203 protein-coding genes, 3 tRNA genes, 2 pseudogenes and 1 riboswitch (2 of these 209 only partly in view) are annotated in these 229,144 nt (G+C 71.4%); of the genes and pseudogenes, 110 read left to right on the top strand and 98 right to left on the bottom strand.

Annotation, left to right across the window (positions count from 1 at the left end):
* Positions 1-944, top strand: partial view of a dipeptide ABC transporter ATP-binding protein gene (locus tag RI578_RS13955; protein ID WP_310871388.1) — the 3' portion only. The gene continues 136 nt to the left of window position 1, outside the view; the window shows 944 of its 1,080 coding nt (coding positions 137-1,080); its start codon lies off the left edge, out of view; it ends in the stop codon at positions 942-944.
* Positions 945-1,072: 128 nt separating this feature from the next.
* On the opposite strand, the gene RI578_RS13950 is transcribed toward RI578_RS13955, so the two are convergent.
* Positions 1,073-3,187: a prolyl oligopeptidase family serine peptidase gene (locus RI578_RS13950; RefSeq protein ID WP_310871387.1), complete on the bottom strand. Its 2,115-nt coding sequence runs from the start codon at positions 3,185-3,187 to the stop codon at positions 1,073-1,075.
* Positions 3,188-3,385: 198 nt separating this feature from the next.
* Between RI578_RS13950 and RI578_RS13945 the strand changes: the two genes are divergently transcribed.
* Positions 3,386-3,580: a hypothetical protein gene (locus tag RI578_RS13945; RefSeq protein WP_121749054.1), complete on the top strand. Its 195-nt coding sequence runs from the start codon at positions 3,386-3,388 to the stop codon at positions 3,578-3,580.
* A 150-nt stretch (positions 3,581-3,730) separates the two neighbouring features.
* On the opposite strand, the gene RI578_RS13940 is transcribed toward RI578_RS13945, so the two are convergent.
* Positions 3,731-4,759, bottom strand: a complete 1,029-nt coding sequence (locus RI578_RS13940) for an intradiol ring-cleavage dioxygenase (protein WP_310871386.1) — start codon at positions 4,757-4,759, stop codon at positions 3,731-3,733.
* 229 nt (positions 4,760-4,988) lie between these two features.
* On the opposite strand from RI578_RS13940, the gene mshB reads away from it, so the two are divergent.
* The 3 genes from mshB (at position 4,989) to RI578_RS13925 (ending at position 9,001) form a co-directional block, all read left to right on the top strand.
* Positions 4,989-5,894 carry an N-acetyl-1-D-myo-inositol-2-amino-2-deoxy-alpha-D-glucopyranoside deacetylase gene (gene mshB / locus RI578_RS13935; RefSeq protein WP_310871385.1) on the top strand — a complete coding sequence of 302 codons (906 nt, stop codon included), beginning with the start codon at positions 4,989-4,991 and terminating at the stop codon, positions 5,892-5,894.
* Positions 5,891-6,313: a DUF6113 family protein gene (locus tag RI578_RS13930; RefSeq protein ID WP_310871384.1), complete on the top strand. Its 423-nt coding sequence runs from the start codon at positions 5,891-5,893 to the stop codon at positions 6,311-6,313. Before mshB ends, RI578_RS13930 begins: the two co-directional genes overlap by 4 nt.
* A gap of 156 nt (positions 6,314-6,469) precedes the next feature.
* Positions 6,470-9,001 (top strand): hypothetical protein, encoded by a 2,532-nt coding sequence (locus tag RI578_RS13925; RefSeq protein ID WP_310871383.1) that lies wholly within the window; start codon positions 6,470-6,472, stop codon positions 8,999-9,001.
* Positions 9,002-9,170: 169 nt separating this feature from the next.
* Here the strand turns inward: RI578_RS13925 and RI578_RS13920 are convergent, their stop codons facing one another.
* Both RI578_RS13920 and RI578_RS13915 read right to left on the bottom strand, forming a co-directional pair.
* Positions 9,171-10,043, bottom strand: a complete 873-nt coding sequence (locus tag RI578_RS13920) for a transglutaminase-like domain-containing protein (RefSeq protein WP_310871382.1) — start codon at positions 10,041-10,043, stop codon at positions 9,171-9,173.
* A 30-nt stretch (positions 10,044-10,073) separates the two neighbouring features.
* On the bottom strand, positions 10,074-11,087 hold the full coding sequence (locus tag RI578_RS13915; protein WP_310871381.1) for a GNAT family N-acetyltransferase: 1,014 nt from the start codon (positions 11,085-11,087) through the stop codon (positions 10,074-10,076).
* 140 nt (positions 11,088-11,227) lie between these two features.
* On the opposite strand from RI578_RS13915, the gene fdxA reads away from it, so the two are divergent.
* Positions 11,228-11,548, top strand: coding sequence for a ferredoxin (fdxA, locus tag RI578_RS13910; protein ID WP_003973842.1), 321 nt, complete (start codon positions 11,228-11,230; stop codon positions 11,546-11,548).
* A gap of 133 nt (positions 11,549-11,681) precedes the next feature.
* Positions 11,682-12,779: a bifunctional succinyldiaminopimelate transaminase/glutamate-prephenate aminotransferase gene (locus RI578_RS13905; RefSeq protein WP_310871380.1), complete on the top strand. Its 1,098-nt coding sequence runs from the start codon at positions 11,682-11,684 to the stop codon at positions 12,777-12,779.
* 89 nt (positions 12,780-12,868) lie between these two features.
* Here the strand turns inward: RI578_RS13905 and RI578_RS13900 are convergent, their stop codons facing one another.
* Entirely contained in the window at positions 12,869-13,318 is a 450-nt protein-coding gene (locus RI578_RS13900) for an ATP-binding protein (RefSeq protein ID WP_310871379.1), read from the bottom strand.
* Positions 13,319-13,640: 322 nt separating this feature from the next.
* Positions 13,641-14,627 carry a heavy metal transporter gene (locus tag RI578_RS13895; protein WP_310871378.1) on the bottom strand — a complete coding sequence of 329 codons (987 nt, stop codon included), beginning with the start codon at positions 14,625-14,627 and terminating at the stop codon, positions 13,641-13,643.
* Positions 14,628-14,711: 84 nt separating this feature from the next.
* On the opposite strand from RI578_RS13895, the gene dapE reads away from it, so the two are divergent.
* Together dapE and RI578_RS13885 are read left to right on the top strand one after the other, a co-directional pair.
* A complete protein-coding gene (dapE, locus tag RI578_RS13890; RefSeq protein ID WP_310871377.1) occupies positions 14,712-15,791 on the top strand; it encodes a succinyl-diaminopimelate desuccinylase in 1,080 nt (359 codons plus the stop codon).
* Positions 15,792-15,899: 108 nt separating this feature from the next.
* Positions 15,900-16,658, top strand: a complete 759-nt coding sequence (locus RI578_RS13885) for a TIGR00730 family Rossman fold protein (RefSeq protein ID WP_310871376.1) — start codon at positions 15,900-15,902, stop codon at positions 16,656-16,658.
* A 238-nt stretch (positions 16,659-16,896) separates the two neighbouring features.
* On the opposite strand, the gene folP is transcribed toward RI578_RS13885, so the two are convergent.
* On the bottom strand, positions 16,897-17,757 hold the full coding sequence (gene folP / locus RI578_RS13880) for a dihydropteroate synthase (protein ID WP_310875758.1): 861 nt from the start codon (positions 17,755-17,757) through the stop codon (positions 16,897-16,899).
* A 232-nt stretch (positions 17,758-17,989) separates the two neighbouring features.
* On the opposite strand from folP, the gene RI578_RS13875 reads away from it, so the two are divergent.
* Together RI578_RS13875 and RI578_RS13870 are read left to right on the top strand one after the other, a co-directional pair.
* Positions 17,990-18,349 carry a DivIVA domain-containing protein gene (locus RI578_RS13875; RefSeq protein ID WP_310871375.1) on the top strand — a complete coding sequence of 120 codons (360 nt, stop codon included), beginning with the start codon at positions 17,990-17,992 and terminating at the stop codon, positions 18,347-18,349.
* Positions 18,346-18,957, top strand: coding sequence for a DNA-3-methyladenine glycosylase I (locus tag RI578_RS13870; RefSeq protein WP_310871374.1), 612 nt, complete (start codon positions 18,346-18,348; stop codon positions 18,955-18,957). The genes RI578_RS13875 and RI578_RS13870 overlap by 4 nt, the downstream gene beginning before the upstream one ends.
* Here RI578_RS13870 and RI578_RS13865 read toward each other — a convergent pair.
* Positions 18,942-19,745 (bottom strand): enoyl-CoA hydratase-related protein, encoded by an 804-nt coding sequence (locus RI578_RS13865; protein ID WP_310871373.1) that lies wholly within the window; start codon positions 19,743-19,745, stop codon positions 18,942-18,944. The two genes, RI578_RS13870 and RI578_RS13865, sit on opposite strands and share 16 nt — an antisense overlap.
* A 356-nt stretch (positions 19,746-20,101) precedes the next feature.
* On the opposite strand from RI578_RS13865, the gene RI578_RS13860 reads away from it, so the two are divergent.
* On the top strand, positions 20,102-20,269 hold the full coding sequence (locus RI578_RS13860) for a DUF3117 domain-containing protein (RefSeq protein ID WP_003966491.1): 168 nt from the start codon (positions 20,102-20,104) through the stop codon (positions 20,267-20,269).
* Positions 20,270-20,387: 118 nt separating this feature from the next.
* Here the strand turns inward: RI578_RS13860 and RI578_RS13855 are convergent, their stop codons facing one another.
* A complete protein-coding gene (locus tag RI578_RS13855; RefSeq protein ID WP_310875757.1) occupies positions 20,388-21,086 on the bottom strand; it encodes an O-methyltransferase in 699 nt (232 codons plus the stop codon).
* Positions 21,087-21,373: 287 nt separating this feature from the next.
* Between RI578_RS13855 and sigE the strand changes: the two genes are divergently transcribed.
* The 5 genes from sigE to RI578_RS13830 all read left to right on the top strand — a co-directional run bounded on the left by sigE (position 21,374) and on the right by RI578_RS13830 (position 26,615).
* On the top strand, positions 21,374-22,045 hold the full coding sequence (gene sigE / locus RI578_RS13850) for an RNA polymerase sigma factor SigE (protein ID WP_310871372.1): 672 nt from the start codon (positions 21,374-21,376) through the stop codon (positions 22,043-22,045).
* Positions 22,042-23,028, top strand: coding sequence for a zf-HC2 domain-containing protein (locus RI578_RS13845; RefSeq protein ID WP_310871371.1), 987 nt, complete (start codon positions 22,042-22,044; stop codon positions 23,026-23,028). The genes sigE and RI578_RS13845 overlap by 4 nt, the downstream gene beginning before the upstream one ends.
* 95 nt (positions 23,029-23,123) lie before the next feature.
* The gene (locus tag RI578_RS13840; protein ID WP_310871370.1) at positions 23,124-25,094 is read left to right on the top strand and encodes a trypsin-like peptidase domain-containing protein; all 1,971 of its coding nucleotides are present in this window, start codon (positions 23,124-23,126) and stop codon (positions 25,092-25,094) included.
* Positions 25,095-25,242: 148 nt separating this feature from the next.
* Positions 25,243-25,698 (top strand): sec-independent translocase, encoded by a 456-nt coding sequence (locus RI578_RS13835; RefSeq protein ID WP_310871369.1) that lies wholly within the window; start codon positions 25,243-25,245, stop codon positions 25,696-25,698.
* 245 nt (positions 25,699-25,943) lie between these two features.
* Positions 25,944-26,615 (top strand): hypothetical protein, encoded by a 672-nt coding sequence (locus RI578_RS13830; RefSeq protein WP_310871368.1) that lies wholly within the window; start codon positions 25,944-25,946, stop codon positions 26,613-26,615.
* A gap of 278 nt (positions 26,616-26,893) precedes the next feature.
* Here the strand turns inward: RI578_RS13830 and RI578_RS13825 are convergent, their stop codons facing one another.
* From RI578_RS13825 to RI578_RS13815, 3 genes are read right to left on the bottom strand one after another with little or no spacing between them, the layout of a single operon-like run.
* Positions 26,894-28,027, bottom strand: coding sequence for an Mrp/NBP35 family ATP-binding protein (locus tag RI578_RS13825; RefSeq protein ID WP_310871367.1), 1,134 nt, complete (start codon positions 28,025-28,027; stop codon positions 26,894-26,896).
* A 44-nt stretch (positions 28,028-28,071) separates the two neighbouring features.
* Complete coding sequence (locus tag RI578_RS13820) at positions 28,072-28,671, bottom strand: DUF1003 domain-containing protein (protein WP_310871366.1); 600 nt, start codon at positions 28,669-28,671, stop codon at positions 28,072-28,074.
* Positions 28,661-29,953, bottom strand: a complete 1,293-nt coding sequence (locus tag RI578_RS13815) for a magnesium transporter MgtE N-terminal domain-containing protein (RefSeq protein WP_310871365.1) — start codon at positions 29,951-29,953, stop codon at positions 28,661-28,663. The genes RI578_RS13820 and RI578_RS13815 overlap by 11 nt, the downstream gene beginning before the upstream one ends.
* A 284-nt stretch (positions 29,954-30,237) precedes the next feature.
* Here RI578_RS13815 and RI578_RS13810 point away from each other — a divergent pair, with 284 nt between their 5' ends.
* Positions 30,238-30,975, top strand: a complete 738-nt coding sequence (locus tag RI578_RS13810; RefSeq protein WP_310871364.1) for a hypothetical protein — start codon at positions 30,238-30,240, stop codon at positions 30,973-30,975.
* Between the two features lie 37 nt (positions 30,976-31,012).
* Here the strand turns inward: RI578_RS13810 and RI578_RS13805 are convergent, their stop codons facing one another.
* Both RI578_RS13805 and RI578_RS13800 read right to left on the bottom strand, forming a co-directional pair.
* On the bottom strand, positions 31,013-31,525 hold the full coding sequence (locus tag RI578_RS13805) for a hypothetical protein (protein ID WP_310871363.1): 513 nt from the start codon (positions 31,523-31,525) through the stop codon (positions 31,013-31,015).
* Positions 31,526-31,558: 33 nt separating this feature from the next.
* Positions 31,559-32,674, bottom strand: coding sequence for a magnesium and cobalt transport protein CorA (locus tag RI578_RS13800; RefSeq protein ID WP_310871362.1), 1,116 nt, complete (start codon positions 32,672-32,674; stop codon positions 31,559-31,561).
* A 520-nt stretch (positions 32,675-33,194) separates the two neighbouring features.
* On the opposite strand from RI578_RS13800, the gene RI578_RS13795 reads away from it, so the two are divergent.
* Entirely contained in the window at positions 33,195-33,791 is a 597-nt protein-coding gene (locus RI578_RS13795) for a suppressor of fused domain protein (RefSeq protein WP_310871361.1), read from the top strand.
* A 46-nt stretch (positions 33,792-33,837) separates the two neighbouring features.
* Here the strand turns inward: RI578_RS13795 and RI578_RS13790 are convergent, their stop codons facing one another.
* On the bottom strand, positions 33,838-35,061 hold the full coding sequence (locus RI578_RS13790) for an MFS transporter (RefSeq protein ID WP_310871360.1): 1,224 nt from the start codon (positions 35,059-35,061) through the stop codon (positions 33,838-33,840).
* Between the two features lie 151 nt (positions 35,062-35,212).
* On the opposite strand from RI578_RS13790, the gene RI578_RS13785 reads away from it, so the two are divergent.
* The 3 genes from RI578_RS13785 to RI578_RS13775 all read left to right on the top strand — a co-directional run bounded on the left by RI578_RS13785 (position 35,213) and on the right by RI578_RS13775 (position 37,518).
* Complete coding sequence (locus tag RI578_RS13785; RefSeq protein ID WP_310871359.1) at positions 35,213-35,854, top strand: DUF6758 family protein; 642 nt, start codon at positions 35,213-35,215, stop codon at positions 35,852-35,854.
* Between the two features lie 136 nt (positions 35,855-35,990).
* Positions 35,991-36,848: a PHP domain-containing protein gene (locus RI578_RS13780; protein ID WP_310871358.1), complete on the top strand. Its 858-nt coding sequence runs from the start codon at positions 35,991-35,993 to the stop codon at positions 36,846-36,848.
* Positions 36,849-36,912: 64 nt separating this feature from the next.
* The gene (locus tag RI578_RS13775; protein ID WP_121749082.1) at positions 36,913-37,518 is read left to right on the top strand and encodes a MarC family protein; all 606 of its coding nucleotides are present in this window, start codon (positions 36,913-36,915) and stop codon (positions 37,516-37,518) included.
* Between the two features lie 99 nt (positions 37,519-37,617).
* On the opposite strand, the gene RI578_RS13770 is transcribed toward RI578_RS13775, so the two are convergent.
* On the bottom strand, positions 37,618-37,770 hold the full coding sequence (locus tag RI578_RS13770) for a hypothetical protein (protein ID WP_007444413.1): 153 nt from the start codon (positions 37,768-37,770) through the stop codon (positions 37,618-37,620).
* Positions 37,771-38,007: 237 nt separating this feature from the next.
* Here RI578_RS13770 and RI578_RS13765 point away from each other — a divergent pair, with 237 nt between their 5' ends.
* Positions 38,008-38,913 carry an NYN domain-containing protein gene (locus RI578_RS13765; protein ID WP_310875756.1) on the top strand — a complete coding sequence of 302 codons (906 nt, stop codon included), beginning with the start codon at positions 38,008-38,010 and terminating at the stop codon, positions 38,911-38,913.
* 38 nt (positions 38,914-38,951) lie between these two features.
* On the opposite strand, the gene RI578_RS13760 is transcribed toward RI578_RS13765, so the two are convergent.
* The gene (locus tag RI578_RS13760) at positions 38,952-39,845 is read right to left on the bottom strand and encodes an alpha/beta hydrolase (protein WP_310871357.1); all 894 of its coding nucleotides are present in this window, start codon (positions 39,843-39,845) and stop codon (positions 38,952-38,954) included.
* A gap of 184 nt (positions 39,846-40,029) precedes the next feature.
* A complete protein-coding gene (locus tag RI578_RS13755) occupies positions 40,030-42,675 on the bottom strand; it encodes a DEAD/DEAH box helicase (RefSeq protein WP_310871356.1) in 2,646 nt (881 codons plus the stop codon).
* A 504-nt stretch (positions 42,676-43,179) separates the two neighbouring features.
* Here RI578_RS13755 and RI578_RS13750 point away from each other — a divergent pair.
* Entirely contained in the window at positions 43,180-43,944 is a 765-nt protein-coding gene (locus tag RI578_RS13750; RefSeq protein WP_310871355.1) for a ferritin-like domain-containing protein, read from the top strand.
* A 97-nt stretch (positions 43,945-44,041) separates the two neighbouring features.
* On the opposite strand, the gene RI578_RS13745 is transcribed toward RI578_RS13750, so the two are convergent.
* The 4 genes from RI578_RS13745 to RI578_RS13730 all read right to left on the bottom strand — a co-directional run bounded on the left by RI578_RS13745 (position 44,042) and on the right by RI578_RS13730 (position 46,005).
* Positions 44,042-44,311, bottom strand: a complete 270-nt coding sequence (locus RI578_RS13745; RefSeq protein WP_310871354.1) for a hypothetical protein — start codon at positions 44,309-44,311, stop codon at positions 44,042-44,044.
* Positions 44,312-44,500: 189 nt separating this feature from the next.
* A complete protein-coding gene (locus tag RI578_RS13740) occupies positions 44,501-44,728 on the bottom strand; it encodes a DUF3107 domain-containing protein (RefSeq protein ID WP_121749090.1) in 228 nt (75 codons plus the stop codon).
* A 185-nt stretch (positions 44,729-44,913) separates the two neighbouring features.
* Positions 44,914-45,555, bottom strand: a complete 642-nt coding sequence (locus RI578_RS13735; protein ID WP_121749529.1) for a TetR/AcrR family transcriptional regulator — start codon at positions 45,553-45,555, stop codon at positions 44,914-44,916.
* Positions 45,556-45,783: 228 nt separating this feature from the next.
* Positions 45,784-46,005, bottom strand: coding sequence for a hypothetical protein (locus tag RI578_RS13730; RefSeq protein WP_310871353.1), 222 nt, complete (start codon positions 46,003-46,005; stop codon positions 45,784-45,786).
* A gap of 221 nt (positions 46,006-46,226) precedes the next feature.
* Here RI578_RS13730 and RI578_RS13725 point away from each other — a divergent pair, with 221 nt between their 5' ends.
* From RI578_RS13725 to moeZ, 7 genes are all read left to right on the top strand, one after another.
* A complete protein-coding gene (locus RI578_RS13725; RefSeq protein ID WP_310871352.1) occupies positions 46,227-47,249 on the top strand; it encodes an alpha/beta hydrolase in 1,023 nt (340 codons plus the stop codon).
* Between the two features lie 8 nt (positions 47,250-47,257).
* On the top strand, positions 47,258-49,030 hold the full coding sequence (locus RI578_RS13720; protein ID WP_310871351.1) for a DUF3152 domain-containing protein: 1,773 nt from the start codon (positions 47,258-47,260) through the stop codon (positions 49,028-49,030).
* A 214-nt stretch (positions 49,031-49,244) separates the two neighbouring features.
* A complete protein-coding gene (locus tag RI578_RS13715) occupies positions 49,245-50,981 on the top strand; it encodes a DUF3492 domain-containing protein (protein WP_310871350.1) in 1,737 nt (578 codons plus the stop codon).
* Entirely contained in the window at positions 50,978-52,438 is a 1,461-nt protein-coding gene (locus tag RI578_RS13710; RefSeq protein WP_310871349.1) for a hypothetical protein, read from the top strand. Before RI578_RS13715 ends, RI578_RS13710 begins: the two co-directional genes overlap by 4 nt.
* A 102-nt stretch (positions 52,439-52,540) precedes the next feature.
* Entirely contained in the window at positions 52,541-53,599 is a 1,059-nt protein-coding gene (locus RI578_RS13705; RefSeq protein ID WP_310871348.1) for an NAD-dependent epimerase/dehydratase family protein, read from the top strand.
* A complete protein-coding gene (locus RI578_RS13700; RefSeq protein ID WP_310871347.1) occupies positions 53,587-54,336 on the top strand; it encodes a spherulation-specific family 4 protein in 750 nt (249 codons plus the stop codon). The genes RI578_RS13705 and RI578_RS13700 overlap by 13 nt, the downstream gene beginning before the upstream one ends.
* Positions 54,337-54,399: 63 nt before the next feature.
* Positions 54,400-55,578 (top strand): adenylyltransferase/sulfurtransferase MoeZ, encoded by a 1,179-nt coding sequence (gene moeZ / locus RI578_RS13695; protein ID WP_055417970.1) that lies wholly within the window; start codon positions 54,400-54,402, stop codon positions 55,576-55,578.
* A 71-nt stretch (positions 55,579-55,649) separates the two neighbouring features.
* Here the strand turns inward: moeZ and RI578_RS13690 are convergent, their stop codons facing one another.
* From RI578_RS13690 to RI578_RS13680, 3 genes are all read right to left on the bottom strand, one after another.
* On the bottom strand, positions 55,650-57,200 hold the full coding sequence (locus RI578_RS13690; RefSeq protein ID WP_310871346.1) for an alpha/beta hydrolase: 1,551 nt from the start codon (positions 57,198-57,200) through the stop codon (positions 55,650-55,652).
* Positions 57,201-57,368: 168 nt separating this feature from the next.
* The gene (locus RI578_RS13685) at positions 57,369-58,931 is read right to left on the bottom strand and encodes an alpha/beta fold hydrolase (protein ID WP_310871345.1); all 1,563 of its coding nucleotides are present in this window, start codon (positions 58,929-58,931) and stop codon (positions 57,369-57,371) included.
* Between the two features lie 144 nt (positions 58,932-59,075).
* Positions 59,076-61,871, bottom strand: coding sequence for a lysylphosphatidylglycerol synthase transmembrane domain-containing protein (locus RI578_RS13680; protein WP_310871344.1), 2,796 nt, complete (start codon positions 61,869-61,871; stop codon positions 59,076-59,078).
* A gap of 185 nt (positions 61,872-62,056) precedes the next feature.
* On the opposite strand from RI578_RS13680, the gene RI578_RS13675 reads away from it, so the two are divergent.
* The 5 genes from RI578_RS13675 to nudC all read left to right on the top strand — a co-directional run bounded on the left by RI578_RS13675 (position 62,057) and on the right by nudC (position 72,806).
* Positions 62,057-62,443 (top strand): MGMT family protein, encoded by a 387-nt coding sequence (locus RI578_RS13675; RefSeq protein ID WP_310871343.1) that lies wholly within the window; start codon positions 62,057-62,059, stop codon positions 62,441-62,443.
* Between the two features lie 284 nt (positions 62,444-62,727).
* Positions 62,728-66,609, top strand: a complete 3,882-nt coding sequence (locus RI578_RS13670) for a UvrD-helicase domain-containing protein (RefSeq protein ID WP_310871342.1) — start codon at positions 62,728-62,730, stop codon at positions 66,607-66,609.
* A 135-nt stretch (positions 66,610-66,744) separates the two neighbouring features.
* Positions 66,745-70,287, top strand: coding sequence for a UvrD-helicase domain-containing protein (locus RI578_RS13665; protein ID WP_310871341.1), 3,543 nt, complete (start codon positions 66,745-66,747; stop codon positions 70,285-70,287).
* A 10-nt stretch (positions 70,288-70,297) separates the two neighbouring features.
* On the top strand, positions 70,298-71,701 hold the full coding sequence (locus RI578_RS13660; RefSeq protein WP_310871340.1) for a dipeptidase: 1,404 nt from the start codon (positions 70,298-70,300) through the stop codon (positions 71,699-71,701).
* A 160-nt stretch (positions 71,702-71,861) separates the two neighbouring features.
* Positions 71,862-72,806, top strand: coding sequence for an NAD(+) diphosphatase (gene nudC, locus RI578_RS13655; protein WP_310871339.1), 945 nt, complete (start codon positions 71,862-71,864; stop codon positions 72,804-72,806).
* A 96-nt stretch (positions 72,807-72,902) separates the two neighbouring features.
* Here nudC and RI578_RS13650 read toward each other — a convergent pair whose 3' ends face one another.
* A complete protein-coding gene (locus tag RI578_RS13650) occupies positions 72,903-73,145 on the bottom strand; it encodes a mycoredoxin (RefSeq protein WP_055417962.1) in 243 nt (80 codons plus the stop codon).
* Between the two features lie 177 nt (positions 73,146-73,322).
* On the opposite strand from RI578_RS13650, the gene RI578_RS13645 reads away from it, so the two are divergent.
* The 4 genes from RI578_RS13645 (at position 73,323) to RI578_RS13630 (ending at position 76,884) form a co-directional block, all read left to right on the top strand.
* A complete protein-coding gene (locus RI578_RS13645) occupies positions 73,323-75,524 on the top strand; it encodes an ATP-dependent DNA helicase UvrD2 (protein WP_310871338.1) in 2,202 nt (733 codons plus the stop codon).
* A 163-nt stretch (positions 75,525-75,687) separates the two neighbouring features.
* Complete coding sequence (locus RI578_RS13640; RefSeq protein ID WP_310871337.1) at positions 75,688-76,020, top strand: hypothetical protein; 333 nt, start codon at positions 75,688-75,690, stop codon at positions 76,018-76,020.
* Positions 76,021-76,195: 175 nt separating this feature from the next.
* Positions 76,196-76,564 (top strand): WhiB family transcriptional regulator, encoded by a 369-nt coding sequence (locus tag RI578_RS13635; protein WP_055417960.1) that lies wholly within the window; start codon positions 76,196-76,198, stop codon positions 76,562-76,564.
* Positions 76,561-76,884, top strand: coding sequence for a hypothetical protein (locus tag RI578_RS13630; RefSeq protein WP_310871336.1), 324 nt, complete (start codon positions 76,561-76,563; stop codon positions 76,882-76,884). The genes RI578_RS13635 and RI578_RS13630 overlap by 4 nt, the downstream gene beginning before the upstream one ends.
* A gap of 109 nt (positions 76,885-76,993) precedes the next feature.
* Here the strand turns inward: RI578_RS13630 and RI578_RS13625 are convergent, their stop codons facing one another.
* Positions 76,994-78,403: an AarF/ABC1/UbiB kinase family protein gene (locus RI578_RS13625; protein ID WP_310871335.1), complete on the bottom strand. Its 1,410-nt coding sequence runs from the start codon at positions 78,401-78,403 to the stop codon at positions 76,994-76,996.
* Positions 78,396-79,610 (bottom strand): TOMM precursor leader peptide-binding protein, encoded by a 1,215-nt coding sequence (locus RI578_RS13620; protein ID WP_310871334.1) that lies wholly within the window; start codon positions 79,608-79,610, stop codon positions 78,396-78,398. The genes RI578_RS13625 and RI578_RS13620 overlap by 8 nt, the downstream gene beginning before the upstream one ends.
* A gap of 256 nt (positions 79,611-79,866) precedes the next feature.
* On the opposite strand from RI578_RS13620, the gene RI578_RS13615 reads away from it, so the two are divergent.
* From RI578_RS13615 to RI578_RS13600, 4 genes are all read left to right on the top strand, one after another.
* Positions 79,867-80,463 (top strand): M48 family metallopeptidase, encoded by a 597-nt coding sequence (locus RI578_RS13615; RefSeq protein WP_310871333.1) that lies wholly within the window; start codon positions 79,867-79,869, stop codon positions 80,461-80,463.
* Positions 80,464-80,611: 148 nt separating this feature from the next.
* Entirely contained in the window at positions 80,612-82,354 is a 1,743-nt protein-coding gene (locus RI578_RS13610) for a TerD family protein (RefSeq protein WP_310871332.1), read from the top strand.
* Positions 82,355-82,367: 13 nt separating this feature from the next.
* A complete protein-coding gene (locus tag RI578_RS13605) occupies positions 82,368-83,048 on the top strand; it encodes an AIM24 family protein (RefSeq protein ID WP_003998089.1) in 681 nt (226 codons plus the stop codon).
* 17 nt (positions 83,049-83,065) lie between these two features.
* Complete coding sequence (locus tag RI578_RS13600) at positions 83,066-83,821, top strand: AIM24 family protein (RefSeq protein ID WP_310871331.1); 756 nt, start codon at positions 83,066-83,068, stop codon at positions 83,819-83,821.
* 65 nt (positions 83,822-83,886) lie between these two features.
* On the opposite strand, the gene RI578_RS13595 is transcribed toward RI578_RS13600, so the two are convergent.
* A complete protein-coding gene (locus RI578_RS13595) occupies positions 83,887-84,402 on the bottom strand; it encodes an NUDIX hydrolase (RefSeq protein WP_310871330.1) in 516 nt (171 codons plus the stop codon).
* On the bottom strand, positions 84,399-85,853 hold the full coding sequence (locus tag RI578_RS13590; RefSeq protein ID WP_310871329.1) for a zinc-dependent metalloprotease: 1,455 nt from the start codon (positions 85,851-85,853) through the stop codon (positions 84,399-84,401). Before RI578_RS13590 ends, RI578_RS13595 begins: the two co-directional genes overlap by 4 nt.
* 192 nt (positions 85,854-86,045) lie before the next feature.
* On the opposite strand from RI578_RS13590, the gene RI578_RS13585 reads away from it, so the two are divergent.
* The 4 genes from RI578_RS13585 (at position 86,046) to RI578_RS13570 (ending at position 89,220) form a co-directional block, all read left to right on the top strand.
* A complete protein-coding gene (locus tag RI578_RS13585; RefSeq protein WP_210960565.1) occupies positions 86,046-87,167 on the top strand; it encodes an SDR family oxidoreductase in 1,122 nt (373 codons plus the stop codon).
* Between the two features lie 141 nt (positions 87,168-87,308).
* Positions 87,309-87,770 (top strand): molybdenum cofactor biosynthesis protein MoaE, encoded by a 462-nt coding sequence (locus tag RI578_RS13580; protein WP_310871328.1) that lies wholly within the window; start codon positions 87,309-87,311, stop codon positions 87,768-87,770.
* 135 nt (positions 87,771-87,905) lie between these two features.
* The gene (locus RI578_RS13575; RefSeq protein WP_310871327.1) at positions 87,906-88,070 is read left to right on the top strand and encodes a hypothetical protein; all 165 of its coding nucleotides are present in this window, start codon (positions 87,906-87,908) and stop codon (positions 88,068-88,070) included.
* 55 nt (positions 88,071-88,125) lie between these two features.
* Positions 88,126-89,220 carry a PDZ domain-containing protein gene (locus RI578_RS13570; RefSeq protein WP_310871326.1) on the top strand — a complete coding sequence of 365 codons (1,095 nt, stop codon included), beginning with the start codon at positions 88,126-88,128 and terminating at the stop codon, positions 89,218-89,220.
* A 32-nt stretch (positions 89,221-89,252) separates the two neighbouring features.
* On the opposite strand, the gene RI578_RS13565 is transcribed toward RI578_RS13570, so the two are convergent.
* Entirely contained in the window at positions 89,253-89,795 is a 543-nt protein-coding gene (locus RI578_RS13565) for a PPA1309 family protein (RefSeq protein ID WP_310871325.1), read from the bottom strand.
* A gap of 164 nt (positions 89,796-89,959) precedes the next feature.
* On the opposite strand from RI578_RS13565, the gene RI578_RS13560 reads away from it, so the two are divergent.
* From RI578_RS13560 to RI578_RS13545, 4 genes are all read left to right on the top strand, one after another.
* Positions 89,960-92,944 (top strand): UPF0182 family protein, encoded by a 2,985-nt coding sequence (locus RI578_RS13560; protein ID WP_310875755.1) that lies wholly within the window; start codon positions 89,960-89,962, stop codon positions 92,942-92,944.
* A gap of 75 nt (positions 92,945-93,019) precedes the next feature.
* Positions 93,020-93,093, top strand: a tRNA-Met gene (locus RI578_RS13555).
* 239 nt (positions 93,094-93,332) lie between these two features.
* Positions 93,333-95,150, top strand: coding sequence for a tetratricopeptide repeat protein (locus RI578_RS13550; protein WP_310871324.1), 1,818 nt, complete (start codon positions 93,333-93,335; stop codon positions 95,148-95,150).
* A gap of 258 nt (positions 95,151-95,408) precedes the next feature.
* Positions 95,409-95,482, top strand: a tRNA-Met gene (locus RI578_RS13545).
* A gap of 127 nt (positions 95,483-95,609) precedes the next feature.
* On the opposite strand, the gene RI578_RS13540 is transcribed toward RI578_RS13545, so the two are convergent.
* On the bottom strand, positions 95,610-96,026 hold the full coding sequence (locus RI578_RS13540; protein WP_310871323.1) for a Fur family transcriptional regulator: 417 nt from the start codon (positions 96,024-96,026) through the stop codon (positions 95,610-95,612).
* A 144-nt stretch (positions 96,027-96,170) separates the two neighbouring features.
* Here RI578_RS13540 and RI578_RS13535 point away from each other — a divergent pair, with 144 nt between their 5' ends.
* Positions 96,171-97,622, top strand: coding sequence for a catalase (locus RI578_RS13535; protein WP_310871322.1), 1,452 nt, complete (start codon positions 96,171-96,173; stop codon positions 97,620-97,622).
* Positions 97,623-97,724: 102 nt separating this feature from the next.
* Here RI578_RS13535 and RI578_RS13530 read toward each other — a convergent pair whose 3' ends face one another.
* Both RI578_RS13530 and hisN read right to left on the bottom strand, forming a co-directional pair.
* Positions 97,725-98,132 (bottom strand): CBS domain-containing protein, encoded by a 408-nt coding sequence (locus RI578_RS13530; RefSeq protein ID WP_310871321.1) that lies wholly within the window; start codon positions 98,130-98,132, stop codon positions 97,725-97,727.
* Between the two features lie 146 nt (positions 98,133-98,278).
* Entirely contained in the window at positions 98,279-99,079 is an 801-nt protein-coding gene (hisN, locus tag RI578_RS13525) for a histidinol-phosphatase (RefSeq protein ID WP_310871320.1), read from the bottom strand.
* A 584-nt stretch (positions 99,080-99,663) separates the two neighbouring features.
* Between hisN and RI578_RS13520 the strand changes: the two genes are divergently transcribed.
* On the top strand, positions 99,664-100,290 hold the full coding sequence (locus RI578_RS13520) for a TetR/AcrR family transcriptional regulator (RefSeq protein ID WP_310871319.1): 627 nt from the start codon (positions 99,664-99,666) through the stop codon (positions 100,288-100,290).
* Positions 100,291-100,300: 10 nt separating this feature from the next.
* Here RI578_RS13520 and RI578_RS13515 read toward each other — a convergent pair whose 3' ends face one another.
* The 5 genes from RI578_RS13515 to RI578_RS13495 all read right to left on the bottom strand — a co-directional run bounded on the left by RI578_RS13515 (position 100,301) and on the right by RI578_RS13495 (position 105,054).
* The gene (locus RI578_RS13515; protein ID WP_121749126.1) at positions 100,301-100,624 is read right to left on the bottom strand and encodes a multidrug efflux SMR transporter; all 324 of its coding nucleotides are present in this window, start codon (positions 100,622-100,624) and stop codon (positions 100,301-100,303) included.
* A 148-nt stretch (positions 100,625-100,772) separates the two neighbouring features.
* Positions 100,773-101,786 (bottom strand): ribosome small subunit-dependent GTPase A, encoded by a 1,014-nt coding sequence (gene rsgA / locus RI578_RS13510; RefSeq protein WP_310871318.1) that lies wholly within the window; start codon positions 101,784-101,786, stop codon positions 100,773-100,775.
* Positions 101,787-101,798: 12 nt separating this feature from the next.
* Positions 101,799-103,115: a 3-phosphoshikimate 1-carboxyvinyltransferase gene (gene aroA, locus RI578_RS13505; RefSeq protein WP_310871317.1), complete on the bottom strand. Its 1,317-nt coding sequence runs from the start codon at positions 103,113-103,115 to the stop codon at positions 101,799-101,801.
* A gap of 159 nt (positions 103,116-103,274) precedes the next feature.
* Positions 103,275-103,997: a M50 family metallopeptidase gene (locus RI578_RS13500; RefSeq protein ID WP_310871316.1), complete on the bottom strand. Its 723-nt coding sequence runs from the start codon at positions 103,995-103,997 to the stop codon at positions 103,275-103,277.
* Between the two features lie 559 nt (positions 103,998-104,556).
* A complete protein-coding gene (locus RI578_RS13495; protein WP_310871315.1) occupies positions 104,557-105,054 on the bottom strand; it encodes a transposase in 498 nt (165 codons plus the stop codon).
* On the opposite strand from RI578_RS13495, the pseudogene RI578_RS13490 reads away from it, so the two are divergent.
* Positions 104,978-105,661: pseudogene (locus RI578_RS13490) on the top strand (transposase); the annotation flags it as partial. The gene RI578_RS13495 and the pseudogene RI578_RS13490 overlap by 77 nt on opposite strands.
* Positions 105,662-105,885: 224 nt before the next feature.
* Here RI578_RS13490 and RI578_RS13485 read toward each other — a convergent pair.
* Complete coding sequence (locus RI578_RS13485) at positions 105,886-106,440, bottom strand: PadR family transcriptional regulator (RefSeq protein WP_310871314.1); 555 nt, start codon at positions 106,438-106,440, stop codon at positions 105,886-105,888.
* 202 nt (positions 106,441-106,642) lie between these two features.
* Positions 106,643-107,341 (bottom strand): hypothetical protein, encoded by a 699-nt coding sequence (locus RI578_RS13480; RefSeq protein WP_310871313.1) that lies wholly within the window; start codon positions 107,339-107,341, stop codon positions 106,643-106,645.
* Between the two features lie 1,140 nt (positions 107,342-108,481).
* Here RI578_RS13480 and RI578_RS13475 point away from each other — a divergent pair.
* The 5 genes and pseudogenes from RI578_RS13475 to RI578_RS13455 all read left to right on the top strand — a co-directional run bounded on the left by RI578_RS13475 (position 108,482) and on the right by RI578_RS13455 (position 115,200).
* Positions 108,482-109,658: pseudogene (locus RI578_RS13475) on the top strand (IS3 family transposase).
* A 529-nt stretch (positions 109,659-110,187) separates the two neighbouring features.
* The gene (locus tag RI578_RS13470) at positions 110,188-110,565 is read left to right on the top strand and encodes a hypothetical protein (RefSeq protein ID WP_310871312.1); all 378 of its coding nucleotides are present in this window, start codon (positions 110,188-110,190) and stop codon (positions 110,563-110,565) included.
* A gap of 84 nt (positions 110,566-110,649) precedes the next feature.
* Positions 110,650-111,360 carry an ABC transporter ATP-binding protein gene (locus RI578_RS13465; RefSeq protein WP_310871311.1) on the top strand — a complete coding sequence of 237 codons (711 nt, stop codon included), beginning with the start codon at positions 110,650-110,652 and terminating at the stop codon, positions 111,358-111,360.
* Entirely contained in the window at positions 111,360-113,615 is a 2,256-nt protein-coding gene (locus tag RI578_RS13460; protein WP_310871310.1) for an ABC transporter permease, read from the top strand. The genes RI578_RS13465 and RI578_RS13460 overlap by 1 nt, the downstream gene beginning before the upstream one ends.
* Before the next feature lie 346 nt (positions 113,616-113,961).
* Complete coding sequence (locus RI578_RS13455) at positions 113,962-115,200, top strand: IS110 family transposase (protein ID WP_310875754.1); 1,239 nt, start codon at positions 113,962-113,964, stop codon at positions 115,198-115,200.
* A 228-nt stretch (positions 115,201-115,428) separates the two neighbouring features.
* Here the strand turns inward: RI578_RS13455 and RI578_RS13450 are convergent, their stop codons facing one another.
* On the bottom strand, positions 115,429-118,071 hold the full coding sequence (locus RI578_RS13450) for a S8 family peptidase (RefSeq protein ID WP_310871309.1): 2,643 nt from the start codon (positions 118,069-118,071) through the stop codon (positions 115,429-115,431).
* A complete protein-coding gene (locus RI578_RS13445; RefSeq protein WP_310871308.1) occupies positions 118,064-119,053 on the bottom strand; it encodes an AAA family ATPase in 990 nt (329 codons plus the stop codon). The genes RI578_RS13450 and RI578_RS13445 overlap by 8 nt, the downstream gene beginning before the upstream one ends.
* An 875-nt stretch (positions 119,054-119,928) precedes the next feature.
* Here RI578_RS13445 and RI578_RS13440 point away from each other — a divergent pair.
* The 10 genes from RI578_RS13440 (at position 119,929) to RI578_RS13395 (ending at position 130,015) form a co-directional block, all read left to right on the top strand.
* A complete protein-coding gene (locus RI578_RS13440; protein ID WP_310871307.1) occupies positions 119,929-120,744 on the top strand; it encodes an SOS response-associated peptidase in 816 nt (271 codons plus the stop codon).
* Positions 120,716-121,384, top strand: a complete 669-nt coding sequence (locus tag RI578_RS13435; RefSeq protein ID WP_310871306.1) for an alpha/beta family hydrolase — start codon at positions 120,716-120,718, stop codon at positions 121,382-121,384. The genes RI578_RS13440 and RI578_RS13435 overlap by 29 nt, the downstream gene beginning before the upstream one ends.
* Before the next feature lie 278 nt (positions 121,385-121,662).
* Complete coding sequence (sigR, locus tag RI578_RS13430; RefSeq protein ID WP_003973756.1) at positions 121,663-122,346, top strand: RNA polymerase sigma factor SigR; 684 nt, start codon at positions 121,663-121,665, stop codon at positions 122,344-122,346.
* Positions 122,343-122,654 (top strand): mycothiol system anti-sigma-R factor, encoded by a 312-nt coding sequence (rsrA, locus tag RI578_RS13425; RefSeq protein WP_310871305.1) that lies wholly within the window; start codon positions 122,343-122,345, stop codon positions 122,652-122,654. The genes sigR and rsrA overlap by 4 nt, the downstream gene beginning before the upstream one ends.
* A gap of 133 nt (positions 122,655-122,787) precedes the next feature.
* Positions 122,788-124,113 (top strand): HD-GYP domain-containing protein, encoded by a 1,326-nt coding sequence (locus RI578_RS13420; protein WP_310871304.1) that lies wholly within the window; start codon positions 122,788-122,790, stop codon positions 124,111-124,113.
* Positions 124,110-125,405 carry a metal-dependent phosphohydrolase gene (locus RI578_RS13415; RefSeq protein ID WP_310871303.1) on the top strand — a complete coding sequence of 432 codons (1,296 nt, stop codon included), beginning with the start codon at positions 124,110-124,112 and terminating at the stop codon, positions 125,403-125,405. Before RI578_RS13420 ends, RI578_RS13415 begins: the two co-directional genes overlap by 4 nt.
* Positions 125,406-125,519: 114 nt before the next feature.
* The gene (locus tag RI578_RS13410) at positions 125,520-126,500 is read left to right on the top strand and encodes a hypothetical protein (protein WP_121749133.1); all 981 of its coding nucleotides are present in this window, start codon (positions 125,520-125,522) and stop codon (positions 126,498-126,500) included.
* 150 nt (positions 126,501-126,650) lie between these two features.
* A complete protein-coding gene (gene def / locus RI578_RS13405; protein WP_310871302.1) occupies positions 126,651-127,301 on the top strand; it encodes a peptide deformylase in 651 nt (216 codons plus the stop codon).
* A gap of 249 nt (positions 127,302-127,550) precedes the next feature.
* Positions 127,551-128,642, top strand: coding sequence for an epi-isozizaene synthase (cyc1, locus tag RI578_RS13400; RefSeq protein ID WP_310871301.1), 1,092 nt, complete (start codon positions 127,551-127,553; stop codon positions 128,640-128,642).
* Positions 128,639-130,015, top strand: a complete 1,377-nt coding sequence (locus RI578_RS13395; protein ID WP_310871300.1) for a cytochrome P450 — start codon at positions 128,639-128,641, stop codon at positions 130,013-130,015. Before cyc1 ends, RI578_RS13395 begins: the two co-directional genes overlap by 4 nt.
* Positions 130,016-130,036: 21 nt before the next feature.
* Here RI578_RS13395 and RI578_RS13390 read toward each other — a convergent pair whose 3' ends face one another.
* Positions 130,037-131,005, bottom strand: a complete 969-nt coding sequence (locus RI578_RS13390) for a helix-turn-helix domain-containing protein (RefSeq protein ID WP_310871299.1) — start codon at positions 131,003-131,005, stop codon at positions 130,037-130,039.
* 92 nt (positions 131,006-131,097) lie between these two features.
* Here RI578_RS13390 and RI578_RS13385 point away from each other — a divergent pair, with 92 nt between their 5' ends.
* On the top strand, positions 131,098-131,343 hold the full coding sequence (locus RI578_RS13385) for a hypothetical protein (RefSeq protein WP_310871298.1): 246 nt from the start codon (positions 131,098-131,100) through the stop codon (positions 131,341-131,343).
* Here RI578_RS13385 and RI578_RS13380 read toward each other — a convergent pair.
* From RI578_RS13380 to RI578_RS13355, 6 genes are all read right to left on the bottom strand, one after another.
* Positions 131,256-132,287: a ribonucleotide-diphosphate reductase subunit beta gene (locus tag RI578_RS13380; protein WP_310871297.1), complete on the bottom strand. Its 1,032-nt coding sequence runs from the start codon at positions 132,285-132,287 to the stop codon at positions 131,256-131,258. The two genes, RI578_RS13385 and RI578_RS13380, sit on opposite strands and share 88 nt — an antisense overlap.
* On the bottom strand, positions 132,287-134,674 hold the full coding sequence (locus RI578_RS13375; protein ID WP_310871296.1) for a ribonucleoside-diphosphate reductase subunit alpha: 2,388 nt from the start codon (positions 134,672-134,674) through the stop codon (positions 132,287-132,289). Before RI578_RS13375 ends, RI578_RS13380 begins: the two co-directional genes overlap by 1 nt.
* Before the next feature lie 123 nt (positions 134,675-134,797).
* A riboswitch (cobalamin riboswitch) is annotated at positions 134,798-134,959 on the bottom strand.
* A gap of 57 nt (positions 134,960-135,016) precedes the next feature.
* On the bottom strand, positions 135,017-135,523 hold the full coding sequence (locus tag RI578_RS13370) for a GNAT family N-acetyltransferase (RefSeq protein ID WP_310871295.1): 507 nt from the start codon (positions 135,521-135,523) through the stop codon (positions 135,017-135,019).
* Positions 135,524-135,601: 78 nt separating this feature from the next.
* Positions 135,602-137,212 carry a monocarboxylate uptake permease MctP gene (mctP, locus tag RI578_RS13365; protein ID WP_310871294.1) on the bottom strand — a complete coding sequence of 537 codons (1,611 nt, stop codon included), beginning with the start codon at positions 137,210-137,212 and terminating at the stop codon, positions 135,602-135,604.
* Positions 137,209-137,466 carry a DUF3311 domain-containing protein gene (locus RI578_RS13360; protein WP_310871293.1) on the bottom strand — a complete coding sequence of 86 codons (258 nt, stop codon included), beginning with the start codon at positions 137,464-137,466 and terminating at the stop codon, positions 137,209-137,211. The genes mctP and RI578_RS13360 overlap by 4 nt, the downstream gene beginning before the upstream one ends.
* Positions 137,467-137,624: 158 nt before the next feature.
* A complete protein-coding gene (locus RI578_RS13355; protein WP_053136900.1) occupies positions 137,625-138,389 on the bottom strand; it encodes a GntR family transcriptional regulator in 765 nt (254 codons plus the stop codon).
* Between the two features lie 454 nt (positions 138,390-138,843).
* Here RI578_RS13355 and RI578_RS13350 point away from each other — a divergent pair, with 454 nt between their 5' ends.
* The 4 genes from RI578_RS13350 to RI578_RS13335 all read left to right on the top strand — a co-directional run bounded on the left by RI578_RS13350 (position 138,844) and on the right by RI578_RS13335 (position 143,543).
* The gene (locus tag RI578_RS13350; protein WP_310871292.1) at positions 138,844-140,121 is read left to right on the top strand and encodes an extracellular solute-binding protein; all 1,278 of its coding nucleotides are present in this window, start codon (positions 138,844-138,846) and stop codon (positions 140,119-140,121) included.
* A gap of 109 nt (positions 140,122-140,230) precedes the next feature.
* The gene (locus RI578_RS13345) at positions 140,231-141,217 is read left to right on the top strand and encodes a sugar ABC transporter permease (RefSeq protein ID WP_310871291.1); all 987 of its coding nucleotides are present in this window, start codon (positions 140,231-140,233) and stop codon (positions 141,215-141,217) included.
* On the top strand, positions 141,214-142,044 hold the full coding sequence (locus RI578_RS13340) for a carbohydrate ABC transporter permease (RefSeq protein ID WP_310871290.1): 831 nt from the start codon (positions 141,214-141,216) through the stop codon (positions 142,042-142,044). Before RI578_RS13345 ends, RI578_RS13340 begins: the two co-directional genes overlap by 4 nt.
* An 8-nt stretch (positions 142,045-142,052) precedes the next feature.
* Positions 142,053-143,543: a glycoside hydrolase family 3 protein gene (locus tag RI578_RS13335; protein WP_310871289.1), complete on the top strand. Its 1,491-nt coding sequence runs from the start codon at positions 142,053-142,055 to the stop codon at positions 143,541-143,543.
* 269 nt (positions 143,544-143,812) lie between these two features.
* Here RI578_RS13335 and nagB read toward each other — a convergent pair whose 3' ends face one another.
* Together nagB and RI578_RS13325 are read right to left on the bottom strand one after the other, a co-directional pair.
* Positions 143,813-144,598, bottom strand: coding sequence for a glucosamine-6-phosphate deaminase (nagB, locus tag RI578_RS13330; protein WP_310871288.1), 786 nt, complete (start codon positions 144,596-144,598; stop codon positions 143,813-143,815).
* A 132-nt stretch (positions 144,599-144,730) separates the two neighbouring features.
* The gene (locus RI578_RS13325; protein ID WP_310871287.1) at positions 144,731-145,483 is read right to left on the bottom strand and encodes an SDR family oxidoreductase; all 753 of its coding nucleotides are present in this window, start codon (positions 145,481-145,483) and stop codon (positions 144,731-144,733) included.
* Between the two features lie 97 nt (positions 145,484-145,580).
* Here RI578_RS13325 and RI578_RS13320 point away from each other — a divergent pair, with 97 nt between their 5' ends.
* Complete coding sequence (locus RI578_RS13320; protein ID WP_310871286.1) at positions 145,581-146,228, top strand: TetR/AcrR family transcriptional regulator; 648 nt, start codon at positions 145,581-145,583, stop codon at positions 146,226-146,228.
* 427 nt (positions 146,229-146,655) lie between these two features.
* The gene (locus tag RI578_RS13315; protein WP_310871285.1) at positions 146,656-148,131 is read left to right on the top strand and encodes a PAS domain-containing sensor histidine kinase; all 1,476 of its coding nucleotides are present in this window, start codon (positions 146,656-146,658) and stop codon (positions 148,129-148,131) included.
* Between the two features lie 195 nt (positions 148,132-148,326).
* Here the strand turns inward: RI578_RS13315 and RI578_RS13310 are convergent, their stop codons facing one another.
* Positions 148,327-148,584, bottom strand: coding sequence for a WhiB family transcriptional regulator (locus tag RI578_RS13310; RefSeq protein WP_003973730.1), 258 nt, complete (start codon positions 148,582-148,584; stop codon positions 148,327-148,329).
* 321 nt (positions 148,585-148,905) lie between these two features.
* Positions 148,906-149,874, bottom strand: coding sequence for a diacylglycerol kinase family protein (locus tag RI578_RS13305; RefSeq protein WP_310871284.1), 969 nt, complete (start codon positions 149,872-149,874; stop codon positions 148,906-148,908).
* Positions 149,875-150,001: 127 nt separating this feature from the next.
* Here RI578_RS13305 and RI578_RS13300 point away from each other — a divergent pair, with 127 nt between their 5' ends.
* Positions 150,002-150,448 (top strand): hypothetical protein, encoded by a 447-nt coding sequence (locus RI578_RS13300; RefSeq protein WP_310871283.1) that lies wholly within the window; start codon positions 150,002-150,004, stop codon positions 150,446-150,448.
* A gap of 59 nt (positions 150,449-150,507) precedes the next feature.
* On the opposite strand, the gene RI578_RS13295 is transcribed toward RI578_RS13300, so the two are convergent.
* The 3 genes from RI578_RS13295 to RI578_RS13285 form a co-directional block, all read right to left on the bottom strand.
* A complete protein-coding gene (locus RI578_RS13295; protein ID WP_310871282.1) occupies positions 150,508-151,593 on the bottom strand; it encodes an RNA polymerase sigma factor SigF in 1,086 nt (361 codons plus the stop codon).
* Complete coding sequence (locus RI578_RS13290; protein WP_003973726.1) at positions 151,590-152,003, bottom strand: anti-sigma regulatory factor; 414 nt, start codon at positions 152,001-152,003, stop codon at positions 151,590-151,592. The genes RI578_RS13295 and RI578_RS13290 overlap by 4 nt, the downstream gene beginning before the upstream one ends.
* 250 nt (positions 152,004-152,253) lie before the next feature.
* Positions 152,254-152,514 carry a UBP-type zinc finger domain-containing protein gene (locus RI578_RS13285; RefSeq protein ID WP_210960524.1) on the bottom strand — a complete coding sequence of 87 codons (261 nt, stop codon included), beginning with the start codon at positions 152,512-152,514 and terminating at the stop codon, positions 152,254-152,256.
* 61 nt (positions 152,515-152,575) lie between these two features.
* On the opposite strand from RI578_RS13285, the gene RI578_RS13280 reads away from it, so the two are divergent.
* Complete coding sequence (locus RI578_RS13280) at positions 152,576-154,168, top strand: Na+/H+ antiporter (RefSeq protein ID WP_310871281.1); 1,593 nt, start codon at positions 152,576-152,578, stop codon at positions 154,166-154,168.
* 118 nt (positions 154,169-154,286) lie between these two features.
* Here RI578_RS13280 and RI578_RS13275 read toward each other — a convergent pair whose 3' ends face one another.
* On the bottom strand, positions 154,287-155,195 hold the full coding sequence (locus RI578_RS13275; RefSeq protein WP_310871280.1) for a pyridoxal-phosphate dependent enzyme: 909 nt from the start codon (positions 155,193-155,195) through the stop codon (positions 154,287-154,289).
* 36 nt (positions 155,196-155,231) lie between these two features.
* Entirely contained in the window at positions 155,232-155,810 is a 579-nt protein-coding gene (locus RI578_RS13270) for an N-acetylmuramoyl-L-alanine amidase (protein WP_310875753.1), read from the bottom strand.
* Between the two features lie 328 nt (positions 155,811-156,138).
* Between RI578_RS13270 and RI578_RS13265 the strand changes: the two genes are divergently transcribed.
* The 4 genes from RI578_RS13265 (at position 156,139) to RI578_RS13250 (ending at position 160,427) form a co-directional block, all read left to right on the top strand.
* Positions 156,139-157,545: a family 2B encapsulin nanocompartment shell protein gene (locus RI578_RS13265; protein ID WP_310871279.1), complete on the top strand. Its 1,407-nt coding sequence runs from the start codon at positions 156,139-156,141 to the stop codon at positions 157,543-157,545.
* A gap of 87 nt (positions 157,546-157,632) precedes the next feature.
* On the top strand, positions 157,633-158,793 hold the full coding sequence (locus tag RI578_RS13260; RefSeq protein ID WP_310871278.1) for a family 2 encapsulin nanocompartment cargo protein polyprenyl transferase: 1,161 nt from the start codon (positions 157,633-157,635) through the stop codon (positions 158,791-158,793).
* Between the two features lie 304 nt (positions 158,794-159,097).
* Positions 159,098-159,733, top strand: a complete 636-nt coding sequence (locus tag RI578_RS13255; protein ID WP_310871277.1) for a GNAT family N-acetyltransferase — start codon at positions 159,098-159,100, stop codon at positions 159,731-159,733.
* A gap of 109 nt (positions 159,734-159,842) precedes the next feature.
* Positions 159,843-160,427, top strand: a complete 585-nt coding sequence (locus RI578_RS13250) for a dihydrofolate reductase family protein (RefSeq protein ID WP_310871276.1) — start codon at positions 159,843-159,845, stop codon at positions 160,425-160,427.
* Positions 160,428-160,585: 158 nt separating this feature from the next.
* On the opposite strand, the gene sodN is transcribed toward RI578_RS13250, so the two are convergent.
* Positions 160,586-160,981 carry a superoxide dismutase, Ni gene (gene sodN / locus RI578_RS13245; protein ID WP_064729779.1) on the bottom strand — a complete coding sequence of 132 codons (396 nt, stop codon included), beginning with the start codon at positions 160,979-160,981 and terminating at the stop codon, positions 160,586-160,588.
* Positions 160,982-161,126: 145 nt separating this feature from the next.
* On the opposite strand from sodN, the gene sodX reads away from it, so the two are divergent.
* Positions 161,127-161,564, top strand: a complete 438-nt coding sequence (gene sodX / locus RI578_RS13240; RefSeq protein WP_310871275.1) for a nickel-type superoxide dismutase maturation protease — start codon at positions 161,127-161,129, stop codon at positions 161,562-161,564.
* Here sodX and RI578_RS13235 read toward each other — a convergent pair.
* Complete coding sequence (locus RI578_RS13235) at positions 161,468-162,097, bottom strand: CGNR zinc finger domain-containing protein (RefSeq protein ID WP_310871274.1); 630 nt, start codon at positions 162,095-162,097, stop codon at positions 161,468-161,470. The genes sodX and RI578_RS13235 overlap by 97 nt on opposite strands.
* 99 nt (positions 162,098-162,196) lie before the next feature.
* Here RI578_RS13235 and RI578_RS13230 point away from each other — a divergent pair, with 99 nt between their 5' ends.
* Positions 162,197-162,976 (top strand): class I SAM-dependent methyltransferase, encoded by a 780-nt coding sequence (locus RI578_RS13230; protein ID WP_310871273.1) that lies wholly within the window; start codon positions 162,197-162,199, stop codon positions 162,974-162,976.
* 77 nt (positions 162,977-163,053) lie between these two features.
* Here the strand turns inward: RI578_RS13230 and RI578_RS13225 are convergent, their stop codons facing one another.
* Genes RI578_RS13225 through RI578_RS13215 form a run of 3 tightly spaced genes read right to left on the bottom strand, consistent with a single transcriptional unit; the run spans position 163,054 to position 165,755 of the window.
* Positions 163,054-163,815: an amino acid ABC transporter ATP-binding protein gene (locus RI578_RS13225; protein WP_121749160.1), complete on the bottom strand. Its 762-nt coding sequence runs from the start codon at positions 163,813-163,815 to the stop codon at positions 163,054-163,056.
* Positions 163,812-164,762: an amino acid ABC transporter permease gene (locus tag RI578_RS13220; RefSeq protein ID WP_310871272.1), complete on the bottom strand. Its 951-nt coding sequence runs from the start codon at positions 164,760-164,762 to the stop codon at positions 163,812-163,814. The genes RI578_RS13225 and RI578_RS13220 overlap by 4 nt, the downstream gene beginning before the upstream one ends.
* A gap of 30 nt (positions 164,763-164,792) precedes the next feature.
* Positions 164,793-165,755 (bottom strand): ABC transporter substrate-binding protein, encoded by a 963-nt coding sequence (locus RI578_RS13215; RefSeq protein ID WP_310871271.1) that lies wholly within the window; start codon positions 165,753-165,755, stop codon positions 164,793-164,795.
* Positions 165,756-166,396: 641 nt separating this feature from the next.
* On the opposite strand from RI578_RS13215, the gene RI578_RS13210 reads away from it, so the two are divergent.
* From RI578_RS13210 to RI578_RS13195, 4 genes are all read left to right on the top strand, one after another.
* The gene (locus RI578_RS13210; RefSeq protein WP_121749164.1) at positions 166,397-167,626 is read left to right on the top strand and encodes an NADP-dependent malic enzyme; all 1,230 of its coding nucleotides are present in this window, start codon (positions 166,397-166,399) and stop codon (positions 167,624-167,626) included.
* A gap of 338 nt (positions 167,627-167,964) precedes the next feature.
* Positions 167,965-168,930 carry a zinc-binding dehydrogenase gene (locus RI578_RS13205; protein WP_310871270.1) on the top strand — a complete coding sequence of 322 codons (966 nt, stop codon included), beginning with the start codon at positions 167,965-167,967 and terminating at the stop codon, positions 168,928-168,930.
* Positions 168,931-169,010: 80 nt separating this feature from the next.
* A complete protein-coding gene (locus RI578_RS13200) occupies positions 169,011-169,220 on the top strand; it encodes a helix-turn-helix domain-containing protein (protein WP_121749540.1) in 210 nt (69 codons plus the stop codon).
* Entirely contained in the window at positions 169,220-169,786 is a 567-nt protein-coding gene (locus RI578_RS13195; protein ID WP_310871269.1) for a Clp protease N-terminal domain-containing protein, read from the top strand. The genes RI578_RS13200 and RI578_RS13195 overlap by 1 nt, the downstream gene beginning before the upstream one ends.
* Positions 169,787-169,853: 67 nt before the next feature.
* Here the strand turns inward: RI578_RS13195 and RI578_RS13190 are convergent, their stop codons facing one another.
* The gene (locus RI578_RS13190; protein ID WP_310871268.1) at positions 169,854-170,921 is read right to left on the bottom strand and encodes a helix-turn-helix transcriptional regulator; all 1,068 of its coding nucleotides are present in this window, start codon (positions 170,919-170,921) and stop codon (positions 169,854-169,856) included.
* Between the two features lies 1 nt (position 170,922).
* Complete coding sequence (locus RI578_RS13185; protein WP_310871267.1) at positions 170,923-171,873, bottom strand: DUF4097 family beta strand repeat-containing protein; 951 nt, start codon at positions 171,871-171,873, stop codon at positions 170,923-170,925.
* Positions 171,874-172,009: 136 nt separating this feature from the next.
* Here RI578_RS13185 and RI578_RS13180 point away from each other — a divergent pair, with 136 nt between their 5' ends.
* A complete protein-coding gene (locus RI578_RS13180) occupies positions 172,010-172,819 on the top strand; it encodes a hypothetical protein (protein ID WP_310871266.1) in 810 nt (269 codons plus the stop codon).
* Positions 172,820-172,857: 38 nt separating this feature from the next.
* Here RI578_RS13180 and RI578_RS13175 read toward each other — a convergent pair whose 3' ends face one another.
* The 5 genes from RI578_RS13175 to RI578_RS13155 form a co-directional block, all read right to left on the bottom strand.
* Positions 172,858-173,043: a DUF6104 family protein gene (locus RI578_RS13175; RefSeq protein ID WP_010061466.1), complete on the bottom strand. Its 186-nt coding sequence runs from the start codon at positions 173,041-173,043 to the stop codon at positions 172,858-172,860.
* 104 nt (positions 173,044-173,147) lie between these two features.
* Positions 173,148-176,993 (bottom strand): multifunctional oxoglutarate decarboxylase/oxoglutarate dehydrogenase thiamine pyrophosphate-binding subunit/dihydrolipoyllysine-residue succinyltransferase subunit, encoded by a 3,846-nt coding sequence (locus RI578_RS13170; RefSeq protein ID WP_310871265.1) that lies wholly within the window; start codon positions 176,991-176,993, stop codon positions 173,148-173,150.
* Between the two features lie 281 nt (positions 176,994-177,274).
* A complete protein-coding gene (locus RI578_RS13165; RefSeq protein WP_310871264.1) occupies positions 177,275-178,399 on the bottom strand; it encodes an ATP-binding protein in 1,125 nt (374 codons plus the stop codon).
* Positions 178,396-179,136: a response regulator transcription factor gene (locus RI578_RS13160; RefSeq protein WP_210960503.1), complete on the bottom strand. Its 741-nt coding sequence runs from the start codon at positions 179,134-179,136 to the stop codon at positions 178,396-178,398. The genes RI578_RS13165 and RI578_RS13160 overlap by 4 nt, the downstream gene beginning before the upstream one ends.
* A 113-nt stretch (positions 179,137-179,249) precedes the next feature.
* Positions 179,250-179,948: a spermidine synthase gene (locus RI578_RS13155; protein WP_310871263.1), complete on the bottom strand. Its 699-nt coding sequence runs from the start codon at positions 179,946-179,948 to the stop codon at positions 179,250-179,252.
* 166 nt (positions 179,949-180,114) lie between these two features.
* Here RI578_RS13155 and lon point away from each other — a divergent pair, with 166 nt between their 5' ends.
* Positions 180,115-182,559, top strand: coding sequence for an endopeptidase La (gene lon, locus RI578_RS13150; protein WP_310871262.1), 2,445 nt, complete (start codon positions 180,115-180,117; stop codon positions 182,557-182,559).
* A gap of 79 nt (positions 182,560-182,638) precedes the next feature.
* On the opposite strand, the gene RI578_RS13145 is transcribed toward lon, so the two are convergent.
* A complete protein-coding gene (locus RI578_RS13145) occupies positions 182,639-183,466 on the bottom strand; it encodes a lysozyme (RefSeq protein WP_310871261.1) in 828 nt (275 codons plus the stop codon).
* 238 nt (positions 183,467-183,704) lie between these two features.
* Here RI578_RS13145 and RI578_RS13140 point away from each other — a divergent pair, with 238 nt between their 5' ends.
* Positions 183,705-184,199, top strand: coding sequence for a MarR family transcriptional regulator (locus RI578_RS13140; protein ID WP_310871260.1), 495 nt, complete (start codon positions 183,705-183,707; stop codon positions 184,197-184,199).
* Positions 184,200-184,217: 18 nt separating this feature from the next.
* Here RI578_RS13140 and RI578_RS13135 read toward each other — a convergent pair whose 3' ends face one another.
* Positions 184,218-185,009 carry a protein phosphatase 2C domain-containing protein gene (locus tag RI578_RS13135; RefSeq protein ID WP_310871259.1) on the bottom strand — a complete coding sequence of 264 codons (792 nt, stop codon included), beginning with the start codon at positions 185,007-185,009 and terminating at the stop codon, positions 184,218-184,220.
* A 440-nt stretch (positions 185,010-185,449) separates the two neighbouring features.
* Between RI578_RS13135 and RI578_RS13130 the strand changes: the two genes are divergently transcribed.
* Genes RI578_RS13130 through RI578_RS13110 form a run of 5 tightly spaced genes read left to right on the top strand, consistent with a single transcriptional unit; the run spans position 185,450 to position 191,368 of the window.
* Entirely contained in the window at positions 185,450-188,515 is a 3,066-nt protein-coding gene (locus tag RI578_RS13130) for a nitrate- and nitrite sensing domain-containing protein (RefSeq protein ID WP_310871258.1), read from the top strand.
* Positions 188,512-189,021 carry a roadblock/LC7 domain-containing protein gene (locus tag RI578_RS13125; RefSeq protein WP_310871257.1) on the top strand — a complete coding sequence of 170 codons (510 nt, stop codon included), beginning with the start codon at positions 188,512-188,514 and terminating at the stop codon, positions 189,019-189,021. Before RI578_RS13130 ends, RI578_RS13125 begins: the two co-directional genes overlap by 4 nt.
* Positions 189,018-189,458 (top strand): DUF742 domain-containing protein, encoded by a 441-nt coding sequence (locus RI578_RS13120; protein ID WP_121749177.1) that lies wholly within the window; start codon positions 189,018-189,020, stop codon positions 189,456-189,458. The genes RI578_RS13125 and RI578_RS13120 overlap by 4 nt, the downstream gene beginning before the upstream one ends.
* Positions 189,439-190,080 (top strand): ATP/GTP-binding protein, encoded by a 642-nt coding sequence (locus RI578_RS13115; protein WP_310871256.1) that lies wholly within the window; start codon positions 189,439-189,441, stop codon positions 190,078-190,080. Before RI578_RS13120 ends, RI578_RS13115 begins: the two co-directional genes overlap by 20 nt.
* A gap of 25 nt (positions 190,081-190,105) precedes the next feature.
* Complete coding sequence (locus tag RI578_RS13110; RefSeq protein WP_310871255.1) at positions 190,106-191,368, top strand: styrene monooxygenase/indole monooxygenase family protein; 1,263 nt, start codon at positions 190,106-190,108, stop codon at positions 191,366-191,368.
* Here RI578_RS13110 and RI578_RS13105 read toward each other — a convergent pair.
* From RI578_RS13105 to RI578_RS13055, 11 genes are all read right to left on the bottom strand, one after another.
* Positions 191,332-192,489 carry an NlpC/P60 family protein gene (locus RI578_RS13105; protein WP_310871254.1) on the bottom strand — a complete coding sequence of 386 codons (1,158 nt, stop codon included), beginning with the start codon at positions 192,487-192,489 and terminating at the stop codon, positions 191,332-191,334. The two genes, RI578_RS13110 and RI578_RS13105, sit on opposite strands and share 37 nt — an antisense overlap.
* Positions 192,490-192,592: 103 nt before the next feature.
* Positions 192,593-192,943, bottom strand: coding sequence for a hypothetical protein (locus RI578_RS13100; protein WP_310871253.1), 351 nt, complete (start codon positions 192,941-192,943; stop codon positions 192,593-192,595).
* 31 nt (positions 192,944-192,974) lie between these two features.
* Positions 192,975-193,628, bottom strand: a complete 654-nt coding sequence (locus tag RI578_RS13095; protein WP_310871252.1) for a helix-turn-helix domain-containing protein — start codon at positions 193,626-193,628, stop codon at positions 192,975-192,977.
* A gap of 62 nt (positions 193,629-193,690) precedes the next feature.
* Positions 193,691-194,629: a diiron oxygenase gene (locus RI578_RS13090; protein WP_310871251.1), complete on the bottom strand. Its 939-nt coding sequence runs from the start codon at positions 194,627-194,629 to the stop codon at positions 193,691-193,693.
* A 145-nt stretch (positions 194,630-194,774) separates the two neighbouring features.
* On the bottom strand, positions 194,775-195,278 hold the full coding sequence (locus tag RI578_RS13085; RefSeq protein WP_310871250.1) for a DUF3291 domain-containing protein: 504 nt from the start codon (positions 195,276-195,278) through the stop codon (positions 194,775-194,777).
* Between the two features lie 45 nt (positions 195,279-195,323).
* Positions 195,324-196,781, bottom strand: a complete 1,458-nt coding sequence (locus RI578_RS13080; protein ID WP_310871249.1) for a penicillin-binding transpeptidase domain-containing protein — start codon at positions 196,779-196,781, stop codon at positions 195,324-195,326.
* 16 nt (positions 196,782-196,797) lie between these two features.
* Positions 196,798-198,189, bottom strand: coding sequence for an FtsW/RodA/SpoVE family cell cycle protein (locus tag RI578_RS13075; protein ID WP_310871248.1), 1,392 nt, complete (start codon positions 198,187-198,189; stop codon positions 196,798-196,800).
* A 43-nt stretch (positions 198,190-198,232) separates the two neighbouring features.
* Positions 198,233-198,673 (bottom strand): SH3 domain-containing protein, encoded by a 441-nt coding sequence (locus RI578_RS13070; RefSeq protein WP_310871247.1) that lies wholly within the window; start codon positions 198,671-198,673, stop codon positions 198,233-198,235.
* A 119-nt stretch (positions 198,674-198,792) separates the two neighbouring features.
* On the bottom strand, positions 198,793-200,037 hold the full coding sequence (locus RI578_RS13065; RefSeq protein ID WP_310871246.1) for an ATP-binding protein: 1,245 nt from the start codon (positions 200,035-200,037) through the stop codon (positions 198,793-198,795).
* Positions 200,034-200,807: a hypothetical protein gene (locus RI578_RS13060; RefSeq protein ID WP_310871245.1), complete on the bottom strand. Its 774-nt coding sequence runs from the start codon at positions 200,805-200,807 to the stop codon at positions 200,034-200,036. The genes RI578_RS13065 and RI578_RS13060 overlap by 4 nt, the downstream gene beginning before the upstream one ends.
* Positions 200,808-200,905: 98 nt before the next feature.
* Complete coding sequence (locus RI578_RS13055) at positions 200,906-201,412, bottom strand: dual specificity protein phosphatase family protein (protein WP_310871244.1); 507 nt, start codon at positions 201,410-201,412, stop codon at positions 200,906-200,908.
* A gap of 108 nt (positions 201,413-201,520) precedes the next feature.
* Between RI578_RS13055 and RI578_RS13050 the strand changes: the two genes are divergently transcribed.
* The gene (locus tag RI578_RS13050) at positions 201,521-202,324 is read left to right on the top strand and encodes a nuclease-related domain-containing protein (protein WP_310871243.1); all 804 of its coding nucleotides are present in this window, start codon (positions 201,521-201,523) and stop codon (positions 202,322-202,324) included.
* A 13-nt stretch (positions 202,325-202,337) separates the two neighbouring features.
* Here RI578_RS13050 and ligD read toward each other — a convergent pair whose 3' ends face one another.
* Positions 202,338-203,219 carry a non-homologous end-joining DNA ligase gene (gene ligD, locus RI578_RS13045; RefSeq protein ID WP_310871242.1) on the bottom strand — a complete coding sequence of 294 codons (882 nt, stop codon included), beginning with the start codon at positions 203,217-203,219 and terminating at the stop codon, positions 202,338-202,340.
* Positions 203,220-203,298: 79 nt separating this feature from the next.
* On the opposite strand from ligD, the gene RI578_RS13040 reads away from it, so the two are divergent.
* Entirely contained in the window at positions 203,299-204,492 is a 1,194-nt protein-coding gene (locus tag RI578_RS13040) for a Ku protein (RefSeq protein WP_310871241.1), read from the top strand.
* Positions 204,493-204,524: 32 nt separating this feature from the next.
* Here the strand turns inward: RI578_RS13040 and RI578_RS13035 are convergent, their stop codons facing one another.
* Both RI578_RS13035 and RI578_RS13030 read right to left on the bottom strand, forming a co-directional pair.
* Complete coding sequence (locus RI578_RS13035; RefSeq protein ID WP_310871240.1) at positions 204,525-205,124, bottom strand: hypothetical protein; 600 nt, start codon at positions 205,122-205,124, stop codon at positions 204,525-204,527.
* Positions 205,125-205,368: 244 nt separating this feature from the next.
* A complete protein-coding gene (locus RI578_RS13030; protein WP_310871239.1) occupies positions 205,369-205,884 on the bottom strand; it encodes a nitroreductase family deazaflavin-dependent oxidoreductase in 516 nt (171 codons plus the stop codon).
* A gap of 174 nt (positions 205,885-206,058) precedes the next feature.
* Between RI578_RS13030 and RI578_RS13025 the strand changes: the two genes are divergently transcribed.
* On the top strand, positions 206,059-206,595 hold the full coding sequence (locus RI578_RS13025; protein WP_310871238.1) for a MarR family transcriptional regulator: 537 nt from the start codon (positions 206,059-206,061) through the stop codon (positions 206,593-206,595).
* A gap of 12 nt (positions 206,596-206,607) precedes the next feature.
* Here the strand turns inward: RI578_RS13025 and RI578_RS13020 are convergent, their stop codons facing one another.
* From RI578_RS13020 to RI578_RS12975, 10 genes are all read right to left on the bottom strand, one after another.
* Positions 206,608-207,354, bottom strand: a complete 747-nt coding sequence (locus tag RI578_RS13020) for a DUF4142 domain-containing protein (protein ID WP_310871237.1) — start codon at positions 207,352-207,354, stop codon at positions 206,608-206,610.
* 165 nt (positions 207,355-207,519) lie between these two features.
* A complete protein-coding gene (locus RI578_RS13015; protein WP_310871236.1) occupies positions 207,520-207,954 on the bottom strand; it encodes a PPOX class F420-dependent oxidoreductase in 435 nt (144 codons plus the stop codon).
* A 103-nt stretch (positions 207,955-208,057) separates the two neighbouring features.
* Positions 208,058-208,978, bottom strand: a complete 921-nt coding sequence (locus RI578_RS13010) for a DUF3152 domain-containing protein (protein WP_310871235.1) — start codon at positions 208,976-208,978, stop codon at positions 208,058-208,060.
* Between the two features lie 268 nt (positions 208,979-209,246).
* Complete coding sequence (locus RI578_RS13005; protein ID WP_210960474.1) at positions 209,247-209,582, bottom strand: TcmI family type II polyketide cyclase; 336 nt, start codon at positions 209,580-209,582, stop codon at positions 209,247-209,249.
* Between the two features lie 75 nt (positions 209,583-209,657).
* Positions 209,658-210,137 carry an SRPBCC family protein gene (locus RI578_RS13000; RefSeq protein ID WP_279559782.1) on the bottom strand — a complete coding sequence of 160 codons (480 nt, stop codon included), beginning with the start codon at positions 210,135-210,137 and terminating at the stop codon, positions 209,658-209,660.
* A gap of 1 nt (position 210,138) precedes the next feature.
* Complete coding sequence (locus RI578_RS12995) at positions 210,139-210,408, bottom strand: acyl carrier protein (RefSeq protein WP_121749196.1); 270 nt, start codon at positions 210,406-210,408, stop codon at positions 210,139-210,141.
* Between the two features lie 74 nt (positions 210,409-210,482).
* The gene (locus tag RI578_RS12990; protein ID WP_310871234.1) at positions 210,483-211,766 is read right to left on the bottom strand and encodes a ketosynthase chain-length factor; all 1,284 of its coding nucleotides are present in this window, start codon (positions 211,764-211,766) and stop codon (positions 210,483-210,485) included.
* Positions 211,763-213,034 carry a beta-ketoacyl-[acyl-carrier-protein] synthase family protein gene (locus tag RI578_RS12985; protein ID WP_310871233.1) on the bottom strand — a complete coding sequence of 424 codons (1,272 nt, stop codon included), beginning with the start codon at positions 213,032-213,034 and terminating at the stop codon, positions 211,763-211,765. The genes RI578_RS12990 and RI578_RS12985 overlap by 4 nt, the downstream gene beginning before the upstream one ends.
* Positions 213,031-213,507, bottom strand: coding sequence for a cupin domain-containing protein (locus tag RI578_RS12980; RefSeq protein WP_310871232.1), 477 nt, complete (start codon positions 213,505-213,507; stop codon positions 213,031-213,033). The genes RI578_RS12985 and RI578_RS12980 overlap by 4 nt, the downstream gene beginning before the upstream one ends.
* Positions 213,508-213,775: 268 nt before the next feature.
* Positions 213,776-215,020 carry a SchA/CurD-like domain-containing protein gene (locus RI578_RS12975; RefSeq protein ID WP_310871231.1) on the bottom strand — a complete coding sequence of 415 codons (1,245 nt, stop codon included), beginning with the start codon at positions 215,018-215,020 and terminating at the stop codon, positions 213,776-213,778.
* Between the two features lie 366 nt (positions 215,021-215,386).
* Here RI578_RS12975 and RI578_RS12970 point away from each other — a divergent pair, with 366 nt between their 5' ends.
* Together RI578_RS12970 and RI578_RS12965 are read left to right on the top strand one after the other, a co-directional pair.
* Positions 215,387-217,345, top strand: a complete 1,959-nt coding sequence (locus RI578_RS12970) for an FAD-dependent monooxygenase (protein ID WP_310871230.1) — start codon at positions 215,387-215,389, stop codon at positions 217,343-217,345.
* A 120-nt stretch (positions 217,346-217,465) separates the two neighbouring features.
* Entirely contained in the window at positions 217,466-218,314 is an 849-nt protein-coding gene (locus RI578_RS12965; protein WP_310871229.1) for a patatin-like phospholipase family protein, read from the top strand.
* A 97-nt stretch (positions 218,315-218,411) separates the two neighbouring features.
* On the opposite strand, the gene RI578_RS12960 is transcribed toward RI578_RS12965, so the two are convergent.
* Positions 218,412-218,483: transfer RNA gene (locus RI578_RS12960), tRNA-Arg, on the bottom strand.
* Between the two features lie 190 nt (positions 218,484-218,673).
* Between RI578_RS12960 and RI578_RS12955 the strand changes: the two genes are divergently transcribed.
* The 8 genes from RI578_RS12955 to RI578_RS12920 all read left to right on the top strand — a co-directional run.
* Entirely contained in the window at positions 218,674-219,153 is a 480-nt protein-coding gene (locus RI578_RS12955; protein ID WP_383560087.1) for a response regulator, read from the top strand.
* A 141-nt stretch (positions 219,154-219,294) separates the two neighbouring features.
* On the top strand, positions 219,295-220,416 hold the full coding sequence (nrtL, locus tag RI578_RS12950) for an ArgS-related anticodon-binding protein NrtL (protein ID WP_310871227.1): 1,122 nt from the start codon (positions 219,295-219,297) through the stop codon (positions 220,414-220,416).
* 18 nt (positions 220,417-220,434) lie between these two features.
* Positions 220,435-221,826 carry a diaminopimelate decarboxylase gene (gene lysA, locus RI578_RS12945; RefSeq protein WP_310871226.1) on the top strand — a complete coding sequence of 464 codons (1,392 nt, stop codon included), beginning with the start codon at positions 220,435-220,437 and terminating at the stop codon, positions 221,824-221,826.
* 167 nt (positions 221,827-221,993) lie between these two features.
* Positions 221,994-223,286: a homoserine dehydrogenase gene (locus RI578_RS12940; protein ID WP_310871225.1), complete on the top strand. Its 1,293-nt coding sequence runs from the start codon at positions 221,994-221,996 to the stop codon at positions 223,284-223,286.
* Positions 223,287-223,292: 6 nt separating this feature from the next.
* Positions 223,293-224,351, top strand: a complete 1,059-nt coding sequence (gene thrC, locus RI578_RS12935) for a threonine synthase (RefSeq protein ID WP_121749205.1) — start codon at positions 223,293-223,295, stop codon at positions 224,349-224,351.
* Between the two features lie 281 nt (positions 224,352-224,632).
* Positions 224,633-225,562 (top strand): homoserine kinase, encoded by a 930-nt coding sequence (thrB, locus tag RI578_RS12930; RefSeq protein ID WP_310871224.1) that lies wholly within the window; start codon positions 224,633-224,635, stop codon positions 225,560-225,562.
* Between the two features lie 411 nt (positions 225,563-225,973).
* Positions 225,974-228,073 (top strand): transcription termination factor Rho, encoded by a 2,100-nt coding sequence (rho, locus tag RI578_RS12925; RefSeq protein WP_310871223.1) that lies wholly within the window; start codon positions 225,974-225,976, stop codon positions 228,071-228,073.
* Between the two features lie 207 nt (positions 228,074-228,280).
* Positions 228,281-229,144, top strand: the 5' end (the start) of a protein-coding gene (locus tag RI578_RS12920; RefSeq protein WP_310871222.1) for a trypsin-like serine protease. The gene runs 921 nt beyond the window's last position; 864 of the gene's 1,785 nt are visible here — the first part of the coding sequence; the start codon lies at positions 228,281-228,283; its stop codon lies off the right edge, out of view.

Genomic DNA, 229,144 nt, shown 5'->3' with positions numbered 1-229,144 from the left:
GCGAGACCCTGGGCATCGTCGGCGAGTCCGGCTGCGGCAAGTCCACGGTCGCCAAGATGCTGGTCAACCTGGAGAAGCCGACGGCCGGTGAGATCCGCTACAAGGGCGAGGACATCACCAAGCTGTCGGGCAAGGCCCTCAAGTCCGTACGCCGCAACATCCAGATGGTCTTCCAGGACCCCTACACCTCCCTCAACCCCCGCATGACCGTGGGCGACATCATCGGGGAGGCGTACGACATCCACCCGGAGGTGGCGCCGAAGGGCGACCGGCGGGGGAGGGTGCAGCACCTGCTGGACGTCGTCGGCCTCAACCCCGAGTACATCAACCGCTACCCCCACCAGTTCTCCGGCGGCCAGCGCCAGCGCATCGGCATCGCGCGGGGGCTGGCGCTGCGCCCGGAGATCATCGTCGCGGACGAGCCGGTCTCGGCCCTCGACGTGTCCGTCCAGGCGCAGGTGATCAACCTGATGGGCCGGCTCCAGGACGAGTTCGACCTGTCCTACATCTTCATCGCCCACGACCTGTCCATCGTCCGGCACATCTCGGACCGGGTCGGCGTGATGTACCTCGGCCGGATCGTGGAGACCGGCCGCGACGCCGAGATCTACGACCATCCCACGCACCCCTACACCCAGGCGCTGCTGTCCGCCGTGCCGGTGCCCGACCCGGAGGCCCGGGAGCACCGCGAGCGCATCATCCTGGCCGGCGACGTGCCGTCCCCGACCAACATCCCGTCCGGCTGCCGCTTCCGCACCCGCTGCTGGAAGGCGCGGGAGCGCTGCGCCCTGGAGGTACCGGCGCTCGCCGTCCCCGCCGAGTTCCGGCACACCACCGGTCCCGCGGCCCACGACTCGGCGTGCCACTTCGCGGAGGAGAAGCAGGTAGTCCCCCCAGAGGCGGACGACGACGGCACCGGGAGGCACGGCAGCGGGCCGGGGTGACATGGCGCTCCCCGGCCCGCTTACGGCACCCGCACGGCCGTACGCTGATCAGCGTCGCGCGTCCGTATATCGGTGCCGCTTCGGTGAAGTTGCCTGCGTGTTAAAGCGGTTGGTGCCTTCGTGTGACGCTACGCCAGTGACCGCTTGAGGAAGTCGACCTGGAGCAACAGCAGGTTCTCGGCGACCGACTCCTGCGGGGTCATGTGCGTGACGCCGGACAGCGGGAGCACCTCGTGCGGGCGGCCCGCGGCCAGCAGGGCCGAGGACAGCCGCAGGGAGTGGGCGACCGCCACGTTGTCGTCCGCGAGCCCGTGGATGATCATCATGGGGCGTCGCGGCTCGGCGGCGTCGACCAGGCCCGCGTCGTCGATCACCGAGTTGCGGCGGTAGACCTCCGGTTGCTCGCCCGGGTGGCCGATGTAGCGCTCCTCGTAGTGGGTGTCGTACAGCCGCAGGTCGGTGACCGGGGCGCCCACGACGGCGGCGTGGAAGACGTCCGGCCGGCGCAGGGCCGCCAGGGCGGCCAGATAGCCCCCGAAGGACCAGCCACGGATGGCGACGCGGTTCAGGTCGAGCGGGAAGTCGGCGGCGAGGGCCTGGAGCGCGTCCACCTGGTCCTGGAGCACGACCGCGGCCACGTCGTCCTTGATGGCCTTCTCCCAGGCGGGGGAGCGCCCGGGAGTGCCCCGCCCGTCGGCGACGACGACCGCGAAGCCCTGGTCGGCGAACCACTGCGACGTGAGGTGGGCGTTGTGCGCGGCCACCACGCGCTGACCGTGCGGGCCACCGTACGGGTCCAGGAGTACGGGGAGGGGGGTGTCACCGTGGTAGTCCCTTGGCATAAGCACGGCGCACGGGACACGGCGTGCGCCCCCTTCGGTGAGCGTCACGCGCGGGGACAAACCGGGGTCTTCGGCGTAAGAGGCGACGGTCGCCAGCGGCTTCCCGTCCCGCAGAACCCGCACCCGGGTCCCCGGCCGGTCGAGCGTCGCGGAGACGAGAACGGTCACGCCTCCGGCGCGCACCGCCGAGTGCACGCCGGGCTCCTGCGAGACGCGCTCCACGCCGAGTTCGTTCACCCGGTACACGTGCACTTCGCCGGTCTCCGGCTCGGCCGCCTCCTCGCCGGCCGACGCGGAAACCAGCACGTCGTCGCCGGAGACGTCCAGCACCGCCCGCAGATGCAACTGGGCACCCGTGAGCGGTCGTTCACCGACCGCCAGTACGCGCGCGCCGCCCTCGTCGGCGATCCGCACGAGCTGCCCGGAGGGGCTCCAGCAGGGCACGCCGGGGAAGAGTTCCAGCCAAACTGGATCTTCGTCGGCGTGCACCATCCGGGTCGCCCCGGACTCGGTGTCCACGGCCAGGAACAACTGGCTGCGCTGGTCGCGCGCCTGTACGAGGAGGAGTGGTGCACCCGCCGCTGACCAGTGCACTCGCGCCAGATACGGATACCGCGCCCGGTCCCAGAGGACCTCCGTGCGCCCCCCGTCCAGCCCGATCACGAACAGCCGTACGTCCGCGTTGGCGGTGCCCGCCGCCGGGTACCGCACCTGGTGCGGATCACGCTCGGGATGGGCCGGGTCGGAGATCCACCACCGGCTGACCGGCGTGTCGTCCACGCGTGCCACGAGCAGCCGGTCCGACCCGGGACCCCACCAGAAGCCCCGGCTGCGCCCCATCTCCTCGGCGGCGACGAACTCGGCGAGCCCGTGGGTGACGCCCTCCGTGTCCGCCTCGGCCAGCGCCCTGTCCCCGTCCCCCTCGGCACCCACGACCCGCAGGGCGCCCCGGGCGACGTAGGCGATGTGCCGGCCGTCGGGGGAGGGGCGCGGGTCGATGACCGGTTGGGGGGTGGGCAGTTCACGCGCCGTCCCGGCCCGCAGTTCGGCCGCGAAGAGCCGCCCCGACAAGGCGAAAGAGGCCAGCTCGACGGCCGCGTCGGTGGCGTAGCCGACGATGCCGGCACCGCCCTCGCGGCTGCGCTCACGCCGCGCCCGCTCCTCGGGCGACAGATGCTCCTCGGCGCCGCCCAGGAGGGCGCGCGGATCGGCGGCGACGCGCTCGCCGCCCTCCTCGGTATCGAGGATCCACAGCGAATTGGCCCGGTCCGTGCCGGTGCCGGAGCGCAGGAAGGCGACCCGGGACCCGTCGGGTGCCACGGTGAACGAACGCGGCGCGCCGAGCGTGAACCGCTGGGTGCGGGCGTGCCGTTTGGGGAAGGAGTCGGACTCGGTCGTCATGCCTTGACCATATTGGCCATGCGCCCCCTTGTGCGGCCGTGCGCCGAGAGATGCGCGCGCACGGATAGTTATGATCACTAGCGCATAGTGGGTATCAACCAGGTGCCCGCTGCGTGGATTTATCTGCCCCAAGGTGGGACCGCGTCCGACCGCGTCCGACCCTCCCCATGTCCCTGGGCTTATTGGAGGTGAGCCGCCGTGGCACTCTCGATTTCGGCGGTTGTGCTGCTGGCGATCATCGTCTTCCTGCTGGTCAAGAAGTCAGGGTTGAAGGCGGGGCACGCGGTCGTGTGCATGCTCCTCGGCTTCTACCTGGCCTCGTCGACCGTCGCGCCCACGATCAGTGAGCTGACGACGAACCTCGCGGGGATGATCGGAAGCATCAACTTCTGACGCAGGGGCCTGTCGGCCGGGGGTGGGATGGCGGACAGGTCGACCCTGGACCAAGCGCATCGCCCTGGCCATCGCTCATGTGCTCGACGGCGAAGGGTGGCGTTCACAGACGCGTGAACGGCGCTTGGGCGTCCGGGCGGCCGCTCCAGGTCAAGTACCCGAAGCCGACGCCTCCGGGCTGCCCGGCCCGCCCGAGGGTGCCGAGCCGGGCGGCGGGCCGCCGGTCGGGGCACCGCTCGGCGGTTGGCCCCCTGCGGGGTCGCCGCTGTCACCGCCGGGCGCGTTGCCCCCGGTGGGCTCGGTGCCGGTGTCGATGGGAACGGTCAGCTTCGCCGTGTAGCCGGCCTTCACCGATCCGCTCATCGTCGCCAACTGGTGGACGCCGCCGTCGTCGCCGAAGACGTTGTCGGTCTTGAGGGTGAGCTTGGCCAGGTTGTCGACGGAGGACTCGTAACCGTCGGTGGCGAAGACGGTTTCGCAGTCGGTCCTGGGAATGGCCAGTTGGGAGGTCGACAGCCGCTTGTCGTAGTCGGTGACGGAGTCGAGGCCGGGGTAGACCTCGAAGTGGATGTGGGGCCAACGGCCCGGGTAGCAGGCGGGGAAGATGCTGTCGAACCTCACCCGGCCGTCGTCGTCGGCGACCTGGACGCCGCGCAGGTAGTTCTCGTTCTCGATTCCGCTGGAGTACAGGGAGTAGTTGCCGTCCCGGTCGCACTGCCAGGCGTAGACGGCCGCTCCGGCGAGCGGTCGGCCGTCCTCGGCGATGTCCAGCAGGGTGAATTCGAAGGTGAGGGGGATGCCCGGGGCGGTGGTCGTGGAGTCGCCGAAGCTCGAGCGGATGTCCTGCCGGACGATCCCGTCCTGGTCCAGGACCTGGACCCCGTTGGTGCCATCCGCGGGGTAGGGCCCGTTGGTCTCGTCGGGAATCTCGGTCAGGCCGGACGACGACGCGGAGGCCGTAGCCTTGGTCGAGGTACTGGTGTTCGAGCCCGAGCCGCACGCGGCGAGGGCCGCCATGCCGCCGACCCCTCCGAGGAAGGACAGGGCCCGCCTGCGGGAGACGAGTGTGCCGACGTCGAACTTCAGCCCCTGGTCGACGACCTCCTCCTCGGGATGAGGAAGCAGGCGCCCCTGGTAGGCGGGGCCGTCGGGGGTCTGGCTGGCTTTCGGCTTGCGCATGGGCGCCTTCCGTCGGGAGGTGACAGGACCGTTGGGGTCGCACCGGGCTCCCGGGACGGGACGCCGGTGCCGACCTGTCGGTCAGCTTGCCAACGAAGTCCATGCGTCGGCTCGGCGCGGGTTGTGCGCGGGCTGTGAAAGGCTGCCGTCCCGCCTGCTCCGACGTGCCGGTCCACGGACGGTCTCCCGCGTTACGGGGACGGGGCGGCGACCTCATAGGGTGGAGTCCATGACGGAACTCCCCGCCCGGCGTCTGCTGCTGGTGCACGCGCACCCGGACGACGAGTCGATCAACAACGGCGTCACCATGGCCAGGTATGCCGCCGAAGGCGCCCACGTGACGCTGGTGACCTGCACCCTCGGCGAGCGGGGCGAGGTCATCCCGCCCGAGCTGGGGCACCTGACCGGAGCCGCCCTGGGCGGGCACCGCAGGGGCGAGCTGGCGGCGGCGATGCGCGCGCTCGGCGTCGAGGACTTCCGGCTGCTCGGCGGGCCTGGACGGTTCGCCGACTCCGGGATGATGGGTCTGCCCGACAACGACGACCCCGGCTGCCTGTGGCAGGCGGACGTCGACCGGGCCGCCGAACTCCTCGTCGAGGTGATCCGCGAGGTGCGTCCCCAGGTCCTCGTCACCTACGACCCCGACGGCGGCTACGGCCACCCCGACCACATCCAGGCCCACCGCATCGCCATGCGCGCCGCCGAGCTGGCGGCCGAGGCGGGGTGCCCGGTCGACAAGGTCTACTGGAACCGCGTCCCCCGTACCGTCGCCGAGGACGCCTTCGCCCGCCTCCGCGACGACCTGCCCGGTCTGCCCTTCGAGAAGGCGGCCGGCGTCGAGGACGTACCGGGCGTCGTCGACGACGAGCGGATCACCACCGAAATCCGGGGCGACGGCGGCGCGAACGCCGCCAAGACCGCGGCCATGCGCGCGCACGTCACGCAGATCACCGTCGCCGAGCCGTACTTCGCCCTCTCCAACGAACTGGCCCAGCCGGTCTTCACCACCGAGTACTACGAACTGGTGCGCGGCGAGCGGTCCGGGGACGGTGACGGCCGCGAGAGCGACCTCTTCGCCGGGATCGCCGGGACCGACGGGATCACCGGGACCGCGGGGACCGAGGTGGCGTCATGAGCGGGCGTGCCGAGCCGACGACCTCCGCCCTGGCCCAGCCGCTGCGCGCGCCCTCGCTCGGGCGGGCGGCCCTCTATCTGGGGCTCTTCGTGCTCGGCGCCCTGGTCGGGGTTTCGGGCGCGCTGGTGCAGCCGGGGTGGTTCCCGGGCGGGCTGCTGCTCGCGCTGGCCGCCGAGGCGGGGCTCTGCGTCGGAGCGGGCCGGGCCGTGGGCCGCCGGGGCGGGGCCGTCGCGCCCGCCGCGGGGTGGGCGCTCGCCGTGGTCCTGCTCACGACCAGCCGTCCCGAGGGCGACTTCCTCTTCGCGGCCGGCAGCGGCTCCTACCTCTTCCTGCTCGGCGGGATCGCCGTCGCTGTGATGTGTGCCACCCTCGCACCGGTGCGGCAACCGGACGGCGGCGCCGTCCGACTTGGCAAGTGACGTACTACTTCGCCGCGGCGCGGGCGTGCGAGTCCGGTGTGGGTTTCCCCGGCGGTCACGGGATACGCGCGAGAGGTGGCCAGTATGGTGGTGCGCGCCGCCGAGCCGCCCGCTTTCTGGTGTGCCGGGCGGCGGAGCCAACCGGGAGAACCTGCCTTGAGTCGTGAAACTGACAGTTCGTCCTCCGGGCCCCACGGGCGCGGCGGAGCCGCATACCCGTCGGGTACCCCGCCCTACGGGACACCCACGGCTTCCGACGCCGGTGCGGACGCGGGCCGTTCGGCCTCGCGGCCGGAGGAGCGCAAGACCGAGACGACGCTGACGACCCGAATCCGGATCAACATCCCGGGATCGCGGCCCATCCCGCCGGTCGTCGTGCGCAAGCCCGTCACGGACGCCGAGGGCGCCGCCGGTGACACGGAGACGACGGCCGAGCGGCCCGCGCCCACGTCGGCACCGAGCGCCGCAGAGCCCTCGGGCGCCGTCGAGGCCCCCGCCGAGCCGGGGCAGCCCGCCCGGCCGACCGAGGACAAGCCGGCCAGCGACTGGTTCGCGCCGCGCAAGTCCGGCCCGGCCAAGGGCGCTCAGGGTGGCGGCTCCACCAACGGTGCCGGTCTGCCCGGCGGTTCCGGCGCGGCGGCCGGTACGCCGGGCGCGCCCTCCGCGGGTGCCGCGGGACCGGGTGCCGGTGCTTCCGGTGCCGGTGCGCGACCGGGCGGCGGGAGTGGCCGCCCCGGTGGCGTCGTCGGCTCCATGAACGTGCCGGGCGGCTCCCGGCCAGGCGCCACGGGCGGCGCCGGTCTCTCCGGGGCGACGGGCGGACCCGTGGCGCCCGGCCACGGTGGCGGCACCGGCTCCTTCGACGTGACCGAGGCGCTGGCGGCCGGACCGCTGGGCAACGGCAACGGCACCCGCCCGGGCTCCGACGGCGGCGGCGCCGAACCACGCCGCGACGACCTGCCGTACTTCCCGGAGAACGGGCAGGGCAACCAGGGCCCCGGCCCCCGCAGCGGGCAGAGCGGCCCGAACGGGCAGTCCCCGTACGGCGACACCCGGGGTCCCGCGGGCGCGACGAGCGGCCCGGTCACCGGCGACAGCCGGCTGACGCCGCCCCCGGTCGGCGACCTCGGCGACCTGGGCCGGCCCAGGACACCCGGCGGCCCGGGCGCGCCCAGCGGACAGCGCGGGCCCGCACCGAACGGCCTGGGCGGTCCGGGTGGTCCCGGGGGCCCCGGCGGTCCGGGCGGTCCGGGTAGTCCAGGCGGTCCAGGCGGTCCCGGTAGTCCGGGCGGTCTCGGTGGTTCGGGTGGTTCCGGTAGTCCTGGCGGTCCGGGTGGTCCGGGTGGTCCCGGTAGTCCGGGCGGTCTCGGTGGTCCAGGCGGTCCCGGTGGTCCCGGTGGTCTTGGCGGTCCCGGTGGCCCCGCCGCCCCGGGCAGGCTGCAGAGCCCCGGCACCGGCCCCGGCACCGGCGCCGACGCCGCCCGTCTCGGCCCCGGCGGTGGGCTCAGCGACGACACCGCGATCCTCACCCCGCAGAAGCCGGCCCCCGAGCCGGGCACTCCCGGTTACGGCAACCCGGACAACGTCTCCGGGAACACCGTCACCAGCGGCATCCCCGTCGTGCCGACCGACCGGAACGCGCCGTTCCAGGGCGCGTCCGCCGACGGACCGCTGCCGCACACCCCCCCGAAGCTGCCCGAGCCGGTCTCCGCGCCCCCGGCGAGCTCCGCCAAGCCGGCCAAGAAGAAGGGCCGCAGGAAGCTCCCGCTGCTCGTCGGCGGCCTGGTCTTCGTCGCCGGTGTCACCTACGGCGCCGGCCTGCTCATGAACCGTTCCGACGTGCCGAAGGGCACCACCGTGCTCGGCGTCGACATCGGCGGCGGCACGCGCGACGACGCCGTCGAGAAGCTGGACGACGTCCTCTCCGCCCGCGCGAGCAAGCCGCTCAAGCTCACGGTCGGCGGCGAGACGGTCTCCCTGAAGCCGGACCAGGCGGGGCTCCAGCTCGACACGCAGGCCACGGCCAGCGCGGCGGCGAAGAGCGACTACAACCCGATGTCCGTGTTCGGCTCCCTCCTCGGCCGGCAGCGTGTCGTCGACCCGGTCATGCCCGTCGACGAGGAGAAGCTGCACGCGGCCCTGGAGGACGCCGCCGGCGGGGCCGGATCGGTGACCGAGGGCACCGTCAGGTTCGAGTCCGGCAAGGCCGTCCCCGTGTACGGCAAGGCCGGCAAGGGCATCGACGTCGCCAAGTCGACCGAGGCCGTGCAGGAGGCGTACCGCGCCCAGGTGGAGACGGGCACCGCCACCCCGGTGAACGTGCCGACGACCACCCAGCAGCCCACGGTCTCCAAGGCCGAGGTCGACCGGATCATGAAGGAGTTCGCCGAGCCGGCGATGTCGGCGAAGGTGACCGTGCGGACCGACGCCGCGCACTCCATCCTGATGAGCCCGGAGAAGTCGCTGTGGAAGTTCCTCCGGGTCACGGCCGTCAACGGCAAACTCGTCGACAAGCCCGACCTCAACGCCCTGAAGGAACTGTACGGCGGGACGTTCGACGGCGTGCTCATCACCCGCGCCAACGGTGAGAAGACGCCCGTCACCCCCGAGGACGTCTACGGCGCCCTGCGCCAGGCCCTGAAGAGCAAGACCGACCGCGTGGCGGTCATCGAGACCGACCCCAGCTGACGACGCCACTCCACGAGGGGGCGCCCGGCACTCGCCGGGCGCCCCCTCGGGCCTGTATTGAGTTCCCCGTCTGCGCCCCGACGCCCGGCACGCACGCTCGCTGCACGGACCGCCGCTGCGCCCGCCCTTCGGGCGGACGACGGGGAACTCAATACAGGCCCTCGCGTCCTCAGTTGAGCATGGCGCGAGCCGCCCGCGCCTCCCCCCGGACCTGCTCCGCGACCGCCTCGTCCACCGCCCCCACGACCTCCGCGTACGCCTCCAACTCCCCGGCCCCCGCCGAGAACTCCCCCCGCTGCACCAGCAACCGAGCCCGCTCGTACCGCAGCCGCGCCGCATGCGCGGGCAGCAGCAACGCCAGCTCGATCGCCCACAGCCCGACATCCGACCGCTCCGGCCGGGCCGCCGCCCACGCCCGGATGTTGTTCAGGATGCGCGACACCACCTCCAACGGCGCCGCCGGCTCCAGCATCGACGGGCGCAGGGCGGCCCCCGTCACCCCCGCCACCAGCACCTCCGCGTCGTTCCCGCTGAGCACCCGGCCCCCGTCGAACGGATCGGCGAGCACCCGCCCCTCCTCCGGTCCGAACTCCGCCCCGAACCCGACCACGAAGTGTCCCGGCAGCGCGACCCCGTACACCGGCGCCCCCGCCCGCCGGGCCACCTCCAGCCACACCACCGACAGCATGATCGGCAGCCCGCGCCGGCGCCGCAGCACCTCGTGCAGCAACGACGACTCGAGCCGCTGGTAGTCCGCGGCGACCCCGTGGAAGCCGTACCGCTCGCCGAGCAGGTCCCGCAGCGCCGCCGCCCAGGCCGACGGCGAACCCGGCCGGAACGGCAGCTGTCCGGCCAGCTCGTCGAGCTCCATCTGCGCGGCGTCCAGACCCGCCTCGTCCAGCGCCCCGTCCGCCTCCGCGCCCACCAGCAGGCACAGCGTGGCCAGGTCGGGCCGCTCGGAGCGTGCCTCTTCGGCGAACCGCCGTCGCAGCTCGGCGGAGCGTTCCGGCGACGGGGGATGCGGAGAACGTGGGTGACGCATAGCTTGCTCGTGCCCTTCCACGGCGATCGGTTACCGGTCCGTCCCGGCGCTCGCGGGCTCCCGGTAGTGGTGGTACGCGTGATGCGCCGCGAAGCCCATCCCGGCGTACAGCGCCCGCGCCCCCGCGTTGTCCGTCTCGACCTGGAGCCACGCCGCCGACGCGCCCTCGTCGAGCGCCCGCCGGGCCAGCGCGGCCATCACGGCGGTCGCCAGCCCCCGGCGCCGCTGCGCGGGGTCGACCTCGACGGCCGCGAAGGAGACCCACCGGCCGTCCACGACACACCGCCCGATCGCCGCCGGGGCGGCCGGGTCCGCACCGGGCACCGTCGCGAACCACACCGACGGTCCGTCGGCCAGTACCCGCAGGGCCACCTCGCTCACGCCCTTGCGCTGGTACCGCGCCAGCCACGCCTCGTCCGCCTCCCGGGACAGGACCACGCCGGTCCCCTCCGACAGGTCGGCGACCTGCGCCAGCCCGCCGGTCCACACCTCGGCCGTCACCTCCCGCACCCAGCCCCGCCGCTCCAGCTCCGCGCACAGCGGCTCCTGCGTGCCCTCGGCCCCGGTGGCGGTCTGGACGTACGCGGGCAGGCCCCGTTCGGCGTACCAGCGCCGTACGGCGGTCAGCGCCTCGTCGAGCGGCATTCCAGGGTCGCCGAGCGGGAGCACGGAGTTGGCCCGCCGCGTGAACCCGGCGGCCGCCCGCAGCTCCCACTCACCGAGCCGCTCGCTCTCCACCGGCCGCCAGGCCCGCGCGGCGACCCGCGCCAGCTCCTCGTACGAGGCGGCGGGACCGCGCCGCCGCGCCGGCGCCGACGGCACGACCTTGCCCGCGACCAGCGCGGACTCCGGGACACGGACCGACTCGCCACTCTTGCGTGTGATCCGCAGCACACCGTCGTCCCATGATGTGAGAACCCCCACCGTGTCGGTGAACTTCTCACCCGCGACACCCGGTTCGCTCAAGCGCCGCACGGAGACTCGTTTGCCCACGTCAGCAACGGTGATACGGACCTCAAGGCGCCCTGCGGCAGAGATTTCCACGGGTCGGTTCACCCCTCCTGTTCGGATCATGCCCAAGAACGGAGATACTAGGGGCGGGCATCGACGACGCCGCGCTCCCGCGCGCCAGGCGGCGGAGCCTGAGGAGGCCCGCCAGCGCCCAATCGAGGAGGAACGACAGCGTGACCTACGTCATCGCGCAGCCTTGTGTCGACGTGAAGGACAAGGCGTGCATCGAGGAGTGCCCGGTCGACTGCATCTACGAGGGCCAGCGGTCCTTGTACATCCACCCGGACGAATGCGTCGACTGTGGTGCCTGTGAGCCGGTCTGCCCGGTCGAGGCGATCTTCTACGAGGACGACACTCCGGAGGAGTGGAAGGACTACTACAAGGCGAACGTCGAGTTCTTCGACGAGCTCGGCTCGCCCGGCGGCGCCAGCAAGCTGGGACTGATCGAGCGCGACCACCCCTTCGTCGCCGCGCTGCCGCCGCAGAACCAGTAGGAGCGGCCCGCACCGCGCCGCCTCGGTCCCGTACGGCTGATCGCCCCCGATCGGTGCCGTACGGGACCGAGGCGTTTCGCCCCGGAACCGCACAGGCAGCACCGGCCGCACCGAAGAAAGTGAGCCAGTAACCGTGTCCGCAGTCTCCGACCGCCTTCCGGCCTTCCCCTGGGACAGGCTGGAGCCGTACAAGAAGACGGCCGCCGCGCATCCGGACGGCATCGTCGACCTCTCCGTCGGCACCCCGGTCGACCCGGTCCCCGAGCTGATCCAGAAAGCCCTGATCGACGCGGCGGACTCCCCGGGCTACCCGACCGTCTGGGGCACCCCGGCACTGCGCGACGCGATCACCGGCTGGGTCGAGCGCCGCCTCGGCGCCCGCGACGTCACCCACCGCCACGTCCTGCCCATCGTCGGTTCCAAGGAACTCGTCGCCTGGCTCCCCACCCAGCTGGGCCTCGGCCCCGGCGACCGGGTGGCGTTCCCGCGCCTGGCCTACCCGACGTACGAGGTCGGCGCGCGCCTGGCCCGCGCGGAGTACGAGGCGTACGACGATCCGACGGAGCTGGACCCGACGGGCCTGAAGCTCCTCTGGCTCAACTCCCCGTCCAACCCCACCGGCAGGGTCCTGTCGAAGGCCGACCTGACCCGCGTCGTGGCCTGGGCCCGTGAGCACGGCATCCTGGTCGTCTCCGACGAGTGCTACCTGGAGCTGGGCTGGGAGGCCGACCCGGTCTCCGTCCTGCACCCGGACGTCAACGGCGGCTCGTACGACGGCCTGGTGGCCGTCCACTCGCTCTCCAAGCGCTCCAACCTCGCCGGCTACCGCGCGGCCTTCCTGGCGGGCGACCCGGCCGTCCTGGGGCCCCTCCTGGAGATCCGCAAGCACGGCGGCATGATGACGTCCGCGCCGACCCAGGCGGCCGTGGTGGCGGCCCTCGGCGACGACGAGCACGTCCGCGTCCAGCGCGAGCGCTACGCGGCCCGCCGCACGGCCCTGCGCGCGGCGCTCCTCGGCCACGGCTTCCGCATCGAGCACAGCGAGGCCAGCCTCTACCTCTGGGCCACCCGCGACGAGTCCTGCTGGGACACGGTGGCCCACCTGGCCGAGCGCGGCATCCTGGTGGCTCCCGGCGACTTCTACGGCCCGGCCGGCGCGAACTTCGTCCGGGTGGCCCTCACGGCCACGGACGAGCGCGTCCGCGCGGCGGTGGAGCGCCTGACGGCCTGACGGACTGGCTCGACGCAGGCATGCAGAACGCCGGGGCCCAGGGAGCGAACCCTGGGCCCCGGCGCCGTACGAGCGGGGTGCGGCCGCCGTCAGCCGAGCGGCAGCCCCTGCACCGGCAGCGAACCGGTGGCCGGCAGCCCGCCCTTGCCCAGCGCGTCCGTCGGCAGCCCGCCCTCGGTGGCGGTCCCCGCGGTGTCACCGACGATCTCGCCGGCGGAGCCCGCGGCGTCCCCGGCGGCCTTCTGCGCCACCGGGGTGGTCTTCTTGACGACCGAGCCACCGGTCTTGCCCGCCGCCGGCACGGTCTTCTTGACGGCCTTGCTGCCGGTGTCACCCGCGGTCTCGGTGACGTTCTGGGCCGCGGCGTCCACGGTGTTGCCGACGTTCGCCCCGTCCAGGGCGGTCAGTCCCCCGAGGTTCGGGGCGGCCGGCAGTTCGGGAGCCGCGCTGGCGGAGCCGGCCGCACCGACCCCGGCAGCCGCTCCCGCAGCGACGAGCAGCGCGGCACGGGCGATCCGGCGGGTCAGGGGGAGGGACATGATGCTCCTTCGACGGAAGTCAATGATGAGGAATCCGACCGTGCCCGGCGAGTGATCGACCGGGCTCGGACGCAGTGACTACCGCTCGAAGGCCACGAAGGTTGCGGCGACACAAAGTAAAGAGTTGGTAATGTGTCGCATTATCAGGTGCACAGAAAAACGGGCAAAAGGGCGCCGGTCGGAAAGTCTGCCGAATCCTTACAGCCCTTGATTTTCCTGGGCTCCGGCGGATTCGCGGGTGATGACCGGAAAACCCGCGCACCGCGTCGACCCGACGCCGGTGCGGGTAACTCCCAGGAGTGACGACCCGTACGGGCGAGCGCTACCGCGCGGAGGTGATGCGGACGGCGCCCGCGGCCCGCTCGGCGCCGCCGGTGCTGCCCGAACCCGTCGGACGCCACTTGCTGTCGGTGCTTCCCGCGGTCCACTCCCGGCCCGCGTAGGAGACCCGTTCGATGCGCAGCGAGGTGGCGTTGGCCACCGCCCAGTGCGCCAGCTGCCAGCCGCGCTGACCGAGGCGCTCCTCCGCGTCCGTGCCGGTCACGGGCAGCGTCACGGTCCGGCCGTCGGAGCCGCCCGCGCCGCCCTTGGTGCCCGTGCTCGGTGCGGGCGAGGCCGTGGGCGTCGCGGAGGTGTCGTCCACGGCTGCTCCGGCCGACTGGAGCACGTCCTGCCCGAAGTCCCGTACGAGCGCCGCGCGGACCGCGTCCGGACCCTGGGCCCGGGCCGCGCCGGGGCGTCCCTCGCAGGTCAGCGTCGCCGCGGACCGTCCGGTCAGCGCGGCGGCGAGCAGCCTGGCGTCCGTCTCGTGCTTGGCGTAGGCCTCCGGGAAGCCGCTGCGCTGCACGCGCTGGGCGGCGACGGTCAGCGGGAGGCGGGTGTAGCCGGGCACCTCGACCAGCTCGTCGTAGAACTTGGCCGCCGAGTAGGCCGGGTCCATGATCTCCTTCGGGGTGCCCCAGCCCTGGGAGGGGCGCTGCTGGAACAGACCGAGCGAGTCGCGGTCGCCGTAGTCGATGTTGCGCAGCGTCGACTCCTGCAGCGCGGTCGCCAGCGCGATCGTCACCGCCCGCTCCGGCAGGTCGCGCGCGGTGCCCACGGCGGTGATCGTCGCCGCGTTCACCGCCTGCTCCGGCGTGAACTCGTAGGTCGTCCGGCCGTCCTCGGCCGAGACGACCTCGCAGCCCGGGGCGCCCCCGGTGACGTACTGCACCGTGAGGTACCCGGCGACCGCGAGCAGGACCACGGAGGCCGCGCCGGAACGGAGAAGGCGGCCATGGCGTTTGCGGGATGGCGACGGCTGAAGCACGCGTACAAGGTACTGGAGGGTAGGGAGTGGTGTCCGCCGGGTACGGACAGTGCCCGAAAGGGCAGGGGCGTTAGGGTCGGGGCCATGGCCGATATCCCGCTTGACCTCACGCTGGACGCCGCGGAGCTCACCGCGCGGCTCGTCGACTTCCCCTCCGAGAGCGGCACCGAGGAGCCGCTCGCGGACGCGATCGAGAGCGCCCTGCGCGCCCTGCCGCACCTGTCGGTCGAGCGGTACGGCAACAACGTGATGGCCCGCACGGACCTGGGCCGGGCGGAGCGCGTGATCCTGGCCGGCCACATCGACACCGTCCCGATCGCGGACAACGTACCGTCCCGGCTCGACGAGGACGGCGTCCTGTGGGGCTGCGGCACCTGCGACATGAAGGCGGGCGTCGCGGTCCAGCTGCGCATCGCCGCCACCGTCCCGGCCCCCAACCGCGACCTGACCTTCGTCTTCTACGACAACGAGGAGGTCGCCGCCGACCTGAACGGCCTGGGGCACGTCGCCGAGGCCCACCCCGAGTGGCTGGCGGGCGACTTCGCGGTGCTCCTCGAACCGTCGGACGGCCAGGTGGAGGGCGGTTGCCAGGGCACGCTGCGGGTGCTGCTGAGGACGACGGGGGAGCGGGCGCACTCCGCGCGCTCCTGGATGGGGTCCAACGCCATCCACGCCGCCGCCCCGATCCTCGCGCGCCTGGCGGCCTACGAGCCGCGCTACCCGGTCATCGACGGCCTGGAGTACCGCGAGGGCCTGAACGCGGTCGGCGTCACGGGCGGGGTCGCGGGCAACGTCATCCCCGACGAGTGCGTGGTCACGGTCAACTTCCGCTACGCCCCGGACCGCAGCCCCGAGGAGGCCCTCGCCCACGTGCGGGAGGTCTTCGCGGACTGCGGGGTGGCGGAGTTCGTGGTCGACGACCACAGCGGCGCGGCCCTGCCGGGGCTGTCCCACCCGGCCGCGGCGGCCTTCATCGAGGCGGTGGGCGGCACCCCGCAGCCCAAGTACGGCTGGACGGACGTGTCGCGCTTCTCGGCGCTGGGCGTCCCCGCGGTCAACTACGGCCCGGGCAACCCGCACTTGGCGCACAAGCGCGACGAGCGGGTCGAGACGGCGAAGATCCTCGCGGGCGAGGAGCGCCTGCGGTCCTGGCTGACGGCGTGATCCACACCGGGTTTACGCCGCTGTGTGACGGACATGCTCAGGTCCCTCGTACGTAACCCGCGTAGATCTACGCTGAGGTGGAAGAACCTGCAACTGGAGGGAGCGCGCATGGCTACCGGCAACCCCGAGGGCAAGAAGCGGCCACCGGAGGAGCAGCGCCTGGGCCCTGTCCTCCGGCGGCGGGGTCAGGTCCAGAAGAGCACCACGGACCAGCGCCTGCTGGACGAGCGTGCCCCGACCGACTGGGTCCACACCGACCCCTGGCGCGTCCTGCGCATCCAGTCGGAGTTCATCGAGGGCTTCGGCACCCTCGCCGAACTGCCGCCCGCGATCAGCGTCTTCGGCTCCGCCCGTACGGCGGCGGACTCACCGGAGTACGAGGCGGGCGTGCGGCTCGGGCGCGGCCTGGTCGAGGCCGGCTTCGCGGTCATCACCGGCGGTGGGCCCGGTGCCATGGAGGCGGCCAACAAGGGCGCCCTGGAGGCGAAGGGCACGTCGGTCGGCCTCGGCATCGAGCTGCCCTTCGAGCAGGGGCTCAACCCGTACGTCGACATCGGCCTGAACTTCCGGTACTTCTTCGTCCGCAAGATGATGTTCGTGAAGTACGCGCAGGGCTTCGTGGTCCTGCCCGGCGGCCTCGGCACCCTCGACGAACTCTTCGAGGCCCTCACCCTGGTGCAGACCCAGAAGGTGACCCGCTTCCCCATCGTCCTGTTCGGCTCCGAGTACTGGGGCGGCCTGGTCGACTGGCTCCGCGGCACCCTGGTCGCCCAGGGCAAGGCCGCGGAGAAGGACCTCCTGCTCTTCCACGTCACGGACGACGTGGACGAGGCGGTCGCCCTGGTCTCCAAGGAGGCGGGGCGGTAGGCACGGGCCGGGAGCGCCGGGGGGGCGGCCCCCCCGGTACCCGAGCCGGTGCCTAGGGCCTGTCGTTTGGATCTTGCCGGCGTCGCGGGGCGTGGCACGCGCATCTGCGGCGTTGTCGTCGGTTGCCAGGGCTCCGCCCTGCCGCCCTCCTCCGCCTTGCAGCTGCACGCACCACGCCCCGCTCGGGTGGGCTGAAAGGCGCAGCCTCTCTCAGCCGACCTGATCCAAACGACAGGCCCTAGGCCAGTCCCCGCCTGGCGACGGCGGGCTCCCGGTGTCCCGCGATGGTCGCGACCATGTCCAGCACCTGACGCGTCTCCGCCACCTCGTGCACCCGGTACACCCGCGCCCCCAGCCACGCCGACACCGCCGTCGTCGCCAGCGTCCCCAGCACCCGCTCCTTCACGGGCCGGTCCAGCGTCTCCCCGACGAAGTCCTTGTTGGACAGGGACACCAGCACCGGCCACCCCGTGTCCACCATCTCCTCGAGCCGCCGCGTCGCCTCCAGGCTGTGCCGCGTGTTCTTCCCGAAGTCGTGGCCGGGATCGATCAGCACCGACTCCCGCGGCACCCCCAGCGCCACCGCCCGCTCGGCCAGCCCCAGCGTCACCTTCAGGATGTCGGCCATGACGTCGTCGTACGTCACCCGGTGCGGCCGGGTCCGCGGCTGGGCGCCGCCGGCGTGTGTGCACACCAGCCCCACCCCGTACCGCGCGGCGACCTCCGCGAGCTTCGGGTCGACGCCGCCCCACGCGTCGTTCAGCACGTCGGCCCCCACCTCGCACACGGCCTCGCCGACCTCGTGCCGCCAGGTGTCCACACTGATCACGACGTCCGGGAACCGCCGCCGCACCTCCGCGACGAACCCCACCGTCCGCCGCGCCTCCTCCTCGGCCGACACCTCGTCCCCGGGCCCGGCCTTCACTCCGCCGATGTCGATGATCGCGGCGCCCTCGGCCACCGCCTGCTCCACACGCGCGAGGGCGGGCTCGTCGCGGAAGGTCGCCCCCTGGTCGTAGAAGGAGTCCGGGGTCCGGTTCACGATCGCCATGATCACCGGCTCGTGCGCCGCGAATTCACGCCTGCCCAGCCTGAGCATCCCCTGTGACATCTCCTCGTCCATACCGTTCTCACGTTCCGCCGATCGACCTCGGGGCGCCCTTCGACCGCCTGCGGCCCCGACTGTCAGACTCGCATGGCACGATCGGACCCGACACAACCGACTCCGGCTCGGAACCCGGTTCCGACTCCGATCCAAGCAGCCACGCGATCCGTCGAATCCTCGAACCCACGCGATCGCCGCGCTCGACCCGACCATGGGGGCCTCAGCGATGGTCATGTTCCTCTTCCTCGTCGTCGCGCTGGCCGTCGTGGTCGCCGCGGTGACGCTCGCCGTGGTGAGCGGCGGCGACAGCGGGCCGTTGCCCGACGCCGCCCCCGAGCGACTGCGGGACTCCCTGCCCCCGGACCGCCCGGTGGGCCGCGCGGACGTGGAACGCCTCCGCTTCCCGCTCGCCGCCCGCGGCTACCGCATGGCGGACGTCGACGACGCCCTCGGCCGTCTCGGCGCCGAGCTGGCCGAACGCGACGCGCGCATCGCCGACCTGGAGTCCGCGCTGGCCGGCGCCCGGGCCGCCGTCGCCCACCAGCACGTCTCCATGGAGAAGCCGGCCCAAGGGGAGCAGCAGTGAGCGCCGGGGAGGCCGTCGCCGGGCCGGACGGCGCGCCGCGCTGTCCCTGGGCCCTGTCCACCGCGGACTACGTGACGTACCACGACGAGGAATGGGGCCGCCCGGTCCACGGCGACGACGCCCTGTACGAGCGCCTCAGCCTGGAGGCCTTCCAGTCCGGCCTGTCCTGGATCACCATCCTGCGCCGCCGCCCCGGCTTCCGCGCCGCCTTCGCCGGCTTCGAGATCGCCGAGGTGGCGGCCTTCACCGACGAGGACCGCGAACGCCTGCTCGCCGACGCGGGCATCATCCGCAACCGAGCCAAGATCGACGCGACCCTCGCCAACGCCCGCGTGCTGGCCGAGTGGGGCCCCGGTGAGCTGGACGAGCTGATCTGGTCGCACGCCCCGGACCCGGACGGGCGCCCGGTGCCGAAGACCCTCGCCGACGTCCCGGCCGTCACACCGGAGTCCACGGCGCTGTCCAAGGCCCTGAAGAAGCGGGGGCTGCGCTTCGTCGGCCCGACGACGGCCTACGCGCTGATGCAGGCGTGCGGACTGGTCGACGACCACCTGGAATCATGCGTGGCGCGGGAGAGCCGACGAGCACCGGATCACTTGCCCAGATAGCGCGGCTTCTCCTTGTTGACGAACGCCCGCACCGCGATCGCGTGGTCCTCCGAGGAACCCGCCCGGGACTGCAGCTCGTCCTCCTTGTCCAGCGTCTCGGAGAGCGAGTGCGTCAGCCCGTACGCGACCGCCTCCTTCAGCGCCGCGTACGCCACCGTCGGCCCCTGTGCCAGTGCCCGCGCCGTCTGCTCGGCCTCGGCGCGCAGGTCGGCGGCGGGTACGACCCGGTTGGCGATGCCCAGCTCGTACGCCTCCCGGGCGCCGATGCTGCGCGGGAAGAGCAGCAGGTCAGCGGCGCGCCCGGGGCCGACGACGCGCGGCAGCGTCCAGGAGACGCCCGAGTCGGCGGTGAGCGCGACCCCGGCGAAGGACGTGTTGAAGGCCGCCGTGTCCGCGACGATCCGGTAGTCCGCCGCGAGCGCGAAGCCGAAGCCCGCCCCGGCCGCCACGCCGTTCACGGCGGCGACCACCGGCTTCCTGGCCTCGGCGAGCGCCCGCACGATCGGGTTGTAGTGCTCGCTGACCGTGCTCATGGTCTGGCCCGAGCCCGCTTCCCGGTCGGAGGCCAGCAGTCCGATGTGCTCCTTGAGGTCCTGGCCCACGCAGAACGCCCGCTCCCCGGCCGCGGTGAGCAGGACCGCCCGTACGGCGTCGTCCCCCGCCGCGGAGCGCACCGCCTCCCTGAGCGCGACCTTGGTCTCGATGTTCAGCGCGTTCATCGCCTCTGGGCGGTTCAGCGTGATCGTCGCGAGCCCGTCGCTCACCTCGTAGAGCACGGTGTCGGCCATGGGTTCCCCTCCGCGTCGTCGTCGTACATGCGTGTCCGGGACACAGCATGACGGAGATCACCGGCAACGGATCGCTCGGGAGATGTGACCTGCGTCAAAGAATTCCGGTCCGTATCCATTCGGCGGAAGTGGTCGGGGGCGCGCAGTATCGCAGTCACATCGCCGAATTGAGTGGTTTTGCTCGCGCGCGTTGCCCAAGCGATGCCGACCGATGTTGGTCATCGGGTCCTGGGATGCGGGATAATGGCTGGGAAGCAATGTGTTCGATGCCGGTGTCGCGCGTCCATGCCGGACTGCGCGTGCCCTCACGGGCCGTCGGCGGTGACGGTGAGCTGGTATCAGGAAGGGGAACGAGCATGGCGGCCATGAAGCCGCGGACGGGCGATGGCCCGCTCGAGGTGACCAAGGAGGGGCGGGGCATCGTCATGCGCGTTCCGCTCGAAGGCGGCGGTCGACTCGTCGTCGAGCTGACCCCCGACGAGGCCGACGCGCTCGGCGACGCCCTCAAGAAGGTCGTCGGCTGACGCGCGAGCGACCATATCCGTTCAGTCGCCCCGGTACCGGACATGGTGCCGGGGTGATTGTTTTTCTTTTTTCACGTGAGATCACGGGTTTTTCCCGCGGGCCCCTCGGGCCGGTCGTTCACCGTTTGACGGCACACAGCAGCCCGTCGCCCACCGGCAGCAGCGACGGCACCAGTTCCTGGCTCTCGCGCACCGCGCGCAGTACTTCCCGCAGTCGCAGCACCTCGGTGGGCTGCGGTCCGGAGTCGATCGTCCGGCCGGCGCCGAAGACGCCCTCGAAGGCGACGAGACCTCCGGGGCGCAGCAGGCGCAACGATTCAGCGAGATAGTCCAGGTACTCCAGGCGGTCGCCGTCGCAGAAGACCAGGTCGTAACCGGCGTCCGCGAGCCGGGGCAGGACGTCCAGGGCGCGGCCCGGAATGAAGCGGGCCCGGTTGCTGGCGAAGCCGGCGGCCCGGAAGGCCTGGCGGGCGAACTGCTGGTGCTCCGGCTCCGGGTCGACCGTGGTCAGTACCCCGTCCGGCCGCATGCCGTGCAGCAGATGGATCCCGGAGACGCCGCAGCCGGTGCCGATCTCCGCGACGGCCTTGGCGTCCACGGCGGCGGCGAGCAACCCCAGCGCGGAGCCCGTGCCAGGAGTCACCGAACGCAGGCCCGCGTCCCGGGCCCGGTCGCGTGCCCAGAGCAGCGCGTCGTCCTCGGCGACATAGGCGTCGGCGAACGCCCAGCTCGTCTGCCGGTTGCCGGTAATGACCCTCTCCTGTCCCCGTCGTTGCCTCGGCGTGACTGTATCCGTTGGCGTCGGGAACCCGCAGATGGGACCGGTCGTTTAAAGGGGAGAGTAAAGAGACGACCGAGCGGCCGGGGCTGCGACGGGGGTGGCGGATGGACCAGGGCGCCCAGCAAGTGCTGACGCAGCCGTACGAGCCGTGCCGGCCCAGATCAAATTCTCGTAAAACCGCTTATCCGGAGCTAACGGGCGAGGTGGCTATGGTAGGGGCTCCACTGGACACCACCAGAGCCGACAGGGGAGGTGCGGCCGCACCCGCGGATCGGGGAGGAGTGCTGCGGCGCTTCCTCGGATCGGCAGGCAGGCCGAAATCCGTGAACGACACCGCTGCTGACCACAGCCACGCGAACGGTCCCACCACGGGACACGCCCAGACCGCGACCTTCTCCAGCGACGCGGACGGGCAGGCGTGGACTCCGCCCACCTGGGAGGAGATCGTCAGCACCCACAGCGGCCGGGTCTACCGCCTCGCCTACCGCCTCACCGGCAACCAGCACGACGCCGAGGACCTCACCCAGGAGGTCTTCGTCCGCGTCTTCAGGTCGCTGTCGACCTACACGCCGGGCACCTTCGAGGGCTGGCTCCACCGCATCACCACCAATCTCTTCCTGGACATGGTCCGGCGCAAGCAGCGCATCCGCTTCGACGCGCTCGGCGACGACGCGGCCGAGCGGCTGCCCAGCAAGGAGCCCAACCCGCAGCAGGTCTTCCACGACGCCCACTTCGACGCGGACGTCCAGCAGGCGCTGGACACCCTCGCGCCCGAGTTCCGCGCCGCCGTGGTCCTGTGCGACATCGAGGGGCTGTCGTACGAGGAGATCGCCGCGACCCTCGGCGTCAAGCTCGGTACGGTCCGCTCCCGGATCCACCGCGGCCGCTCCCAGCTGCGCAAGGCACTCGCGCACCGGTCTCCCAAGGCGCGTGCCGAGCGTCGCTCGTTCGCGGCCCGTGTTCCCGCATTGGGAGGAGGGGGCACGAGCGCGTGAGTGGATCACGGCCGGACTCCGAGGGGCACCTCGCAGAGCAGCATCTGGGAGACCGACTCTCCGCCCTGGTGGACGGGGAGCTCGGTCATGACACGCGTGAGCGTGTACTGGCGCACGTGGCCACCTGCCCGAAGTGCAAGGCGGAGGTGGACGCGCAGCGCCGCCTGAAGAACGTCTTCGCGGAAGCGGCACCGCCGGCCCCGTCCGAGAGCTTCCTGGCCCGTCTCCAGGGGCTTCCCGGGGGCGGTGACACGGACGGCGGCGGCTCGCCGCTGGGCGGCGGAGGATTCGCCGGTGGCCTCGACGGGGTCTTCGGCACGAAGCGCGGCGAGCGGTTCGAGTTCGACTACGTCCCCGCCCGGCCGCACTCCACCGTGCTGTCGCCCTCCTCGCCGGCCAGGGGCTTCCGGATCCACGACGTGAGCCGGCACGAGTCCGAGCGGTCGTCCTCGCGCGGCCTGCGGTTCGCCTGCGCCGCCGCCGGCGCGGTGTCGCTGGCCGCGATCGCGCTGGGCGGTGTCACCGCCGGCATGCCGGACACCACCACGGAGGCCCGCGGCTCCGGCAGCGGCAGCAATGTGACGCCGATGCGCACCCAGGGCGCGGGAGCGGTCACGGGCTCCGAGAACCAGCGCCGCCGCGGCCCGCTGCTCGGGCAGGTCCAGGGGCAGCGGGTGCTCGGCGACACCCCGGTCGCCCCCACCACGATGTCCGCGCCGCTGCTGCCCGGGCTGCCCGCCCCCGCGGGCGCCGATCCGCGGCAGCAGGCCGCGCGTGAGCTGACGACGCCGGTGACGGCCGGTGCCGCCGCCATGTCCCCGCTGATACGTCCGCTCGAAGCCGTTCCGCCACTGGCCCTGTCCTCCTGGTCGACGGTCCCCGAGGTCAGGCCGCCAGGCCTGTTCGCCGCACCCGTCCCCGACCCGGTCCCGTCCCCCTACCCGGCGGCGTCCCCCGCCGCCTCCCACCGTCCGGCTCCCTGACCGGACTCTGCGCGCCGGCCCGCGAACCTGATTGAATCTCGGGTGGCACCAGAGCCCTTGGAGCCGACGATCTGCGGCCAGCTGCGGGGGAGAAAATGAACGAGGGGAAGCCCACGAAGGCGAAGTGGTGGAGTCGTCCCCGCTCGTCCGAGGACGCGACCGACGGCGACTTCGAACTGGAACGCCCTCGCCCGGCCCACACCACCGGCAACGGTGGTGACGTGGCCGGCGGGTCCGGCGGGTCCGGCGGGACCGACGGGGCCGACGGGGGTGACTTCGAACTGGAACGCCCGGCGCCGATCCGCGTGGCCGACGAGGGGGACTACGAACTCGACCGGCCGGTGACCGAGACGGACGTACACACGGACGCCGAGCCGTACGGGGGCGCGGGCGCCGGTGCGGGTCCGCACGCGGGTGCGGGCGTTGATTCCGGCGGTGTCGACGGTGTCGACGGCGACGGCGACGGCGACGGCGGCGACGGCGACGGCCTGACCGTCGCGCCCGTCGGCGAGCGTCCCAAGCCCCTGCACGACCCCGACCCGTACAGCACCCCGCCGTACGGCGAGCCGGGCCCCTGGGCCCCCGCTCCGCCGGTGCAGCACCCGGCGGCCGCGACGCCGGCGCACGGCACGGTGGCGGCGGGGCTTCCCGCGCCCGGCGTGACCGCGGTGCCGCCGCAGGCTCCGCCTCCGGGGGCGATGCCCGACCCGGCCTTGGCGGACGCGCCGCCTCCTGCCCCGCCGGTGACACCGGCGCAGGGCCCGACGGCAGCGGCGGTGCCTCACCCCGCTCACCCCGCGGTGGGGTCGCCGGAGGCGCCGGCGCCCATCGGGCCGGGCGGTGACGGCCCGGGAGGCACCGACCCCTGGGGGCGTTACGACCCCTGGGCAGCCTCGGCCGCCGCCGCGCCCCTTCAGCACAACGGCGCGGGCGCGCCGACGCGGGAGCAGCGGCGTAAGCGGGCCGGAAAGGTGATCGTCGGCGGCGCGCTGCTGATCGCCCTGGTCTCCGGCGGCATCGGCGGCGCCCTGGGCACGTACCTGGAGCGGAACGGCGGCGTGGGGACGGTGGAGCTGCCGCAGGCCGGCAAGGAAGCGGCCGAGCGGGCGCCGGGCAGTGTCGCCGGGATCGCCGCCCGTGCCCTGCCCAGCGTGGTGACCCTGCACGTGAGCGGCAGCGACGCCGCGGGCACCGGCACCGGCTTCGTACTCGACGACCGCGGCCACATCCTGACCAACAACCACGTGGTGGAGCCTGCGGGATCCGGCGGCGGGATAACCGTCACCTTCAACAGCGGCGACACCGCCGAGGCCACGGTCGTCGGCCGCGACAGCGGATACGACCTCGCCGTGGTGAAGGTGAAGGGCGTCAGCGGCCTCAGTCCCCTGCCCCTCGGCAACTCCGACAACGTGCGGGTCGGCGACCCCGTCGTCGCCATCGGCGCCCCCTTCGACCTGGCCGGCACGGTCACCTCCGGCATCATCAGCGCCAAGGAGCGGCCCATCACGGCGGGCGGCGAGGAGGGCGACGGCAGCGATGTCTCGTACGTCGACGCCCTGCAGACCGACGCGCCCATCAACCCCGGCAACTCCGGCGGCCCCCTCCTGGACGCCCGGGGCAGGGCCATCGGCATCAACTCCGCCATCCGGTCCGCCGACGGCGGCGGCGCCGATTCGGACGGCGGCCAGGCCGGCTCCATAGGGCTCGGCTTCGCCATCCCCATCAACCAGGGCAAGCGCGTCGCCGAGGAACTGATCAACACCGGCAAGGCCACCCACCCGGTCATCGGCATCACCCTCGACATGAACTACTCGGGCGACGGCGCCCGCGTCGGCGCCAAGGGCAGCGACGGCGGACCCGCGGTCACCACGGGCGGCCCCGGGGCGAAGGCCGGCATCGAGCCGGGGGACGTGATCACCGCCGTCGACGGCAGGCGCGTGCACTCCGGCGAGGAACTCATCGTCGCGACCCGCGCCCACCGCCCCGGCGACCGCCTGGAACTGACGCTGGAGCGCGACGGCAAGGAGACGAACGTCTCACTGGTGCTCGGCTCCTCCGGGGACTGAGTGGCCGCGCAGGTCCCCACAAGGGGCCAGGAAGGCAAACAATTCGGAAAGCGTCCGCATACACGCACTCGGGGCTCACGGGACGGTACCGGTCGGACGGGGTCGCCGGGTACCGTGGTGGCGGCCCGGACATCCCAAGGAGCTTCAGGTGTTCAATGACATAGGCGCACTAGAGCTGGTGACGCTCGTCGTCCTCGCCGTGCTCGTCTTCGGTCCGGAGAAGCTCCCCAAGGTCATCCAGGACGTGACCCGCACCATCCGGAAGATCCGGGAGTTCTCGGACAGCGCCAAGCAGGACATCCGGCAGGAGCTGGGCCCCGAGTTCAAGGACTTCGAGTTCGAGGACCTCAACCCCAAGACGTTCATCCGCAAGCAGCTGGACAACGACGAGCTGGGGCTGAAGGAGATCCGCAACGGCTTCGACCTGAAGAAGGAGATGGCCGAGGTCACCGACGCGGTCCACGGCCGTGAGTCGGAGTCGTCGTCCGGTTCCTCGTCCGGTTCCTCGGCGTCCGGATCCACCGGCGGTCGCGTCGACATGTCCAAGAAGCCCGAGACTCCCGCCATCGACGACCGCCCGCCCTTCGACGCGGACGCCACCTGAGTCCGTCCAGCGGACCGCGGTACGTCGCGGGAGCCGACTCCCTCGCCGTACGTGACGCGTCTCACACTCCGGACGGGCCACACAGGGCCTGAAGGCGACGCCCGAGCGACCCACGCGCCGGGCGATTTCCCGGTTGCCGCCAGTGGTGTGGCTATGCTGCCCGAGTTGTTGTGCGGACCGGACGAGTGCGCCCGAAGGGGGGCGGGCCGTTCCGGTCCGACGAGAGCGAGGAGGCGTCCGGGCACATGGAGACGACGAGTCAGGCGGTCGCGCAGACGCCGGGCACGGAGGATGGACAAGAGGTCCCCTCCGCCCGGCGGACGATCGACGGCTACCTGCGTGCGCCCTTCCCGTGGTACGGCCTCGACGAGGCCTTCACGGGGCGGCGCTGGCTGATGCAGGTCGGTACGGCGGCCGACGGGGCGGTGGAGCACGGCTCGATCGGGCACGGCGACGAACCCTCGGTGCGCAACGAGCACGTGGCGGGCGACGAGCAGGACGCCAAGGAGAAGTTCGCGGTCGTCGTGACCGTCGCGGCCAACCCCGACCGGCGCAGCGCCGACGGCACGGGGCTGCTGGAGGCCACCTCGGTGTCGTCGGCGGCGTGGCTCGCCGGGGTGGGGCTGCTGTCCTTCACCTGGCCGGGCCAGATGGACCACTCGCTGCGCGACGACTGGCTGGAGCAGCAGACGGAGACCGCGTGGGTCCTCGCCGACGATCTCGGCGGAGAGGACTGGTCGACGCTGTCCCTCCCCGTGGACGGCGTGCCGACGCCGTTCCACTACCGGGAGTCCGAGTTCGGCTGGGTGCTCGCCGGTTCCACCGAGCAGGGCGTCCACCTGGGCGCCTACGGCAGGGGCATGAGCGCGTACGGGCTGGCCTTCTCCGTGGTCAAGGACATCGCCGCGTACGCCTAGGGCCTGTCGTTTGGATCTTGCCGGCGTCGCGGGGCGTGGCACGCGCATCTGCGGCGTTGTCGTCGGTTGCCAGGGCTCCGCCCTGCCGCCCTCCTCCGCCTTGCAGCTGCACGCACCACGCCCCGCTCGGGTGGGCTGAAAGGCGCAGTCTCTCTCAGCCGACCTGATCCAAACGACAGGCCCTAGCCGTCGTACGCGCGGGCGCCCGGGCGTACGAGAAGGGGCGCCGTCCCGGCGGACAGCGCCCCAGTCCCGTACCCACAGTCCCGTACGGAGCGTCAGAACTTGTTCTTCGGCGTGATGCCCAGCGACAGCCCCGACAGGCCGCGCTGGCGCCCGCCCAGCTTCCCGGCGATCGAGCGCAGGGCCGCGCCCGCCGGGGAGTCCGGGTCGGTCAGCACGACGGGCTTGCCGTCGTCGCCGCCCTCGCGCAGGCGGACGTCGATCGGGATGGAGCCGAGGACCGGCACCGACGCGCCCGTGGTGCGGGTCAGGCCGTCGGCGACCGACTGGCCGCCGCCGGTGCCGAAGACGTCGACCATCTCGCCGCAGTGCGGGCAGGGCAGCCCGGACATGTTCTCGACCACGCCGACGATCTTCTGGTGGGTCTGGACGGCGATCGCGCCCGCCCGCTCCGCCACCTCGGCGGCCGCCTGCTGAGGGGTCGTCACGACCAGGATCTCGGCGTTCGGCACGAGCTGCGCGACGGAGATCGCGATGTCGCCGGTGCCGGGCGGCAGGTCGAGCAGCAGGACGTCCAGGTCGCCCCAGTACACGTCCGCCAGGAACTGCTGGAGCGCGCGGTGCAGCATCGGGCCGCGCCAGACGACCGGCGCGTTGCCCGGGGTGAACATGCCGATCGAGATGACCTTCACCCCGTTGGCCGAAGGCGGCATGATCATGTTCTCGACCTGGGTGGGCCGCCCGTCGGCGCCGAGCATGCGCGGCACGGAGTGGCCGTAGATGTCGGCGTCCACGACACCGACCTTCAGGCCGTCCGCCGCCATCGACGCCGCCAGGTTCACCGTCACCGAGGACTTGCCGACGCCGCCCTTGCCGGAGGCGACCGCGTACACCCGGGTCAGGCTGCCCGGCTTGGCGAAGGGCACCTCGCGCTCGGTCTGGCCGCCGCGCAGGGCGTTCGCCAGCTCCTTGCGCTGCTCGTCGCTCATCACGTCCAGCTCGACGTCGACACGCGTGACACCCTCGACCCGCGACACCGCGTCCGTCACGCGCTGCGTGATGGTGTCCCGCATGGGGCAGCCGGAGACCGTCAGGTACACGGCGACCGCGACCGCTCCGTCCGCGCCGATCTCCACCGACTTGACCATCCCCAGCTCGGTGATGGGCCGGTTGATCTCGGGGTCGTTCACCGTCGCCAGTGCTTCACGCACCGCGTCATCCGTAGCCATAGGGTCGATGGTACGGCGCCGCCCACCGGGCACGGAAAGCCCCGTCACCGGTCGTGTACGTCACGCCTCGCGGACCGATCTGCCGGGAATACCCCGCGCTCGGGGTGATGGCCGTCGTGCCGCTCCTCCAGGTCCTTGATCACGTCCTGCAGCTCGGAGCGGATCCAGTCCCGCGTCGCGACCTCGCCCAGGCCGATGCGCAGGGCGGCGATCTCGCGGGTCAGGTACTCGGTGTCGGCGATCGACCGCTCGTTCTGCTTGCGGTCCTGCTCCAGGTTGACCCGGTCCCGGTCGTCCTGCCGGTTCTGCGCGAGGAGGATCAGCGGGGCCGCGTAGGAGGCCTGGAGGGACAGCATCAGCGTCAGGAAGATGAACGGGTACTGGTCGAAGCGCAGGCTGTTCGGCGCGGACACGTTCCACACCACCCACAGGATGATGACGACGGTCATCCAGACGATGAACCGCCCGGTGCCCAGGAACCGCGCGACGCGCTCCGACAGCCGGCCGAAGGACTCCGGGTCCCACTCGGGCAGCAGCCTGCGGCGCGGCGGGCGGGGCTGGTCCAGGCGGGCCCGGGTACGGGAGGCCGCGGTGGCTCCCGACGCGGCACGCTCACGGGGCGGGGTCTCGCGCTCAGGCACCATCGGCGCTCACCTCCCCCGTCGTCTCCTCCAGGTGGTACTCGGTCTCCCGCCAGTCGTCGGGCAGCATGTGGTCCAGTACGTCGTCCACGGTGACCGCGCCCAGCAGCGACCCGGAATCGTCGACGACGGGCGCCGCGACCATGTCGTACGCGGCGAAGAACCCGGCGACCACGGGCAGCGCGGCGTCCGGGTCCAGGGGTTGCAGGTCGTCGTCGATGATCGAGCCGACCAGCGTGTACGGGGGGTCGCGCAGCAGGCGCTGGAAGTGGACCGTGCCCAGGTACTTGCCGGTCGGGGTCTCCTCGGGCGGCCGGCAGACGTAGACCTGGGCCGCGTGCGCCGGGGACAGGTCGGGGTTGCGGATGTGGGCCAGGGCGTCCGCGACGGTCGCGTCGGGCCGCAGCACGATCGGCTCGGTCGTCATCAGACCGCCCGCCGTGTGCTCCTCGTACGCCATCAGGCGCCGCATGTCGGCCGCGTCGTCGGGCTGCATCAGGCTCAGCAGCCGCTCCTTGTCCTCCTCGGGCAGCTCACCGAGCAGGTCGGCCGCGTCGTCGGGGTCCATCGCCTCCAGCACGTCCGCGGCGCGCTCCTCCTTGAGCTTGCCGAGGATCTCGATCTGGTCGTCCTCCGGCAGCTCCTCCAGTACGTCGGCCAGCCGGTCGTCGTCCAGGGCGGCGGCGACCTCCGCGCGGCGCTTGGCGGACAGGTGGTGCAGGACGTTGGCGAGGTCGGCGGGGCGCAGCTGCTCGAAGGTGGCGAGGAGGTTCTCGGCGCCCTGCCCCTGCTCCTCCACGGAGAAGCCGGTGACGCCGGACCACTCGACGGTCAGCGTCTCGCCCTTGTTCCGCCTGAAGGCGCCGCTCTTCCTGCCCTTGCGGACGAAGACCTTGTCGATCTCCCAGTCCCGGCGGGCGGGCAGCTGCTGCACCGACAGGTCCAGCACGGTGACCTCCTCACCCGTCTCGGTGAGGGTGACCCGCCGGTCGAGCAGCTCGCCGAAGACGAGGCGCTCGGTGGGCCGCTGCTCGAAGCGCCGGACGTTGACCACGCCGGTGGTGATGACCTGGCCGGACTCGATGCCGGTGACCCGGGTCATGGGCAGGAAGATGCGGCGGCGGGTGGTGAGTTCGACGACCAGGCCGAGCACCCGCGGTGGTTTGCGGGCGACGCGGAGCATGACGACCAGATCGCGCACGCGTCCCACCTGGTCGCCGGCCGGGTCGAAGACGGCGATGCCGGAGAGATGGGAGACGAAGATCCGGGGGGCGCCCGCTGCCATGGCCGCGGCTCCTTTTCTCAAGCTTCGTAGGCGTGCGTCGGAGTGTGTGAGATCGGAGTGTGTGAGAGCTGATTCGTACGGTGTTCCTTTTCCGAATTGCCCGCTCGGACGGGCTTCAGGCTAGCCCGTCCCGAACGGCTCCGCTCTGGTGGCCGGTCCGGACGGACTGGCTCCGTTCGCCGTCCACGGCCCCGGTACGCTGCGGTACGCCGCCAGGGCCTGTCCGGACCCGGTCGGCTCCTTGCCAGCCCTTGCCCGCCCATGCCAGAAAGGCAGCCCCATCTGTGTCTGCGACTCCCCGGCGCCGAATCCGCAGGGCCGCTCTGTTGGGCGCGGTGTGCGCCCTGGCGGTGACGGGAGCGGGGCTGACGGGATGCAGTAGTGAGGACCCGGACGCGGGCACCAACGGCGTCGGGAAACTCTCCGCCGAAAAGATCCAGGCCAAGGCCCGCACGGCCGCCGAGTCCGCCCAAGCGGTACGCCTGCACGGGACCGTGGCCGCCGGCGGGAACACGTACACCCTGGACATGCGGCTGAAGCCCGACGGGGGGACCGGGTCGGTCGCCGCCGAGGGGACGACGTTCGGGCTGCTGCGCGTCGGCGAGCAGCTCTTCCTCAAGGCCGACGCCGAATTCTGGAGCCACGACGGCGGGGACGCCGCGGCCGCCGAGAAGCTGGCCGACAAGTACGTGAAGGTGCCGCAGAGCGACCCCGTGTACAAGAAGTTCAGCGGCTTCACCGACAAGGACGTCCTCATCGGTGGCCTGCTGACCCTGCACGGCACGGTGGAGACGGACGGCCGCCACGAGCAGGCGGGCGTGCGCACCATCCGGATCACCGGCGACCAGGGCGCCGGCGGTTCGCTGGACGTCTCCCTGGAGGGCACGCCGTACCCGCTGCGCCTGGTGCGGGCGGGCAGCGCGGGCACCCTCAGCCTCTCGGACTGGAACAAGGACTTCGCGCTCGAGGAGCCGGCCGAGGACGACACGCTGGACTACGGCAAGCAGCTGCCGACCTCCTGAGACAGGCCCTGGAACGCCGCCGGCGTCCCGGTACGCGCTAACGCTTCTTCCGGCGCTTCAGCAGCAGGCGCGGCAGCCCCGCCGGGGCCGGCTCGCGCGTCGTCGCCGGGCTCGGCAGCGGTGCCTCGGCCAGCGAACCGTCGGGCAGCGGCGCCGTCGCCCCCGTGGGCTCCAGGCGCAGCACCCGGCACTCACGGGCCCAGCGGTCGGTCATCGCCTCGCCGTCCGGGGCGTTCAGGCGCTTGCCCTTGAGGTCGGCGACCGCCGCCTGCCAGGCCTCGGAGCCGGCCGGCAGCTCCACGACCCGTGCCGTCCAGGAGACCAGCCGGCCGCCCTTGTCCTTGCTGCGCACGGTCACCTCGGCCGAGGCCCCGTCGGCCAGCCCCGGCAGCGGCTGCTCGCCGGGTCCGTCGCCGATGACGCAGGCCGCGCCCTCGTGCCAGACGTGCCACAGGGCACGCGCGGGCACGCCGGGCCCGCCGACCCAGATGAGGCCGGACTTCTTCGTGGCCTCCTCGACGAGGGCCTGGTCGAGCAGCTCGCTTGTCATGCGGTCAGCCTATCCAGCCCTCTGCGGCCCCGGTCAGAGCCAGCCGTTGCGCTTGAGCGTGCGGTGGATGCCCAGACAGAGGCCGACCGTGATCGACAGCACCAGCGGGTAGCCGAACTTCCAGTGCGTCTCCGGCATGTAGTCGAAGTTCATGCCGTACACCCCGCACACCATGGTCGGTACGGCGATGATCGCCGCCCACGAGGTGATCTTGCGCATGTCCTCGTTCTGCGCGACGGACGCCTGGGCGAGGTTGGCCTGGAGGATGGAGTTCAGCAGCTCGTCGAAGCCGATGACCTGCTCCTGCACCCGCGCCACGTGGTCGGCGACGTCCCGGAAGTACTTCTGGATCTCCGGGTCGATCAGCCGCATCGGCCGCTCACTGAGCAGCTGCATGGGGCGCAGCAGCGGCGACACCGCCCGCTTGAACTCCAGCACCTCGCGCTTGAGTTGGTAGATCCGCCCGGCGTCCGTGCCGCGCGGCGTGCCCTTGCGGCCCGGCGAGAACACCTCCGTCTCGACCTCGTCGATGTCGTCCTGCACCGCGTCGGCGACCGCGATGTAGCCGTCGACGACGTGGTCGGCGATGGCGTGCAGCACCGCCGAGGGGCCCTTGAGCAGCAGCTCGGGGTCCTCCTGCAGCCGGTGCCGCAGCGCGCGCAGCGAGCCCTGCCCGCCGTGCCGGACGGTGATGAAGAAGTCCCGCCCGGTGAAGCACATGACCTCGCCGGTCTCGACGACCTCGCTGTTGGCGGTGAGCTCGTCGTGGTCGACGTAGTGGACGGTCTTGAAGACCGTGAACAGGGAGTCGTCGTAGCGCTCCAGCTTGGGCCGCTGATGGGCCTGGACGGCGTCCTCCACGGCCAGCGGGTGCAGTCCGAACTCCCGGGCGATACCGGCGAACTCGTCCTCGGTGGGCTCGTGCAGGCCGATCCACACGAACCCGCCGTCGCGGCGCACCTGGCGCATCGCCCGGTGCGGGCTCAGCGGCGTGTCCGTCTCGACGCGCGCGCCGTCGCGGTAGACGGCGCAGTCGACGACGGCGGACGTGGTCGCCGGGTCGCGGGTGGTGTCGTAGGCGCCGCTGTCCTTGCGCAGAGAGACGCGGGACGGGCGGACCGCGGCGCGCAGGTCACGGATCATCGACATGGCAGGCTCCTTCGCGACGGGCAGCGAACGAGGCCGGTGGCGGGTGGAACCACCCGGAATGAGGACGTCCTGGCTACGTGCGTTCGGCACGTCCACAAAGCGGGGAGCACCGCACCGTCGCGGTGGCCGACTTCGCTGCTGATTCAGCTGCTGGTTCAGCTGCTGATCCGGATCGATGGACCGGATCAGGCAAAACGAGACGAAGTGCTCTTCCCTGTGCGGGCACGCGGGCAGAAAGCGGCGGCGGAGGAAACCGGAGCGGCTGTGTCAGCGGCCGGAAGAGCGGGTGGTACTGCACGGTCGACTTCGGTCCATGCCAGCCCCACCTCCTCCGGCCGGTCCCTCGTGAGGGACGATCCATCCCCTCGTTTGGAGGGGTTCCCCGTAGGGGAGTCTTCATAGCGTCGGGAGCTTGATCGCGACGCGCTGCGTGCTGCCCCGACGGCTGGGCCAGAGTACCAGTCACCCGGCGTGTCAAGGCGCCGCTTCGCCGCCTCACCGCGAGTTCTATGCTCGCCGCATGGCTGATGTTCTTCCTCTGGTCGAGGCCCGGTTGCGCAGCTCGCTGGGCGAGCCGGACGCGCGCGCGGCGGTCACCTTCCTCGGCACCGACCGTATCGAGGTGCTGCGCTTTCCCGGCGGTGGCCAGGAGGGCGACATCGTCCGCTACGCCACGCTCGGTATGTCCTCGCAGCCCATGGCGGACCCCACGGCCGTGCTCGCCGACCCGGTCAAGGGCCCCCGCGCCGAGCTGGTCCTCTCCGTCCGCGCCGGTCTCGCCGACACCGACAAGGTGCTCCGGCCGCTCGCCGTGCTGGCCGCGTCCCCGCAGGTCGAGGGTGTGATCGTGGCGCCCGGTGCCTCCCTGGACGTCGGGGAGACGCTGTGGCCCGGGGCGCCGTTCACGTCCGTCCTGGTCGCCGAGCCGGGCGGCCTGGTCGAGGACCTGGAGCTGGACGCCCCGCTGGATCCCGTACGGTTCCTGCCGCTGCTGCCGATGACCGCGAACGAGGCCGCCTGGAAGCGCGTGCACGGCGCTCCGGCCCTCCAGGAACGCTGGCTGACGCACGGAACGGACCTGCGCGATCCGTCCCGCAGGTCCGTCCCGCTGGAGTGACAGAACTCACCAGTTTCCGTCCGTCAGTTGGTCTGTCGGCCGGCCCTCAGCCGGCGAAGACCGTGACCCCGTCCTCGGTCGCGTGCCTCGGCTCCAGTTCCTCCGCGTCGTGGGTGAGCGCGCGGTGCCGTACGAGGACCACGGCCGCGCCCAGCACGGCGGTGACCGCCGCCACGACGAAGGGGATGTGGATGTCGGTCCACTCCTCGATCCTCGGCGCGAAGAAGGGGGCGGCCGCCGCCGCGAACCAGCGCACGAAGTTGTAGCCCGCGCTCGCCACCGGACGCGGCGCGTCCGACACCCCGAGGGCCAGCTCGGTGTAGACGGTGTTGTTCACGCCGATGAAGGCGCCGGACAGGATCGTGCAGACGATCGCGGTGGTGTGGTTCCCGTAGCCGAGGACCAGCACGTCGGCCGCGAGCAGCACCAGCGAGCCGCCGAGCACCTTCAGTGAGCCGAACCGCTTCTGCATGCGCGGCGCCACGAGGACCGAGAAGACGGCGAGCAGCACGCCCCACGCGAAGAACACGGCGCCGGACTTGTACGGCGTCATGTTCAGCACGAACGGCGTGAAGGCCAGCACCGTGAAGAACGTGTAGTTGTAGAAGAACGCCGACACGGCGGCGGAGGCGAGTCCGCCGTGTCCCAGCGCCTTGAGCGGGTCGAGCAGCGACGTCTTGCGGGCCGGCTTCGGCTGTTCCTTCAGGAACACCGTGATGCACAGGAAGCCGATCGCCATCAGGAACGCCGTGCCGAAGAAGGGGTAGCGCCAGCTGGCGTCGCCGAGCAGCGCGCCCAGCAAGGGGCCGCAGGCCATGCCGAGGCCGAGGGCGGACTCGTAGAGCAGGATCGCCGCGGCGCTGCCGCCGGCCGCCGCGCCGACGATGACCGCGAGTGCCGTCGAGACGAACAGCGCGTTCCCGAGGCCCCAGCCGGCCCGGTAGCCGACGAGCTGCCCGACCGTGTCGGAGGTGCCCGCCAGGCCCGCGAAGACCACGACGAAGGCCAGGCCCAGCAGCAGGGTCTTGCGCCCGCCGATGCGGCTAGAGACGAAGCCCGTGACCAGCATCGCGAGGGCGGTGATGAGGAAGTACGAGGTGAACAGGAGGGAGACCTGGCCGGCGCTCGCGTCCAGGCCCTTGGCGATGGACGGCAGGATCGGGTCGACGAGCCCGATGCCCATGAAGGCCACGACGGACGCACCGGCGGTCGCCCACACGGCCTTGGGCTGCCGCAGGATGCCGCCCGCACCCGCGTCGAAGGGGTCCATGCTTGCTCCAATGAGATGGTTGGTGTATGCATATAGTAAGTTAGCGTAGCTAATTAATGCAATTTACATCTAGTTCCCGCTGGTCAGCCGTTCCGCCCGGATGGGTGATCGTCCTTGACGTGGGGGAGCGAGGGTAGGACCGTGGGGCTCTATGAGGGGCGAACCCAGTTGCCCGAAGTGTGGTGGCCGGGTCAGGGCTCCCGGTCTCTTCGCCGATTCCTGGCAGTGCGACCTGCACGGCACCGTGCACCCGCTGCAGCCCGTGCTTCCGCCCAGCGTCGAGGCGCTCGGCGTCGTGGTGCACCGTACGCAGGTACCGGTGTGGATGCCGTGGCCGCTGCCGGTCGGCTGGCTGTTCACCGGCGTGGCCTGTGCGGGCGACGACCGCAGCGGCGGCCGGGCGACCGCCGTGGCCTGCTCCGGACCCGGCCCCCTCGGCGGCATCGGTGAGCTGATCCTGGTCGCCGAGGAACTCGGCGTGGGTCTCGGCGCGCGGTACGCGGGCATCGACGCCCCGGACCCGGGCCCGTACATGAACGTCGAGAAGCCGCCCCAGGCGAAAGTTCTGGCCGTCGGCCGTCCGACCCCCCTCTGGCATGTCTCCGGCGCCCCCGCCGACCGCGCCGTCTTCGCCGGGGAGGCCCTGGGGATGTGGCTGTGGGCCGTCGTGTGGCCCGAGCGCTCGGGGCTGCTCATGTACGAGGAGCTGGTGCTGACCGATCTGAGGGACGCGGGCGCCGAGGTGGACCTGGTGCCGTGCGGGGCGCTGTCGCCGCGGTTGATCCAGCCGTAGGTGCCGGGTGTCGAACGCTGGGCGCCGGTGGTGGGCGTAGGGGGCGCAGGGCCGCTGCGGGTGTGACAGCGGCGGGTGGAGTTCCGGTTATCCTTGAGCGTCCCCTTCCGTCCCGTCACCGCTTGGAGTCAGCGTCGTGCGCATCGATCTGCACACCCACTCCACCGCGTCCGACGGCACGGACACCCCGGCCCAGCTGGTGCGCAAGGCCGCCGCGACCGGGCTGGACGTCATCGCGCTGACCGACCACGACACCACCCGCGGCCACGCCGAGGCCGTCGCCGCGCTCCCCGAGGGGCTCACGCTCGTCACCGGCGCCGAACTCTCCTGCCGAGTCGGTGGCGTCAGCATGCACATGCTGGCCTACCTCTTCGACCCCGAGGAGCCCGCCCTGCTCGCCGAGCGCGAGCTGGTCCGGGACGACCGGGTGCCGCGGGCCAAAGCCATGGTCGCCAAGCTGAACGCGCTGGGCGTGCCCGTCACCTGGGAGCAGGTCGCGCGCATCGCCGGCGACGGTTCGGTCGGGCGGCCGCACGTGGCCACCGCCCTGGTCGAACTCGGCGTCGTGCCGACCGTGGGCGACGCCTTCACCCAGGACTGGCTGGCCGACGGCGGCCGGGCCTTCGTGGAGAAGCACGAGACCGACCCCTTCGAGGCCCTCCGGCTGATCAAGGGCGCGGGCGGGGTCGCCGTGTTCGCGCACCCGGCCGCCGCCAAGCGGGGCCGTACGGTGCCGGAGACCACGATCGCGGAGCTGGCCGCGGCCGGCCTGGACGGTATCGAGGTCGACCACATGGACCACGACGCGGACACGAGGACGCGGCTGCGCGGGACGGCGAGGGAACTGGGACTCCTGGTGACCGGCTCCAGCGACTACCACGGCAGCCGGAAGACCTGCGTGCTCGGCGAGTACACGACGGACCCCGAGGTCTACGGGGAGATCACGCGGCGGGCCTTCGGGGCGTTCCCCGTGCCCGGGGCCGGCGGGGTCTGAGCGGGGCCCGAACCCCCTCCCGCACGCCCACCCTTCCCTCTCCCGCAAGGCCAGTAGCTCACCCATGTTCGACGTCGCCGTCTTCGGCTCCCTCTTCCTGACCCTCTTTGTCATCATGGATCCCCCCGGGATCACCCCGATCTTCCTCGCGCTGACCTCCGGCCGGCCCGCCAAGGTGCAGAGGCGGATGGCCTTCCAGGCCGTCTGCGTCGCCGGTGGCGTGATCACCGTGTTCGGTCTGCTGGGGCACCAGATCCTGGACTACCTGCACGTGTCCGTGCCCGCCCTGATGATCGCGGGCGGGCTGCTCCTCCTGCTGATCGCGCTCGACCTGCTCACCGGCAAGACCGACGAGCCGAAGCAGACCAAGGACGTCAACGTCGCGCTCGTACCGCTGGGCATGCCGCTGCTCGCCGGCCCCGGGGCGATCGTCTCGGTCATCCTGGCCGTGCAGAAGGCCGACAGCGCGACCGCGCAGGCGTCGGTGTGGGCGGCGATCCTCGCGATCCACGTGGTGCTGTGGCTGGTGATGCGGTACTCGCTGCTGATCATCCGGGTCATCAAGGACGGCGGCGTGGTCCTGGTGACCCGCCTCGCCGGCATGATGCTCTCCGCGATCGCGGTGCAGCAGATCATCAACGGCGTCACGCAGGTGATCCAAGGCGCGTGACGTGCGGCGGCCCGGACGGGCGGGGTCCGGGGCAGAGCATGCACAGGGCCCCCGCACGGAGTTCCGTGCGGGGGCCCTGGATGTGTGTGCGGGTCCGCGCTACAAGGCCGAGGTGTCGGCGGGGCGGATCCACAGGCGCTGCCCTATGGCGGCGGCCTGCTGAACGATGCGATTCACGGAGGCGGCGTCCACGACGGTCGTGTCCACGGGGGTTCCGTCGACGTCGTCGAGTCGCATGACTTCAAAGCGCATGGCCTCTCCCTTGATCTGGTCATCCTCCTGAGGAGAACTACTGGTGTGGCTCCTGGGTCGTCGGTGCCCGGGCTTACGTAGTTAGTCAACGGGCTGCGTGGTGCAAACATTCCCTACGCTAAGGAAATTTTTCGAACGGCTAATTACTGACTGGTAAGTCGCTTGTCTCGGGCGCGTCAGATGTCCGGTACAAGACTGACCGGGACCGGTTGTGTTCGCAGCGTGACCGCCGGGACAATGGAGGCGATGAACGACGACCTCGCGTCCCTGAACGCCCGCATCGATCGCACCAACGAGCTGCTGCTGCGCATGCTCGCCGAGGTGGCCAAGACACCCTCGACCCACGCGATCTTCGTCGACGCCGGGTACCTCTACGCGGCGGCGGGACGCCTGGTGGCCGGGACCGAGGACCGCCGGGCCTTCGACCTGGACGCCGAGGGACTGATCGAGGCGCTCATCGACAAGGCGCGCATCATCTTCGCGGACAGCCGCCTGCTGCGGGTCTACTGGTACGACGGCGCCCGGCGCCGCATCCACACCGCCGAGCAGCAGTCCATCGCCGAGCTGCCCGACGTGAAGGTCCGCCTGGGCAACCTCAACGCCAACAACCAGCAGAAGGGCGTCGACTCCCTCATCCGCTCCGACCTGGAGTCCCTCGCCCGGCACCGCGCCATCAGCGACGCGGCCCTGCTCGGCGGCGACGAGGACCTGGTCTCGGCGGTCGAGGCCGCCCAGGGGTACGGCGCCCGCGTCCACCTGTGGGGCATCGAGGCGCCCGAGGGCCGCAACCAGGCCGACCCGCTGCTCTGGGAGGTCGACAGCCAGCGCACCTTCGACCTGGACTTCTTCAAGCCGTACGTCTCCCGGCGCACGGCCCACGCCTTCGAGGCGACGGGCGCGGCCCGGCCGGCCCGTGAGGACGTCCGCTTCGTGGGCGCGCAGGTCGCCGCGAAGTGGCTGGCGGCACGCGGCCGCGAGTCGCTGGTGGAACTGCTCCCCGGCCACCCCTACCTTCCCGGCTCGGTGGACCAGGACCTGCTGGTGGAGGCCGAGGGCCTGCTCCAGTACTCGCTCCGCGGCCAGGCCGACCTGCGCAGGGCGCTGCGGGACGGCTTCTGGGAGCACTTGCGGGCGCAGTACTGAGCGGGCAGTGCTGAGCGCGCGTACTGAGCGCCGCGGTACTAGCGTTCCGGCCGTCGCTGGATGGGGACGCCGTCCCAGAAGTCGGCGAGGGCGCGTGCGGTCGGCTCGGGCCGGTCGGTGTTGGGGGAGTGCTCGGCACCGGCGATCACGGTCCTGCGCGCGTCCAGCCGTACGGCCATCTCGTCCAGGAGGGGCACGGGCCAGGTGTCGTCGTAGGCGCCCGACAGCACGTGGAACGGCAGCGGCACGGCGGCGAGCTCGCCGACGCGGTCCGGTTCCGTGCACAGCTGCCGCCCCGTGGCGAGGAGCTGAGCGGGCCTGGTGCCCAGCCAGCGCGCGCGCAGCCGTTCCGGTTCGTCCGGGCCGTGCGCGGGTGCCGGGGCGCCGACCTCCTCGGGCGGCCCCATCGCCTGGATCACCTTCCAGACCTCGGCCATCGTCATGGTGTCGAGCGCGTCCCGAAGGAGCTTCACGCGCTGCTGCTGGGAGTCGGAGATCCGCGCCGGGCCCGAGGACATCAGCGTGAGGGAGACGAAGGGGGCGTGGTCGAGCAGCACGGCGGCCCGTGCGATCTGACCGCCGAGGGAGTGCCCGAGGAGATGCACACGCGTCCCGAGAGCGGCGACCTGCGCGAGTACGTCCCGGGCCAGCTCGGCCTGCGCGTAGCCGGCTTCGTCGTGCTCGGGCCCGTCGGTCTCGTACTGGCCCCGCCCGTCCACGGCGACCGTACGGTATCCGCGCGCCCCGAGCGGCTCGTGCAACAGCGTGAAGTCCTCCTTGCTCCCCGTGAACCCGGGCAGCATCAGCACCGTCCCCTTCGCCTCGACTCCGCCGGCCACGGGCGAGTCGATGACGGCGAACTCACCACGTGCGGTACGCAGCCGGTACGCGCGGGCGTCGGAGGGCGGGGTGAAGGCGGCGTTACTGCTCACGGGCAGAGGCTATCGGGCAGTGGGGGTGGGGGAGAGGGCGGCTGGGCTGCCGGGGGTCGTCGCGGTGGCGTGCGGCACTGGGCCGGCGGATGGGCGGATGGGCGGGTGGCCGCAGGTGGGAATGCCGTCGGCCCGGCCCCGCGTGGTGGCGGGACCGGGCCGGCGGTCGGGTGTGCGGCGTTGATCAGCTTTCGCTGGACTCCGCGGGTTGCGTGGCGGCCGCGGCCGCCTTGCGGGTGCGGCGAGCCTTCGGCTTCGCCTCGGCCGTGTCGGTGGCCCCGGCGGGCGCCTCGACGGCAGCCGCCTTACGGGTCCGACGACGCGGCGCCGCCTCCGGCTCCTGCGAGGCCTGAGCCGGGATCTCGGCGGCGGCCTCGGTGGCCGCGACGGGGTCGGCGGCCTTGCGGGTGCGGCGGCGCGGCTTGGTCTCCGTGCCTTCGGCGGTGTCGACGGCGACCTCGGCCTTGGCGGCGGCCGTCTTCCGGGTGCGCCGGGGCTTGGCCTCGGCGGTCTCCGGGGCCTGCGCGGCCTCGGTGACCTCCGCGGCCTCCGCGGTCTTGCGGGTGCGGCGGCGCGGCTTGGTCTCCGTGGCCTCGGCGGTGTCGACGGCGACCTCGGCCTTGGCGGCGGCCGTCTTCCGGGTGCGCCGGGGCTTGGCCTCGGCCGCTTCCGGCTCCTGTGCCGTCTGGGCCGGGATGTCGGCGGCGGCCTCGGTGACCTCCGCGGTCTTGCGGGTGCGGCGGCGCGGCTTGGTCTCCGTGCCTTCGGCGGTGTCGACGGCGGCTTCCGCCTTGGCGGCGGCCGTCTTCCGGGTACGGCGCGGCTTGGCCTCGGCGGTCTCCGGGGCCTGCGCGGCCTCGGTGACCTCCGTGGGCTCGGCGACCGCGGCCTTGCGGGTGCGGCGGGGCTTGGCGGCCGCGGTGTCCACAGTGTCCGCAGCGTCCGCGGTGTCCGTCGCGGTCGATGCCGCGGCGGCCGTCTTGCGGGTGCGGCGCGGCTTCGTCTCCGTCGGTGCGGACGCGGGCTCGGTCGCTCCCTCGGCCGTGTCGACCGCCGTCTCGGCGGCCGTGGCCGCCTTACGGGTGCGGCGGCGTGGCTTCTCCACGGGAGCCTCGGCCACCAGGGCCTCGATCACCGGGGTCACCGGGGCGTCGGCGACCGTCGGCTCGACCACCGGGGTGGTCTCCAGCGGAGCGGCCGGCGCCTCGGCCGACTTGCGGGTGCGGCGGCGACGCGACTTCGCCGGAGCCTCCGGCGTTTCCGCGACCTCCGCGACCTCCGCGACCTCGGGGGTCACGAGCGCGGTGCCCTCCGTGATCTGCGCCGCAGGGGCGTCGGTCGTCGCGGACGTCACCGGTCGGCGCGACTCTCCACTGCGCGTACGGCGCCGACGGCGCAGCGTGCGGGGCGCGGCGTCCGTGTCCACGTCGGCGGCGCTGTCCGCACCGCCGGTCACGGCCTCGGGTGCGGTGGTCGCGGGGGCGTCCGCGTCCACCGGAGCGCCGCCGCGCATCCGGCGCCGGCGACGCGGCGTCGTACGGGACGAACGCTCACGGTCGGCGGAACGGGACTCGTCCCGGCCGCCGCCCCGGCCACCTCGGCCACCCCGGTCGCCCCGGTCGCCACGAGCGCGGCCGCCCGTCTCGCCCAGGTCCTCCAGCTCCTCCGCTTCGAGCCCGGCGCGCTTGCGCTCAGAGCGCGGCAGGACACCCTTGGTGCCCTTGGGGATGCCGAGGTCGGTGTACAGGTGCGGAGAGGTGGAGTACGTCTCCGGCGGGTCGCTGAAGCCCAGGTCCAGCGCCTTGTTGATCAGCTGCCAGCGCGGGATGTCGTCCCAGTCGACCAGCGTGATCGCCGTACCCTTCGCGCCCGCGCGGCCGGTGCGGCCGATGCGGTGCAGGTACGTCTTCTCCTCTTCCGGCGACTGGTAGTTGATGACGTGCGTCACGCCCTCGACGTCGATGCCGCGAGCGGCGACGTCGGTGCAGACGAGCACGTCCACCTTGCCGTTGCGGAAGGCGCGCAGGGCCTGCTCGCGGGCGCCCTGGCCGAGGTCGCCGTGGACCGCGCCGGAGGCGAAGCCGCGCTGCTTGAGCTGGTCGGCCAGGTCGGCCGCCGTGCGCTTGGTGCGGCAGAAGACCATGGCCAGTCCCCGGCCGTCGGCCTGCAGTATGCGCGCCACCATCTCGGGCTTGTCCATGTTGTGCGCGCGGTAGATGAACTGCTTCGTGTTGGCGACCGTCGCGCCCGCGTCGTCCGGCGAAGTGGCGGAGATGTGCGTGGGCTGCGACATGTAGCGGCGGGCCAGCGAGATGACCGCGCCCGGCATGGTGGCCGAGAACAGCATGGTCTGGCGCCGGGCCGGCAGCATGTTGATGATCTTCTCGACGTCGGGCAGGAAGCCCAGGTCGAGCATCTCGTCGGCCTCGTCGAGGACCAGGCTCTTGATGTGCTTCAGGCTCAGCTTCTTCTGGCCCGCCAGGTCCAGCAGGCGGCCCGGGGTGCCGACGATCACGTCGACGCCCTTCTTCAGGGCCTCGACCTGGGGCTCGTAGGCCCGGCCGCCGTAGATCGCGAGGACGCGCACGTTGCGCACCTTGCCGGCGGTCAGGAGGTCGTTGGTGACCTGCTGGCACAGCTCGCGCGTCGGAACGACGACGAGGGCCTGCGGGGCGTCGGTCAGCGCCTCGGGCGCCGCGCGGCCCGCCTCGACGTCGGCGGGGACGGTCACGCGCTCGAGGAGCGGGAGGCCGAAGCCCAGCGTCTTGCCGGTGCCGGTCTTGGCCTGGCCGATGACGTCCTTGCCCGAAAGGGCCACGGGGAGCGTCATCTCCTGGATGGGGAAGGGAGTGATGATGCCGACGGCCTCAAGGGCTTCGGCGGTCTCGGGGAGGATCCCGAGGGATCGAAACGTCGTAGTCAGGGTGCTGCCTCTTCTGTGTACGTGGTGCGAGGCGAGCGCGCGGGTCTTGCCGGACCGTGTCGGGGACGTCGGCTGCCTTACGGAATGAGCCGTAGGACACGGGACCTCTGTCGACGCTCCAGCGCTCGTACCACTGAGGGTCCCCCTCCGGATTCCGTACGCAGTGTGGCGTACAGCAGGGAGGGCTGTCGGGTCGGAGCCGATCGGGCCACCGACCGGGCATCCTCATGCGTGCGGCCCGACGACGATGTCACGTACCCGTACGTCACATACTCGGCAGGCGCATTACCACCATACCCCGGATTCGCGCACACGCGATGGCCGATTTGGTCACGTAGTCGTCGTCACACTGAATGACCAGGGCCGACCAGGGGCCTTCCCGCAGGCCACGGGCGGGCTATTGTGCGCTGCATGACGAGCTCTGACAAGCCTGGCAACGCCGCTGACGCCCCCGCCGAAACCTCCGGAGCCACCAGCGCCACCGGAGTCGCCGCCCAGGACTGGGCGACGGCGGCCGCCGACCCGCAGTACCGTGCCGCGGTCGTGGACCTGCTCGGCGCACTGGCGTACGGCGAGCTGGCGGCGTTCGAGCGGCTCGCGGAGGACGCCAAGCTGGCGCCCACGCTCGCGGACAAGGCGGAGCTGGCGAAGATGGCGTCGGCGGAGTTCCACCACTTCGAGCGGCTGCGGGACCGGCTCGCCGAGATCGGCGAGGAGCCGACGGAGGCGATGGAGCCGTTCGTGGCCGCGTACGACGGCTTCCACAAGCAGACGGACCCGTCCGACTGGCTGGAGGGGCTCGTCAAGGCCTACGTCGGTGACTCCATCGCCAGTGACTTCTACCGCGAGGTCGCGGCTCGCCTCGACTCCGACACCCGCGAGCTGGTGCTGGCGGTGCTCGACGACACCGGGCACGCGGGGTTCGCCGTGGAGAAGGTGCGCGCGGCGATCGACGCGGACCCGCGGGTGGGCGGACGGCTCGCGCTGTGGGCGCGGCGGCTGATGGGAGAGGCCCTCTCGCAGTCCCAGCGGGTGGTGGCCGACCGGGACGCGCTGTCGACGATGCTGGTCGGCGGTGTCGCGGACGGCTTCGACCTCGCCGAGGTCGGCAGGATGTTCTCCCGGATCACCGAGGCGCACACCAAGCGGATGGCGGCGCTGGGTCTGGCCGCCTGACCGCCCGATCGCCTGACCGCCTGGCCGTCCCGCCGCCTGGCCGTCCGGCCGCCTGACCGCTGTCAGCGCGGGCGCGGTCCGGTACGGCGACGGCCTGTCAGGCGGTCGCCGATCGGCGGCGGAGTCTGCCCGCGGGGCGCAGCAGCAGCGACAGCGAGGCCGCGGAGAGGGTCGCCGAGCCCAGGAGAACCAGCAGGAGCCCGCCGGCGCCGAGCGCGGTGTGCGTGACGAAGGCCCCGAAGAGGGCCCCGGCGATCCCCGTCGGCAGGACCAGGACGCGGGCCGGCAGGCGGTGTGGCAGACGGTGGGCGGCGGCCCAAGCCAGGGCGAGGCCGAGGATCGCGGCGCTGAGCGCTTCCAAGAGCATGTCGGGGTCCCTCCCACGCAGCCGGCCCGCCCGAAACGGTCACAGCCGTCTTACCCCTGACCTGCGGAATACAACCCTCCTCCTGTGGGTGAACTGTGCTCCGTCCGTGAACGAGACGACGGGAGGGGCCCGGCGGTGAGTCACCGCCGGGCCCCTCCCGTTCTGCGTGCGTCGTTCCGCGTCCGCCGACTACAGCGCGCCGAAGCCCACCTTGCGAGGGGCCTGCTCGCCGATCTCGACGTAGGCCAGACGGTCGGCCGGCACCAGGACCTTGCGGCCGTGTTCGTCGACGAGGCTCAGCAGCGCCGACTTGCCGGCGAGTGCCTCGGCCACCACACGCTCGACCTCCTCGGCACTCTGACCGCTCTCCAGAACGATCTCGCGGGGCGCGTGCTGCACGCCGATCTTGACCTCCACGGCTATGTCCCTCCGACGGTCAGTGAAGTGCGCGATCTTCCGCGCCGTACCCAGGACACATTAGCCCGGTGAGGGGACGTACACGCTGCGCCGGAGAACGCCAGGAGCGAACAGCCGACGGGAACAGAGCCGCCGTACGCCTGCCGCGCCGTGAGGGTCGGTGCTGCTCAGTGCATCAGTGCTGCTCAGTGCTGCTCGCTGCCGTGCAGCGGGAAGCCGGCGATGCCCCGCCAGGCCAGCGAGGTCAGCAACTGGACCGCCTGGTCGCGCGGCACGCTGCGGTCGCTGTGCAGCCAGGAGCGGGCCACCACCTGGGCGAGGCCGCCCAGACCGGAGGCCAGCAGCATCGACTCGGCGCGTGAGAGGCCGGTGTCCTCCGCGATGACGTCGCAGATCGCCTCGGCGCACTCGTTCGTGACCTTGTCGACGCGCTCGCGCACGGCGGGCTCGTTGGTCAGGTCCGACTCGAAGACCAGGCGGAAGGCGCCGCCGTCGTCCTCGACGTACGCGAAGTAGGCGTCCATCGTCGCCCGGACGCGCTGCTTGTTGTCGGTGGTCGACGCGAGCGCGCTCCGTACGGACTGGATCAGGGACTCGCAGTGCTGGTCCAGCAGGGCGAGGTAGAGGTCGAGCTTGCCCGGGAAGTGCTGGTAGAGCACCGGCTTGCTGACGCCGGCGCGTTCGGCGATGTCGTCCATCGCGGCCGCGTGGTAGCCCTGGGCCACGAACACTTCCTGTGCGGCGCCCAGCAGCTGGTTGCGTCGGGCTCGGCGGGGAAGGCGTGTGCCCCGCGGGCGTACCGCCTCTGTCTGCTCGATGGCTGTCACGCCGCCTCCCATAGTCGTCCTCGTGCGGTGTGCGCCGCGTCGCCATCGTACTTTTCGGTAACCGTGGTGTGTGCGGTGCGAGCGCAGAATTTCACGGACCGGACGGTGGCGATAGCCGCACAACAGGTTTCAAAAGCGTTCAGGCCGGGCAGAAATCGGCCTCCTTCCTGCTCGGCGGGCTTCTCCGCCGCTTCCGGCGCCGCGTCTTCGGTCGCCCGCGGCCGCGTCTCAGCGGTAGTCGTCCTCGTCGTGGGAGACGACCCGGGCCTGTTCGGCCAGGTCGGCCTCGTTGGCGCGGTCCGGATCGACGCCGGTCAACGGGTCGTCGCGCTCCGGCGCGATGTCCGCCTGCTGCTCGGCGGCGTCGGCGTCCGGTGCCTCGACGTCGAATTCCTTCGCTTCCTCTGGCTCGTCGTCGAAGGTCTCGGGGTCGGTCGGGTCGACGGTCATGCTGGGCTCCCTTCCTACGAACGTCCCTGAAGATGCAGGGGCCACACGCGGGTGCCCACTCCACGAGCCTAGGAGACACCCGATCCGGACGCCATGCGTCGCCAACGTCCGGGCCCGTTCCGTGCGCTGCCGGCATCAGTACCCGTCCGCCGCGCCGGCGCACCCGCGCTTGTGATGGCGAACACATGAACTACTGCGTGATCGTCTCGTAACATTGCCGCATGCCTTCGATCGAGCCGCCGTCCGTGCCGCCCGCCAACGTGCTGCCGAAGGTCGCAGCCGTCAAGGTCGCGGCCGGCGAGCGGCTCAGGTCGGTCCACCTGCCCGGTATCACCTTGACGGTGCGCTCGAGACCGCCGGCCCGCGAAGGGCTGCCGCCCGCGCTCTTCGTCCACGGCCTCAGCGGTTCCTCGCAGAACTGGTCGGCGCTGATGCCGCTGCTGGACGGCGTCGTCGACGGTGAGGCCATCGACCTGCCGGGCTTCGGCGACTCCCCGCCACCGGACGACGGCGACTACTCGATCACGGGCCACGCGCGCGCGGTCGTCCGCCACCTCGATGCCGCCGGGCGCGGCCCCGTGCATCTCTTCGGCAACTCGCTCGGCGGCGCCGTCGTCACCCGCGTCGCCGCGGTGCGGCCCGACCTGGTGCGGACGCTGACCCTCGTGTCGCCCGCGCTGCCGGAGATACGCGTGCAGCGCAGCGCCGTGCCGACGGGGCTGCTGGCGTTGCCGGGGGTGGTTTCGCTGTTCACCCGGCTCACCCGCGAGTGGACCGCGGAGCAGCGGGTCCGCGGCGTGATGGCGCTCTGCTACGGAGACCCGGGGCGCGTGTCGCCGGAAGGCTTCCGCAACGCGGTGGAGGAGATGGAACGGCGACTGCAACTGCCGTACTTCTGGGACGCGATGGCGCGTTCCGCCCGCGGGATCGTGAACGCGTACACGGTGGGCGGCCAGCAGGGGCTGTGGCGACAGGCCGAACGGGTTCTCGCACCGACGCTGCTGGTCTACGGTGGACGGGACCAACTCGTCGGCCACCGCATGGCACAGCGGGCCGCCCGCGCCTTCCGTGACTCCCGGCTGCTGACCCTGCCGGACGCGGGGCACGTGGCGATGATGGAATATCCGGAGACCGTGGCCACGGCGTTCCGCGAACTCCTCGCGGACACCGGGGAATCGGCGGTCGGCGAGAGGATCGACGCGGCCGTCGACGACGAGCCCGCCAACCAGACCACAGGAGGCTGAGGCGCGAAGTGGGACGCCACAGCCGCCGCGGACCCGCCCCCAGGGCCGACGCCGAGGGCACCGCCGCAGCACGCGAGGGCCGGCCCGGCCTACTGGGCCGCCGCCGGGCGCAGGGGCCTCCGGCGGAGGAGCAGACACCGCCGGCGAACGGAACATCCGCCCAGGGGCACGCGGGTCCGGGCCAACGGCTTCCGGACGGGACGCCGGCTCATGGGTTCCCTGCGGTCTCGGATGGGACGCCTGCGCGGGGGTTTCCTTCGGTTTCGGGCGGGACGCCGGCTCATGGGTTCCCTGCGGTCTCGGATGGGGCCTCTGCGCGTGGGTTTCGTTCGGTTTCGGACGGGACGCCCGCGCGTGGGTTTCCGTCGGTTTCCGGTGGGACGCCTGGGCGTGGATTTTCGGTGGGTTCGGACGGTACGCCGGCGCGGGGGTTCCCCAGGGTGGGGGACGGCACGCCGGCGCACGGGTTTCCGCGGGTGGCGGATGGTGCGCCCGCTCGTGGTGTCCCGGGAGTCCCGGACGGCACCCCGGCGCACGGTGTGCCGCGGGTCCGTGGCGGCCACCCCGAGCAGCGTGAACCCGGCGGTGGCTGGGGCGACGTGAGCGGGCGGGCCGGTGCCGGACCGGGCACACCGGCGGGACCGCCCCCCGGTGCGTCCTCGCACCCCTCGCACCCTGCGCACCCCTCGCGTCCCGGGTACCCCGGGCCGCCCGGCCCGTCCGCGAGGCAGCCCGGCCCGCCCTTCCCGCGGCAGCGGCAGGCCGCTCCCGGAGGACCGCGGCAGGATTACCTGGACGCCTTCGGTGGGGACGACGACGTCTTCGTGCCTCGCGCCCGGCGCCCTGACCCCGCCCCCGCGCAGCCCGCCGACCCGTACGCCTCCGTCACCGACTGGAGCGCCGAGGGCGGGGACGGCGACGTCACGGGCGCCGCCGCCGACGCGCCACCGACGGGTGAACCCGCGCCGGTCAAGGGCGGTAAGGGCAGGGCCTTCACCGGCATCGCCGCGGCAGCCGTCACCACCGTGCTGGCGGTCGTCGTGGCCGGCCAGGTCGCCGACGGGGCGGACAGCGACGAGGCGCGCTCGCAGTCCGCCACCGACCAGGCCCGCGACGTCCACGACTCCGCGTCGCGGGCGGACGGACGGCCGACGCCCTCCGCCCCCGAGTCCGCGGCACCGCTGACGTACGAGCACAAGATGGAGAAGCGGTACCCGCTCGGCGCCGAGCTCGACGGTTCGGGGAAGTTCGACGCGATCCCCGGCATCGACAAGGGGCCGGGGACGGGGCAGAAGTACACCTACCGCGTGGACGTGGAACAGGGGCTCGGCCTCGACGGGGAACTCTTCGCCGAGGCCGTGCACAAGACGCTCAACGACGACCGGAGCTGGGCCCACAACGGCGCCCGCTCCTTCGAGCGCATCCACTCCGGGCAGCCCGACTTCGTGATCACGCTGGCCAGCCCCGGCACCACCGCCGACTGGTGCGCCAAGTCGGGCCTGGACACCACCGAGGACAACGTGTCCTGCGACTCGGCCGCCACCGAGCGCGTGATGATCAACGCCTACCGGTGGGCGCAGGGCGCGGCGCCGTACGGCGACGACATCCACGGGTACCGGCAGATGCTGATCAACCACGAGATCGGCCACCGCATCGGCTTCAACCACGTCACCTGCGACAAGGACGGCGAACTCGCCCCGGTCATGCAGCAGCAGACCAAGTTCGTCGACCACGACGGAATCGACTGCCGTCCCAACCCCTGGGCCTACCCGAACAGCTGATCGCGAGCCATGGCCGCCGCATCACTCGTGGTGACTGTTTGATCTCTTAGCGCGACCGAACGCGCCCCGCATGGGAAAGTCACGCCCGTTCACCCCTTTTGGTGGCGCGATGGACAACCGTCCATCGCGCCACCGCCTTGTCCGCATACGTTCGTCCCGCTGCGAGCCGCCGGGCCAACGACGGCTCCCCAGACGGGAGATCGGGGGTGCGCGCGTGCGCATCGGACTGCTTACGGAGGGTGGCTATCCGTATGTGAGCGGTGAGGCGGGGCTCTGGTGCGATCGGCTCGTGCGCGGGCTCGAGCAGCACGAGTTCGACGTCTACGCGCTCAGCCGCAGCGAGCGCCAGGAGGTCGAGGGGTGGGTTCCGCTGCCGCCGCAGGTCAGCCGGGTCCGCACCGCGTCGCTGTGGGACTTCGAGGACGACGGAGTGGTCCACGGGCGGCGCGCGCGTCGGCGCTTCGCGGAGCATTACGGCGAACTCGCCGCGGTCCTGTGCACGACCGCCCCCGGCAACTCCTCCGCGTACTCGGAGAGGGCGTCGGGAGGGGCATCGGAGAGCGAGTCGGCCCTTGAGGCGGACCGTTTCGCCAACGCGCTGTACGGCCTCGCCGAACTCGCCCGCGACGAAGGCGGACTGCCCGCCGCCCTCCGCTCGGAGACCGCCGTACGCGCCCTGGAACGCGCCTGTCGCGCGCCCGGCGCCCACCGCTCCGCACGTGAGGCGCGCGTCCCCGATCTGCTCGCCGTCGCCGCGCGCCTCGAACACGCCCTGCGCCCCCTGTCGCTCGACTGGTACGAGGACGACGACCTCGGCGCGGTGGACCTGTGCCACGCGGCCTCCGGCGGCACGGCGGCGCTTCCGGGGCTGCTCGCCCGGCACTTCTGCGACGTGCCCCTGCTGGTGACCGAATACGGGGTGCGGCTGCGGACGCACTACCTCACCGAACCCGACGCCCCGCCCGCGATACGGTCCCTGCTGGCCGCCTTCCACGGTCGGCTGGCCGCCGAGACCTACCGGCGTGCGGCCGTGATCACGCCCGGCAACACGCACGCCCGCCGCTGGCAGGAGCGCTGCGGGGCCGACCGCGCCAAGCTCCGCACCGTCCACCCGGGTATGGACGCGACTCCCTTCGCCGAGACGGGGGAGTCGCCGGGGTACGCCGACCCGCACACCCTCGTCTGGGTGGGCCGCGTCGAGCCCGCCAAGGACCTGGTGTCGCTGCTGCACGCCTTCGCGGAGATCCGCAAGGCGGAGCCCCGGGCGCGGCTCCGGATCGTCGGCAACCCCACCGGCCCCGAGGGCGCGGCCTACCACGCCCACTGCAAGGGCCTGGCCGCGCAGCTCTTCCCCGACGAGGCCGACGGCCCGCACGCCGTCGGACGCAACCCGGTGTCCTTCGAGGAGACCGGTGGGCCGGAACTGCCGTCCCGCGCCGACGCGTACGGCGCGGGCGCCCTGGTGGTCCTCTCCAGCGTGGTCGAGGGGTTCCCGTCCGGGCTGGTCGAGGCCATGTTCTGTGGACGCGCGACGGTTTCCACGGACGTCGGCGCGGTCGTCGAGGCGATCGGCGGCACCGGACTCGTCGTGCCGCCGCGCAATCCACGGGCGCTCGCCGAGGCGTGCGTCGCCCTTTTGCGCGACCCCGAGCGCCGTGAGCGACTGGGCGCCGCCGCGCGCGCCCGCGCACTGGAACTGTTCACCGTCGAGCAGAACGTCGCGGCATTTCACGGCATTTACCTGGAGATCCTCTCCAGTACCCCGGTCCGCCGCGTCGTCCTCGACGACACCGGCGAACCTCTGCCGTTCGCCGTCCCCGCCGAGGCCCACGTCCCCGGCCGCTGGACCGACCCCACGGCCCGTGTCGTGGCCCGGGGCGGGCCCGGCTGGGCTACGGACGCCCCCGTCCGGGCCACCTCCCCGGCCTCCGCGACCGAGGGGGCCCGATGAGCGGCCTCGGCGAACTCGACCGCCCCGGCACCCCCGGCAGCCCGGGCGCCTGGGACTCCCGCTCGCGGGAGTCCCTGACCGATCCGGTCGCCCGAAGCGGAGGGGCTGCCGGGGAGCATGCGATCGCCGGGGGCAGTCCGGTCGCCCGGGGCGGAGAGGTTGCCGAGGGCGCCGAGGGTGGCGCGGTCGCCGGTGGCAGCCCGGTCGCCCGCGGCGGAGCGTCCGACGGTGGTGCTGCGGGCGCCCACGGCGGAGCCTCCGACGGTGGTGCTGCGGGCGCCCGCGGCGGACCGCCCGGCGGTGGCACTGCGGGCGCCCGAGGCGGAGCGGTCGGTGGCGGCGGAGCGGTAGCCGTCGGCAAGGAGGCGCCGTCCGCTGCGCGCCGTGCCGCCGCGGATCCGGTGAAGGCCCTGATGCACCGTCACCGCGACCTGTGCGAGCGTGCCGTGGACCCGCTGGAGATCGCGGCGGGCCTGGAGGCGCACGGCGTCACCGACCGGACCGCCGCACGCTTCCGCCACCGGGACGTCTTCTCCCTCGCGGAGGAGATGTACGCCCGCGTCCCGCGCGACGGCGACGCGTCCCCGCGCCCCACGAATCCGCCGGCTCCCCGGGCACGCACCGGCTGGATCGTCCTCGCGCTGCTGCCCGGCGCGCTGTGCGCCGCCACCGTGGCCGGCCTGCGTCTCACCGAAGGCCGACCGCGCCTGATCGCGGCCGTCGTCGGCGCCCTCGTGGTCACTCTCGCCCTGCGCGCGGCACTGGGCCGAGGGCCGCTGAGGGCGGCGACGCGTACCACCAGCACCTGGACCTGCTGGCTCGTCGGCTACGCCCTCCTCGGCGACGGACTGCTCCGCGCCGCTCTCGCCGGCGGCCCGGACGGCCTGCCCGACGGCACCGCCGCGGGCCCGTGGCCCGTCACCGTCGCCCCCGTCCTGGCTCTCGCGCTGGCCTGCGCGCCCGCGGCCGCGAGTGCCCACCTCTTCGCCGTGGGCGCCCGTCGCAAACTGGCAGCCAGCCGCGGCCTGGCCGACTTCTCCGCCTCCGTACGCCCCCTGCTGCTCGGCACGGTCGCCCTGTTCATGTGCGCCCTGACGGCCCTGGTCGCGCTGACCGGCGCGGTCCTCGCGGAGCCCGCCGCCCACCCCCAGGCACTCACTTTGGGCACCCTGCTCCTGCTCGCCCGCCTGCTCACCGTGCACGGCTGCACACACGCCCCCACGCGCGTCCTCACCGCCGCGGCCACCGCCGAGGCGGCGGCCCTGGCCACGCTCTTCGCCGGTCGCCTCCCCGGCTGCGGTTTCCTCGCCGCCCCCGTGGAGGCCCTGGTCGCCGCCTGCGGCCCGGCCGGCGTTCCGACGGCGGCCTGCGGCATCGGCGCGCTGACCCTCCTGGTGCACGCGACCCGCCGCCTGACCAGGGCCTCGGCCCACGCACCGATGGACCAGCCGCGGTGACCGCGCGCCCCCGGACAACCCCCCACACGTCCGCATCACCCTCCGAAGGAGCCCCCAGATGACCACCTCCCGACCCGACGCCTCGGCACCGGGAGCAGCCCGATGAGAGTCCTGCTGATCGGAGCCAACGGCTACATCGGCCGCTTCGTCGCCGACCGTCTGCTCGCCGACCCGGCCGTCCAGCTCACCGCCCTCGGCCGCGGCGACGACGCCGACGTCCGCTTCGACCTCGCCACCGGCAGCCCCGGCGCCCTCACCCGCTTCCTCGACGCGGTCCATCCCGGCGTCGTCGTCAACTGCGCCGGCGCCACCCGGGGCGGCGCCCGCGAACTCACCCGGCACAACACCGTCGCCGTCGCCACCGTCTGCGAGGCCCTGCGCCGCAGCGGCTGCGGCGCCCGCCTGGTGCAGGTCGGCTGCAGTGCGGAGTACGGCCCCAGCCAGCCCGGCTCCTCCACCGCGGAGGACGCCGTGCCCCGCCCCGGCGGCCCCTACGGCGTCAGCAAGCTCGCCGCGACCGAACTGGTCCTCGGCTCCGGCCTGGACGCCGTCGTCCTGCGTGTCTTCTCGCCCGCCGGTCCCGGCACCCCCGCCGGCTCCCCGCTGGGCCGCCTCGCCGAGGCCATGCGCCGCGCGATGCAGTCAGGCGACGGTGAACTCCGCCTCGGCGGCCTCGGCGCCCAGCGTGACTTCATCGACGTCCGCGACGTCGCCCGCGCCGTCCACGCCGCCTCGCTGTCCGCCGCCCAGGGCGTCATCAACATCGGTTCCGGCCGCGCCGTCCGCCTGCGCGACGCCGCCGCCACCCTCGCCCGCGTGGCCGGATACGGCGGTGCCCTGCACGAACTCGACGGACCGCCCGGCGCACTGCGGCCCACCATCGGCCACCCCCGCACCGAAACCATGGGCCACCGCGTCGACTCCCTGGGCCACCACCGCACCGACGCTCTCGGCCATCACCGCCCGGAGCCCCTCGGGATCCGCGGCGACCGCACCGACGCCGAGCACGCGGCCCCGGTCGCCTACCCCTACCCGGACGGCTGCGGCAGTTGGCAGCAGGCCGATGTGCGCACCGCACGCGACCGGCTCGGCTGGCGGCCCCGGATCGCCCTGGAAGAGTCCCTCGCGGACATCTGGATGGAGGCGGCATGCCGTATCTGACCAGCGCCAAAGCGGGCACCGCGAGCACCGACGTCCGCACCGGCCTCGGCGTCCCGGGTCTGGCCCACCCCCTCGTCGCGCCCGGCGAGTGGTCCGGCCTCACCTACCCGGGCACCCCCCTGCACTGGGTCGTCCTCAACGTCGCCGACGGCCCCGGCGCGCACCCCGACCCACGCTGCCTGGACGCCGTCGGACGCCTGCGCAACGCGGGCGTCCGCGTACTCGGCCACCTCGACGCCGCGTACGGGGCCCGGAGCTTCGGCGCGCTGATCTCCGACGCGCACCGACACCTCGACTGGTACCAGGTCGACGGCTTCCTCCTCGACCGCTGCCCGTCCGAACGGGCCGCGCTCCCCGAGGTCCGCCGCACCGTCACCACCCTCCGTGTGATCCGTGACGATGCCCACATCGTCCTCGGTCACGGCACCCACCCCTACCCCGGCTATGCCGAGAACGCTGACCAACTCGTCACCTTCTCGGGCGCCTGGAGCGACTACCGCTGGTCCCAGGCGGCCGAGTGGAGCGCCGACTATCCGCCCGAGCGCTTCTGCCACTTCGTGCACGGCGTCCCCCGCGGGCATCTGGAGGAGGCGCTGCGCATCGCCCGCTGGCAGGGTGCCGCGACGATCTACTTCACCGACCGCACGGACCGGGGCGGCCGGATCGACCCCTGGGAGACGATGCCCGGCTACTGGGACGAAATCGTCTCGCGAGTCGGGACGGGTGTCTCGGAATGAAAAAGGCCGTGGCAGTGTTACTGGGAGAACAACCGTAATTACTGACCGACCAACGGAGTCCCCGTGTCGCTGCCACCCCTGGTCGAGCCGGCCCCCGAGCTCACCGTAGACGAGGTCCGCAGGTACTCCCGCCACCTGATCATCCCCGACGTGGGGATGGACGGGCAGAAGCGGCTGAAGAACGCCAAGGTGCTCGCCGTGGGCGCGGGCGGCCTCGGCTCGCCGACCCTGATGTATCTGGCGGCGGCCGGTGTCGGCACGCTCGGCATCGTGGAGTTCGACGAGGTCGACGAGTCGAACCTGCAGCGTCAGGTCATCCACAGCCAGGCCGACATCGGCCGGTCCAAGGCCGAGTCCGCCCGCGACACCATCAAGGGCATCAACCCGTACGTGGACGTGGTCCTTCACCAGGAGCGGCTCGAGGCCGACAACGTGATGGACATCTTCAGCCAGTACGACCTGATCGTCGACGGTACGGACAACTTCGCGACCCGCTACCTGGTCAACGACGCCTGCGTGCTGCTGAACAAGCCCTACGTCTGGGGCTCGATCTACCGCTTCGACGGCCAGGCCTCCGTCTTCTGGTCCGAGCACGGCCCCTGCTACCGCTGCCTCTACCCGGAGCCCCCGCCCCCCGGCATGGTCCCCTCCTGCGCCGAGGGCGGCGTCCTGGGCGTGCTGTGCGCGTCCATCGGCTCCATCCAGACCAACGAGGCGATCAAGCTCCTCGCGGGCATCGGCGAGCCACTGGTCGGCCGCCTGATGATCTACGACGCCCTGGAGATGCAGTACCGCCAGGTCAAGGTCCGCAAGGACCCCGACTGCGCGGTCTGCGGTGAGAACCCGACCGTCACCGAGCTCATCGACTACGAGGCCTTCTGCGGCGTCGTGTCCGAGGAGGCCCAGGCGGCGGCCGCCGACTCCACGATCACTCCCAAGCAGCTCAAGGAGTGGATCGACGACGGCGAGAACATCGAGCTCATCGACGTCCGTGAGCCGAACGAGTTCGAGATCGTCTCCATCCCGGGCGCCCGGCTGATCCCGAAGAACGAGTTCCTCATGGGCTCGGCCCTGGAGAGCCTCCCGCAGGACAAGAAGATTGTCTTGAACTGCAAGACGGGTGTCCGTAGTGCGGAAGTTCTGGCGGTCCTCAAGTCCGCCGGCTTCTCGGACGCCGTACACGTGGGTGGCGGCGTGATCGGCTGGGTCAACCAGATCGAGCCGGCCAAGCCCGTCTACTGACCGGGCCCCGACCCCGTTCTCCGGACGGCGGGGGTTTCGCGCACCGTGGGTGCCCGAAGCCCCCGCCGCCGTCATGAGCAGACCTTGCCGTCCTTCGGTACCGTCCCCTTCAGCAGATAGCCGTCCACCACGGAGTCGACACAGTCGCTCCCACTCCCGTAGGCCCCGTGGCCCTCGCCCTTCCACGTGAGCACCACACCGACGTCCTCGCCCAGCTCGTCCGCCATCCTGCGGGCGCCCTCGTAGGGCGTCGCCGGGTCGCCGGTGTTGCCGACCACCAGGATCGGAGCCGCGCCGGGCGCGCTCACCTCCGGGGTCTCGTGCTGACCGGCCACCGGCCAGTCGTGGCACCACCCGGCCGTGTCCCAGCCGAGGAACGCCCCGAACACGGGCGAGACCTTCTCGAACCTCGGCAGCAGCTTCTTGGTCTCCTCGACGGTCGGCCGCTGCTTGTCGTCCAGGCACGATATGACTCGTTGGGAGTGGGTCGTCGTGCCGTAGCGCCCCGAGGGGTCCCGCTCGTTGTAGCCGTCGGCGAGCGCCAGCAGCTCGGAGCCGTCGCCCTCCTCGGCCGCCGCGAGCGCGCTGGTCAGGGCCGGCCAGCCGTCCTTGCTGTAGAGCGGCAGCACGATTCCGGTGAGGGCGAGTGTCTGCGTGAGCTTCCGCCCCTGCGACGACGTCGGCAGCGGTTCCGCGTCGAGACGTTCCAGCAGGTCGGCGATCTCCCGCGAACCTTGCTTCGGGTCCTGCCCGGTGGACTTCAGATAGTCGTCCAGCGCGCGCTGGAAGCCCCTGGCCTGGTTCTCGGCGTGGCCCATCGTGTCGGCACTCGGGTCCACGACCGCGTCGAGGATCACGCGCCCCACGCGCGCCGGGAACAGGTGGGCGTAGACGCCGCCGAGTTCGGTGCCGTACGAGATGCCGAAGTAGTGCATCTTCTCGTCGCCCAGCACGTGCCGCATCAGGTCCATGTCGCGGGCGGTGTCCGTGGTCGAGACGTGTGCCATCAGCTTGCCGGCGGCCTTCTGGCAGCCCGCGCCGAAGCCGGCGGCGTCCTTCAGGTACGCCTGTTCCTCGGCAGCGGTGTCCGGCGTGGAGTCCACCGACTCGGCGTCCTCGATCGCCTCGTCGGTGCGGCAGCGAATCCCCTCGCTGGCGGCCACCCCGCGCGGGTCCCAGCTCACCAGGTCGTACCGCTCGTGCAGGGAGGAGACGGAGTCGGCGTAGGACGGCATCATGGAGATGCCGGAGCCGCCGGGGCCGCCGAAGTTGAACAGCAGGGAGCCGATCCGCTCGTCGCCGGTGGCCTTGGCCCGGATCAGCGCGAGGTCGATCGTCTCGCCGTCCGGCTCGGCCCAGTCCAGCGGCGCCTCAAGCGTGGCGCACTGCCAGTCGCCGCCCGGCGCGGGGGAGTCGGCGGTGCCTTTGCAGCGGCCCCAGTCGAGCGTCTGGGAGGCCAGCGAATCGGGCACCCCGGACGGTGCGGCCGCGGACGGCCGTGCGCTGCTCGTCCCCTCTGTCCCCCCGTCATCCTGGTCGTCGCCGGACGAGCCGCCGCTGCAGCCCGCCGTCAGCAGTGCGGCGGCGGCCGTCAGAGCCGTCCACCGTACGAGACGCGCCATGTGCTCTCCCCCCTCGCAAGCCGTCCGCGCCGTGCAGCGGATGGCGGTCATGCCATGGTAGGCGGAGCACGCAGAGCCCGCTGGACCCTGTGGATAACGCTCTGACCTGCCACTTTGCTCATGCTTCCGCGTTCTTGCTTCTGCGTTTCTTGGGGATGTTGTCGGTGATCAGGAGCAGACGGTCCCGGCCGCCGGCACCTTCCCGTCCAGCAGATAGCCGTGCACCGCGTCCTGTACGCACTTGTTCTTGCTGTCGTAGGCACCGTGCCCCTGGCCCTTGTAGGTCAGTTCCACGCCCACGCCCTTCCCCAACTCGTCCACCATCCTCCCCGCGCCCTCGTAGGGCGTCGCCGGATCACCGGTGTTGCCGATCACCAGGATCGGCGGCGCTCCGGGCGCGCTCACGTCGGGGTGGTCGACGGCACCGGGCACCGGCCAGTCGGTGCAGCTGAGCATGGACCAGGCGAGATAGTCGCCGAACAGCGCGGAGGCCTTCCGGAACTCCGGAAGCTGGCGTTCCACATACGCGGGGTCGTACCTCGGCTTGTCGTCGGCGCAGTTGATGGCGACGTTGGCCGCGGTGATGTTGCTGTACTCGCCGTTCTCGTTTCGCCCGTTCAACGCGTCCGACAGCACCATGAGGACCCTGCCGTCACCGTCGTACGCCTGCTCCAGGCCGTCGGTCAGATACTCCCAGAAGTCCTTCGAGTACAGCGCCTGCGCGATCCCTCCGGTCGCGGCGGTCTGGGTGAGTTCACGAGGGAAGATGCCGGGGATCGGTTTGCGGTCGAGGTCCTTCAGCAGCCGGGCGATACGGTCCTTGACGTCCTGCGCGCTGGTGCCGACGGGGCAGTCCTCGACCTTCGACACGCAGTCCTCGGCGAAGTTGTCGAGTGCGAGCTGGAAGCCCTTCGCCTGCGCGAGCGAGCCCTGTTCCGGGGTCTGCGTCGGGTCGACGACCGCGTCGAAGACGGCGCGGCCCACCTTCTTGGGGAACAGGTGGGCGTAGACGCCGCCGAGTTCGGTGCCGTAGGAGATGCCGAAGTAGTGCAGCTTGTCGTCGCCGAGGACCTGGCGCATCAGGTCCATGTCGCGGGCCGCGTCGGTGGTGCGCACATGCGGCAGGATCTTCTTCGAGTTCGTCTCGCAGGCCGCGTTGAAGTCCTCGGTGTTGTCCAGCAGCTCGGTGCGCTCGGCCGCGTCGTCGGGGGTGGCGTCCTGCTGGAAGTAGGCGTCGAGCTGCTTGTCGTCCAGGCACTCCACCGGGGCGCTGCGGCCGACACCGCGCGGGTCGAAGCTGACCAGGTCGTAGCGGGTGCGCAGGGTGGCGTAGTCCTGGCCGAAGGCGGGCAGCGTGGTGACGCCCGATCCACCCGGGCCGCCGAAGTTGAAGACGAGTGAGCCGATCCGGCGGTCCGCCTCACCGCTGGCCTCCGCCCGGATCAGCGCGAGGTCGATCGTGTCGCCCTCGGGGTCGTCCCAGTCGAGTGGCGCCTTCATGGTGGCGCACTGCCACTCGGCGCCGTCCGGCAGCGGAGAGGGAGCGGCGCCACCGCCCTCGGCCTCGGAGGGGGCCGGGCAGTCCTTCCAGCCGAGCTTCTGGGCCGTCAGGTCCTCGTCGCTCCCGAAGTCGCTTCCGGAGTCGTCACTGCAGCCCGCCAGCAGAGCGGACATGGCTACGGCGGTGGCGGCGGTCAGGGCGGCGGCGCGCAGCCGGAAGCAGTTCGGCATGCGTCCATCGTGCGGGCGCGCGGGACCGTGCGCTCGGGGCAGGAGCCGTACGAGGTACGGGGCGGGCAGCCGGGACGTACGCGGGTGAGCCGATGGGTACGGATCACCTCGGCGTGCGAGGCCGTTCCGCGGCGTACGAGGCCGTTACAGCGCCTCTTTCCGGGTCAGGTGGTTGAAGACCAGCCAGCCCGGCAGCACCGGCAGCCACAGCGTGAGCAGCCGGTACAGCAGCACCGCGGGGGCGGCGACTTCCTTGGGCAGGCCGACGGCGATCAGACCGACCGTCAGCGTCGCCTCCACCGCGCCCACACCGCCCGGGGTGGGCGCCGCGGACCCCAGCGCGTTGCCCGCCAGGAAGACGACCGCGACGCTCGCCAGGCTGATCGACGTCGTCTCGTCGCCGAAGGCCCGGATCGAGGCGTCCAGGCACATCACGAAGCAGGCGGTGAGCAGCAGCATGCCGCCGATGCCGGTGACCAGCTTCTGCGGCCGCTGCAGGACATCCAGCATGCGCGGTACGACACCGGCGAAAAGCGACCGCACGCGCGTGACGACGAATTTGCGCAGGAACGGCACCGACGTCACCACGAGCACGAGCACCGCCACCGTCAGCAGACCCGCGATGACAGTCCTGGACGGCGACAGCGACGGCGTCTTCTCGGTGCCGGTCAGATAGCCGAAGGCCAGCAGCATCAGGATGTGACAGCCGAGCCCGAACAGCTGCGACGCGCCGACACTCGCCACCGCGAGCCCGGGCCGTACTCCGGCGCGCTGCAGGAAGCGGGTGTTCAGGGCGACGCCGCCGACCGCCGCGGGGGCGACGATCTTCACGAACGACCCGGCGACCTGCGCGGCCACGGTCCGCAGGAACGGGACTTTCTCGGGTACGAAGCCCAGCAGGGCCATCGCCGCCGCGATATAGCTCGCCGCCGAGAACAGCACCGCCGCGGCCACCCAGCCCCACTGGGCGTTCGAGATCAGCGGTCCGAACTCGATGTGGGTGAGCTGCGTCAGCAGGAAGTAGGCGCCGATCGCACCTGCCATGAAGCTGATCAGCGTGCGCGGTCGCACCCGCTCCAGGCGGGCCGGCTCGACGGGAGCCTGCGGTCGGATCCGCAGCACCGCGTGCCGGATCTGCGTGAGCAGGTCCTCCTCGCGCGCCTCTTCCAACGCCTCGTCGACGGCTCGCTTCTCCGCCCGCTGCTCGGCGCGCACGACCTTCTTGTCGGGCTTGTCGGGCTTGTCGGGCTTGTCGGGCTTGTCGGGCTTGTCGGGCTGCTCGGTCGCGGCGCTCGTGTCGTCGTCGGTGGCCGCCTCCGAGCGGGCGAGCTTGGCCTGCCGGGAAGACTCCAGGACCGCGTCCCGCTCGCGCTGGGCGCGTTCCCGGGCCAGTTTGCGCAGGGTCGCGCGCGTGGAGCGGCTGAGCGCGATGGGCTGGAGCATCGGCAGACAGTCCGCCACGGCGTCGGGGCCGAGTACGGCCACCGCCGAGGCGACCGCGCGTTCGGCACCCACCCGCAGGCCGAGCGTCACCAGGAGCTGGGAGATGTCCATGCGCAGCAGCAGGTCACCGGCGGCGATCTCGCCGATGCGCAGGTCGGTGAGGATCACCGTGCCGGAACGATCCACCAGGATCGCGTCGCCCACCAGCCGGCGGTGCGCGATGCGCCGGGACTGCAGGGCCCGCACCTGCTCCCAGGTGCCGTGCAGCAGGTCGTCGGTGATCTCCTCGTCCGACAGCGAGTCGAGAGTGCGCCCGCCGGTGTGCTCGTAGACGAGCATCACGGCGTCGGGCCCCAGCTCGGACGTCGCGATCAGCTTGGGGGCGTTGGCGCCGGCCCCGATCGCCGCGTAGGCGAGCAGTGCCTCCTGCTCCAGGGCCTGCCGCAGCGACGGGAGGCTGCTGCGGGTGGCGAAGCCGCGCAGCGTCAGATTGCGCCAAGCGCGGTAGAAGAAGCCCTGCGCCTGCTGCTCCCGGTCCACCACCGTGACGTCCAGCGGCCGACCGTCCTCCAGTGTGACGAAGTAGCGACGGCCGCGGTCACCGGTCTCCGCGGTGTCCGCGGGAACTTCCTCGCGGGCGGCGGTCACCGGGCGGAAGCCGACGTGACGCAGGCCCGCCATCAGCGTCCGCCCGGTGGGGCGCACGTTGGGGGAGCCGACCGCGTACAGCGTTCCGTAGGCCACGGTCCAGCCGATGAGGACCGTCAGAATGATCGAGAACGGTGTCGTGTAGCCGGTGACGAGCATCGAGAACGCGTCGAGGAGCAGCACGATCCACAGCACCGCGCGCCAGCGGGGTCTGCGGGACATGCCGACTGCCGTCATGTACGCGATGACCGGCGCCAGGTAGCCGTGCACGGGATCGGTGAGAGCGTGGACGTCGCCCGGCGAGGGCTGGGTGAGCGCCTCCTGGATGGACCCGGGGGCGGCCTTGGCGACCCACAGGTCGGTGGCGAGGGTCACCCCGTGCGCGAGGACCGCCGCCAGCACGCCGTCGGCGATCCGCAGCCCGTCCCGTTTGATCAGCCGCTCGATCGCGAACGCGACCGGCACCAGGAGGATCGCGATACTGGAGGCCAGGCCGGCGATCTTGATCAGCAGGTCCGGCGCCTGCCCGGTGCCCTTGTTGATGTCCTGTTCGAGGCCCGAGGTGGTGCCGTGCGCGAAGGCGGCGACGGCGAGCAGTACGACGACGGCGAGCACGCCCACCAGGAGCCGCATCAGGTCGGACGGACGGTGCACGCGCGCGGGGAGCAGCGGTTCGTCGCCCTCCACCTCGTCGATGTGCGCGACGTCGTCGGGGTCGGCGGCCGTCGCGGTCCTGCCCTCGGCCGCCCGCCGGCCGGTCTTCTCGCCACTTCCGTCCGCGGTGCCCGGGCGCGATGAAGAGCCAGAGGTGCCCTCGGCGTCCTCGGGGTGCACACCCTGCTGCTTCATCGCCTCTTCTTGCTCTCGTATCACTGGTCACCGCCCGCACGATGGTGGCATGCCGCGTCGGCCTCGGCAGGCATCAGGGTGCCCGTGCGGGCCGCACAGTCTGCCCGAAGCGCCGCTTCCGGGCGAGGGACGCACACCGTCGGGAGCGCGTCGCGTTGTCGGTGGGGTGGGGCAGGATGGGGCGGATGAGCGAGCAGAGCCTTCCGGAGGAGTCCCGCCCGGAGTACGCGGACGCGCTGCCCGAGTACGCCGAGCGAGTCCTCGAAGTGACCGAACTGATTCCTTCGGGCCGTGTCATGACGTACGGGGACATCGCCGAGTACCTGGAGGAGGGGGGACCCCGCCAGGTCGGACGGGTGATGTCCCTCTACGGGGGAGGCGTTCCGTGGTGGCGTGTCGTCCGCGCGGACGGGGCCCTGCTCGCGGGGCAGGAACTGGAGGCGCTCGACCGCTACCGGGAGGAGGGCACGCCCCTGAAGGAGGCGAGCAGAGCCGCGGAGGGCCACCTGCCGCGCCTCGACCTGAAGCGGGCGCGGTGGGACGGCGGCGAACGCGCACAGGGTCACACCTGACAGCTTCCGCCATCGGAGCGGCCGACGTGTGACCTGTGATCCGTATGAGGGAAAAGGTGCGTTTCGAGCACGACCGTGGCATGACGTACGTTCGTGGGGCGGGGGACACGGGCGCCACGAGTGACCCAGGAGATCCGAGAGGTCCGAGGGAAGAAGAGGAAGCCCTGCTTCCGCCTCATCCGTCGGCGTAGCGTCGGCCGCACGCGTCCCCCTCATCCCGCGGCCACCGCCGTGCCCGCAGCGCGGACGGCCCACCAGCACACCCACCAGGACCGGCGAACCACGTGAGCTCCTCCTCCTCCACCAGACACCCGTCGCACCCCCAGGTGCGACGGGGAGGCCGTGGCGCTTACCGACTGGTGCGTACCCCGCCGGCGCGAATGGACCCCCCTCGTCTGGACGCCGCACAACGCGCTGTGGTTGACCACGGGAGCGGCCCGCTGCTCGTGCTCGCGGGCCCGGGCACCGGCAAGACCACCACGCTCGTCGAGTCCGTTGCGGACCGGATCGCCCGGGGCGGCGACCCCGAGCGGATCCTGGTGCTGACCTTCAGCCGCAAGGCGGCCGTCGAGCTGCGCGACCGGATGGCACTGCGCATGGGCGCCGCGCGTGCCCCCCGGGCGACGACCTTTCACTCCTTCGGCTACGCCTTGGTCCGTGCCCACCAGGACAGCGATCTGTTCGTGGAGCCGCTGCGGCTGCTGTCCGGCCCGGAACAGGACGTGGCGGTGCGCGAGCTGCTCGCCGGCCAGGTCGACCTGGAGCGGCTCGGCCTGACCCACGTGCGCTGGCCCGACGAACTGCGCGCCTGCCTGACCACCCGCGGCTTCGCCGACGAGGTCCGCGCGGTCCTCGCCCGCACCCGCGAACTGGGCCTCGGCCCGGACGCCCTCGGTGCCTTCGCCCGGCGCATCGGCCGCCCCGACTGGCGGGCCGCCGCCGTCTTCCTCGCCGAGTACCTCGACGTGCTCGACCTGCAGGGCGTGCTCGACTACGCGGAACTCGTCCACCGCGCGGTGCTGCTCGCCCGCCGCCCCGAGGTCGCCGCGCAACTGGCCGCGCGGTACGACGCGGTCTACGTCGACGAGTACCAGGACACCGACCCCGCCCAGGTGCGGCTGCTGCAGGCTCTCGCCGGCGGCGGGCGCACCCTCGTCGCCTTCGGCGACCCCGACCAGTCGATCTACACCTTCCGCGGCGCGGACGTGAACGGCATCCTCGACTTCCCGACCGCCTTCCCGCGCGCGGACGGCCGCCCGGCGCCGGTCGAGGTGCTGCGGACCTCGCGACGGTCCGGGGCCACGCTGCTGGCCGCCACCCGGCTGCTGACCCAGCGCATGCCGATGACCCGCCTCCCCGCCGACAAGGTGCGCGCCCACCGCGAACTCGCCCCGGAGCGGGACGGGGGGCGCGTCGAGGTGTACACGTACCCGACGTCCGGCACCGAGCTGGACAACATCGCCGACATCCTGCGCCGGGCCCACCTGGAGGACGGCGTTCCCTGGGGCGACATGGCCGTCCTGGTGCGCGCCGGCTCACGCACCATCCCCACGGTCCGCCGCGCCCTCACCGCGGCCGGTGTGCCCCTGGACATCGACGGCAACGACCTTCCGCTGCGCCACGAGCCGGCCGTGGCGCCGTTGCTGACGGCCTTGCGGGCGGTGGCGGAGGCGGAGACGGGGGAGCGGCCCCGGACGGACCTCGGGGGCGCTGCGGAGACGGGGAGCGGGACGGCCGACGAGGTGGTGAACGCCCCGAGCGGGCCAGGTCCCGATGACGCGGGGGCGGCTGGGCCCGACGCCGAGATGGCGGCGCAGGTCGTATCCGAGGCAGCCCTGGAGACGGCGGCGAAGACCGCGACGGCGTCTGACGCTGCACCCGGTCCTGACGCCCAAGCCCAAGCCCAAGCCCAGGCCCAGGCCCAGGCCCAGGCCCAGGCCCAGGCCCAGGCCCAAGCCCAGGCCCACGCCGGGTCTGGAGCCGGAGCCCCAGCCGAGTCCGAATCCGGTGCCGGATCTGAAGCCGGATCCGACACCGAGACGGGCGCCGACGCCGACACCGAGACGGGTGCCGACGCCGACGCGGAGCTGGACGCCGACGTGGAGTCGGACGCGGAAGCGGAGTCGGTCGCCGAAGCCGACGCGGAGCTGGACGCCGAAGCGGAGCCGGACGCCGAAGCGGAGCCGGACGCGGAGCTGCCCGCCCCAGCCGAGCCGGACGCCGACGCCGACACGGCGCCGATGTCCCCGCCCGGTGAACGCGCCCACCGCGCGGAGGATCCGTGCTGGCTCCCCACGGAGACCGCCCTCACCCTGCTCGCCTCCCCCCTCGCCGCCATGGACGCCGCCGACCTGCGCCGCCTCGGCCGCGCCCTGCGCGAGGAGGAGCGCGCCGCGGGCAACCCGCTGCCGCCGCCCTCGGACGAGCTGCTGGCACGGGCGCTGGCCGAGCCGGAGCGGCTGGCGGTGCACGACCCCGCGTACGCGCGTGGCGCCCAGCGACTCGGCGCGCTGCTCCGCAAGGCACGCGAACGCCTGGCGGGCGGCGGCAGCGCCGAGGAGGCGCTGTGGGACCTGTGGGACGGCACGCCGTGGCCCACCCGCCTGGAACGCTCGGCCCGGCGCGGTGGCGCCGCCGGACGCAACGCCGACCGCGATCTCGACGCCGTGTGCGCCCTCTTCGCGACGGCGGCCCGCGCGGAGGAGCGCACCGGCGGCCGGGGCGCCCTGAACTTCCTGGAGGAGATCGACGCCGAGGACATCGCCGCCGACACCCTCACGCGGCGTGCCGTACGCCCCGACGCCGTCCGCCTGATGACCGCGCACCGCTCGAAGGGGCTGGAGTGGCGCCTGGTCGTCGTCGCGGGCGTCCAGGAGGGCCTGTGGCCGGACCTGCGCCGCCGCGGCTCCCTGCTGGAGGCCGACCGGATCGGCCGCGACGGACTCGCCGAACCGCTCACGCCCGGCGCGCTGCTCGCCGAGGAACGCCGCTTGTTCTACGTGGCCGCCACACGCGCGCGTGAACGGCTCGTGGTGACCGCCGTGAAGGCCCCGGCCGACGACGGCGACCGGCCCTCCCGGTTCCTGACGGAACTCGGCGTCGAGCCCGCCGACGTCACGGGCCGCCCGCGCCGGCCCCTCGCCGTCGGGGCGCTCGTCGCCGAGCTGCGTGCCACCACCGTCGATCCCCGCGTCTCCGAACCTCTGCGGGAGGCCGCCGCCCGCCGGCTGGCCCGCCTCGCCGCCCTCGCCGACGAGGACGGCCGCCCCCTGGTACCGTCCGCGCACCCGTATCGCTGGTGGGGCATGTGGGACTCGACCGAGAGCAAGGTGCCGCTGCGCGACCGGGACCAGCCCGTCACGCTCTCCGGCAGTGCCCTCGACCAGTTGGCCAACACCTGCGCCCTCCAGTGGTTCCTCGGCCGCGAGGTGAAGGCCGACGCGCCCGCGACCACGGCCCAGGGCTTCGGCAACGTGGTGCACGTCCTCGCCGACGAGGTGGCCTCCGGTCACACCCCGGCCGACCTCGCCGTGCTCATGGAACGCCTGGACTCCGTGTGGAACGCGCTCGCCTTCGACGCGCCCTGGAAGTCGGCGCAGGAGAAGGCCAACGCGCGCGTCGCGCTCGAACGCTTCCTCAAGTGGCATGTCATGGATCGAGCCGGGCGCACACCGGTGGCGAGCGAGCACGACTTCGACGTGACCCTGGAGGCGGGCGACTACGAGGTGCGCATCCGCGGCCAGATGGACCGCGTCGAGACCGACGGTGACGGCCGCGCCTACGTCGTCGACTTCAAGACCGGCAAACACGCGCCCACGTCGGCCGAGGTGGCCCACCATCCCCAGCTCGCCGTCTACCAGCTCGCCGTCCGAGAAGGCGCCGTCGACGAGGCCTTCGAGGGCGCCCGCCCCCAACCTGGCGGCGCCGAGCTCGTCCAGCTGCGCCAGGGCGCGCCCAAGCGCGACGGTGGGGAGACCCTCCCCAAGGTGCAGGCTCAGGACTCCCTGGAGGGGCCGGCGGGCGAGTGGGTCGGGGACCTGCTCGCCACCGCCGCGGGCAAGGTCCTCGACGAACGGTTCGCCCCGACCACGGGCCAGCACTGCACCCACTGCGCCTTCCGCGCGTCGTGCAGCGCACGGCCCGAGGGACGGCACGTCGTGGAGTGAGCGGTCCAAGGGAGCGGTCCAAGGGAGCGGGCGGCCCGGTGTGATGAGACGCACCACAGGCGTTGACCTGCGGTTCTCTCCACCCCGAGGGTGATCCCGCGCCCGCTGTCAGTGCTCGCCGCTAGCCTCTCTGACGTGCCCGCCCATCTCACCGATCCCGAGCAGCTCAAGGAGCTCCTCGGCATCCCCTTCACCCCGGAGCAGACGGCCTGCATCGTCGCGCCGCCCGCCCCGCAGGTGATCGTGGCCGGAGCCGGGTCCGGCAAGACGACGGTGATGGCCGCGCGCGTGGTGTGGCTGGTCGGCACCGGCCAGGTCGCCCCGGAACAGGTCCTCGGTCTCACCTTCACCAACAAGGCGGCCGGCGAACTCGCCGAACGCGTCCGCAAGGCGCTGATCAGGGCCGGCGTCACCGACCCGGACGTGATCGACCCGGACAACCCACCGGGCGAACCGGTGATCTCGACGTACCACGCCTTCGCGGGCCGCCTCCTGACCGATCACGGCCTGCGCCTCGGTCTGGAGCCGACCTCCCGTCTGCTCGCCGACGCCACCCGCTACCAACTCGCCGCGCGGGTCCTGCGCGAGGCCCCCGGCCCCTATCCGGCGCTCACCCGCTCCTTCGCCGACCTGGTCAGCGACCTCCTCGCCCTGGACGCCGAACTCTCCGAACACCTCGTACGCCCGGAGGCACTGCGCACCTGGGACGCCGGCCTCCTGGACTCCCTGGAGACCGTCAGGCTCAGCAACGCCGATCTGCGCAAGGTCCCCGAGGCCGCCGCCGCGCGCCGAGAACTGGCCGACCTGGTGATCCGCTACCGGGCCGCCAAGCGGGAACGGGACCTGCTCGACTTCGGCGACCAGATCGCCCTGTCCGCACAGCTCGCCGGGCTTCCGGAGGTGGGCCGCGTCCTGCGCGACGAGTTCCGGGTCGTGCTGCTCGACGAGTACCAGGACACGTCGGTGGCCCAGCGCATCCTCCTGGCGGGCCTGTTCGGGGGCGGCACCGGCCACCCCGTGACCGCCGTCGGCGACCCCTGCCAGGCGATCTACGGCTGGCGCGGCGCCTCCGTCGCCAACCTCGACGACTTCCCGGAGCACTTCGCGCACGCCGACGGGCGCCCCGCCACCCGCCAGGCACTCAGCGAGAACCGCCGCAGCGGCGGCCGACTCCTCGACCTCGCCAACGGCCTCGCCGAGCCCCTGCGCGCCATGCACGCGGGCGTGGAGGCTCTGCGCCCCGCCCCGGGCGCCGAACGCGACGGCATGGTCCGCTGCGCCCTGCTGCGCACCCACGCCGAGGAGATCGACTGGATCGCCGACTCCGTCGCCCACCTCGTGCGCACCGGCAAGGCGCCCGGCGAGATCGCCGTCCTGTGCCGTACGGCGACCGACTTCGCCGAGATCCAGGGCGCCCTGGTGGCCCGCGACATCCCCGTCGAGGTCGTGGGCCTCTCCGGGCTGCTGCACCTGCCCGAGGTGGCCGACCTGGTCGCCGTCTGCGAAGTCCTCCAGGACCCCGGCGCCAACGCCTCCCTGGTCCGCCTGCTCACCGGCCCGCGCTGGCGCATCGGCCCGCGCGACCTCGCCCTCCTGGGCCGCCGCGCCCGGCTGCTGGTGAGCCACGCGCGCGTGGAGGGCGACGACGACCCCGACCGGCGGCTCGCCGAGGCCGTCGAGGGCGTCGACCCGTCCGAGGTGATATCGCTCGCGGACGCCCTCGACACCTTCCTGGAAACCCCGTTGGACGGCTCCGGGGACGACGACGGGCTGCCCTTCTCGCCGGACGCGCGCGTGCGGTTCGCGCGGCTGGCCACCGAACTGCGCGACCTGCGCCGAGCCCTGTCCGACCCGCTCATGGACGTACTGCATCGCGTCCTCGCCGTCACGGGGCTGGAGGTCGAGCTGTCGGCGTCCCCGCACGCCCTGGCCGCCCGCCGCCGCGAGACCCTGTCGAACTTCCTGGACGTCGCCGCGTCCTTCGCCGCGAGCGACGGCGAGGCAACCCTGCTCGCCTTCCTCGGCTTCCTGCGCACCGCCGCCCAGTACGAGAAGGGCCTCGACAACGCCCTGCCCGGCGGCGAGAACACCGTCAAGGTGCTCACCGCGCACAAGTCCAAGGGCCTGGAGTGGGACGTCGTCGCGGTACCCGGCCTGGTCACCGGAACCTTCCCCAGCGGCCAGGGCCGCGAGAAGTGGACCGCCCAGGGCAAGGTGCTCCCGCACGACCTGCGCGGGGACGCCGACACCCTGCCCGAGGTCGAGTCCTGGGACTCCCGGGGCCTGAAGGCCTTCCACGAGTCCATGAAGGAACACCAGCACACCGAGGAACTCCGCCTCGGCTACGTCACCTTCACCCGCCCCCGCTCCCTGCTGCTGGGCTCCGGCCACTGGTGGGGCCCGAGCCAGAAGAAGCCCCGCGGCCCGTCCGACTTCCTCACGGCCCTGTACGAGCACTGCGCCGCCGGGTACGGCGAGATCGAGGCCTGGGCGGACGAACCCGCCGAGGACGAGGAGAATCCGGCTCTGCACCGGGCGACCGCCGAACAGGCCTGGCCCCTGCCACTGGACGACGCGGCGCTCGCCCGCCGTCGGGCCGCCGCCGAGACGGTCCTCGCCCACCTGGCATCCCACGAGGAGGGCCGTCCCGCGGCCGCGCACGACCCGGACACCTACGACGACCCGGACTGGCCACCGCCGCCCGAGGACGACGAGGTACTTCAGGAGGAGGAGGTCCTCGGCGACCCCGGCCGGCCGGCCGACCCCGCCGACTGGGACTCCTGGACCACTGACCGGCCCGCTATCCCGCCGTCCCCCACCGCGACTGCGCCAGACAGCAGCCCCACCATCCCCCACCAGGCGCCTCCTCCGGGACAGCCCGGCGCAACCGAACTGCCCTGCCCCCACTCCGAGGCACCGCGAACCGGACAGACCGCCCCCGCCCGCCTCACGCCGGAGGAGGTCCGCACCGTCGCCTCCTGGGACCGCGACCTCGACGCCCTCACCGGCGAGCTCCTGCGCGCCCGCGAGAGCGTCACCGAGGTACGTCTTCCGGCGTCGCTGACCGCCTCCCAGCTGCTCAGCCTGGCCGCCGACCCGGACGGCTTCGCGCAGGAACTCGCTCGCCCCATGCCCCGGCCGCCCCAGCCCGCCGCCCGCCGCGGCACCCGTTTCCACGCCTGGGTCGAGGCCCGCTTCGAACCGCTGACACTCCCCCTGCTGGAACCGGAGGAGCTGCCCGGCGGCGACGCGGAGATCGCCGACGAACGCGACCTGGAGTTCCTCAAGGACGCCTTCGAACGCACCGAGTACGCCCGGCGCACCCCCCACCGCGTCGAGGCGCCGTTCCAGCTCTCACTCGCCGGCCGAGTCGTACGCGGCCGCATCGACGCCGTCTACAAGGAGGGCGACGGCGAGACCGCGACGTACGAGATCGTCGACTGGAAGACGAACCGTGCCGGCACCGCGGACCCGCTCCAGCTCGCGCTCTACCGCCTGGCCTGGGCCGAGCAGCAGCACGTACCGCTGGAGTCGGTGACGGCCGCCTTCCTGTACGTACGCACCGGCGAGGTCGTACGGCCCCACGGGCTGCCGGACCGCGCCGCGCTGGAGAACCTGCTGCTGACCGACCCGGTCGGTGACGAACCGCACGATCAGGGTGTCGGTGCGGGCCGATAGGCTCGTGAGCATGAGCGAGACCCCGGACAGCGCTGTCCGTACGTACATCGAGCACCACCGCGCCGCCTTCCTCGACGACCTCGGCGAGTGGCTGCGCATACCGTCCGTGTCGGCCCAGCCCGACCACGCGACCGATGTGCGCCGCAGCGCCGACTGGCTCGCCGCCAAGCTGAAGGAGACCGGCTTCCCGACCACCGAGGTCTGGCCGACGCCGGGCGCCCCGGCCGTCTTCGCCGAGTGGCCCTCCGGCGACCCGGAGGCACCGACGATCCTCGTCTACGGCCACCACGACGTGCAGCCCGCCGCCCGCGAGGACGGCTGGAACAGCGAGCCCTTCGAGCCCGTCGTCCGCGGAAACCGCCTCTACGCGCGCGGGGCGGCCGACGACAAGGGGCAGGTGTTCTTCCACACACTCGGCGTCCGCGCCCACCTCGCCGCCACCGGCCGCACCGCCCCCGCGGTGAACCTCAAGCTGCTGATCGAGGGCGAGGAGGAGTCCGGTTCCCCGCACTTCCGCGCCCTGGTGGAGGAGCGCGCCGAGCGGCTCGTCGCCGACGCGGTGATCGTCTCGGACACCGGCATGTGGTCCGAGGACACCCCCACCGTCTGCACCGGCATGCGCGGTCTCGCCGAGTGCGAGATCCGGCTGCACGGACCCGACCAGGACATCCACTCCGGGTCCTTCGGCGGCGCGGTCCCCAACCCGGCCACCGCCGCCGCCCGGCTCGTCGCCGCCCTGCACGACGAGCACGCGCGCGTGGCGATCCCGGGCTTCTACGACGGCGTGATCGAGCTCACCGACCAGGAACGCGCCCTCTTCGCCGAACTGCCCTTCGACGAGTCGCAGTGGCTGCGCACGGCCAAGTCGTACGCCGCCCACGGCGAGGCCGGGCACACCACTCTGGAGCGCATCTGGGCCCGCCCCACCGCCGAGGTCAACGGCATCGGCGGCGGCTACCAGGGCCCGGGCAGCAAGACGATCATCCCGTCGTCCGCCATGGTGAAACTCTCCTTCCGGCTGGTCGCGGGCCAGGACCCCGACCACGTGGAGAAGGCCGTCCGCGCCTGGGCCGCCGAGCAGGTGCCCGCCGGGATCCGCAGCGAGGTCACCTTCAGCGGGGCCACCCGCCCGTGCCTGACGCCGCTGGACCACCCGGCGCTGCAGTCGGTGGTCCGCGCCATGGGCCGGGCCTTCGAGAAACCGGTCCGTTTCACCCGAGAGGGCGGCTCCGGACCGGCCGCCGACCTCCAGGAGGTCCTCGGCGCACCCGTTCTCTTCCTGGGCATCTCCGTCCCGTCCGACGGCTGGCACGCCCCCGACGAGAAGGTCGAGCTGGACCTGCTCCTCAAGGGCGTCGAAACCTCCGCCCACCTGTGGAGCGACCTGGCAGAGTACTGGCGCCACGCGCCCTGAGCGCCCCGCACGGTCCGGGTCCGGACCGGCATCACGCGCGCGGCACACTGTAAAGGCCGCCCGCACCGCCGAGCCCTCCCGGACCCGGTCGCCACCCGCCCTACCACCCGCTGATCCGTCTGCCGAACCGAACCGCTCACCGGGGGAGTTGGAAGCACCCGTGACCACCTGGACCGACCACACCGCCGACCGCCCCATCTCGCTCACCGCCCCGAGCGGCGTCGACCGCGCCGCCCACCACCGCCTCGACGAGGCCTGGCTCGCGGCGGCGTGGAGCCACCCCTCGACGCGCTGCTTCGTGGTCTCCGGCGGTCAGGTCCTCATCGACGAGACGCCCGACGGGCGTACCGAAGTCGTCATGACCCCCTCCTTCGAGGCCCCGCTCACCGAGGCGCACCGCTACTTCCTGGGCACCGACGAGAACGGTGTCAGCTACTTCGCCCTCCAGAAGGACTCCCTGCCCGGCCGCATGGACCAGTCCGCGCGCGCGGCGGGCCTGCGCGAGGCCGGTCTGCTCCTGTCCCCCCGCGACGCGGGCCTGATGGCCCACGCGGTCGCCCTGGAGAACTGGCAGCGACTGCACCGGTTCTGCTCCCGCTGCGGCGAGCGCACCGTCATCGCCGCCGCCGGTCACATCCGCCGCTGCCCCGCCTGTGGTGCCGAGCACTACCCGCGCACCGACCCCGCGGTGATCATGGCGGTCACGGACGGGGAGGACCGCATCCTGCTCGGCCGCCAGGTCCACTGGCCCGAGGGCCGTTTCTCCACGCTCGCCGGCTTCGTGGAGCCCGGCGAGTCCATCGAGCAGTCGGTCCGCCGCGAGGTCTACGAGGAGGCAGGCATCGTCGTCGGTCCCGTCGAGTACGTCGCCAGCCAGCCCTGGCCCTTCCCGTCCAGCCTGATGCTGGGCTTCATGGCCCGCGCCACCTCCACCGAGATCAACGTCGACGGCGACGAGATCCACGAGGCCCGCTGGTTCTCCCGCGACGAGCTGGGCGCCGCCTTCGAGTCGGGCGAGGTGCTCCCGCCCTACGGCATCTCGATCGCGGCCCGCCTCATCGAGCTCTGGTACGGCAAGCCGCTGCCGACGCGCGGCGCTTTCTGAGGCAGGACGACGTATGACGACGTGCAGAGGGGTGGCCCTCCCCGCTCGGGGAGGGCCACCCCTCTGCACGTCTTGAACGTCTTGCCGTACTGCCGCTTACGCGCCGACCTTCTGCTTCACCTGGGCCAGCGACGGGTTCGTCAGCGTCGAGCCGTCCGGGAAGAGCACGGTCGGCACCGTCTGGTTTCCGCCATTCGCCTTCTCCACGAACGCGGCGGACTCCGGGTCCTGCTCGATGTTGATCTCGGTGTACGCGATGCCCTCGCGGTCCATCTGGCTCTTCAGCCGACGGCAGTAGCCGCACCACGTGGTGCTATACATCGTCACAGTGCCCGGCATGTCTATCGCGCTCCTTCGGCGGCTCGGGGATGAGGTCGCACGGAGGGAACGTCTGCGGAGGCGCCACCATTCCCGATGCCGTTCCGACGCGTGTCACCTGTCGCATTGATACGACTATCGGTGCGTGCCTGTGGACAACCGACTCACCCGTCTCCCGCGACCTGGCAGCATGGCGGTGTGACAGCAGCAACGCACTCCACCCTCTTCCCGCAGGTACCGGACTCGGCCGACGCGGTGCTCGAAGGGCTCGACCCCGAGCAGCGCGAGGTGGCGACCGCCCTGCGCGGTCCGGTGTGCGTGCTGGCGGGCGCCGGTACCGGCAAGACTCGGGCGATCACCCACCGCATCGCCTACGGCGTACGCGCCGGGATCCTCCAGCCCTCCAGCGTGCTCGCGGTCACCTTCACCAACCGTGCCGCCGGGGAGATGCGCGGCCGACTGCGCCAGCTCGGTGCCGTGGGCGTCCAGGCCCGCACGTTCCACTCGGCGGCGCTGCGCCAGCTCCAGTACTTCTGGCCGAAAGCGATCGGCGGCTCCCTGCCCAGGCTCGTCGACCGCAAGATCCAGCTCGTCGCCGACGCGGCCGCCGCCTGCCGCATCCGCCTCGACCGGGGCGAGCTGCGCGATGCCACCGCCGAGATCGAGTGGTCCAAGGTCACCCAGACCGTCCCCGCCGACTACGCCCTCGCGGCGGCCAAGGCAGGCCGTGAGGCGCCCCGCGACCCGGCCGAGATCGCCCAGCTCTACTCCGCCTACGAGGACCTCAAGCGCGGGCGTGGCGTCATCGACTTCGAGGACGTGCTGCTGCTGACGGTGGCCGTCCTCCAGGACCGTCACGACGTCGCCGAACAGGTCCGCGCCCAGTACCAGCACTTCGTGGTCGACGAGTACCAGGACGTGAGCCCCCTCCAGCAGCGCCTGCTGGAGCTGTGGCTCGGCGACCGCGACGACCTGTGCGTGGTGGGCGACGCCAGCCAGACGATCTATTCGTTCACGGGAGCAACCCCCGACCATCTGCTCGACTTCCGCGGCCGCCACCCCGGCGCCACCGTCGTCAAGCTGGTCCGCGACTACCGGTCCACCCCCCAGGTGGTCCACCTCGCCAACGGACTGCTCGCCCAGGCCCGGGGCCGCGCCGCCGACCACCGTCTGGAGCTGGTCTCCCAGCGTCCCGCGGGCACCGAGCCCGTCTACACCGCGTACACCGACGAACCGGCGGAGGCCGAGGGCGCCGCCCGGCGCATCCGCGAGCTCATCGACTCGGGCGTTCCGGCCGCCGAGATCGCGGTCCTGTTCCGCACGAACTCCCAGTCGGAGACCTACGAGCAGGCCCTCGCCGACGCAGGGGTCCCCTACCAGCTGCGCGGCGCGGAGCGTTTCTTCGACCGCCCCGAAGTGCGCAAGGCCGGCAGCTCCCTGCGGGCCGCGGCGCGCTTCGGCGGCAACGACTCCCTCCTCGACGCCGCCGTCGACCTGCCCTCCCAGGTGCGTGCGGTGCTGTCCGGAGAGGGATGGACACCACAGCCCCCGGCCGGGTCGGGCGCCGTCCGCGAACGCTGGGAGTCACTGGCCGCCCTCGTCAACCTCGCCCAGGACTTCGCCGCCGCGAGAGCGGGCGCCACGCTGAGCGACCTGGTGACCGAACTCGACGAGCGGGCGGGCGCCCAGCACGCCCCGACGGTGCAGGGCGTCACCCTCGCCTCCCTGCACTCCGCCAAGGGCCTGGAGTGGGACGTCGTCTTCCTGGTGGGCGTCGCCGAGGGCATGATGCCGATCACCTACGCAAAGACCGACGAGCAGATCGAGGAGGAACGCCGCCTCCTCTACGTCGGCGTCACCCGTGCGCGCGAACGCCTGCACCTGTCCTGGGCACTCGCCCGCTCACCCGGCGGACGGCCCAGCCGCCGGCCCAGCCGCTTCCTGAAGGGCCTGCGCCCCGGCTCGGGGACGGCAGGCGGGCGTACGGCCGCGGGCGGACCCGGAGGCGTGGAGCGTGGCTCCGGGCGCGGCGGCGCCGCGCCCGCCGTCCCGAGACGGACCCAGCGGACCCCGGCCCGCTGCCGCGTCTGCGGTCGCACGCTCACCGACGCGGGCGAGATGAAGCTGATGCGTTGCGAGGGCTGCCCGTCCGACATGGACGAGGGTGTCTACGAGCGGCTGCGCGAGTGGCGTGCGATCCAGGCGGGGCGCAGCGGGCAGCCCGCGTTCTGCGTCTTCACCGACAAGACGCTGATGGCGATCGCCGAGTCCGTCCCGGACGACGAGCGCGAGCTGGCACGCATCCCGGGAGTCGGAGCACGCAAGCTCAACCGCTACGGCGCCGACGTCCTGGCCATCTGCGCAGGCCAGGACGGAGTGGGGCTTGACGAGGACGGCTGATACAAACTCGTCGAAAAAATAGTTTGCGCATGCCCCAGGAATCCCCATAGGTTCTTGGTCACGGGGACAGCGGCCTTCCCGGAGGCCCTGAATCCGTGTTGTACTTGCATATCCGCGGACTGGTTCTCCCAGTCCCCCGAGACGCCGAGAGGAGGCGAGTCCAGTGATCAGCATCAACACCAGCTCCATCGTCAGCTCCACCGCCAAACTGACCGATCGCTCGGCCGTCTCCCTGTGCATGCTCGGCGTTTCCAACCCGGGCACCGGTCTGTCCGGCATTCGTGCCGTGCGTCCGGCCTCCCCCTCCGTTGCCCCCGCGGGCCTTCCCGTCCGTGAGCGCAATGAGCGACCGACCAAGGCACTGGAAGCAGCAGTAGAGGCGCAGGCGCAGGCCTATGCCTTTACCGCGACCGGTGCCGCATTCCGGAAGCAGACGACGCAGCACCACCAGATGTGGGCCTTCCGTGGGCCAGAACCCTGGAGTGATCCAGCCTGATCGGCGATCAGGCCGGCGCCTTCAGGGCCGCGGAACCCCACCCGGGATCCGCGGCCCTTCTGTTTGTCCTCGAACGGGGACGGCAGCACGAAGGAGCCTCGGGACAAGAAAAGAACCCGGTACCAAGCCGCCACCCGGCCGACCGGCCGGAACGACCAGACGAGGAAGACCACCCGTGCAACTCGAAGCGCACGCCCCGTCCGTACCGCCTTCCGACACGATCCCCAAGCCCGTCCCCACGGAGGACTCCACCTTGACCCCGCTCACCGCGCTCACCGCGCTCGACGACGCCATCGAGAACCTCGGCGTGCCCGTCCCCTGCCGCTCCTACGACCCGGAGGTCTTCTTCGCCGAGTCGCCGGCGGACGTCGAGTACGCCAAGTCCCTGTGCCGCACCTGCCCGCTGATCGAGGCCTGCCTCGCCGGTGCCAAGGAGCGGCGTGAGCCCTGGGGCGTCTGGGGTGGCGAGCTGTTCGTGCAGGGAGTCGTCGTTGCCCGGAAGCGGCCCCGTGGCCGCCCGCGCAAGAACCCGGTCTCGGCATGAACACCGCAGGAACGATCGACCGCCCCCTCACGTACGACCCCAAGAAGCAGGCCCCGATGAAGCCGTCCACCCACGACATCGCAGGCTCCGCGCCTGAAGACTTCAGCATCAGCGACGCGAAGGACTCGCGTCAGAACAGGACCCGTGAAATGCAACTCATCCCAGAAGCCCTGGCTCGTGCGCATATGCACGACCGCCTGCATGAGGCAGAGCAGGAACGCCGGGCCCTGCGCCTGGTGACCGCTCGCCGGATGCAGCGCCGGGCCGAGCGCGCCTCGCGGCGTGCCCGGCGGGCGCTCGCCATGGCTGTCATGCAGTAGCCGAGCACACCCGAAGCGGTAGCCTCCCGGCCCGGGAGGCGAAGCTCTCCCCGTGGGGGCCGGTCCGTCCGAACGGACCGGCCCCCACGGCGCGTTCAGCCCCGGCGGCTCATGCCTTCGCCGCCGTCTCCTCCGCCTCGTATTCGTCCTCCGCTTCGTACTCGCCGTCCCCCTGCTCGCTTTCCTCCAGGGGGACGAACCCCACCAGCCACTCCTCCAGCTCGTCGCGCAGCCGCACCGTCGCTCCCAGCTGGCACAGCACGCCGATGGTGCTCAAGGTCACGCGGTGAATCAGCAGGTAGGCCGGCGGCAGGTTGAGCTGCTTGGCCAGCTGGTAGGCGGGGGAGCGGGGGTCGCCGATGCGGGCCGCCTGGCTCCGCATCCAGCCACGGGTGAAGGTGAATTCGTCGACCCGGGCCGGTTCGATGATCGGCAGAAGGTAGTCGAGGACGGCGTCGGGGTCGAGCTCTATCGACTCCTTGACGAAACCCTCCGCGCAGAGCATCTCGTAGACGGCGTCCGCCTCGCCGTCCAGCGTCATCCGCAGGGCCGCCCCGATGGGCTCGGGCAGGCCGCCCGGGAGGCGGTCGACCGTGCCGAAGTCCAGGACGCCCAGGCGCCAGTCGTCCTCGCCCTCCGGCCCACCGGGCAGCAGACGGAAGTTGCCGGGGTGCGGGTCGGCGTGCAGAAGGCCGGTGCGCGCCGGGCCGGAGAAGAGGAAGTGGGCCAGGAGCTGGCCGGCCCGGTCGCGCTGCCGCGGTGTGCCGTCCGAGATGATCTCCGACAGCGGGATGCCGTCGATCCACTCGGTGACCAGCACCTGGTCGCACTGGTGGACGACGTCCGGCACCACGATGTCCGGGTCGTCCGCGAACTCCTCGGCGTGAGTCCGCTGGGCCTGGGCCTCCAGGTCGTAGTCCAGTTCCTCGGAGACCCGGTCCTTCAGCTCCGTGATCAGCGGCTTGATGTCCATGCCGGGGACCAGCGGGCCGAGCAGGCGGGCGAAGCGGCTGAGCTGGTTCAGGTCGGACAGCAGGGCCTCGCCGGCGCCCGGGTACTGCACCTTGACCGCCACCTCGCGGCCGTCGTGCCACACCGCCCGGTGCACCTGGCCGATCGAGGCGGCCGCGGCGGGCTTGTCCTCGAACTCCAGGAACAGGTCGTGCCAGTCCTCGCCGAGCCGCTCCGCGAGCACGGAGTGCACCGTACGCGTCGGCATCGGCGGTGCGGCCTCCTGCAACTTGGTCAGTGCCGCCCGATAGGGCCCGGCGACCTCCTCGGGCAGCGCCGACTCGAAGACGGACAGGGCCTGTCCGAACTTCATCGCCCCGCCCTTGAGCTCGCCCAGCACCTTGAACAACTGCTCCGCGGTGCGCTGCTGCAGCTGCTGGCCGACGATCTCCGCGGACTCGCCCACGATTCGCTTGCCGAGCCCCCAGGTCGCCCGCCCGGCGAAGCCGAGCGGGAGCGCGGCGAGCTTGGCGGTCCGGGTGACCGCCTTGCGCGGAAGATCAGACATGCGCCCTCCAAGTCCCAGCCGGCCGCGGCGGTTCTGCCTCATGGCGTGCTTCCGCCGACGGCCCTTGCCCAGCCATTGTCGCGCGCCGCTCCCCATCCCCGGGTGTGTGTTCCTGCTTACCTTTTCCTGCGGCTCCGCACGGACACGCGGGATGCGCCTGGACCGGCCGCGGGTGCCACCGCAGAGCGGGTAGCGAGACCTCCCAGCGCGCACCGGCACTCGAGGGCGTCCGGCCGTCCAGGAAGGCGAGCGCGTGGGCCGCCGCGAGCCCGGCGACGGTCGTGGCGAGGGCGAGGTCGCAGGCCCGTACCTGGCGCTGCCGGCCCGAGCGCCACTGCGCCACCAGGCGGGGCCAGGCCGGGTCCCGGTCGGTGCGGTCCGCGTGCAGACAGCCCGCACACCCCGTCTCGCCGGGCAGGACGAGGGGGCCGACGACGCCGGTCCCCTCCACGACGCCGGCGTACAGGTGGGGCGTACCGGAGGCCATGAGGGATTCCGCGGCGGCAGGGTCGGGTGTGTGCACCGCGACGTCGTCGCGCGGCGCGACGATCACCAGGGAGAAGCCCGGGGCGCTCCCGTCGGGCGGTGTCGTGGGACCGCGGCGCGGCGGCCGGCCGGGGGCGGCCCGGCGGACCACGCGGCGGGCCGTCTCGTCGCGGCGGTCGCCGACGGACTCGGCGGGCAGCCCGCCCGGGGCGACGTCCCACGGCTCGACGCGTCCGCCGTCGAGCACGTCGATCTCACCGACGCCCGCGCCCGACAACAGACCGGCGAGCACCGCGCCCACCCGCCCCGCGCCTCTCACCCGCACCCGCAGCGCGCGCCGGGCGGCCAGGTGTCTCATGGCATCCCCCGGTTCGGAGGTGGTCAGGGAGAGTGAGGCGAGGTCGGGGCGGAGCCGGTCGAGGACCTCCTTCCTCCCCCGCAGGGCGTCGGCGTCCGGCCCGCCGCCCCGCGAGTCGTCGAGGAGCCCGGCCCGGGCAAGCCCCTCCACCACCCGGTCGACGTGTCCGTCCGGCAGGTCCATGCGTCGACCCTCCTCGCGCAGGAGCGTCGGCCCGCGGGTGCCGTTGAGCAGCTCAAGGAAGCTTCCCGTCGCCGTGTCCACCGGGCCGAGCGTCAGCGCGTGCGCCGGCGTCATCCCGAACTGCACGGTGTTCAGATCGCGCCAGCCGCGCCTGAGCGCGGGCTTCACCATCGGATGCATGCCAGATCCCCCGTAGGTCTTCGACGGTCTTCCCCGTGTGTCCGGCGGTGGTCGGTCGCGTACCGGTTCCGCGGTCGGTCGCGAATCCGCCGGCGAGTGCCAGCATGCCCGGACGGGCGGCGGGGCGTCGAAAGTTGTCCACAGGCGATGGGTATTCGTCGTACAAATCAGTCGTCCACCTCGAGGAGGGTGGCGGATCGGCACCGAACCATCGCGGAGCCGGGACTTCCCCGTGTGCAGCGGGTAACGTCGTGGCGTGTCCGCCGACCCACTGCACCGCGCCGGGGCGCCCCAGCGCACACCGACGAATCCGCCGCCGAACGGATCGGGGGCGAGCGCGATCGAGGTCCGCAGGAGCACCCGGCGACGCCGGACGGTCTCCGCGTACCGCGAGGGCGACCGCACCGTCGTGCTGATCCCCGCCCGGATGTCCGAAGCGGAGGAGCAACGCTGGGTGAGCGTCATGCTGGACAAGCTGGCCGCCCAGGAGAGCAAGCGGGTCCTCGGCGACGCGGAGCTGGCCGAGCGCGCGGAGCGCCTGTCGGGTCAGTACTTCGACGGCCGGGCCCGGCCCACCTCGGTCCGCTGGGTCACCAACCAGAACACGCGCTGGGGCTCGTGCACCCCGTCCGAGGGAAGCATCCGGCTGTCGCACCGTCTCCAGGGCATGCCCGAGTACGTCGTCGACTACGTCCTTCTCCACGAACTGGCGCACCTGCTCGTTCCCGGGCACGGGCCACGGTTCTGGCGGCTGCTGGAGGCGTATCCGAGGACCGAGCGCGCCCGCGGCTACCTCGAGGGCGTGGTCGCCGCCGACCGGCTGCCCCATGTACCCGGCGCTCGCAGCGAATAGTGTGCGCCCTTGAGAGTGCCCCGGCGGGGCGTTCGACACGGCCGCGCACGGGTTCTGTACCGGCTCGGTACCGACTTCATCCCGTGTCCGGGATTGCCGTTAGCCTGGCGCGACGCACTCGCATTCGGATGGGGGACGGTCGTAACGCATGGCCAGGGAATTCCAACGCGGCCACAAGGCCAGGATCAGTGACCTCACCGCGGGCACGGATCTGTACGTAGGCGTGCAGATCTCCGGCCCCGGACTGAGCTTCGACATCAGCTGCTTCGGTCTCGACGCCGACGAGCGGTTGTCGGACGACCGGTACTTCGTATTCTTCAATCAACCGAAGACCCCCGAGGAGTCCATCCAGCTCCTGGGTGCGCAGGCGGGTGACACGGAGTCCTTCCGGGTCACCCTCGACAGGATCCCGCCGCAGGTACAGAAGCTGTCCTTCACGGCGACGATCGACGGCGCCGGACAGATGTCGCAGGTCGGTCCCGGATACATCCGGATCGTCGCGGGCGGCGAGGAGGTGGCCCGGTATCCGTTCAGCGGCTCGGAGTTCTCCACCGAGCGCGCCGTGATGCTGGGCGACTTCTATCTGAAGGACGTGTGGCGTTTCGCCGCCGTCGGCCAGGGCTTCGACGGCGGGCTGGACGCGCTGCTGAGGAACTTCGGCGGCGAGGTCGCCGAGGAGGAGGCGCCCGAGCCGCAGCAGGCGCAGCAGCCGCAGACCGGCGCCGCCCCGGGCTTCGCCCCGCCCGCCCAGGCCTCGGCGCCGCCGGCGTTCGGCGCGCCCACCGCCCCGGCGCCCGCCCCGGCCCCGGCTCCTGCCCCCGCGCAGCCCGCTCCGCAGGGCTTCGCCCCTCCGCCCGGCGCCACGCCGCCCGCCCCGGCGCCCGGGCCCGACGTGCACGCCGCGCAGACCATCGTCGCGCCCATGAACACGCCGCCCGGCGGCTCCCCGGTGCCGCCCCCGGCCCCGTCACCCGCGCCGTACGGCCAGCCGGGCCAGCCCGGGCAGCAGCCGCCGTACGGTCAGGTCCCCGGCCAGAGCGCCCCGCCGCCTCCCGGCTACGGCCAGCCGCAGGCCCCCCAGGCCCCGGCTCCGCCGCCCGGTTACGGCCAGCCGACCCCGCCTCCGGGCTACGGCCAGCCGACCCCGCCGCAGGGTTACGGACAACCCGCTCCGCCCCCCGGCTACGGCCAGCAGGCCCCGCAGGGCATGCCCCAGGGCACGCCGCAGGGCGCCGGGGTGATGGCCGCGCTCCAGCAGTTCAAGGAGACGGCGACCGGACAGCGCTGGACCCAGCAGAACAAGAAGCTGGTCCGCGTCGACCTCGGCGCGGAAGGCCACCCCGTGCTGGCCCGGCAGGGCAGCATGGTGCTCTACCAGGGCAAGGTCGACTTCAGCTACAAGGGCGCCGGGTTCGCCGGCCGGGTCGTGGGCAACGCCACCGGCCAGGAGATGCAGCTCATGCGCTGCACCGGCAAGGGACAGGTGTTCCTCGCCGACAACTCCGCGATGCTGCACCCCATCGAACTCCAGGGCGACGCCATCTGCGTCTCCGCGGAGAACGTCCTCGCCTTCGACGAGAGCCTCCAGTACGAGGTCCGCCGCATCGAGGGACACGGCATCCCCGGTGGCGCGCTGTTCACGATGCAGTTCCAGGGCACCGGCACGATCGTCGTCAAGACGCACGGCGTGCCCGTGGTGCTGCCGGTCACGCCCACCACGTTCGCCGACTGCAACGCCGTCGTCGCCTGGTCGGCAGCCGCCCAGGTGGTCGTCTCCAGCCAGGTGCGGATGCGCCGGAACTCCTACGCGGGCGACACGGGCGAGAGCGTCAACCTGCAGTTCCGGGCGGCGCCCGGCAACTTCGTCATCGTCCAGCCGTACGAGATCTGAGGGAGAGCCCGACATGAACCAGCCGCTCGCGGGCTACGCCCCCGCACCGGTCACCGCACGCATGGAGAACCACGGCAACCACATGCTGAAGGTCGCCATGCAGACCGGGAACGACCTCCTCGCGCGCGTGGGCTCGATGGTCGCCTACGAGGGCTTCGTCCAGTACGAGCCCAATCCGCCTGCCGTCCGCCAGATCGCGAAGGACTGGATGACCGGCGAGGGCGCGCCCCTGATGAAGTGCTCCGGCGACGGACTGCTCTACCTCGCCGACTACGGTGCGAACGTCGTCGTCATCAACCTCAACGGCGACGGGATCTCCGTCAACGCCACCAACCTGCTCGCCTTCGACGCCCATCTCACATGGGGTGTGGAGCGGGTCAAGGGCCTGGCGAAGTTCGCCGGACAGGGGCTGTGGAACACCAAGATCTCCGGTCAGGGCTGGGTCGCGCTCACCTCCCGGGGCAAGCCGATCGTGGTCGACTGCGGCGGTGGCGAGGACGAGACGTACGTCGACCCGGACGCGCTCGTCGCCTGGTCCCCGAACCTCAAGGTGAAGGGCAAGCGCAGCTTCAAGGCGCAGTCGCTGATCGGCCGCGGCAGCGGCGAGGCCTACCAGATGGCCTTCTCCGGTCAGGGCATCGTCGTCGTCCAGCCCAGCGAGGACAGCACCGACCGCCTCCGGGCCCGGGGCTGAGGGGGAGCCAGAACATCATGCAGAGCCCGCTTTTCGCCTACAACGACCAGCAGACCCAGGAAGCCTGGAGCCTGCAGAACAAGCACATGCTGCGCGTCGCCCTGGAGGGCCACGACGACGTGCTCGCCCGCAAGGGCACGATGGTCGCCTACCAGGGACTCGTCGAGTTCGACGCCGAGTACCAGAGCAACAACCAGTCACGCGCGCGTGCGCACACCGGTGAGGGCCTGGACCTGATGCGCTGCCACGGGCAGGGCACGGTCTTCTTCGCCAACCTCGCCCAGTGCATCCACGTGATGGAGGTCGACCAGGAGGGCCTCACCGTCGACAGCAGCTACGTGCTGGCGATGGACTCGTCCCTGCACCACGAGGTCATCGCGGTCGACAGCCTGTACGGCATCTCCGGCTCGGGGAAGTACCAGCTCAACATCACCGGCCGGGGCAAGGTCGCCCTGATGACCTCGGGCGCCCCGCTGCTGATGCAGGTGACACCCGACAAGTACGTCAACTGCGACGCCGACGCGATCGTCGCCTGGTCCACCGGTCTGCGCGTGCAGATGCAGGCCCAGACGCACTCCTCCGGAGTGTGGCGGCGCCGCGGCAGCACCGGTGAGGGCTGGGAGCTCAGCTTCATGGGCAGCGGCTTCGCGCTCGTCCAGCCCAGCGAGCTGCTGCCCCCGCAGAACGCCCAGCTCGGGCAGGGGATCGCCGCGCAGTACGGCATGGGCCAGCAGGGCGCCCGCGGTCAGAACCAGGGCAACGTCTGGAGCTGAGCGCGCGGCGCCGTGTCGCACGGCTTGTAAGGGGTGATCGCAAGGGCGGTCACCCCTTACCCGGTTCAGAGCCGGGCGCGAGCCGCCTCCAGCAGGCGTACGACCGACTCGTCGGCCACGTCCGCGACCTCGGCGTACGGGAACCAGCGCAGGTCGAGGGACTCGTCACTGATCGCCTCCACGGCCCCCTCCGGAGCCACCGCCGCGTACTGGACGTCCAGGTGCCAGGCGCAGGGCGTGTGGTGGCGGTCCAGCCGCACCGGGCCGCAGGGGACCAGGGTCAGACCGGCGATGCCGGACTCCTCGGTCCCCTCGCGCAGCGCGGCCCGCGCCAGCGTCTCGTCGACCGGCTCGCAGTGGCCGCCCATCTGCAGCCACATGCGCAGCTTCTTGTGGAGGGTCAGCAGGACCCGCCCGCGCGACGGGTCGATCACCAGGGCGCTCGCCGTGATGTGTCCGTCCCCGCAGGCCTTCCACATGCCGTCCGGATGCTCCGCGAGGTGGTCCAGGTAGACCTGGCGCAGCTCGTCCTGGCCCTCGTACGCCTTCAGGACCAGGACCGCGTCGTCGTGGAGGCTCACTCGGTGCCGTCGCCCTTGCCGTCGGCGTCGTCCCGGCCCTTCTCGTCCTTCTCGTCCTGCTTCTTCAGGTCGGGCTTGCCGGCCGCCTCGCCGAGCATCTTGTCCAGCTCGGAGAAGTCGAGCTGCTCACGGTGGACGAAGCCGTCCGGGTCGTCCAGGTCGGTCGCGGTCGGCAGCATGTCCGGGTGGGCCCACAGGCCGTCCCGGCCGTCGACACCGCGCGCGTCCGTCAGGGACGCCCACAGACGGGAGGCGTCGCGCAGGCGGCGCGGGCGCAGCTCCAGGCCGATCAGCGTGGCGAAGGTCTGCTCCGCCGGTCCGCCCGAGGCGCGACGGCGGCGCAGCGTCTCGCGCAGCGCGTCGGCGGAGGACAGGCGCGGCTTCGCGGCGGCGTGCACCACCGCGTCCACCCAACCCTCGACGAGCGCCAGAGCCGTCTCCAGGCGGGCCAGGGCCGCCTTCTGCTCCGGGGTGTCCTCCGGCTGGAACATGCCCTGCTGGAGAGCCTCCTGCAGCTGCTCGGGGTTCTGCGGGTCGAACTGGCCGACCACGTCCTCCAGCTTGGCCGTGTCGACCTTGATCCCGCGCGCGTAGCCGTCGACCGCGCCGAACAGGTGCGAGCGCAGCCACGGCACGTGCGCGAAGAGGCGCTGGTGGGCGGCCTCGCGCAGGGCGAGGTACAGCCGCACCTCCTCCTGCGACACGCCGAGGTCCTTGCCGAACGCCTCGATGTTCACCGGGAGCAGCGCGGCCTTGCCGGCCGGGCCGAGCGGCAGGCCCACGTCGGTCGAGCCGACGACCTCGCCGGCGAGCACGCCGACGGCCTGTCCGATCTGCGTGCCGAACATGGCGCCGCCCATGGACCGCATCATGCCGATCAGCGGGCCGGCCATGGCCTGCATCTCCTCGGGCAGCACGTCGCCCATGGCGGTGCCGACGCGCTCGGCGACCGGGTCGACCAGCTCACGCCAGGCGGGCAGGGTCGCCTCGACCCACTCCGCGCGGCTCCAGGCCACGGCGGTGCCCGCGCCGGAGGGCAGGGCGGTCGCGTCGTCCAGCCACAGGTCGGCCAGGCGGACGGCCTCCTGGACGGCATTGCGCTCGGCGGGGCCGACGCTGGCGTCCTTCGTGCCGTCCGGCGTGCCCTGGGAGACCGTCTGGCGGGCGATCTGCTTGGCCATGTCCCAGTTCACCGGGCCGCCCTCGTAGGAGAGCATCTGGCCCAGCTGCTGGAACGCGGCGCCCAGGTCGTTGGGGTTCATGGAACCGAACATGGCAGCGAACGGGTTGTCCGCACCGGGGCCGCCGAAGCCTCCGGCTCCGGGCGTCCCGAATCCGAACGGGTTGGCCGGTCCCTGACCACCGCCGCCCTGCTGGTCCTTCTTCTTGCCTTCGTCGCCGTCGTCCGGCTCCTCCGGCGGAAGGCCGAATCCGAATGGGGTGTCACTCACGGGGTTCCTCGGCTGGTAGGGCCGCCGGTTCTTTCCGGCGGCACGGCTGCCCGACTTCACCACCCAGCGTAGACACCCGGGGCGGTTCGGGCCTCGGTGCTTCGCCGACTGACGGCCTGCGGCAGGATGGATGCCACCTGGTACGTACGCGTCGCTCGCGCCCGTACTGAAGACAACCGCTGGAGACGCCCGGTGAGTTCCCCAGATCCGCAGGTTCGCGCAGCGCGAAACCAGTCAACCAGTTCCGCCCGCTCCGGCGCGCGCGGACCCGTCGTCGCGGTCACCGGTGCCGCGTCCGGCGTAGGGGCGCTGCTCACCGAGCGGCTCGCCGCGTCCGACGAGGTCAGACAGGTCGTGGCCATCGACGAACGGCGCGGTGAGTGCGCGGCGGCACAGTGGCAGATCCTGGACGTACGGGACCCGGCCATCGCCGAGAAACTGCGTGGTGCGGACGTCGTGGTGCACCTGGCGCTCGACCTCGATCTGGAGACCGACGCGGCCGCCCGGACGGCTTACAACGTCCGGGGGACGCAGACCGTCCTGACCGCCGCCGCGGCGGCCGGCGTGCACCGCGTCGTGCTCTGTACCTCCGCGATGGTCTACGGCGCCCTCCCGGAGAACGAGCTGCCGCTGTCCGAGGACGCCGAGCTGCGCGCCACGGCCGAGGCCACGGGGGTCGGGGACCTGCTGGAGATCGAACGGCTCGCCCGGCGCGCGCCCCGCGCGCACCCTGGACTCAATGTGACCGTCGTCCGGCCCGCGGTGCTGATCGGAGGCATGGACACCGCGCTGACCAGGTACTTCGAGTCGCCCAGGCTGCTGGTCGTGGCCGGGTCGCGGCCGGCCTGGCAGTTCTGCCACGTCGACGACCTGTGCAGCGCCCTGGAGTACGCCGTGCTGGAGAAGGCCGAGGGGGAACTGGCCGTCGGCTGCGACGGATGGCTGGAGCAGGAGGAGGTCGAGGAGCTCAGCGGGATCCGGCGGATGGAGCTGCCGTCGGCGGTCGCGCTCGGCGCGGCGGCCCGGCTGCACCGGATCGGGCTGACGCCGTCCCCGGCCGGGGACCTGGCGTACACGATGTACCCCTGGGTGGTGAGCGGCAGCCGGCTGCACGACGCCGGATGGCGGCCGAAGTACACCAACGAGGAGGTGCTCGCGGAGCTGCTGGAGGAGGTCTCCGGGCGGCACACGGTCGCCGGGCGGCGCCTCGGACGCAAGGACGCGACGGCGGCGGGAGCCGCGGGCGCGACGGTGGCGCTGCTGGGCGCGGCCGCGGTGGTGCGCCGGGCCCGGAAGGCGCGGCGCAGGATCTGACGCGGGCGCCGTGGCGTCACCCGGACTCCTGCCCCGTACCGACCGGCCACGGATCCCTGTAGGAGGCTCCAAAGCGGTACGCGCGCGTGCCGGGTGATAGCGCTATTCCGCGCCGTCCGTGCCGTGGGGCACGATGGGCGTATGGCAACCACGAACGACCACCCCGGTGAGCTGGCCGCGCCGGACCCCGTCAAGCTGATCGGCATCCGGGAGACGCCCCTCTCCGTGGACGAGGTCTTCCGGGCCGTCGGGGACGACGCGGCCGGCGGGACCGCGCTGTTCGTGGGGACGGTGCGCGACCACGACGGCGGGACCGACGTCGACCGGCTCGGGTACTCCTGCCACCCCAGCGCCGAGGCCGAGATGCGGCGGATCGCCGAGAAGGTCGTCGCGGAGTACCCCGTACGGGCGCTCGCGGCGGTCCACCGTGTGGGTGACCTGGAGGTCGGGGATCTCGCCGTGGTCGTCGCCGTGTCCTGCCCGCACCGGGGCGAGGCCTTCGACGCCTGCCGGAAGCTGATCGACGACCTGAAGCACGAAGTGCCCATCTGGAAGCACCAGACCTTCTCCGACGGGACCGAGGAATGGGTGGGCGCCTGCTGAAGGCGTCACGAACACCCTTGCGTCACCACGCGTAGCTCCGGTTGCGTAACCGACCCCCCGGCGTGAGCGTTGTCACTGCGGATGGTTAATCTGCTGATCAGTCAGTCGCGGACGCGCATGGGTTGGGAGGTCGGCATGGCAGCGCTTGCCTGGTTGCTGATTCCGCTTGTGGCGGCTGTCGGCGCGGGTCTGTGGGGCAGTTGGGCCAATCGGACTCGCAAGGCGCGGAGCGACGGGCCCGAGCTGGACGGGTACGCCCGCTTCCGCGAGGCCATGGAGAGGCCCCGCACCGGGGCCTGACCGGACGGCGCAGCCCTGACGGTGTTCTGACAGCTCTGTCCCGTACTGTCGTGCCATGCCACGCCGCACCGCGACGATGCTCGCCTCCACCCTGATGCTGATCGCGCTCCTGTGCGCGGGTGTGTTCATCCCCGTGCCGTACTCGGAGATGTCCCCGGGGCCGACGGTGAACACCCTTGGGGATCACGACGGCGAGCCGGTGCTGCAGATCGACGGGCACAAGATCTATGAGGCGAGCGGCCACCTGAACATGACCACCGTCCGGGTCACCAGCGCCGAGTACAAGATGAACCTCGTGGAGGCGGTCTACGGCTGGCTGGCGCACGACAACCGCGTGGTGCCGCACGAGACCCTCTACCCGGACGGCAAGACCGAGGAAGAGGCCACGCAGGAGAACGCCGAGGAGTTCAGCCAGTCCCAGGAGAGCGCCAAGGTCGCGGCCCTGAAGGCACTCGACATCCCGGTGAAGTCCTGGGTGGTCGTCTCCACGGTCGTCAAGGACTCCCCGGCCGAGGGCCGGCTGCACGCCGGAGACGTGATCAAAGCGGTGGACGGTAAGACCGTCAGGAAGCCCGCCGACGTCGCCGAGCTGGTGACCGAGCGCGAACCCGGAGAGGACGTCGACTTCACGATCGTGCCCGCCAAGGAGCAGGCCGCCGCGGAGAAGGAGGGCCGGACGCCGACCGAGACGCAGCAGGTCAAGATCACCACCGCGACCTCCGACGACGCCGGCGAGAAGCGCGCCATCGTCGGGATCTCCGCGGGGACCGATCACACGTTCCCGTTCTCCATCGACATCAAGCTGGCCGACGTCGGCGGCCCGAGCGCCGGCCTGATGTTCGCCCTCGGTATCTACGACAAGCTCACTCCGGGCGACCTGACCGGCGGCAAGTTCGTCGCCGGCACCGGGACGATCGACGACAACGGCAAGGTCGGCCCGATCGGCGGCATCGGAATGAAGACCATCGGCGCACGCGACAAGGGCGCCCGGTACTTCCTGACGCCTGCCGACAACTGCGCGGCCGCCGCCGAGGACATCCCCGACGGGCTCACCCTCGTGAAGGTGGACACCATCGACGACGCCCTCGGCGCGCTGAAGGACATCCGCTCCGGGAAGACCGCCGACCTGCCGAAGTGCCCGACCGGATGACGGACCGAGCAGCCGCGTAGAGCCCCTCGGGGCTACTCCTCGAAGGTCGCCGTCAGGGCCTGGGCCAGCCCCGGCACCAGGTCGGAGCCCGTGAGGACCTCCGTGGCGGCGTCCTTCTCCCGCAGGCGCAGGGCCGAGTCGCGGGCACCGTCGCGCAGGACCGCGACCGTCATGCGGACCTCCTGGCGGTCGGGGTGCTCCGCCACCCACTGCGCCAGCTTCGTCTCGTTCAGACCCTCGGGGACCTGGGCCTCGGCGGACGGCGGCAGCATCAGGCGTTCCACCGCGAGCGCGCAGCCGACGACCGCGTCGGGCCAGGCGATGGTGCCCAGGAACTCGTCGAGCGGCTGGTCCGTTGGAATCTCATCCTGCTCGATCGGGGTCAGGCCGGAGCTCTCCGGCTCGTCCCGCAGACCGAGCCGGTCCGCGAGCGAGGGCTGATCGGTCCTCAGCCGTGCGGTGTCGACAAGTGCAAAGAGGCGTGCGGGCTGGTCCCAGCCGAGGCCGGAGACGTACTCGTCGATCTCGAGTACGGCCCGGGTAAGGGGGCTCGCTGCCATGGGGGTGTTGGACATAGTCACAATCCTGCCTCGTTACTGGCCCGAATCGGGAACCGAGTAAACGATGAGTAAGTTGCATAGGTGTGGGCCCACGATCACGGGGGCGCACGGGGGGCCCACGAACCCGAGGGCCTGACGGATCAACAGCGAACTTCGAGGTGCGCACCTTGGCTTTCCAGATGCCGGACCGCGGCGGAGGCCCCCCGACGGGGCCGCGGATCAGAGTGGGCCGCCCGTCCCGGCGTGTCCGAACCCTGCTGATGACACTTGGTGTCCTTGCCGTGCTCGCCATGGCCTTCACCATGTTCGCGGGATTCTGGACGGACTGGCTCTGGTATCGGTCGGTCCACTACTCGTCGGTGTTCACGACGACCCTGTGGACCAAAATCGGACTTTTCTTCGTCTTCGGTCTGCTGATGGCACTCGCCGTCGGGTTCAACATCTGGCTGGCCCACCGGCTGCGGCCGCCGCTGAGCGCCATGTCGATGGAGCAGCAGAACCTCGACCGGTACCGGATGGGCATCGCCCCGTACAAGAAGTGGCTGCTGCTCGGCATCACGGCCCTGGTCGGCCTGATCGCCGGCGCCTCGGCCTCCGGTCAGTGGCGGACCTGGCTGATGTGGGTCAACGGCGTGCCCTTCGGGCAGAAGGACCCCCAGTTCAAGCTGGACGTCTCCTTCTACGCCTTCGACCTGCCCTGGTACCGGTTCCTGCTCGGCTTCGGCTTCGCCGCCGTGATCATCTCAGTGATCGCCGCCGCGCTCACCCACTACCTGTACGGCGGGCTCCGCGTCACCAGCCCGGGCGCGCGCGCCACGGCCGCGGCCACCGGGCACCTGTCGGTGCTCATCGGCGTCTTCGTCGCCCTCAAGGCGGTCGCCTACTGGCTGGACCGGTACGGGCTGGCGGTGAAGTCCAGCGACTTCAAGGCGACCGACAGCTGGACCGGTCTGAGGTACGTCGACGCCAACGCCTACCTGCCGGCCAAGACGATCCTGTTCTGCATCGCCGTCATCTGCGCGCTGCTGTTCTTCGCCACCATCTGGCGGCGCACCTGGCAGCTGCCCGTGATCGGCCTCGGCCTGATGGTGCTCTCCGCGATCCTCATCGGCGGTCTGTACCCGGCGCTGGTCCAGAAGTTCCAGGTCCAGCCGAACGAGCAGGCCAAGGAGGCGCCGTACGTCGAGAAGAACCTCAAGGCGACGCGCGACGCCTACGGCATCGAGGGCACCCAGGTCACCGAGTACCCGGGCGTGAGCCAGACCAAGGACCAGACCAAGCTCCGTGACGACGTGGACGCCGCCGCGTCCATCCGGATCATGGACCCGAACGTCATCTCGCCGACGTTCCAGCAACTCCAGCAGATGAGGAACTACTACGCGTTCCCGAACAACCTGGACGTCGACCGCTACGCCAAGGACGGCAAGGACCAGGACACGGTCATCGGTCTGCGCGAGCTGAACCTGGCCGGCATCCCGAAGAAGAACTGGATCAACAACCACTTCCGCTACACCCACGGCTACGGAGTGGTCGCGGCCAAGGGCACCGAGGTCGACTCCGAGGGCCGTCCGGTCTTCACCGAGTCCGACCTGCCCTCCAAGGGCGACCTCGGGACGTACGAGCAGCGGATCTACTACGGCGAGAAGACCAGCACGTACTCGATCGTCGGCGGTCCCCAGAAGGAGATCGACTACTCCGACGACAACGGCGAGAAGACGTTCAGCTACAAGGGCGACGGCGGGGTGGACCTGTCCAGCCCGATCAACCGGGCGGCGTACGCGGCAGCGTTCAGCGAGCCGCAGATCCTCTACTCCGGTGCGATCGGCGAGGGCTCGCGGATCCTGTACAACCGCACGCCCAAGGAGCGCGTCGAGGCGGTCGCCCCGTGGCTGACCATCGACGGCGACGCCTACCCGGCGGTGGTGGACGGCCGTATCCAGTGGATCGTCGACGCGTACACGACGACGAACGGCTATCCGTACGCCTCGCGTACGACGCTCGGCGACACGACCGCGGACTCGCTGACCGCGGCCAACGACCAGCGCGCGGTGGTGGCCCAGCAGAACCAGGTCAACTACATCCGCAACTCCGTGAAGGCGACCGTCGACGCGTACAGCGGTGACGTCAAGCTCTACCAGTGGGACACCAAGGACCCGGTCCTCAAGACCTGGATGAAGGCGTTCCCGAACACGGTGCAGGACAAGAGCGAGATCTCCGACAAGCTGATGGCGCATCTGCGCTACCCGCAGGACCTGTTCAAGGTCCAGCGCGAGCTGCTCACGCGCTACCACGTGAAGGACGCCAACACCTTCCTCAGCGGCAGCGAGGTGTGGCAGGTGCCGGACGACCCGACCAACAAGTCGGGCGACGCGGTACCGCCGTACTACCTGAGCATGAAGATGCCCGATCAGAAGCAACAGGCGTTCTCGCTCACGACGACGTTCACGCCCAACGGGCGTGACAACCTCAGCGCGTTCATGGCGGTCGACGCCGAGGCCGGGACAGAGGGCTACGGCAAGATCAGAATCCTGAAACTGCCGACCAGTACGACCGTCAACGGACCGAAACAGGTCCAGAGCCAGTTGAACTCCGAGCAGGACATCGCCGAGACCATCAGGCTGCTGAGAGGCGGCGACTCCGAGGTCGAGTACGGCAACCTGCTGACGGTGCCGCTCGACGGCGGCCTGTTGTACGTCGAGCCGGTCTATGTGCGCGGTGGGGACCTCAAGTACCCGCTGCTGCGCAAGGTCCTGGTGAGCTACGGGGGCAACACCGCCTTCGAGAACACGCTCGACGAGGCCCTCGCCAAGGTCTTCGGTGAGGCGGAGGGAGGCTCGACCCAGCCACCACCGGACGAGGGCGAGGACACCACCGAGCCACCGCCGACCTCCAGCAACCCGACGGTCCGGGAAGCGCTCAGTGACGCGCAGAAGGCCTTCGACGCCGGCCAGAAGGCGCTGGAACAGAAGGACCTCGCCGCGTACGCGGAGGCGCAGAAGGATCTGGAGGAGGCTCTGCAACGCGCCGAGGACGCGCAGGCCCAGGCCGACGAGAGCGGCGGCAAGAACAGGGACGACAAGAACGGGGACAAGGGCGAGGACGGCAAGGCCAGTCCGAGTCCGGACCCCACCGGCGATTCCGGCTCGGGCCAGGGCAGCGGCTGACCCCGTTGCTTCGAGCTGAGCGTTAGAGCTGGTCAAAGCCCATCCCGCGCCGTGCTAGGGTTGTGAACACAACGGCGCGGGGTGGAGCAGCTCGGTAGCTCGCTGGGCTCATAACCCAGAGGTCGCAGGTTCAAATCCTGTCCCCGCTACTGAAGTCGTGAGCTACGTGCGAACGACCATGAAGGCCCGGATTCCGAAAGGGATCCGGGCCTTTGTGATGTGCGAACGCATGTGCCGGTGAGGGCTACGGCCGCGCCGCCAAGGGGAGTTGGGGAGATCTGTGTTTGACTTGTCTCCCTGTGGGCATGTCGACAAAACGCTGAAGTGACCTCACTGGCTGCGGTATACCGGATGTACCCAGGTTGCAGGTGGTGCGACGATGGACGTTATGGGGGACATGGCAAATCTGTTCGGGACAGGGCGTTTTGCGCAGCCGTCCGGTCAGGAGGAAGCCGCGGACGAGGCCCAGGAGGCCGCCGACGAGGCTGCCGAGGAAGTGCGCCTGCGGCTCGCCGTCGAAGCCGGCGAGGCGGAGGCGATGAGCGTCCTCGGCGCGATGCTGCTGCGCCGCGGCGACTTCGACGGAGCCGAGTCCCATCTGCGTGCCGCCACCGCGGCCGGTGACCGGGCCGCCGCCAACAACCTGGGCGTCCTGCTGCACCAGCGCGGATACGCCGACGAGGCCGCCGGATGGTGGCGGATCGCCGCCGTCGCCGGGTCCGCCGCGGCCGCCCACGCGCTGGGGCGGCACTTCCGCGAGCGCGGGGACGAGCCCGCCGCCGAGTACTGGCTGTGCCAGTCCGCCGAGCAGGGCCATGTGCTGGGCGCCTACGCGCTCGCCGACCTGCTGGAGCACCGCGGCGACGACGCCGGCGCCGAGCGGTGGATGCGGGCCGCGGCCGACCGCGGGCACCGGGAGGCCGCGTACCGGCTGGCCCGGACGCTGGACCGGCGCGCCGGTCAGGGCCGGGCCGGTGACGACGGGGCAGCGGCCCCCGCGGCCGAGGAGACCGAGCAGTGGTACCGCCAGGCCGCCGCGCGCGGCCACCGGCGGGCCGCACTGCACCTCGGGACGATCCTGGAGAAGCGGGGCGAGCTCAAGGAGGCCGGCCGCTGGTACCTGACGTCCGCCAAGGACGGCGAGGCCCGCGCCGCCTGCGCGCTCGGCTTCCTGCTGCGGGACGCCGGGGACAGCGAGAGCGCCGCCGTGTGGTGGCTGCGGGCCGCGCAGGACGGTGACGGCAACGCCGCCAACGCGCTGGGCGCGCTGCACGCCGAGCGCGGCGAGACCCAGACCGCCGAGCGCTGGTACCGGGCGGCCATGGACGCCGGGGACGACAACGGGGCGTACAACCTCGGGCTCCTCTGCGCCGAGCAGGGGCGCACCACGCAGGCCGAGCAGTGGTACCGCCGGGCCGCGTACGCCGGACACCGGGAGGCCTCCAACGCGCTGGCCATCCTGCTGCTGCGCGGCGGGGACGAGACCGGCGCCGAGCCGTGGTTCTCCAAGGCCGCCGAGGCGGGCAGCGTCGACGCCGCCTTCAACCTCGGGATCCTGCACGCCGGACGGAGCGAGGACCGGGCGGCGCTGCGCTGGTACGAGCGGGCCGCCGCCGCCGGGCACACCGAGGCGGCGTTGCAGGTCGGGATGGCGCGCCTGCGCGACGGCGACGAGCGCGAGGCCGAGCGGTTCCTGCGGTGCGCGGCGGGGGGCGGCAGCGCGGAGGCCGCGTACCGGCTGGCGGCGCTGCTCGACGCCCGCCGGCCGCCCGCGCCCGCACACGAGCTGGGGGAGACGGCACAGGAGAAGTCCGAGTGCGAGGAGTGGTACGAGCGGGCGGCCTCCCAGGGGCACCGGCGGGCCCAGGTGCGGGTCGGGATGCTGGCCGCGGCCCGCGGTGACGTGGTGGAGGCGGCGCGTTGGTACCGGGAGGCGGCCGAGGCCGGGTCGCGCAACGGCGCGTTCAATCTCGGGCTGCTGCTGGCCCGGGAGGGGAGCGAGCCGGAGGCCGTCGTGTGGTGGCGCCGGGCGGCGGACGCCGGGCACGGACGGGCGGCGCTGCGGCTGGCGCTGGTCTGCGCGCGGCGCGGGGAGCTGGCCGAGGGGCAGCGGTGGGCGGACCGGGCGGTGTCTCTGGGGCCGCGGGAGGTGGCTGAGCGGGCGGCTCGGTTGCGGGACGCGTTGCGGCAGGAGTTGTCGGCGTGACGCGTGCCGCTGCGCTGGGCCGGGGGTGCCTTCGAAGGCGCCGGTGTTGTCGCTGGCCGGGGGCGGCGGGGTGGGTCGCGTGGTCCGGCGCTGCCCGGGTGCCGCTGCGCCCAACCGTGCCGCCCCTGGGGGTACCTCCCAGGCCGTTCAGGCACTGGGGGAGGCACGACTGCCCGCAGCTACGGCGGCTGTGACTGCCCGCAGTTCCGGGGCGATTTGCTTCTCGTCGTGGGGTTGACGTAATGTTCCATTCATCGACGCGGGGTGGAGCAGCTCGGTAGCTCGCTGGGCTCATAACCCAGAGGTCGCAGGTTCAAATCCTGTCCCCGCTACTGAAGGCCGAGGGCCGGAATCCGAAAGGGTTCCGGCCCTCGGTGCGTTGGCACCCACGCGTTGGCACTCACGCGAAAGAGCCCCGGCGCCTGACGGTGCCGGGGCTCTCGTGCGAGGGGAGGGGGCTTACGCCGCCGCGCAGTTCGGGCAGGTGCCGCGGTACGTCACCTCGACGTCCGAGACGGTGAAGCCGAAGCGCTCCGAGTCGGGGAGGTCGGCCAGCGGGTTGCCGATCGGGTGGACGTCGCGGATCGCGCCGCACTGGGCGCAGACCAGGTGGTGGTGCGGCTGGTGCGCGTTCGGGTCGTAGCGCTTGGCGCGCTTGTCCGTCGCGACTTCCAGCACCTCACCGAGCGACACGAGCTCGCCCAGGGTGTTGTAGACGGTCGCCCGGGAGATCTCCGGGAGCTTGCCCACAGCCCTGGCGTGCACCTCGTCGGCCGTCAGGTGGACGTGTTCGCCGTCGAGGACCTCGGCCACGACGCGCCGCTGCGCGGTCATGCGCCAGCCGCGTCCACGCAGCCGTTCCAGTAGGTCACTCATACAGACCAGCCTAACAGCAAGGGGGACCAGGTCCCGAACGTGTGTGACTTTGGAGTCTTACTTGACTTAGACATTGTCCATTGTAGGATCGGGAGTGGCATTAGCCAAGGGACAGGTTTTGCAGGATTGGCGCAGGAGGCGTACGTGACACAGGGACCGCTCACTACGGAGGCCGGGGCTCCGGTAGCCGACAACCAGAACAGTGAGACCGCGGGCATCGGCGGCCCCGTGCTCGTCCAGGACCAGCTCCTGCTGGAGAAGCTGGCCCACTTCAACCGTGAGCGCATCCCGGAGCGTGTCGTGCACGCCCGTGGCGCCGGCGCCTACGGCACCTTCACGGTGACCGCCGATGTCACCAAGTACACCCGGGCGAAGTTCCTGTCCGAGGTCGGCAAGGAGACGGAGACCTTCCTCCGCTTCTCCACCGTGGCCGGCAACCTGGGCGCGGCGGACGCCGTCCGTGACCCGCGCGGCTTCGCGCTGAAGTTCTACACCGAAGAGGGCAACTACGACCTCGTCGGCAACAACACCCCGGTGTTCTTCATCAGGGACGCCATCAAGTTCCCGGACTTCATCCACACCCAGAAGCGGGACCCCTACACGGGCTCGACGGAGATGGACAACGTCTGGGACTTCTGGAGCCTGTCGCCGGAGTCGACGCACCAGGTGACCTGGCTGTTCGGTGACCGGGGCATTCCGGCGTCGTACCGCCACATGGACGGCTTCGGCTCGCACACCTTCCAGTGGAACAACGAGGCCGGCGAGGCCTTCTGGGTCAAGTACCACTTCAAGACCGACCAGGGCATCAAGTGCCTCACGCAGGCCGAGGCCGACAAGCTCGCCGGTGCGGACCCCGACTCCCACCAGCGCGACCTGCGTCAGGCCATCGAGCGCGGCGACTTCCCGTCCTGGACCGTCGGCGTGCAGATCATGCCCGTCGCCGAGGCCGCGAAGTACCGCTTCAACCCGTTCGACCTGACCAAGGTGTGGCCGCACGCGGACTACCCGGTCATCGAGTTCGGCAAGCTGGAGCTCAACCGCAACCCGGAGAACGTCTTCGCCGAGGTCGAGCAGTCGATCTTCTCCCCGGCGCACTTCGTGCCCGGCATCGGCCCGTCCCCGGACAAGATGCTCCAGGGCCGCCTGTTCGGCTACGGCGACGCCCACCGCTACCGCGTCGGCATCAACGCCGACCACCTGCCGGTGAACCGTCCGCACGCCACCGAGGCGCGCACCAACTCCCGTGACGGCTACCTGTACGACGGCCGCCACAAGGGTGCGAAGAACTACGAGCCGAACAGCTTCGGCGGCCCGTTCCAGACGGACAAGCCCCTGTGGCAGCCGGTCGCCGTCTCCGGTGTCACCGGCGAGACCGCGACTCCGTCGCACGCCGAGGACAACGACTTCGTCCAGGCGGGCAACCTCTACCGGCTGATGACGGACGAGGAGAAGGAGCGGCTGATCGACAACATGGCCGGCGCCCTCTCCGACGTCTCGCGCGACGACATCATCGAGCGCGCGATCAACAACTTCCGTCAGGCCGACGGCGACTTCGGCAAGCGGCTGGAGGCCGCGGTCCAGGCCCTGCGCGGCTGACGTCCAGCACTGGACCGCTTGTCGTGGCGGCGGGCCGGATCCCCGGGTACGGGGGTCCGGCCCGTTCGTCGTGTCAGCCGGAGTGTCGTCGGCGAGCCGTCGTCAGGCGATCACCGCCGGTGCCTCGGGGCGCGAGCGTTCCGGGGCCCAGCAGCGGATGATGTCGCGGACCGAGACGATGCCCGCGGGCTCGCCGCGGTCGAGGACGATGAGGTGGCGGAAGCCGCCGTGCGCCATCGCCCGGGCCGCCTCCTCCACGGTCCAGGAGGGCGCGGCGAACACGACGTCGGTGGTGGTGTGGGCGTGGGCGCGTTCGATGTCCGGGTCCTGGCCCATGCCGACGGAGACGAGGACGTCGCGTTCGGTGAGGATGCCGATGCCGCCGGCGTCGGGGTCGTACACCACGGCCGCGCCGACGCGGCGCGCGGACATCAGTGCGGCGGCCTGGCGGAGGGTGTGGGCGGGGCCGATGGTGAGGACTACCGTGCTCATGGCTTCGCGGACGAGCATGGGTGGAGCCACCTCCTGCCGGTGATCCATGAGTTAGTTCATGGATTCACAAGTTCACAAGTGGGGGGACTCTCAGAGTGGCAGGCAAAGCACGGGTCAACAAGAGGGCGGGCGGGGGCGCGTAGGGGGGGGCGTCAGGAAGGCGCTCAGTAGCGCTGGTTGAGATACCCGAGAAGCTCGTCGTGCAGCCGCCCGTTCGACGCCGCCGCGTTGCCGCTGTTCGGGCCGTGGCGGCCGTCGAGGCCGGTGAAGGTGCCGCCTGCCTCCGTGACGATGATCGCGGGGGCGGCCATGTCCCAGAGGGAGAGCTCGGGTTCGGCGCAGATGTCGACCGAGCCCTCGGCGACCATCATGTACGGCCAGAAGTCGCCGTACGCGCGCGTGCGCCACACCTCGCGGGTCAGGTCGAGGAAACCGTCGAGCCGGCCCTGCTCCTCCCAGCCGCTGAGCGAGGAGTACGCGAAGGAGGCGTCGGAGAGGGCGGAGACCTGGGAGACCTGGAGCCGGGAGGCCGAGGTCAGGCTGCGGCCGGTGAAGGCGCCGTGGTCCTTCACCGCCCACCAGCGGCGGCCGAGGGCCGGGGCGGAGGCGAGGCCGACGACGGGCTGGTAGCCGCCCTCGCCCGCCTCCATGAGGGAGATGAGGGTGGCCCAGACGGGGACGCCGCGCACGTAGTTCTTGGTGCCGTCGATCGGGTCGATGATCCAGCGGCGGGGACCGGTGCCCTCGACGCCGTACTCCTCGCCGAGGACCGCGTCGCGGGGGCGGGCGCGGGCGAGGTGGCCGCGGATGAGTTCCTCGGCGGCCTTGTCCGCCTCGCTCACCGGGGTCATGTCCGGCTTGGTCTCGACCTTCAGGTCAAGGGCCTTGAAGCGTTCCATCGTCGCGGCGTCGGCGGCGTCCGCGAGGACGTGGGCGAGGCGGAGGTCGTCGAGGTAGTCGGGCATGCGGTCACGGTATCTGTCGGGGGCGGGGCGGGGCTACCAGGGGTTTGGCGGGGCGGAGTGGGATCCGGGGCTGGGCGGTGGTGACGGGCGGGTGTGCGGCCCGGTGTTGGCGGGGTGCGGGTGTGCTCGGTGCGGGGCGGAGGTGGGTGTGTGGTGCGGCGTGGCGGGGTGCGGGTATGGTCGGTGCGGGGCGGAGGTGGGTGCGCGGCCCGGTGTTGACGGGGTGCGGGTCTGCCGGGGCTGGGTGGAGGTGGGTGCGCGGCCCGGTGTTGGTGGGGTGCGGTCTGTCGGGCCCGGGCGGAGGCCGGTGCGCTGCCCGGCGTCGCGGGGTGCCGCTGCGCCCACCCGTGCCGCCCCAGCGGCACGACTGCCCGCAGCTACGCCGGGACTGCGCCGGGAAGTGACTGCCCGCAGCTGCGCCGGGACTGCGCCGGGAAGTGACTGCCCGCAGCTACGCCGGGACTGCGCCGGGAAGCGGCTGCCCGCAGCCGCGGCGGGGGAAGCGGATGCCCGTGCGAGGGCTCTTGACAGTGCTCCCATACCCGTCAAATCTGGGCACCAAGTCGCTCGGCCCGAGGGAGGCGATGGTGCCTGCAGCCCGGGAGTCCCTGCTCGATGCCGCCTACACGGCGCTGGCACGTCGGCCGTGGTCCGCTGTGCGGATGGTGGACGTGGCGGCGGCGGCCGGGGTGTCCCGGCAGACCCTGTACAACGAGTTCGGGAGCAAGGAGGGCCTCGCCAGGGCGCTCGTCCGCAGGGAGGCGGACGGGTATCTGGCCGGCGTGGAGCGCGCGCTCGCCGGTGGTCCCGGCGGTGCCGTCGACCTTCGTGAACGGCTCACCGCCACCGCGGAGTGGACCACGTCCGCCGCCCGCGAGAACGCGCTGGTACGGGCCATGCTCACCGGCTGCTGGAGCGAGCGGCTGCCCGCCCCGACCCTGACGGCGGTGCCGTCGGCCTCCGCGGTGCCGGCCCAGCGCCGGGCCGACGGTCCGCTGCCCTCGCCCGGGGACTTCGTCGCCCTCGTACGCGACCGTGCCGTGGCGGCCCTGAACGGCGCCGGCCCGCTCCCGCCGTCGAACACCACCGAGCTGGCCCGCTCCTGCGAACTGGCCGTGCGTCTCGCCCTGTCCTGCGTCGCGGCGCCGCCCGCCGAGGGCGGGGTGGCGGAACTCGTACGCACCGCCCTGCCGCGCCAGTTGACGGCCTAGCGGCGATGCGTCAGTGCGCCGAGCCCGACAACTGGAGCCCGATCACGCCGATGATGACGAAGCTGATCGAGACGATCTTCAGGGTCGACACCAGATCGCCGAGAAAGACCATGCCGTAGATGGCGGTGCCCGCCGCACCGATGCCGGTCCACACCGCGTACGCCGGACCGACGTCGAGCTTCTTCAGGGCGAGGGTCAACAGGCCGAAACTGCCCAGCGCGAAGACGCAGAAGGCAATGGTGGGCCAGAGGCGGGTGAAGCCGTGCGACAGCTTCAGGCAGACCGCGAAGCCGGTTTCGAGCACCCCGGCCACTATGACCAGCAGCCACGCCATGTCTTGTCCTCCCGTAGTCCCGTACCGTGACCGCTGCGTCGCCTGGTCTTCTTCATATGGTCGCTACGTCCGGCTTTGCTCAGGCTTGGATCCGGCTTGGTGCGATTATGCACTTACCGGTGGCAGGGCACGGCAAACAACGCGAAGGTCAGTCGCCTTCCTTCCGTTCCCGCGTCGACAGCAGTCGGCGCAGCGAGTACAGCCGCGCCGGATCCGCGTGTCCCTCGGCGACCCACGTGTCCAGCGCGCAGTCGGGCTCGTCGTGACCGCACGCGCGCGGGCAGCCCTCCGTGCCGGGCACCAGGTCGGGGAAGGCGTTGATCACCCGTGACGGGTCGATGTGCGCCAGGCCGAACGACCGTACGCCCGGGGTGTCGACGACCCAGCCGCCCGCCTCGGAGGACAGCGGCAGGGCGAGCGCTGAGGTCGTCGTGTGCCGGCCGCGGCCCGTCACCGCGTTGACGTGGCCCGTCACGCGGCGGCGGTCCTGGGGCACCAGCGTGTTGACGAGTGTCGTCTTGCCGACGCCGGAGTGCCCGACGAAGGCCGTGATCTTGCCGTCCAGATGCTCCCGTACGAGGTCGGCCGCGGCGCCGTTCTCCAGGCCCTCGCGGCTGGTGACGACGTAGGGGATGTCCAACGCCCCGTACAGCTCCAGGAGTTCGTCCGGCGGCGCGAGGTCCGACTTGGTCATGACCAGCAGCGGGGTGAGGCCGCCGTCGAACGCCGCGACCAGGCAGCGGTCGATCAGGCGGGGACGCGGCTCGGGGTCGGCGAGGGCGGTGACGATGGCGAGCTGGTCGGCGTTGGCGACGACCACCCGCTCGTAGGGGTCGTCGTCGTCCGCCGTGCGGCGCAGGACGGAGGTGCGCTCCTCGATGCGGACGATGCGGGCGAGGGTGTCCTTCTTGCCGGACATGTCACCGACCAGCGCCACCCGGTCACCGACGATCGCGGCCTTGCGGCCCAGTTCGCGGGCCTTCATCGCCATCACGACCCGGTCCTCGACGAGGCAGGTCAGCCGGCCGCGGTCCACGGTGAGGACCAGGCCCTCGGCGGCGTCCTCGTGTTTGGGCCGGGTGTGGGTGCGCGGCCGGTTGCCCTTGCGGTTGGGGCGGGAGCGGATGTCGTCCTCGTCGGTGTGCTTGCCGTAGCGGCGCATGGCGAACCGTCCCTACGCCCCGAGCATCCCGGTCCACAGGTCGGGGAATTCGGGCAGGGTCTTCGCGGTCGTCGCCACGTTCTCGATCTGCACCCCCTCCACCGCGAGGCCGAGGATCGCGCCGGCGGTTGCCATGCGGTGGTCCTCGTAGGTGTGGAAGACCCCGCCGTGCAGCCGGCGCGGGCGGATGTGCAGGCCGTCGGCGGTCTCGGTGACGTCGCCGCCGAGTTCGTTGATCTCCTTGGTGAGCGCGGCCAGGCGGTCCGTCTCGTGCAGGCGCAGGTGCGCCACCCCGCGCAGCGTCGACGGGGAGTCCGCGAGGGCGGCGACGGCGGCGATGCCCGGGGTCAGTTCGCCGACCTCGCCGAGGTCGACGTCGATGCCGTGCACGGCACCCGATCCGGTGAAGACCAGCCCGTAGTCGGTCAGTTCGCAGGAACCGCCCATCTCGGTGAAGATCTCGCGGAGCCGGTCGCCGGGCTGGGTGGTGCGGGACGGCCAGTCGGGGACCACGACCTTGCCTCCGGTCACCAGCGCCGCCGCCAGGAACGGCTGGGCGTTGGACAGGTCCGGCTCGATCGTCAGGTCGCGGCCGAGCAGCGCGCCCGGCGTGACCCGCCAGACGTTCGGCTCGCCGCCGGACTCCGGGGTGTCGACCTGGGCGCCGACCGAGCGCAGCATGTCGACGGTCATGCGGATGTGCGGCATGGACGGCAGCGCGGAACCGGTGTGGCGGACCTCGACACCCTGGTTGAAGCGCGGGCCGGACAGGAGCAGGGCGCTGACGAACTGCGAGGACGACGACGCGTCGATCTCGACCGGGCCGCCCTCCAGGGCTCCGCCGCCGTGCACGGTCATCGGCAGCGCGCCGCGCGCGTCGTCGTCGATGCGGGCACCCAGCACGCGCAGCGCGTCGATCACGCCGTGCAGCGGGCGCTCGTACGAACGCGGGTCGCCGTCGAAGCGGATGGCGCCGTCGGCGAGCGTGGCGACCGGCGGAAGGAAGCGCATGACCGTGCCGGCGTTGCCGACGTCGACCGTGGCCGGGCCGCGCAGGCCGGCCGGGATGACCCGCCAGAACTCGCCGGTGCCGTCCGGACCGACACCCTCCTCGATCTCGACGCCCATCGCGCGCAGCGCACCGGCCATCAGCAGGGTGTCGCGGGAGCGCAGCGGGCGGCGCAGCCAGCCGGGCTCGGAGGCGAGCGCGGCCAGCACCAGGGCGCGGTTGGTGACCGACTTGGACCCGGGCACGTGGACGGTCGCGTCGACGGCCCCGCTCGCGTGCGGGGCGGGCCAGAGGGCGGTGTGCGTGGGGTTCACGGTCATGGGCCCCACTTTAATGGCTGAGGACGATCGGAGATCTTGATCAAAAGCGGCGAAACCTGACCGAAAGCGTGACAGTGCAATTCGACTGCGCAATTGCCCTGCATATATGCGAGGGCGTGGGGCCGGTATGCGGGAGCGTCGGGCCGGACGTGCCCCGGCTCACAGCTCCAGCAGCCAGCGCACCCCGCCGATCAGCGAGCACAGCGACACCGCGTGGAACAGGAAGAACCACACCCCCGCCGGTGCGTGGGTCAGGCGGGCCAGCTGGTCCGCGTCCGAGTCCCCGGCGCCGCCCCGTGCCCGCTTGGCCTGCAGCTCGAACGCCGGCCGCACCCCGCCGAGCAGCAGGAACCACACCACCGCGTACGCGAACGCCGCCTGCACCTGCGGCCCGGCCAGCCAGGACACCAGGACGAACGTGGCGCCGGTGACCACCACCGTCAGCACCCCGTACGCGTTGCGGACCATCACCAGCAGGGCGACCAGCAGCGCCGTCGCCAGCCACAGCAGCAGGGTGATGCGCCCCGCGGCCAGCAGCGCGGCGCCGCCGAGACCGAGCAGCGGGGGAGCGGTGTAGCCGGAGACCGCGGTCAGGATCATCCCGAGCCCGTGCGGCTTGCCGCGGCTCACGGTCAGGCCGCTGGTGTCCGAGTGCAGCGTGATGCCGGTCAGCGTGCGCCCGGTGAGCAGGGCCACGAGCCCGTGGCCGCCCTCGTGGGCGATGGTGATGGCGTTGCGCGCTATCCGCCACAGCCCGTGCGGCACGACGACGGCGAGCGCGGCGGCCAGGGTCGCGATGACCACCCACAGGTCGGGATCGGGCTGGGTGCCGGAGACCTCGTCCCAGAGGGAGGTGAGCGAGGCCGTAGCGAGGTGGTCCATGTTCGGTGAGGGCTCCTCGTATCAGCGCGGGGTCTGGCAGTGTGGCACGTATGTGCGGACGGTATCTGAGACGCTGGCGTAACAGGGATCGTTCCTGACGGCAAACATGCAGGTCACAGTGTTAGAGCCCCGGAGCGATCCGGGGCTCCTGCTTTACCCGTGCTGACTGCGTGCTGACCTGTAGACACCTGTGATCACCCCAGGGAACCCGTTCCGTGCTGGGCTGGTGCTGATCTCCTTGCACACGAGGCGCTGGTCCGTGAGTGCGAGGCTCGTACCAATCCCGGTGTGCCTGTGTGGGCCGTATGTGGCTGCTTCAGATGCAGCGTGACCAAGGCCACACCGTGAGGCACCGGTGATCGTTGAGTGCCTGGTTCACATGGTGCCTTTCAGAACCCGGTCCGTGACTGGCTCGGGGTCTCCGCCGTGAGCCTGGCGCTGCACTCCCGGTGCCGTGGAGTGCGCCCAGGCTGGTCGCTGGCGGCCCTCAACCGCGATGACGCTCACACCGTGCATGAGCACCGGCGGCATCGGCCTGGCTCGTTGGCAAGACGGTGTCTCACGTGGCGATCTTGGCGAGCTTCTTGCAGCAGGTCATGACTGCCGCGAGCCCGAGGAGGGCGAGGAAGTGGCTGCCCTTGCGTTCGTAGCGGATGGTCAGGCGGCGGTATCCGAAGAGCCATGAGATCGCTCTCTGGACCTTCCATCGGTGCCTTCCGAGGCGTTCGGGGGACTCCACGCCCGGCCGGGCGATCCGTGGAGTGATGTGGCGTTCGCGCAGCCACGCCAGGTTGCCGGCAGAGTGGTACGCCTTGTCGGCCCGGACCTTGTTGGGACGTCGTCGGCGAGGGCTGCGGCGTGAGCGGACGGCCGGGATCCCGAGGGTGAGTGGGCGAAGCGCTTGGACGTCGTTGACGTTCGCGGCGGGCACCCCGACGACCACGGGCAGTCCCTGCGCGTCGGTCAGAACGTGCAGTTTCGACTCCGGCGGCGGCGCCCACGAGTTCGTCGCCTGGCTCGCCGAGCGCGGCCGGTGGCTTTCGTACTCGGTCGGCATGACCATCACCGAGCAAATCCACCAGGCCGCCCTCAAGGTTCCCGCCACGCCCTGGGCGGCAGCGATCGAGCGCGGCGGGGAGATCCGGGACGGCGCCTGGGTCGCCGAACTGTCCGGCGACTGTCTGAAGGGCTGGCCGAGGGGAATGCGGCTGATCGTCCGCAAGGAACGGCCCCATCCCGGTGCCCAGTTGAGGATCGACGCCGACGGACTGCGGATGACCCGTTTCGCCACCAACACCACCGTCATGCCGATCGCGGCACTGGAGCTGCGACACCGCCAGCGGGCGCGGGCCGAGGACCGCATCCGGGCCGCGCGGGCCACCGGCCTGCGCAACCTGCCCCTGCACAACACCGCGCAGAACCAGATCTGGCGGGAGATCGTCCAGCTCGCCCTGGACCTGCTGGCCTGGATGCCGATGCTCGCTCTGACCGGCGAGATCCGCAGGTGGGAGCTCCGCCGTCTCCGGCTCCGTCTCTTCTCCGCAGCCGCCCAGCTCGTCACCACCGCTCGCCGCCGGCACCTGAGATTCGCCCGTTACTGGCCCTGGACCGACGTGATCACCGACGCCCTGGCGCGGCTCGAAGCCCGCCCGAACCCCGGCTGACCAGCACGTTCCTGTCCCTGCAAGCAGCACCACCCCGACCGGAGCCGTGGAACCCGGCGCCCACCCGACGTGGCAGCCGGGCCATCAGCCTGACCACCACCGGCCCGAACGGCCAAAACGCCTGCCGAAGAAACCGACAGACCGTCACGAAAGATCGAGGCTAGCGGGCGCGATCAGGGGTGCAGTCGAGCGGAGCGGTGAACCATCCCGGACTCGGGACGGCGTCATGCGTGACGCTGACCAGTGTTGCTGATCTCCTCGCCCAGGTCGTCGACTACTTCGGCGACCGTATCCAACCAGCGTAGATCGGCTGCAAGGTGGTCGAAGGCATAATCCAGCGACAGGGCTGCGGCCGGAGAGGATTCTACGGCCTCCCTTCTTGCAAGCAGCTCCTCAACCCGTGACTTGTACATGTCGCGCTGACGGCTCAGCATCCCCGCGGCTACCGTTCGGTCGCCATCCAGCAGAGCGACGACCAGTTTGGCGAAGATCTCGTTGGTAATGAATGGTGCTGGTGGTATGGATTCGGCCAACCAGAGGCGTAGCTTCTTGACTCCGTCGTGCGTTACGCAATATCGGGTCCGTTCGGGTGCCCCGTCAGCTTGAGTGTCGAGAACCTCGATGTGACCATCGCGTGCCAAACGCTGAAGCGTTGTGTAGACCTGTCCGTAGGCAAGTGGCCGCGCCTCTGGGAAGCGGGCGTCGTGCTGCCTCTTGAGTTCGTAGCCGTGCTGCGGTCCAGTGGCCAAGATTCCCAGCAGCACATATGGGATGCTCACGGACGCCAGTATGCATCATGTGGCTGGTTGCCACGCGGGGCAGGAATCTGGTGACGGCTGCTCCAACAGCGTTGAGTGACCGCCCCTCTCTGGCGGCCGATTTTGAGCCACACGAGTCCTGAGGATGCCGTAACTATCCACGCGCCGTAGCGCCCAGCGGGGCCCTCATTTGCTGCGCTGAGCGCTGGAGCGTCATCAGTACCTACTCGGGGGCTGGGCGTTGGTAGAGGGTTATGTTTATGCCCTGAGCTTTGTCTCGGTAGGCCGGTGAGAGGCCCGCGTGGGCGAGGGCTTGCTCTTGGGCGGCCGAGGCGCGGGCGGCGAACTTGCCGGAGCCGGGGGAAAGATGGACGCAGGCTATACGCCAAACGCGGGTTGCCCTGAACAGGCGACGCTCCAGAAGCGCCGGGTTGGCTGGCAGGCTGTTCACCGTGCCGCGCTCGGCGGCCGTCTGGGCGGTGCCCAGGTCTGGGAGGCGGGCGAAGGTCTCCGGATAGGCGGAGGCGATCAGGTCGCATCGGCCGCCGCTGAAGAGGACGCCGTCCCCGGGGGCGGCTCGGTCCTGGAGAGTGGCGATGAGGCTCTTGGTGTCCCATGGGCGGCTGTCCTGCTGACGTATGGCTTGGTGGGACAGGGCGAAGGGGATGGCCAGCATGAGTGCGAGCAGCAGCTGCGCCGGTCGTGGGAGGACGCTCAAGGCCGCCGCGAGCAGCAGTGCTAGGGCTGGCAGACAGTACAGCAGGTAGCGGTAAGCGAAGAGGGGGTGATGGATGGATATGGCCATGAGAAGCAGCGGGGGCACAGCCAGCCAGGGCAGACCGACGGTGAGGGTCAGGGGCGGGGCCGCGTGCCGGCGTGCCACGAGGAGGGCCATGGCGACGAGGGCAGTCGGGGGGAGCAAGAACGTCAGGACACCGGGGAGGAGGCCCTGGCCGGGAGAGAGCAGCCAACTGAGGAAGTTGTACGGGGTTGAGACGGTGATCGGTGATATTTCACCCACGGCGGAGCGCTGGGAGAAGCCGAGAACCAGTATTGGGACGACGGCAGCGAAGCCTGCGGCCTGGGCGAGGAGCAGGCGTAAGACCACTCGCCGGATGGGGCGTTGTAGCACAACGGTCAATGCGTGGGCGCCCACCAGTAGTAGACTCAGCACGTTTAACCAGCCCAGCAGAGCTATCAGTACGGCATACCCTGCCGGCCACCACCGACTACCGGCCATGGTCTTCACCAGGGCGCACGTAGCCAACACTGCCACCGCCATGACGAAGGCGAACGAGCGGGCCTCTTGTGCGTACCGCGACGCAGTCGGCAGGACGGCGATGAATAGCCCGGCGTACAAGCCGAGGCGTGAACCCCCTAGTAGCCGCCCCAGCCACGAGAGGCCGGCTGCCGCGACTGCCAGTGCGAGAGCGGAGGGCAATCGCATGGTGAATTCGCTGACTCCGGCTACCCGTCCGGTCAGGTGCATCAGGACGTAGTGCAGGCCGTGCACCGCGTCCACCTGCCCCAGCATCTGCTCCAGTTGAGGCCAGGGGCGGCGAGCCACGTCCATCGTGACGATCTCATCGGTCCATGGGGAGGGGCCCGTGATCCCCCACAGGCTGAGGACGAGCCCGACGATCGGAGGCGCCCACGAGGCCACCTGCCTCCAGTGGGCAGGGCCGGCAGATGTAGCAAGGACCACCGGCGTGGTGGGACGGGGCGAGCTGACGGTCACCGATGCCGGCTTCGATGGCGGCACTCTGGCGCGGCAGAGCGACGCAAGGAGGGCGACTTGCCCGGAGGAGAGCACTCAGGTAAGCGGTGAACGGCGTAGGACGTGGCGTCGAGCATCAGGATCTACCCCCCATATTCACAAGACTATGTGAAACAGCCAAACGATGGGAGGCGCAGCAAGGGGGGAGCTTCTGCGCAAAGTCCGCAAGCTTGGTGGTGGGCGAGCCCTGCGAGAACTGAGACCGCACCGTGCGTAGACAGACTGCTGCACGGATAGGTGACACCTGACCTGGCTTGCTGAGGGGCGGCCTAGAAGGATGTTGCAGTGCCCAAGCCGTATCCGGCTGAGTTCCGCGAGGACGTCGTGGGGTCGCGCGCACCGCGAGCCCGGCGTCACGCTGGAACAGATCGCCTCCGACCTCGGCGTCCGCCCGATCACGCTGTCGAAGTGGCTGCGCCGTGCCGAAACCGACGAGGGCGCCAGGTCCGCACCGGCGTCGGGTGAGTCGGCCGAACTGCGCGAGGCCCGGGAACGGATCCGGCTGCTGGAGCATGAGAACGAGGTACTCAGAAGGGCTGTGGCCTATCTGTCGCAGGCGAACCTGCCGTCAAAATGATGTACCCGCTCGTCCGCGAGCTGGCCGCCGCCGCTGCTCCTCACCGGGTGCCGGTGGCGGTGACGTGCCGGGTGCTCGGGCTGGACCGCCAGCCCTACTACCGGTGGCTGGCCCGGTCGGTCATCGCCACCGAGCTCGCCGAGGCGTGCCGTGCCGACGCCCTGTTCGACGCTCACTGCGACGACCTCGAGCTCGGTCACCGCTTCCTCCTCGACGAGACCCATGCCGCTGGTGAGCCGATGGCCGAGCGGACCGCCTGGCGGATCTGCCCGGACAACGGCTGGTGGAGCGCGTTCGGCAAGCGCAGAGGCCGGGCAAGAACGTCAAGGCCGACCCTCCGGTCCACGGTGACCGGGTGCGGCGGGACTTCACCGCCGACGGGGCCGAACCGGCTGTGGCTGACGGACATCACCGAGTACGCCACCGGCGAGGGCAGGTTGTATCTGTGCGCGGTTAAGGACGTGTACTCCGGACGCATTGTCGGCTATTCCATCGATGCCCGGGTGCAGTCCGGCCTCGCGGTGAGAGCCCTGGAATCAGCCGTCGCCCGCCGCGGTCAGGTCGCCGGATGCACTGTTCATTCCGATCGCCGGTCGCAGCTTCGCTCACGGTAGTTCGTCACAGTCCGTGCACGTCACGGCGTGGTCGGCTCCATGGGCCGGGTCGGGGCCGTCGGCGACAACGCGGCCATGGAGAGCTTCTTCGCGCTGCTGCAGAAGAACGTCCTCAACCGCCGCACCTGGGCCACCGCCAGGAACTGCGAATCGCGATCGTCACCTGGATCGAGCGCACCTACCACCGCCGCCGGTGCCAGAAACGCCTGGCCCGATTGACCCCGTTGAGTACGAGACCATCATGACCCCACCCGCAGCCCTGGCTGCATAAACCCCACTGTCACCCGGTCCTGCAGCAGCCCCGGAAGATTTAGGCCACAATATCGAGCTGGTGACTCATTTTCGCGCAACTAGTGAGCAATGAGCGGGCGGACTGCGTGGCACGAGGTGAATTTAGTGGCGCGAGGATCGCCGGCAATAGATCGCTGAACTAGGAAAACAAGATCAGGTGGCAGTTGTGGTGTGCGTTCTTCCACCGCGACATCGAACCCATATCCGTTGCGAAGATGCGGGATGCGAGGCACGGCCGAAAGATGTGGCCGAATTCTAGCGTGATCTAACTAACAGGTGAACTTGAGATTACTAGGTGTGTTCAACGTGTGTGCGATTTCACCCGATGTGCACATTCGGCGTGAGGCATATGACGGACGGTGGTTGAAGTGGACAGCGAGCTTCCGGCGTCGGGAGTGAAGGGGGTTGAAGCCGGGTCGGTGCGATGGCAGCGTGGCGATGCGGTCACGGCGGGTGATGGATCGCTGCGGTGGCCGCAGTTCTGATCACGCACAACAACGGGAGAAGCTGTGTCAATCAGTAAGAATGTCGGCAAGATCTTGGTGGGCGGCGTTGCCGTGGTCGCCCTCTCCGGGGTCGGTTCGGCCTATGCCGGCGGCGCCGGAGAAAACCTGTACTCGACCACCACTGGTGCGTCAACATGGAGCGACGAGCCCAATTCGTCCGTGGCGGTCAAGGACAAGGCCGTGGACGGGGACGCCGTGTACAGCCTGTACGACCGTCGGTACAACACAGGCAAGCGTTTGGACAACGGCAGTGGTGAGGGAACCACCGTGTACTCGAGCGGCGACTTCACCAACTACATATCCAAGGTGACCGCTTGCGTCAACCTCAACAACACGCCGGACCGGTGCGGCCCGGACGACCGTCCTGGCGACGGGCGCTGAGGCATTCATGATGCGGTGGGGCGCTCCGGGGCGCCCCACCGCTACCGCATGTCGGGGGGACAGAGCACAGTGAGGGTGGGGCAAGTGGGCAGGGCACATGGTGAGGCGGCGGAACCGCAGCCGGTACTGGAGATAGCGGGCCTCGGCTATGCGATAGGTGGGAGGACGCTGTTCGACGGCCTCTCGCTCTCCCTGGGGGCGGGTGAGTCGGTCGCTGTGACGGGGCCGAGCGGCTCTGGGAAGAGCACGCTCCTGTCATGTGTGCTCGGCCTGATCAAGCCTGACAGTGGATCGGTGGCTGTGACCGGTGCGGCCGTCACTGGGCTTCGGCAGGCAAAGCTGGCCCGTTTGCGCGCCCAGTCCATAGGCATGGTCTTCCAGTTCGGTGAGCTTCTCCCGGAACTGAGTCCCCTGGACAATGTGTACCTGGCGGCACTACTGGCCCGTGGCGGCCGCGGCTTGGAGGTGCGGGAGCGGGCACAGCAGCTCCTCGATGACCTGGGAGTTCCGCGGGCTGCGACGAGCCAGGAGCTCTCCGGTGGAGAGCGGCAGCGTACGGCGGTGGCCCGCGCGCTCATAAACGAGCCAGCGTTGCTTCTGGCGGACGAGCCGACAGGGGCGCTGGACTCCGAGGCTCAGGACAGGACTGCCGAATTGCTGTTCGGCCTACCGCGGCAGTATGCGTGCGGCTTGTTGGTGGTCACCCACGATCCGGGCATTGCTGCCCGTGCGGACCGCACGCTGCACCTTTCGGCCGGTGTCCTGGCGTCGGCCGTTGCAGGTGGGGCGCAGTGATGGTCGGCGCAAGTGCTGGCAACCTTCCGCAGCGGCTCCTGACGGTCGGGCGGGCTGCCGGTCGACGGGCGGAGGCGGGAGGCGTCCGTTTCGTTGCTCTCCTTCTTGCCACTGTGGTCCTGTCCGTCACGTTGGCCGGTCTGGCAGCGGTCCATGCCGTGTATGTGGGCAAGGAGGAGCGCCGGGTCGCGAGAACTCCGGTGGTTCAGGTGCGCGCTGGCGGCCAAGGGTCCACCACCTGGTTGGTGGGCTCCGACTCGCTTGTGAACGAGCGGCGTTTCAGTGTCGTGTTCCTGGCTCCGCACGAGGGCGATGCGCCTCTGCCGCCGGGCGTGGAGCGATGGCCGGCACCCGGGCAGGCCGTGCTGTCGCCGGCCTTGAGGGAGGCGGGGGCGGCCGAGGGCATCGATCGCCGCTACGGCGAACTGGCTGGCACCATCAAGATGTCCGGCCTCGATGAGCCGACGGAATGGCTCGCCTATGTCCGCCCGCGTGACGGCCTCAGCGACAAAAGGCCGAGCGATGTCATTGTTGGGTTCGGGTCGGCGGTCGACGGGCTGTTCGCGCCTGGTCTGGAGCCCGGTTCGGGGCGCGTGGATGACAAATCCGAGTGGATGTTCTTGGCTGCCGTGGCCGGCATGCTCGGACTGCCGGGGCTGGCCCTGCTGCTGATCGCCGTGCGTACAGGGGCTCACGCTCGCGATCGCCGAACCGCTCTGGTTGCCGCGCTCGGCGGACGGCGGGCGGATCGCGCCTTGGTGGCCGTCGGTGAGGCCGGATATCCGGTGCTGCTCGGTGCGTTGCTCGGCGGGGCGGCTGTGGCGTGGGCCATGCTCGACGACCTTCGCATTCCTTTCACCGGATATGTTCTGTCTTCCGAGTATCTGCGTCAGTACGGCTGGTGGGTCGTTTTCGTACCCGTTGCGGTCCTTGTGGCGGTCCTCGCGGCTGTTGTCGTTGCCGAGCTGGCCCCGCGTCGGGGCGCGATGGGGACTCGGCCTTACAGTCAGGTCGCCTCGGCCTGGCTGCCGCGCCTTGCCGCGCTGTTCCCTGTCATGTTTCTGGTGGCTGTGCGGGGTCCTGACTTCGTCGGATCCGACTCCGGGCCGCGTGCTCTGGTCAGCTGGGCAGGCATTGCGGGTACGATCCTGACGCTGCCGGCGGCCATGGCGGTCGCCACCGCGGCTGCTGGGCGGGTCATCGCCCGCTGGGGGCAGTCACGCGGTTTGGCTGGAACCCTTGTGGCAGGGCGCCGTGCGAACACCTATCCGGGCAGCACCGCTCGGTTGATCACCGGCATTACGGTGGCATTGATCGTTCTCCTGCAAGCGGTCGCCTGGCAGGGGCTGTTCGGCTCACAAAGCGCGGACGCGCAGCACACTCTCGATCGAATAGGAAGGAGCGCCCTGTCCGTCGGTGTCCGGGGCAAGGTGTCGGACGGGGCCATGACCACGTTCCTGAACCGCCTGCCGGACAACACCGAAGCCCTCCTCCTTGCGGGGTCGGGCGGCGGCAGTGGTGGCACTGGCCCTATGAGGCTCTACGGCGACTGCCCGGCCCTGGTCGCCCTGCACCTCGAGTGCCCTGCACTCGCAGCCCGCATCAACGGGGCGCCGCAAGACCCCAGACTGCAAGAACTGATCAGATGGACCCCGCACGACACCTTGGTGACGGAGATTCGCCGTACCGACCTTCGTGAACTCGCTCACCGCGCAGCCGAATCCGCTGAGAATTCCTCTCTCGTGCTCGTACGTCGTGACGGGGCGGCCGTCCCCGTCGCCGCTGTCAAGCAGCTGGCCCACGAGGTGCTCCCGCGCGGAGCGCGGGCCAGTGCCCCGGGCGAGGACGAACTGACCGCTGGCATCCCCAACCGGGACCAGGGACGTTGGAGTACATTGCTGGGTCTGATCGGCGTCGCTGTGCTCACGGTCACCGCCGGCCTCAGTGCCATGGCGGAGTTCCTTCGTCACGGCCGGGCACTCGCACCACTGTCCGTACTCACCGGTGGACTCCGCGTCTTCCGCACGAGTGCCGGCTGGTCCGTCTTTATGCCGCTCCTCTTGGCGGCGCTCGCTGGGAATGCTGTCGCGGCCGGCCTCGCGGATCCGGTTTCCACAAGCGACGACGCCTTCCTCACCCACGAGTTGACCATGTCGGCTGCTTCTACCGTCCTGGCTGTCGGGGCTCTCATGTGGTTGTGGGCAAGCACAGTCGCGGTGCGACAGGCCCGCCGTTGGCGCCCGCGCGGTGACTGACGAGCAATGCTCAAGACCTAATAGCAGTGCACGGTGGCGGGTGACCCCTACTCAAGACCTGGAGCCGGACTCCTCTCCACAGGCAGAGGGCCCCGTTACCGTGCATCTGCCGGAGTACGTCGCACATCTCCACGATGACGTCATGATCGTGACCCGAGCCGTCCGTACGGCCACCCCTCCCTCACCACGCGAGCCGCCGAGCTCCTTCCAGAGACCGGGGACCGTGCGGGGAGCTGGGGCTGCGAACTGCTCATCGGATGTCGGGCCATCGAGCCCTCCTATTAGGTCGCGGCGCGCCCTGCGCAGGCTCACATACCAGGCGAGCGAAGAAGTAGGGAGCTTGAAGTTGACGATCACGTGCGGGATCGACTGGGCGGAAGACCACCACGACGTGGCGCTGGTCGACGAGACGGGGAAGCTGGTCGCCAAGCAGCGCATCAAGGACGACGCGGGCGGTTTCCGCCAGCTGCTTGCCCTGCTCGCAGAAGCCGGTGACTGTGCTGAGGCCCCGATACCGGTCGCGGTGGAGACCGCCCGCGGCCTGCTGTTCGCCTGCCTGCGTACCACCGGCCGCAAGGTGTACTCGATCAACCCGATGGCGGTGGCTCGCTATCGCGAGCGGCACCGCAGCGCCCGCGCGAAGTCCGACCACGCCGACGCGATGACACTGGCCAACATCCTGCGGACCGACGCCGACGTGCACCGGCCGCTGCCCGCCGACTCCGAACTGGTCCGGGCGATCGCCGTCCTCGCCCGCGCCCAGCAGGACACGGTTTGGAACCGCGTCCAGCTCAACAACCAGCTGCGTTCGCACCTCAAGCAGTACTACCCGGCCGCCCTCGCGGCCTTCGCCGTCCGCGGCGTGGGCCTGGACTCCCGCGAAGCACGCGCGGTCCTCGCCGCGGCACCCGACCCGCACGCCGCCGCCCGCCTGACCCGTGCCCAGCTGCGGGCTGCCCTGCGCAGATCCGGACGGCAGCGGAACATCGAGGTCTGGGTGGAACGGCTGCGCACCATTTTCACCGGCGACTACCTGCACCAGCCGCCGCTCGTCGAGCAGGCGATGGGGCGGCAAACCCTCGCGCTGGTCGCCCAGTTGGATACCGACTGCCGGGCAGCCGACGACCTTGCCGAGGCCGCGGCCGAGGCGTTCGCCACGCATCCGGACGCCGAAATCCTGGGCAGCTTTCCCGGGATCGGCCCGCTCACCGGCGCACGCGTCCTGGCCGAGATCGGTGACGATCGCACCCGCTTCGCCGATGCCCGTGCCCTGAAGGCGTATGCCGGCTCGGCGCCGGTCACCATCGCCAGCGGCAAGAGCCACCTTGTGCGCCACCGGCGGGTGAAGAACCAGCGCCTGGCCGCCGCAGGCTACGTATGGATCTTCGGCGCATTGCCATCCCCACAGGTCAAGGCCGAATACGACCGACGCCGGGACCTCGGAGACCGGCACACCGCCGCGATGCGCAACGTCTTCAACCGCTTCCTGGGATGCCTCCATCACTGCCTGCAGACCGGTCAGAGGTTCGATCCCGGCAAGGCGTTTCCCGCCGCGTCCACAGCGCCGGTGACGCTCGCAGCTTGACTTCTTACCAAGCTCGGATGTCTGTGGATCAGCCCCGGAAGGGCATGCGGAGGCCGTACCTTCCCGAATGACCCTGTGATGGTCACCGAGTAGGCCCGCGTTCGCAGCGCGGGTCGGGAAGGCACGCTCGTGCTTGGACGGCCTGGGCGTGCGCTTGGCTGCCGACAGGGAAGCCCCACGTGGGCGCGGTCGGGTCAAGCTCGGCCTCGACCGAACTCGCCCGGGAAGCTACCAGCCGAATTCCATCTGAATCGGGATGCCGTCCACGATTTCGGTCTGGGCGTGTGGAGCCACTCCGATCGATACGCCGAGCTGAGTTGCAATGGGCGTATACAGGTCGGTGGAGACCTCCGGTGTGCGCAGGGAGATCAGAGGGGCGTAGCTGACGGGCAGGCCCATGCGGTCGTTGCGCCTGTTCGCCTTCCACCAGCCTCCGACGGGGTAGACGGCGAGCGTGCCGCAGTCGGCGAGTTCGGCTGCCGATCCGCGCCAGATGTCAGCGTGCAGGGAGCCGAGGTTGCGGGCCCGGGGGCCGACCAGCCACCTGCTGTTGGACTCGAATGCCTTGGGGTTGCCAAGGCCGTCGCTTTCGTGTTCGGCCTGTTCGGCCAGTCGCCTCTGGAAGGAGTCGCCGGATTCGGCGGAGCCCTTGATGGCGAAGCGCAGGCCGTGGGATGCGTAGCTGTAGCGGTCGAGCATGCCGCGTCGGCCGGGATTGGGCTCGATCATGTAGGCGAGCGTCACGCGTAGGTCGACGGTGGTCTCGGCCAGGTCGCGCAGTTGTTCCAGGGGCCAGGGCAGCTCGTGCAGCTTGAGTTCGGCCAGACGAGCCTGCCCGCCCTTGACCTTGTATGGCACCAGAGTGTTCTGGATGATCATGGTGACGGCGTTCGAGGCGCTGCTGCGGATACGCTCGGCGGTGGGCATGCCCCACCCGTACCGGCGGATCACCTGGCGCATCACGTCGCTCTTGGCGAGTTTGGGGGCGCCGGTCTTCTTGAACAGGCCCTGTTCGACCATGGCCGGGGTCCACTGGGCTTCGTGCACGAGAAGGGCGTGAACAGTCTCCGGCCGCAGCCCGGGGTAGGTACTCATCGCCGTGGCGGCGAGCGCAGCCGCCTGGGCCGTGGCAGCGCTCGTGGCGTTCGTCCAGGTCAGCTGACGCGCCGGGTTGTGGTGGGTGGTCGCCACGCTCACTAGATCGTGTGGGTCCAGGATGCTGTCGTCAGGGGCGACGAGCATGTTGCCGCCCTCCAGAACGATGTCGGGCTTGGTGATGGAGCCGTTGGTCAGCGCCACCGATGTCCGGCTGAAGGGGGACAGGGCACCGGGAGCCGCCAGAGGACGGAATCCGCTGAACAGGGCGGAATCGGGGACGGCGTCCATATGCGTGCACGCCCCGACGGTGAGTACGTTGTGTGCCTGGGCGGGTTCCTCGATGCGCGACAGGTCGGAGAGGAGCAGCGGATCGAGCGTGCCGTCGTCGCGACGCATCTGGTGGGGGACAGCACCGCGGATGTTGCCAGCACTGACGATGATCAGGCGTGAGGCTTCAGGATCGGGCGCTCCGACCAGTTCGATCCGGTCGTCCCGGACGGCGACGTCCGTGCCTGCCGCCAGGGCGTCCAGCGTGGCCGACCACAGGGTCGCTGTGCCGTCTACGCCGTTCTCTCCTTCCCCGGACTCCCGGGTGACAGCCATCGAGAAGACCCGTCCCGAGGGTGCGGGGCCTCCGTTGCCGATCTCAGCGGTCGCGACCGCGTTCGCAGTGGTCTCCGCACAGGTCCGCGGGGACACGTCGGGTGTGTGAACATCGTTGAGGATCTTCACGGACTCAAGGCCGTGACCGAGTACGACGGGACCTTGTGATTCAAGGGCTGCGGCGAAGTCCCCGAATAGGGCGAGCCCAGCCATCTGCGTGCCGTGCCCGATCCGGTCGGCCGGCGTGCTGCCGGGGAGCACACTGTAGGCGCGCTCGTGCAGCGCGGGCTTCAGCAGGGCATGCTCCTGGGCTATCCCTGTGTCCAGGATGCATACCGCCGGGGCTTCCGGTGCGGCCGGCTCGATGCGCGTGGCGAGATCCTTGACCAGGTCCACGCGGAATTCGCGGTCGACGGTGTAGAGGCCCTCGGCGAAGGTAGGACTGCGGATCTCAGCAGGGCAGGCGTTCGTGGCCAACAGGAACGCCAGCTCGCTAGCGGTCGTCGCGACGTGAGCCACCAGGCGTTCCCCGACATGGATTGCCCGTTCACTGACTTGCCAGCGACGATCTTCGGCCAGGGAACGCAAGGTGGCAACCGCCGTCGGCGAGATCAGCGGATCGAACCACAACTCCCACCACCGCTCCTCGTCCAGTGGCGGCAGAACCTGCCGCTCCTGCCAGAGGTGCTCCAGCAGAGCCCGTTGGACCTGTTGCATATTGGCCACCAACGGGGCCTGTTTTGGGTTACCGCCGGGGGTGTTGTCCGTGAAATCGGCGATCCGCTGGGTGAACGAGGTGACTTTGTCGAAGGGGATCCAGACCAGTGCGTCCTGCTGAGTGTTCTCGGTCTGCGGGTGGCTGCTCATGAGTGTCAGGCCAGATGCGTCCAGGCGCTCCAGGCTCAGAGGATGGTCGCGAGCCGCCTCGATGCGCACCGCGAAACCGTCAGGCTGACGGTCTTCGGGAACCTGTTGCATGAGCTGGGTTGCCTCACGGCGGGCCGTCTCCAGCCCGTCCACCAAAGCGTCGGCATGCCTCTGCCGGTCCGTGTGCTGAACCAGGTCCGGACCGCTCCCGCCGGCAGCCTCGGAGCGCGGCGTGAGGGTGGCGGCCTCCCAGGGTACGATCAGGTGCGGACTGAGCTGTGCGGAAGAGTTGGGCTCAGGCATGGTGGGTGGCGTGCCGCTCGCTCAGGGCTTCCAGCAGCAGTTGCTCGTTTACCACGTCCCGGTCAGCCAGGATGGCTCGTTTGGCCGCTGCTTCCGCCGCTTTGACCAGCTCGGCGTGACTCAGGCCCGATGCACGTTCTGTCACGAGCCCCCACCGTAGTGTGCTTGTGTCCATTCCGGCTAGACGTCGCTGCAGCACCTGTACAGCTTCCTCCCCGGTGGGAAAGCCGTAGGTGGCGATCATGTCGAAGCGGCGGAACAGAGCCTGGTCCAGAAGCTGGTGGTGGTTGGTGCCAGCGACCACGAGACTCTCAGAGGGCGCCTCATCGAGGAACAGCAGGAATGAGTTGAGGATCCTGCGGGCTTCGCCGACGTCGTTGCCTGCTGCCCGTTCGGCTCCCAGAGCGTCGAATTCATCGAACAGGTAGACCGCACGGGTCTGGGCCACGGCGTCGAAGACCAGACGCAGCTTGGCGGCGGTCTCGCCCATGAACCGGCTGATCAGACCGTCCAGACGAATGGTGAACAGGGGCAGTTTCAGCTCTCCCGCCAGCGCCGCTGCCGTCATGCTTTTGCCCGTCCCGGGAGGCCCGGACAGCAGAATGCGGTGCACCGGGGTAAAGCCGAAACGCTCGAGCCGTGCACGCTGCCGCTGTTCGTGCAGCACACGATCCAGCGAGGCACGCAGTCCGGCGTCCAGAGTCATGTCGTCGAGCTGGGTGTCCGGATAGCCTGCCGTTAGGAGACTGGTCAGCTCACCGCGGGGCTGCACCACCGGAGTAGCGGCACGCTGCTGGGTGACCGGCTTCCCCTGCCTCTGCTGGGCGGCCTCGACCAGCTCGCGCAGCTCTACGGCGAACTTTCCCTGCCCCTGGCGGGCGGACTTCGCCGCAACTTGTAGAGCGACGCTGTAGAAGAGGTCGTCGTTGGCTTCGGAGTGCGCCCGCACAAGAGCTTTCAGGTGATCGGCGTTCGCCGCCATACGCCTGTCACCCTCCGATGTGGACTGCCTGTAAGAAGAGGTATACCCAAATCAGCGGGTCCCTGCGCCTGCATCGTACGGCCCTGGGCTCCGGGCTGCTGCCCGGATCGTCCACTGGCCGTGATGTCCGAATGAGCGGATCGCGGCGCCGGAACTCGCGCAGCCTGCTGGCCTGGGATCTATCTGTAATCCAGGCCGCGGCAGGTTTGTCTGCCGGTGATGCCCGAATCATGTATGCCGAGCAAGGGCCGAGTGCAGGCAACCTAGGTGCTCGGCGCCCCTCTCAGGCCCCGCCTCCATTCAGTTTCTCAGCCTGCTTCCGGATCGAGGATCTGCCTGCGAGAAGCGAGCGCTCGCTCCGAAGATCCCGTTCGGCCGGCGGCGCTGTGCCACCCGCCGCCCCTCGGATGGGGCGGGAAGCGGATGGTCTCTCCACGGCTGGGTGAAGGGCGCGCCGAAGGGGCACAGGCGGGACATTCCGTTGGCGACGGACCTGGCCGAGGCCGTGGGCGAGCACGTGGTCCGCTGTGGCACCGGTTCGGGCGGTGCTCTCCTTTAGACGATCACTGGAACCCTGGTCACCACCTCGGACTACTCGTCTGTGTTCCGTAAGGTTATGAAGACCCTGGGTTACGACTGGTCACGGTCACTACCTGCGACTTGGTTCGCCTCGCCCGTGCTCGGTAGCGGTCTGTCACTCTTGCACATGTCCCGGTGGCCGGGGCACAGGAGCATCAAGGGGCAGACACGTGCGGGCACCTTACGCCGGACGCCACTGGCCGGGCGGTCAAGGGGATGGATGTGACGCTGGCCAGCACTGTGCTGACTTGGTGCTGACTGAACAGATATTTCCGCAGGTCAAAGGGGTTCTCCATATGTGCGGACGGTATGCGGCGAGTCGTCGACCCGAGGATCTCGCGGGAATCTTCGAGATCGAGAAGTGGGAGCCGGAGGAGACTCTGGAGCCCGACTACAACGTGGCCCCCACGAAGGAGGTCTACGCCGTCCTGGACCGCCCCCTGAAAGACGTCGAGGACCCGAAGCCGGTTCGCCAGCTGCGCAAGCTCAAGTGGGGCCTCGTCCCCTCCTGGTCCAAGACGCCCGAGGGCGGCGCCCGGATGATCAACGCGCGCGCGGAGACCGTCCACGAGAAGCCGTCCTTCCGTCGTGCGTTCACCACCCGGCGCTGCATCCTGCCCGCCGACGGCTACTACGAGTGGGTCACCGGCAAGCAGGAGCGCGACCTGGAGGTCGAGGGGCGCAAGAAGCGGCCCCGCAAGCAGCCCTACTTCGTGACCCCTGCCGACGGGTCCGTGTTCGCCATGGCGGGGCTGTACGAGTTCTGGCGGGACAAGACGCTGCCGGACGACCACCCGCGGTCCTGGTGGGTGACCTGCTCGGTGATCACCACCGAGGCGGAGACCGCACAGCTCGCCGTCGCCCCGGCCGACGGCCCTCACGCCCTGGCCGACATCCACCCGCGGATGCCGCTGATGCTGACCCCGGACCGCTGGGACGACTGGCTCGACCCGGCGCGCACCGACCCCGACGAACTGACCTCGCTGCTGGCACCGCCGCCCGCCGGACTGATGCGGGCGTTCCCCGTCTCCACGGCCGTGAGCAGCGTCCGAAACAACGGACCGGAGCTGCTCAAGGAGCTCGATGCTCCGGAAGAGGGCACACTCTTCTGATGTGACCAGCGACACCACCGAGAGCATCGACACCGCAGCGGGCCCCGCCCGCGTCACCTGGCACCCGGCGAAGAAGCCCCGCCTCGTCCTCGCCGTCGGCCACGGCGCCGGCGGCGGCATCGAGGCGCGCGACCTGCGGGCGCTGGCGGCCGCACTGCCCGCGCACGGTGTGAGCGTCGCCCTCGTCGAGCAGCCGTGGCGGGTGGCCGGCAAGAAGCTGGCGCCCGCGCCGAAGACGCTGGACGTCGGCTGGCGGGGCATCTGGCCCGCACTCGCCGCGCCGGGGCTGCCGGTGATCTCGGGCGGCCGGAGCGCCGGTGCCCGGGTCGCCTGCCGCACCGCCGCCGAACTGGGCGCCCATGCCGTCCTCGCCCTCGCCTTCCCGCTGCACCCACCCGGCAAGCCGGAGAAGTCCCGCGCCGACGAGTTGCTCGGGACCGGCGTGCCCACCCTCGTCGTACAGGGCGGCAACGACCCGTTCGGCAGGCCCCACGAGTTCCCCGAAGGGGCGTACGACCTGATCGAGGTCCCGCACGGCGACCACGGCTTCGCCGTGCCCAAGCGGGCGGAGACCACGCGGGAACAGGCTCTGGAACTGATCACCGAGGGTGTCGCGAAGTGGGTCGGCTCACTCGGGTGAACGCCCGGGAATGACCGGCGTGCGCCCACTGTTGTGGCGGACATACGTTGCTGAGAATCAGCACCGACGCCGTAGGAGAGGAAGTCCGCCGCATGGGTTCAGCCTTCTGCCCGAGTCGCAGCAGCCGCGCCGACCTGGACTGGACCGTGCTGCACGCCGCCAAGACCGCCCCCATTCGGGCGGCGGGCGGACCGGATCGGCAAGCGTCCCCGACCGCAGGTCGTCTATCCTCCGATTCGAGTGAGACCGGTCTCGGTTTCACGACAACACTGGAGGAGGTGGGTCCGGTCACTGGGACCGACGCAGGGACCGAACACGGCCAGGCGGAGCAGCCCGAGGGCCGGGGCACGGGCGCGGAGTCGACCGCGGAGCGCAGCGCGCGCTTCGAGCGGGACGCGCTCGAGTTCCTCGACCAGATGTACTCGGCCGCGCTGCGCATGACGCGTAATCCGGCCGATGCCGAGGACCTGGTGCAGGAGACCTACGCCAAGGCGTACGCGTCCTTCCACCAGTTCCGCGAGGGCACCAACCTCAAGGCGTGGCTGTACCGCATCCTCACCAACACCTTCATCAACTCGTACCGCAAGAAGCAGCGCGAACCCCAGCGCAGTGCGGCCGAGGAGATCGAGGACTGGCAGCTGGCGCGCGCCGAGTCGCACATGTCGACGGGTCTGCGCTCCGCCGAGTCGCAGGCGCTCGACCACCTGCCCGACTCGGACGTGAAGCAGGCGCTCCAGGCGATCCCCGAGGAGTTCCGCATCGCCGTGTATCTGGCGGATGTAGAGGGCTTTGCCTACAAGGAGATCGCCGACATCATGGGGACACCCATCGGTACGGTGATGTCCCGGCTGCACCGTGGACGCCGTCAGCTGCGCGGCATGCTGGAGGACTACGCCCGCGACCGCGGCCTGGTCCCGGCCGGCGCCGGAGAGTCGAACGAAGCGAAAGGCTCGGGGTCATGAGCTGCGGAGAGCCGCACGAGACGGATTGCAGCGAAATCCTCGATCATCTCTACGAGTTCCTCGACAAAGAGATGCCGGACTCGGACTGCGTGAAGTTCGAGCACCACTTCGAGGAGTGCTCGCCCTGCCTGGAGAAGTACGGGCTCGAGCAGGCCGTCAAGAAGCTGGTCAAGCGGTGTTGCGGACAGGACGACGTGCCGGGTGACCTGCGTTCCAAGGTCATGGGCCGGATCGACCTGATCCGCTCCGGGCAGTCCGTGCCCGAGCACGACGTCACGGCCGCGCCGCCGGCCGCGCAGGAGTCCTGAGCCGACCCCGACCGGGCCGGCCCGTGACGCATCACGTCACCCGTACGTGCTAATCCGCGGGTTATCTGCCCGCGTTCCCCCTGCCGCAGTCCTAGGCTCCGGAGCCTGACAGGCATGGCCGGGGGAGGGGCACATGGACGCGGTACCGGCGCGGGCACACGCGTACGTCGCCGGTGTCGTCCTCGCCGCCCTGGTCTGCCTGCGCCCCCTGCCGCAGGTGCATACGCCCTGGTGGGCCGTACTGCTCCTCGCCGGGCTGTACGCGGGCTCCGAACTGGTCGCACGGTCCCGTTTCGTCGGGACCTGCTATCCCGTACTGCTCGCCGGGGCCTTCCTGCTGCCGCCGCCCGCCGCCGCGCTCGTGGCGCTGCCCGGGGCCCTGCTGTCCCCGGTGGCGCAGCGGCCCTTCGCCCTGCGGCGCGTCTGGCGGGCCGCGCAGCTGACGCTCGCCGTGTGGGCCGCCGCGCGGGTCCACTGGGGGTGCGGCGGGCGGGACGCGGTCGTCGCGCCCGACTTCCCGTACGCGCTCGTGCCGGCCGGGGCCGCGGTACTGGCGTTCTGCCTGGTACTGACCCTGCTGGACGGCGGCATCCGGGTGCTCGCCGACCGCGTGCCGGCCCGGCGGGCCTGGCGGGGGCTGTTCTCCGGATCACTCGCGCCGATCGCCGTGCACGGGCTCGCCGGTCTGATGATGGCCGTCCTGTGGCGCAGCCCGTACGGCCCCGTCGCCGCGCTGCTCGTGCTGTTGCCGATGTGCGTGGCGTGGTGGGCGTTCGCCCAGTACCACCGGGAGCGGGCCGCGCACCAGGCGACCATCCGCGCGCTCGTCCAGGCCGTCGACATCAAGGACGGCTACACGCGCGGGCACAGCGAGCGGGTCGGCCAGGCCTCGATGATGATCGCCCGCGAGCTGGGCATGGACGACGAGCGCGTCGAGACCCTCCGCTTCGCCGGCATCCTGCACGACGTCGGCAAACTCGGGGTGCCCACCCGGCTGCTGCGCAAGGACGGGCCGCTGACGCCCGAGGAGCGCCGGGTGATCGAGCTGCATCCCGAGTACGGGCACGAGATGGTGCGCGGCATCCGCTTCCTGGGGGAGGCGCGGGCCGCCGTCCTCCACCACCACGAACGGCTGGACGGCAGCGGCTACCCCTACGGCCTGGTCGGCGACCGGATCCCGGAGTCGGCCCGGGTGGTGGCCGTCGCCGACGCCTTCGACGCGATGACGTCCACGCGGTCCTACAGCAGGGCCCGTCCCGTCGCGGCGGCGGTGGAGGAGCTCCAGCGGTGCGCCGGGGCGCAGTTCGACCCACGGATGGTCAGAGCGCTGGTCCGGTCCCTGGGACGCCACGGCTGGCGTCCGGCGGTGACGGCGGACGGTACGCCGGTCGCTCCCGCCGGCGTGATCCCGGGCCGGGGCGAGGGCGCGTGGGACAGCGTCGGAAGGGGGGCGTCATGACGTCGTACCAGCCCCGGCCCTGGTCCCCGTTCCAGGCCGGGCCGCGGGCCGCGTCCCGGTCCCCGGTGGTCCTTCTCCTGGTCCCCGTCGGCGCGGGGCTCCTCGCGCTCGTGTGTCTCGCCGCCGTGTTGTGGTCGGGGCCGGCCGAGCGGCCCGTCGCGCTCGCCTTCGGCGTCCTCGTCGCCCTCGGCGAGGTCATCCGGCGGGCCGGGACCGAGGCCCGGGAGGCCGCGCCGCTCGGGGCCGCCGGGGCGCTGGCGTACGCGCTGCTCGGGGACGTCGCCGGGCAGCCCACGCACCATGGCGTCGCCCAGACCGTCACCGTCGTGCTCGCCGCCTCGCTGCTCGGCAGCGTGCCGTACATCGCGCGCGGCGGCGGCCCCGTGCTGGACCATCTCGCGCGGCGCGTGCTCACCGTCGCCTTCGCCGCCGTGTGCTTCCAGCCGCTGTCCAACCAGGGCGCCTTCCGCGACTGGAGCGGCCCCGCCTACGCGCTGCTGCTGATCGCGCTGCTCGCCCTGACCGCGCTGTGCGACGCCGTGCTCGCCGCGGCACCCGCGCACGCCCGCACCGGGTGGCCCTTCGGTCCGCTGCTGCGCGAGGAGCTGCGCGGCATGGTCGGGATCACGTCCGCGGTGTGCGCGACCGGGGCGGTGATGGCGCTCGCGGTGGCCGTCGCGGGACTGTGGGCGCTCCCCGTCTTCTGCGTGCCGCTGCTGCTCACCCAGCTCTCCTACCGGCGGTACGCGGCCGTCCGGGCCACCTACCGGCAGACCATCGCCTCCCTGGCCCGCGCCACCGAGATCGCCGGGTACACCCCGGCCGGGCACGCCCGCCGCGTCGCCGAACTCAGCGGTGCCGTCGGGCGGGACCTGGGGCTGTCCGGGGCCGAGCTGACCGTGCTGGAGTACGCGGCCCTCATGCACGACATCGGCCAGCTGAGCCTGGTCGACCCGGTCCCGGCCGGGGCCACCGCCGGCCTGCCCGCCGCCGAGCAGCGGCGGATCGCCCTGCTCGGCGGGGCCGTCGTCCGCCAGACCGGGGTCGACGCGGCCGTCGCGGTGGTGGTGGAGCGGCAGGCCGACCCCTGCCGGGAGCAGCCGGTCGCCGCGCGGATCGTACGGGCCGTGAACGCCTACGAGGAGAAGGCGAGGGACGCCGGGCCGGGCGGCGGCCTCACGGCACTGGAGGAGCTGCGCCTGGCCACCGCGGGCGACTACGCTCCGGACGTCGTGGAAGCGCTGGCCCGGGTGCTCGCACGCGGCAGTCTTACCTCGCCCGCGGCTGGGTAACCCATGGGTAATGAGCGCCCTTCCAGCCGTACGTGGTTGGATGCGAAGGAGAAGGTGTCCGGGGGCGCGGGAAGGCACAGCCAGCCCACAGAACGGAACTGGCAGGCGGGAATCGTGAGGATCTTCGGCAAGGGACGGCACCGGCCCTCCGCCTCCTGGCGGCAGGCCACCGACCGCGCGTTCACGCTGATCGGCGACGGTCGCTACGAGGACGCGGGCGCTCTGCTGACGCGCGCCGCCGACCTGGAACCCTGGCTGTCGGAGTCGTGGTTCAACCTCGCCCTGCTGCACAAGTTCCGGCACGACTGGGAGCAGGCCAGGGCGGCAGGGCTGAGGGCGGTCGCGCTGCTCGACCGGGACATCGGCGCACCCGACTGGTGGAACGTCGGCATCGCCGCGACCGCCCTCCAGGACTGGCCGCTGGCCCGCAGGGCGTGGCAGGCCTACGGACTGCGCACCCCGGGGGACGCGACGGACGCCGGTGAGCCGCTCGGCATGGACCTCGGCAGCGCGGCCGTACGACTGTCCCCGGAGGGCGAGGCCGAGGTCGTGTGGGGGCGGCGGCTGGACCCCGCCCGCATCGAGGTGCTGTCCATCCCGCTGCCGTCCTCCGGCCGCCGCTGGGGCGAGGTCGTCCTGCACGACGGGGTGCCGCACGGGGAGCGGACCACCACCGCCGGGCACGCCTATCCCGTCTTCGACGAGATCGAGCTGTGGGCGCCGTCGCCCGTTCCCACCTGGGTGGTCCTCCTGGAGGCCGCCACCGAGTCCGACCGGGACGCCCTGGAGCAGCTCGCCGCGGACGCCGGTTTCGCCGCCGAGGACTGGTCGTCGTCGGTCCGGCTGCTGTGCCGGATGTGCTCGGAGTCACGGATGCCGTCCGACGAGGGCGAGGGCGAGCACCTCGACCCGCACGACCACAGCGAACCGGGACATCCGGGGCCGCTCGGCCACCGCACCGACGGGCAGCTGTGGGTGCCGGAGCGGGAGTGCGGGGTGGCTGCGCCGGCTGCCTTGGTGAGGGGGTTGTTGGACGGGTGGGTCGCGGACAGTCCGGATTCTCGTGACTGGCGGGATCTGGAAGAGGTCTGCTGAGGTCGTTCTTCGTCGTCCGTCCGCCGTGGCTGGTCGGGCCCACGCGGCGGAGCCGCATATCGACACGGTCCCGCGCCCCGTCGGGGCGCGCCCCCCGTACCCTGTATCAGGCATCAACCCCTGTTTCATCCCGGAAGGCATACGTCGGTCATGGCCCAGCAGGACACCGATCAGCAGCACGCGGGCGTGCTCCCCGTGGACGACGAGGGGTTCGTCGTCGACACCGAGGACTGCGAGGAGCGCGAGACTGCCTGGCGCGAGCGCGGCACCTCGCGTCCGATCACGGTGGTCGGCAACCCGGTGCTGCACAAGGAGTGCGCGGACGTCACCGACTTCGGTGAGGATTTCCAGCAGCTGGTCGCGGACATGTTCGCCAGCCAGCGCACCGCCGAGGGTGTGGGCCTGGCCGCCAACCAGATCGGTGTCGGCAAGAAGGTCTTCGTCTACGACTGCCCCGACGACGAGGGCGTCCGGCACGTCGGCGTGGTCTGCAACCCGGTCCTCGTCGAACTGCCCGCCGACCGGCGCAGCCTGGACGACAGCAACGAGGGCTGCCTGTCCGTGCCGACCGCCTACGCGTCGCTCGCCCGCCCCGACTACGCCGAGGTGACCGGGCAGGACGAGAAGGGCAACGCGATCAAGGTGCGCGGCACCGGATACTTCGCACGGTGTCTGCAGCACGAGACGGACCACCTGTACGGGTACCTCTACATCGACCGGCTCTCCAAGCGCGAACGCAAGGACGCGCTGCGGCAGATGGCCGAGAACGAGCCGCGCTACCCCGTGGTCGCGAACGACTGACACCACGTCACCTGCCACCCATCCTCCGTGCGCACGGCGCCCGTTCGGGTCTCATCCGAGCGGGCGCCGTTCGTCTGCCGGAACCTGCCACACACCAGGAGAATTCCGGCACCGTGGGGTAGTGAATGGAGCAAATCCGTTCCCAGATCGGTCAGTTGTGGTGCTGAATAGGAAGTGCGGGGATACGCAACGGCGCACGCCTCGCTCAGCGAGAGGGGTGCGCCACCGGCGGCTGAGAGGGGTTTGTTCGTGCATGCTTTCTCACACGGCACCACAGCGACACCGACCGCGATCGCAGTACCGCCATCGCTGCGCCTTCCGGTGATCGAGGCGGCATTTCCCCGGCAACTGCACCCGTATTGGCCGAAGCTCCAGGAGAAGACCCGTACCTGGCTGCTCGAAAAACGGCTCATGCCGGCGGACAAGGTCGAGGAATATGCCGACGGCCTGTGCTACACCGACCTCATGGCGGGCTACTACCTGGGCGCCCCCGACGAGGTCATGCAGGCGATAGCGGACTACAGCGCGTGGTTCTTCGTCTGGGACGACCGGCACGACCGGGACATCGTCCACGGCCGTCCGACCGCCTGGCGGCGACTGCGGAACCAGCTGCACGCGGCACTCGACTCACCCCGGGACCATCTGCACCACGAGGACACGCTGGTCGCCGGGTTCGCCGACAGTGTGCGGCGGCTCTACGCCTTCCTGCCGCCGCCGGCGACGTGGAACGCCCGGTTCGCCCGGCACTTCCACGCGGTGATCGACGCCTACGACCGGGAATTCCACAACCGCACCCATGGCATCGTGCCCGGCGTCGAGGAGTACCTCGAACTGCGCCGGCTCACCTTCGCGCACTGGATCTGGACCGACCTGCTGGAGCCGAGCGCGGGGTGCGAACTGCCGGACGCCGTTCGGAAACACCCGGCATATCGCCGGGCGGCACTGCTCAGCCAGGAATTCGCCGCCTGGTACAACGACCTGTGCTCACTGCCCAAGGAAATAGCGGGCGACGAGGTCCACAATCTCGGGATCAGTCTCATCACACATCATGGACTGACCCTGGAAGAAGCCATCGGAGAAGTAAGGCGACGCGTCGAGGAATGCATCACCGATTTTCTCGCCGTGGAACAGGACGCGTTACGGTTCGCCGACGAACTCGACAACGGCACCGTACGCGGAAAGGAACTGAGCGGCGCCGTACGGGCCAACGTCGGCAATATGCGGAACTGGTTCAGTTCCGTCTACTGGTTCCACCACGAGTCCGGCCGGTACATGGTCGACAGCTGGGACGACCGGTCCACGCCCCCGTACGTCAACAACGAAGCGGCAGGTGAGAAATGACCGTCGAGTCCGTCAACCCCGAAACCCGGACCGAAACCACACCGGAGCTGCGCGAGCCGCCCGTCGCGGGTGGCGGTGTCCCGCTCCTCGGCCACGGCTGGAGGCTGGCCCGCGACCCGCTGGCCTTCATGTCCCAGCTGCGCGACCACGGTGACATCGTTCGCATCAAGCTCGGCCCGAAGACCGTCTACGCGGTCACCGCCCCGGAGCTCACCGGCGCCCTGGCCCTGAGCCCCGACTACCACATAGCCGGTCCGCTGTGGGAGTCGCTGGAGGGCCTGCTCGGCAAGGAGGGCGTGGCGACCGCCAACGGTCCGCTCCACCGCCGCCAGCGGCGCACCATCCAGCCGGCGTTCAAGCTCGACGCGATCCCCGCCTACGGGCCGATCATGGAGGAGGAGGCGCACGCGCTCACCGAGCGCTGGCAGCCGGGGCGGACCGTCGACGCCACCTCCGAGTCCTTCCGCGTCGCCGTGCGCGTCGCGGCCCGCTGCCTGCTGCGCGGGCAGTACATGGACGAGCGGGCCGAGCGGCTGTGCGTCGCGCTCGCCACCGTCTTCCGGGGCATGTACCGGCGCATGGTGGTCCCGCTCGGACCGCTCTACCGGCTGCCGCTCCCGGCCAACCGCGAATTCAACAACGCGCTGGCCGATCTGCACCTCCTGGTCGACGAGATCATCGCCGAGCGCCGCGCATCCGGTCAAAAGCCGGACGATTTGCTGACGGCATTGCTGGAGGCGAAGGACGACAATGGCGACCCCATCGGGGAACAGGAGATCCACGACCAGGTCGTCGCGATACTCACCCCCGGCAGTGAAACCATCGCCTCCACGATCATGTGGTTGCTGCAGGCACTTGCCGAACACCCGGAACATGCCGACCGCATACGCGACGAAGTCGTAGCGGTCACCGGCGGACGCCCCGTGGCATTCGAGGATGTCCGAGGGCTCACGCACACCGGCAATGTCATCGTGGAGGCCATGCGTTTGCGTCCCGCCGTGTGGATTTTGACGCGGCGCGCGGTGGTCGAGACCGAACTCGGTGGCTATCGCATTCCGGCCGGGTCGGACATCATCTACAGTCCGTACGCAATCCAACGCGATGCGAAGTCGTACGCGGACAACCTGGAGTTCGACCCGGACCGGTGGATTCCGGACCGTGCGGCGGATGTGCCGAAATACGCCATGAAGCCGTTCAGCGCGGGTAAGCGCAAGTGCCCCAGCGACCACTTCTCCATGGCGCAGCTGACGCTGATCACGGCCGCGCTCGCCACGAAGTACCGCTTCGAGCAGGTGGCGGGCTCGAACGACGCGGTCCGGGTCGGCATCACCCTGCGGCCGCACGACCTGCTGGTCAGGCCCGTCGCACGGTGAGCGGCGCGGTGGCGCGGCGGCTCAGGCGACGGCCTCCGGGCCCCGGAAGGCGCGCCGGTAGGCGTGCGGGGTGGTGCCCAGGGCCCGGACGAACTGGTGCCGCAGCGCCGCCGACGTACCGAAGCCGGTGCGCCACGCGATCGCGTCCATCGTCTCGTCCGTCGCCTCCAGCAGCCGCTGGGCCAGCAGCACACGCTGGCGCAGGATCCAGCGGTAGGGAGTCGTACCCGTCTCCTGCTGGAAGCGGCGGGCGAAGGTGCGCGGGGACATGTGCGCCCGGGCCGCGAGCTGCTCGACGGTGACCTCCTCGTCGAGGTGCTGTTCCATCCAGGCCAGCACCTCGCCGACGGTGTCGCAGGAGGAGCGCGGCAGCGGCCGTTCGATGTACTGCGCCTGACCGCCGTCCCGGTGCGGCGGTACGACCATGCGCCGGGCGATCCGGTTGGCGACCTCCGGCCCCTGTTCCTTGCGGACGATGTGCAGACAGGCGTCGATGCCTGCGGCGGTGCCGGCGCTCGTGATCACGGGGTCCTCGTCCACGTAGAGCACGTCGGGCGCGACGGCGACCCGCGGGTACTGCCGGGCGAGCTCGGCCGCGTGGTGCCAGTGCACCGCGCACCGCCGCCCGTCCAGCAGCCCGGCGGCGCCCAGCACGAACACCCCGGAACACACGCTCAGCACCCGCGCGCCCCGGTCCACCGCCCGCCGCAGGGCGTCCAGCAGCTCCGGCGGATACTCCCGGCGGGCATAGTCGCTCCCCGCCGGCACGGCGATCAGGTCGGCCTCCTCCAGCCGGTCCAGCCCGTACGGCGTGGAGACGGTGAGCCCGCCGACATGGGTGCTCAGCTCCGGGCCCTCCGCGGAGACCACCGCGAAGTCGTACCCCGGCAGACCCTCGTCGCTCCGGTCGATGCCGAAGACCTCGCAGACGACACCGAGTTCGAAGGGATGCGCGCCGTCCAGCAGGACGGCGGCCACGTTCTGCAGCATGCCCCCAGTGTGCCTCGGAAGTGGCAGGAAATCGAGGTCCTACGGCAGTCCTGCCACTCCCGGTAAGGAGTATCCGGCGCGACAGTGGTGTCATGACCGGAAACCAGATAGAAGCCCTGATCGGAATGCTCGTGACCTTCGGACTCCTGGTCCTCATGGTCCTCCCCTCGGTGATCGGCATCGTGCGCGACAAGCGCATCGACCGTCAGCTCAGGGAGGCCCGGGAGGACCAGGGAGCGGGGAAGGAGACTCAGAAGTCCTCGGACAGGTCGACGGTGCCCTCCACCGCCACCTGGTACGCCGAGGGACGCCGCTCGAAGAAGTTGGTCAGCTCCTGAACGCCCTGCAGCTCCATGAAGGAGAAGGGGTTCTCGGAGCCGTACACCGGGGCGAAGCCGAGACGCGTCAGCCGCTGATCGGCCACACACTCCAGGTACTGCCGCATCGAGTCGGTGTTCATGCCCGGGAGGCCGTCACCGCACAGGTCGCGCGCGAACTGCAGCTCGGCCTCGACGGCCTCCCGCAGCATGTCGGTGACCTCCTGCTGGAGCGCGTCGTCGAACAGCTCCGGCTCCTCCTTGCGCACGGTGTCGACGACGTCGAAGGCGAAGGACATGTGCATCGTCTCGTCCCGGAACACCCAGTTGGTGCCGGTGGCCAGTCCGTGCAGCAGGCCCCGGCCGCGGAACCAGTAGACGTAGGCGAAGGCGCCGTAGAAGAACAGGCCCTCGATGCACGCGGCGAAGCAGATGAGGTTGAGCAGGAAACGGCGGCGGTCGGCCTTGGTCTCCAGGCGGTCGATCGACTCGACCGAGTCCATCCACTTGAAGCAGAACCCGGCCTTCTCGCGGATCGAGGGGATGTTCTCGACGGCGGCGAAGGCCGCGTTGCGGTCCTCGGGGTCGGGCAGGTAGGTGTCCAGCAGTGTCAGATAGAACTGGACGTGGACGGCCTCCTCGAACAGCTGCCGGCTCAGGTACAGCCGGGCCTCGGGGGAGTTGATGTGCTTGTAGAGGGTGAGCACCAGGTTGTTCGCGACGATCGAGTCACCGGTGGCGAAGAAGGCCACCAGCCGGCCGATCAGGTGCTGTTCCTCGGGGCTGAGCTTCTCCAGGTCGGCGACGTCCGAGTGGAGGTCGACCTCCTCGACGTGCCAGGTGTTCTTGATGGCGTCCCGGTAGCGCTCGTAGAAGTCCGGGTAGCGCATGGGGCGCAGCGTCAGCTCGAAGCCCGGGTCGAGCAGGTTCTTCGTGGTGGGGTTCGCGGGGGTCTCGGTGGTCATTACTGGCAGGCCTCGCAGGACTCGGGGTTTTCCAGGGAGCAGGCGACCGCTTCGGGGTCCGGGCCGGCCTGCACGGGGACGGTGGCTCGGGCGGCGGCGCGGGCGATGCGGGTCGCCGGGCGGGAGCGCAGGTAGTACGTGGTCTTCAGGCCCTGCTTCCAGGCGTACGCGTACATCGAGGAGAGCTTCCCGATGGTCGGCGTCTCCAGGAACAGGTTCAGCGACTGGGCCTGGTCGAGGTACGGGGTGCGGGCGGCGGCCATGTCGATCAGGCCGCGCTGCGGGATCTCCCAGGCGGTGCGGTACAGCGCGCGGACGTCCTCGGGGATCCAGGAGAAGCCCTGCACCGAGCCGTTGGCCTCGCGCAGCGCCTCGCGGGTGCGGGCGTCCCAGACGCCGAGCCGCTTGAGGTCGTCCACCAGGTACGAGTTGACCTGGAGGAACTCACCGGAGAGCGTCTCGCGCTTGAACAGGTTGGACACCTGCGGCTCGATGCACTCGTAGACACCCGCGATGGAGGCGATGGTGGCGGTCGGCGCGATGGCGAGGAGCAGGGAGTTGCGCAGGCCGGTCGTGGCCATGCGCTCGCGCAGCGCCGCCCAGCGCTCCGGCCAGGTGGGCTCGACGCCGTAGTGGTCGGGGTGCAGCACACCCCGGGCCGTCCGGGTCTTCTCCCAGGCCGGCAGCGGGCCGTCGCGCTCGGCGAGATCGGCGGAGGTCTCGTACGCGGCGAGCATGATCCGCTCGGCGACGCGGGTGGAGAGCGCCTTCGCCTCGGGCGAGTCGAAGGGCAGGCGCAGCTGGAAGAAGACGTCCTGGAGGCCCATCGCGCCCAGGCCCACCGGGCGCCAGCGGGCGTTGGAGCGGCCCGCCTGCCCGGTCGGGTAGAAGTTGATGTCGACGACCCGGTCCAGGAAGGTGACGGCGGTGCGGACGGTGGCGTCCAGACGCTCCCAGTCGATGTCGCCCTTGGCCACGTCGACCAACGCGCCGAGGTTGACCGAGCCCAGGTTGCAGACCGCCGTCTCCCCGTCGTCCGTGACCTCCAGGATCTCCGTGCAGAGGTTGGAGGAGTGGACGACGTGCCCGGGCTCGGCGGTCTGGTTGGCGGTGCGGTTGGCGGTGTCCTTGAAGGTCATCCAGCCGTTGCCGGTCTGCGCGAGGGTGCGCATCATGCGGCCGTACAGCTCACGGGCGGGGAGGGTCTTGCGGGCGAGCCCCGCCGCCTCGGCCCCGCGGTACGCCGCGTCGAACTCCTCGCCCCACAGGTCGACCAGCTCGGGCACGTCGGCGGGCGAGAACAGCGACCACTGTCCGTCGGCGTCCACCCGGCGCATGAACTCGTCCGGCACCCAGTGGGCGAGGTTCAGGTTGTGCGTGCGGCGGGCGTCCTCACCGGTGTTGTCCCGCAGCTCCAGGAACTCCTCGACGTCCGCGTGCCAGGTCTCGAGGTAGACCGCCGCCGCGCCCTTGCGCCGGCCGCCCTGGTTCACGGCGGCGACCGAGGCGTCCAGCGTCTTCAGGAAGGGGACGATGCCGTTGGAGTGCCCGTTGGTGCCGCGGATCAGCGAACCCCGGGCGCGGACGCGGGAGTAGGCGATGCCGATGCCGCCGGCGTGCTTGGAGAGGTTGGCGACCTGGTGGAAACGGTCGTAGATGGAGTCCAGCTCGTCCTTGGGGGAGTCCAGGAGGTAGCAGGACGACATCTGGGCGTGCCGGGTGCCGGAGTTGAACAGGGTGGGGGAGGAGGGCAGGTAGTCGAGGCGGCTCATCAGCCCGTACAGCGCGGCCACCTCGTCGACCGCACGCGTGGTGTCGCCCTCGGCGAGTCCGGCGGCCACCCGCAGCATGAAGTGCTGGGGCGTCTCGACGACCTTGCGGGTGATCGGGTGCCGGAGCAGGTAGCGGCTGTACACGGTGCGCAGGCCGAAGTAGCCGAAGCGGTCGTCGGCGACCGGGTCGATCAGCGCGTCCAGGCGGTCCGCGTGCAGCCGTACGAACTCGGCGGTGCGGTCGGCGATCAGGCCCTCGCGGTGACCGGTGGTGACCGACCCGGTGAACGAGGTGACGCCCTGGGAAGCGGCCTCGGCGCGGATGCCGATGGTCAGCAGCCGGGCGGCCAGCCTGGAGTAGACCGGGTCCTCCGAGATGAGCCCGGCCGCCGCCTCCGTGGCGAGCTCCCGCAGCTCGGACTCGTCCGCACGGGCGGACCGGCCGCGCAGTGCGGCGGCGGCGACCCGGCCCGGGTCGGCGCCGGGGAGGTCGGCGGTCAGCTCGGTCAGGATCCGCAGCAACGCGGCACCGGGCCCGTCGGGCTCCTCGGTCACCGGGGTCGCTGAAGTCGTCGCCGGGGTCGCTGAAACCGGGTCGGCTGGCGCGATGGTCACGTGGGGGCACTCCCTCGCTCGGCACGGGGCCTGGGGGAGGGCATGGGCAGCTCACGAGCGCACGCGGCGTCGCGTCCACCGGCCCACTCCACGAGGCCCGGACGTCAGGCACCCGGACCGGGACGGTACGGGCGCACTGTCGGCAGGTCCTCGGACTGGACATGCGTGTGCACACGTGCGGAGACGCGCGGATACACACAAGTACACCGTTGCGGGACAGTTCCGGATTCGCACCGGATTCCCCTGCGGCGACAGCGAGCACGAGCATACATCTTGTGCCGGGTTCGGCGAGCACCCCCAGATGTTGTGTCGCGGAGGAGCCGTCGAGAGGTGGCGCTGGTGTCAGAGCGTCAGTTCATAGGTGAGGAGCGTGATGTCGTCGAGCTCCGGCAGCGGGTTCCAGTCGCGGTCGGGCGTGCGGGTGAAGCCCATCCGTTCGTAGAGGCGGTGGGCGGTGCGCATGGTGCGCTGGGTGGACAGCACCACGCGCGCGCAGCCCTCGACGGCCCGGGACCGGTCGACGCAGGACCGTACGAGGGCCTCGCCCACCCCGCGTCCGCGTGCCTCGCGGGCGACGGCGAGCATCCGTATCTCGGCCTCGCCGGGCCGGGCGATGTCGGCCATGGGGCCGCCGGACGGCACGAAGGTCACGCCGCCGAGCACCCGGCCGTCCGCCGCGGCGACCAGCACCTCGGCGGCCGCCGCACGCTTGGCGACGTTCCTCAGCTCGCCGAGGTACGCGTCGCTCTCCCCGAAGTCGAGGAGGCCGTCGCGCAGATAGGCCTGCGCGGTGATCTCACCGAGGGTGCCGTACTCGTCCGTCGCCGCCTGCCGGATCACGAAGTCCATGGCGCCGAGTGTGCCGTACGGGTACGACAACGGGCCGCCGGATTTCTCCGACGGCCCGCCGCGTAGCAGGGATGGCGATCAGTGCGAGGTGCCCGCCGTGGCCGGCGGCAGCTCCACCTCGACGCCGGGGTCGCCCGCGTCCGCCGTGTAGTCGCCGGGCTTCGTCTCGTCGACGCCGTCGGGGGCCTTCAGCGCCCGCATGACGAAGGTCAGGACCACGGTGACCAGGACGTTCAGCACGAAGGCGGTGAGGCCGATGTAGCCGATCTCGCCGATGCCCGGGATCTCCTCGGACGAGCCGCCGAAGTGCTTCTGCGTCGGCGAGGCGACACCGTAGGCGGCGACCGTGCCGTAGACCATGCCGACCGCCCAGCCGCCGAGCAGCGCCCAGCGGTGGAACCAGCGGGTGAACAGGCCGCCGACCAGGGCCGGGAAGGTCTGCAGGATCCAGATGCCGCCGAGCAGCTGGAAGTTGATCGCGACCGTCTTGTCCATGCCCAGGACGAAGACCAGCGCGCCCACCTTCACCAGCAGGGACGTCAGCTTGGAGACCTTCGTCTCCTGGGCCGGGGTGGCGTCCGGCTTGATGAAGTCCTTGTAGATGTTGCGGGTGAAGAGGTTCGCGGCCGCGATCGACATGATCGCCGCCGGGACCAGGGCCCCGATGCCGATCGCCGCGAAGGCCACGCCGGCGAACCAGTCCGGGAACATGTTCTCGAACAACTGCGGGATCGCCAGCTGCCCGTTCTCCACCTTCACCCCCGCCGCGATCGCCATGAAGCCTAGCAGCGCGAGCAGGCCGAGCATCAGCGAGTACAGCGGCAGGATCGTGGTGTTGCGCCGGATCACCTCACGGCTGCGCGAGGACAGCGTCGCGGTGATCGAGTGCGGGTACATGAAGAGCGCGAGCGCCGAGCCGAGCGCCAGGGTGGCGTACGTCCACTGGCCGCCGTGGTCCGGCACCAGCCCGCCCTTGCCCGACTCGTCGAACTTGTCGCCCGCCGCGGCGAAGATGTCGTCGAACCCGCCGAGCTTGATCGGGATGTAGATGATCGCCACCGCGATCACGATGTAGATCAGCGTGTCCTTGACGAACGCGATCAGCGCGGGCGCGCGCAGCCCCGACGAGTAGGTGTACGCCGCCAGCACACCGAAGGCGATCAGCAGCGGCAGGTCCTTGATGAACCAGTTGGTGTCCTCACCGCCGCCGACGCCCATCACGTCGAGGACGGCCTGGATGCCGACCAGCTGGAGCGCGATGTACGGCATCGTCGCCAGGATGCCGGTGACGGCGACCGCCAGCGACAGCCCCTTCGAGCCGAAGCGGCCGCGCACGAAGTCCGAGGTCGTCACGTACCCGTGCTTGTGGGAGACCGACCACAGCCGCGGCAGGAAGGTGAAGATCAGCGGGTAGACCAGGATCGTGTAAGGCACCGCGAAGAAGCCGGCCGCGCCCGCCGCGTAGATCGCCGCCGGTACGGCCACGAAGGTGTACGCGGTGTACAGGTCGCCGCCCAGCAGGAACCAGGTGACCCAGGTGCCGAACGAGCGGCCGCCGAGGCCCCACTCGTCGAGGCTCTGGTCGTTCGCGGCCCGGCGCCAGCGGGCGGCCAGGAAGCCCATCGCGGTGACGAGGACGAAGAAGAAGATGAAGACGGCGAGTGCGACGCCGTTCACGCCGTCGTTCACTTGGCCCCGCCTTCCCGGCGGGCGCGCTGGTCACGCTGCCACAGCTTGTAGGCGATCACCGTGAGCACCGTGGAGACGATCACCCACGCCATCTGGTACCAGTAGAAGAACGGGATGCCGATGAAGGCCGGGTCCGTCTTCGCGTACGAGCCGACCCACAGCATGGCGACGAACGGTGCGACAAGGCAGAGGCCGATGACGACGCGCACCGGCGTCACCGTCGGCCCTCTGCTCACTTCTGGGGCTTGTGACATGCGGTGGCTCCGTCCCCTCGCTGATCACCTCGTGCAGTGCGCACGAAATGTAGGTGACGGTGTCGATACAGCGGAAGACCTCGTCCGTATATCGGTCCTGAACTGCAACTTCGCGGTCACGCGTGCGGGGGTTTGCCTGAAACGCCCCGCGGCCGGCGTCAGTCCTGGGGCCGCTTCAGCCGGGCCACGAACTTGTAGCGGTCGCCCCGGTACACCGAGCGCACCCACTCCACCGGCTGGCCCGTGCGGTCCTGCGAGTGCCGGGAGAGCATCAGCATGGGCAGGCCGACGTCGGTGCCGAGCAGGCCGGCCTCGCGCGGGGTGGCCAGGGAGGTCTCGATGGTCTCCTCGGCCTCGGCGAGATGGACGTCGTACACCTCGGCGAGCGCGGTGTAGAGGGACGTGTACTTCACCAGGGAGCGGCGCAGCGCCGGGAAGCGCTTGGCGCTGAGGTGGGTGGTCTCGATGGCCATCGGTTCGCCGTTGGCCATGCGCAGCCGCTCGATGCGCAGCACCCGCCCGCCGGCCGTGATGTCCAGCAGCCCGGCGAGCCGGTCGTCGGCGGTGATGTAGCCGATGTCCAGCAGTTGTGAGGTGGGTTCGAGGCCCTGCGCCCGCATGTCCTCGGTGTACGAGGTGAGTTGCAGCGCCTGCGACACCTTGGGCTTGGCGACGAAGGTGCCCTTGCCCTGGATGCGCTCCAGGCGGCCCTCGACGACCAGTTCCTGAAGGGCCTGGCGGACGGTGGTGCGCGAGGTGTCGAACTCCGCGGCCAGCGTGCGCTCCGGCGGGACCGGCGTACCCGGCGCCTGTGTCCGGGTCATGTCGAGCAGATGCTTCTTCAGACGGTAGTACTTGGGCACGCGCGCGGTACGGACGGTCGCCCCACCCTCGTTCTCCGCACTGCTGACGTCGGTGCTCATGCTCTGCCTTCCCGGCTCCGGGTGCCGAAGCGACCGCTATCCCTGTCGGCCACGGCTCACATCGTGGCACGGCTCCGTGCCGGGTTGGCCCCGCACGCTCCGTGATCCCTTCTGTATACCTCCGGGGCCCTCGTTGGTCTAGTCCACAGCGCCGACCGGCGTCGCTGGTACGCGCGTTCGGAACGGTACCGGCACGTCATTCGGCGGGCGGTGGTACACCCGGTGCCGGTCCGTCCGATCTGTCGCTTGCGCAATGAAAGGTCCCTGCATATCTCGGTCGCATCACGGACGCGAGGAGCCCGGTTGAACACCCTTGACAGCCCTATTGGTCTGGGCCAAGCTCCCCGTACTGGTCTACACCATTGGTCCAGGTCCCGGCCCCATGGGCGGTCCGCGTCGACGAGCAACCGCGGGGAGGCAGGGGGGTTGTGTGGCATCCCTGAGGAGGGTTGGCGTGAAGCGCAAGCTGATAGCCGCGATCGGTATCGCGGGCATGATGGTCTCGGTCGCGGCGTGCGGGGGCGACAGCGGCGACGACGGCAAGAAGGCCGGGGCGGACGGTTACGCCGGCGAGACGCTCACCGTGTGGGTGATGGACGGTTCCTCGCCCGACGACTGGCAGGCGGACCTCGCCAAGGAGTTCGAGGCGAAGACCAAGGCCAAGGTCAAGTTCGAGATCCAGACGTGGAACGGTATTCAGCAGAAGCTGACCACCGCGCTCTCCGAGGAGAACCCCCCCGACGTCTTCGAGGTCGGCAACACCCAGACCCCGGCGTACGCCAAGACCGGCGGCCTCGCGGACCTCACCGACCTCAAGGCCGAGATCGGCACGGACTGGACCGAGTCCATCAACGAGTCCTCCGTCTTCGAGGGCAAGCAGTACGCGGCGCCGTGGTTCGTGGTCAACCGCGTGGTCGTCTACAACAAGAAGGTGTGGGCGGACGCGGGCATCAAGGAAACGCCCAAGACCCGCGACGAGTTCTACGACGCCCTCAAGACGATCGGTGAGAAGACCGACGCCGAGCCGATCTACCTGCCGGGCCAGAACTGGTACCACTTCGTCGGTCTGGCGATCGGCGAGGGCGCCGAGCTGGTCAAGAAGGACGGCGACAAGTACGTCTCCAACCTCGACGACCCGAAGATCGCCGCCGCGACGGAGACCTACAAGAAGTTCCAGTCCCTCTCCAAGGCACCCCAGGACAAGGACGAGGCCACCCCGCAGCAGGGTGACGTCTTCGCCAAGGGCAATGTCGGCTCCTTCATCGGCATGGGCTGGGAAGCCGCCACCGCGATCAAGGCCAACCCGAAGATCGAGAAGGACATCGGCTACTTCACCATCCCGGGTGAGACCGCCGACAAGCCCGAGGGCGTCTTCCTCGGCGGCTCCAACCTCGCCGTCGCCGCGGGCAGCAAGAAGCAGGAACTCGCCAAGGAGTTCCTGAAGATCGCGCTGTCCGACAAGTTCGAGGGCCAGCTGGCCAAGGCCAACGGCGTCACTCCGAACAAGGAGTCGCTGGTCGGCAACCTGGAGGGCAACCCCGCCGCCGAGGCCGGTTCGCCGGCCGTCGCCTCCGGTGGCACCACGCCGCTGATCCCGGAGTGGGCCGCGGTCGAGAACGCGCCCAACCCGATCAAGACCTACCTGACCGCCGTGCTGAAGGGGAAGTCCCCGGCCGAGGCGGCCAAGCAGGTCGAGGAAGAGTTCAACAAGCGCCTGTCGCAGCAGCAGTAGCACCGGGTGAGCCGGGGCGGGGTGGCCGGACGACGGCTCCCGCCCCGGCGACCGTACGCGAGTCGACGTACGCAGGCCCTCTCGTAGGCCGAGAAGAGAGATCGCGAGCATGACCGTGCAGACCGAACGGCCGCCCTCCGGCCCGGCGGACGTCCGCAAGGCGGACGACGAGGGCAGCGGCGGGCCGAAGCAGAGAGCCGCGTCGCGCGTCGGCGCGCTCGCCCCGTACCTGTTGCTGCTGCCCGCCTGCGCGGCCACCGTGCTGCTGCTCGGCTGGCCGCTGCTGAAGGACCTCCTGCTGTCCTTCCAGAACCTCAACATGACGCAGCTGATCCAGCACGTCACCGAGTGGAACGGCGTCGACAACTACAAGGAGACCCTCACCAGCGAGCACTTCTGGCGGGTCACCCTCCGCTCGATCCTGTTCGCGGCGGTCAACGTCGCCCTGATCATGATCCTGGGCACCCTGGTCGGCCTGCTGCTCGCCCGTCTCGGCAAGCGGATGAGGTTCACCCTGCTGCTCGGTCTGGTGCTGGCCTGGGCCATGCCGATCGTGGCCGCCACCACCGTCTACAAGTGGCTGTTCGCCCAGCGCTTCGGCGTCGTCAACTGGGTCCTGGACAAGCTCGGCTGGCACTCCATGGCCGACTACAGCTGGACCAGCAGCCAGATGTCGACCTTCTTCGTCGTCACCCTGCTGATCGTCTGGCAGTCCATACCGTTCGTCGCGATCAACCTCTACGCCGCGACCACCACCATCCCGAAGGAGCTCTACGAGGCCGCCTCCCTCGACGGAGCCGGCGCCTGGCGGAGCTTCACCGCGGTCACCATGCCGTTCCTGCGGCCGTTCCTCTACGCGACGACCTTCCTGGAGATCATCTGGGTCTTCAAGGCGTTCGTGCAGGTCTACACCTTCAACCAGGGCGGACCCGACCGGCTCACCGAGATCCTGCCCGTCTACGCCTACGTCGAGGGTGTCGGCAACCAGCACTACGGCATGGGCGCGGCCATTGCCGTGCTGACCATCCTGATCATGCTCGGTCTGACCGCCTACTACCTCAGGATCGTGCTCAAGCAAGGGGAGGACGAGCTGTGAAGCGCTCGCTCTTCGGCCGCCTGTGGCCCAACGCCACGGCCGTCGTCCTGTTCATCGGCTTCGTCTTCCCCGTGTACTGGATGTTCTCCACGGCCTTCAAGCCGACCGGCGACATCATCACGGAGGACCCGGTCTGGTTCCCGACCGACTTCACCTTCGATCATTTCAAGACGGCGACCGAGGCCGACCACTTCTGGTCCTTCGTCACCAACTCGCTGACCGTCACCGTCCTCGCCGTCGTCTTCTCGCTGATCATCGCGCTGGCCGGCTCCTTCGCCCTGGCCCGGATGCGGTTCAAGGGGCGGCGCGGCTTCGTCATCGGCTTCATGCTGGCCCAGATGGCGCCCTGGGAAGTCATGATCATCGCGATATACATGATCGTGCGCGACGCGTCGATGCTGAACAGCCTCGTGCCGCTCACGCTCTTCTACATGATGATGATCCTGCCCTTCACCATCCTGACGCTGCGCGGCTTCGTCGCCGCCGTGCCGAAGGAGCTGGAGGAGTCGGCGATGGTCGACGGCTGCACCCGCAGCCAGGCGTTCCGCCGGGTCATCCTGCCGCTGCTCGCGCCGGGTCTGATGTCGACCTCGCTGTTCGGCTTCATCACCGCCTGGAACGAGTTCGCCCTGGTCCTGGTCCTGAACAAGGACGCCGAGGCCCAGACGCTGCCGGTGTGGCTGACCAGTTTCCAGACCGTCTTCGGCGACGACTGGGGCGCGACCATGGCCGCCTCCTCCCTCTTCGCCGTCCCGATCCTGATCCTCTTCGTCTACCTCCAGCGCAAGGCCGTCAGCGGCCTGACCGCCGGCGCCGTGAAGGGATAACGCGACCGATGACCACCATCGCCAGGGCCACCGACACCCTCACGCGCGACGCGCTGACCGTCCTCCAGCCCGGATTCACCGGCACCACCGCCCCCGACTGGCTGCTGCGCCGGCTCGGCGAGGGACTGGCCTCCGTCGGTCTGTTCGGGCGCAACATCGCCTCGGCCGAGCAGGTGGCCGCGCTGACCGCACAGCTGCGCGCCGAGCGCGAGGACGTGCTGGTCGCGATCGACGAGGAGAGCGGCGACGTCACCCGGCTCGAGGTGCGCACCGGTTCCTCCTTCCCCGGCAACCTCGCCCTCGGCGCGGTGGACGACGTCGGGCTCACCCGGGAGGTGGCCGCGGAACTGGGCCGCCGGCTCGCCGCCTGCGGCGTCAACCTCAACTGGGCCCCGTCCGCCGACGTCAACTCCAACCCCGACAACCCGGTCATCGGCGTGCGCTCCTTCGGCGCCGGCACCGACCTGGTCGCCCGGCACACCGCCGCCTACGTCACCGGCATGCAGTCGGCGGGCGTGGCCGCCTGCACCAAGCACTTCCCGGGCCACGGCGACACGGGCGTCGACTCGCACCACGCCATGCCGCTCATCGACGTGGACGCCGCGGTGCTGGCGGAACGCGACCTGGTCCCGTTCCGCGCGGCCATCGCCGCCGGCAGCCGCGCGGTGATGAGCGCCCACATCCTGGTCCCGGCCCTGGACCCGGAGTACCCGGCAACGTTGTCCCGCCGCATCCTGACCGACCTGCTCCGCGGCGAACTGGGCTACGACGGCCTGATCGTCACCGACGGCATGGAGATGCGGGCCATCGCGGGCACGTACGGCATCGAACGCGGCAGCGTCCTGGCCATCGCGGCCGGCGCCGACGCGATCTGCGTGGGCGGCGGGCTGTCCGACGAGGGCACCGTGCGGCGGCTGTGCGACGCCCTGGTCGAGGCGGTCCGCGCGGGCGAGCTGCCCGAGGACCGCCTGGCCGACGCGGCGGAACGCGTCCGCGCCCTGGCCCACTGGACCGCGGCGCACCAGGCCGACGCCGGGGCGGGGGAGTCCGAGGCCGGCGACGTGGGCCTGCGCGCGGCCCGCCGCGCCCTGCGCGTCACCGTGGCCGACGACTTCGCCCCCCTCACCGAACCGCCGTACGTCGCCGCCCTCACCCCCGTCGCGAACATCGCGGTCGGCGACGAGACCCCGTGGGGCATCGCCGCCGAGCTCTTCCGCCTGCTTCCCGGCACCGAGACCGGCAGCTTCACCGGACCCGACGCCGGGCACGAGGTACTGGCCGCGGCCGGTCCGCGCCGCGTCGTGGCCGTGGTCCGCGACGAGCACCGGCACCCATGGATGGCGGCGGCCCTGGACACCCTGCTGGCGGCGCGTCCCGACACGATCGTGGTCGAGATGGGTGTCCCCCGCGCCGAGCCCCGGGGCGCCCTCCACCTGGCCACCCACGGCGCGGCCCGAGTCTGCGGCCGGGCGGCGGCGGAGGCGATCGCGGGCGTGTAGCGGGACGCCGCTTCGCCGGGCTCCGGACGGTACGACGAAGGCGCCGGTCCTCCTGGTGGGGGACCGGCGCCTCTGGTTCGAGGTGTCGCACGTGACGGGTATGCCGGGCGGGCCCGTCCGGCGGTGCGCGGGGGGCCGCCGTAAGAACACCGTGCTCCGCTCGCCGGTACGGAGAAGGCGCCGAACCCCGTGGAGGGGATCGGCGCCTTTCGCCTGCGGCGGCTGTCCGTGTCCGGCCGGTCAGGGCCGGGGCGGGCTCGGATCCGGGCTCAGATTCCCTGCCAGTCGGGCTTGTGGGCGTAGGTGTGCCGGAAGTAGTCGGCGAGCTTCAGCTTGGAGGCGGCGGCCTCGTCGACGACCACCGTGGCGTGCGGGTGCAGTTGGAGTGCGGAGGCCGGGCACACGGCGGCGACCGGGCCCTCGACACTCGCGGCGACCGCGTCCGCCTTGCCCTCGCCGGTGGCGAGGAGCACCACGTGCCGGGCCTCCAGGATGGTGCCGATCCCCTGCGTGATCACGTGGTGCGGCACCTGCTCGATGTCACCGTCGAAGAAGCGCGCGTTGTCGACGCGGGTCTGCTCGGTGAGCGTCTTGATCCGGGTCCGCGAGGCGAGCGAGGAGCACGGCTCGTTGAAACCGATGTGCCCGTCGGTGCCGATGCCCAGCAGCTGGAGGTCGACCCCGCCGGTCCCGCCCAGCGCCTTGTCGTACGCCTCGCACGCCCCCTGCACGTCCGCGGCCGTGCCGTCGGGGCCCATGAACGCGTCCATGCCGATCCCCAGCGGTTCGAGCACCTCGCGTCGCAGGACCGAGCGGTACGACTCCGGGTGCTCGGCGGGGAGTCCCACGTACTCGTCGAGCTGGGCGATCCGCGCCCGCGCGGTGTCCACGACGCCCGAGCGCACCTTGGCCGCCAGTGCCTCGTACACGGGCAGCGGCGTCGAGCCGGTGGCCACCCCGAGCAGGGCGTCGGGCTTGCGTCGGAGCAGCTGTGCCATGGCTTCGGCTATCAGCTCGCCGCCTGCCTTGGCGTCCGGAACGATGACAACTTCCACGCTTGCCTGCCGTTTCGAAGAGAGGACTCACCCGGGGTCCGGGACTGGCTGTGTGGGGCCCTATGTGGTTTAGACCAATCTAACAGAGCTGGGCCCGGCGAGCGCGTCGAAACGGTCAGGTGGGTGGCGGTGTCAGGTCAGCGAACCTCCCGTCGCGTCCACCCAGCTTCCCGTGACCCACCGGCCCCCGTGCGAGGCGAGGAAGGCGACCACGTCGGCCACCTCGGCCGGCGCCCCCACCCCGCCGAGCGCGGAGAGCGCCGCCGCCCGGTCCCAGCCGTCCGGGCTCCCGTGCAGCAGCCCGGCCGTGTTGTCGGTTTCGATGATGCCGGGTGCCACCGAGTTCACCGTGATGCCGCGGGTGCCCAGCACCTTGGAGAGGTCACGCGAGAACACGTCCAGCGCGCCCTTCGTCATCGAGTACGCCATGTTGTCCGGCATCACCGCGGTGCGGGACAGCCCCGAGGAGATGTTGATGACCCGGCCGCCGTCGCGCAGCCGGCCCATACCGTGCTTGAGGATGAAGAACGGTGCCTTCACGTTGACGGTGAAGACCGCGTCGTACTCCGCCTCCCCTATCTCCCCGATGGGGCGCGTGCTGCCGATTCCGGCGTTGTTCACCAGGACGTCCACGCCGTCGGCGTGCCGGTCGAACTCCTCCCACAGGGCCTCGGCGGCCCCGGGGGCGCTCAAGTCGGCCCCGATCGCGAACGCCGAGCCGCCCGCCGCCTCGATCGCGGCGACCGTCTCCTTCGCCGCCGCCTCGTTCCTGCCGTAGTGCACCGCGATCCGTGCGCCGTCCCGGCCCAGTCGCTCCGCGATTCCCCGCCCGATGCCCCTGCTCGCCCCCGTGACGAGAGCCGTCCTGCCCGCAAGCACGCCCATGTCGGCGCCCCCTTCGCATTTCTCTATCGGTCGCTACAGAAAAGACCGTACAGCACCCCGGCGACATTTCTCTAGTGCCCGCTATAAAATGCACTCCATGGTGAGCAGCGAGAAGAGCGGACAAGCGGAGGCGCCGACTCCGAAGGCCGCGGCCAGGGGACGGCGGGGCCGCCCCCGCTCCTTCGACCGGGCGACGGCCCTGGAGAAGGCGCTGATGGCCTTCTGGGAGCACGGCTACGAGGCCACGTCGGTCTCGGATCTCACGCGGGTCATGGATATCGGCGCCCCGAGCCTGTATGCCGCCTTCGGCGACAAGCGCTCGCTCTTCGAGGAGGTCGTCCAGGAGTACGGCGTACGGTACGGCTCGTTCGGCGGCCGCGCCCTCGCCGAGGAGCCGACCGCCCGCGCGGGGGTGGAACGGATGCTGCGCGAGGCCGCCGTCGAGTACACGGCTCCCGGCCGGCCGCACGGCTGCCTCGTCATCCACGCGGCCGCCAACTGTTCGACCGCCGAGGTCGAGGAGTCCCTGCGGGAGCGGCGCAACGGCAACATCGCCGCGATCGAGGACCGGATCGGCGCCGACGTGGTCGCGGGCGTGCTGCCGCCGGACACCGACGCGGCCGCCCTCGCCCGGCACACCGGCGCCATGATCCAGGGCATGTCGCAGCAGGCGCGCGACGGCGCGAGCCGGGTGGAGCTGGAGGCGCTCGCGGAAATTGCCCTGGCCGTCTGGCCCCGTGTGTGAGCCAACGGGGTTAGGCTTTGGCCGGGCGTTCGGATGTCCGAGTAGTCGACGGAACGCGACAACTGCAAACACCGTCCGCCGCATGGACACGATGAGTGGTCTAGTCCACAATGGCGACTGAGACACTTGCCGTGACACTCACGCAAGGTGATCGTCAGGCTTCCGCCTTCCCCGCACAGGAGGGCGGACCGAGGAACCGGTGCTCTCTGCCCTGACTGCTCCGGGTCCTCATCCTTCGGCCGACCGGGACCGCACACCCCACGGCCGTTGTTGCTCCGGGCTGCGGTGCCGGGAGGGTTGAGGGTCCCTCTCAGGCGCCGCGGCCCGCGGGTGTTTCGAGGGCCGGTCCGGGGCTGGACCGGAAGCGGGGACGGTGGGATCCGGCTGCTTTCGATCGCTGTCCGAACCGCCAGGTACGCTCAGCCACGTGCCCTCCATGAACGAACTCGTACGCCAGCACACAGCGCTCGACGACTCCGACCTCGAGTGGCTCCACCTGCTGGTCTCGGAGTGGCAGCTCCTCTCCGACCTCTCCTTCGCCGACCTGGTCCTGTGGGTTCCCACCCGCGACGGCGCCCGCTACGTCTCCGTCGCCCAGATGCGGCCCAACACCGGACCCACCTCGTACCAGGACGACATGGTCGGCCACCTGGTCCCGCGCGGCCGGCGTCCCATGCTGGACGTCGCCCTGGACGAGGGCCGGATCGTGCGCGAGGGCGACCCGGAGTGGCGTGAGGAGGTCCCGGTCCGCGTCGAGTCCATCCCCGTACGCCGTCAGGGGCGCGTCCTGGGCGTCATCGCCCGCAACACCAACCTGCTCACCGTGCGCACTCCGAGCCGCCTGGAACTCACTTATCTGCAGAGCGCCTCGGACCTCGCGCAGATGATCGCGGCCGGCGCCTTCCCGTTCGAGAACCAGCAGGTCGACATGGACGCCTCGCCCCGCGTCGGCGACGGCCTGATCCGGCTCGACGCGGACGGCATCGTCCAGTACGCGTCCCCGAACGCGCTGTCGGCCTACCACCACATGGGCCTCGCCGCCGACCTGGTCGGCCATCACCTAGGGCGGACCACCGCCGAACTCGCCCCGTCCCGCGGCCCGGTCGACGAGGCACTCGCCAAGGTGGCCAGCGGCTGGGCGCCGCGCGAGTTCGAGATCGAGGCGCACGACGGGGTGATCCAGTTCCGCGCCATCCCGCTCAAGCCGAAGGGCACGCGCATCGGTTCCCTGGTGCTCCTGCGCGACGTCACGGAACTGCGCCGTCGGGAGCGCGAGTTGATCACCAAGGACGCCACGATCCGGGAGATCCACCACCGGGTGAAGAACAACCTCCAGACGGTGGCGGCCCTGCTGCGCCTCCAGGCCCGGCGCATCGAGTCCGACCGGGGACGCGAGGCGCTGGAGGAGGCCGTGCGCCGGGTCGGCTCGATCGCGATCGTGCACGAGACGCTTTCCCAGAACCTGGACGAGCGCGTGGAGTTCGACGAGATCGCCGACCGAGTGCTGGCGATGGTGGCGGAGATCTCGCCGGGCAAGGTCACCGGCCGGCGCACCGGTCGCTTCGGCATTCTGGACGCCGAGGTCGCGACCCCCTTGTCGATGGTGCTGACCGAGGTGCTGCAGAACGCCCTGGAGCACGGTTTCCGCGACGGCGACACCGGCACGGTCGAGGTCTCCGCGGTCCGCGGCGGTACGACGAAGGAGGCCCGGCTCCTGGTCACCGTCCAGGACGACGGCGTCGGTCTGCCCGAGGGCTTCGACCCGCACCGCTCCGGCAACCTCGGCCTGCAGATCGTCCGCACCCTGGTGGAGGGCGAGTTGGGCGGGGCCTTCGACATGGTGCCGGCCCCGGACCGCGGCACCCGGGTGATCCTGGACATCCCGGTGCCCACGGACAAGTAGCGAGCGGGGCCGGGCAGCAAGAGCGGAGCGGGGCCGGGCAGCAAAAAGCCCCGGACCCGTGAGGGTCCGAGGCCAGTGCTCGTGCGATCCATCGTCCGATGCGCATCGGGGGTACTGCGCGCTGCGGCTCGGGAGCGGGGGTTGCGTACTCGCTGTACGCGCCGCCAAGCTCAGGCTGTCAGCAGGGGTGGATGGTCAGGCGGAGGCCTGACGAGCCCGGTTGCGGGCGGCACGGCGCTTCATTGCGCGGCGCTCGTCCTCGCTGAGACCACCCCAGACGCCGGAGTCCTGGCCGGACTCGAGCGCCCACTGCAGGCACTGCTCCATGACAGGGCAGCGACGGCAGACGGCCTTGGCTTCCTCGATCTGCAGCAGCGCGGGACCGGTGTTGCCGATGGGGAAGAAGAGCTCGGGGTCTTCCTCGCGGCAAACGGCGCGGTGACGCCAGTCCATGGCTGCTACCTCTCCTTGGTATTACATGCTGGGATGCTTGTGAATGTGAACGCTTTCACGAATCCCTCAACAAGGGAAGGGCCTACCGTCAGGTTGCCCTGGCGTGGTCCTGTGGTTTGAAGAGGGGTTCTGGTGATCTGTGAAGGCCGGTGTTGCGGGCCGTTCCGATCGCCAAGAAGAGACTCGCAAACCTCGGCGGCGGATACAACCCCTTCCGGAAAGTTTTTTTTGATTCTTCGGTGTCGACTAGGTCACAGCCGTACTTCTATGGGGTGGACCCTGGCCTAAACGTTCGAGTGAAAGGACTTTCGCCCCTTCTGCTCACACAATCACACGCAGTGCACGGCGAACGCCTGTGAACGTCACGCTGGTCCGCAGTCCCAGGTGGTCACCGTCCATCTGGAGGGGGAGTGGGACCTTCGAATGCAAGGTGAACTCGGTCATGTCGTGCAGGGAGACGGCGTGCCGGCCCCGGGGTCCGCGCTCGGGGGACGAAGTGAGCAACTGGGTGCCATACCGGGCAACCGCGGCCGTCGACAGGCGGTGGAGGCCGAAGACGTCGAGCCCGGTATCGAACGAGGCTTTAGGTGACGCGTAGATCGGGCGATTGCCGAGAAACGTCCACGGGCACGTGTTCGAGACTATGGACAGCACCAGATCGGTCACCGGATCCTCACCCGCCCGCTCCAGCGTGATCGTCCCGTTGCGGCGGTGCGGCTCGCCGATGAGCGCGCGCATCACCTGGCGGACGTAGAGGGCGTGCGTCGACTTCTTCCCGCGCTCACGGTGCTGCTCGACCCGGCCGACCACGCCGGCGTCGAAGCCCAGGCCGGCGTTGAAGGTGAACCAGCGGGCCGGGACCGCCTCGTCCTCCGTGCCCGCCGTACCCGAGGCCAGGCCCAGCCCGACGGTCCGCTCGCTGCCCTCGCGCAGTGCGTCCAGCAGGGCGCCGGTGGCCTCCACCGCGTGGTTGGGCAGGCCGAGGGCGCGGGCGAAGACGTTGGTGGAACCGCCCGGGACCACCGCGAGACGGGGCAGCTTCTCCGGGCAGGGGCCGTCGTGCAGCAGACCGTTGACGACCTCGTTGACCGTGCCGTCGCCGCCGAGGGCCACCACCAGGTCGATGTCGTCGCTCTGTGCCGCCTGCCGGCCGAGGTCGCGCGCGTGGCCGCGGTACTCGGTGGTGACCGCCTCCAGCTTCATCTCGCTCGCGAGCGCGTGGATCAGCACGTCGCGCGTACGCGCACTTGTGGTGGTTGCCGCCGGATTGACCACGAGAAGTGCACGCATGGTTTGCAGGGTACCTACTCAGTGGTACCCGGCCCAGACCGAGGTGGAGATCGCCGAGGGCGCACGGAGCACACGGTCCGCCGGACGCGCCCATGGGATCCAGTGCGCCGAGGGCTACCCTTCAGGGGTGAGCAGTGAGCAGACCCCCACCCCCGAAGCCGCCGCAGAGGCGGGCCCCCGTCCCGGCCGGCTGACCGCCGCGGCCGCGCTGGCCGCACTGGAGGGGCTGGCGCTCGTCGTCGGCGGCGCCTGGATGCTCGTGGGAGGTCTCGCCGGCCACCCCGACGACCGGACCTCGGCCATCACCGGCGGCGTCACCCTGATCGTCCTCGCCCTGCTGCCGCTCCTCGCCGCCCGCGGACTGATCGGCCGGCGGGGCTGGAGCCGGGGGCCCGCCGTCATCACGCAGATCATGGCGCTGCCGGTGGCCTACAACCTGCTGCAGGCCGACAGCGTGGCCATCCCGGCGGGCATCGTGCTCGGCGTCGTGGCCGTCACGGCCCTGGTGCTGCTCGTGAACCCCACGACCACCCAGGCCCTCGGCATCCGGGGACCCGGCAGCGCCGAGAAGTAGCCGAGGAGCAGCGGCCGTCCGGAGGTCTCCGCCGACGGCCACCCACCGGTGCCCGGCCGCTACTCCTCGACCAGCAGCTTCTCCCGCAGCTGCGCCAGTGTGCGGGCCAGCAGCCGCGACACGTGCATCTGCGAGATCCCGACCTCCTGCGCGATCTGCGACTGGGTCATGTTGCCGAAGAAGCGCAGCAGCAGGATCCGTTTCTCCCGCGGCGGCAGGTCCTCCAGCAGTGGCTTGAGAGACTCCCGGTACTCGACGCCCTCCAGGGCCTCGTCCTCGGCGCCCAGGGTGTCCGCGACCGCCGGGGACTCGTCGTCGGTGTCCGGGACGTCCAGGGACAGCGTGGAGTACGCGTTGGCCGACTCCAGACCCTCCAGGACCTCCTCCTCCGAGATCGCCAGCTTCTCGGCGAGCTCGTGGACCGTGGGGGAGCGCCCGTGCAACTGCGAGAGTTCCGCCGTGGCCGTCGTCAGGGCCAGCCGAAGCTCCTGCAGGCGCCGCGGGACGCGCACCGCCCAGCCCTTGTCCCGGAAGTGCCGCTTGATCTCGCCGACGACCGTGGGGGTCGCGTAGGTGGAGAACTCCACCCCGCGGTCCGGGTCGAAGCGGTCGACCGACTTGATCAGTCCGATGGTGGCGACCTGGGTGAGGTCGTCCAGGGGCTCGCCGCGGTTGCGGAAGCGGCGCGCGAGGTGCTCGACGAGCGGCAGGTGCATGCGGACCAGCCGGTTGCGCAGTTCCGCGTACGCCGGACTGTCCTTCTCCAGCGTGCGCAGCTCGGCGAACAGGAGACGTGCCCCGCTGCGGTCCTGCGGGTCGTGCCGCGTGCCCTGCGTGCCCCGTGCACCCGGAGCGCCGTCCTCGGAGTGTCGCTCGTGCTCGCTCATCGTCCCGCCCGTTGCCCTTTCCCGAGCCCTCGCCTCCGCTCGGACGGGCCGGACGGGGGTGTCCCCGGTCCGCTGTCCGTCGTCCGGGACGACGGCCTCGGGGGAGGCCTCGTCCTCCGGATGCGGCCGGGCCTGCTCGGGGATGCCGTCGATGCCGTCCGCCGTGCGCCGGGCCTCGTTCTCAGAACGTGCGCCCTCGGCCGGCAGCTCCCGTGTGCCGCGCTCTTCGTCCCGCACCGGCCCGTCCCCGTTCCTCACGTCGGCCCGGGTCCCGCGCCGCGCTGTTTGTAGAGGCTGATCGAAACGGTTTTGTCCTCGTCCACGGCGGAGGAGACCTTGCCCGCGAGGGCGGACAGCACGGTCCAGGCGAAGGTGTCCCGCGAGGGGGCGTGGCCGTCCGTGGTCGGCGCCGAGACGGTGACCTCGAGCGAGTCGTCGACGAGGCGGAAGACACAACTGAGCACCGAGCCGGGCACGGCCTGCTGAAGCAGGATCGCGCAAGCCTCGTCGACTGCGATGCGCAGGTCCTCGATCTCGTCGAGGGTGAAGTCCAAACGGGCTGCGAGGCCGGCCGTCGCCGTACGCAGCACCGACAGGTAGGCACCCGCGGCCGGCAGCCGGACTTCGACGAAGTCCTGGGTCGCGGGCTCGCCTGCGATCTGGGACACCCTCACCTCCAAGGTGGTACAAGCGTTACAGGGTCGAGGGCCGCCCCTCGGGGTAACGCGCTACGTGGTTCAGCGGTGACGTTATCGCGCTCCAGAGTTTCCTGTCCCCGAGACCCCAACCCCTTGCTGTCACTCATAGTAAACACACGAACACGCACAGTGGCTAGGGGTTCGGCGGGCCCAAATCGGAAGAGCGCGCGCCGGGTTGACGTACCCAGGCGTCAGAGGGTCGAACCGTCCCTGGGACAGGTCACACGAGTACGTGATCGACGAAGCACCAGCGCCAGCTCTCACCCGGCTCGAAGGTCCGCATCACCGGGTGGCCGGTCGCCTCGTGATGGGCCGTCGCGTGCCGCCTCGGCGAGGAGTCGCAGCAGCCCACGTGGCCGCAGACGAGGCACAGCCTCAACTGCACCGGGTCCGTGCCCTCGGCCAGACACTCCGGGCAGGTCTCGCCGCGTGGCTCCGGTTCCGGGTGCGGCAGCGCGTCGGCGTGCGTGCACTGTTTCATGATTGCCAGGTTACGACGGGTGTGCGGATGACCGCGCGGGAAAAGAGGGCGGGCGAGGACCATGGACGTGATGCCGCTGCTGTTGCTGGTGGCGGGCAGCGCAGCGATCGCCGCGGCCGGGCGGCGCGTGCCGGTGCCGGCACCGCTGCTGCTGGTCGCGGTGGGTCTGGCGGTGAGCTACGTCCCCGGAGTGCCCGACTACACCCTCGACCCGCACATCGTCCTGCCTCTGCTGCTGCCCCCGCTGCTCCACACGGCGGCCACCGACAGCTCCTACCTCGACCTGCGGGCACAGCTGCGGCCCGTGGCGCTGCTGTCCGTGGGCTACGTCCTCTTCGCCACCTTCGTCGTCGGCTGCGCCGCGTACCTGATCGTGCCCGGCCTGCCGCTGACCGCGGCCCTGGTGCTCGGGGCGGTGGTGGCGCCGCCGGACGCCGTCGCGGCCACGGCGGTGGCGCGCCGCGTGGGGCTGCCCTCCCGGATCACCACGATCCTTCAGGGCGAGTCCCTGGTGAACGACGCCACCGCGATCACCGCCTTCAGGGTGGCGCTCGCGGCGGCGGTCGGCGAGGGTGCCACGTGGGCCGGCGGGATCACGGAGTTCCTGATCGCGGCCATCGGTGGCGTCGGCGTCGGGCTGGTGCTGATGGTGCCGCTCCACTGGCTGCGCACGCACGTGAAGGAGGCGCTCCTCAAGAACACGCTCTCCCTGCTGATCCCGTTCGTGGCCTACGCCGTCGCCGAGCAGGTGCACGCGTCCGGGGTGCTCGCGGTGGTGGTCGTCGCGCTCTATCTCGGCCACCGCGCGTGGGAGGTCGATTTCGCCACCCGTCTCCAGGAGGAGGCGGTGTGGAAGATGGTCGCCTTCGTCCTGGAGTCGGCCGTGTTCGCCCTGATCGGACTCCAGCTGCCCGTCGTCCTCAAGGGCCTCGGGGAGTACGAGGGTGCCGACGCCGCCTGGTACGCGGTCGCCGTCTTCCTGGTGGTCGCCGTGGCCAGGTTCGCGTGGGTGTATCCGGCGACCTTCCTGCCACGGCTGTCGGCACGCGTACGCGCGCGTGAGGGCGACCTCTCCTGGAAGGGGCCGTTCGTGATCGGCTGGGCCGGAATGCGGGGTGTGGTCTCGCTCGCGATCGCCTTCTCCATCCCGCTCACCGTGCACGGCGGCGAGCCCTTCCCCGAGCGCAACCTCATCCTGTTCCTCACCTTCACCACGGTCATCGGCACGCTGGTCGTCCAGGGCGTCACCCTGCCGCCGCTGATCCGCCTGCTGAAGTTCCCCGCGCGCGACGTACAGGCCGAGACGCTCGCGGAGGCCAACGCCCAGGCGCAGGCGTCCCGGGCCGCTGAGCAGCGCCTGGACGACCTTCTCGCCGACGAGCGCAACGCCCTGCCGGCCCCGCTCGCCGACCGCCTCCGCACGGTCCTGGAACGGCGCCGCAACGCCGTCTGGGAACGGCTCGGACAGGTCAACCCCGTCACCGGGGAGACCGTCGACGACACCTACCGGCGGCTGTCCAGGGAGATGATCGGCGCGGAGCGCGAGGTCTTCGTCCGGCTCCGGGACGGCCGCTACATCGACGACGAGATGCTCCGGACGCTGCTGCGCAGGCTGGACCTGGAAGAGGCGGCGGCATACCGGGAGACGGCGTGAGGGCGTCACACGCGCGCGTGCGGCGCCGGGCGCGGGCACGGGGGCACGGGGGGCGTCCGGCGTGTTCGGGTGAGGCCGTAGCGGGCGTGCGGCGCCCGTGTCGTCCGGCGGGGTCAGGTCAGGGAAAGGGGCGGCCGGTGATGACCGCCGTCAGGGTCGTGCCCCGCGGGAAGGCGCCCTCCTCGGTGAGAACGAGCAGGGCGTGGAGCATCTTGGCGACGTAGACGCGTTCCACGGGGAGGCCGTGGCGGTGTTCGAAGTCCTCGGCGAAGGAGTCGAGCTCGGGAGTGGTGCGGGCGTAGCCGCCGCAGTGGAAGCGGTCGTCGAGGCTCCAGGCGCCGCGGAGCCCGCCGAAGGCACGCGTCTGGAGCCGCCGTATGTCGTCGGCCAGGAAGCCGCCCTTGAGGACGGGTATCCCGAGCGACCGGCGGCCCGACGGGAGGCCGGCGGCCAGCCCGGCGAGCGTGCCGCCGGTGCCGCAGGCGAGCGCGACCACGTCGGCGTGCTCGCCCAGTTCCTCGCCGAGGGCCCGGCAGCCGCGCACGGCCTCCGCGTTGCTGCCGCCCTCGGGGACGACGACCGCGTCCTCGGCGTCCACGGCGCTCAGCAGGGCCGCCAGGGTCTCCGGCTCGGTCTTGCGGCGGTACGTCGAGCGGTCGACGAAGTGCAGCCGCATGCCGTCGGCCGCGCACCGGGCCAGCGAGGCGTTGAGCGGCCGGCCGGCCAGTTCCTGACCGCGCACCACGCCCACCGTGGACAGGCCGAGCAGCCGGCCGGCGGCGGCCGTGGCGCGCAGGTGGTTGGAGTAGGCGCCGCCGAACGTGACGACGGTACGACCGTCGGCCATGGCGAGATTCGGTGCGAGTTTGCGCCATTTGTTGCCGACCAGCTCGGGGTGGACGAGATCGTCCCGCTTCAGCAGCAAGCGGACACCGCGACGGTCGAACCGCTCGTCGGCGGCCTCCTGCAGGGGAGAGGGCAGGCGGGGGCCCAGGGCGGCGAGGTCGCGGGTGTCGGTGCCGGTCACCCCGCCATTGTCCCGCCGCCGCGCGCGGCGGACACGTCACTTCAGCCGGTCCCGGATCCGCCCACGCATCGACGCCATGGTGAAACCGCGCGGGTCCACCTTCCCCGGCTGCCATTCGAGGTGGCCGATGACGGATCGTTCGTTCCACCCGTGGTGCCGGCAGACCGCGGCGGCGGCCCGCTCGATCGCCTCCAGCTGTGCCGCCGGCCAGGGATCGGCGCCGTCGCCCAGATTCTCGCACTCGAAGCCGTAGAAGTGGCGGTTACCGTCCGTGTTCGACTCGTTGTCCCGGGGCAGTCCCTTCTCGGCGATCACCGCGCGCAGGACGTCGTCGTCGCCGAGCCCGGCGTGGTTGGCCCGGCCGTACCCGACCAGGTGGACCTTGCCGTCCTTGGTGATGACCCCGTGGCACAGCGGTCCCGGCAGGCCCTCGTAACCCTTGCGGCAGATCTCCACGGTCCGCGCGCTGCCCTTGGTGACCGTGTGGTGGATCATCACGCCGTGCACCGGCCCCCAGGGACCCTTGTGGTTGCGGTTGTGGTCCCGCCAGTCGCCGACCTGGACGACGGTGAGGCCCTCCGCCTTCAGTGCCTTGAGGAAACTGCTCGCGGACATGGGTGAGGCCACGGCCGGCTCCTTCACGCTGCGCGACGACCGCCCGACGCGACCGCCTCGTACGGTGCTTGTACCGAAACGGAGCGCTCCCTGGTACTTGTTCGGTCCGTGTGCGATCCGATCCGGACAATCTCGTCCCGGACAGCAGCGCTGAACAGGGCGGGACAAGACGCCGAGAAACCGAAGAAGCACCCATGCCTGCCCCGGCCGGAGGTGATCCATTCCCGCTCTTTCGGGTAATAGCACCGGCACGCTCCGTGAGGAAGGCTGGTCCACGCACATCGATGCCGGGCGTAGCCGTCCGGCATGACCGGGAGGGCAATTCCTTATGTCGGTAGGCGAAGAGGTCCGCACCGAGCAGGCCAGGCCGCAGCAGAGCCTCGGCACGGCGGCCGCGCGGAACCTGGCCACCACGACCAAGTCCGTTCCTCAGATGCAGGAGATCAGCTCCCGCTGGCTGCTGCGCACGCTCCCATGGGTGGACATCCAGGGCGGCACGTACCGGGTGAACCGGCGCATGACCTTCGCCGTCGGCGACGGCCGGGTGACGTTCGTGAAGACCGGCGACCGGGTCGAGGTCATCCCCGCCGAACTGGGCGAGCTGCCGGCCCTGCGGTCGTACGAGGACGAGGAGGTGCTCGCGGAACTCGCGCAACGCTGTGAGCAGCGCGAATTCGGCCCCGGCGAGGTCATCGCCTCGTTCGGCGGCCAGGCCGACGAGGTCTACCTGCTGGCCCACGGCAAGGTGGAGAAGGTCGGCACCGGCCCCTACGGCGACGACGCGGTGCTCGGCGTCCTGGCCGACGGGTCCTACTTCGGCGACCAGGCGCTGCTCGACGGGGACGCCATCTGGGAGTACACCGCCCGCACGGTCACCGCCTGCACGGTGCTGGTGCTGCCCCGTCAGGAGGTGGAGCAGGTCGCGGAGCGCGCCGAATCCCTGCGCACGCACCTGGAGGAGCGGCGCTCGATCCCCCAGCAGCGCACCAACAAGCAGGGCGAGAAGGCCATCGACCTCTCCGCCGGCCACAGCGGCGAGCCGGACATCCCGCACACCTTCGTCGACTACGAGGCCCGGCCCCGTGAGTACGAACTGAGCGTCGCCCAGACCGTGCTGCGCATCCACTCGCGCGTGGCCGACCTCTACAACCAGCCGATGAACCAGACCGAGCAGCAGCTCCGGCTGACCGTCGAGGCGCTGAAGGAGCGTCAGGAGCACGAGCTCGTCAACAACCGCGAGTTCGGCCTCCTGCACAACTGCGAGTACGACCAGCGGATCCAGCCGCACGACGGCGTGCCCGGTCCGGACGACCTGGACGAGCTGCTCAGCCGCCGGCGCGGCACCAAGCTGCTCCTCGCCCACCCGCGTGCGATCGCCGCGATCGGACGCGAGCTCAACAGGCGCGGACTCGTCCCCGAGACCATCGACATCGCGGGCAACCGCATCCCGACCTGGCGCGGTGTGCCGATCTACCCGTGCAACAAGATCCCGGTCACCGAGGCCCGTACGTCCTCGATCATCGCGATGCGTACCGGCGAGCAGGACCAGGGCGTCATCGGTCTGCGCGCCACCGGCATCCCGGACGAGATCGAGCCGAGTCTGTCGGCGCGCTTCATGGGCATCAACGAGCAGGCCATCATCAAGTACCTGGTCACGGCCTACTACTCGGCCGCCGTCCTCGTACCGGACGCGCTCGGCGTGCTGGAGAACGTCGAGATCGGCCGCTGGCAGTGACGCCAGTCTCCCGAACGCCGTGTTCCCGCCCTCCCGGGCGGGTACACCCCGGGGGTACGGAGGCGGGCGTATGGGGGAGGTGAGTCCATGACGGAGGCTCGGCACGGCGCCGCCGATACGCGTCGCCCCACCGGAACGCTGGAAAGGCACGGGCCCATCGGCACACAGCGGGAGAAGGAGCCGGGGACGTCGCCCGACGGGCAGGGGCCGGCGGGGGCCGACGGACACGAGGCGGCCGTGCTCCTGCGTGAGTCCCGGGCGTCGGTCGACCCCGAACTGCGGTCCGCCATCGCGTCCCTGCCCGCCTCGATGCGCCGGATCGCGCTCTACCACTTCGGCTGGCAGCACGCGGACGGCACGCCCGCGGCGGGCAACGCGGGCAAGGCGATCCGCCCCGCGCTCGTCCTCACCTCGGCCGCCGCGCTCGGCGGGCCCGGGGCCCGGACGGCGGCGGCGCGGGCCGCGGCGGCGGTGGAACTGGTTCACAACTTCACGTTGCTGCACGACGACGTGATGGACCGTGACGCCACCCGGCGCCACCGGCCGACCGCGTGGACCGTGTTCGGCGACGCCGACGCGATCCTCGCGGGGGACGCCCTCCAGGCACTCGCCCTGCGGCTGCTCGCCGCCGACCCGCACCCGGCGTCCGCGGCGGCGGCCGCCCGGCTCGCCGACTGCGTCGTCGAACTGTGCGAGGGGCAGCACGCGGACACGGCGATGGAGCGGCGCGCCCCGGGCGAGGTCACTCTCGACGAGACGCTCGCCATGGCCGAGGCCAAGACGGGCGCCCTGCTGGGATGCGCCTGCGCACTCGGCGCGCTGTACGCGGGGGCCGCCGCCGAGGACGTCGAGGCACTGGACGCCTTCGGCCGCGAGGCGGGCCTCGCCTTCCAGCTCATCGACGACGTCATCGGCATATGGGGCGACCCGCGCCGTACCGGCAAGCCGGCCGGCGCGGACCTGGCCGCCCGCAAGAAGTCGCTGCCCGTGGTCGCGGCCCTGACCTCCGGCACCCCGGCCGCCGCCGAGCTCGCCGAGTTGTACGCGGCGCCGTACGACGAGGGCAAGGAGGACCTGGAGCGCGCCGCACTGGCCGTGGAGCGGGCGGGCGGCCGGGACTGGGCACAGGCCCAGGCGGCCGACCGGATGGCGAGGGCCATGCAGGAACTGGCCCGCGCCGTGCCCGACCCGGAGGCGGCGGGCGGCCTCCTCGCGCTGGCCGAGTTCGTGACCCGGCGCAGCACCTGACGGTTACCCGGGCCGCATCGGCGGCCGCGCGGCTACCGGCGACCGGCGATCACCGCTCAGTGACCGGTGGCCGCGAAGCAAGACCCCGGAGCCCGTGCCGGGCCGTACGGACCTGACCGACGTACGGCCGCACCGCCGAGGGCTCCGGTCCGGCGGGCCCCGCACTTCCCCACGGTGTGCGGGGCCCGCCCCCTTTTCCTTTCCGGCGCACGACCGGGAGCACCGCCCATCGGCCGAGGAACCCAGCGGCTAGGCTCAACCGCCGTACGCACGGACGGTGTTGAGTCGAAAGGGTGGGCGGGACATGGGTGTGGTGATCCGGACGGCGGGGGAGGGCGACCGGGAGCTGGTCGTGCGGCTGCTGGACGAGGCCTTCCAGGACGATCCGGTGAGCAGCTGGGTGTTTCCCGATGCGGAGTACCGCCGCCGGACCCACCACCGGCTCATGGCGGCCTTCACCGACGCCGTGCTCGCCGACGGGCGTATCGATCTCACCGAGGACGGCGCGGCCTGCGCGCTGTGGCTGCCCGTGCCGGCGGACGGGCAGACCGGCGACGAGTCCGGCGAGGATCACCGCGAGGGTGCCGACGACGGCCCCGCCCAGGTGCGGGAGGCCGTCGACCCGGAGAACGAGCGCGTGGAACTGATAGCCCGGCTGACGGACGATATCCACCCCTCCGGCCGGGCCCACGAGTATCTGTGGATGATCGGCGTCACCCCCGGACGGCAGGGCGAGGGCCTGGGCACCGCGCTCGTCGAGTCGGTCCTCGACCGCTGCGACCGCGAGGGGCTGCCCGCCTACCTGGAGGCCAGCAGCGCCCGCGGCCGGCGGCTGTACGAACGTCTCGGCTTCGAGTTCACCGGCCGCGCCCTCGACCTGCCGGACGGCCCGCGGATGTGGCCGATGTGGCGCGAGCCGCGGCCGCCGGCTACCGCCTGACCGCCGCCCGCTGCTCCGAGAATCGAAAACTCACGCGGGATCGAAAACTCACTTGAACCACTACGCATGGAGTACTATAACTGGAGTGGTTGAAACGAAGGAGACCGGTTTGCGCAAGCTCACGTACTTCATCGCCTGCTCGATCGACGGCTTCATCGGCGGCCCGGACGGCGACGCGTCCTTCATGGTGCCGTTCGTCGACGAGGAGTTCCTCGAGTTCCTGAAGTCGGAGTATCCGGAGACGCTGCCGACCCCCGGCCGCCGGCACCTCGGGATCGACGACCTGCCGAACAAGCGGTTCGACACGATCGTCCAGGGCAGGAGCAGCTACGACCTGGCCCTGAAGGAGGGCATCACCAGCCCGTACGCCCATCTGCGTGAGTACGTCGCCTCGCGCACGCTCACGGAGTCGCCCGACCCGAACGTCGAGATCATCCCGGCGGACCTGGTCGGCACGGTCCGCGAACTGAAGGCGGAGGACAGCGCCTTCGGCATCTACCTGTGCGGCGGATCGGTCGTCGCCGGCGAGCTGATCGACGAGATCGACGAGCTGGTCATCAAGACCTACCCGGTGGTGCTGGGCACGGGCATGCCGATGTTCGGCTCCGGGTTCCAGGTCTCGGAGTTCGTCCAGGAGTCGGTGCGGGCCTTCGGCAACGGCGCCGTGGTCCGGACGTACAGCAGGAAGCGCTGAGCCGTCACCCGCTCTACGCTGGGAGCATGCGGTGGTCCGGCCCGCCGGCCACGGGAATGCCGAAGGGGCCCGGCCGCGATGGCGGCCGGGCCCCTCGGGGCTGTTCCGTGGGCCTGCGATGGTGCACCGATCGCCGGCTCCCGAGTGCTGACCGGGCGTCAGGCCTTCTTGGTCTCCCAGAAGATCTTGTCGATCTGGGCGATGTAGTCCAGGGCCTTCTGGCCGGTCGCCGGGTCGGTCGAGCCCTTGGCGGCCGAGAGGGCCTTCAGGGTGTCGTTGACCAGCTGGTGCAGCTCCGGGTACTTCTCGAAGTGCGGGGGCTTGAAGTAGTCGCTCCACAGCACGGACACGTGGTGCTTCGCGAGCTCGGCGCGCTGCTCCTTGATGACCGTGGCGCGGGCCTGGAAGTGCGGGTCGTCGTTGCCGGCCATCTTTTCCTGGACGGCCTTCACCGACTCCGCCTCGATGCGGGCCTGGGCCGGGTCGTACACGCCGCAGGGCAGGTCGCAGTGGGCGCTGACCGTGACCTTGGGGGCAAACAGGCGGGAAAGCATGGAGCGTTCCTTCCTCGTGATCGTCTTCTCAGGGGGGACATTACTCCCTGGGAGGCCCGTTTTCGCGAGTGCCCCCGTGGGCTTAGGACAAAAGTCCGGGGTGAGACTGAGACTGGTGGAGGAAAGACCGGGGAGGTGCCGGGTCATGCCGGAGCAGCTGTCGCAGGAGACCGAACGCGCGAGAGGGACGTTGCCCTTCGGACCGGCCGAGGTGACCGGGCCGTCGATGGTGCCCACGCTGCACCACGGGGACGTACTCCTGGTGCACTGGGGAGCCAGGGTCAGGCCCGGTGACGTGGTCGTCCTGCGGCACCCCTTCCAGCAGGACCTGCTCGTGGTCAAGCGGGCCGTCGAGCGGCGCGGGGCCGGCTGGTGGGTGCTCGGGGACAACGCGTTCGCCGGCGGGGACAGCACCGACTACGGGGCCGTCCCCCAGGAGCTCGTGCTCGGCAGGGCGCGGCTGCGGTACCGGCCGCTGAGGCCGGGTCAGCGCTCGCCGTTCGCCGTGGTCCGCTGGGCGCTGTCGGCGCTCAGGCCGGTGCTGACCGACCGGTCCGCCGCCAGGCGCTTGCGGGCGCGGTAGGCCGCCACGTTGGCGCGGGTGGCGCAGCGGTCCGAGCAGTAGCGCCGGGAGCGGTTGGTGGAGGTGTCCAGGTAGGCGTTGCGGCAGGGGGCCGCCTCGCACAGGCCCAGGCGGTCCACGCCGTACTCGGTGAGGTGGAAGGCCAGCCCCATCGCCGCGATGGCGGCGAAACCGGCGGTCGCGTTGGACGGGTGGTCCGCCAGGTGCATGTGCCACAGCGGGCTGCCGTCGTCGTCGCGGTGGTCGTGCCCGGAGATCTGCGGGCTCACCGGGAACTCCAGCAGGAGCGAGTTCAGGAGGTCCACGGCGAGGGTCTCGTCGCCGCCGTCGGCCGCCTCGAAGACCGCGCGCAACCGTCCCCGGACCGAACGGAACCGGGTCACGTCGGCGTCCGTGGCGCGCCGGCCCGCCGACTGGTTGGCGCCGAAGAGCTCGCGGACGGCCTCCACCGAGGTCAGTGAGTCCTGTCCCCGGGCCGGTTCCTCGGTGTTGACGAGGCGTACGGCGTAATCCGAGTAATAGGCCAGTTCCACTTGTAGTCCTTACGAAGGGGCTCTATGGTCGTGCCTGCGATCAGGTAACAGCTGATCGTGGTTCCAGGGTATTACGTACGCATGCGATGGAGGGGCTCGATGACGGACGCGGAGACCACCACTACCACCACGCCCGCCGCCGACTGGCACGCCTGGCAGGTCAGCTGGGACCGGCAGCAGGAGTGGTACATGCCGGACCGCGAGGAACGCTTCCGGACCATGCTGGACATGGTCGAGGCCCTGGTCGGCCGCGCACCGCGCGTGCTCGACCTGGCCTGCGGCACCGGGACCATCACGGCCCGGCTGCTCGAACGGTTCCCGGAGGCCACCAGCACCGGCGTGGACCTCGACCCGGCGCTCCTCGCCATCGCCGAGGGCACCTTCGCGGGCGACGAACGGGTCTCCCTGGTCACCGCCGACCTCAAGGACCCCGACTGGACGGCGCGGCTGCCGTACGACTCCTACGACGCCGTCCTGACCGCCACGGCCCTGCACTGGTTCCACGCCGAACCCCTCGCGGCCCTCTACGGTCGGGTCGCGGATCTGGTCCGCGACGGCGGTGTCTTCATGAACGCGGACCACATGATCGACGAGACGACGCCGCGGATCAACGCGGCCGAGCGCGCCCAGCGGCACGCGCAGATGGAGAGGGCCAAGCGCGACGGCGCGCTCGACTGGGCCGAATGGTGGCAGCTCGCCGCCAAGGACCCGGTCCTCGCCGGACCCACGGCCCGCCGCTTCGAGATCTACGGGGAGCACGCCGACGGCGACATGCCCTCGGCGGCGTGGCACGCGCGCGTGCTGCGCGAGAAGGGCTTCGGCGAGGTGCGGCCGGTGTGGTGCTCGCCGTCGGACACCTTGCTGCTGGCGCTGAAGTAGCGGCCAACGCGGGGAGGGGCGGTACGGGTCACCCGCACCGCCCCTCCCCGCGACCACCCCTGTCAGAGGCTCTTCGATCAGAGAACCTTGGACAGGAACGCCTTCGTCCGCTCGTGCTGCGGGTCGGTCAGGACGTCGCGCGGATTGCCCGACTCGACCACCACGCCGTCGTCCATGAAGACCAGGCTGTCGCCGACCTCGCGGGCGAAGCCCATCTCGTGGGTGACGACGACCATCGTCATACCGGACTCGGCGAGGTCGCGCATGACGTCGAGGACATCGCCGACCAGCTCCGGGTCGAGAGCCGAGGTCGGCTCGTCGAACAGCATCAGCTTCGGGTCCATGGCGAGGGCCCGCGCGATGGCGACGCGCTGCTGCTGGCCGCCGGAGAGCTGCGAGGGGTAGTTGCCGGCCTTGTCGCCCAGGCCCACGCGCTCCAGGAGCTGGCGCGCGCGGTCCCTGGCCTGGGCCTTGCTCACGCCCTTGACCTGGACCGGCGCCTCCATGACGTTCTCCAGCGCCGTCATGTGCGGGAACAGGTTGAAGCGCTGGAAGACCATGCCGATGTCCCGGCGCTTGACCGCGACCTCGCTGTCCTTCAGCTCGTAGAGCTTGTCGCCCTTCTGGCGGTAGCCGACCAGTTGGCCGTCGACGTACAGCCGCCCGGCGTTGATCTTCTCCAGGTGGTTGATGCAGCGCAGGAAGGTCGACTTGCCCGAGCCCGAGGGGCCGATGAGGCAGAACACCTCACCCTGCTTCACCTCCAGGTCGATGCCCTTGAGGACCTCGACCGCGCCGAAGGACTTGTGGACGCCTTCGGCCTTGACCATGGCGGTCATGCCGCACCTCCCGTCGTGCTGGAGCGGTTCGACAGGGACAGCAGGTTCGCCCTGATCTTCTGCATCGGGGTCGCCGGCAGGCTGCGGCTGGAGCCGCGGGCGTAGTAGCGCTCCAGGTAGTACTGGCCGACGCTGAAGACCGAGGTCAGCAGCAGGTACCAGGCCGCCGCCAGGAACAGCATCTCGGCCGGGGCGCCGGAGGTCTGGCCGATGTCCTGGGCGACCCTGAACAACTCGGCGTACTGGACGACCGACACCAGTGAGGTCGTCTTCAGCATGTTGATGACCTCGTTGCCCGTCGGCGGCACGATCACGCGCATCGCCTGCGGCACCACGATCCGGCGCAGCGTCTTGGTGTGGCTCATGCCGAGCGCGTGCGCCGCCTCCGTCTGGCCCTCGTCGACCGCGAGCAGACCGGCGCGGCAGATCTCCGCCATGTACGCGGCCTCGTTCAGACCGAGACCGAGCAGCGCCGTCAGGAACGGCGTCATGAAGTCCGACCACTCGTCGCGGTAGAACGGGCCGAGGTTGATGTACTCGAAGACCAGGCCGAGGTTGAACCAGACGACCAGCTGCACCAGGACGGGCGTGCCGCGGAAGAACCAGATGTAGAACCACGCGATGGACGAGGTCACCGGGTTCTTCGACAGCCGCATCACGGCGAGCATGATGCCGCCGAAGACGCCGATCAGCATCGCCAGGACGGTGATCAGGAGCGTCTTGCCCATGCCCGTCAGGATGCGGTCGTCGAAGAAGTAGTCCGGGATCGCAGCCCAGTTGATCTTGCCCTGGGAGAACGCGTAGACGACGGCGGCCAGCAGCGCGATCGCGACGACCGCGGATACGTACCGCCCGTAGTGCCGGACCGGGATGGCCTTGATGGCCTCCGGTCCGGCCGGCGGGGTGTCGGCCGGGCCGCCCGCCGTCTTGTCGATGTCAACAGTCACGGATGTTGCCTTTCAGTGCCCGCCGCGCGGTCACTTGCCGCCGTTGATGGTGGCCTCCGTGACGGCACCTTCCGCCACGCCCCACTTGTCGAGGACCTTCTTGTACTCACCGTTGGCGATCACCGCGTCCAGCGCCGCCTTCAGGGCGTCCCGCAGCTGCGTGTTGTCCTTGGCGACCGCGATGCCGTACGGCGCGGCCTCGACCTGCTCGCCGACGATCTGGAAGTCCTTGCCGCCGCCCGAGGTCTTCACCGCGTACGCGGCGACCGGGAAGTCGGAGGAACCGGCGTCGGCGCCGCCCGCGCGCAGGCGGGTCTGGGCCTGCTGGTCGTTGTCGAAGGCCTCCATGGAGATCTTCTTGCCGGCCGGGCACTTCTCGTTCTCGGCCTTGGCGAGGTCCTCGGAGACCGTGCCGCGCTGCAGCACGAGCTTCTTGCCGCACAGGTCGGACCAGGTCTTGATGCCCTGGTCGTCGCCCTTCTTGGTGTAGATCGAGACACCGGCGGTGAAGTAGTCCACGAAGTCGACGCCCTGGCCGACCTTCTTGCCGGTGTCCGAGTCGATGCCCTCCTGGCGGTCCTTGGTGTCGGTCATCGCGGACATGGCGATGTCGTACCGCTTGGAGCGCAGACCGGTGATCAGGGTGTCGAAGGTGCCGTTCTCGAACTCGAACTTCACGCCGAGCTGCTTGCCCATGGCGTCCGCGAGGTCCGGGTCGATGCCGACCGTCTCGCCGGACTTGTCCTTGAACTCGACCGGGGCGTAGGCGATGTCGGAGCCGACCTTGATGACGCCCTTGTCGCGGACGGACTGGGGCAGCTTGTCGGCCAGCGGGGCGCCCGCCGCGGACTGGTTGTCGCTGCCGCCGGAGTCGCTGTTCTCGGTCTGGTCGCCGCATCCGGTGAGCAGCAGGGCGCCTGCGACCGCGATCGCACCGACCGCTGCTAGCCGGGAGTGCGCGGCGGTCGTACGACGGGTGGAGCTTGCGGTCATGGTGGTTCCTCCGGCGGATGAAAGGAGATGCCGATGGGGACGGTGGAGTTCCGGTAAGACGGGACGCCGACCGGGGGACCGGCAGGCGCGGTGGGTCGACGAGAGCACACGCCTTCGAGTGTCGCGACCTCGTGTGATTACGGCATCTTGCCATTCGGACTCGGCCATTCAGGGGGGACGTCATGTCAAAATCGGATAACGGGTGACCCCCCGAACCGCACCAGGTCGGTACATCACGACCGAACCTTTACGGGAATCCGCCCTTCCGGCCGAAAGATCTTCGGCATTCCTCGGTATACGGGCACGGTTCGGTGGCGTGCGCGGCTGTTGAAAGCCCGTTCTCCGGGCCTGTCAAGGGCTGAGGGGAAGTTGTCCGGATCCCCGGGTATGAGCCATGTCACCGGCATGCGGCGTCCGAGGTCCGACATGTGAGCTTGCCCTTATCGGACTCGTCGCGGTGGGTGTCCGTCGGGTAAGAAGGTTCTTTACACCCCTCATCAGGGGCTCAGGGCGCGTGTGCGGCGCGCCCGTCGCGCAGGGCCCACGTGGTCCCAACGGCCATCCTCCTGCGCGGTGCCCGCCCATTCCTCACCAGGAGTGGACAAACCCTCAAACCATGAACTCTTAAGGGGTAAGACAAAGTGGCAGCGGAGATCGTCAATCCTCGCAGCGACAGCGACGCCAGTACGGAGCAGGAGGCGGGCGCCGAGCCCCTCGACTCCTTCGACCCCGCGTTCGCGCTGCACCGCGGCGGCAAGATGGCCGTGCAGGCCACCGTGCCGGTCCGCGACAAGGACGACCTGTCCCTGGCGTACACGCCCGGCGTCGCGAAAGTGTGCAGCGCGATCGCCGAGCAGCCCGACCTCGTCCACGACTACACCTGGAAGTCGTCGGTCGTGGCGGTCGTGACGGACGGTACGGCCGTTCTGGGCCTCGGGGACATCGGGCCCGAAGCCTCCCTTCCGGTGATGGAGGGGAAGGCGATCCTGTTCAAGCAGTTCGGCGGTGTGGACGCGGTCCCGATCGCGCTCGACTGCACGGACGCCGACGAGATCGTCGAGACGGTGGTGCGGCTCGCGCCCTCCTTCGGCGGCGTGAACCTGGAGGACATCTCGGCGCCGAGGTGCTTCGAGATCGAGCGCAAGCTCCAGGAGCGCCTCGACATCCCGGTCTTCCACGACGACCAGCACGGCACGGCGGTCGTGACGCTGGCGGCACTGCGGAACGCGGCGCGGCTGAGCGGGCGGACGCTGGGCGAGCTGCGTGCCGTGATCTCGGGCGCGGGCGCGGCCGGTGTCGCCATCGCCAAGATGCTGGTCGAGGCCGGCATCGGGGACGTCGCGGTCGCCGACCGCAAGGGTGTCGTCTCCGCCGACCGGGACGACCTGACCCCGGTCAAGCGGGAAGTGGCCTCCTTCACCAACAAGGCGGGGCTGTCCGGCTCCCTGGAGGCCGCCCTGTCCGGCGCCGACGTCTTCATCGGCGTCTCCGGCGGTACGGTGCCGGAGCCGGCGGTCGCCTCGATGGCGAAGGGCGCCTTCGTCTTCGCGATGGCCAACCCGAACCCCGAGGTGCACCCGGAGGTCGCCCACAAGTACGCGGCGGTCGTCGCGACGGGGCGCTCGGACTTCCCGAACCAGATCAACAACGTGCTGGCGTTCCCGGGCATCTTCGCGGGCGCGCTGCAGGTGCGGGCGTCCCGGATCACCGAGGGCATGAAGCTCGCGGCGGCGGAGGCGCTGGCCTCCGTGGTGGGGGACGACCTCGCCGCGGACTACGTCATCCCGTCGCCCTTCGACGAGCGGGTCGCGCCGGCGGTTACGGCTGCGGTGGCGGCGGCGGCTCGGGCGGAAGGGGTCGCGCGCCGGTGACGGTGGGAGCGTCGCGCCGGTGACGGTGGGAATGTCGCGCCGGTGACGGTGTGATGCGGTGTGTGGTGTGCGGCCTCGTCCTTGGTGGGCGGGGCCGTTCGCTTTTCGGGTGGGCGGCGTTGGTGTCGGGCGGGGGTGGGTGCGCGGCCCGGCGTTGCGGGGTGCCGCTGCGCCCACCCGTGCCGCCCCAGCGGCACGACTGCCCGCAGCTACGCGGCACGACTGCCCGCAGCTGGGGCGGCATGATTGCTCGCAGCGGGGCGGGGCGGTGGCAAGAGGGTGTGTGTCACAGGGCGTCGTGGTTCCGGTTGGCGGGTCGGGAACCTATCGTCAAGGTCATGTTCGCTGTCTATGCCGCCCGAATCGACCGCGACCAGCCGCTGACCGGCCTGGAGTTGGGAGAGCGTCCCGCTCCCGAGGCCCGGCCCGGCTGGAGTGTCGTCGATGTCAGGGCCGCCTCCCTCAACCACCACGACCTGTGGTCCCTGCGCGGCGTCGGCCTCCCGGAGGACCGGCTGCCGATGATCCTCGGCTGTGACGCCGCCGGTGTCGACGAGGACGGCAACGAGGTCGTCCTGCACTCCGTGATCGGTCAGACCGGTCATGGCGTCGGCCCGAAGGAGCCCCGCTCGATCCTCACGGAGCGCTACCAGGGGACGTTCGCCGAGCAGGTCGCCGTGCCGACCTGGAACATCCTGCCCAAGCCGAAGGAGCTCTCCTTCGAGGAGGCGGCCTGCCTGCCGACCGCCTGGCTGACGGCGTACCGGATGCTGTTCACCAACGCCGGGGTGCGTCCCGGTGACTCGGTGCTCGTCCAGGGCGCCGGCGGCGGGGTCGCCACGGCAGCGATCGTGCTCGGCAAGGCGGCGGGACTGCGGGTCTTCGCCACCAGCCGGGACGAGGCCAAGCGGAAGCGCGCCCTGGAGCTGGGCGCCGTGGAGGCCGTCGAGCCGGGCGCGCGGCTGCCGCAGCGGGTCGACGCCGTCATCGAGACCGTGGGCGCCGCGACCTGGTCCCACTCGGTGAAGTCGCTGCGTCCGGGGGGCACGCTCGTCATCTCCGGCGCCACCAGTGGCGACCGGCCCTCCCACGCCGAGCTGACCCGGGTCTTCTTCCTGGAGCTCAAGATCGTCGGCTCCACGATGGGCACCAAGGACGAGTTGGAGGACCTGCTCTCCTTCTGTGCCGCGACCGGTGTGCGTCCCGTCATCGACGAGGTGCTTCCGATGGACCGGGCCCGCGAGGGCTTCGAGCGGATGGCCTCCGGAGGGCAGTTCGGCAAGATCGTGCTCAGCGGCTCCTGACGCGTTCTCCGCGCCTCCGACACCCCGGATCGCGTCAACCACTGTTGACACGATCCGGGGTGTCAACCTATGTTGACACCATGAGTGAAGCAACCGATCTCGCCGCGCGTGCCGGTGATCGCGACCCCCGGGTCGGGCTGCGGGCCGTCGCCGCATTGCGGATGCTGCTGGAGCAGCTGGAGGCGGTGCAGGTGCGCAGCGCGCGCAATCAGGGGTGGTCGTGGCAGGAGATCGCCACGGAACTCGGAGTCAGCAGGCAGGCCGTGCACAAGAAGTACGGGAGGCATTGATGTTCGAGCGATTCACGAAGGATGCCCGGGCCGTGGTGCAGGGGGCGGTCGAGCACGCCGGAGGGGCGCGGGCGCGGACCGTCGACGCCGAGCACTTGCTGCTCGCCCTGCTGGACCGTGAGGGCAGCCGCGCCTCCTTCGCGCTGTCGGCGCTCGGGGCCGGCGAACGCAAGGACGCGGTACGGCAGGCCCTGGCGGAGGCACGGCGCCGGGCCGGGCTGACGCGGGCGGAGACCGATGCCCTCGCCGGTCTGGGGATCGACGTCTCCGAGATCGTCGCCCGGGTGGAGGAGGCCCATGGCGTCGGCGCGATGTCCGGCGAACGGACGGGCAGGCGTTGGTGGTCCGGGCAGCACCGCAGCTTCAGCAAGGGCGCCAAGGAGGTGCTGGAGCAGGCTCTGCGGGCCGCCGTCGCCCGGCGCGACCGGAGTATCGGGGACGAGCACATCCTGCTCGCCCTGACCGTCCGCCCCGGTGTGCCCGCCGAGGTGCTCGCCGACCACGGCGTGACCCACGAGTCGCTGACCAGGGTGCTGGGCGGCGGCACCGGTGAGGCCTGCGCCTGACGTGTGCGGCCTCCCCCCCCGGGCCAGGGCGTTTCGGCGGTGGGCCGGGGGTCTCGCGCCCGAGGGCTCAGGCCTTCGGCGTCCGCAGTATCGCCCCGATGTGCGCCGCCGCGGTCGACAGGTGGAGGCGGGCGTCGCGGAGCTGGTCGGCGGTGACGCCGTGGTCCCGGGCCGCGTCGCGGATGTCGTCCCGGAAGCGGTCGAGCAGCCGGTCGAGGTCACGAGCCGGATCGCCGGTGGCCTCCGCGGTGTCCTCGTGGGCCCAGGCCGGAGCGTAACCGGCCGGAAAGTCCTCGGGGGTGGCGGAGTACTCGGGCCGATGGGTGGGCTTGTCGGCGTCGGTGCGGCCGAAGCCCCAGTCCTTGCCGAACTCCTTTCCGAAGTCCTTCCCGAAGTCGCCGACCTCCTTGGCCAGTTCGCTCAGGCCCTCGCGCAGCCCCGTCGGCCAGTCGCCCCGCGCGAAGTGGTCCTGCACCTGTTCCTGGACCCGCTGGGCGATGCGCTGCACCTCCTCCTGTGCCTGCACCCGGGCCCGCTCCTGGGCCTCCTTGGCCTGGCGCCGGGCCCGCTGGGCCTCGTCCCGGGCGCGGCGGCTCTCGTCCTTCGCGCGGCGGGCCTGCTCCTTCCACTCCTGCTTGACGCGCCGCATCTCCTCCTTGGCGGCGCGCCAGGCCTCCTTGTCGTCGGTGTCCGCGGTGCCGGCGGCGGAGTCGCTCCCCTCGTCGTGCGCTCCCGGGCCGGCGCCCCGATGGGCCGCGCCGGCCGCGGCCCGCATCTCCCGGCGCAGATCGCCCGCGGCACCGCGCACGTCGGCCCGGATCTCGGCGGCGAGCTCGGCCACCGACTCCCGGATCTCCAGCTCCAGGTCGGCCAGTTCACCACTGCGGTCGGACAGCTCGGCGCGGCCGGCGTCCGTGATGGCGTACACCTTGCGGCCGCCTTCGGTGGTGTGGGTGACCAGGCCCTCGGCCTCCAGCTTGGCCAGGCGCGGGTACACCGTGCCCGCCGACGGCGCGTACAGCCCCTGGAAGCGCTCTTCGAGGAGCCGGATCACCTCGTAGCCGTGGCGCGGGGCCTCGTCCAGGAGCTTGAGGAGGTAGAGGCGGAGGCGGCCGTGGGCGAAGACGGGGGACATGTCAGAGCACCTTCTTGTCGGTCGTGCCGTCGGCCGGGGCGCCGGCGGCGCCGTGGTCCCGGCCGGAAGCGGAATTGTCCCCCGAGTCGTCCTGTACGCCGTCCGCCGGGCCGGTGCCCCGCGGCTCCCGCTCCCACGGTGTGTCCTCCGCCGCCGGACGGCGCAGCAGGGCGATCGAGCCGGAGACCGTCGTGGCCTTCAGGCGGCCGTTGCCCGCGCCGAGCCGGCCGGTGATCCGCTTGGCGCCCCACTGTCCGCCCACCCGGAGGTCCTCGAAGGCGCTGGAGACGGTGCCGCTGGCCGTGTTCGCCTCCACCTCCGCGTCGGCCGGCTGGGGCAGCCGGATGGCGATCTCGCCCGAGACGCTGGTCAGACTGATGTCGGTGGGCCCGCCGGCGGTGTCCAGGTCGACGATCATCGAACCGCTCACCGAGTCGGCCCGGACGGAGGAGCCCGCCTCGACCACCGTCAGGTCGCCGGAGACGGAATTGAAGCGCAGGTCTCCGGTGAGGGCCTGCGCCTCCACGCTCCCGGAGACGGTGTCGGCGCGGACCGGGCCCGCGAGGCCCACCAGTGTGGTGTCGCCGGAGACGCCCTTCACCTCGGCGCGCCCGTCGAGCCCGGAGACCACGGCCGCGGCGCTGACCACGCCCACCTCCACACGGGTGCCGGTCGGCACGGCCAGGGAGACCACCGCGCTGCGGCGCCAGCCCTTGCGGTCGAGCCACTTGAGGAAGCCCTTCCAGGGCAGGTCCTCGTAGGCCACCGTGAGAACGCCGTCCTGGTGGGTCACGACCAGGGGCGGTCCCTCGATCTCGGAGACCTCCAGGCGGGCGGAACCCTCGTCCGTGCCCACGACGTTCACTGTTCCATTGACGATGCGTACGTGGAGCTCGCTCACGGACTCGTCGAAGGTGAGTTTCCTGGGCTCCGCGACGGACCACTCGGACATGGTGAGACCTCCTCGACCGAACGCGCCATATCGCGTCCTCCGTGATTCACGATATATCGCGGGCACGGAAAGTCAAGACACCCGTTCTGGTGATCTACGATCGGCCGAAGGTGCTGAATTGCCCTAGCTTGAGAGCATGTCGACGGAAGAGTCCGTGTCAGATCCCGCTGCCGGTGCCCTGCTGCTGTGCCGCGCGGAGCCGGACTCCGTCGCCGCCGTCGCCCCGCTCCTGGGCGAACGCATGCCGCTGGTCCGGGCCGGCGAGGAGTGGAGCGTGCTCGTCCCGCGGGGCACGCCCTGGCGGCACGGCGACGAACCGGTCGACCGCGTGCTCACCGGCTGGGCCGCGGCCCTCGCCGTCGGCGCCCCGTGGCCCGTACTCGCCCTGTGGTGGGACGCCGACCGGGCGGGCTACACCCTCGCGTCCGGATTCCGCCGCCCCGTCGGCTACGTATGGCTCGGGGACGGCACCCCGGCCGGCGAGGACGAGGCCATGCGGACCTTCGCCGCCCGTCTCGGCCTGGACCCCGTCCTGGACGTCCAGTCGCTGGACCGGCTGACGAGGCCGGACCCCGAGGCCGACGCCCGTACCAGGCTGCGCGGACTGCTCGCGGTCCTCACGCGCGCGGGAGTCGCGCTCCCCGCCGGACTCGACCCCGGCCGACCCGCCGACCACCTTGGCGAGGCCGCCCGCGCCCTGCCCGACGCCCGGCGGACCGAGGCGCCCGCACGCCACCCCACCGCCGACGAGAGCCGCCTCGCCCCCTGGATGCCCTGGGTGGGCGGCCCCGGCGCCCGTGCCCTGGCCGTGGCCCAGGTGGCGGCCGGCCTGTCGCTCACCGCCTGGGGCCTGCGACGCCGCGCCGGCGGCTGGAGCGCGGCGGGGGCGCTGCTGGTCGCGCACGGCGCGCTCGGGCTGGCGTACGGGACGGCACGGCGTCCGTGACGGCCTCGGGGCGGCGGCGGCGCGCGCCCCCGGTGGAACTACTCGTCCTCGTCGTCCTCGTCGTCCAGCCGCGCCAGCCACGTCGCCAGCCGCTCCACCGGAACCTCGAAGTCCGGGTTCAGGTCGACGAAGGTCCGCAGCTGCTCGGCGAGCCACTCGAAGGTGACCTCCTCCTCGCCGCGCCGCTTCTCCAGCTCCTCGATGCCACGGTCGGTGAAGTACATGCCGTCAAGGATAAGTGCAGGCAAAGGGCCGGGCCGCACCCCCGAAGAGGGGATGCGGCCCGGCCCGGACGCGCTGCGCGGCGGTGTGCGCCGCCGCCGAAGAGCTACGCCTCGAACACCTCACGCACCAGCTGCTCCTGCTCGGCCTGGTGCCGCTTGGCGGAGCCGACGGCCGGGGACGAGCCGTGCGGACGCGAGATGCGACGCAGGCGCTCGCCGTGCGGGACGTCGGCGCCGACCGCCAGGTCCAGGTGGTCGATCAGGTTGAGCGCGATGAACGGCCAGGCACCCTGGTTCGCCGGCTCCTCCTGGGTCCACAGGTACTTCTCGGCGTTCGGGTACTTGGCGATCTCCGCCTGGAGCTCGGCACCCGGCAGCGGGTACAGGCGCTCGATGCGGATGATGGCCGTGTCGGTGATGCCGCGCTTCTTCCGCTCGGCGTCGAGGTCGTAGTAGACCTTGCCGGCGCAGAAGACGACCTTCTTGACCGCGGCCGCGTCGACCGAGTCGTCGCCGATGACCGGGCGGAACTGGCCCGTCGTGAACTCCTCCGCCTTCGACGCCGCGGCCTTGAGGCGCAGCATCGACTTCGGGGTGAAGACGACCAGCGGCTTGTGGTGCGGGTTGTGCACCTGCCACCGCAGGAGGTGGAAGTAGTTCGACGGCAGGGTCGGCATCGCGACCGTCATGTTGTTCTGCGCGCAGAGCTGGAGGAAGCGCTCCGGGCGGGCCGAGGAGTGGTCCGGGCCCTGGCCCTCGTAGCCGTGCGGGAGCAGGAGCGTCACGCCGCTCGTCTGGTTCCACTTCTGCTCGGCCGACGAGATGAACTCGTCCACCACCGTCTGCGCGCCGTTGACGAAGTCGCCGAACTGCGCCTCCCACATCACCAGCGCGTCGGGGCGGGCGAGCGAGTAGCCGTACTCGAAGCCCATCACCGCGTACTCGGAGAGCAGGGAGTTGTAGACGTTGTACCGGGCCTGGTCCTCGGACAGGTACAGCAGTGGCGTGAACTCGTCGCCGGTCTCGCGGTTGATGAGCACCGCGTGCCGCTGGCCGAAGGTGCCGCGCTGCGAGTCCTGGCCGGACAGCCGGACCGGGACGCCCTCAAGGAGCAGCGAGCCGACGGCGAGGGTCTCGCCCATGCCCCAGTCGATCGTGCCGTCCTCGACCATGGCCGCCCGGCGCTGGAGCTGCGGCAGCAGCCGCGGGTGCACGGTGACGTGGTCGGGGATGTTGACCTGGGACTCGGCGATCCGCTTGACGGTCTCGGCGGTGACCGCGGTGTTCACGGAGACCGGGAACTCGGCCTGCGGGTCCGAGGGCTCCGCGGCGGACGGCTGGGAAGCGGCCTCGCGGACCTCGGTGAAGACCTTCTCCAGCTGGCCCTGGTAGTCCTGGAGCGCCTGCTCGGCCTCTTCCAGGGTGATGTCGCCGCGACCGATGAGGGACTCGGTGTACAGCTTGCGCACCGAGCGCTTCTTGTCGATCAGGTCGTACATCAGCGGCTGGGTGAAGGCCGGGTTGTCGGTCTCGTTGTGACCGCGGCGGCGGTAGCAGATGAGGTCGATCACCACGTCCTTGTTGAACGCCTGGCGGAACTCGAAGGCGAGCCGCGCCACGCGGACGCAGGCCTCCGGGTCGTCGCCGTTCACGTGGAAGATCGGGGCCTCGATCATGCGGGCCACGTCGGTGGCGTACATCGAGGAGCGCGAGGACTCCGGGGCGGCGGTGAAGCCGACCTGGTTGTTGATGACGACGTGGACCGTGCCGCCGGTGCGGTAGCCGCGCAGCTGCGACATGTTCAGGGTCTCGGCCACCACGCCCTGGCCCGCGAAGGCCGCGTCGCCGTGGATCGCCACCGGCAGGACGGTGAAGTCCGTGCCGCCCTTGTTGATGATGTCCTGCTTGGCGCGGGCGACGCCCTCGACGATCGGGTCGACGGCCTCCAGGTGGGACGGGTTCGCGACCAGGCTGACCTTGATCTGCTCGCCGTCCAGGCCGGTGAAGGTGCCCTCGGCGCCCAGGTGGTACTTCACGTCACCGGAGCCGTGCATCGACTTCGGGTCGAGGTTGCCCTCGAACTCGCGGAAGATCTGCGCGTACGACTTGCCGACGACGTTGGCCAGCACGTTCAGCCGGCCGCGGTGGGCCATGCCGACGACGACCTCGTCCAGGCGGGACTCGGCCGCCGAGTCGATGACCGCGTCGAGCAGCGGGATGACGGACTCGCCGCCCTCCAGGGAGAAGCGCTTCTGGCCGACGTACTTGGTCTGCAGGAACGTCTCGAACGCCTCGGCGGCGTTCAGGCGGCGCAGGATGCGGAGCTGCTCCTCGCGCTCCGGCTTGGTGTGCGAGCGCTCGATGCGGTCCTGGATCCACTTGCGCTGCTTCGGGTCCTGGATGTGCATGAACTCGACGCCGGTGGTGCGGCAGTACGAGTCGCGCAGCACGCCGAGGATGTCGCGCAGCTTCATCAGGGACTTGCCCGCGAAGCCGCCGACCGCGAACTCGCGCTCCAGGTCCCACAGGGTGAGCCCGTGCTCGGTGATGTCCAGGTCGGGGTGCTTGCGCTGCTGGTACTCCAGCGGGTCGGTGTCGGCCATGACGTGGCCGCGGACCCGGTAGGAGTGGATCAGCTCGAAGACGCGGGCGGCCTTGGTGACGTCGTCGTCGTGGCTGGCGTCGATGTCCTTGAGCCAGCGGACCGGCTCGTAGGGGATGCGCAGTGCCTCGAAGATCTCGTCGTAGAAGCCGTTCTCGCCGAGGAGCAGGTTGGCGACCTGGCGCAGGAACTCGCCGGAGGCGGCGCCCTGGATGACCCGGTGGTCGTAGGTCGACGTGAGCGTCATGACCTTCGAGATGCCGAGCTTGTTCAGGGTGTCCTGGCTGGTGCCCTGGAACTCCGCCGGGTAGTCCATGGAGCCGACGCCCATGATGACGGCCTGGCCGGGCATCAGGCGCGGCACCGAGTGGACGGTGCCGAGGCCGCCGGGGTTGGTCAGGGAGACCGTGACGCCGGAGAAGTCGTCCATCGTCAGCTTGCCGTCGCGGGCGCGGCGGACGATGTCCTCGTAGGCCTGCCAGAACTCGAAGAAGTTCAGCGTCTCGGCCTTCTTGATCGCCGCGACGACGAGCTGGCGGTCGCCGTTGGGCTTGACCAGGTCGATGGCGAGGCCGAGGTTGACGTGCGCCGGCTTGATGAGCGTCGGCTTGCCGTCCTTCTCGCCGAACGCGTAGTTCATCGACGGCATGGCCTTGATGGCCTGCACCATCGCGTAGCCGATCAGGTGCGTGAAGGAGATCTTCCCGCCCCGGGCGCGCTTGAGGTGGTTGTTGATGACGATGCGGTTGTCGAACAGCAGCTTCACCGGGACCGCGCGCACGGACGTGGCCGTGGGCAGCTCCAGCGAGGCGTTCATGTTCTTCGCGACCGCGGCGGCGGGGCCGCGCAGCGTCACCATCTCGGGGCCCGCGGGACCCTCGGCGGCGGTGGCGTCCTTGGCGGGCGCGGCGGCCTTCGCCTGCGGCTTGGCGGCGGGCTTGGCCGGAGCCGGGGCCGGCTTCGCGGCCGGAGCCGCCGGGGCGGCAGCGGCGGGCTGCGCGGCCGGCTTGGCGGGCGCGGCGGCCTGCTGGGGAGCCGCCGGGGCCTGGGCCGGGGCGGGAGCCTGTGGCTGCTGCGCCTGCGGCGCGGGGGCGGCCTGGGGCGCGCTGCCGGAGTCGGTGCTCGCGGCACCGGAGGCGGACTGGGCCGCGGCCGCTCCTGGCTTGTAGTCGGCGAAGAAGTCCCACCAGGCTCGGTCAACGGAATTCGGGTCCTGGAGGTACTGCTGATAGATCTCGTCGACGAGCCACTCGTTGGCACCGAACGCGGCGGCGGGGTTCTTTCCCGCGTTGCCGGCTTGGTCGGTGTCGGTCGAGATGCTCGAGTTACTGGGGGACTGTGGCGACACGGCGAGAACCGCCCTCTTCCGCTTCACAAGATGGTGGACAGCGGGAATCAAGGCTACGCCTCCCGGACCCGGAAGGTCAGACCGGGCCCGTTCATCGTCGCGTAAGTCACATCGCAGACCGCGTTTCGGCGCTGGAAATGGCGGGAAACAAGCGAGGTTCTGCTGCGCGTGAGAAGGGGAGACCGGGACCCGGCGCGGAGAAAACGCGGGTCTGTGCCTGATCACACGTGTCCGTCAGCGCGGACGCCAGTGGATCTTGAGGCTCCGCTTCGAACCCTACGTCAACTCGACGCCGACGGCAGGCCCGGAAGGGTGATGAGAATCCGGCAGCCCCGATCGGATTCGGCCACACCGATCCGGCCGCCGTGCAGATCCACCGCCCAGCGGGCGATCGCCAGGCCGAGCCCGGTACCGCCGTCGCTGCCCGGACCGTGCGGCCGGGACACCGAACCCCGGTTGAACCGCTCGAACACCCGGCGCCACTCCGAGCGCGGAATGCCGGGGCCCTCGTCGAGGACCTCCAGCTCCAGCGACTCCGGCAGCTCCCCGCGCCGCGCCCGGACCGTCACCCGGCCGTGCGGCGGGCTGTGCTTGACCGCGTTGTCGATGAGGTTGGCGACGACCTGGTGGATGCGCTCGGGGTCGGCGTGCGCGGTCAGCTCCGGGGGGAAGACGTCGAGGGCCAGGTGCACGTCGGTGCGGGTGTGGCTGCCGGAGCCGGACGCGAGGCCCGCGCGTGCCGAAGCGACCATGTTGGCCTCCTTCAGCACGCCGGACAGGTACGGCCACACCTCGAAGCGCCGCTTGCGCAGCGGTATGACGCCGTTGTCCAGGCGGGAGAGGTCCAGCAGCGTCTCCACCAGCCGGCCGAGCCGCTCCGTCTGCCCGAGCGCCGTCCGCATGGTCTCCGGGTCGGCCTCGGTGACCCCGTCGACGATGTTCTCCAGCACCGCGCGCAGGCCGGCGATGGGGGTGCGCAGCTCGTGCGAGACGTTCGCCACCAGCTCCTTGCGCTGGAGGTCCTGGGCCTCCAGGTCGTCGGCCATGCGGTTGATGGTGACGGCCAGGTCGCCCAGCTCGTCGCGGCGGTTCTCGCGCACCCGGCGCGTGTAGTCGCCATGCGAGATGGACCGGGCCACGGCGTTCATCTCGTCCAGCGGGGCGGTCAGCCCGTGCGCGACGAACTGCGTGATCAGCAGCGTGGCGATCATCGAGAAGACCGTGATGAAGCGCAGCTCCGTCTTGGTGTGCACCGCTATCACCGAGAGACCGGTGGTGATCAGCACCGACGTGACGACCAGCGCGCCCAGTTTGGTCTTGATCGAGAAGGGGCGTACGCCGCCCCAGGGTTCCCCGGTGCTCCGGGGGCCGGGGCTCCTCCGTGCGGCCTCCCGCCCTCGGCTCATGGCGTCGGGGTCTCCAGCGCGTAGCCCACGCCGTGCACCGTGCGGATGCGCTCGGCCCCGATCTTGCGGCGCAGCGCCTTGATGTGGCTGTCCACGGTCCGGGTGCCGGAGGCGTCCGCCCAGTCCCACACCTCGGCCAGCAGCTGCTCACGGGAGAGCACCGCGCGCGGGGTGTTCGCCAGGCAGACCAGCAGGTCGAACTCGGTGGGGGTCAGGTGCACGTCCTCGCTGCGCACCCGCACCCGGCGCTGCGCGTGGTCGATCTCCAGTTCGCCGAGGCGGAGGATGCCGCTGCGCGGCGTGGAGGCGGCCACCACGGCCCGTTCCACCCGGCGCAGCAGTACGTGCACGCGGGCGGCCAGCTCGCGCATCGAGAACGGCTTGGTCATGTAGTCGTCGGCGCCCACGCCGAGCCCGACCAGCATGTCCGTCTCGTCGTCGCGGGCCGTGAGCATCAGCACCGGCACCGGCCGCTGTGCCTGCACGCGCCGGCAGACCTCCAGACCGTCGAAGCCGGGCAGCATGATGTCGAGGATCAGCAGGTCGGGCTGCCACGCCTCGGCGGTGTCGACCGCGGACGGACCGTCGCCCGCCGTTTGCACCAGGAACCCCTCGGCGCGCAGGCGGGTCGCGATGGCGTCCACGATGGTCTGGTCGTCCTCGACCACCAGCACCCGTCGCTGCGCGCCCGGAGTAGCCGTCGCCGTGCCGTTGTGGGAGGTCTGTGTCTGCTCCATCGCCCGCCCCTGAAGTGTGCTTTCCGGAATCCGTGGGGTGATCCCATGGCTGCGCTTGACGCTTGAATGATCCGCGTCAGAGCAGCAGCGTACGGGGAGTCACCGCGCCTTTGCTATCCAGGCCCGACGCCGAGGTGGACGACGTCCGGAACGCCCCGGGCAACGGGGATCTCTTCGGTACGCACCTGCTGGAACCCGGCATTACGCAAGGTTTCTTCGAATTCCGGAGAGGGCTGCGCAGACCATACGGCAAGCACCCCGCCGGGCCTCAACAGCCGTGCGCAGCAAGCCAGTCCGGCCGGCGCGTACAGTCCGTCGTTGCCCTCGGTGACGGTCCAGCCGGGGCCGTTGTCGATGTCGAGGCAGAGCGCGTCGTACGTGTCGGATGTCTCATTGACGTATTCCAGGAGATCCGCTTCCACGATCTTCGTGCGCGGATCGGCCAGCGCTCCCGCGGACAGCGCGGCCAGCGGTCCGCCCCGGTGCCAGTCGATGATGGCGCGCTCGCGCTCGACGACCGCGATCCGGCCCCAGCGGGGGTCGGCGGCCGCGTGCGCGAGCGAGAAACCGACGCCGAGTCCCCCGATGAGGAGGTGGGGCGCGCTCCGCCCGCCGGACGCGGTGAGCGCGTCGGCCGCCGCGTCGACCAGCCGCCGCTCCGAACGCCCGTCGGAGGTGTCCATCAGGAAGCAGCCGTTCGCGATGATCTGCAGCAGCGCCCCGTGCCGGCGCAGGACGACCTCGCCGTGCGGGCCCTCGCGACGGTCCAGCACTTCGGGGATGTCGTAGGAGTCGTGGGAAGTGGTGGGCATCGGCCCATCCTGGCAGGGAATGCCGGAGCGCCCGGCCGTGCTCCCGCATACGTGGCAGCGGCACCCCGGGCCCTTGATCGCTCAGAGCGAACACGTGTGGGGGAACAATCGGGGACTCCCTTTCATTGAGTCGATGTAACTCAACTTGACTGCCGAAGGGGAGATCATGGCTGCTGAGTCCGAAGCCTTCACACCGCTCACCCTGCCCGTGCTGCCGCTCGACGACGAAGTGGTCCTGCCCGGAATGGTCGTCCCCCTGGACCTGAGCGACGCCGAGGTACGCGCCGCGGTGGAGGCCGCCCAGGCCGCCGCCAGGTCCGAGCCCGGCAAGCCCCGGGTCCTCCTCGTCCCGCGCGTCGACGGCACCTACGCCAGGACCGGCGTCCTCGGCACGGTCGAGCAGGTCGGCAGGCTGGCCGACGGCGACCCGGGCGCCCTGCTCCGAGGCGTCGGCCGCGTGAAGATCGGCGCCGGCACCACCGGCCCCGGCGCCGCGCTGTGGGTCGAGGGCACGCGCGTCGACGACACCGTGCCCGAGCCGCTGCCCGGCCAGGTCGCCGAGCTGGTGAAGGAGTACAAGGCGCTGGCCACCGCCTGGCTGCGCAAGCGCGGCGCCTGGCAGGTCGTGGACCGTGTCCAGGCCATCGACGACGTCTCCGCGCTCGCCGACAACTCCGGCTACTCGCCCTTCCTCACCACCGAGCAGAAGGTCGAGCTGCTGGAGACCGCCGACGCGGTGGCCCGCCTCAAGCTCGCCACTCAGCAGCTGCGCGACCACCTCGCCGAGCAGGACGTCGCCGAGACCATCGCCAAGGACGTCCAGGAGGGCGTCGACAAGCAGCAGCGGGAGTTCCTGCTGCGCCGCCAGCTCGAAGCCGTGCGCAAGGAGCTGCGCGAGATCAATGGTGAGCGCGAGGGCGAGGAGTCCGACGACTACCGCGCCCGCGTCGAGGCCGCCGACCTGCCCGAGAAGGTGCGCGAGGCCGCACTCAAGGAGGTCGACAAGCTGGAGCGGTCCTCCGACCAGTCGCCCGAGGGCTCCTGGATCCGCACCTGGCTCGACACCGTCCTCGAACTGCCGTGGAACGTCCGCACCGAGGACGCCTACGACATCCAGGGCGCCCGGGCCGTCCTCGACGACGAACACGCGGGCCTGGACGACGTCAAGGAGCGGATCACCGAGTACCTGGCGGTGCGCAAGCGGCGCGGCGACCGGGGCCTCGGCGTCGTCGGAGGCCGGCGCGGCGGTGCCGTACTGGCCCTGGTGGGCCCGCCCGGCGTCGGCAAGACCAGCCTCGGCGAGTCCGTCGCCCACGCGATGGGCCGCGAGTTCGTCCGCGTCGCCCTCGGCGGCGTCCGCGACGAGGCCGAGATCCGCGGCCACCGGCGTACGTACGTCGGCGCGCTGCCCGGCCGGATCGTGCGGGCGATCAAGGAGGCCGGGTCGATGAACCCGGTCGTCCTCCTCGACGAGATCGACAAGGTGGGCTCCGACTTCCGGGGCGACCCGGCCGCGGCGCTGCTCGAAGTCCTCGACCCGGCGCAGAACCACACCTTCCGGGACCACTACCTGGAGGTCGAGCTGGACCTGTCCGACGTGGTCTTCCTCGCCACGGCCAACGTCCTGGAGGCCATCCCGGAGGCCCTGCTCGACCGCATGGAGCTGGTCCGCCTGGACGGCTACACCGAGGACGAGAAGATCGTCATCGCCCGCGACCACCTGCTCCCGCGCCAGCTGGAGCGGGCCGGCCTGGACCCGGACGAGGTCACGGTCGACGAGGGCGCGCTGCGCAAGCTGGCCGGCGAGTACACCCGCGAGGCGGGCGTGCGCACCCTGGAGCGGTCCATCGCCCGGCTGCTGCGCAAGGTGGCGGCCCAGCACGAGCTGGGCGAACGGAAGCTGCCCTTCACCGTCACCGACGGCGACCTGCGCGCCCTGATCGGCCGGCCGCACCACGTGCCCGAGTCCGCCCAGGACCCGGCCGAGCGGCGCACCTCGGTGCCCGGCGTGGCCACGGGCCTCGCGGTGACCGGCGCCGGCGGCGACGTCCTGTACGTCGAGGCGTCGCTGGCCGACCCGGAGACGGGCGCGTCGGGACTGACCCTGACCGGTCAGCTGGGCGACGTGATGAAGGAGTCGGCGCAGATCGCGCTGAGCTTCCTGCGCAGTCGCGGCGCCGAGCTGGAGCTGCCGGTGGCCGACCTGAAGGACCGGGGCGTGCACATCCACTTCCCGGCGGGCGCGGTCCCCAAGGACGGCCCGAGCGCCGGCATCACGATGACCACGGCGCTGGCCTCGCTGCTCTCCGGGCGGCTGGTCCGTACGGACGTGGCGATGACCGGCGAGGTCTCGCTGACCGGCCGGGTGCTGCCGATCGGCGGGGTCAAGCAGAAGCTGCTCGCGGCGCACCGGGCGGGCGTCACCACGGTGATCATCCCCAAGCGCAACGAACCCGACCTGGACGACGTCCCGGCGGAGGTACTGGACAAGCTCGACGTCCACGCCGTCACCGACGTCCGACAGGTCCTGGAACTGGCGCTCGCACCGGCGACGAACGGTGCGCGGTCGGAGGTTCCGGTCGCGGCGATGGGGGCACCTCCCAGGCTTTAGGCACTGGGGGAGGACGTGACCGGATGAGGCGGAGGCCCGGTCCCTGAGAGGGGGCCGGGCCTTCGCCGTACGCCGTGTGTCAGCCGTTCGCGAGCGCCCGTACGCGGTCCAGGGCCCCGTTGAACTTGTTGTGGTCCCCGACCGTCGGCCCGGACGAGGTGTACTGCCACATCGTGTAGTAGCCCCAGCCGGCCGGCAGCGTGCCCACGGTCGAGGCGTACCGGGCGATCCACAGCGGGTTGTTCGCCGCGAAGCCGCCGTAGTTGCCGGTGCACTGGGTCCACCAGCTGGTGGCCGTGTAGATCACGGCGTCGCGGCCGGTGCGCGCCTTGTAGGTGTTCAGGAAGTCGCGGATCCAGGTGACCATCTGGCTCTGCGACTTGCCGTAGCAGGTGGCCCCGTACGGGTTCCACTCGATGTCCAGCGCGCCCGGCAGCGTCTTGCCGTCGCGGGACCAGCCGCCGCCGTGGTCGACGAAGTAGTTGGCCTGCGCGGCGCCGCTCGTCGTGTCCGGGGTGGCGAAGTGGTAGGCGCCGCGGATCATGCCGACGTTGTACGAGCCGTTGTACTGCTGGGCGAAGTAGGGGTTGGTGTAGTACGTCCCCTCGGTGGCCTTGACGTAGGCCCACTTGACCCCGCTGTTCCACAGGGTCGACCAGGCGACGTTGCCCTGGTGGCTGGAGACGTCGACGCCCTCCGTCTGGGTGGCGTCGCCCGGGACGGGGGTGCCGTGGCGCCCGTCGTGCTCCAGGACGCCCATGCCCATGTGGGCGGAACCGCGCGGCGGGATGTCGGCGGCCGACGACGCGTGGGCGGGGAGGGTGGCTACCAGGGAGAACGCGGCGAGCAGGATCCCGGTGACGGCGAAGCGCCGCCCGCGGGCCGATCCGGATCTGTGCACGAGCATGACGTGCCTCCGATGGCTCGGTGGTGCTCGGTGGGGGATGCGCGAGTGGGGAGAACCCATGGATGGCGTGGGCATGCCATTCAGGGTTCGAGGAAGACGCTACGCACGTAGAACGGGGGGTGGGAAGAGGGGCCGGAAGCTGCCGTTGGTCTAAGCCTGCGAAATACTTGCCGAGCTGCGGTGATGCCGGCCCGTGGCGGAAACTTTCAGGACCGGGAAAATCGAGGCAGGGGCTGACGTGCGCGAAGACGGGAACGGCGACGGTCGCGGAGGCGAATTCGACGCGTCCGGCAGTGGTGTGAACCAACCGGAGTTCCTGGCGCTGGAGCGGGAGTTGACGGTCCTGCTCCGGCGGGCGCGGGCGAACCAGGGCGAGATGGCCCGCGAGGTCCACCCCGACCTGGAGTCGTCCGCGTACGGCCTTCTCGTCCGGCTCGGCGAGTGCGGCGGGCAGCGGGCCACGGAGCTGGCCGCCTACATCGGCGTCGGCAAGGCGACGATGTCCCGTCAGCTGCGCGCGCTGGAGGAACTCGGCCTCGTCGCCCGGCAACCCGACCCCGCCGACGGCCGCGCCTGGCTGATCACCCTGACCCCGGAGGGCCAGTCGCGCGTCAGCCGGGTGCGCGAGGCGCGCCGCGCACGGTACGCCGGACGGCTCGCCGACTGGGACCCGCGCGAGGTCACGGAACTGGCCCGGCTGCTGCGGCAGCTGAACCGGGGGATGGAGAAGTAGGTCCGCGGCCCCCGGCGTTCACAGCTCCGCGTACACCACCGTCGCGTCGTCGTGCGCCTTGCCGCGCCCCAGGAACGCCCGGGCTCCCGCAGCGTCCACCCGTTCCAGCTCCCGCACCCGGTCCACCAACGCCTGGGCGCCCTGCTTCCGTACCAGCGCGAGGCAGTCCGTCCAGTCGCCCTCCCCGAACCTCTCCACCCACCGTGCCGCCCCGTCCGTCAGCGCCGCCAGCGTCCGCACCTCGCCGCGCGGCAGCACGCCCGTCACCGCCCGCGCCGCCACCGCCGGGTCGGCCGCGGCCGTGAAGAAGCCGCCCTCCTTGTTGCGGAGGTTGGCGTCGACCAGCGCGTCCGTGGCGAGGGCCGAGCGGGGCAGCCGGGCCAGCCGGTCGTCCAGGACCGCGGTGACCGTGCCGTCGGGGGCCTCCACCAGCAGGGCCGAGTCCGAGAGGACCAGGTACTCGACGGCGGCGGGGGACCAGCGGGCCAGGACCACGGTTGCCTGCGGAGTCCGCGGGTGAGAAAGGTCACAGGTTTCCGCGTGTGCCGCCGAGGTACGAGCGATGGCGCGGGACAGGGCTTCGGCGAGGGGGATTTCCGGGAGTGAAACGGTCAGTTCGGTCAGAGCACCACCGAGGTGCGCGGTGAACCAGGGCACGGAATGCAGACACCCCGTCGTACTCCGGGGCGGTGTCACGCCGTCCAGCACGACGAGCGAACCACCCTGTCCCGAGGCCGGTAGTCCGACACTCGCGAAGTCCTCGTTGGGGTGGTCGGCGAGGCCGGGTTCCGAGACCAGTTCCGTGCGCATCCAGCCAGTCTGCACGACCTCTTCACGGCATCCGCAAAAGGCTGGCAACTTCCCCGGGATCGACGCAGGGGCGCAGGTCAGGCGCCTGATTTGGGGTGGAATTCGGCACTCCGGCAACGCGTGGCGGCACATAGTGCCACCGCCCGTCGCAGACGTCCAACCGGCGCGCCGCGCAAGCGCGTCGTACGAGCCGGGAGAACTTGCTCCCCAACTCCCGTCCGGGGTTCACTCCTTCGGGTGGCGGGTCGGATGATGCACGCCCACCGCCCACCGGCACTGGGAGGGTCGGGATCCGGTGGGGTGCCTGCCCTGCTCACGCGGTCTCCCCGTCCGATGCGCAGTCGGCGGCCGAGGAGCAGCCCGGAGCGTGGCGGAGGGTGCACGCGCCGACCGGCCAGTTGACGGAGCGCCACCCGGGCCCACGGGTACACGAGTCAGGAATGCGAGCACCGGTGCAGAAGACGCGGCCTCGTCGCACAGGCAAGCAGACGGCCCCCGTGGGGAGCGCGGAGCGCACCCCCGGCACCTCCACCCCGGCGCCGCCGGAGGCCCCCGTCGGCAAGGGCCGTCCGACCCACGTACGCAACCGCCTCATCGCCGCCGTGGCGGTGGTGGCCGCCGCCGTCGCCGGGGCCGGAGCCCCGTCGGTCGTGTCCGCCTCCGGGCAACTGCACGACTCCCAGGAACTGGTGACGCTCGCCGAGCAGACCCAGGGCGCGCTGACCCTCGCCCACTCCCTCGCCGACGAGCGGGACGAGGTCACCCCGTACATCGCCGCCGGCCGCCCCGAGTCCAAGGCGCCCTCCGAGCAGCGCAGCGCCCGTGTCGACCGGCAGGTGGAGGAACTGCGCGCCGACACCGACACGCCGGCCTCCCTGCGCGAGGACCTCGACGCCGTGGCGGCGCTGCGCCGAGCGGCGCTCACCGGCAAGAGCACCGCTCTCCAGGCGCACGACGCGTACTCGGAGGCGATCGCAGAACTCCACGCCCTCGCCGAGGAGCTGGCCGAGCAAATGCCGCCCCGCGCGGGCGCCGGCGCGTACGCCCTGGCCGAGCTGGACACCGCCGTCCAGCAGGCCGCCGCCACCCGCGGTCTGCTGCTCGCGGCGCTGAACGTGCCGAGCAGCACCGAGACCGTCATCGACCCGATCACGGGCCTGCCGACCGAGACGACCACGTCCTCGGACGCCGACGCGAAGCAGCGCGACGAACTCGCCGCCGCCGCGCAGCAGGCCCGGGTGCGCTCGGACGCCGCCCTCGCCGACTTCCGCGAGGGCGCGCCCAAGGAGGCACGGGGCAGCTTCGACGCCACGGTCGCCGGCCCGGAGGTCAACTCCGCCGACAAGTACCTCGCCGGTCTCACGGACGAGCCGACGCTCTCCGACGACGACCTCGGTACCAGCACCAAGAGGCTGGACGCCGCGCTCTCCGCCCGCGTCGACGCCATGCGGGGCGCCGAGTCCGCCCTCTACGAGAAGCGCACCACGGCCCTGGAGAAGCTGCGCGACGACGACGTCACCGCGCTGGAGATCCGGATCGCCGCCCTCGGCGCCCTGATCCTGCTGGCCGTCGGCATCGCCACCGCCATGGCCCGCACCCTCACCCGCCCGCTCTCGGTGCTGCGCCGCGGCTCGGCCCGGCTCGCCGGCGCGGAGGACCCGACGGCCGAAGAGCCCGTCGCCTTCACCGGCCGCAACGACGAGTTCGCCCAGGTCGTCCGCTCCGTCAACGCCCTGCACACGCACGCCGCCACGCTCGCCGAGCGCGTCAACACGCTGGAGGCCGACCGCAAGCACCTCGTCGGCCAGCGGCAGAAGATGGCCGACGCCCGCGAGGGACTGCGCGCCGAACTCGCCGAGTCCGCCGCCCAGCTGGAGGTGGTGCGCAAGAGCATCGGCTCCACCTTCGTGAACCTCGCGCTGCGCACCCTCGGCCTGGTCGAGCGGCAACTCGCGGTCATCGAGAGCCTGGAGGAGCGCGAGCAGGACCCGGACCGGCTCTCCACCCTGTTCAAGCTCGACCACTTCGCCACGGTCATGCGCCGGCACAGCGAGAACCTCCTCGTCCTCGCCGGCACCGAGCACGTCCAGCACAGCGCCGGACCGGTGCCGCTGGTCGACGTGGTCCGGGCCGCGGTCAGTGAGATCGAGCGGTACGAGCGCGTCCGCATCGCCGCGCTGCCGCCGCACGCGCACGTGGCCGGATTCGCCGCCGACGACCTCTCCCACCTGCTCGCGGAACTGATGGAGAACGCCACCTCCTTCTCGCCGCCGGACCTGCCCGTCGAGGTCTCCGGCTGGCTGCTGGAGAACGGTGAGGTGATGCTCTCCGTCCAGGACGAGGGCATCGGCATGGCCACCGAGCGGCTCCAGCGGCTCAACGCCCGCCTCACCGACTTCGACCCGGAGGCGCCCTACGACCAGGAGGGCGAGGACGGTCTCGGGCTCGGCCTGTACGTCGTGGCCCGGCTCGCCCACCGGCACGGGGCGCGCGTGCGGCTGCGGGAGCAGAAGCAGGGCGGTGTCGCGGCCGTCGTGGTCCTCCCGAACGCCCTGCTCGCGGCGGCCCCGCCGGCCGCGCTCGCCCCGAGCGTGCCCATGCCGGACGGCACGGGGTCCTTCTCCCTGCCGGGCGCCGACGCGGAGGCCAACTCCAACGTCCTGCACGGCCGCGCGGAGAAGGGCACGCGAGAGGGCGTGGACCCGCTGGTCGCCTCCGCGGAACAGGCCGTCCGACGCGCGGAGGCCGACGAGGCGGAGGGCGAGGAGCAGACCCCGGAGGCGGAACCGGCCCCGGCGCCCGCACCGGCCTCCGCATCCGCACCGGCCAACGCACCGGCGCCGGAGTCGGAGACGGAGACGGAGAGGGAGACCGAGCAGACCCGGGAAGACGGCCCGGAGTCCGCCGAGGAGGCGGAGGCCACCGACTCGCCCCGCCCCGGCCGCGACCTCCCCGACGACGCCACGATGGCCCTCCTGCTGCCGACACAGGCACAGGCACAGGCACCGGCCTCGGCACCCGAGGTGTTCACACCGGAGCCGGCCCCCCAGGAGCCCACCGCGCCCGAGCTTCCCGGACAGCGCTCGGGCGACCCGTACGCCATCGGCCCCGACGCCCACGACCGCACCCCGGACGAGAGCACCGCGCGGGCCGAGGACGCCGGGAACATCGGGACCACCGAGGCCGGCGAGACCATCGGGACCACCGAGACCACGGAGACCACCGGGCCGGCCGAGACCACCGAGCCCGTCACCGAGAAGGGCCTGCCCAAGCGGACCCCGAAGCTCAGCACACCCGCGGCGGCCCCACAGCCGCGCACCGCGGGTTCCGTCGACGCGGACGCGCTCCGCCGCCGCCTGGGAGGATTCCGCCGGGGGGCGGAGGCCGGTCGCCGCGACGTCGAGGCGGAGATCGCCGACCGGACCGGTCGGAACGAGGCGCCGGCCGCCGCAGCAGGGACCACCGAAGAAGCCACGGGGGGCACTGTCGAGGAGGCAAGCAGTTGACCGCGCCCAGTACCTTCGGACTCAGCAGTGAAGCACGCAATCTGCACTGGCTGCTGACCAACCTGGTCGAGGAGGTGCCCGGCATCCTCTCGGTCGCGGTGGTCTCCTCCGACGGCCTGCTGCTCCTCTCCTCCGACCAGGACCGCAACGACGCGGCCCGCGAGGCCCAGGCCGTGCGCCGCACCGGCCCGCGCGGCTCCGCCGCCGACCTCGCCACCGTCGTCTCCGGCGTCGGCAGCCTCACCGTCGGCGCCGCCCGGCTCATGGACTTCGGCAACGTGAAGCACACGATGGTCGCCATGGACGAGGGCAGCCTGTTCGTGATGTCGATCAGCGACGGCTCGCTGCTCGGCGTGCACGGCTCCGCGGACGCCGACATGAGCGTCATCGCCTACCACATGGCGCTCTTCGTCGGCCGCGCCGGCCATGTCCTGACCCCCGAACTCCGCAGCGAGCTGCGGAAATCCCTGGAGTCCGAGTCGACCTCTACGGGGAGTACCCGATGAGCAGCAGCCCCAGGAAAGCCCCGAAGAACCTCCCCGTACGCGGCGCCGACCGCAAGCCGGCCCGCGTGCGCCCCTACTCGCTCACCGGCGGCCGCACCCGCTTCGGCCACGTCCTGCTCGTGGAGACGTTCGTCGGCGCCACGGCCGGCACCGCCGCGCTGGAAGCCGCCGAGGAGCGCAAGGAACTGACGAACGGTTCCCTCACCTCCCGCGTGATGCCGGAGATGCGGGCCATCGTCGAACTGTGCCGCCGTATGCGTACGGTGGCCGAGATCGCCGCGCTGCTGAAGATGCCGCTCGGCGTGGTCCGCGTGCTCCTCAGCGACCTGGCGGACCAGGGAAAGATCCGTGTGTACGGCACCGGGACCGGCCACGGCACGGGCCGCCCGGACCGCGCTCTGCTCGAAAGGGTGCTCAGTGGACTCCGTCGTCTCTGACGCCGCCGCCTACGGCGTCTCCCCACTCGTCGACCCCGACGAGCCCATGCTGCCCTGGCAGACGGACCGCACCCGCGCGCCGATCGCCACGAAGATCGTGGTGGCGGGCGGTTTCGGTGTCGGCAAGACCACGCTGGTCACCGCCGTCTCGGAGATCACGCCCCTGCAGACCGAGGCGCTGATGACCGAGGCGAGCGAGGAGACCGACGACCTCACCGCCACCCCGGGCAAGCTCACCACCACCGTGGCCATGGACTTCGGCCGCATCACGCTCGACGACGACCTGGTGCTCTACCTGTTCGGCACGCCGGGCCAGCAGCGGTTCTGGTTCATGTGGGACGACCTGGTGCGCGGCGCGATCGGCGCCGTCGTGCTGGCCGACACCCGCCGCCTGAAGGACTGCTTCCCGGCGCTGGACTACTTCGAGAGCTGCGGACTGCCCTACGTCGTCGCCGTGAACCACTTCGACGGCAGCGAGCTGTTCGAGGCGGAGGACGTGCGGGAGGCGTTGACGATCCCCGCGCACATACCTGTAATGATCATGGATGCGCGCCGCCGGATCTCGGCCATCGAGACCCTCTTGTCCCTCGTGGGCCACGCGCTCGACGAAACCCCCGAGTAGTAGTCCCTTTAGGAGCGTCCCCCGCATGCGGAAGATACTCGTCGTCGGAGCCGGCCAGTCCGGTCTCCAGCTCGCCCTCGGCCTCCAGTCGCACGGCTACGAGGTCACCCTGATGTCCAACCGGACCGCGGACGAGATCCGCACCGGCCGGGTGATGTCGACGCAGTGCATGTTCCACACGGCACTCCAGCACGAGCGCGACCTCCAGCTGAACTTCTGGGAGTCCCAGGCCCCGAAGATCGAGGGAGTCGGCGTCTCGGTGGCGGCCCCCGGCTCCTTCGACCCGGGCCCCTCGCAGCGCGCGATCGACTGGCTGGGGCGCCTCGACGGCATCGCGCAGTCGGTCGACCAGCGGGTGAAGATGGCCGGCTGGATGGAGACCTTCGCCCAGCGCGGCGGCCAGCTGGTCATCCACGGCGCGGCCGTCGGCGACTTGGACTACTTCTCCCGCGCCTACGACCTCGTCCTCGTCTCGGCGGGCAAGGGCGAGCTGGTGCAGATGTTCGGCCGCGATCCGGAGAGGTCCCCGTACAGCGAGCCGCAGCGCGCCCTCGCCGTCGCCTACGTCCACGGGATGGGCCCGCGCCCGGAGCACCCGGAGACGGAGGCCGTCCGCTGCAACCTGGTCCCGGGCGTCGGCGAGCTGTTCGTCATGCCGACCTTCACCACCTCGGGCCGCGCCGACATCCTGTTCTGGGAGGGCATACCCGGCGGCCCACTGGACGCCTTCAAGGACGTGAAGGACCCCTCGGAGCACCTCTCCCTGACCCTGGAACTCATGGAGAAATTCCTCCCCTGGGAGTACGCGCGGGCCACCAAGGTCGAACTGACCGACGCCGGCGGCACGCTCGCCGGCCGCTACGCCCCCACCGTCCGCAACCCGATCGGCCGCCTGCCCAGCGGCGGCCTGGTCCTCGGCGTGGCCGACGTGGTCGTCGCCAACGACCCGATCACCGGCCAGGGCTCCAACTCCGCCTCCAAGTGCGCCGCCTCCTACCTCGCCTCCATCCTGGAGCAGGGGGAGAAGGAGTTCGACGAGGCCTGGATGCGGCAGACCTTCGACCGCTACTGGGAGACCGCCCAGCACGTCACCAAGTGGACGAACGCCATGCTCGCCCCGCCGCCGGAGCACATCCTCAACCTGATCGGCGCCGCCGGGCAGCTCCAGCCCGTCGCCGACCGCTTCGCCAACGGCTTCAACGACCCGGCCGACTTCGAGAACTTCTTCTACGACCCGGCGAAGACCGAGGGCTACCTGATGGAGGTCTCGGGCGCGTCGGGCGCGTAGGCGGCGGCGTACCCCTCGTCGGACCCGTCCGCCGCCCCCTCGGGGAGCCTCGGTGGCGTGTACCGCCGCAGCGGCTCCCCACCGGGGTCGGGCCGTACGGCGCCCAGGACCGGGTTGGCCGCGATCGGCGACACCTTGACCTCGGCACCGGGGCGCGGTGCCTGGACGACCATTCCGTCGCCGAGGTACATCGCCACATGGGTGGCCTCGGGGAAGTACACGACCAGGTCACCGGGGCGCAGCTCGCCCAGCGGGACGTGGTCCAGCCGCGCCCACTGCTCCTGGCTGGTCCTCGGGATCGGTGTTCCGGCCCGGTCCCAGGCCACGGAGGTCAGGCCCGAGCAGTCGTACGACGCGGGGCCCTCCGCGCCCCACTCGTACGGCTTCCCGAGCTGCTCCACCGCGAAGCGCACCGCGCGGTCGCCCTCGGCGGAGGGCTTGGCGTCGTCGCCGAGCGCGCCGGACGCCAGGAACCGCTCCTGCTGCTCGGCGATCCCGCTCTTCTCGAACTCCGCCAGCGCGGCCAGCTCCTCGGGGGTGAGCGAGGCGAGGAGTTCCTCGACGGCGTGCAGCCGCTCGCGCACGTCGTCCCGCTCCTCCTCCTGCCGCTTCGCGAGGGCGGCTTGCTCGTCCAGGGCCGCGCGCGCCCGCCCCGCCAGTTCGTCGGCCTTCTTCTCGACGCCGGTCAGGCGGCCCACCGTGTCGGCCCGCTCCCGGGCCAGCTGCCCGATCACGTGCCCCTGGTCGAGGGCGTGCCGCGGGTCGCGCGCCAGCAGCAGCCGCAGATAGGGGGAGAGGTCGCCGCTGTCGCGGTACTGCTGCCGGGCCAGCCGACCGGCCGCGCCGCGGCTGTCGTTCAGGGAAAGCCGGGTCCGGGCCAGCTCGGCGTCCAGCCGCTTCACCTCGGCACGCTGCTCCTTCAGCCGCTCCTCGGTGCCGTTGAAGGTCTCGGTGGCCTTCTCCGCCTCCTGGTACAGCCGCTGAAGGTCCGTCAGCAGCTCGGCCACGGACCGGTCACCGCCGGTGCCGGGTTCGGGTTCGGCCGCGGCGGGTGCGGGCGCGAGGACGATCCCGGCCGCCACCGCCGCCGTACACACCAGACGCAGAAGCCTTCCTGACACGCCATCACCTCCGTCGCGGGGCGGCGGGTCCGCTCCGCACGGTGAGCATGTGACGTGTTCCCGGGGTCCGCGCGCCGAGTGTGCGCGGTTCGGCGCAACGGGGTCACCCGTGGGCGTCGTCCGGCTTGCCACCCGGCGTGGCGTCTGGATCGGCGGCGTCCGGCCTGACGTCCGGCCTGGCGTCCGATTCGGCGTCCGGTTTGGACCAGGGCCACTTCCGGCCCGCGCCCTTCTCCCCCTCGGGGGCATACGCGTACTTCCAGCGGGCGAAGCGCAGCCCGCCCCGGGCGTCCCTGGGCACCCTGCGGTACACGAGCACGGTGGGCGGGCCGCCGTCCGGGTCCGGCACGGGGATGCGGTACGTCTTCGGCGGGTGCCCGGTCATGCCGACCAGCACGGGTAGCACCCGCCCGTCCATCGGGCCGCCCTCGAAGGGGGTCTCTTCGCTCTTCACGGCACCAGTGTCAGTGATCCGCGCACCGGTGTCAGATGTCCGCCGCCAGCGCCTCGACCAGCGCCGCGGTCTGCGGGTCGCGGCGGGCGGTGACGGTCAGCACGGCGAGGAACTGCTCCACGAGCCAGTCCCGCAGCTCGTCGACGGGCGGCTGCTTGCCCTCGTCCAGCCAGATCAGCGAGGCCGCCTCCACCGCGGTGATCCACATCCGGACGGTCATCCGCAGCCGCGGGCCGGGCTCGGCGACGTCCAGGTGGCTCATGATGTGGTCGGCGGCGGCCCGGCGCACGCCGTCCACGATGGAGGAGGTCCGGGAGGTCTCCGCCACGCTGCCGCCGCGCAGCAGGGCGCTGAAGCCGGTGTCGTGCTGGTCGACGAAGGTGAGATAGCGGTCCAGGGCGCGGGAGAGCCGGGCCAGCAGCGGGCCCTCGCGGGGCTCGTCGAAGCAGAGCCGCAGCTCGTCGGCGGCGGACCTGAGCGCGGCCTCGTACAGCTGCTGCTTGCCGCCGGGGAAGTACCGGTACACCAGCGGCCGCGAGACCCCGGCCTGCTCCGCCACGTCGTCCAGGGAGACCTCCTCCGGCGGCCGGTGCGCGAAGAGGGCGAGCGCCGCGTCGAGCAACTGGACGCGGCGCTCCTCGACGCTGAGCCGGCGGTAGGCGGGGGTGGAGGCCTGCGGGGTCATGAACCGCAGCGTAACCCGCACACCCCCGCGACCTCCCACGCGAGCGGACCGGACCAGTCCGACTACGCCAGCAGCCCCGACGACCTCCACAGCTTCCGTCCGACCCCGCGCAGCACCCCGATGTCGTCCAGGAAGTCGGTGAGGCGCTTCGCGCCGGTCTGCATGATCTCCTTTCGGTGCCCGCTGGCCTTGACCTGCGCCAGGGCCTCGCGCTTGTCCAGGCCGACGTTCGTGTAGACCTCGGGGTTGATGAAGGCGATGGAGAAGACGCGGGCGAACTCGCCGGAGGTGATCCGGGTGAACTCCTGCGACCACTTCGGCGCCGTCACCATCTGGCGGCGCAGCTCCTCACGGGCGTACCGCACGTGGCGGGCCTCCTCCACGACGTGGATGCGCGTGACGCCCCGGATCAGCGGCTGGACCCGCTCGTCGGGGAAGGTCAGCCGCTGCATCCAGTCCAGCACCTCCTCGCCGAGCAGTGTGGCGGTGAACGAGCCGGGCGTGGTGGAGATCGTCTTGAACAGGCGCCCCAGGTGCTGGTGGACCGGGCTCACCGGGTACCACGGCGTCTCGCCGCGGGATATCAGCCGGGCGAACATCTTCGAGTGCCGGCACTCGTCCTCGATCTCGGTCAGCGCGTAGCGCACGTGCGCGCTCGTCGCCGCCTTGTCGTAGATGTGCCGCACCAGCAGCTGCATGAGGATCAGCTCGAACCAGATGCCGAGGGAGGCGAGCGCGGCGGCCTCGTGCTGGGAGAGCACGATGCGCTGCTCCTCGCTCATCCGCTTCCACATCGGGGTGTCGTACAGCGACACCAGCTCCGGCGGCCAGAACCACTTGCCGTCCTCGAAGGGCGCGTCCCAGTCCAGCTCCTTGTCCGGGTCGAAGGAGTGCTTGGCGGAAGAGTCGAGCAGCCGTTCGGCCACCTGCTCCCGGTCCTTGAGCAGCCCGAGCGCGTCGCGCAGGCCCTCGAGCGCGTCGGCTTCCGTCAGGGTCGTCATGGCTGTCCCACCTCGTCGTACGGTTCGAGTTACCCGCGGTTACTCTCATTCGCTTCGTCTTATGAGACTGCGTGTCAGTAAGCTCGTCAATCCCCTGCGCACGACTTGTTGACCGCGAGTAAAGAAGTGAGAGGCGCTCAGGTTCCTAGGCCGAGCAGCCCAGCCCCTCCGGCACGTCGCCCGCCACCGGCGTCGACGCCCCCGCCGGGAACGACGTCCGCAGCGTGAACGCGTACGGCGTGGGCCCGTGCGTCCGCAGGTGCAGCAGCCGCGACTCCGCCTCCGCGACCGTCGGCCGGTGTCCCGCCGGGACCCACCACAGGGTGGTGACCGCCTCCGCGAGGCGCTCGAACCACTCCCTGCGCCGCGCCAGCATCTCCCGGTGCCGCCCCTGGTACATGAACGCCGTCAGGGCGTCCGCGTCCCGCCACACCGTCAGGTTGACGATGAGCCAGTCGTCGCCGAAGAAGGGCACGTCCGTCGCGTTGCCCGAGTCGTCCTGGAGTCGCCACACGAACCCCTCGGCGGCGTCCGCCGCGGCGTTCACCGGGTCGAGCGCGTCCACGAAGTCCTTCAATCGCGGTGAGTCCAGCGGGGCCTTGAGGCGGGCGATGTTGACCTGGGCGAGTTCGTGCGCGGCGTCAGTCATGTACCGAACGTTAGGTCGGGCCGTCTGCGCCTCGGTACCCCCGTCTCAGGACTTGAGCACCGCCTCCATCACCGCCCGCGCGATCGGCGCCGCCATGCCGCCCCCGCTGATGTCCTCGCGGTCCGCCGCCGAACCCTCCACCACCACCGCGACCGCGACCTTCGGCTCCAGGTCGCCGTCGCCCTGCGCCCAGGAGACGAACCAGGCGTACGGCGTGCCCGAGTTGCCGACGCCGTGCTGGGCGGTGCCGGTCTTGCCGCCGACGGTGGCGCCGCGGATCGCGGCGTTCGCGCCGGTGCCCTTCTCCACCACGCCGGTCATCAGCTCCTTGAGCCGCGCCGCCGTCGAGGGGCGCATCGCCTCCCGGGTGGGCCGCGAACCGGCGGTCGCCACCAGGCTGCCGCCCGCCCGCATCGTCCGTTCCACCAGGTACGGCGAGCGCACCTGGCCGCCGTTGGCCACCGCCGCCGCCACCATCGCCATCTGCAGCGGAGTCGCCCGCGTGTTGTACTGCCCGATCGATGACAGCCCCAGCTGCGCCCGGTCCACCGAGGCGTCGAAGGTGCTGCGCGAGACGGCGAAGGGGATCCGCAGTCCCGCGTCGTTGAAGCCGAAGGCCTCCGCCGTGGCCGCCATGTCCCGCACGCCCACGTCCACGCCGAGCTTGGCGAACACCGTGTTGCAGGACCACTCGAACGCCTCCCGCAGCGAGGCGTCCCGGCAGCCGTCGGCCGCGTTCGTCAGCCGGGTCCGGGTGCCGGGGAGGGCGTACGGGTCGGGCGAGCGGGTCGGCGCGTCGAGGTCCCGGATCACGCCCGCGTCCAGGGCCGCCGCCGTGGTGACCACCTTGAAGGTGGAACCCGGCGGGTAGGTCCGGCGCACGGCCCGGTTCAGCATCGGCTTGTCCGGGTCGCCGTTCAGCCGGTCCCAGGTCCGGGTGGCGGCCGTGCTGTTCCCGGAGAGCAGCTGGGGGTCGTACGACGGGGTGGAGACCAGCGCCAGGATCCGGCCGGTCGACGGTTCGACGGCCGCCACCGCCCCTTTGCGCCGGCCGAGCCCCTCGAACGCCGCCCGCTGCGCGTCCCCGTCGATCGTCGTCACCACGTCCCCGCCAGGGTTCTGGGCCCCCGTGACGTCGTTCCAGAGGGGAAGCGGCGCGAGCATCGGGTCCGCGCCGGAGAGCAGTCCGTCCTCGGCGTGCTCCAGCAGGGTCGTCCCGTACGCCTGCGAGGCGAAGCCGGTGATCGGCGCGTACAACGGACCCGCCTGGTACGTCCGTTCGAAACGCAGATGCTCGCCGGTGTCCCGGGAGCCGGTGACCGGCTCGCCGCCGACCAGGATGTCGCCGCGCGGCTGCTGGTAGCGGGCGATGTCCGGGCGGCGGTTGGCCGGGTTGTCGTCGTACTCCGGGGCCTGGACGATCTGCACCCGGGCGGCGTTCACCAGCAGGGCGACCAGCAGCAGGGCGCAGAAGGCGGCGGCGTGCCGGATGTGCCGGGTCACCGGAGCCGCTCCGCTCTCACGGCGCCACCCGCCCGTCGGCCGGACCGGCCTGTCCGGCCTGGCTGCGGGCCGCGTGGCTGACCCGGATCAGCAGCGCGACGATGGCCCAGTTGGTGACGACCGAGGAGCCGCCCTGGGCCAGGAACGGCATCGCCATGCCGGTCAGCGGAATCAGCCCGGTCACCCCGCCCGCGATGACGAACACCTGGAGCGCCACGATCGAGGAGAGGCCGACCGCGAGCAGCCGGCCGAAGGGGTCGCGCGCGCCGAGCCCCGCCCGGTAGCCGCGCTCCACCAGCAACGCGTACAGCAGGAAGATCGCGGTCAGGCCGAGGAAGCCCAGCTCCTCGCCCGCGGTCGCCAGGATGAAGTCGGACTTGACGGCGAATCCGATCAGGATCGAGTGGCCGAGCCCGAGGCCCGTGCCGGTCACCCCGCCCGCCGCGAAGGCGAACAGCGACTGGGCCAGCTGGTTGGGCCCCTGGCCCGCCTCGATCGACGCGAAGGGATGCAGCCAGTCCTCCACCCTGCTGTGCACGTGCGGCTCCAGCCAGCCCACGGCGACCGCGCCCAGCGAGGCCAGCAGCAGGCCGACGGCGATCCAGCCGGTGCGGCCGGTGGCGACGTAGAGCAGGACCACGAACAGGCCGAAGAACAGCAGCGAGGTGCCGAGGTCGCGCTCCAGGACCAGGACGCCGACGCTGACCAGCCACACCGCCACGATCGGGCCGAGGACGCGGCCGGTGGGGAGCTGGAGGCGCCACACGCGGCGGCCCGCGTACGCCAGCGCGCTGCGGTTGGCGGCCAGGTAGGCGGCGAAGAACACGGCGAGGAGCACCTTGGCGAACTCGCCGGGCTGGATGGAGAAGCCCTCGATCCGGATCCAGATGCGGGCGCCGTTCACGGCCGGGAAGAAGATCGGCACGGTGAGCAGGACCAGTGCGGCGGCGACGCAGACGTAGGCGTAGCGCTGGAGCACGCGGTGGTCGCGCAGGAGCAGGACGACCACGATGAACAGTCCGACGCCCAGCGTCGACCACACCAGCTGGGTGGGGGCCGCCCGGTCGCCCGGCGTCTCCAGGTCGAGCCGGTAGATCAGGACCAGGCCGAGGCCGTTGAGCAGCACCCCGATGGGCAGCAGGAGCGGGTCGGCCCAGGGGGCGCGCAGCCGTACCGCCAGATGGGCGAGGAGCGCGAGCACGCCGAGCCCGGCGCCGTAACCGGCGGCGCCGGGCGGGAGGGTGCCGTGCTGGGCGAGACCGACGTTGCAGTAGCCGAACACCGACAGCAGGACGGCCATGAGGATCAGCGTGAGTTCGATGCCACGGCGCCGGGGGAGACGGGTGACGGGAGCGGGCGCGTCCGCCTGTGCCACGGTGATTCCGGTTCCGGTTCCGGCCTTGGTCATGTCCGGAACTTACCTAAATGATGTGGTGTGTGAGTCGTCCGCATCAGCACCAGCGCGGCGCGGGGCCGATGTTGTCGATGTAGCGGGCCGGGCCCCAGGCCCAGGTGCCGTCCGTGAGGAGGTACCAGAGGGGGTTGCCCTTCACCTTGTCGCCGGGGGTCTTGCAGTAGATGTGGACGGTCTCGCCCCGGCGGGCGTACCGGATGACCTCTCCGCCGCGCGTCGGTGAGGTGCGCAGGGCGAGCCGGTCGGCGGTGACGACACCCCGGTAGCTGCCCTGCTCCTGGCGGCCGCCGTTCCCGCCGCCGTTGCCCCCGGACGGGCCGACGGCGGCGCTGCCGGAATCCGAGCCCCCGCCGTCCCATTCGTCGTTCGCGACGGCGGGCGTGACGGCGACGGCCGTGGCGAGCGCGCCGGCGGCGACGGCGGTGGCGAGGCCGCGCAGGAGTGGGGAGCGCCTGGAGTGTGCGGACAGCAGGGACATGGGAGTACCTCCCGGGAGCGAACGGGTCTTCAGGTGACTAACCGCCACATTAGGAGCGCCCGGTTCGGACCGCCCGCCGCACTGAGCCATCGGGGAACCGCCCGTTCGCCCGGGGACCGTCAGGGCTGCTGGGGCAGGGTCAGGGTCGCCAGCGCCCCGCCGTCCGGCGGGTTCGTGAACTCCAGCCGCGCGCCGAGCACCTCCGCCTGCCCCAGGGCGATCGTCAGCCCGAGGCCGTGCCCCTTCGTCCCGCCCTCGGTGCGGAACCGCTGCGGTCCGTGGGCCAGGAGGTACTCCGGATAGCCGTCCCCGTGGTCCCGTACGGTGATCACCGGCCCGTCGACGGTCAGCACCACCGGCGCCCGACCGTGCCGGTGCGCGTTCGCGACCAGGTTGCCGAGCACCCGCTCCAGGCGCCGCCGGTCGGTCTCCACCCGCGTGTCCCGTACGAGGTCGACCCGCGTGTCGGTGCCGGAGCCCCGGACGACCCGCCCGGCCAGCGCGCCCAGCGCCTCCGGGTCCACCTCCAGCCGCTCCCGTCCGCTCTCCAGCCGGGAGATCTCCAGCAGGTCCTCGGTGAGCGTGCGCAGGGCGGCCACCCGGTCCCGCACCAGCTCGGTCGGGCGGCCCGGCGGCAGCAGCTCCGCCGCCGCGTGCAGGCCGGTGAGCGGGGTGCGCAGCTCGTGCGCCACGTCCGCGGTGAACCGCTGCTCGGCGAGCAGCTTGCCCTGCAGCGACGACGCCATGGAGTCCAGCGCGGCGGCGACCGAGGCCACCTCGTCCTGCGGGCGCGTCGGATCCTGCGCACGGGGATCGCCGACCCGCGCGTCCAGGTCGCCCGCGCTGATCCGCCGTGCCACCCGCGCCGTCGTGTGCAGCCGGCGCGTCACCCGCGTCACCGCGAACGCGCCCACCAGCAGCGTCGCCCCGATCGCCAGCGCCGACGACCATACGATCGCGCCGTCCAGGCCGTCGATGGTGCGCTCGCCCTGGGTGTGGTCGACCCGCACCGCGAGCGCCCGGCCGCCGTCGGCGGGGCCCGCCGCCCACATCGTGGGGCGCCCGTCGTGCTCGGCGACCATGGTGCCGCGCCGGCCCGAGGCGGCCAGCTCCCGCAGCCGCTCCGGCAGCCCCGGCGGATCGACGCCGGCGCCCCGCCGCAGCGGGTCCCCGGCCTCGTACGCCGCCGTCGCCTCCCCCAGCCGGGACAGGGCGACGTCGCGGGCCTGGCCCACGGTCTGGTTGGTGACCGAGACGTGCACCAGGACGCCGAGCAGGGCGGCGAGGGCGCAGCACATCACGGTGATGAAGACGGCGGCCTTCACCGCGAGCGGGCCGGTCCACCGGGGGAGGGCGAGCCTCACCGGGCGCTCGCCGACGGGGACGGGGACGGTGCGGCGGACGGACGCTTCGTGTGCTTTCCGCCGTCGTCCGTGCGCAGCATCTCGTCGCTCGTGAGGAGCATGGCCCGCTGGTCGGGGTCCCACGTCCACTGGAGCCGGTACTCGTAGCCCGCGACCTCCGAGGGCGACCGGACGATCACTGTCCGCCCGGCCAGCTCGACCGCGCTCACCGCGTCGTCGTAGGACATGACCCGCACGAGCCGGTTCTTCTCGACCGTGTAGACGCGCACGGCGGTCAGTTTCTCGGGCAGCAGCCGGAAGCCCAGGGTCATCTCGGGTCGTCCGTCGCCGGTCAGGTCGCGGTAGTACGGCCTGAGCACCGGGCACCGGCCGCGCTCACCGCCCGAGCCGTCCGAGCCGTCCGAGCCGCAGTCCGCCATCCGGCGGGCCGTCTCGCGGTACGGCGCCTTGTCGCCCTCGTAGTCGTCCGGGTGCGCGGTGATCTCGGCCCGTACGGCGGCCACCGGGTCGGCCTCGCGGATGTCGCCGCCGGGCACGGCGACGCCCTTGACGACCTCGTTGTCCACCTCGCCGATGTCGTAGGCCGGACTCGACGCCGGCGTCAGGTCGGGCCAGAGCCGGGCCGGGCTCTGCGCGGCAGGCGTCGCGCCCGCGCTCCGCAGCCCGCCCGAGTCACCGCAGGCGGTCAGCGCCCCGGCCGCCGCGGTCGCCAGGAGCAGCGCGAGGGCGGCGGGGACGCGGGCGGGGTGCCCGCGGCGGCTCGGGAGCACTGCACTCCTGGGTTTCGGTCATCAGGTGATCGGCATCGGTGATCCGGTACACCTTATTCGGACGGAAGTCCATTTTGTGCGCGTGGAGGCGAGCCGGGCTACTCGGCGAGCTCCTCCAGCAGCCGCGCGGTGACCAGGCCGGCCCGCAGGTACTCCACGAACAGGTCGTTGTGCAGCGCCCACGGCGAGCGCCGGGACCGGATCAGCCGGACCGCCTCCTCGGCGGTGCCGCCCCGGCGCATGAGCGTGTGGGCGACGACGAGACCGGAGCGGTTGTACCCGTGGTAGCAGCGGACCAGGACCTTGCGGCCCTCGTCCAGCGCCTCACCCGCGGCCTCCGCCAGCCGGATCACCCCCGCGAGCTGCGTCCCGTCGAGGGGGCCGTCGGGGATCGGCCACACATGGTGCTCGACACCCTCGTCCGGCCCGTGCCCGGGCAGCCGCAGCAGGGTCTGCACCAGATCGAACTCGTCCCGGACGACGGCGGACTCCCGCCTGCCGACCGGTCCCTGGAACTCGTGCCCGCCCATCCACAGGCCCGGCACGATCTCGTCCCACGGCCTGCCCGGAGCCGGAACGTCCGATCCCTTCCCACGGGTACGCAACGGTGCCTCCCCATCCCGCCCGAGGGCCTGCCCAACTCCTCCCAAAGGTAGCCGGGTTCTTGCCCCCGCAGCACCCCGCCTGTTCCCATGGTCGTGGGGTGATGGTGCATGAACGGACTGCGCGTCATACCGACCTGGCGGCACGGTCAGGAACGGCTGTACGTCTGCCTCCCGGACGGCGGCAACGTCGCCTGGTACGACCGTGAGGCGGCCCGGGTGAACCTGCTGAGCGACGACCGCGAGGACGAGGTCCTCGAAGCGCTGGCTCCCTTCCTCACCGGCCCGGTCACGGTCGGCCCGCCCCCGGTCCCGACCCCCGCCGAGCTGGCCCGGCTCTCCCTCCACCCGGACGACGACCTCGCCCCCAACCGGCCCGGCGAGGCGCTCCTGGTCGCCCTGGAACGCGACCCCGGCCCGGCGCACCGGCTGCGGCCCGACCCGCGGCGCCGGGCGCTGGCGGCCGAGCAGTCGGCGGGGGCGGCCCTCGACCGCCTCGACGGCGCCGGCTGGCACACCCTGCACTCCGTCCAGCTGCCCGGCGGTGACCGCGTCCACCACCTGGTGATCGGCCCCGGCGGTCTCTTCGCCCTCCACGTGCTGCCCGCCCGCAGGCAGCGGGTGCACATCACCGACCCCCTGGTGGCGCTGGGCCGCCGCGAACCGCTTCCCCTGCTGCGCCGGGTCCGCGCCGACGCCGACCGGGCCTCCTACGCCCTGACGGCCGAGGTGCACCCCGTCCTCGTCCTCGTCGACCCGGCGAACGTGACCGTCACGGCGCCGCCCCGCTCGGTCCGCGTGCTCACGGACGCGGAACTGCCGGACCTGGCCCGCCTGGGCGGGATGCTGAAACCGGCGGACGTGGAAGCCCTGCACGCCATGGCCCGGGACCGCGCCACCTGGACCCGCGTCTGAGGGCCGTCGCGCGTCAGGGCAGGGCCGCCGCCCGTCGCCGCTCGAACAGCGGCGCCAGCAGGTCGCCGTAGTCCCGCACCCGCGGACCGACGTCCTCCGCCCGGAAGACGAACTGCTCCGCCTGCCGGCACCCGGCCACCTCGTCCCAGGTCACCGGCGTGGAGACCGCCGGTACGGACCGGGCCCGCATCGTGTACGGAGCGGCCGTGGTCTTGCGGGCCGCGTTCTGGCTCCAGTCGACGAACACCTTCCCCGGCCGCAGACTGCGCGTCATCCGGTGCACCACCAGCCGCGGCAGGGCCCGCTCCGCCTCCATCGCCAGCGTCTTCGCGTACTCCGACACCCGCTCCGACGACGACCCCCGCACCCCCGCCAGCAGATGCAGCCCTTTCGCCCCGGACGTCTTGGCGTACGCCTCGATCCCGTCCGCCGCCAGCCGCTCCCGCAACCACAGCGCGACCTCGCAGCAGTGCACGACGGTCGCGGGCGGTCCGGGGTCGAGGTCGAACACCAGCCGGTCGGCCTCGTCGGGATCGTCCGCGGTCCACTGGTGCGTGTGGAACTCGGTCACCAGGTTCGCAGCCCACATCAGGGACGCCAGGTCCTGCACCAGCACCATCCGCGCCGGCCCCTCCGACCGGGGCACCTCGGCCGTGGTGACCCAGTCGGGCGTACCCGGCGGCACGTTCTTGGTGAAGAACACCTGCCCGTCCGGACCGTCCGGGTACCGCAGGAAGGACACCGGCCGGTCCCGCAGGTGCGGCAGCAGCACCTCGGCGGTCGTCGCGTAGTAGTGCAGCAGCTCGCCCTTGGTGAGGCCGGTCGCGGGATACAGCACCTTGTCCAGGTTGCTGAGGGCGACCCGTCGCCCCTCCACCTCTGTGATAGGCGCCATACCATGAGAATCTCACGAAACACGTACAAACCGCCCGACGGTCACGCTGCGGGTCGGCCGAGCGGAAAGGGTGCTGCACGTGCGATCCATCTGGAACGGCGCCATCTCCTTCGGCCTGGTCAGCATCCCCGTCAAGCTGGTGAACGCGACCGAGAGCCACGCGGTCTCCTTCCGCCAGATCCACACGGAGGACGGCGGCCGCATCCGCTACCGCAAGGTCTGCGAGCTGGAGGACCGCGAGGTCGCCCAGGACGAGATCGGCAAGGCCTACGAGGACGCCGACGGCTCGATGATCCCGATCACCGACGAGGACCTGTCCCACCTGCCGATCCCGACCGCACGGACGATCGAGATCGTGGCCTTCGTGCCCGAGGAGCGCATCGACCCGCTCCAGATGGGCTCCGCGTACTACCTCGCGGCGAGCGGCGCGCCCGCCGCCAAGCCGTACACGCTGCTGCGCGAGGCGCTGGGGCGCAGCAACCGCGTCGCCATCGCCAAGTTCGCCCTGCGGGGCCGTGAGCGCCTCGGCATGCTCCGGGTCGTCGGCGACGCCATCGCGATGCACGGCCTGTTGTGGCCGGACGAGGTGCGCGCCCCCGAGGGCGTCGCCCCGGACGCCGGTGTCACCGTCCGCGATCAGGAGCTGGACCTCGCGGACGCCCTGATGGACACGCTCGGCGAGATCGACCTGGACGACCTGCACGACGAGTACCGCGAGGCGCTGGAGCAGGTCATCGCCGCGAAGGCCGCCGGCGAGACGCCCCCGGAGACCCGCGAGGAGGCCGCGCCCGGGAAGGTGCTGGACCTGATGGCCGCGCTGGAGAGCAGCGTGCGGGCGGCGCGGGAGTCACGGGGTGGGGAAGGCGCCGGGCCGGCCGAGGAGGCCGAGGTCAGGACCCTGCCGCAGCGCACGCCGTCCCGGCGGACCCCCAAGGAGACCGGCGGCAGGAAGTCGACCTCGACGGCGGCGAGGAAGACGGCGGCGAAGAAGACGGAAGCGAAGAAGTCGGCGGCGACGGAGTCGGAGGGGAAGAGGACGGAGGGGAAGAGGACGGAGGAGGAGAAGATGGAGGGGAAGAGGGCGGAGGCGAAGAAGTCGACGGCCTCCGCCGCCGGGAAGTCGACGGCGAAGTCCGCGGGGCCCGGGAAGAAGACCGCGGCCAAGAGCGCCGCCAAGAAGACGACCGGCAAGAGCGCGCCCGCCAGGAGCACCGCAAAAAGCACCGCCAAGAGCACCGCCAAGAAGACGTCACCGCGCAAGCGCAGCGCCTGACGCCGCCCGGTACGAGCGGAGCACGGCGACGCTCAGTTGACGGCCCAGGAGGAGGACGCCCGGGGAACGGCGGACGGGTCGGGCTCGTAGACCGCGGGGGACGCGTCGCCCGAGGCCGTCGGTGCGAGCGAGGCGGCGGTGGGCAGGACGGGGCTCTCCTCCAGGTGCTGCCCGATCGTGTCGGCCGGTCCGCCGCCCGGGGTGCCGGGGCCGGTGGACAGCTGCGACCACGCGGTCAGGGCGAGGGCGACCGCGGCGGCCGTGCCGATCACCCGGCCGACCCGCCGGAGCCGGGCACGGCCGTCCAGCGCACGCCAGGCCGGGCCGGTCCATGGGTCCTCCGGGTGCCACAGCTCACCGACCACGCCGGACGGACGGCCCGCGGACGCGTCGTTCGTGCCCGTGTCCGTGCCGTCCGGGGGCCGGGGGCGCCAACCGGGTGTCCGGTCGCGTGCGGCGGGTTCCCTGATGAGGGCGGAGGCGCGGATGGCGCGCTCGTCGTCCTCCAGGAACTGCCGCCAGACGTACTCCGGCACGGACGGCGTACCGCCGGGCTGGTCCGGCTGACCCGGCTGACCCGGCTGGTCGGGCTGATCCGGCGTCGCGCCGCTGCCCGGCCCGGAAGCGGTCATGATCCCGCTCTTCCTCTCTTCTTCGGCCCGTACGGCGGCCGGGCGGGCGTGGGAGCGGGAGGGGAGCCCGCCGACGGTCGGTGTGCCGTCCTGTGCCGCAGCACCGTTTCGGTGTCACTCCTGGGCGCCGTACGGCAGGCGGCCGCAGACCGGCCCCCCGTCGGATCATTGCACAGTGCAAAAAGAGATCGCCAGGGGCTCCGGCCACCCTCTTCCGCCCGCCGCCGAGCCCGGGGCCCGGTGGTCATGGCCGGCGGTCTCCGTCGGCCGCGACCAGCCGCACGAACGGGATGGCCCGTCCGGCCTCACGGAACGACGCCTCGCCGCCGTCCACCGCCAATCCCATGAACGCGCAAAGACGCCGGGCGGTTCCCGGGTGCCGCCGGGCGTACTCCGCCATGATCCCGGCGCCCTCCTCGGCGGGCAGGAAGCGGGCGGTGACGGCGTGGTGGCGGTTGCCGAACTGGATGACCGTCTTGGGCTGCTGACGGAGGTTTTGGTACCAGTCCGCCTTCGGGCCGAAGCCGGAGGCGACCGTCCAACTCCGTCCGTGCGGCCCACCGGAGTCGTAGGCGACCACTTCGAGGACGACCCGGCGGTCACGGCCGCTGATCCGGCCGGTGTGGTGCAGCAGAAGCAGCCGCTTGCCGAACAGGGGGCCGAGCCCTGCGCGGAAGAGGAGGATCGGCAGCCGCGCCGCGGTGCGCCGCAGGCCGACGGGCGGCCGGGGCCGACGGGGTGTCGTGTCCGTGCGTGCCATTCCCGCCCTCCTGACTCGGGACTCCACCTCCACCTTTGCACAGGGAAAAGGTGGACGGGCAGTACCCGCTGCTCCTTTTGCGCCGGTCCGGTCGCCGCGCGGCCCCTCCGGTCCCTCCGTTCCGCCTGCTGATCAGGTGAGTGAGCAGGGACTTCGGCGCGGTAGAAAGGACACATGCCGGAGCGTGAGATGCCCGTCGGGGGCCTGGATGATGTCGACGCGGTCACCAAGGCCGTGCTGGCCGCATCGCGACTGCTGGTGGCCGTCTCCGCGCGGTCGCTCGCCGAGGTGGAGGAAAGGGTGACGCTGCCCCAGTTCCGGATGCTGATGGTGCTCTCCACGAGAGGCGCGACCAAGCTCGTCGCGCTCGCCGAGCACCTCCAGGTCGCCCCGTCGACGGCGATGCGCATGGTCGACCGGCTGATCTCGGCCGGGCTCGCCGACCGGCAGACCAACCCCGACAACCGGCGCGAGACCCTGCTCCGGCTCACCGACGAGGGCCGGCGCACCGTCGCGAACGTCAGCGCCCGGCGCCGTGCCGAGGTCGCCGCGATCGTCGAACGGCTCGCGCCGGGCCAGCGGGCGGCGCTGGTCGAGGCGCTCACCGCCTTCAGCGAGGCGGGCGGCGAGCCCCTCGACCCGGCACCGGACGACCCTCAGCCGCATCCGCTCGGCTGGGCCGCGGACGTCACCGCGGCCCGGGACGCCTGACGGCTCCGGCGGTCACGGGGCCGCCGGTGCGGGGGTGGGCGTCGGGGAGGCCGTGTTCACGTTCAGGTCGGGCCGCGGCTTGAGCACCAGCACCCGCTCGCCCGGCTGCGGCGGGGGCGGGGTGACCTTCTCCCTCGGCAGCTTCGCCGGGCCGGTCTGCTGGAAGGTGACCTGGTCGTACTCGACCAGCCCGGTCTTCTCCAGCACCGTGATGTGGTCCAGGACGGTGTCGTTGGCCAGGTCGGCCAGCTGGCGCACCAGCGTGTTCTTCGTGGTGGCCCGGATCTTGGCGATCGCCGGGAAGATCTGACCGTGGGTCACCCGCATGATGTTGACCGCCGACGAGTCGAACTCCGTGCCGCTCTTGGACTTCACCGTCGCCACGAAGTCCTCCTGCTGCGGGGAGGCCCGGTTGGGCAGCGTGATGCCCAGCTCGGGGGAGATCTCGCGGCACATCGCGTCCAGACCGGCGTGGCCGACGACCAGGTGCTCGCCGGCCGTCTTCATCGCCTTCGACGTACCGCGCTCCATCACGATCTCGCCCAGCGGGTACTCCCACAGCCCGGCGGCCCGCACCTTGACCACGAAGTCACGGTCGGCCTCGGTGAGCGGCCCGAACTTGGTGCTGGCGACGACCCGGTCCTGGTTTCCGTCGGCCTTGTCCAGACCGAGCATGGCCGGGAAGGCCAGCGCGGTGAGGGTCAGGGTCATCGCACCGAACAGGACGACGACTCCGATCCTGCTGCGGGACAGGCGCATGATGCCTCCAGGGGCGACGCGAGCGACTCGCACTCGACTGACTCGACGTCTCGACTCGTACTCGTTCGCCAGGAGGTACGGAAACGGCGGGCGGATCTATCACCGCTCCGGCACAAATCTTGCGGCCCCGCCGGCCGCGTCCGTTCGGCCGTCTTTGGCCACGCGTCAGCCGATGTCGGCCCCGTACACGCGCTCCACCGTCATCGTGAGCAGCACCCGGCGGTCGGACACCATCGTCATCCGGTACTCGTCCCAGTCCGGGTGCTCCCCGGCGGCGGCCCGGTAGTACTCCACCAGCGCCTCCACCTCCGGTCCTTGCGGGTCGAGGCCCGGCCCGGTGAGGGTCGCGACGCCCTCGGCGGTGGCCCAGGACCTGCCGTCCGGGGCGGTCACCTCCAGAGTGGCCCGCGGGTCCCGGCGCAGGTTCGCCGTCTTGGCCAGTCCCTCGCGGGTGGAGACGCGGATGACGCCGGCCTCCGGGTCGTAGGCGGGCATGACGGGGGAGAGCTGCGGGCGGCCGTCCGACTTGATCGTCGCGAGCACGCCGAGCCGGCTCTCCGCCAGCAGGGCGTGGGGGTCGAAACGCGGAGTGGTGGTCATGGGCCGATCATCACCCCTCGCCCCACACGCTGTCCCGCGAACCGTCCGCCGAACGCCCCCGCCGGGCGCACGACCGAGCGCTCAAGAGACCTCGACCGGGTGCTCAGGAGACCGAGGGCCCGCCCAGGTACTCGCCCTCGCGGTCGTAGGGCCAGGCGTTGGCGACGCACCCCTTGAGGCCCTTGATCTGCTGCATCATCGCCGGGGCGGGCAGCCCGGGACCGGGGCAGGTCTCGTGACCGTGGCCGATGCGGTGGCCGACCTCGTGGTTGACGATGAGTGCCCGGTAGTCGCCGATCGGGCCGTCGAACTCGGGGGAGCCCAGGACCCAGCGCTTGAGGTTCACCACGACGTCCGTGCCGACCGCGCAGTTCACCTCGCCCCGGGTGCGCAGGCCGTAGGCGCCACAGATCTCGTCGACGGTGCCCGGCGTGGCGATCTTCACCACGAAGTCGTACGAGCCCGAGCTGACCAGCCGGAAGGAGTTGGTCCCGTCCGTGGTCCAGCCGCGACGGTCGGCGAGCACGTCGGATATCTCGGCCGCGGCGGCACTCGGCCGGATGTCGATGCCCTCCTCGACCAGGACCTTGTACCGGCGTACGCGGCTGCCGGTGCCCACGGTCGTGCCGTCGGCCTCGGCGGTGACGAAGGTGCCGGGGCCGGTGGCGGGAATGGCGATGGTGGAGGGAGAGGGCGAGGGCGAGGGGGAGGCCGTCGCCGACGGCGACGCGGAGGGGCTCGGCGGCCCGGACGGTGCCCCGCCGGTGGCGTCCGGGGCGGCGGTGCGCTCGGCGGCGTCCAGGGCGTCGGCGACATCGGCCACCTGGTCGTCCGTCACGGGGGGCCGGCTCTCCCGCCAGTACGCGACGGCGGCGCTCGCCGCGAGCAGTACGGCCCCGAAGGTCAGGCCGGCCACGACGACGCGGGCGGGGCCGCGGCGTTTCCGTCTCCGGGCGCGGGACCTGCGCCCGGCACCGTTCGACTCGGCCCTTCGGCTGGACCGGCGGGCTGTGGATCGGCCCACGGCGTGCGTCCTCTCTGCTGGTCGGCGGGGGCGCACAGTGGATTCCTGTGTGCTTTTGTGCCCCCAAGATCAAAGCGGAAGGACGTGCGAAATCATCACAGGACCCCAAGTGGGCCTTCTCACACGCGTGTTCGGTTCCGGCGGTACAACCCTTCGGTGCCCTGGAAGGTCCGCGAGCCGCGGTCGTCCCGTCGTGCGGGCACACGTGCGTCGGGGTCGCCCGACGGAACGTGGGCGACCCCGACGCGGTGGGGGAGACGAGGGGCCGTCAGCCGACGGTGGTCCGCTCCCAGCGGTAGAAGCAGCGCGCCATCGCGTCCTTCGGACCGCGCCAGGTCGCCGGGTCGTATGCCGAGACGTACGGTTCGAGCCGCTCGCTGACCTGGCGGAACTCCGGGTGCCCGGTCAGGCTGCCGATGGTGGGGGCCGGGTCCTCGTCGCTCTCGATGAGGTGCAGGTACACGCCGTCACCGAACTCGAAGAGACTGCGCCGGTTGACGCCCACCAGGTGCGGCAGCTCGCCGCTGTCGGACTCGGCGAACACCTTCGCGATGTCCGGCGCCGCGCCCGGTGCCATCCGGGCGACGATCAGGGTGTGGTGCATGGGGAGATGCCCTCCGTCGGTGTCGTTCGGCTCGCCGGTGTCGTTCGGTTCGCCGATGCCGCTCGGTTCGCGGTGTCAGTCGGCGAGCACCGAGGCGGTCCGCCGCTCGCCCGCTGCCTGCTCGATCCGGTCCCGGATCAGGGCCATCTGCGTACGCGAGTTGCGATTGATGTTGTCCGTCATCCAGGCGTCGTCCACGGGCGCGTCCGGCTTCATCGCGAAGTCCTGGATCCAGCGCATCCGCGTGCCGTCGGCGGTCTCGGCGTACTCCCAGACGATGTTCATGTACTGGAACGGGCCGGTCTCCACCCGGTGGGCGCGCACGGTGCGGGTCGTCGGGTCGGCGACGCGCTCGGAGACCCAGCTCCACACCTTGCCGTCCGCGTCCGGGTGCATGGTGAGCCGGAACGTGACGCGGTCGCCGTCGCGGTCGAGCACGTCCACGGAGGCGTACTCGCTGAACAGCCGGGGCCAGTTGTCGATGTCGTTGGTCATGTCCCAGACCAGCTCCATCGGCGCGGCGATGGTGATCTCGTTGTCGGTGTGGCCTGCCACGTCACACTCCCGTCTTCAGGGCGCCGTTGATCAGCGCGAGGAAATCCGCGGGCGTCTTGCAGCGCTCGGCCTGCTCCGGCAGGCCCAGCCCGTACCGCTTCTCCAGCTCGGCCACGATGCCCAGCAGGCCGAGGGAGTCCAGGCCGAAGGTGTCGAAGCCGTCGTCGGCCTGCTGCCGGAGGGTGACCGGGTCGACGTGCACGCCGGCGGTGCGCTTCATCAGCGCGGCCAGCTCCTCGACGGTCACCTGGTAGTCCAGTTGGTCGGTCATGGGTGTCCTCCTTGACTCGGGTCGGCGCTCGCCCGGAAGCGGCGCTCGGTCGGGGTCGGCGTTGGTCGGGTCGGTCATCGGTCCGTGGACGGCGCGGCGTCGCCCTGCCGCAGGACGAGCGCCGAGTTGGAGCCCATGAGGCCGCGGCCGAGGATCAGGGCCGTGCGCGGCTCGGCGGGGCGGGCCCGGCCGGCCACCAGGTCCAGGTCGTGGCACACGTCGACCACGTGCGGGGTGGGCGGGATCAGCCCGTGCTCCATGGCCAGCACCGCCGTCGCCACGTCCAGCACCGGCGCCGCGCAGTACGCCCGTCCGGTGCCGGTCTTGGGCGCGGTGACCGGCACGCGCCGCGCGTGCGGGCCGAGCGCGTCGGCGAGGGCCAGCGCCTCGGCCCGGTCGGCCTCCGGGACGCCGAGGGCGTCCGCGAACACCACGTCGACCTCCTCGGGCCGGCAGCCGGCCTCGGCCAGCGCGCCCTCGATCGCGTGGGCCAGCCCCTGCCGGGACTCCGCCCAGCGGGACGGGCCGGTGAAGGTCGCCGCGTGTCCGGCCACCGTCGCCCGCACCTCCGCGCCGCGGTCCCGGGCCGCCTCCGCCTCCTCCACCACGAGTACGGCACCGCCCTCGGCCGGCGCGAACCCGCAGGCCGCGCCGGTGAACGGGCGGTAGGCGCGGTCGGCTTCGGTGGCGCGGCTCAGCTCCGGATAGCCCAGCTGGCAGACGATCGAGTACGGGGCGAGCGGCGCCTCCGTCGCGCCGCAGACCACCGTGTCGGTGCCGTTCCGTACGGACAGCGCGGCGTGCGCCAAGGCGTCCAGGCCGCCCGCCTCGTCCGCGGCCACGACGCCGCAGGGGCCCTTGAAGTCGTTGCGGATGGAGATCTGGCCGGTGCTGGCCGCGTAGAACCAGGCGATCGACTGGTACGGGCCGACATACCTGGACCCCTGGCCCCACAGGTTCTGCAGCTCCCGCTGCCCGAACTCGCCGCCGCCCGACCCCGCGGCGGTGACCACGCCGACCGAGAACGGCGACTCGACGTCGGCGCGGCCGAAACGCGCGTCGTCCAGGGCAAGTTGGGTGGCGGCCAGGGCGAAGTGCGTGAAGCGGTCGGTCTGGACGAGGTAACGCCCCTCGACCGTCTCGGCCGCGTCGAAGCCGCGCACCTCGCCCGCGACCCGCAGCGGCATGTCCTCGCAGCCCTCCCGGGTGACGGGGCCGAGACTGCTGGTGCCGTCCGCGACCGCCTTCCAGAACGCCTCGACCCCGATCCCGTGCGGGGAGACCACGCCCAGTCCGGTGACGACGGCACGCCTGCTTCCGTCGTGTTGATGGCGCCTGGCCCGTTGTGGTCCGCTCATCGCAGCCCTCCTTCGGAACCGCTCAGTACGACGGCGGACTGGAAGCCGCCGAAGCCGCTGCCCACCGACAGCACGTGCCGCAGCGTCCGCTCCCGTGCCTCGCGCGGCACGTAGTCCAGGTCGCACTCGGGGTCGGGGGTCGTGTAGTTGGCCGTGGGCGGCACCACCTGGTGGGCCATCGCCAGCACGCACGCGGCCAGCTCTATCGAGCCGATCGCACCGAGCGAGTGGCCGACCATGGACTTGATCGAGCTCATCGGTGTCGCGTAGGCGTGCTCGCCCAGCGAGCGTTTGACGGCCGCGGTCTCGTGCCGGTCGTTCTGCTGGGTGCCGGAGCCGTGGGCGTTGACGTAGTCGATGGCGGACCCGTCCAGCTCCGCCATGTCCAGCGCGGTGTCGATGGCCCGCGCCATCTCCAGGCCCTCCTTGGTGAGCCCGGTCATGTGGTAGGCGTTGCCGAAGGTGGCGTAGCCGGAGATCTCGCAGTACACGTCCGCGCCACGGGCCCGGGCGTGTTCCAGGTCCTCCAGGACCAGCACCGCGGCGCCCTCGCCCATGACGAAGCCGTTGCGTTCGGCGTCGAAGGGGCGGGAGGCGTGCGCGGGGTCGTCGTTGTTGGGCGAGGTCGCCTTGATCGCGTCGAAGCAGGCCATGGTGATCGGCGATATCGGCGAGTCCGCCGCGCCCGCCAGACACACGTCGACGCGTCCCTCGGCCACGGCGTGGTAGGCGTACCCCACCGCGTCCAGTCCGGACGTGCACCCGGTGGACACCGTCTGCACCGGCCCGTGCACGCCGAACTCCTCGGCCACGGCCGACGACAGCGTCGCCGGGGTGAAGGCGCGCTCCAGGTGTGGCTGGGCCCGCCGGTCGTCCACGTCCCACCGCGAGCCGCGCTCGCTGACGAGGACGTAGTCGTGCTCCAGCCGGGTGGTGCCGCCGACCGCCGTGCCGAGCGTGGCGCCGGCCCGCCAGGGGTCCTCCCGCGCCATGTCGAGGTTCGCGTCCCGCACCGCCTCGGCGGCGGCGACGAGCGCGAACTGCACGTACCGGTCGCACCGCTGGACCGTGGCGAGGTCCAGCCCGTGCCCGGACGGTTCGAAGTCGCACTCGGCGGCGATCTGCGAACGCAGCCCGGCCGGGTCGAACAGGGAGATGCGGCGCGTCGCCGTACGGCCGTCGGACAGCAGGCCCCAGAACTGGGGCACGCCGATCCCGCCCGGGGCGACGACGCCTATGCCCGTGACGGCCACCCGACGCCGGGTCATGACACCGCCTCGGCCGCGGTGGCGGGACGCTCGTGCCCGGCGCATCCCGCGTGGTCGTGGTCCCGCTCGTGCGGGAGGGCGTTGCCCGCCGCGTCCTCGGTGTCGACGTGGCCGAGCTCCGGCCGCGGCGCCAGCGGACCCAGGTGGAAGACGAGGCGCGCCTCGACGTCACCGACGTTGCGGAAGCGGTGGCGCATGTCCTGCGGGATCAGCAGCCCCTGCCCGGTGGCGAGGGAGTGCGGCACCCCGTCCAGGTCCACCTCCAGCCCGCCCTCGGTGACGTACACGAACTCCTCGGAGTACGGGTGGTAGTGCTCGGCGATGCGGTCGCCGGGCTGCACGATGGCCACGCCCATGAAGCCACTGGTCGACCCGGCGGTGGTGGGCGTGAGAAGGGCGCGGAGGTCTCCGCCGCGGCGGCGGTTCGGCGCGATGTCGCCGAGGGAGACGATGCGTACCTGCTGGTCTGTCATGTCGTTCACTCCGGGCTCACTGGAGGTGGTGGGGGAGGTCGGGGCGGTCGGGGAGTGCCGCGCGGTCCGGCGGGCGCGCCGTCGGGCCCGGCCGGCCGCGTGGTGGGCCGCGTGGTTTCGGGTGCGTGGTTCGGACGCGTGCTCGGCCGCTCGGTCCGACCGAGTGGTCTCGGTTCGGGTGCTGGGTGCTGGGTGCTGGGTGGTCGGGCCGTGCGGTCGAGCCGAGTCATCGGGTCGGGAGGTTCGGCCGAGTGGTTCGACCGTGTGGTCAGGTGGCGGGCGAACGCCGGTCGGTCAGCGGCGTCATATGGGCCCGTGCGAGCAGCTGCGACAGCGTGCGGGTCTCCGTCAGGGGCCCGTCGATGCCGAGGGCGGCCGTGTCCAGCAGCCGCTCGGCCACGGCGACCCCGGCGCCTCCGGTGGCCCCGGGCCCGTCGGCGGGCCCGTGCAGACCCAGGACGAACGCGAGCGCGTCGTCCGGGTCACCGTCCATGTCGACGAGCCGTACGACCAGGTCGTCACGGTGGAACACGGTGGCGCCGAGGACCGGGTTGTCCGGTGCTTGCGCCGCGGCCGCGTCCTGGCGGGCCAGCAGCCGGGCCAGTTCCGGACCGGCGCCCGGGCGGACCGGGTAGAGCAGCGCGACGCGTTGCGGGCGACGCGCGTCCGCCTCGTCGGTGGACGCCACGTGGTGGACGGCCGGCATGGCGGCCCGGGTGAAGAACCGCCGGGCGTCCCGGGGGTCGCGGAGGTCCCGCTTCTGCTCCAGATACGGGTTGAGGGCCTCCTCGACGGCCCGCACCGCGGGCTGCCGGGCGACGTGGCGCAGGGCGGTCTGCAGGTCGCCCTGCACCTCCACGGCTCGTACGACCCGGTTGCCGTGCAGGAAGACCGAGGTGCGGAGCAGCCGGCCGGAGTCGTCGACGCGGGCGTCCGGCGGCGCGTAGCCGGCCAGCAGCCGGGCGACCTCCTCCTCACTGCCGGACCGCACGGTGAAGGTCAGGGCGTGCCGCACGACGTTGCTCCCGATCCGGGGAGCGGCCCGCAGCGGCTCACCGGCTGCGGCGGACGGGGGCTCTTCACCGGCGGTCTCCCGCAGGACGCTGTAGCGCAGGGAGTGGGTGTCGCGGACGTAGTCCTGCAGCGGCTCGACGGTCTCCAGGTGCTCTTCGCTGTTGACCCAGGCCAGGAAGGGTTCCGCGCTCTCCCACTCACTGGTGAGGAGCCACTGGGTGGGATTGTCCACCGACTGGCACAGCTGGTCGCTCACATGTCCCGGAACGGCGGCGACCCGGTCGCGGATGCCGTCGTAGGCGTCCAGGAACTCCTGCTGCATTCCGTCGTGGATGTCCAGCATCAGGACGACCCGCACGCGGGATCCGTCGAACGCGGATACCGACACGCCGACCGCGTCCGCGGCCACGACGGCCGATACCACCGTGGCGTCTGTGGCGTCTGTGGTCAGGGCATCTGCCGACACGGTATCCGTCGCTACGACGGGAGAGACCGTCATCCGGCCCACCTCTTCTCCGGGAACTTCCTCGTGGACTGGGGCGATCGTCGCGGCGTGCGCCATTGCTCCGGCGTGGTGCGGCGGTCGCAGTAAGCACGATCGTGAGCCGTGCCCGCGGGGACCGCGAACCAGGAGGGTTAAGCGGGTGAAGCCTGAGCCGCCGCGGGCCGCAGGGGGCATGCATGAAGACTCCCGGCGCACACCTGCCGCGGGGCGAGTCACGCGACGACGGTCCGACGTACGGAGCGCGCACGTCCGTCACCACCGAGGACGACGTACGTCACGACGAAGGACCACGTCCGTCACAACGGAGGACGACGTCCGTCACGACACCGGACGAACGTCCGTCACAACGGAGGACGAACAATGAACGAAAGAGCCGATCGGTCCGGCGGAGCCGCCCCCGGGGGCGGGGTCCACCGCGTCCCGGTCCTCATCGTCGGCGGATCCCTGGTGGGCCTGTCGACCTCGGTCTTCCTGGGGCGGCTGGGCATCCGGCACACCCTGGTGGAGCGCCACGCCGGCACCTCCATCCACCCCCGCGGACGTGGCAACAACGTCCGCACGATGGAGATCTTCCGCGTGTCCGGCACCGAGCCGGACATCAGGAAGGCCGCCGCCACCCTGGCCGAGAACCACGGCATCTTCCAGACGCCCACCCTGGTCGGCGACGCGGGGGAGTGGCTGTTCAAGGAGATGGACGCGGGCGGCGGACTGGCCCGCTTCAGCCCCAGCTCCTGGTGCCTGTGCTCCCAGAACGACCTGGAGCCGGAACTCCTCACCCACGCCACGAACCTCGGCGGCGACCTGCGCTTCGGCACGGAACTGCTGTCGTTCGAGTCCGACGCCGAGGGGGTCACCGCGATCGTGAAGAGCCGGGAGACCGGCGAGCACACCACCATCCGCGCGGACTACCTGGTCGCGGCCGACGGCCCCCGCAGCCCCGTCCGCGAGCAGCTCGGCATCGGCCAGAGCGGCCCGGGCGACCTCTTCCACAACGTCAGCATCACCTTCCGCTCCCGCCGCCTCGCCGACGTCGTCGGCGACCGCCGCTTCATCGTCTGCTACCTGACCAGCGAGGACGCGGACGGCGCCCTCCTTCCGGTCGACAACCGCGAGAACTGGGTCTTCCACGCCCCCTGGCACCCCGAACAGGGCGAAACCGTCGAGGACTTCACCGACGAGCGCTGCGCCGCCCACATCCGCCGCGCGATCGGCGACCCCGACCTCGACGTCGAGATCACCGGCAAGGCCCCCTGGCACGCCGCCCAGCGCGTCGCCCGCAGCTACCGCTCCGGCCGCGTCCTCCTGGCCGGCGACTCGGCCCACGAGATGTCCCCCACCGGCGCCTTCGGCTCCAACACCGGCATCCAGGACGCCCACAACCTCGCCTGGAAACTCGCCGCGGTCCTGGAGGGCTGGGCCGGCGACGGCCTCCTGGACACCTACGACGCGGAACGCCGCCCGGTCGCGGAGGCCACCAGCGCCCGAGCCGCGGGCCGCTCGGTGGAACACAGCCACCCGGGCTTCGCACCACCGCCGGGGATGGGGGGTGCGGGGCCGGCCGGCGGTCCCGGCGGCGGCGCTGCGGGCGGTCCTCCTGCGGGTGGTCCTGGCGGTGGCCCTGCGGGTGGTCCTCCTGCGGGTGGTCCTGGCGGTGGCCCTGCGGGTGGTCCTCCTGCGGGTCCTGGCGGTGGCCCTGCGGGTGGTCCCCCTGCGGGTGGCCCCGGGGGCGGCGATGCGGGCCGTCCCACGGGCGGGCCAGGTGGCGGTGCCATGGGTGGGCCAGGCGGTGGCCCCATGGGCGGGCCAGGCGGTGGCCCCGGCGGAGGCCCGCAGGGCGGCATCCTCAACGTCGCCCTCGGCTACCGCTACCCCCAGGGCGCGGTGGTCGGCGCCGACCCGGGAACGCCGGTCGTCCCGGAGGGCCTTGACCTCACCGGCGCCCCCGGCAGCAGGGCCCCCCACCTCTGGCTCCGCCGCAGCGACGACAGCGGCGCCCGCATCTCCACCCTGGACCTCTACGAGGACTCCCTGGTCCTGCTCAGCGACGCGGCGCAGCCCACCGGTTGGCACGAGGCGGCGACGCACCTGGCGGCCGACATGCGGATCCCGCTGAAGTCGTACCGCGTGGGCGGAACACCGGAGGCCGACCTGACCCCGGACGACGACGCCACCGACTGGGCCAAGGCCCACGGCGTGACCCGCGGCGGCGCGGTCCTCGTCCGCCCCGACGGCTTCGTGGCGTGGCGCTCCCCGGGCCCGGCCCCGGACCCGGAGTCGATGCTGCGCCAAGTCGTGAGGACGGTCCTGGCCCGAACGTGACATGACAGCCCCGCCCGCCCCACCCCCAAACGTGGACCACTCCCCGGTTACCTGCTAGCGTCCCGCTGGAAGATTAACCGGGGAGCAGTCCCCGCTACGTGTTGTTCGGGAGGGGCGGGCATGGCGGGCACGGCGGACACGGCGTTGGTGCTGGGCGGAGGAGGCCTGACCGCCTACGCGTGGCAGATCGGCGTACTGGCAGGCCTGGCCGACGCCGGGGTGGGCCTCGCGGGCGCCGACGTCCTCGCCGGCACGTCGGCAGGCTCACTGCTGGCGCTGGACCTGGCGGGCGGAGCGGTCCCGGCCGACCTGTACGCGGAACAGGTCGAGCGCAAACGGGCCATGCTGGCCGTGGACTTCACCTTCGCGATGACGGTCAAGTACCTGTGGGCCGCACTGGGTTCACGCGACCCGAGGACGGTGGTCGAACGCATCGGCCGACTGGCCCTCACCGTGCGCGACGTCCAGGAGACCGACGTCTTCGAAGCCATCGCCCCTCAACTCCCGACCTGTACATGGCCGCAGAAACCCGTACGCCTCTTCGCCGTCGACGCCCTCACCGGCGAACCGACGGCCTTCACGGCAGACAGCGACGTCGACCTGCTGCACGCGATGTCGGCCAGCTGCGCACTGCCGCCCCTCTTCCCTCCGATCACCATCGGCACGGGCCGCTGGATGGACGGCGGCGTACGCTCCACGACCAACGCCGACCTGGTCGACGACTGCGCGCGGGTCGTCGTACTGGCCCCCATCCCCAAGGCGGCGGGAGCGAGCCCGAGCGCGGTGACGCAGGTGCGGACCCTCGTCTCGAACGGCACCCGAGCCACCCTCCTGACCCCCGACCGCCCGGCCCGCCGCGCCTTCGGCCGCAACCCCCTGGACGCCACCCGCACCCCGGCCGCGGCCCGGGAGGGACGACGACAGGGCAGGACTCAGGCGGACCACATCAGGGCCATCTGGCACGACTGAAACACCCCGCCCAAGCCGACACCCACCGACACATACGCGAAGACCCCGGCCTCAGCGTTTCCGCTGGTGACGGGGTCTTGGGCACACTTGCACGGTGTGCCCCCGGCAGGATTCGAACCTGCGCACACGGCTCCGGAGGCCGTTGCTCTATCCCCTGAGCTACGGGGGCGTGTCAGTCGCGTTCGGTGTTGCTCGCGGCGACGGGTAGAACACTACCAGCTCCCCCGGAGTGGTCATGAACGGGTTTTCGCGGGTCGTGCCGCCTGCCGGGGCGTCAGTCGAGGGGGCGTTGTCCCCCGCACGGGGTGGAAGTGGGGAAAACCCGGACGCGGTGGCCGGTCCGGACCTACTCTCGAGTTGTGCCTAGGGCGTCTGGCCGGGTTCTTGTTGTGGACGACAACAAGGTCATCCGGCAGCTGATCAGGGTCAATCTCGAGCTGGAGGGCTTCGAGGTCGTGACCGCGGCCGATGGTGTCGAGTGTCTTGATGTCGTCCATCAGGTGCGGCCCGACGCCGTCACGCTGGACGTGGTCATGCCCCGGCTGGACGGGCTCAGGACCGCCGCCCGGCTGCGTGCCGATCCGCGTACGCGGGACCTTCCGCTCGCCATCGTCAGTGCCTGTACGCAGTACGAGGTCGAGGCCGGGTTCGATGCCGGGGTCGACGCCTTCCTCTCCAAACCCTTCGAACCCGCCGAGCTCGTCGGTCTCGTACGGCAGTTGGTCGAGCGGAGGGGCCGTGGAGTCGGTGCGGGGAGCGAGGGGGCGGGGTCCTCCTCGGTTTCTCGTCGCGGCGTCCTCGGCTTCGCCGGGGAGAGTGAATCGCCTGCCCAGGCCTAGTCGCCCCGGGGTATCGGTGCCGGACGCGCCATCAGCGGTGGTCCGCTTCGTGTGCCCGCTTCCGCGCCGTTCCCGTCCACATCCCGGGACTGCCACAAACCGGTTCGCCTACCCACCCCCCTCCTCCCATACGCTTGACCCGTGACCCCCGTAGAGCTCTCCCGTACCGTGCTGCACGCGGTGCGTCGCGCTGTCGACGCGGGTGAGCTGAACGTGACCGTTCCGGCGCGGGCCGTGGTCGCTCCGCCGGGGCCCGGAGGGTGCGGGGACTACGCCACCAGCATCGCCCTCCAGCTCGCCCGGCCGGCCGGGCAGTCGTCCCGCCGGGTCGCCGAGGTGCTGCGCCCGTACCTCGTGGCCGCCGACGGCATCACGGACGTCGTCCTCACCGGGCCGGGGTTCCTCAACATCAGCCTCCACGGCACCGCGCCCGCCGACCTGGTCGCGGAGATCCTGCGGCACGGGCCCCGGTACGGGCACGGATACGGGCACGGGCACGGGCGTGCCGACGGTACCGGCCCGGAAAGCGGCCGCATCGTGCAGCTGCACTGCCCCCACGATCTCCGTGCCGTCGTCGTCGCCGAGGCCGCCGCCCGCATCCTGCGCTCCCAGGGCGCCCTCGTCCGCACCAGCTGCACCGCCCCGCCCGAGCCCGAGTGGACCGCCACCCTCGGCGTGCGCGTCGACGCGGCCGGTCCGGCGCCCGCGGCTCCGCCGGTCAACGTCCGGCCCGTCCCGGCCCCCGCCGACCCGCTCCGCCTCGGACGTGACGCCGGTCGCTGGGCCCTGCTCCACCCCGCCGCCCACGACCGGCCCCGGATCGGCGACGAGCACCTCGTCCAGCGTGAGAGCAATCCGCTCTTCCGCGTGCGGTACGCCCACGCCCGCACCCGCGCCCTCTCCCGCAACGCCGCCGACCTCGGCCTGGCCGCCGAACCCGGTCCCGTGTCCGGCACGGCGCAGGACGGCACGGCGCAGGACGGCACAGCGCACGACGGCACGGCGCAGGAGCTCCTCGTCTCCCTCGCCGACCACCCGCGCGTCCTCGCCGCCGCGGCGGAGCACCGCGCCCCCGACCGGCTCGCCCGGCACCTCGTCACCGTCGCCGACGCCGCGCTGCCCTTCCTGCCCACGGTGCTGCCGCGTGGCGGGGAGAAACCCTCGGCCGCCCACCGTGCCCGGCTGGCCCTCGCCGAAGCCGTCGGGGCGGTGCTGGCCGGCGGCCTGTCCCTCCTCGGTATCGACGCACCCGACCACCTCTGAGAGAGCACAGAAGACGCCATGAGCCGTTCCGCACACCCCGCCGGGCCCCGTCACGCCGACGTCCTCCCCGAGGGGCACTACTCCGCACCGCCCGCCGACCTGAACGCCCTCGACCCCAAGGTCTGGGCCCAGACCGTCGAGCGGGACGCCGACGGAGTCGTCACCGTCGGCGGGATGGCCGTCACACGGCTCGCCGAGGAGTACGGCACCCCCGCGTACGTACTCGACGAGGCCGACTTCCGGGCCCGGGCGCGGGCCTGGCGTACCGCCTTCGGAACCGATGCCGACGTCTTCTACGCGGGCAAGGCCTTCCTGTCGCGCGCGGTCGTGCGGTGGCTGGACGAGGAGGGGCTGAACCTCGACGTGTGCTCGGGGGGCGAGCTGGCCACCGCGCTCTCCGCCGGGATGCCCGCCGACCGCATCGCCTTCCACGGCAACAACAAGTCGCCGGAGGAGATCGAGCGGGCCGTGCGCGCCGGGGTCGGTCGGATCGTGCTCGACTCCTTCCAGGAGATCGTGCGGGTCGCCCACATCGCCCAGTCCCTCGGGGTGCGGCAGCGGGTGCAGATCCGGATCACCGTGGGCGTCGAGGCGCACACGCACGAGTTCATCGCCACCGCCCACGAGGACCAGAAGTTCGGGATCCCGCTGGCCGGCGGGCAGGCGGCGGAAGCCGTGCGGCGGGCGCTCCAGCTGGACGGGCTCGAGGTGATCGGGATCCACTCGCACATCGGGTCGCAGATCTTCGACATGTCCGGCTTCGAGGTCGCCGCCCACCGGGTGGTCGGGCTGCTCAAGGACATCCGCGACGAGCACGGGGTCGAGCTGCCCGAGATCGACCTCGGCGGCGGACTCGGGATCGCGTACACGAGCGACGACGACCCCCGTGAGCCCCACGAGATCGCCAAGGCGCTGACCGAGATCGTGACGCGGGAGTGCGAGGGCGCGCGGCTGCGTACGCCTCGTATTTCCGTCGAGCCCGGGCGCGCCATCGTCGGGCCCACCGCCTTCACGCTCTACGAGGTCGGCACCGTCAAGCCCCTCGACGGGCTGCGCACGTACGTCTCCGTCGACGGCGGCATGTCCGACAACATCCGCACCGCGCTGTACGACGCCGAGTACAGCGTCGCCCTCGTCTCCCGCGCCTCCGACGCCGAGTCCATGCTCGTGCGGGTCGTCGGCAAGCACTGCGAGAGCGGGGACATCGTGGTCAAGGACGCCTTCCTGCCGGGCGACCTGGCGCCCGGTGACCTCATCGCCGTACCGGCGACCGGGGCGTACTGCCGTTCCATGGCCAGCAACTACAACCACGTGCTGCGTCCGCCCGTCGTCGCCGTACGGGACGGCGAGGCGCGGGTCATCGTGCGGCGGGAGACCGAGGAGGATCTGCTGCGTCTCGACGTCGGATGAGGACGCGGCCGGGGCCGGGTGGCGGTCCGCCGCGGGGACGCAAGATCTTTCGTCTTCCGCCCCTGTGAAAATGAAATAAACGTCTCACGATCCGGACGAAAGGCAGAAAATCCCGTCCGGTGCGTGAGACTGGTCCAACCGTAGACGGTATGAGGAAACGAGGTCGGATGATGCGTACGCGTCCGCTGAAGGTGGCGCTGCTGGGCTGTGGAGTGGTCGGCTCAGAGGTGGCGCGCATCATGACGACGCACGCCGACGACCTCGCCGCCCGGATCGGGGCCCCGGTGGAGCTCGCGGGCGTGGCCGTACGGCGGCCCGACCGGGTGCGGGAGGGCATCGACCCCGACCTCGTCACCACCGACGCCACCGCCCTGGTCAAACGCGGGGACATCGACGTCGTGGTCGAGGTCATCGGCGGGATCGAGCCCGCCCGGACCCTCATCACCACCGCCTTCGAGCACGGTGCCTCCGTCGTCTCCGCCAACAAGGCCCTCCTCGCCCAGGACGGCGCCGCGCTGCACGCCGCGGCGGACGTCAATGGCAAGGACCTGTACTACGAGGCCGCCGTCGCCGGCGCCATCCCGCTGATCCGGCCGCTGCGCGAGTCCCTCGCCGGCGACAAGGTCAACCGGGTGCTCGGCATCGTCAACGGGACGACCAACTTCATCCTCGACGCCATGGACACGACCGGCGCCGGGTACCAGGAGGCGCTCGACGAGGCCACCGCCCTCGGGTACGCGGAGGCCGACCCGACCGCCGACGTCGAGGGCTTCGACGCCGCCGCCAAGGCCGCCATCCTCGCCGGGATCGCCTTCCACACGCGCGTGCGCCTCGACGACGTCTACCGCGAGGGCATGACCGAGGTCACCGCCGCCGACTTCGCCTCCGCCAAGGAGATGGGCTGCACCATCAAGCTCCTCGCCATCTGCGAGCGGGCCGCGGACGGGGCGTCGGTCACCGCGCGCGTGCACCCCGCGATGATCCCGCTCAGCCACCCGCTGGCGAACGTGCGCGGCGCCTACAACGCCGTCTTCGTCGAATCCGACGCCGCCGGGCAGCTCATGTTCTACGGGCCCGGCGCCGGCGGCTCGCCGACCGCGTCCGCCGTGCTCGGCGACCTCGTCGCCGTCTGCCGCAACCGGATCGGCGGCGCGACCGGACCCGGCGAGTCCGCGTACGCCGCGCTGCCCGTCTCCCCGATGGGCGACGTCGTCACGCGGTACCACATCAGCCTCGACGTGGCCGACAAACCGGGCGTGCTCGCCCAGGTCGCGACCGTGTTCGCGGAGCACGGTGTCTCCATCGACACCGTGCGGCAGTCCGGCAAGGACGGCGAGGCCTCCCTCGTCGTCGTCACCCACCGTGCGTCCGACGCCGCCCTCGGCGGTACGGTCGAGGCGCTGCGCAAGCTCGACACCGTGCGGGGTGTCGCCAGCATCATGCGGGTTGAAGGAGAGTAACCAGCAATGACCCACCAGTGGCGCGGAATCATCGAGGAGTACCGGGACAGGCTGCCCGTCTCCGACAGCACGCCCGTCGTGACGCTCCGCGAGGGCGGCACGCCGCTCGTGCCCGCGCAGGTGCTCTCCGAGCGCACGGGCTGCGAGGTCCACCTCAAGGTGGAGGGTGCCAACCCGACCGGGTCCTTCAAGGACCGCGGCATGACCATGGCCATCAGCAAGGCCAAGGAGGAGGGCGCGCAGGCCGTCATCTGCGCGTCCACCGGCAACACGTCCGCCTCCGCCGCCGCGTACGGCGTGCGGGCCGGGATGGTCTCCGCCGTCCTCGTGCCGCAGGGCAAGATCGCGCTCGGCAAGATGGGCCAGGCCCTCGTGCACGGCGCGAAGATCCTCCAGGTCGACGGCAACTTCGACGACTGCCTCACGCTCGCCCGCGCGCTGAGCGACAACTACCCCGTGGCGCTGGTCAATTCGGTCAACCCGGTGCGTATCGAGGGGCAGAAGACGGCCGCCTTCGAGATCGTGGACATGCTCGGCGACGCCCCCGACATCCACGTCCTGCCGGTGGGCAACGCGGGCAACATCACCGCGTACTGGAAGGGGTACCGGGAGTACGCCGCCGACGGGGTCAGCACGAAGGCGCCGCGCATGTGGGGGTTCCAGGCATCCGGCAGCGCCCCAATCGTGCGCGGTGAGGTCGTCAAGGACCCGTCGACCATCGCCACCGCCATCCGCATCGGCAACCCCGCCTCGTGGGACTTCGCGCTCGCCGCGCGGGACGAGTCCGGCGGTGCCATCGACGAGGTGACGGACCGTGAGATCCTGCGCGCCTACCGGCTGTTGGCCTCCCAGGAGGGCGTCTTCGTGGAGCCCGCGTCCGCCGCGTCGGTGGCCGGTCTGCTGAAGGCCGCCGAGCAGGGCAAGGTCGACCCGGGGCAGCGGATCGTGTGCACCGTCACCGGCAACGGGCTCAAGGACCCGGACTGGGCCGTCGCCGGCGCCCCGCAGCCGGTCACCGTCCCGGTCGACGCGGCGACGGCGGCCGAGCGGCTCGGACTGATCTGAGTCCGCGCCGCTCTTACCGGCGTACGAGGGCGTAAGCGACGTCCAGCCGGAAAAGTCACTTAGGGGGGTGCACAGGGGGCTTACGACACGCATCGTGCGCCTCCTGTGCGCCCTATGTCGCCACTGAACCTTCCTTCGATAGGCTGTACCCGAACCCGCCTGCCGCATATGCCGCTCAGCCGCGCCGGCAGCGGCGGCCACCGAGGGTTCCGTACGTCATCGAATGTCAGTCATCGAATGCCATTCGACAACCCACGCAGCTCAAGGAGAGTCATCAAGCGATGGCCGGTCCAGCGTTCCGCGCCGCCGCCGTCCGGGTGCGCGTCCCCGCCACCAGCGCCAACCTCGGTCCGGGCTTCGACGCCCTCGGGCTCGCGCTGGGTTTGTACGACGACGTGGTCGTCCGGGTGGCCGACTCAGGGCTGCACATCGACATCGCGGGTGAGGGCAGCGAGACGCTGCCGCGCGACGAGAAGCACCTCCTCGTCCGCTCCCTGCGCACCGCCTTCGACCTCCTGGGCGGACAGCCCCGCGGCCTGGAGATCGTCTGCGCCAACCGCATCCCGCACGGCCGCGGCCTCGGCTCCTCCTCCGCCGCCATCTGCGCCGGCATCGTGGCCGCGCGCGCGGTGACCATAGGCGGCGAGGCCCGCCTCGACGACGCCGCGCTGCTCGACCTCGCCACCGAGATCGAGGGCCACCCCGACAACGTGGCGGCCTGTCTGCTGGGTGGTTTCACCCTGTCCTGGATGGATTCCGGCGCCGCCCGGGCGATCAGGATGGAGCCCGCCGATTCCATCGTTCCGGTGGTTTTCGTGCCCGGAAAGCCGGTACTGACGGAGACCGCGCGCGGTCTGCTCCCGCGCAGCGTCCCGCACGTCGACGCCGCCACCAACGCCGGCCGCGCCGCGCTGCTCGTCGAGGCGCTCACCAGGCGCCCCGAGCTGCTGCTGCCGGCCACCGAGGACCGCCTGCACCAGGAGTACCGCGCCCCGGCCATGCCGGAGAGCGCGGCACTGGTGGAGCGGCTGCGCGGCGACGGCATCCCCGCGGTGATCTCGGGTGCCGGGCCCACGGTGATGGCACTGGCCGACGCCGACACGGCCGACAAGGTCGAGGCGCTGGCCGGGACGGACTGGGCGGCCAACCGGCTCAGCCTGGACCAGCAGGGCGCGAGCGTCCTGCCCCTGGCAACCTCCAGTGACATTTAGACGCGCACGGTTGCCGGATTTCGAGAGGGGGAATGTTTGTTGGATCCGGTAGTGTTAACCTCAAGTCTGCACCCGACCCCACCATGGCGAGGTGCCTCGTGTCCCCGTCCGGGACAGACATTCTTCCGGGAGCCCCCCAAGCCGCATTGTGTAGTGGATGTCGTACGTGATCAGTACGGCCGACACGGACACTGAGCGGCCCGCCGGGCACGTTTCGGAGCCGGTGCGACCACGCCGCATGACACAGACACTGGGTGCCACGGCTAGGGGAAGCGCCATCACCAGATATCTCTTCCGCCGTTCAGGCGGACCACCGCCCCGGCTCGGTTCGCACAGCAAGGACCGATGCCGGACAGCACAACCGGTCGCCGAGCCAGACAGGCCGACGTCCGCTCCAGGGAAGGACCCTTCGTGAGCGACACCACCGATCTGATGGGCGCACGTGTCGAGGAGACCGCTGCCGCGCCCTCCACGGACGCCTCCGCGCCTGCCACCGGTGCCGGCTCCCGGCGGCGCCGCGGTACCGGCCTCGAGGGCATGGTGCTGGCCGAGCTGCAGCAGGTCGCATCCGGCCTCGGCATCAGGGGCACCGCGCGGATGCGCAAGAGCCAGCTGATCGAGGTCATCAAGGAAGCGCAGGCCGCGGGCGGAGCCCCCGCCAAGGCCGCGCCCGCCGCGGACGCCGCCGGCGAGACCAAGCCGAAGCGCCGCAGCACCTCCCGGTCCCGTACGGGCGACGAGGCCCCCGCCGAGAAGGCGGAGAAGGCCGGCAAGGCCGAGAAGAAGGCGGACAAGACGGCCGCCGACAAGGCCGCCGCCCAGCAGCAGATCGACATCCCCGGCCAGCCGTCCCCCAAGGTCTCGCCCTCGGCCGACCAGGCCGGTGCCCCCGCCGACGACGCCCCCTCCGAGCGCCGTCGTCGCCGGGCCACCGCCGACGCGGGCAGCCCGTCCGCCGCCACCGAGACGGTGGCCGTCGAGACGAAGAGCGAGCCGAAGGCCGACTCCTCCGCCCAGCAGCAGTCGCAGGGCCACCAGCAGGGCCAGGGCGACGCCCGCTCCGACGGTGAGGGCGGCGAGGGCCGCCGCCGCGACCGCCGGGACCGCGGCGACCGCGACCGTGACCGTGGTGACCGCGACCGCGGTGACCGCGGACGTGACCGTGGTGACCGCGACCGCCGCAACAAGGGCGACGACCAGCAGAACCAGGGCGGCGGTCAGCGCCGTCAGCAGGGCGGCCAGGACCGTCAGCAGCAGCAGGACGACGACGATTTCGAGGGCGGCCGTCGTGGCCGTCGCGGCCGCTACCGGGACCGCCGTGGCCGCCGTGGGCGCGACGACATCCAGCAGGAGCCGCAGATCAACGAGGACGACGTCCTCATCCCGGTCGCCGGCATCCTCGACATCCTCGACAACTACGCGTTCATCCGGACCTCCGGCTACCTGCCCGGCCCGAACGACGTGTACGTCTCCCTCGCCCAGGTCCGCAAGAACGGCTTGCGCAAGGGTGACCACATCACCGGTGCCGTGCGCCAGCCCAAGGAGGGCGAGCGCCGCGAGAAGTTCAACGCGCTGGTGCGCCTGGACTCCCAGAACGGCATGGCGCCCGAATCCGGGCGCGGGCGGCCGGAGTTCAACAAGCTGACGCCGCTGTACCCGCAGGACCGCCTCCGCCTGGAGACGGACCCCGGCGTCCTCACCACCCGCATCATCGACCTCGTCGCGCCCATCGGTAAGGGGCAGCGCGGTCTGATCGTGGCCCCGCCGAAGACCGGCAAGACCATGATCATGCAGGCGATCGCCAACGCGATCACGCACAACAACCCCGAGTGCCACCTGATGGTCGTCCTGGTCGACGAGCGTCCGGAAGAGGTCACCGACATGCAGCGGTCGGTGAAGGGCGAGGTCATCTCCTCGACCTTCGACCGTCCGGCCGAGGACCACACCACGGTCGCCGAGCTCGCCATCGAGCGCGCCAAGCGCCTGGTGGAGCTGGGCCACGACGTGGTCGTCCTGCTCGACTCGATCACGCGTCTGGGCCGTGCGTACAACCTCGCCGCCCCGGCCTCCGGCCGCATCCTGTCCGGTGGTGTCGACTCGACCGCCCTGTACCCGCCGAAGCGCTTCTTCGGTGCGGCCCGCAACATCGAGGACGGCGGCTCGCTGACCATCCTCGCCACCGCCCTGGTGGACACCGGGTCCCGCATGGACGAGGTCATCTTCGAGGAGTTCAAGGGCACCGGCAACGCCGAGCTCAAGCTCGACCGGAAGCTCGCCGACAAGCGCATCTTCCCGGCGGTGGACGTCGACGCGTCCGGCACCCGCAAGGAAGAGATCCTGCTCGGCAGCGACGAGCTCGCCATCACCTGGAAGCTGCGCCGGGTGCTGCACGCGCTCGACCAGCAGCAGGCGATCGAGCTGCTCCTCGACAAGATGAAGCAGACCAAGTCGAACGCGGAGTTCCTGCTGCAGATCCAGAAGACGACTCCGACGCCCGGCAACGGCGACTGAGTCGCAGCCGCCCCACTCAGGCGCGGTCCGAAGTCCCGCCCCGTCACACAGGTGACGGGGCGGGACTTCTGCCTTGTAGGATCAGCGCACTGCAGTGGGGGGGAACGTATTTTCGGATACGCCCACGGGCGATTCGTGCTGCCTTCACGGGCCTGCGCCTGCCGGGCTCTTCTCTCCTGCGAGCATTCACATCGACAGGAGACCTGAGTGACATCTACTCCTCGAAGAGCCCGCCTGGCTCTTCCCGCGGCCACCGCCGCACTCGCCCTGTCGGGCGCGGTCCTCGCGGCCGCCCCCGCCCAGGCGTCGGGCACGACCCCGGTCCCGCCCCAGCCGGCGGTCACCGAGCAGCCGGCCGCCTCCCGGGCCGAGCTGCTGCAGCGCGTCAAGGGCTCGGGGGCCGCGCTCAAGGGCGACACCGCCGCCGCTCCCGGGCAGCCGAAGCCCACGCCGAGCGCCGAGGCCCCGTCCACCGCCGTCGACCCGAAGATCATCGGCGGCAAGGACGCGACCATCTCCGAGGCGCCGTGGATGGTGCAGCTGCACTACTACGACGACAAGGGCACCGCGGACCCCGCCGACGACGATGGTTACTTCTGCGGCGGCACCCTGGTGGCCCCGGCGAAGGTCCTGACCGCCGCGCACTGCGTGTACGGCCTGGACTGGTCGGAGAACGGAGCCGTCCTCGCCGGCACGGCCGAGCTGCCCGAGGGCGACGACCTGCACGGCGGCCGGGTCGCCGGCGTGTGGCGCCAGTGGGTCAACCCCACCTACCGGCCGAGCACCATCGCGGGCGGTGACCTCGCGGTGCTGACGCTGACCGAGGCGCTGCCGTACAAGACGCTCCGGCCGACGTCGAGCAGCGACACCGCCTCCTACGCCAACGGCACCCCGGCGACCGTGTACGGCTGGGGGCGCACCAGCTCCACCAGCGACGACATCTCGCCGACGCTGAAGAAGGCGACGGTGCCGATGCGGTCGGACGCCGCCTGCACCTCGTACTGGGGCTCCGACTTCGTGGCCGGCCAGATGGCCTGCGCCGGCGACCCGGCCTCCGGTCAGGACGCCGGC

This window comes from Streptomyces sp. BB1-1-1, assembly GCF_031597775.1.
GTDB classification, from domain to species: domain Bacteria; phylum Actinomycetota; class Actinomycetes; order Streptomycetales; family Streptomycetaceae; genus Streptomyces; species Streptomyces thinghirensis.
Note: the sequence above shows the minus strand (reverse complement) of the source record. Positions and strands in the feature narration are given on the sequence as shown.

Bases quoted from the DNA above. Each gene is read 5' to 3' on its own strand.
- RI578_RS13620 (WP_310871334.1), bottom strand. From the start codon at position 79,610: ATGCATCCGATGGTGAAGCCCGCGCTCAGGCGCGGCTGGCGCGATCTG.
- RI578_RS12965 (WP_310871229.1), top strand. From the start codon at position 217,466: ATGGCGGGCACGGCGGACACGGCGTTGGTGCTGGGCGGAGGAGGCCTG.
- RI578_RS13570 (WP_310871326.1), top strand. From the start codon at position 88,126: ATGCCACGCCGCACCGCGACGATGCTCGCCTCCACCCTGATGCTGATC.
- aroA (WP_310871317.1), bottom strand. From the start codon at position 103,115: ATGACCGTGAACCCCACGCACACCGCCCTCTGGCCCGCCCCGCACGCG.
- RI578_RS13165 (WP_310871264.1), bottom strand. From the start codon at position 178,399: ATGAGCCGAGGGCGGGAGGCCGCACGGAGGAGCCCCGGCCCCCGGAGC.
- RI578_RS13215 (WP_310871271.1), bottom strand. From the start codon at position 165,755: ATGACCGCAAGCTCCACCCGTCGTACGACCGCCGCGCACTCCCGGCTA.
- RI578_RS12985 (WP_310871233.1), bottom strand. From the start codon at position 213,034: ATGACCCGGCGTCGGGTGGCCGTCACGGGCATAGGCGTCGTCGCCCCG.
- RI578_RS13660 (WP_310871340.1), top strand. From the start codon at position 70,298: ATGAGCGAGACCCCGGACAGCGCTGTCCGTACGTACATCGAGCACCAC.
- RI578_RS13820 (WP_310871366.1), bottom strand. From the start codon at position 28,671: ATGGTGCCTGAGCGCGAGACCCCGCCCCGTGAGCGTGCCGCGTCGGGA.
- RI578_RS13050 (WP_310871243.1), top strand. From the start codon at position 201,521: ATGAACGGACTGCGCGTCATACCGACCTGGCGGCACGGTCAGGAACGG.
- RI578_RS13130 (WP_310871258.1), top strand. From the start codon at position 185,450: ATGCGAGCACCGGTGCAGAAGACGCGGCCTCGTCGCACAGGCAAGCAG.
- RI578_RS12940 (WP_310871225.1), top strand. From the start codon at position 221,994: ATGATGCGTACGCGTCCGCTGAAGGTGGCGCTGCTGGGCTGTGGAGTG.
- RI578_RS13025 (WP_310871238.1), top strand. From the start codon at position 206,059: ATGCCGGAGCGTGAGATGCCCGTCGGGGGCCTGGATGATGTCGACGCG.
- RI578_RS13520 (WP_310871319.1), top strand. From the start codon at position 99,664: ATGGTGCCTGCAGCCCGGGAGTCCCTGCTCGATGCCGCCTACACGGCG.
- RI578_RS13180 (WP_310871266.1), top strand. From the start codon at position 172,010: ATGTCGACGGAAGAGTCCGTGTCAGATCCCGCTGCCGGTGCCCTGCTG.
- RI578_RS13530 (WP_310871321.1), bottom strand. From the start codon at position 98,132: ATGCTCGTCCGCGAAGCCATGAGCACGGTAGTCCTCACCATCGGCCCC.
- sodX (WP_310871275.1), top strand. From the start codon at position 161,127: ATGCCGGAGCAGCTGTCGCAGGAGACCGAACGCGCGAGAGGGACGTTG.
- RI578_RS13305 (WP_310871284.1), bottom strand. From the start codon at position 149,874: ATGCGTGCACTTCTCGTGGTCAATCCGGCGGCAACCACCACAAGTGCG.
- RI578_RS13805 (WP_310871363.1), bottom strand. From the start codon at position 31,525: ATGACAAGCGAGCTGCTCGACCAGGCCCTCGTCGAGGAGGCCACGAAG.
- ligD (WP_310871242.1), bottom strand. From the start codon at position 203,219: ATGGCGCCTATCACAGAGGTGGAGGGGCGACGGGTCGCCCTCAGCAAC.
- RI578_RS12975 (WP_310871231.1), bottom strand. From the start codon at position 215,020: ATGACGGTCTCTCCCGTCGTAGCGACGGATACCGTGTCGGCAGATGCC.
- RI578_RS13750 (WP_310871355.1), top strand. From the start codon at position 43,180: ATGACGAGCTCTGACAAGCCTGGCAACGCCGCTGACGCCCCCGCCGAA.
- RI578_RS13005 (WP_210960474.1), bottom strand. From the start codon at position 209,582: ATGCACCACACCCTGATCGTCGCCCGGATGGCACCGGGCGCGGCGCCG.
- hisN (WP_310871320.1), bottom strand. From the start codon at position 99,079: ATGCCCGACTACCTCGACGACCTCCGCCTCGCCCACGTCCTCGCGGAC.
- RI578_RS13705 (WP_310871348.1), top strand. From the start codon at position 52,541: ATGAGAGTCCTGCTGATCGGAGCCAACGGCTACATCGGCCGCTTCGTC.
- RI578_RS13515 (WP_121749126.1), bottom strand. From the start codon at position 100,624: ATGGCGTGGCTGCTGGTCATAGTGGCCGGGGTGCTCGAAACCGGCTTC.
- RI578_RS13730 (WP_310871353.1), bottom strand. From the start codon at position 46,005: ATGACCGTCGACCCGACCGACCCCGAGACCTTCGACGACGAGCCAGAG.
- sodN (WP_064729779.1), bottom strand. From the start codon at position 160,981: ATGCTTTCCCGCCTGTTTGCCCCCAAGGTCACGGTCAGCGCCCACTGC.
- RI578_RS13390 (WP_310871299.1), bottom strand. From the start codon at position 131,005: ATGCTGCAGAACGTGGCCGCCGTCCTGCTGGACGGCGCGCATCCCTTC.
- RI578_RS13785 (WP_310871359.1), top strand. From the start codon at position 35,213: ATGAGGGGCGAACCCAGTTGCCCGAAGTGTGGTGGCCGGGTCAGGGCT.
- RI578_RS13385 (WP_310871298.1), top strand. From the start codon at position 131,098: ATGACCGGAAACCAGATAGAAGCCCTGATCGGAATGCTCGTGACCTTC.
- RI578_RS13860 (WP_003966491.1), top strand. From the start codon at position 20,102: ATGGCGGCCATGAAGCCGCGGACGGGCGATGGCCCGCTCGAGGTGACC.
- def (WP_310871302.1), top strand. From the start codon at position 126,651: ATGGCCCAGCAGGACACCGATCAGCAGCACGCGGGCGTGCTCCCCGTG.
- RI578_RS13685 (WP_310871345.1), bottom strand. From the start codon at position 58,931: ATGCCGAACTGCTTCCGGCTGCGCGCCGCCGCCCTGACCGCCGCCACC.
- RI578_RS13600 (WP_310871331.1), top strand. From the start codon at position 83,066: ATGCAGAGCCCGCTTTTCGCCTACAACGACCAGCAGACCCAGGAAGCC.
- RI578_RS13035 (WP_310871240.1), bottom strand. From the start codon at position 205,124: ATGACCGCTTCCGGGCCGGGCAGCGGCGCGACGCCGGATCAGCCCGAC.
- RI578_RS12990 (WP_310871234.1), bottom strand. From the start codon at position 211,766: ATGAGCGGACCACAACGGGCCAGGCGCCATCAACACGACGGAAGCAGG.
- mshB (WP_310871385.1), top strand. From the start codon at position 4,989: ATGACGGAACTCCCCGCCCGGCGTCTGCTGCTGGTGCACGCGCACCCG.
- RI578_RS13185 (WP_310871267.1), bottom strand. From the start codon at position 171,873: ATGTCCGAGTGGTCCGTCGCGGAGCCCAGGAAACTCACCTTCGACGAG.
- RI578_RS13745 (WP_310871354.1), bottom strand. From the start codon at position 44,311: ATGCTCTTGGAAGCGCTCAGCGCCGCGATCCTCGGCCTCGCCCTGGCT.
- RI578_RS13095 (WP_310871252.1), bottom strand. From the start codon at position 193,628: ATGACCCCGCAGGCCTCCACCCCCGCCTACCGCCGGCTCAGCGTCGAG.
- RI578_RS13460 (WP_310871310.1), top strand. From the start codon at position 111,360: ATGGTCGGCGCAAGTGCTGGCAACCTTCCGCAGCGGCTCCTGACGGTC.
- RI578_RS13335 (WP_310871289.1), top strand. From the start codon at position 142,053: ATGACCACCATCGCCAGGGCCACCGACACCCTCACGCGCGACGCGCTG.
- RI578_RS13200 (WP_121749540.1), top strand. From the start codon at position 169,011: ATGAGTGAAGCAACCGATCTCGCCGCGCGTGCCGGTGATCGCGACCCC.
- RI578_RS13770 (WP_007444413.1), bottom strand. From the start codon at position 37,770: ATGCGCTTTGAAGTCATGCGACTCGACGACGTCGACGGAACCCCCGTG.
- RI578_RS13395 (WP_310871300.1), top strand. From the start codon at position 128,639: ATGACCGTCGAGTCCGTCAACCCCGAAACCCGGACCGAAACCACACCG.
- RI578_RS13795 (WP_310871361.1), top strand. From the start codon at position 33,195: ATGGCTGATGTTCTTCCTCTGGTCGAGGCCCGGTTGCGCAGCTCGCTG.
- RI578_RS13265 (WP_310871279.1), top strand. From the start codon at position 156,139: ATGTCGGTAGGCGAAGAGGTCCGCACCGAGCAGGCCAGGCCGCAGCAG.
- RI578_RS13605 (WP_003998089.1), top strand. From the start codon at position 82,368: ATGAACCAGCCGCTCGCGGGCTACGCCCCCGCACCGGTCACCGCACGC.
- RI578_RS13015 (WP_310871236.1), bottom strand. From the start codon at position 207,954: ATGACCACCACTCCGCGTTTCGACCCCCACGCCCTGCTGGCGGAGAGC.
- RI578_RS13825 (WP_310871367.1), bottom strand. From the start codon at position 28,027: ATGGCTACGGATGACGCGGTGCGTGAAGCACTGGCGACGGTGAACGAC.
- RI578_RS13495 (WP_310871315.1), bottom strand. From the start codon at position 105,054: ATGCCGACCGAGTACGAAAGCCACCGGCCGCGCTCGGCGAGCCAGGCG.
- RI578_RS13230 (WP_310871273.1), top strand. From the start codon at position 162,197: ATGACGGACGCGGAGACCACCACTACCACCACGCCCGCCGCCGACTGG.
- RI578_RS13765 (WP_310875756.1), top strand. From the start codon at position 38,008: ATGGAGGCGATGAACGACGACCTCGCGTCCCTGAACGCCCGCATCGAT.
- RI578_RS13500 (WP_310871316.1), bottom strand. From the start codon at position 103,997: ATGGACCACCTCGCTACGGCCTCGCTCACCTCCCTCTGGGACGAGGTC.
- RI578_RS13790 (WP_310871360.1), bottom strand. From the start codon at position 35,061: ATGGACCCCTTCGACGCGGGTGCGGGCGGCATCCTGCGGCAGCCCAAG.
- RI578_RS13580 (WP_310871328.1), top strand. From the start codon at position 87,309: ATGGCAACCACGAACGACCACCCCGGTGAGCTGGCCGCGCCGGACCCC.
- RI578_RS13920 (WP_310871382.1), bottom strand. From the start codon at position 10,043: ATGCGTCACCCACGTTCTCCGCATCCCCCGTCGCCGGAACGCTCCGCC.
- RI578_RS13195 (WP_310871269.1), top strand. From the start codon at position 169,220: ATGTTCGAGCGATTCACGAAGGATGCCCGGGCCGTGGTGCAGGGGGCG.
- RI578_RS13755 (WP_310871356.1), bottom strand. From the start codon at position 42,675: ATGACGCTCCCCGTGGCCCTTTCGGGCAAGGACGTCATCGGCCAGGCC.
- RI578_RS13415 (WP_310871303.1), top strand. From the start codon at position 124,110: ATGACGTCGTACCAGCCCCGGCCCTGGTCCCCGTTCCAGGCCGGGCCG.
- folP (WP_310875758.1), bottom strand. From the start codon at position 17,757: ATGCTCAGGCTGGGCAGGCGTGAATTCGCGGCGCACGAGCCGGTGATC.
- RI578_RS13900 (WP_310871379.1), bottom strand. From the start codon at position 13,318: ATGTCCCTCCCCCTGACCCGCCGGATCGCCCGTGCCGCGCTGCTCGTC.
- RI578_RS13420 (WP_310871304.1), top strand. From the start codon at position 122,788: ATGGACGCGGTACCGGCGCGGGCACACGCGTACGTCGCCGGTGTCGTC.
- RI578_RS13675 (WP_310871343.1), top strand. From the start codon at position 62,057: ATGAGCGAGCAGAGCCTTCCGGAGGAGTCCCGCCCGGAGTACGCGGAC.
- RI578_RS13930 (WP_310871384.1), top strand. From the start codon at position 5,891: ATGAGCGGGCGTGCCGAGCCGACGACCTCCGCCCTGGCCCAGCCGCTG.
- RI578_RS13145 (WP_310871261.1), bottom strand. From the start codon at position 183,466: ATGCTCGTGCACAGATCCGGATCGGCCCGCGGGCGGCGCTTCGCCGTC.
- RI578_RS13280 (WP_310871281.1), top strand. From the start codon at position 152,576: ATGGACGTGATGCCGCTGCTGTTGCTGGTGGCGGGCAGCGCAGCGATC.
- RI578_RS13840 (WP_310871370.1), top strand. From the start codon at position 23,124: ATGAACGAGGGGAAGCCCACGAAGGCGAAGTGGTGGAGTCGTCCCCGC.
- lon (WP_310871262.1), top strand. From the start codon at position 180,115: ATGGCTGCTGAGTCCGAAGCCTTCACACCGCTCACCCTGCCCGTGCTG.
- rsgA (WP_310871318.1), bottom strand. From the start codon at position 101,786: ATGCGCCGCTACGGCAAGCACACCGACGAGGACGACATCCGCTCCCGC.
- RI578_RS13445 (WP_310871308.1), bottom strand. From the start codon at position 119,053: ATGGCGGCGAACGCCGATCACCTGAAAGCTCTTGTGCGGGCGCACTCC.
- RI578_RS13070 (WP_310871247.1), bottom strand. From the start codon at position 198,673: ATGTCCCTGCTGTCCGCACACTCCAGGCGCTCCCCACTCCTGCGCGGC.
- RI578_RS13030 (WP_310871239.1), bottom strand. From the start codon at position 205,884: ATGGCACGCACGGACACGACACCCCGTCGGCCCCGGCCGCCCGTCGGC.
- RI578_RS13260 (WP_310871278.1), top strand. From the start codon at position 157,633: ATGACGGAGGCTCGGCACGGCGCCGCCGATACGCGTCGCCCCACCGGA.
- RI578_RS13875 (WP_310871375.1), top strand. From the start codon at position 17,990: ATGGTCATGTTCCTCTTCCTCGTCGTCGCGCTGGCCGTCGTGGTCGCC.
- RI578_RS13610 (WP_310871332.1), top strand. From the start codon at position 80,612: ATGGCCAGGGAATTCCAACGCGGCCACAAGGCCAGGATCAGTGACCTC.
- RI578_RS13775 (WP_121749082.1), top strand. From the start codon at position 36,913: ATGTTCGACGTCGCCGTCTTCGGCTCCCTCTTCCTGACCCTCTTTGTC.
- RI578_RS13725 (WP_310871352.1), top strand. From the start codon at position 46,227: ATGCCTTCGATCGAGCCGCCGTCCGTGCCGCCCGCCAACGTGCTGCCG.
- RI578_RS13940 (WP_310871386.1), bottom strand. From the start codon at position 4,759: ATGCGCAAGCCGAAAGCCAGCCAGACCCCCGACGGCCCCGCCTACCAG.
- RI578_RS13540 (WP_310871323.1), bottom strand. From the start codon at position 96,026: ATGAGTGACCTACTGGAACGGCTGCGTGGACGCGGCTGGCGCATGACC.
- RI578_RS13135 (WP_310871259.1), bottom strand. From the start codon at position 185,009: ATGCGCACGGAACTGGTCTCGGAACCCGGCCTCGCCGACCACCCCAAC.
- RI578_RS13225 (WP_121749160.1), bottom strand. From the start codon at position 163,815: ATGACCGCCATGGTCAAGGCCGAAGGCGTCCACAAGTCCTTCGGCGCG.
- dapE (WP_310871377.1), top strand. From the start codon at position 14,712: ATGGCCGATATCCCGCTTGACCTCACGCTGGACGCCGCGGAGCTCACC.
- RI578_RS13700 (WP_310871347.1), top strand. From the start codon at position 53,587: ATGCCGTATCTGACCAGCGCCAAAGCGGGCACCGCGAGCACCGACGTC.
- RI578_RS13575 (WP_310871327.1), top strand. From the start codon at position 87,906: ATGGCAGCGCTTGCCTGGTTGCTGATTCCGCTTGTGGCGGCTGTCGGC.
- RI578_RS13680 (WP_310871344.1), bottom strand. From the start codon at position 61,871: ATGAAGCAGCAGGGTGTGCACCCCGAGGACGCCGAGGGCACCTCTGGC.
- RI578_RS13435 (WP_310871306.1), top strand. From the start codon at position 120,716: ATGCTCCGGAAGAGGGCACACTCTTCTGATGTGACCAGCGACACCACC.
- RI578_RS12970 (WP_310871230.1), top strand. From the start codon at position 215,387: ATGAACGAAAGAGCCGATCGGTCCGGCGGAGCCGCCCCCGGGGGCGGG.
- RI578_RS13800 (WP_310871362.1), bottom strand. From the start codon at position 32,674: ATGTCGATGATCCGTGACCTGCGCGCCGCGGTCCGCCCGTCCCGCGTC.
- RI578_RS13325 (WP_310871287.1), bottom strand. From the start codon at position 145,483: ATGGGCGTGCTTGCGGGCAGGACGGCTCTCGTCACGGGGGCGAGCAGG.
- RI578_RS13560 (WP_310875755.1), top strand. From the start codon at position 89,960: ATGCCGGACCGCGGCGGAGGCCCCCCGACGGGGCCGCGGATCAGAGTG.
- RI578_RS13360 (WP_310871293.1), bottom strand. From the start codon at position 137,466: ATGTCACAAGCCCCAGAAGTGAGCAGAGGGCCGACGGTGACGCCGGTG.
- RI578_RS13550 (WP_310871324.1), top strand. From the start codon at position 93,333: ATGGGGGACATGGCAAATCTGTTCGGGACAGGGCGTTTTGCGCAGCCG.
- RI578_RS13285 (WP_210960524.1), bottom strand. From the start codon at position 152,514: ATGAAACAGTGCACGCACGCCGACGCGCTGCCGCACCCGGAACCGGAG.
- RI578_RS13345 (WP_310871291.1), top strand. From the start codon at position 140,231: ATGACCGTGCAGACCGAACGGCCGCCCTCCGGCCCGGCGGACGTCCGC.
- RI578_RS13085 (WP_310871250.1), bottom strand. From the start codon at position 195,278: ATGACTGACGCCGCGCACGAACTCGCCCAGGTCAACATCGCCCGCCTC.
- RI578_RS13370 (WP_310871295.1), bottom strand. From the start codon at position 135,523: ATGGACTTCGTGATCCGGCAGGCGGCGACGGACGAGTACGGCACCCTC.
- RI578_RS13830 (WP_310871368.1), top strand. From the start codon at position 25,944: ATGGAGACGACGAGTCAGGCGGTCGCGCAGACGCCGGGCACGGAGGAT.
- RI578_RS13020 (WP_310871237.1), bottom strand. From the start codon at position 207,354: ATGCGCCTGTCCCGCAGCAGGATCGGAGTCGTCGTCCTGTTCGGTGCG.
- RI578_RS13625 (WP_310871335.1), bottom strand. From the start codon at position 78,403: ATGTCTGATCTTCCGCGCAAGGCGGTCACCCGGACCGCCAAGCTCGCC.
- RI578_RS13320 (WP_310871286.1), top strand. From the start codon at position 145,581: ATGGTGAGCAGCGAGAAGAGCGGACAAGCGGAGGCGCCGACTCCGAAG.
- RI578_RS13205 (WP_310871270.1), top strand. From the start codon at position 167,965: ATGTTCGCTGTCTATGCCGCCCGAATCGACCGCGACCAGCCGCTGACC.
- RI578_RS13090 (WP_310871251.1), bottom strand. From the start codon at position 194,629: ATGACGACCCTGACGGAAGCCGACGCGCTCGAGGGCCTGCGCGACGCG.
- RI578_RS13175 (WP_010061466.1), bottom strand. From the start codon at position 173,043: ATGTACTTCACCGACCGTGGCATCGAGGAGCTGGAGAAGCGGCGCGGC.
- RI578_RS13355 (WP_053136900.1), bottom strand. From the start codon at position 138,389: ATGAGCACCGACGTCAGCAGTGCGGAGAACGAGGGTGGGGCGACCGTC.
- lysA (WP_310871226.1), top strand. From the start codon at position 220,435: ATGAGCCGTTCCGCACACCCCGCCGGGCCCCGTCACGCCGACGTCCTC.
- RI578_RS13885 (WP_310871376.1), top strand. From the start codon at position 15,900: ATGGCTACCGGCAACCCCGAGGGCAAGAAGCGGCCACCGGAGGAGCAG.
- RI578_RS13710 (WP_310871349.1), top strand. From the start codon at position 50,978: ATGAGCGGCCTCGGCGAACTCGACCGCCCCGGCACCCCCGGCAGCCCG.
- RI578_RS13380 (WP_310871297.1), bottom strand. From the start codon at position 132,287: ATGACCACCGAGACCCCCGCGAACCCCACCACGAAGAACCTGCTCGAC.
- RI578_RS13815 (WP_310871365.1), bottom strand. From the start codon at position 29,953: ATGGCAGCGGGCGCCCCCCGGATCTTCGTCTCCCATCTCTCCGGCATC.
- RI578_RS13565 (WP_310871325.1), bottom strand. From the start codon at position 89,795: ATGTCCAACACCCCCATGGCAGCGAGCCCCCTTACCCGGGCCGTACTC.
- rsrA (WP_310871305.1), top strand. From the start codon at position 122,343: ATGAGCTGCGGAGAGCCGCACGAGACGGATTGCAGCGAAATCCTCGAT.
- RI578_RS12995 (WP_121749196.1), bottom strand. From the start codon at position 210,408: ATGACCGACCAACTGGACTACCAGGTGACCGTCGAGGAGCTGGCCGCG.
- RI578_RS13865 (WP_310871373.1), bottom strand. From the start codon at position 19,745: ATGGCCGACACCGTGCTCTACGAGGTGAGCGACGGGCTCGCGACGATC.
- RI578_RS13440 (WP_310871307.1), top strand. From the start codon at position 119,929: ATGTGCGGACGGTATGCGGCGAGTCGTCGACCCGAGGATCTCGCGGGA.
- RI578_RS13630 (WP_310871336.1), top strand. From the start codon at position 76,561: ATGAACACCGCAGGAACGATCGACCGCCCCCTCACGTACGACCCCAAG.
- RI578_RS13190 (WP_310871268.1), bottom strand. From the start codon at position 170,921: ATGTCCCCCGTCTTCGCCCACGGCCGCCTCCGCCTCTACCTCCTCAAG.
- RI578_RS13155 (WP_310871263.1), bottom strand. From the start codon at position 179,948: ATGCCCACCACTTCCCACGACTCCTACGACATCCCCGAAGTGCTGGAC.
- RI578_RS13075 (WP_310871248.1), bottom strand. From the start codon at position 198,189: ATGACCAAGGCCGGAACCGGAACCGGAATCACCGTGGCACAGGCGGAC.
- thrB (WP_310871224.1), top strand. From the start codon at position 224,633: ATGGCCGGTCCAGCGTTCCGCGCCGCCGCCGTCCGGGTGCGCGTCCCC.
- RI578_RS13255 (WP_310871277.1), top strand. From the start codon at position 159,098: ATGGGTGTGGTGATCCGGACGGCGGGGGAGGGCGACCGGGAGCTGGTC.
- RI578_RS12980 (WP_310871232.1), bottom strand. From the start codon at position 213,507: ATGACAGACCAGCAGGTACGCATCGTCTCCCTCGGCGACATCGCGCCG.
- RI578_RS13450 (WP_310871309.1), bottom strand. From the start codon at position 118,071: ATGCCTGAGCCCAACTCTTCCGCACAGCTCAGTCCGCACCTGATCGTA.
- RI578_RS13950 (WP_310871387.1), bottom strand. From the start codon at position 3,187: ATGACGACCGAGTCCGACTCCTTCCCCAAACGGCACGCCCGCACCCAG.
- RI578_RS13310 (WP_003973730.1), bottom strand. From the start codon at position 148,584: ATGGACTGGCGTCACCGCGCCGTTTGCCGCGAGGAAGACCCCGAGCTC.
- RI578_RS13650 (WP_055417962.1), bottom strand. From the start codon at position 73,145: ATGCCGGGCACTGTGACGATGTATAGCACCACGTGGTGCGGCTACTGC.
- RI578_RS13120 (WP_121749177.1), top strand. From the start codon at position 189,018: ATGAGCAGCAGCCCCAGGAAAGCCCCGAAGAACCTCCCCGTACGCGGC.
- thrC (WP_121749205.1), top strand. From the start codon at position 223,293: ATGACCCACCAGTGGCGCGGAATCATCGAGGAGTACCGGGACAGGCTG.
- RI578_RS13110 (WP_310871255.1), top strand. From the start codon at position 190,106: ATGCGGAAGATACTCGTCGTCGGAGCCGGCCAGTCCGGTCTCCAGCTC.
- RI578_RS13160 (WP_210960503.1), bottom strand. From the start codon at position 179,136: ATGGAGCAGACACAGACCTCCCACAACGGCACGGCGACGGCTACTCCG.
- RI578_RS13690 (WP_310871346.1), bottom strand. From the start codon at position 57,200: ATGGCGCGTCTCGTACGGTGGACGGCTCTGACGGCCGCCGCCGCACTG.
- RI578_RS13270 (WP_310875753.1), bottom strand. From the start codon at position 155,810: ATGTCCGCGAGCAGTTTCCTCAAGGCACTGAAGGCGGAGGGCCTCACC.